General features: G+C 66.5%; 206 protein-coding genes, 7 tRNA genes and 1 pseudogene (1 of these 214 only partly in view). 72 read left to right on the top strand and 142 right to left on the bottom strand.

Annotation, left to right across the window (positions count from 1 at the left end; all coding sequences use genetic code 11):
- Both BDI24065_RS04300 and BDI24065_RS04295 read right to left on the bottom strand, forming a co-directional pair.
- Window positions 1-312, bottom strand: partial view of an NADP(H)-dependent aldo-keto reductase gene (locus BDI24065_RS04300; protein ID WP_175030139.1) — the 5' end (the start) only. It extends 741 nt beyond the left edge of the window; only the first 312 of its 1053 coding nucleotides appear in the window; it begins with the start codon at window positions 310-312; its stop codon lies beyond the left edge, outside the window.
- Between the two features lie 147 nt (window positions 313-459).
- Entirely contained in the window at window positions 460-897 is a 438-nt protein-coding gene (locus BDI24065_RS04295) for a PaaI family thioesterase (protein ID WP_175030138.1), read from the bottom strand.
- Window positions 898-1075: 178 nt separating this feature from the next.
- Between BDI24065_RS04295 and BDI24065_RS04290 the strand changes: the two genes are divergently transcribed.
- Both BDI24065_RS04290 and BDI24065_RS04285 read left to right on the top strand, forming a co-directional pair.
- Window positions 1076-1555: a winged helix-turn-helix transcriptional regulator gene (locus BDI24065_RS04290; protein ID WP_175030137.1), complete on the top strand. Its 480-nt coding sequence runs from the start codon at window positions 1076-1078 to the stop codon at window positions 1553-1555.
- A gap of 344 nt (window positions 1556-1899) precedes the next feature.
- Window positions 1900-2523 carry a phospholipase D family protein gene (locus BDI24065_RS04285; RefSeq protein WP_011351878.1) on the top strand — a complete coding sequence of 208 codons (624 nt, stop codon included), beginning with the start codon at window positions 1900-1902 and terminating at the stop codon, window positions 2521-2523.
- Between the two features lie 106 nt (window positions 2524-2629).
- On the opposite strand, the gene BDI24065_RS40990 is transcribed toward BDI24065_RS04285, so the two are convergent.
- Window positions 2630-2857, bottom strand: a complete 228-nt coding sequence (locus BDI24065_RS40990) for a hypothetical protein (RefSeq protein WP_254609674.1) — start codon at window positions 2855-2857, stop codon at window positions 2630-2632.
- 263 nt (window positions 2858-3120) lie between these two features.
- Between BDI24065_RS40990 and BDI24065_RS04275 the strand changes: the two genes are divergently transcribed.
- Complete coding sequence (locus tag BDI24065_RS04275; protein ID WP_175030135.1) at window positions 3121-4092, top strand: GGDEF domain-containing protein; 972 nt, start codon at window positions 3121-3123, stop codon at window positions 4090-4092.
- A gap of 66 nt (window positions 4093-4158) precedes the next feature.
- Here BDI24065_RS04275 and BDI24065_RS04270 read toward each other — a convergent pair whose 3' ends face one another.
- From BDI24065_RS04270 to BDI24065_RS04250, 5 genes are all read right to left on the bottom strand, one after another.
- Complete coding sequence (locus tag BDI24065_RS04270) at window positions 4159-4632, bottom strand: VOC family protein (protein ID WP_175030134.1); 474 nt, start codon at window positions 4630-4632, stop codon at window positions 4159-4161.
- 152 nt (window positions 4633-4784) lie between these two features.
- Window positions 4785-5327: an aspartyl-tRNA synthetase gene (locus BDI24065_RS04265; RefSeq protein ID WP_175030240.1), complete on the bottom strand. Its 543-nt coding sequence runs from the start codon at window positions 5325-5327 to the stop codon at window positions 4785-4787.
- A 178-nt stretch (window positions 5328-5505) separates the two neighbouring features.
- Window positions 5506-5748 (bottom strand): hypothetical protein, encoded by a 243-nt coding sequence (locus tag BDI24065_RS04260; protein ID WP_175030239.1) that lies wholly within the window; start codon window positions 5746-5748, stop codon window positions 5506-5508.
- Window positions 5749-5956: 208 nt separating this feature from the next.
- Window positions 5957-6265, bottom strand: coding sequence for a phosphatidylserine/phosphatidylglycerophosphate/cardiolipin synthase (locus BDI24065_RS04255; protein ID WP_175030238.1), 309 nt, complete (start codon window positions 6263-6265; stop codon window positions 5957-5959).
- Between the two features lie 52 nt (window positions 6266-6317).
- Window positions 6318-6701 (bottom strand): VOC family protein, encoded by a 384-nt coding sequence (locus tag BDI24065_RS04250; RefSeq protein ID WP_175030133.1) that lies wholly within the window; start codon window positions 6699-6701, stop codon window positions 6318-6320.
- Window positions 6702-6787: 86 nt separating this feature from the next.
- Between BDI24065_RS04250 and BDI24065_RS04245 the strand changes: the two genes are divergently transcribed.
- Window positions 6788-7540 carry a DUF695 domain-containing protein gene (locus tag BDI24065_RS04245; RefSeq protein ID WP_175030132.1) on the top strand — a complete coding sequence of 251 codons (753 nt, stop codon included), beginning with the start codon at window positions 6788-6790 and terminating at the stop codon, window positions 7538-7540.
- Between the two features lie 499 nt (window positions 7541-8039).
- On the opposite strand, the gene BDI24065_RS04240 is transcribed toward BDI24065_RS04245, so the two are convergent.
- Window positions 8040-8516: a hypothetical protein gene (locus BDI24065_RS04240; RefSeq protein ID WP_254609672.1), complete on the bottom strand. Its 477-nt coding sequence runs from the start codon at window positions 8514-8516 to the stop codon at window positions 8040-8042.
- 279 nt (window positions 8517-8795) lie between these two features.
- Window positions 8796-9074 carry a hypothetical protein gene (locus BDI24065_RS04235; RefSeq protein ID WP_254609671.1) on the bottom strand — a complete coding sequence of 93 codons (279 nt, stop codon included), beginning with the start codon at window positions 9072-9074 and terminating at the stop codon, window positions 8796-8798.
- A 460-nt stretch (window positions 9075-9534) separates the two neighbouring features.
- Here BDI24065_RS04235 and BDI24065_RS04230 point away from each other — a divergent pair, with 460 nt between their 5' ends.
- Window positions 9535-9999: a plasmid fertility inhibition factor family protein gene (locus tag BDI24065_RS04230; protein ID WP_175030130.1), complete on the top strand. Its 465-nt coding sequence runs from the start codon at window positions 9535-9537 to the stop codon at window positions 9997-9999.
- Window positions 10000-10073: 74 nt separating this feature from the next.
- Here BDI24065_RS04230 and BDI24065_RS04225 read toward each other — a convergent pair whose 3' ends face one another.
- Together BDI24065_RS04225 and BDI24065_RS04220 are read right to left on the bottom strand one after the other, a co-directional pair.
- Window positions 10074-10589 carry a GNAT family N-acetyltransferase gene (locus BDI24065_RS04225; protein ID WP_175030129.1) on the bottom strand — a complete coding sequence of 172 codons (516 nt, stop codon included), beginning with the start codon at window positions 10587-10589 and terminating at the stop codon, window positions 10074-10076.
- Window positions 10590-10739: 150 nt separating this feature from the next.
- Entirely contained in the window at window positions 10740-11144 is a 405-nt protein-coding gene (locus BDI24065_RS04220) for a hypothetical protein (protein WP_175030128.1), read from the bottom strand.
- A 280-nt stretch (window positions 11145-11424) separates the two neighbouring features.
- Between BDI24065_RS04220 and BDI24065_RS04215 the strand changes: the two genes are divergently transcribed.
- Window positions 11425-11943: a VUT family protein gene (locus BDI24065_RS04215; RefSeq protein ID WP_175030127.1), complete on the top strand. Its 519-nt coding sequence runs from the start codon at window positions 11425-11427 to the stop codon at window positions 11941-11943.
- A gap of 274 nt (window positions 11944-12217) precedes the next feature.
- Here the strand turns inward: BDI24065_RS04215 and BDI24065_RS04210 are convergent.
- The 8 genes from BDI24065_RS04210 to ssuD form a co-directional block, all read right to left on the bottom strand.
- Window positions 12218-12293, bottom strand: a tRNA-His gene (locus BDI24065_RS04210).
- A 57-nt stretch (window positions 12294-12350) separates the two neighbouring features.
- Window positions 12351-13337, bottom strand: a complete 987-nt coding sequence (dusA, locus tag BDI24065_RS04205) for a tRNA dihydrouridine(20/20a) synthase DusA (RefSeq protein WP_254609680.1) — start codon at window positions 13335-13337, stop codon at window positions 12351-12353.
- A 130-nt stretch (window positions 13338-13467) separates the two neighbouring features.
- A complete protein-coding gene (locus tag BDI24065_RS04200) occupies window positions 13468-13713 on the bottom strand; it encodes a hypothetical protein (protein ID WP_175030125.1) in 246 nt (81 codons plus the stop codon).
- A 55-nt stretch (window positions 13714-13768) separates the two neighbouring features.
- A complete protein-coding gene (locus BDI24065_RS04195; protein ID WP_027787628.1) occupies window positions 13769-13966 on the bottom strand; it encodes a hypothetical protein in 198 nt (65 codons plus the stop codon).
- Between the two features lie 142 nt (window positions 13967-14108).
- Entirely contained in the window at window positions 14109-14324 is a 216-nt protein-coding gene (locus BDI24065_RS04190) for a TOBE domain-containing protein (RefSeq protein WP_006476104.1), read from the bottom strand.
- A gap of 57 nt (window positions 14325-14381) precedes the next feature.
- On the bottom strand, window positions 14382-15341 hold the full coding sequence (locus BDI24065_RS04185) for an ATP-binding cassette domain-containing protein (RefSeq protein ID WP_175030124.1): 960 nt from the start codon (window positions 15339-15341) through the stop codon (window positions 14382-14384).
- Complete coding sequence (gene ssuC / locus BDI24065_RS04180; protein ID WP_175030123.1) at window positions 15338-16150, bottom strand: aliphatic sulfonate ABC transporter permease SsuC; 813 nt, start codon at window positions 16148-16150, stop codon at window positions 15338-15340. Before ssuC ends, BDI24065_RS04185 begins: the two co-directional genes overlap by 4 nt.
- A 17-nt stretch (window positions 16151-16167) precedes the next feature.
- Window positions 16168-17325, bottom strand: coding sequence for an FMNH2-dependent alkanesulfonate monooxygenase (ssuD, locus tag BDI24065_RS04175; protein ID WP_175030122.1), 1158 nt, complete (start codon window positions 17323-17325; stop codon window positions 16168-16170).
- 341 nt (window positions 17326-17666) lie between these two features.
- On the opposite strand from ssuD, the gene BDI24065_RS04170 reads away from it, so the two are divergent.
- Window positions 17667-18095: a hypothetical protein gene (locus tag BDI24065_RS04170; RefSeq protein ID WP_043182670.1), complete on the top strand. Its 429-nt coding sequence runs from the start codon at window positions 17667-17669 to the stop codon at window positions 18093-18095.
- Between the two features lie 119 nt (window positions 18096-18214).
- On the opposite strand, the gene BDI24065_RS04165 is transcribed toward BDI24065_RS04170, so the two are convergent.
- From BDI24065_RS04165 to BDI24065_RS04155, 3 genes are read right to left on the bottom strand one after another with little or no spacing between them, the layout of a single operon-like run.
- A complete protein-coding gene (locus tag BDI24065_RS04165) occupies window positions 18215-19369 on the bottom strand; it encodes an enoyl-CoA hydratase/isomerase family protein (RefSeq protein WP_175030121.1) in 1155 nt (384 codons plus the stop codon).
- Window positions 19370-19400: 31 nt separating this feature from the next.
- A complete protein-coding gene (locus BDI24065_RS04160; RefSeq protein WP_438819997.1) occupies window positions 19401-19733 on the bottom strand; it encodes a DMT family transporter in 333 nt (110 codons plus the stop codon).
- A 9-nt stretch (window positions 19734-19742) separates the two neighbouring features.
- On the bottom strand, window positions 19743-20240 hold the full coding sequence (locus BDI24065_RS04155; RefSeq protein WP_175030119.1) for a heme-degrading domain-containing protein: 498 nt from the start codon (window positions 20238-20240) through the stop codon (window positions 19743-19745).
- 197 nt (window positions 20241-20437) lie between these two features.
- Here BDI24065_RS04155 and BDI24065_RS04150 point away from each other — a divergent pair.
- The 7 genes from BDI24065_RS04150 (at window position 20438) to BDI24065_RS04120 (ending at window position 25733) form a co-directional block, all read left to right on the top strand.
- Window positions 20438-20514: transfer RNA gene (locus BDI24065_RS04150), tRNA-Met, on the top strand.
- A gap of 186 nt (window positions 20515-20700) precedes the next feature.
- Window positions 20701-21246: an NUDIX hydrolase gene (locus tag BDI24065_RS04145; protein ID WP_021161562.1), complete on the top strand. Its 546-nt coding sequence runs from the start codon at window positions 20701-20703 to the stop codon at window positions 21244-21246.
- 11 nt (window positions 21247-21257) lie between these two features.
- Window positions 21258-22022, top strand: a complete 765-nt coding sequence (gene aat, locus BDI24065_RS04140; protein ID WP_175030118.1) for a leucyl/phenylalanyl-tRNA--protein transferase — start codon at window positions 21258-21260, stop codon at window positions 22020-22022.
- A 33-nt stretch (window positions 22023-22055) separates the two neighbouring features.
- The gene (locus tag BDI24065_RS04135) at window positions 22056-22886 is read left to right on the top strand and encodes an arginyltransferase (RefSeq protein ID WP_175030117.1); all 831 of its coding nucleotides are present in this window, start codon (window positions 22056-22058) and stop codon (window positions 22884-22886) included.
- 99 nt (window positions 22887-22985) lie between these two features.
- Entirely contained in the window at window positions 22986-24023 is a 1038-nt protein-coding gene (locus BDI24065_RS04130) for a quinone-dependent dihydroorotate dehydrogenase (protein WP_085038932.1), read from the top strand.
- Between the two features lie 100 nt (window positions 24024-24123).
- Window positions 24124-24918, top strand: coding sequence for a cystine ABC transporter substrate-binding protein (locus BDI24065_RS04125; RefSeq protein ID WP_011351851.1), 795 nt, complete (start codon window positions 24124-24126; stop codon window positions 24916-24918).
- Between the two features lie 122 nt (window positions 24919-25040).
- Window positions 25041-25733 (top strand): amino acid ABC transporter permease, encoded by a 693-nt coding sequence (locus tag BDI24065_RS04120; protein ID WP_175030116.1) that lies wholly within the window; start codon window positions 25041-25043, stop codon window positions 25731-25733.
- A 52-nt stretch (window positions 25734-25785) separates the two neighbouring features.
- Here the strand turns inward: BDI24065_RS04120 and BDI24065_RS04115 are convergent, their stop codons facing one another.
- From BDI24065_RS04115 to rnr, 6 genes are all read right to left on the bottom strand, one after another.
- Window positions 25786-26772 carry a Gfo/Idh/MocA family protein gene (locus BDI24065_RS04115; RefSeq protein ID WP_175030115.1) on the bottom strand — a complete coding sequence of 329 codons (987 nt, stop codon included), beginning with the start codon at window positions 26770-26772 and terminating at the stop codon, window positions 25786-25788.
- A gap of 101 nt (window positions 26773-26873) precedes the next feature.
- Window positions 26874-27590: a FadR/GntR family transcriptional regulator gene (locus tag BDI24065_RS04110; RefSeq protein ID WP_011351849.1), complete on the bottom strand. Its 717-nt coding sequence runs from the start codon at window positions 27588-27590 to the stop codon at window positions 26874-26876.
- 279 nt (window positions 27591-27869) lie between these two features.
- On the bottom strand, window positions 27870-28565 hold the full coding sequence (gene rpiA, locus BDI24065_RS04105) for a ribose-5-phosphate isomerase RpiA (protein ID WP_011351848.1): 696 nt from the start codon (window positions 28563-28565) through the stop codon (window positions 27870-27872).
- Between the two features lie 92 nt (window positions 28566-28657).
- The gene (locus tag BDI24065_RS04100; protein ID WP_175030114.1) at window positions 28658-29530 is read right to left on the bottom strand and encodes an N-acetylmuramoyl-L-alanine amidase; all 873 of its coding nucleotides are present in this window, start codon (window positions 29528-29530) and stop codon (window positions 28658-28660) included.
- A 96-nt stretch (window positions 29531-29626) separates the two neighbouring features.
- A complete protein-coding gene (rlmB, locus tag BDI24065_RS04095; protein ID WP_039358863.1) occupies window positions 29627-30370 on the bottom strand; it encodes a 23S rRNA (guanosine(2251)-2'-O)-methyltransferase RlmB in 744 nt (247 codons plus the stop codon).
- A gap of 150 nt (window positions 30371-30520) precedes the next feature.
- Complete coding sequence (rnr, locus tag BDI24065_RS04090; protein WP_175030113.1) at window positions 30521-33001, bottom strand: ribonuclease R; 2481 nt, start codon at window positions 32999-33001, stop codon at window positions 30521-30523.
- Window positions 33002-33251: 250 nt separating this feature from the next.
- Between rnr and BDI24065_RS04085 the strand changes: the two genes are divergently transcribed.
- Window positions 33252-33338, top strand: a tRNA-Leu gene (locus tag BDI24065_RS04085).
- A 223-nt stretch (window positions 33339-33561) separates the two neighbouring features.
- Here the strand turns inward: BDI24065_RS04085 and BDI24065_RS04080 are convergent.
- Together BDI24065_RS04080 and BDI24065_RS04075 are read right to left on the bottom strand one after the other, a co-directional pair.
- Window positions 33562-33999, bottom strand: a complete 438-nt coding sequence (locus tag BDI24065_RS04080; protein WP_175030112.1) for a MarR family winged helix-turn-helix transcriptional regulator — start codon at window positions 33997-33999, stop codon at window positions 33562-33564.
- A gap of 90 nt (window positions 34000-34089) precedes the next feature.
- On the bottom strand, window positions 34090-35652 hold the full coding sequence (locus BDI24065_RS04075) for a DHA2 family efflux MFS transporter permease subunit (protein WP_175030111.1): 1563 nt from the start codon (window positions 35650-35652) through the stop codon (window positions 34090-34092).
- 366 nt (window positions 35653-36018) lie between these two features.
- On the opposite strand from BDI24065_RS04075, the gene BDI24065_RS04070 reads away from it, so the two are divergent.
- The 8 genes from BDI24065_RS04070 to BDI24065_RS04035 all read left to right on the top strand — a co-directional run bounded on the left by BDI24065_RS04070 (window position 36019) and on the right by BDI24065_RS04035 (window position 43913).
- Window positions 36019-37008 carry an aliphatic sulfonate ABC transporter substrate-binding protein gene (locus BDI24065_RS04070; protein WP_175030110.1) on the top strand — a complete coding sequence of 330 codons (990 nt, stop codon included), beginning with the start codon at window positions 36019-36021 and terminating at the stop codon, window positions 37006-37008.
- Window positions 37009-37121: 113 nt separating this feature from the next.
- A tRNA-Leu gene (locus BDI24065_RS04065) sits at window positions 37122-37208 on the top strand.
- 240 nt (window positions 37209-37448) lie between these two features.
- Window positions 37449-37535, top strand: a tRNA-Leu gene (locus BDI24065_RS04060).
- A gap of 418 nt (window positions 37536-37953) precedes the next feature.
- Entirely contained in the window at window positions 37954-39201 is a 1248-nt protein-coding gene (locus BDI24065_RS04055; RefSeq protein ID WP_175030109.1) for an ROK family protein, read from the top strand.
- Window positions 39188-40741, top strand: coding sequence for a sugar ABC transporter ATP-binding protein (locus BDI24065_RS04050; RefSeq protein ID WP_175030108.1), 1554 nt, complete (start codon window positions 39188-39190; stop codon window positions 40739-40741). The genes BDI24065_RS04055 and BDI24065_RS04050 overlap by 14 nt, the downstream gene beginning before the upstream one ends.
- Window positions 40742-40781: 40 nt before the next feature.
- Complete coding sequence (locus BDI24065_RS04045; RefSeq protein ID WP_175030107.1) at window positions 40782-41819, top strand: ABC transporter permease subunit; 1038 nt, start codon at window positions 40782-40784, stop codon at window positions 41817-41819.
- Window positions 41820-41905: 86 nt separating this feature from the next.
- Window positions 41906-42850, top strand: coding sequence for an ABC transporter substrate-binding protein (locus BDI24065_RS04040; RefSeq protein ID WP_175030106.1), 945 nt, complete (start codon window positions 41906-41908; stop codon window positions 42848-42850).
- Between the two features lie 127 nt (window positions 42851-42977).
- Window positions 42978-43913 carry a carbohydrate kinase family protein gene (locus BDI24065_RS04035; protein ID WP_175030105.1) on the top strand — a complete coding sequence of 312 codons (936 nt, stop codon included), beginning with the start codon at window positions 42978-42980 and terminating at the stop codon, window positions 43911-43913.
- A gap of 33 nt (window positions 43914-43946) precedes the next feature.
- Here BDI24065_RS04035 and BDI24065_RS04030 read toward each other — a convergent pair whose 3' ends face one another.
- The 3 genes from BDI24065_RS04030 to BDI24065_RS04020 all read right to left on the bottom strand — a co-directional run bounded on the left by BDI24065_RS04030 (window position 43947) and on the right by BDI24065_RS04020 (window position 46980).
- On the bottom strand, window positions 43947-45677 hold the full coding sequence (locus BDI24065_RS04030; protein WP_175030104.1) for a SulP family inorganic anion transporter: 1731 nt from the start codon (window positions 45675-45677) through the stop codon (window positions 43947-43949).
- 6 nt (window positions 45678-45683) lie between these two features.
- Window positions 45684-46310, bottom strand: coding sequence for a ParB-like protein (locus BDI24065_RS04025; RefSeq protein ID WP_175030103.1), 627 nt, complete (start codon window positions 46308-46310; stop codon window positions 45684-45686).
- Between the two features lie 127 nt (window positions 46311-46437).
- Window positions 46438-46980 carry a GNAT family N-acetyltransferase gene (locus BDI24065_RS04020; protein ID WP_175030102.1) on the bottom strand — a complete coding sequence of 181 codons (543 nt, stop codon included), beginning with the start codon at window positions 46978-46980 and terminating at the stop codon, window positions 46438-46440.
- Window positions 46981-47262: 282 nt separating this feature from the next.
- Between BDI24065_RS04020 and BDI24065_RS04015 the strand changes: the two genes are divergently transcribed.
- The 4 genes from BDI24065_RS04015 (at window position 47263) to BDI24065_RS04000 (ending at window position 52379) form a co-directional block, all read left to right on the top strand.
- Window positions 47263-48483, top strand: coding sequence for an MFS transporter (locus tag BDI24065_RS04015; RefSeq protein ID WP_175030101.1), 1221 nt, complete (start codon window positions 47263-47265; stop codon window positions 48481-48483).
- 215 nt (window positions 48484-48698) lie between these two features.
- Window positions 48699-49520 carry a TetR/AcrR family transcriptional regulator gene (locus tag BDI24065_RS04010; RefSeq protein WP_043182625.1) on the top strand — a complete coding sequence of 274 codons (822 nt, stop codon included), beginning with the start codon at window positions 48699-48701 and terminating at the stop codon, window positions 49518-49520.
- Between the two features lie 157 nt (window positions 49521-49677).
- Window positions 49678-51432: an AMP-binding protein gene (locus BDI24065_RS04005; protein WP_175030100.1), complete on the top strand. Its 1755-nt coding sequence runs from the start codon at window positions 49678-49680 to the stop codon at window positions 51430-51432.
- Window positions 51433-51461: 29 nt separating this feature from the next.
- Window positions 51462-52379, top strand: coding sequence for a DUF1571 domain-containing protein (locus BDI24065_RS04000; protein WP_175030099.1), 918 nt, complete (start codon window positions 51462-51464; stop codon window positions 52377-52379).
- 27 nt (window positions 52380-52406) lie between these two features.
- Here BDI24065_RS04000 and BDI24065_RS03995 read toward each other — a convergent pair whose 3' ends face one another.
- Window positions 52407-52691, bottom strand: a complete 285-nt coding sequence (locus BDI24065_RS03995) for a hypothetical protein (RefSeq protein ID WP_175030098.1) — start codon at window positions 52689-52691, stop codon at window positions 52407-52409.
- A gap of 295 nt (window positions 52692-52986) precedes the next feature.
- Between BDI24065_RS03995 and hfq the strand changes: the two genes are divergently transcribed.
- Window positions 52987-53565, top strand: coding sequence for an RNA chaperone Hfq (gene hfq / locus BDI24065_RS03990; protein WP_175030237.1), 579 nt, complete (start codon window positions 52987-52989; stop codon window positions 53563-53565).
- Window positions 53566-53642: 77 nt separating this feature from the next.
- On the opposite strand, the gene BDI24065_RS03985 is transcribed toward hfq, so the two are convergent.
- The 14 genes from BDI24065_RS03985 to BDI24065_RS03920 form a co-directional block, all read right to left on the bottom strand.
- On the bottom strand, window positions 53643-54344 hold the full coding sequence (locus BDI24065_RS03985; protein WP_175030097.1) for a DUF2968 domain-containing protein: 702 nt from the start codon (window positions 54342-54344) through the stop codon (window positions 53643-53645).
- A gap of 54 nt (window positions 54345-54398) precedes the next feature.
- Window positions 54399-55790 (bottom strand): sigma 54-interacting transcriptional regulator, encoded by a 1392-nt coding sequence (locus BDI24065_RS03980; protein ID WP_175030096.1) that lies wholly within the window; start codon window positions 55788-55790, stop codon window positions 54399-54401.
- A 108-nt stretch (window positions 55791-55898) separates the two neighbouring features.
- Entirely contained in the window at window positions 55899-57917 is a 2019-nt protein-coding gene (locus BDI24065_RS03975) for a pilus assembly protein TadG-related protein (RefSeq protein ID WP_302479447.1), read from the bottom strand.
- A 9-nt stretch (window positions 57918-57926) separates the two neighbouring features.
- Complete coding sequence (locus BDI24065_RS03970) at window positions 57927-58256, bottom strand: DUF3613 domain-containing protein (protein ID WP_175030094.1); 330 nt, start codon at window positions 58254-58256, stop codon at window positions 57927-57929.
- Window positions 58257-58276: 20 nt separating this feature from the next.
- Complete coding sequence (locus tag BDI24065_RS03965; RefSeq protein WP_175030093.1) at window positions 58277-59119, bottom strand: tetratricopeptide repeat protein; 843 nt, start codon at window positions 59117-59119, stop codon at window positions 58277-58279.
- Between the two features lie 18 nt (window positions 59120-59137).
- Entirely contained in the window at window positions 59138-60130 is a 993-nt protein-coding gene (locus BDI24065_RS03960; protein ID WP_175030092.1) for a type II secretion system F family protein, read from the bottom strand.
- Window positions 60131-60134: 4 nt separating this feature from the next.
- The gene (locus BDI24065_RS03955) at window positions 60135-61133 is read right to left on the bottom strand and encodes a type II secretion system F family protein (RefSeq protein WP_175030091.1); all 999 of its coding nucleotides are present in this window, start codon (window positions 61131-61133) and stop codon (window positions 60135-60137) included.
- On the bottom strand, window positions 61126-62496 hold the full coding sequence (locus BDI24065_RS03950; protein ID WP_175030090.1) for a CpaF family protein: 1371 nt from the start codon (window positions 62494-62496) through the stop codon (window positions 61126-61128). The genes BDI24065_RS03955 and BDI24065_RS03950 overlap by 8 nt, the downstream gene beginning before the upstream one ends.
- Window positions 62497-62499: 3 nt before the next feature.
- Window positions 62500-63774: a fimbrial protein gene (locus BDI24065_RS03945; protein ID WP_175030089.1), complete on the bottom strand. Its 1275-nt coding sequence runs from the start codon at window positions 63772-63774 to the stop codon at window positions 62500-62502.
- 60 nt (window positions 63775-63834) lie between these two features.
- A complete protein-coding gene (locus BDI24065_RS03940; RefSeq protein ID WP_175030088.1) occupies window positions 63835-65166 on the bottom strand; it encodes a type II and III secretion system protein family protein in 1332 nt (443 codons plus the stop codon).
- Between the two features lie 65 nt (window positions 65167-65231).
- Window positions 65232-66158 carry a Flp pilus assembly protein CpaB gene (cpaB, locus tag BDI24065_RS03935; RefSeq protein WP_175030087.1) on the bottom strand — a complete coding sequence of 309 codons (927 nt, stop codon included), beginning with the start codon at window positions 66156-66158 and terminating at the stop codon, window positions 65232-65234.
- A 67-nt stretch (window positions 66159-66225) separates the two neighbouring features.
- Window positions 66226-66672 carry a TadE/TadG family type IV pilus assembly protein gene (locus BDI24065_RS03930; protein ID WP_175030086.1) on the bottom strand — a complete coding sequence of 149 codons (447 nt, stop codon included), beginning with the start codon at window positions 66670-66672 and terminating at the stop codon, window positions 66226-66228.
- Entirely contained in the window at window positions 66669-67169 is a 501-nt protein-coding gene (locus BDI24065_RS03925) for an A24 family peptidase (protein ID WP_175030085.1), read from the bottom strand. Before BDI24065_RS03925 ends, BDI24065_RS03930 begins: the two co-directional genes overlap by 4 nt.
- A 97-nt stretch (window positions 67170-67266) precedes the next feature.
- Window positions 67267-67485, bottom strand: a complete 219-nt coding sequence (locus tag BDI24065_RS03920; RefSeq protein ID WP_175030084.1) for a Flp family type IVb pilin — start codon at window positions 67483-67485, stop codon at window positions 67267-67269.
- A 676-nt stretch (window positions 67486-68161) separates the two neighbouring features.
- Here BDI24065_RS03920 and BDI24065_RS03915 point away from each other — a divergent pair.
- The 4 genes from BDI24065_RS03915 (at window position 68162) to BDI24065_RS03900 (ending at window position 73918) form a co-directional block, all read left to right on the top strand.
- Complete coding sequence (locus BDI24065_RS03915) at window positions 68162-69997, top strand: collagen-like triple helix repeat-containing protein (protein WP_175030083.1); 1836 nt, start codon at window positions 68162-68164, stop codon at window positions 69995-69997.
- Window positions 69998-70038: 41 nt separating this feature from the next.
- Window positions 70039-71460, top strand: a complete 1422-nt coding sequence (locus tag BDI24065_RS03910) for a collagen-like triple helix repeat-containing protein (protein WP_175030082.1) — start codon at window positions 70039-70041, stop codon at window positions 71458-71460.
- Window positions 71461-71604: 144 nt separating this feature from the next.
- Window positions 71605-73290, top strand: coding sequence for a ShlB/FhaC/HecB family hemolysin secretion/activation protein (locus BDI24065_RS03905; protein ID WP_175030081.1), 1686 nt, complete (start codon window positions 71605-71607; stop codon window positions 73288-73290).
- Between the two features lie 166 nt (window positions 73291-73456).
- Entirely contained in the window at window positions 73457-73918 is a 462-nt protein-coding gene (locus BDI24065_RS03900; protein ID WP_175030080.1) for a DUF2147 domain-containing protein, read from the top strand.
- 103 nt (window positions 73919-74021) lie between these two features.
- On the opposite strand, the gene BDI24065_RS03895 is transcribed toward BDI24065_RS03900, so the two are convergent.
- The 6 genes from BDI24065_RS03895 to typA all read right to left on the bottom strand — a co-directional run bounded on the left by BDI24065_RS03895 (window position 74022) and on the right by typA (window position 83705).
- Window positions 74022-74432, bottom strand: coding sequence for a transposase (locus BDI24065_RS03895; protein ID WP_175014797.1), 411 nt, complete (start codon window positions 74430-74432; stop codon window positions 74022-74024).
- Window positions 74433-74575: 143 nt separating this feature from the next.
- Window positions 74576-75673 carry a cell division protein ZapE gene (gene zapE, locus BDI24065_RS03890; protein ID WP_089425220.1) on the bottom strand — a complete coding sequence of 366 codons (1098 nt, stop codon included), beginning with the start codon at window positions 75671-75673 and terminating at the stop codon, window positions 74576-74578.
- A gap of 98 nt (window positions 75674-75771) precedes the next feature.
- Entirely contained in the window at window positions 75772-77202 is a 1431-nt protein-coding gene (lpdA, locus tag BDI24065_RS03885) for a dihydrolipoyl dehydrogenase (RefSeq protein ID WP_175030079.1), read from the bottom strand.
- 83 nt (window positions 77203-77285) lie between these two features.
- Window positions 77286-78560: a 2-oxoglutarate dehydrogenase complex dihydrolipoyllysine-residue succinyltransferase gene (odhB, locus tag BDI24065_RS03880; protein WP_175014799.1), complete on the bottom strand. Its 1275-nt coding sequence runs from the start codon at window positions 78558-78560 to the stop codon at window positions 77286-77288.
- A gap of 135 nt (window positions 78561-78695) precedes the next feature.
- The gene (locus tag BDI24065_RS03875; protein ID WP_175014800.1) at window positions 78696-81560 is read right to left on the bottom strand and encodes a 2-oxoglutarate dehydrogenase E1 component; all 2865 of its coding nucleotides are present in this window, start codon (window positions 81558-81560) and stop codon (window positions 78696-78698) included.
- A gap of 318 nt (window positions 81561-81878) precedes the next feature.
- Window positions 81879-83705 (bottom strand): translational GTPase TypA, encoded by a 1827-nt coding sequence (gene typA / locus BDI24065_RS03870; RefSeq protein WP_175030078.1) that lies wholly within the window; start codon window positions 83703-83705, stop codon window positions 81879-81881.
- A gap of 330 nt (window positions 83706-84035) precedes the next feature.
- Here typA and BDI24065_RS03865 point away from each other — a divergent pair, with 330 nt between their 5' ends.
- The 4 genes from BDI24065_RS03865 to BDI24065_RS03850 all read left to right on the top strand — a co-directional run bounded on the left by BDI24065_RS03865 (window position 84036) and on the right by BDI24065_RS03850 (window position 88966).
- Window positions 84036-84527, top strand: coding sequence for a MarR family winged helix-turn-helix transcriptional regulator (locus BDI24065_RS03865; RefSeq protein WP_011351804.1), 492 nt, complete (start codon window positions 84036-84038; stop codon window positions 84525-84527).
- 87 nt (window positions 84528-84614) lie between these two features.
- Window positions 84615-86111, top strand: coding sequence for an efflux transporter outer membrane subunit (locus BDI24065_RS03860; protein WP_175030077.1), 1497 nt, complete (start codon window positions 84615-84617; stop codon window positions 86109-86111).
- A gap of 52 nt (window positions 86112-86163) precedes the next feature.
- A complete protein-coding gene (locus BDI24065_RS03855) occupies window positions 86164-87378 on the top strand; it encodes an HlyD family secretion protein (protein WP_175030076.1) in 1215 nt (404 codons plus the stop codon).
- 28 nt (window positions 87379-87406) lie between these two features.
- Window positions 87407-88966: a DHA2 family efflux MFS transporter permease subunit gene (locus BDI24065_RS03850; RefSeq protein ID WP_175030075.1), complete on the top strand. Its 1560-nt coding sequence runs from the start codon at window positions 87407-87409 to the stop codon at window positions 88964-88966.
- A gap of 86 nt (window positions 88967-89052) precedes the next feature.
- On the opposite strand, the gene truB is transcribed toward BDI24065_RS03850, so the two are convergent.
- The 9 genes from truB to BDI24065_RS03805 form a co-directional block, all read right to left on the bottom strand.
- Window positions 89053-89985 carry a tRNA pseudouridine(55) synthase TruB gene (gene truB, locus BDI24065_RS03845; RefSeq protein ID WP_175030074.1) on the bottom strand — a complete coding sequence of 311 codons (933 nt, stop codon included), beginning with the start codon at window positions 89983-89985 and terminating at the stop codon, window positions 89053-89055.
- 13 nt (window positions 89986-89998) lie between these two features.
- Entirely contained in the window at window positions 89999-90397 is a 399-nt protein-coding gene (rbfA, locus tag BDI24065_RS03840; RefSeq protein ID WP_175030073.1) for a 30S ribosome-binding factor RbfA, read from the bottom strand.
- A 114-nt stretch (window positions 90398-90511) separates the two neighbouring features.
- A complete protein-coding gene (gene infB, locus BDI24065_RS03835; protein ID WP_175030072.1) occupies window positions 90512-93430 on the bottom strand; it encodes a translation initiation factor IF-2 in 2919 nt (972 codons plus the stop codon).
- Window positions 93431-93521: 91 nt separating this feature from the next.
- The gene (nusA, locus tag BDI24065_RS03830; protein ID WP_174962509.1) at window positions 93522-94997 is read right to left on the bottom strand and encodes a transcription termination factor NusA; all 1476 of its coding nucleotides are present in this window, start codon (window positions 94995-94997) and stop codon (window positions 93522-93524) included.
- Window positions 94997-95455 carry a ribosome maturation factor RimP gene (gene rimP, locus BDI24065_RS03825; RefSeq protein WP_014897219.1) on the bottom strand — a complete coding sequence of 153 codons (459 nt, stop codon included), beginning with the start codon at window positions 95453-95455 and terminating at the stop codon, window positions 94997-94999. The genes nusA and rimP overlap by 1 nt, the downstream gene beginning before the upstream one ends.
- Window positions 95456-95907: 452 nt before the next feature.
- Window positions 95908-97674, bottom strand: coding sequence for a 23S rRNA pseudouridine(2605) synthase RluB (gene rluB, locus BDI24065_RS03820; protein WP_175030071.1), 1767 nt, complete (start codon window positions 97672-97674; stop codon window positions 95908-95910).
- A gap of 60 nt (window positions 97675-97734) precedes the next feature.
- On the bottom strand, window positions 97735-98775 hold the full coding sequence (gene scpB, locus BDI24065_RS03815) for an SMC-Scp complex subunit ScpB (protein WP_175030070.1): 1041 nt from the start codon (window positions 98773-98775) through the stop codon (window positions 97735-97737).
- A 272-nt stretch (window positions 98776-99047) separates the two neighbouring features.
- On the bottom strand, window positions 99048-100250 hold the full coding sequence (locus BDI24065_RS03810) for a pyridoxal phosphate-dependent aminotransferase (protein ID WP_175030069.1): 1203 nt from the start codon (window positions 100248-100250) through the stop codon (window positions 99048-99050).
- A gap of 75 nt (window positions 100251-100325) precedes the next feature.
- A complete protein-coding gene (locus BDI24065_RS03805; RefSeq protein ID WP_046545490.1) occupies window positions 100326-101228 on the bottom strand; it encodes a LysR family transcriptional regulator in 903 nt (300 codons plus the stop codon).
- 431 nt (window positions 101229-101659) lie between these two features.
- Here BDI24065_RS03805 and BDI24065_RS03800 point away from each other — a divergent pair.
- Both BDI24065_RS03800 and BDI24065_RS03795 read left to right on the top strand, forming a co-directional pair.
- Window positions 101660-102055, top strand: a pseudogene (locus BDI24065_RS03800) (transposase); the annotation flags it as partial.
- A 201-nt stretch (window positions 102056-102256) separates the two neighbouring features.
- Window positions 102257-102508: a hypothetical protein gene (locus BDI24065_RS03795; protein ID WP_175030068.1), complete on the top strand. Its 252-nt coding sequence runs from the start codon at window positions 102257-102259 to the stop codon at window positions 102506-102508.
- Between the two features lie 196 nt (window positions 102509-102704).
- Here BDI24065_RS03795 and BDI24065_RS03790 read toward each other — a convergent pair whose 3' ends face one another.
- On the bottom strand, window positions 102705-103022 hold the full coding sequence (locus BDI24065_RS03790) for a hypothetical protein (RefSeq protein ID WP_011351791.1): 318 nt from the start codon (window positions 103020-103022) through the stop codon (window positions 102705-102707).
- 156 nt (window positions 103023-103178) lie between these two features.
- Here BDI24065_RS03790 and BDI24065_RS03785 point away from each other — a divergent pair, with 156 nt between their 5' ends.
- The 3 genes from BDI24065_RS03785 to BDI24065_RS03775 all read left to right on the top strand — a co-directional run bounded on the left by BDI24065_RS03785 (window position 103179) and on the right by BDI24065_RS03775 (window position 104788).
- On the top strand, window positions 103179-103895 hold the full coding sequence (locus BDI24065_RS03785) for a YdcF family protein (RefSeq protein ID WP_175030067.1): 717 nt from the start codon (window positions 103179-103181) through the stop codon (window positions 103893-103895).
- A 220-nt stretch (window positions 103896-104115) separates the two neighbouring features.
- Window positions 104116-104394, top strand: coding sequence for a hypothetical protein (locus tag BDI24065_RS03780; protein ID WP_011351789.1), 279 nt, complete (start codon window positions 104116-104118; stop codon window positions 104392-104394).
- Between the two features lie 136 nt (window positions 104395-104530).
- Window positions 104531-104788, top strand: coding sequence for a hypothetical protein (locus BDI24065_RS03775; protein ID WP_011351788.1), 258 nt, complete (start codon window positions 104531-104533; stop codon window positions 104786-104788).
- Window positions 104789-104829: 41 nt separating this feature from the next.
- On the opposite strand, the gene BDI24065_RS03770 is transcribed toward BDI24065_RS03775, so the two are convergent.
- The 5 genes from BDI24065_RS03770 to BDI24065_RS03750 form a co-directional block, all read right to left on the bottom strand.
- The gene (locus tag BDI24065_RS03770; protein ID WP_175030066.1) at window positions 104830-105120 is read right to left on the bottom strand and encodes a putative quinol monooxygenase; all 291 of its coding nucleotides are present in this window, start codon (window positions 105118-105120) and stop codon (window positions 104830-104832) included.
- Between the two features lie 536 nt (window positions 105121-105656).
- Window positions 105657-106868 carry an outer membrane protein assembly factor BamC gene (bamC, locus tag BDI24065_RS03765; protein WP_175030065.1) on the bottom strand — a complete coding sequence of 404 codons (1212 nt, stop codon included), beginning with the start codon at window positions 106866-106868 and terminating at the stop codon, window positions 105657-105659.
- 142 nt (window positions 106869-107010) lie between these two features.
- Window positions 107011-107087 (bottom strand) — tRNA-Pro (locus BDI24065_RS03760).
- Window positions 107088-107245: 158 nt separating this feature from the next.
- Complete coding sequence (locus BDI24065_RS03755) at window positions 107246-107959, bottom strand: class I SAM-dependent methyltransferase (RefSeq protein ID WP_175030064.1); 714 nt, start codon at window positions 107957-107959, stop codon at window positions 107246-107248.
- Between the two features lie 125 nt (window positions 107960-108084).
- Window positions 108085-108249 carry a hypothetical protein gene (locus BDI24065_RS03750; protein WP_175030063.1) on the bottom strand — a complete coding sequence of 55 codons (165 nt, stop codon included), beginning with the start codon at window positions 108247-108249 and terminating at the stop codon, window positions 108085-108087.
- Window positions 108250-108356: 107 nt separating this feature from the next.
- Between BDI24065_RS03750 and BDI24065_RS03745 the strand changes: the two genes are divergently transcribed.
- Complete coding sequence (locus tag BDI24065_RS03745) at window positions 108357-109172, top strand: tyrosine-protein phosphatase (RefSeq protein WP_254609670.1); 816 nt, start codon at window positions 108357-108359, stop codon at window positions 109170-109172.
- Between the two features lie 345 nt (window positions 109173-109517).
- A complete protein-coding gene (locus BDI24065_RS03740; protein WP_175030061.1) occupies window positions 109518-111728 on the top strand; it encodes a hypothetical protein in 2211 nt (736 codons plus the stop codon).
- A 74-nt stretch (window positions 111729-111802) separates the two neighbouring features.
- Here the strand turns inward: BDI24065_RS03740 and BDI24065_RS03735 are convergent, their stop codons facing one another.
- The 14 genes from BDI24065_RS03735 to BDI24065_RS03670 form a co-directional block, all read right to left on the bottom strand.
- Window positions 111803-112216 (bottom strand): MerR family transcriptional regulator, encoded by a 414-nt coding sequence (locus BDI24065_RS03735; protein WP_175030060.1) that lies wholly within the window; start codon window positions 112214-112216, stop codon window positions 111803-111805.
- 60 nt (window positions 112217-112276) lie between these two features.
- Complete coding sequence (locus tag BDI24065_RS03730) at window positions 112277-112663, bottom strand: integration host factor subunit alpha (protein ID WP_006486093.1); 387 nt, start codon at window positions 112661-112663, stop codon at window positions 112277-112279.
- Between the two features lie 72 nt (window positions 112664-112735).
- Window positions 112736-115165, bottom strand: a complete 2430-nt coding sequence (pheT, locus tag BDI24065_RS03725) for a phenylalanine--tRNA ligase subunit beta (protein ID WP_175030059.1) — start codon at window positions 115163-115165, stop codon at window positions 112736-112738.
- Between the two features lie 96 nt (window positions 115166-115261).
- On the bottom strand, window positions 115262-116275 hold the full coding sequence (gene pheS, locus BDI24065_RS03720; RefSeq protein ID WP_041492813.1) for a phenylalanine--tRNA ligase subunit alpha: 1014 nt from the start codon (window positions 116273-116275) through the stop codon (window positions 115262-115264).
- A 148-nt stretch (window positions 116276-116423) separates the two neighbouring features.
- Window positions 116424-116783, bottom strand: a complete 360-nt coding sequence (gene rplT / locus BDI24065_RS03715) for a 50S ribosomal protein L20 (protein WP_004192938.1) — start codon at window positions 116781-116783, stop codon at window positions 116424-116426.
- A gap of 29 nt (window positions 116784-116812) precedes the next feature.
- Window positions 116813-117010, bottom strand: coding sequence for a 50S ribosomal protein L35 (gene rpmI / locus BDI24065_RS03710; protein WP_004191477.1), 198 nt, complete (start codon window positions 117008-117010; stop codon window positions 116813-116815).
- Window positions 117011-117199: 189 nt separating this feature from the next.
- Window positions 117200-117724, bottom strand: coding sequence for a translation initiation factor IF-3 (infC, locus tag BDI24065_RS03705; protein WP_071734130.1), 525 nt, complete (start codon window positions 117722-117724; stop codon window positions 117200-117202).
- A 49-nt stretch (window positions 117725-117773) separates the two neighbouring features.
- Window positions 117774-119681, bottom strand: coding sequence for a threonine--tRNA ligase (gene thrS, locus BDI24065_RS03700; RefSeq protein WP_175030058.1), 1908 nt, complete (start codon window positions 119679-119681; stop codon window positions 117774-117776).
- A 271-nt stretch (window positions 119682-119952) separates the two neighbouring features.
- Window positions 119953-120029 (bottom strand) — tRNA-Val (locus tag BDI24065_RS03695).
- Window positions 120030-120116: 87 nt separating this feature from the next.
- Window positions 120117-122351 carry a RelA/SpoT family protein gene (locus BDI24065_RS03690; protein WP_175030057.1) on the bottom strand — a complete coding sequence of 745 codons (2235 nt, stop codon included), beginning with the start codon at window positions 122349-122351 and terminating at the stop codon, window positions 120117-120119.
- A gap of 39 nt (window positions 122352-122390) precedes the next feature.
- Window positions 122391-122744, bottom strand: coding sequence for a RidA family protein (locus BDI24065_RS03685; protein WP_175030056.1), 354 nt, complete (start codon window positions 122742-122744; stop codon window positions 122391-122393).
- An 82-nt stretch (window positions 122745-122826) separates the two neighbouring features.
- Window positions 122827-123723: an alpha/beta fold hydrolase gene (locus BDI24065_RS03680; RefSeq protein WP_175030055.1), complete on the bottom strand. Its 897-nt coding sequence runs from the start codon at window positions 123721-123723 to the stop codon at window positions 122827-122829.
- 196 nt (window positions 123724-123919) lie between these two features.
- On the bottom strand, window positions 123920-124561 hold the full coding sequence (locus BDI24065_RS03675; protein ID WP_175014825.1) for a CoA transferase subunit B: 642 nt from the start codon (window positions 124559-124561) through the stop codon (window positions 123920-123922).
- 1 nt (window position 124562) lies between these two features.
- Complete coding sequence (locus BDI24065_RS03670; protein ID WP_175030054.1) at window positions 124563-125267, bottom strand: CoA transferase subunit A; 705 nt, start codon at window positions 125265-125267, stop codon at window positions 124563-124565.
- A gap of 224 nt (window positions 125268-125491) precedes the next feature.
- Between BDI24065_RS03670 and BDI24065_RS03665 the strand changes: the two genes are divergently transcribed.
- Entirely contained in the window at window positions 125492-126037 is a 546-nt protein-coding gene (locus tag BDI24065_RS03665) for a LuxR C-terminal-related transcriptional regulator (protein ID WP_122945140.1), read from the top strand.
- A 110-nt stretch (window positions 126038-126147) separates the two neighbouring features.
- Here the strand turns inward: BDI24065_RS03665 and BDI24065_RS03660 are convergent, their stop codons facing one another.
- Both BDI24065_RS03660 and BDI24065_RS03655 read right to left on the bottom strand, forming a co-directional pair.
- Window positions 126148-126579, bottom strand: a complete 432-nt coding sequence (locus BDI24065_RS03660) for an acyl-CoA thioesterase (RefSeq protein WP_069247799.1) — start codon at window positions 126577-126579, stop codon at window positions 126148-126150.
- Between the two features lie 32 nt (window positions 126580-126611).
- Window positions 126612-127394 (bottom strand): SDR family oxidoreductase, encoded by a 783-nt coding sequence (locus tag BDI24065_RS03655; protein WP_011351770.1) that lies wholly within the window; start codon window positions 127392-127394, stop codon window positions 126612-126614.
- Between the two features lie 178 nt (window positions 127395-127572).
- Here BDI24065_RS03655 and BDI24065_RS03650 point away from each other — a divergent pair, with 178 nt between their 5' ends.
- The gene (locus BDI24065_RS03650) at window positions 127573-129246 is read left to right on the top strand and encodes an electron transfer flavoprotein-ubiquinone oxidoreductase (RefSeq protein WP_175030053.1); all 1674 of its coding nucleotides are present in this window, start codon (window positions 127573-127575) and stop codon (window positions 129244-129246) included.
- Between the two features lie 136 nt (window positions 129247-129382).
- On the opposite strand, the gene aroC is transcribed toward BDI24065_RS03650, so the two are convergent.
- From aroC to BDI24065_RS03635, 3 genes are all read right to left on the bottom strand, one after another.
- Complete coding sequence (gene aroC / locus BDI24065_RS03645; RefSeq protein WP_043183141.1) at window positions 129383-130483, bottom strand: chorismate synthase; 1101 nt, start codon at window positions 130481-130483, stop codon at window positions 129383-129385.
- 264 nt (window positions 130484-130747) lie between these two features.
- A complete protein-coding gene (locus tag BDI24065_RS03640) occupies window positions 130748-132682 on the bottom strand; it encodes an MFS transporter (protein ID WP_175030052.1) in 1935 nt (644 codons plus the stop codon).
- Window positions 132683-132821: 139 nt separating this feature from the next.
- Window positions 132822-133277: a CBS domain-containing protein gene (locus tag BDI24065_RS03635; protein WP_006755543.1), complete on the bottom strand. Its 456-nt coding sequence runs from the start codon at window positions 133275-133277 to the stop codon at window positions 132822-132824.
- A 157-nt stretch (window positions 133278-133434) separates the two neighbouring features.
- Between BDI24065_RS03635 and BDI24065_RS03630 the strand changes: the two genes are divergently transcribed.
- A complete protein-coding gene (locus BDI24065_RS03630) occupies window positions 133435-133752 on the top strand; it encodes an Mpo1-like protein (RefSeq protein WP_175030051.1) in 318 nt (105 codons plus the stop codon).
- Window positions 133753-133768: 16 nt separating this feature from the next.
- Here BDI24065_RS03630 and BDI24065_RS03625 read toward each other — a convergent pair whose 3' ends face one another.
- Window positions 133769-135097 carry a YihY family inner membrane protein gene (locus BDI24065_RS03625; RefSeq protein ID WP_175030050.1) on the bottom strand — a complete coding sequence of 443 codons (1329 nt, stop codon included), beginning with the start codon at window positions 135095-135097 and terminating at the stop codon, window positions 133769-133771.
- A 145-nt stretch (window positions 135098-135242) separates the two neighbouring features.
- Here BDI24065_RS03625 and wrbA point away from each other — a divergent pair, with 145 nt between their 5' ends.
- From wrbA to BDI24065_RS03605, 4 genes are read left to right on the top strand one after another with little or no spacing between them, the layout of a single operon-like run.
- Complete coding sequence (gene wrbA / locus BDI24065_RS03620; RefSeq protein WP_085043079.1) at window positions 135243-135863, top strand: NAD(P)H:quinone oxidoreductase; 621 nt, start codon at window positions 135243-135245, stop codon at window positions 135861-135863.
- Window positions 135860-136252, top strand: a complete 393-nt coding sequence (locus BDI24065_RS03615; RefSeq protein ID WP_043182531.1) for a DUF2069 domain-containing protein — start codon at window positions 135860-135862, stop codon at window positions 136250-136252. The genes wrbA and BDI24065_RS03615 overlap by 4 nt, the downstream gene beginning before the upstream one ends.
- Window positions 136253-136270: 18 nt before the next feature.
- Window positions 136271-137692, top strand: coding sequence for an FAD-binding oxidoreductase (locus tag BDI24065_RS03610; RefSeq protein ID WP_175030049.1), 1422 nt, complete (start codon window positions 136271-136273; stop codon window positions 137690-137692).
- 25 nt (window positions 137693-137717) lie between these two features.
- Window positions 137718-138548: a metallophosphoesterase gene (locus tag BDI24065_RS03605; RefSeq protein ID WP_175030048.1), complete on the top strand. Its 831-nt coding sequence runs from the start codon at window positions 137718-137720 to the stop codon at window positions 138546-138548.
- Window positions 138549-138607: 59 nt separating this feature from the next.
- Here BDI24065_RS03605 and BDI24065_RS03600 read toward each other — a convergent pair whose 3' ends face one another.
- Entirely contained in the window at window positions 138608-138760 is a 153-nt protein-coding gene (locus BDI24065_RS03600) for a hypothetical protein (RefSeq protein ID WP_163008969.1), read from the bottom strand.
- A gap of 117 nt (window positions 138761-138877) precedes the next feature.
- Entirely contained in the window at window positions 138878-139819 is a 942-nt protein-coding gene (locus BDI24065_RS03595; protein ID WP_174954544.1) for a LysR family transcriptional regulator, read from the bottom strand.
- Window positions 139820-139976: 157 nt separating this feature from the next.
- Here BDI24065_RS03595 and BDI24065_RS03590 point away from each other — a divergent pair, with 157 nt between their 5' ends.
- The 4 genes from BDI24065_RS03590 to BDI24065_RS03575 are packed head-to-tail and all read left to right on the top strand — an operon-like array spanning window position 139977 to window position 144850.
- Window positions 139977-141545 carry an efflux transporter outer membrane subunit gene (locus BDI24065_RS03590; RefSeq protein WP_175030047.1) on the top strand — a complete coding sequence of 523 codons (1569 nt, stop codon included), beginning with the start codon at window positions 139977-139979 and terminating at the stop codon, window positions 141543-141545.
- 15 nt (window positions 141546-141560) lie between these two features.
- The gene (locus tag BDI24065_RS03585) at window positions 141561-143762 is read left to right on the top strand and encodes an FUSC family protein (protein ID WP_175030046.1); all 2202 of its coding nucleotides are present in this window, start codon (window positions 141561-141563) and stop codon (window positions 143760-143762) included.
- The gene (locus BDI24065_RS03580; RefSeq protein ID WP_011351756.1) at window positions 143759-143962 is read left to right on the top strand and encodes a DUF1656 domain-containing protein; all 204 of its coding nucleotides are present in this window, start codon (window positions 143759-143761) and stop codon (window positions 143960-143962) included. The genes BDI24065_RS03585 and BDI24065_RS03580 overlap by 4 nt, the downstream gene beginning before the upstream one ends.
- A gap of 12 nt (window positions 143963-143974) precedes the next feature.
- The gene (locus BDI24065_RS03575) at window positions 143975-144850 is read left to right on the top strand and encodes an efflux RND transporter periplasmic adaptor subunit (RefSeq protein WP_011351755.1); all 876 of its coding nucleotides are present in this window, start codon (window positions 143975-143977) and stop codon (window positions 144848-144850) included.
- Between the two features lie 36 nt (window positions 144851-144886).
- Here BDI24065_RS03575 and BDI24065_RS03570 read toward each other — a convergent pair whose 3' ends face one another.
- Together BDI24065_RS03570 and BDI24065_RS03565 are read right to left on the bottom strand one after the other, a co-directional pair.
- On the bottom strand, window positions 144887-145915 hold the full coding sequence (locus tag BDI24065_RS03570; RefSeq protein ID WP_175030045.1) for an EpsG family protein: 1029 nt from the start codon (window positions 145913-145915) through the stop codon (window positions 144887-144889).
- A gap of 186 nt (window positions 145916-146101) precedes the next feature.
- Window positions 146102-147775, bottom strand: coding sequence for a methyl-accepting chemotaxis protein (locus tag BDI24065_RS03565; RefSeq protein ID WP_175030044.1), 1674 nt, complete (start codon window positions 147773-147775; stop codon window positions 146102-146104).
- A gap of 407 nt (window positions 147776-148182) precedes the next feature.
- Between BDI24065_RS03565 and BDI24065_RS03560 the strand changes: the two genes are divergently transcribed.
- Window positions 148183-149421, top strand: a complete 1239-nt coding sequence (locus BDI24065_RS03560) for an MFS transporter (RefSeq protein ID WP_175030043.1) — start codon at window positions 148183-148185, stop codon at window positions 149419-149421.
- 74 nt (window positions 149422-149495) lie between these two features.
- On the opposite strand, the gene BDI24065_RS03555 is transcribed toward BDI24065_RS03560, so the two are convergent.
- Window positions 149496-150293 carry a 5'-methylthioadenosine/adenosylhomocysteine nucleosidase gene (locus BDI24065_RS03555; protein ID WP_175030042.1) on the bottom strand — a complete coding sequence of 266 codons (798 nt, stop codon included), beginning with the start codon at window positions 150291-150293 and terminating at the stop codon, window positions 149496-149498.
- Window positions 150290-152653: a UvrD-helicase domain-containing protein gene (locus tag BDI24065_RS03550; RefSeq protein ID WP_175030041.1), complete on the bottom strand. Its 2364-nt coding sequence runs from the start codon at window positions 152651-152653 to the stop codon at window positions 150290-150292. The genes BDI24065_RS03555 and BDI24065_RS03550 overlap by 4 nt, the downstream gene beginning before the upstream one ends.
- Window positions 152654-152866: 213 nt before the next feature.
- On the opposite strand from BDI24065_RS03550, the gene BDI24065_RS03545 reads away from it, so the two are divergent.
- Both BDI24065_RS03545 and galU read left to right on the top strand, forming a co-directional pair.
- Entirely contained in the window at window positions 152867-155734 is a 2868-nt protein-coding gene (locus BDI24065_RS03545; RefSeq protein WP_175030040.1) for a valine--tRNA ligase, read from the top strand.
- A gap of 87 nt (window positions 155735-155821) precedes the next feature.
- Window positions 155822-156706 carry a UTP--glucose-1-phosphate uridylyltransferase GalU gene (gene galU / locus BDI24065_RS03540; RefSeq protein WP_175030039.1) on the top strand — a complete coding sequence of 295 codons (885 nt, stop codon included), beginning with the start codon at window positions 155822-155824 and terminating at the stop codon, window positions 156704-156706.
- 60 nt (window positions 156707-156766) lie between these two features.
- Here galU and BDI24065_RS03535 read toward each other — a convergent pair whose 3' ends face one another.
- The 7 genes from BDI24065_RS03535 to BDI24065_RS03505 form a co-directional block, all read right to left on the bottom strand.
- The gene (locus BDI24065_RS03535) at window positions 156767-157381 is read right to left on the bottom strand and encodes a DUF4136 domain-containing protein (protein WP_175030038.1); all 615 of its coding nucleotides are present in this window, start codon (window positions 157379-157381) and stop codon (window positions 156767-156769) included.
- 37 nt (window positions 157382-157418) lie between these two features.
- Window positions 157419-159806 (bottom strand): CHASE2 domain-containing protein, encoded by a 2388-nt coding sequence (locus tag BDI24065_RS03530; RefSeq protein ID WP_175030037.1) that lies wholly within the window; start codon window positions 159804-159806, stop codon window positions 157419-157421.
- A gap of 10 nt (window positions 159807-159816) precedes the next feature.
- On the bottom strand, window positions 159817-161178 hold the full coding sequence (locus BDI24065_RS03525) for a FecR family protein (RefSeq protein WP_175030036.1): 1362 nt from the start codon (window positions 161176-161178) through the stop codon (window positions 159817-159819).
- Complete coding sequence (locus BDI24065_RS03520) at window positions 161175-161879, bottom strand: response regulator transcription factor (protein WP_006490421.1); 705 nt, start codon at window positions 161877-161879, stop codon at window positions 161175-161177. The genes BDI24065_RS03525 and BDI24065_RS03520 overlap by 4 nt, the downstream gene beginning before the upstream one ends.
- A 268-nt stretch (window positions 161880-162147) precedes the next feature.
- Entirely contained in the window at window positions 162148-162570 is a 423-nt protein-coding gene (locus BDI24065_RS03515) for a peptidase (protein WP_175030035.1), read from the bottom strand.
- Window positions 162571-162765: 195 nt separating this feature from the next.
- Window positions 162766-162993, bottom strand: coding sequence for a sulfurtransferase TusA family protein (locus BDI24065_RS03510; RefSeq protein WP_006402122.1), 228 nt, complete (start codon window positions 162991-162993; stop codon window positions 162766-162768).
- A 117-nt stretch (window positions 162994-163110) separates the two neighbouring features.
- Window positions 163111-164046, bottom strand: a complete 936-nt coding sequence (locus tag BDI24065_RS03505) for a LysR family transcriptional regulator (protein WP_175030034.1) — start codon at window positions 164044-164046, stop codon at window positions 163111-163113.
- Window positions 164047-164158: 112 nt separating this feature from the next.
- Here BDI24065_RS03505 and BDI24065_RS03500 point away from each other — a divergent pair, with 112 nt between their 5' ends.
- On the top strand, window positions 164159-165679 hold the full coding sequence (locus tag BDI24065_RS03500) for a CoA-acylating methylmalonate-semialdehyde dehydrogenase (protein ID WP_175030033.1): 1521 nt from the start codon (window positions 164159-164161) through the stop codon (window positions 165677-165679).
- 59 nt (window positions 165680-165738) lie between these two features.
- Here the strand turns inward: BDI24065_RS03500 and BDI24065_RS03495 are convergent, their stop codons facing one another.
- From BDI24065_RS03495 to BDI24065_RS03460, 8 genes are all read right to left on the bottom strand, one after another.
- Window positions 165739-166623, bottom strand: a complete 885-nt coding sequence (locus BDI24065_RS03495) for a MurR/RpiR family transcriptional regulator (RefSeq protein ID WP_175030032.1) — start codon at window positions 166621-166623, stop codon at window positions 165739-165741.
- A 298-nt stretch (window positions 166624-166921) separates the two neighbouring features.
- Window positions 166922-168094 carry a Gfo/Idh/MocA family protein gene (locus tag BDI24065_RS03490; RefSeq protein ID WP_175030031.1) on the bottom strand — a complete coding sequence of 391 codons (1173 nt, stop codon included), beginning with the start codon at window positions 168092-168094 and terminating at the stop codon, window positions 166922-166924.
- A 48-nt stretch (window positions 168095-168142) separates the two neighbouring features.
- Entirely contained in the window at window positions 168143-169069 is a 927-nt protein-coding gene (locus BDI24065_RS03485; protein ID WP_175030030.1) for a TIM barrel protein, read from the bottom strand.
- A gap of 30 nt (window positions 169070-169099) precedes the next feature.
- On the bottom strand, window positions 169100-170113 hold the full coding sequence (locus tag BDI24065_RS03480) for a Gfo/Idh/MocA family protein (RefSeq protein WP_174912796.1): 1014 nt from the start codon (window positions 170111-170113) through the stop codon (window positions 169100-169102).
- Window positions 170114-170172: 59 nt separating this feature from the next.
- Complete coding sequence (locus BDI24065_RS03475) at window positions 170173-171084, bottom strand: sugar phosphate isomerase/epimerase family protein (RefSeq protein WP_175030029.1); 912 nt, start codon at window positions 171082-171084, stop codon at window positions 170173-170175.
- 76 nt (window positions 171085-171160) lie between these two features.
- Window positions 171161-172186 (bottom strand): ABC transporter permease, encoded by a 1026-nt coding sequence (locus tag BDI24065_RS03470; RefSeq protein ID WP_175030028.1) that lies wholly within the window; start codon window positions 172184-172186, stop codon window positions 171161-171163.
- Window positions 172187-172212: 26 nt separating this feature from the next.
- Window positions 172213-173796 carry a sugar ABC transporter ATP-binding protein gene (locus BDI24065_RS03465; RefSeq protein ID WP_175030027.1) on the bottom strand — a complete coding sequence of 528 codons (1584 nt, stop codon included), beginning with the start codon at window positions 173794-173796 and terminating at the stop codon, window positions 172213-172215.
- A gap of 68 nt (window positions 173797-173864) precedes the next feature.
- Entirely contained in the window at window positions 173865-174791 is a 927-nt protein-coding gene (locus BDI24065_RS03460) for a sugar ABC transporter substrate-binding protein (RefSeq protein WP_175030026.1), read from the bottom strand.
- A gap of 317 nt (window positions 174792-175108) precedes the next feature.
- Between BDI24065_RS03460 and BDI24065_RS03455 the strand changes: the two genes are divergently transcribed.
- The 5 genes from BDI24065_RS03455 (at window position 175109) to BDI24065_RS03435 (ending at window position 181419) form a co-directional block, all read left to right on the top strand.
- Window positions 175109-177067, top strand: a complete 1959-nt coding sequence (locus BDI24065_RS03455) for a bifunctional 5-dehydro-2-deoxygluconokinase/5-dehydro-2-deoxyphosphogluconate aldolase (RefSeq protein ID WP_175030025.1) — start codon at window positions 175109-175111, stop codon at window positions 177065-177067.
- Window positions 177068-177107: 40 nt separating this feature from the next.
- Complete coding sequence (iolD, locus tag BDI24065_RS03450; RefSeq protein WP_175030024.1) at window positions 177108-178991, top strand: 3D-(3,5/4)-trihydroxycyclohexane-1,2-dione acylhydrolase (decyclizing); 1884 nt, start codon at window positions 177108-177110, stop codon at window positions 178989-178991.
- A gap of 61 nt (window positions 178992-179052) precedes the next feature.
- Window positions 179053-179982 carry a myo-inosose-2 dehydratase gene (gene iolE, locus BDI24065_RS03445; protein WP_175030023.1) on the top strand — a complete coding sequence of 310 codons (930 nt, stop codon included), beginning with the start codon at window positions 179053-179055 and terminating at the stop codon, window positions 179980-179982.
- A gap of 44 nt (window positions 179983-180026) precedes the next feature.
- Window positions 180027-180842, top strand: a complete 816-nt coding sequence (iolB, locus tag BDI24065_RS03440; RefSeq protein WP_175030022.1) for a 5-deoxy-glucuronate isomerase — start codon at window positions 180027-180029, stop codon at window positions 180840-180842.
- Between the two features lie 82 nt (window positions 180843-180924).
- Window positions 180925-181419: a heme-degrading domain-containing protein gene (locus tag BDI24065_RS03435; RefSeq protein ID WP_175030021.1), complete on the top strand. Its 495-nt coding sequence runs from the start codon at window positions 180925-180927 to the stop codon at window positions 181417-181419.
- Between the two features lie 53 nt (window positions 181420-181472).
- Here the strand turns inward: BDI24065_RS03435 and BDI24065_RS03430 are convergent, their stop codons facing one another.
- The 8 genes from BDI24065_RS03430 to BDI24065_RS03395 all read right to left on the bottom strand — a co-directional run bounded on the left by BDI24065_RS03430 (window position 181473) and on the right by BDI24065_RS03395 (window position 188488).
- Window positions 181473-182219, bottom strand: coding sequence for an SDR family NAD(P)-dependent oxidoreductase (locus BDI24065_RS03430; RefSeq protein WP_174945986.1), 747 nt, complete (start codon window positions 182217-182219; stop codon window positions 181473-181475).
- Window positions 182220-182393: 174 nt separating this feature from the next.
- Window positions 182394-183098 (bottom strand): ABC transporter ATP-binding protein, encoded by a 705-nt coding sequence (locus BDI24065_RS03425; RefSeq protein WP_175030020.1) that lies wholly within the window; start codon window positions 183096-183098, stop codon window positions 182394-182396.
- On the bottom strand, window positions 183095-183847 hold the full coding sequence (locus BDI24065_RS03420) for an ABC transporter ATP-binding protein (protein ID WP_175030019.1): 753 nt from the start codon (window positions 183845-183847) through the stop codon (window positions 183095-183097). Before BDI24065_RS03420 ends, BDI24065_RS03425 begins: the two co-directional genes overlap by 4 nt.
- Window positions 183844-185073 (bottom strand): branched-chain amino acid ABC transporter permease, encoded by a 1230-nt coding sequence (locus BDI24065_RS03415; RefSeq protein ID WP_175030018.1) that lies wholly within the window; start codon window positions 185071-185073, stop codon window positions 183844-183846. The genes BDI24065_RS03420 and BDI24065_RS03415 overlap by 4 nt, the downstream gene beginning before the upstream one ends.
- A complete protein-coding gene (locus BDI24065_RS03410; RefSeq protein WP_175030017.1) occupies window positions 185066-186001 on the bottom strand; it encodes a branched-chain amino acid ABC transporter permease in 936 nt (311 codons plus the stop codon). Before BDI24065_RS03410 ends, BDI24065_RS03415 begins: the two co-directional genes overlap by 8 nt.
- Before the next feature lie 7 nt (window positions 186002-186008).
- Window positions 186009-186446: an acyl-CoA thioesterase gene (locus BDI24065_RS03405; protein WP_175030236.1), complete on the bottom strand. Its 438-nt coding sequence runs from the start codon at window positions 186444-186446 to the stop codon at window positions 186009-186011.
- Between the two features lie 139 nt (window positions 186447-186585).
- Window positions 186586-187122, bottom strand: coding sequence for an NUDIX domain-containing protein (locus BDI24065_RS03400; RefSeq protein ID WP_175030016.1), 537 nt, complete (start codon window positions 187120-187122; stop codon window positions 186586-186588).
- Window positions 187123-187243: 121 nt separating this feature from the next.
- On the bottom strand, window positions 187244-188488 hold the full coding sequence (locus tag BDI24065_RS03395; RefSeq protein WP_175030015.1) for a YbfB/YjiJ family MFS transporter: 1245 nt from the start codon (window positions 188486-188488) through the stop codon (window positions 187244-187246).
- Window positions 188489-188611: 123 nt separating this feature from the next.
- On the opposite strand from BDI24065_RS03395, the gene BDI24065_RS03390 reads away from it, so the two are divergent.
- A complete protein-coding gene (locus BDI24065_RS03390; RefSeq protein ID WP_175030014.1) occupies window positions 188612-189529 on the top strand; it encodes a LysR family transcriptional regulator in 918 nt (305 codons plus the stop codon).
- A gap of 129 nt (window positions 189530-189658) precedes the next feature.
- On the opposite strand, the gene alaS is transcribed toward BDI24065_RS03390, so the two are convergent.
- A complete protein-coding gene (gene alaS, locus BDI24065_RS03385; protein WP_175030013.1) occupies window positions 189659-192283 on the bottom strand; it encodes an alanine--tRNA ligase in 2625 nt (874 codons plus the stop codon).
- Window positions 192284-192532: 249 nt separating this feature from the next.
- On the opposite strand from alaS, the gene BDI24065_RS03380 reads away from it, so the two are divergent.
- Window positions 192533-193753 (top strand): CaiB/BaiF CoA transferase family protein, encoded by a 1221-nt coding sequence (locus tag BDI24065_RS03380; protein ID WP_175030012.1) that lies wholly within the window; start codon window positions 192533-192535, stop codon window positions 193751-193753.
- A 69-nt stretch (window positions 193754-193822) separates the two neighbouring features.
- On the opposite strand, the gene BDI24065_RS03375 is transcribed toward BDI24065_RS03380, so the two are convergent.
- The gene (locus BDI24065_RS03375) at window positions 193823-194377 is read right to left on the bottom strand and encodes an RBBP9/YdeN family alpha/beta hydrolase (RefSeq protein ID WP_175030011.1); all 555 of its coding nucleotides are present in this window, start codon (window positions 194375-194377) and stop codon (window positions 193823-193825) included.
- 178 nt (window positions 194378-194555) lie between these two features.
- The gene (locus tag BDI24065_RS03370) at window positions 194556-194765 is read right to left on the bottom strand and encodes an ornithine acetyltransferase (protein ID WP_011351716.1); all 210 of its coding nucleotides are present in this window, start codon (window positions 194763-194765) and stop codon (window positions 194556-194558) included.
- 244 nt (window positions 194766-195009) lie between these two features.
- On the opposite strand from BDI24065_RS03370, the gene BDI24065_RS03365 reads away from it, so the two are divergent.
- On the top strand, window positions 195010-196719 hold the full coding sequence (locus tag BDI24065_RS03365; protein WP_175030010.1) for a glutamine--tRNA ligase/YqeY domain fusion protein: 1710 nt from the start codon (window positions 195010-195012) through the stop codon (window positions 196717-196719).
- 138 nt (window positions 196720-196857) lie between these two features.
- On the opposite strand, the gene BDI24065_RS03360 is transcribed toward BDI24065_RS03365, so the two are convergent.
- The 3 genes from BDI24065_RS03360 to BDI24065_RS03350 all read right to left on the bottom strand — a co-directional run bounded on the left by BDI24065_RS03360 (window position 196858) and on the right by BDI24065_RS03350 (window position 199238).
- On the bottom strand, window positions 196858-197328 hold the full coding sequence (locus tag BDI24065_RS03360) for an NUDIX hydrolase (protein WP_175030235.1): 471 nt from the start codon (window positions 197326-197328) through the stop codon (window positions 196858-196860).
- A gap of 11 nt (window positions 197329-197339) precedes the next feature.
- Window positions 197340-197726 (bottom strand): hypothetical protein, encoded by a 387-nt coding sequence (locus tag BDI24065_RS03355; protein WP_175030009.1) that lies wholly within the window; start codon window positions 197724-197726, stop codon window positions 197340-197342.
- A gap of 126 nt (window positions 197727-197852) precedes the next feature.
- Window positions 197853-199238 (bottom strand): cytochrome-c peroxidase, encoded by a 1386-nt coding sequence (locus BDI24065_RS03350; protein WP_175030008.1) that lies wholly within the window; start codon window positions 199236-199238, stop codon window positions 197853-197855.
- Between the two features lie 225 nt (window positions 199239-199463).
- Between BDI24065_RS03350 and BDI24065_RS03345 the strand changes: the two genes are divergently transcribed.
- The gene (locus tag BDI24065_RS03345; protein WP_175030007.1) at window positions 199464-201050 is read left to right on the top strand and encodes an acid phosphatase; all 1587 of its coding nucleotides are present in this window, start codon (window positions 199464-199466) and stop codon (window positions 201048-201050) included.
- Between the two features lie 120 nt (window positions 201051-201170).
- Here the strand turns inward: BDI24065_RS03345 and BDI24065_RS41620 are convergent, their stop codons facing one another.
- The 7 genes from BDI24065_RS41620 to BDI24065_RS03310 form a co-directional block, all read right to left on the bottom strand.
- Complete coding sequence (locus tag BDI24065_RS41620) at window positions 201171-201653, bottom strand: DUF3331 domain-containing protein (RefSeq protein WP_438819996.1); 483 nt, start codon at window positions 201651-201653, stop codon at window positions 201171-201173.
- Window positions 201654-201725: 72 nt separating this feature from the next.
- Window positions 201726-203198: an alginate export family protein gene (locus BDI24065_RS03335; RefSeq protein ID WP_175030005.1), complete on the bottom strand. Its 1473-nt coding sequence runs from the start codon at window positions 203196-203198 to the stop codon at window positions 201726-201728.
- Window positions 203195-203890, bottom strand: a complete 696-nt coding sequence (locus tag BDI24065_RS03330; protein ID WP_175030004.1) for a YoaK family protein — start codon at window positions 203888-203890, stop codon at window positions 203195-203197. The genes BDI24065_RS03335 and BDI24065_RS03330 overlap by 4 nt, the downstream gene beginning before the upstream one ends.
- Complete coding sequence (locus tag BDI24065_RS03325; RefSeq protein ID WP_175030003.1) at window positions 203887-204801, bottom strand: VOC family protein; 915 nt, start codon at window positions 204799-204801, stop codon at window positions 203887-203889. The genes BDI24065_RS03330 and BDI24065_RS03325 overlap by 4 nt, the downstream gene beginning before the upstream one ends.
- Before the next feature lie 40 nt (window positions 204802-204841).
- The gene (locus BDI24065_RS03320) at window positions 204842-205297 is read right to left on the bottom strand and encodes a DoxX family protein (RefSeq protein WP_175030002.1); all 456 of its coding nucleotides are present in this window, start codon (window positions 205295-205297) and stop codon (window positions 204842-204844) included.
- A 1-nt stretch (window position 205298) separates the two neighbouring features.
- Window positions 205299-207188 carry an amidohydrolase gene (locus BDI24065_RS03315; RefSeq protein WP_175030001.1) on the bottom strand — a complete coding sequence of 630 codons (1890 nt, stop codon included), beginning with the start codon at window positions 207186-207188 and terminating at the stop codon, window positions 205299-205301.
- Window positions 207189-207206: 18 nt separating this feature from the next.
- On the bottom strand, window positions 207207-207374 hold the full coding sequence (locus BDI24065_RS03310) for a DUF1427 family protein (RefSeq protein WP_043182444.1): 168 nt from the start codon (window positions 207372-207374) through the stop codon (window positions 207207-207209).
- A 98-nt stretch (window positions 207375-207472) separates the two neighbouring features.
- Here BDI24065_RS03310 and BDI24065_RS03305 point away from each other — a divergent pair, with 98 nt between their 5' ends.
- Window positions 207473-208396 (top strand): LysR family transcriptional regulator, encoded by a 924-nt coding sequence (locus tag BDI24065_RS03305; protein ID WP_175030000.1) that lies wholly within the window; start codon window positions 207473-207475, stop codon window positions 208394-208396.
- A gap of 66 nt (window positions 208397-208462) precedes the next feature.
- On the opposite strand, the gene BDI24065_RS03300 is transcribed toward BDI24065_RS03305, so the two are convergent.
- Entirely contained in the window at window positions 208463-209149 is a 687-nt protein-coding gene (locus BDI24065_RS03300; protein WP_175029999.1) for a hydrolase, read from the bottom strand.
- Between the two features lie 277 nt (window positions 209150-209426).
- Here BDI24065_RS03300 and BDI24065_RS03295 point away from each other — a divergent pair, with 277 nt between their 5' ends.
- The 4 genes from BDI24065_RS03295 to BDI24065_RS03280 are packed head-to-tail and all read left to right on the top strand — an operon-like array spanning window position 209427 to window position 212646.
- Window positions 209427-209687: a XapX domain-containing protein gene (locus BDI24065_RS03295; RefSeq protein WP_175029998.1), complete on the top strand. Its 261-nt coding sequence runs from the start codon at window positions 209427-209429 to the stop codon at window positions 209685-209687.
- Window positions 209688-209712: 25 nt separating this feature from the next.
- On the top strand, window positions 209713-211293 hold the full coding sequence (locus BDI24065_RS03290; RefSeq protein WP_175029997.1) for a cation:proton antiporter: 1581 nt from the start codon (window positions 209713-209715) through the stop codon (window positions 211291-211293).
- 45 nt (window positions 211294-211338) lie between these two features.
- The gene (locus tag BDI24065_RS03285; RefSeq protein WP_175029996.1) at window positions 211339-211731 is read left to right on the top strand and encodes an OsmC family protein; all 393 of its coding nucleotides are present in this window, start codon (window positions 211339-211341) and stop codon (window positions 211729-211731) included.
- A 30-nt stretch (window positions 211732-211761) separates the two neighbouring features.
- Window positions 211762-212646: a pirin family protein gene (locus BDI24065_RS03280; RefSeq protein WP_175029995.1), complete on the top strand. Its 885-nt coding sequence runs from the start codon at window positions 211762-211764 to the stop codon at window positions 212644-212646.
- A gap of 78 nt (window positions 212647-212724) precedes the next feature.
- On the opposite strand, the gene BDI24065_RS03275 is transcribed toward BDI24065_RS03280, so the two are convergent.
- The 9 genes from BDI24065_RS03275 to bcsB all read right to left on the bottom strand — a co-directional run.
- A complete protein-coding gene (locus BDI24065_RS03275; RefSeq protein ID WP_175029994.1) occupies window positions 212725-212922 on the bottom strand; it encodes a hypothetical protein in 198 nt (65 codons plus the stop codon).
- Window positions 212904-214460 carry a cellulose biosynthesis protein BcsG gene (gene bcsG, locus BDI24065_RS03270; protein ID WP_175029993.1) on the bottom strand — a complete coding sequence of 519 codons (1557 nt, stop codon included), beginning with the start codon at window positions 214458-214460 and terminating at the stop codon, window positions 212904-212906. Before bcsG ends, BDI24065_RS03275 begins: the two co-directional genes overlap by 19 nt.
- A 27-nt stretch (window positions 214461-214487) precedes the next feature.
- A complete protein-coding gene (gene bcsA / locus BDI24065_RS03265) occupies window positions 214488-217025 on the bottom strand; it encodes a UDP-forming cellulose synthase catalytic subunit (protein ID WP_175029992.1) in 2538 nt (845 codons plus the stop codon).
- Window positions 217022-217801 carry a cellulose biosynthesis protein BcsQ gene (gene bcsQ / locus BDI24065_RS03260; RefSeq protein ID WP_175029991.1) on the bottom strand — a complete coding sequence of 260 codons (780 nt, stop codon included), beginning with the start codon at window positions 217799-217801 and terminating at the stop codon, window positions 217022-217024. Before bcsQ ends, bcsA begins: the two co-directional genes overlap by 4 nt.
- Window positions 217798-218016, bottom strand: a complete 219-nt coding sequence (locus BDI24065_RS03255; RefSeq protein ID WP_175029990.1) for a hypothetical protein — start codon at window positions 218014-218016, stop codon at window positions 217798-217800. The genes bcsQ and BDI24065_RS03255 overlap by 4 nt, the downstream gene beginning before the upstream one ends.
- Window positions 218013-219977, bottom strand: a complete 1965-nt coding sequence (bcsE, locus tag BDI24065_RS03250) for a cellulose biosynthesis protein BcsE (protein WP_175029989.1) — start codon at window positions 219975-219977, stop codon at window positions 218013-218015. The genes BDI24065_RS03255 and bcsE overlap by 4 nt, the downstream gene beginning before the upstream one ends.
- A 9-nt stretch (window positions 219978-219986) precedes the next feature.
- On the bottom strand, window positions 219987-223868 hold the full coding sequence (locus BDI24065_RS03245) for a cellulose synthase subunit BcsC-related outer membrane protein (RefSeq protein WP_175029988.1): 3882 nt from the start codon (window positions 223866-223868) through the stop codon (window positions 219987-219989).
- Entirely contained in the window at window positions 223853-225082 is a 1230-nt protein-coding gene (gene bcsZ, locus BDI24065_RS03240; RefSeq protein WP_175029987.1) for a cellulose synthase complex periplasmic endoglucanase BcsZ, read from the bottom strand. Before bcsZ ends, BDI24065_RS03245 begins: the two co-directional genes overlap by 16 nt.
- A gap of 3 nt (window positions 225083-225085) precedes the next feature.
- Window positions 225086-227259, bottom strand: a 2174-nt coding sequence (gene bcsB, locus BDI24065_RS03235; RefSeq protein WP_175029986.1) for a cellulose biosynthesis cyclic di-GMP-binding regulatory protein BcsB, incomplete at its 5' end; no start/stop codon positions are given.

Genomic DNA, 227259 nt, shown 5'->3' with positions numbered 1-227259 from the left:
GCCGCGAATATGGCGCGGATTGTGCGGTTGCCGCGCCGGCCCCGCGATTTTCGTCGCGAGCACGATGCGCTCGCGTTGCGCACGATGCTGCGCAAGCCACGTGCCGATGTACTGCTCGGTGCGCCCCTGCGTGTCGGGCTTCGGCGGCACCGGATACATCTCCGCGGCATCGATCAGCGTCACGCCCTGCCCGATCGCGTAGTCGATCTGCTCGTGCGCATCGCGCTCCGAATTCTGCTCGCCCCACGTCATCGTGCCGAGGCCGATCAGACTGACCTCGATGCCCGAATCGCCAAGTGTGCGGTATTCCATGCTGGTCCTGTCGCGTCGGTGGAAAGCAGGAACGCTATCACATTGAAGCAACCGCTTCAGACAGGCGCCGCGTCCGCTTACAGGCGGCCTGCGGCGCCGGCGTGGCGGTTCACGCGCCGGCCCGGACGATGGCGCTGCCGCCCGGCGTTACTGCGGCCGCTGGATGAAGCAGGTCGCCGACGCATGCGCGACGATCTTGTCGTCCGCCGTCTTCAGCGTGCCCTCCGCGACGCCCAGCGAACGCGACAGGTGAATCACGCGCCCTTCCGCCACCAGCTCGACATCGCGCGGCACGGGCCGCAGCATCTTCACGTGCAGGTCGACCGTGCCGTAGCCGACGCCCGCATCGAGCATCGAATGCACCGCGCACCCGGTGACCGAGTCGAGCACCGTCGCGGCGAACCCGCCGTGCACGCCGCCGAGCGGATTCAGGTGCCGGCCGTCCGCCCGTGCCGAAAACTTCACATAGCCGAGCTCCACGTCGACCGGACGCATCGGGATCGTCTCGGAAATCGACGCGAGCGGCGCATCGCCCGATACCGCTGCGCGCAGCAGATCGAGACCAGACAGGGAAAGCGGGTTCATCGGGTTGTCTCCGGGTTGAAAGCGCGTCGCCGCGCGAGTAAGTTCCAAATTGGAACTCATTATTGACAACGATGACGGCCGTTGTCAACGTGGCCGGGCCCGTTGCAATCGAAGACGGGTTCTATAATCGAACCCGCTATTTCGCTGAACTGCCGCAAGAGATGCAAGAGACTCGACGATGAAATGGGATGACATCGGCACGCTGAACTGTTCGGTCGCGCGTACGCTCGCCGTGCTCGGCGACCGCTGGACCATGCTGATCCTCCGCAACGCGTTCCTCGGCTGCCGCCGCTTCGACGCGTTCCAGACCCAGCTTGGCGTCACACGCCATGTGCTGGCCGAGCGGCTCGCGCGGCTCGTTGACGAAGGCGTGCTGGTCAAGCGCGCGTATCAGGACCGCCCGCCGCGTTTCGAATACCGGCTGACGGACAAGGGCCTCGATCTCTACCCGACCCTGCTGGCGCTGACAGCGTGGGGAGATCGCTGGAAAGACGACGGCCAGGGGCCGCCGGTGCAGTTGCGCCACCGTACCTGCGGCCATCTGATGCATGCGGTTACCGTATGCTCGGTGTGCGGCGAGCCGCTCGACGCACGCGACGTGCAGCCGGAACGTGGCCCCGGGTGGATCGCAGCCGGCGCGCCTGCGGCCGAGGATTGAAGCGGCGTCGTGCAGACATGAACGCACGCGTGACGCACACGGATCGTTAGTCGCGCTCGCGCTGCTGTCGCGGGTCGCATCGACCCCGCCCCTCGGCTGCATTCGCGCATGGCTTGCACACCGCTATTCCGCCACCACCGTACGCGCAATCGCGCGCTGCTTTCGACTACATCCGCCGATCAAACCGATCACGCACGCGAATCCCGCACAACGCAACTTTGCGTCGTCACCACGACCGTCACCGGTCATCGCGATGAGTCATCCCGTCTCATCCACACGTGACCGGGCCGCCCCGTCTGCGTTACACTCACGGCCCGCTGTCTCGAAATTGTTCGCTGTCCAAGATGTTGTCGCGCAATCGCCTCGCCGCTGCCTGTCTCGCCGCTTCCCTCCTCGCCACACCGTTCGCCGCCTTCGGCAAGACGCAAAGTGAATCGCTGCTGCAGCAGGCGATCGACTTCGTGTCGCGATGGCTGCCGGCCCCCACCCACGAAGCACCCGCGACACAGGTCGTCGAATCGGCGTTTTCGCCCGACGGCGGTGCCGAAGCGCTCGTGCTCAAGGCGATCGGCGCTGCACGCAGCTCGATCCGCGTTGCCGCCTATTCGTTCACGTCGCCGCCCGTCACGCGCGCGCTGCTCGCCGCCAAGCGACGCGGCGTGAATGTCGCGGTGGTCGTCGACGACAAGGGCAATCGCGCAAAGAGCAGCAAGCAGGCGTTGAACCTGCTCGTCAACGCAGGGATCCCGACGCGCACGATCGACGCCTATGCGATCCATCACGACAAGTACCTCGTGATCGACGCCGAGCACGTCGAAACAGGCTCGTTCAACTACAGCGCGTCGGCGGCCAGCCGCAATTCCGAGAATGTCGTCGTGGTGTGGAACAACCCGCAACTCGCGTCGCGCTATCTCACGCACTGGCAAAGCCGCTTCGACCAGGGTACGCCGTACCGCTCCAGCTACTGACGCACGCCGCGCGGCGCTCGCCCCGTGCTCGATCCGCCGTGTTGCAGATGATCGGCGAGCATCGCGCGAAGATCAATTCAGCCGAATGGCCAGCGCGCCGCCGCACTCAATGGATTTCGGGCATCCGTCCGGTCGAGGCACCGGCCTGCGTCGTCGGCGCACAGCGATTCGCCTGTCCGCTCGCGCCGCTTGCCGATGAGGTTGCCGCGCCACCGGCACCGCCCGGCAACGCGCTGCTCACACACCCCACGCTGAATGTCAGCGTGTTCTGAACCATCGGATAAAGAAGATACAGCGCAAACGCGAGATAGCCTGCGTACAGAATTCGAACCATGGTGCAATGGGAAGCGATGAACGATTGGACTCGCCCTGTTTACGGCACTGCGCCGGGCACCTTGAGGCGTCGCGCATCCGATCGCACATCAGGGTGGAACGCGGCCCATGGCGCACGCTTCTCACCGCATCTGCATCGATCCGTGCCGCACCGAAACCGCCCGTCGCCGGCTTTGCAACGTGGCGATGTGCCGGACAATGCGCGATACTGTCCGGGATACGATCCCATGACCGGCCTCGCAGCCGGGACAAAAGACAAGGCCCATGCAAATCGCACCGAAACCGGCCGACGAGGCGGCCCGGCTCGATACGCTTCATTCGCTCTCGATCCTCGATACCCCGCCCGAAGAGCGCTTCGATCGCCTGACGCGTCTTGCACGCAGGCTGTTCGACGTACCGATCGCACTCGTCAGCCTCGTCGACGACGATCGCCAGTGGTTCAAGAGCCATGCCGGGCTCGACGTCACGCAAACGTCGCGCGACGTATCGTTCTGCTCACATGCATTGCTCGAAGGCAATACGATGGTGATCCAGGATGCGCTGAACGACAATCGCTTCCACGACAACCCGCTCGTCACCGGCGCGCCCGGCATCCGCTTCTACGCCGGCCGGCCGCTTACGGCGCCGAACGGTGCGCCCATCGGCACGCTGTGCCTGATCGACACGCGGCCGCGCTCGCTCGAACCCGACGAACTCGCGCTGCTCGGCGATCTCGCCCACATGACCGAGCGCGAGATCGCCGCGCTGCATTTCGCGACCACCGACGAACTCACGCAACTGACGAACCGGCGCGGCTTCGAGATCCTGGCCCGCCACGTGCTGAGCCTGTGCGATCGCCTCGACCGTCACGCCGCGCTGCTGTTCTTCGACCTCAACGATTTCAAGTCGATCAACGACCGCTTCGGCCATGCCGAAGGCGACCACGCGCTCAAGACGTTCGCCGATACGCTGACGGGCGCGTTGCGCGACAGCGACGTGATCGCCCGGCTTGGCGGCGACGAGTTCGTCGTGCTGCTGAGCGCCACCGATCCGGCCGACGTTGCCGAGCCGGTCGAACGCGTGACCCAGGCGCTCGCACTGCGCAACGCGGTCGACGCACGCGGTTACGACATCCGGTTCAGCGTCGGGCACGTCGACTACGATCCCGAGCACCATCGCGACGTGGCCGACCTGCTCGCATCGGCCGATCAACGGATGTACGAGGACAAGCAGCGCGGCAAGGCGGCCGGCGCCTGAGCGCGGGCCGGCCGGGTGCGGGCGCATGCCGCCGCCCTGCCGTTCAACTGCGGTTGCGTGGCGGCGTCAGCTTCCGCACGGCGGCGCGCTGGCCATGGCCTCGGCGATCTGCTCGGGTGTCAGGTCGCGCTGGTGCGTCGCAAGCGACCAGCGATGCCCGAACGGATCCTCGACCTGCCCGTAGCGATCGCCCCAGAACATGTCGGCAGCCGGAATCGTGACCGTCGCGCCGGCCGCAACCGCCTTCGCGATCGCTGCGTCGGTGTCCGCCACGTACAGGTGCAGGCAGACCGGCGTGCCTTTCAGCGCCTTCGGCCCGAGCGCGCCGTGCTCGGGCATTTCATCCACCAGCATCAGTGTCGAATCGCCAATCACGAGGCACGCGTGCGCGAGCCGGCCATCGGGCATCGCCAGGCGAAACTGTTCGCTCGCATTGAACGCGCGCTTGTAGAAGTCGATGGCTGCTGTTGCGCCGGCGCAGATCAAGTGCGGCGTCAGTGTGCGCATCCCTTCCGGGATCGGTTTGACGGACGTGGACATGGGTGTCGCTCCTTCGGTCGGTTGTCGTATCGGAATCGGGACGGACGCGCGATGCGCACGCCTCCGATGCTACGACGGACGAACCCGGTGGAAATCGACACGGCGACCGACATTTTTTTGAGTATCGGGGTGCGGGTTCCCCGCATCGAGCGTCATCGGCCCGTTCGGTCGGCCTTGTTGTCCGGCACGCCGAACTGCCGGCGGCAAGCCTCCAGCAACCCCGCCACCGCGTCGAGCGGCAGATCGGCAAACCGGGCGATCGGCAGCATCACGCCACCCGGCACCTTGGTGCGCGATGAATGTGCCGAGAACTGGTAGCCGATGTAACGATTTCCGGCGACGCTGATGATCCGGAATTCGGTGACATCACGCCATCGCGTGACGGGTTGTTCGCGTACGGCCCCGACCAGCCTGAAGCCCGTCTCGTCGATATGCAGCGCCATCCTGCGCCGCGACGACACGAAGAAGGCAGCACTCGCCAGCGCCAGCAACACGGCCAGCGCCGCCACCGGCCAGAGCGCCGGCGCGGCCGCATAACCGCACAGGCTCGCCGCGGCCAGCACCGCGCACGCAATCGCCCTTCTCTTCAGGCTCCGGCCGTCGACCGCCAGCGTCACCGGCAACTGCCCGACGACGGTTCCCGCGTCGGGATCGACGTGCCAGCCGGAATCGGTGCTTTCGCTTTCGTCGTTCATCGCGCGATCGCTCACATCGACGGCAACCGGATCATCGAGGGCGGACACCCTGTCGACGCGTCGAGACGGGCAGCGTGTCGACGGGAAATGGTCGCGATCGAGGACGGTACGCATTGACGCACGGCAACGCGCATTCGTCCACGCGGAACGGGCCACGTGCCGTCGGCATCGATCATGTTCAGTTGCACACCTTGACGGTGCCGTTGGTCGTGCATTGACCGGTGGCCCAGTGACTCTGCCCGGCAAGGTGAGGCGCCAGGCCGATGCCGCGGATCGGCGCGGCCGGCGACGATGCCGGAACGGCTGCAGCCGCCGACGCGGTGTCGGGCGACGGCAGCGGAGGACGCTCGGGAGCAGTCTGGCAAGCCGACAGCGCCAGACACAGTGCGGATGCCAACGGGGCAATGGGCGATCTGGACATGGTCTCGTACGCGTACGCGATATGCGCTTCCGGTAACGGTGCGCTGGAGATCGCGTAGCCCGTCAAGCCGTTCGACGCAACCGTCAACGCAGCATGACGGTCATCCGCCAATACTACTCCTCGCGGTCGACGTCGTGCGAGCAGCCGCTCGGCCAGGTGCCGCGTGCCCTGCAACGGCAACTGCCATCGCCGGCGCAAGCCGCGCCGGTCAGATTTGCGGCAGATCGCGCAACGTGCGCGACTCGCTCGTTGCATCGATGTCGAGCTCGATGCCTTCCGATGCATCGCGATACAGTACGCGTTTGAGCCTGGGCCCGATCGCGGTGTCGTCCGATGCCGAGAAGATTGCGCGGACATCGTTGCCTGACGCGAGCGCCAGCGCCACGTCCGCCACCGGCGCCTCGCTGGGCGTCGCCGCCCACGACCGGTCGGCCGGATTCACGGCCGCCCAGCGCACGTGCGTTACGCGCGCGCTGAGCGGATCGATTCGCACTCCATTCACCGCAAACATCGACATCGACATCGGCATCTCCTTCGAATTTTTTGCAGCCCGCCGTACCGACACGCGGTCACGGACGGCCCCAGATCTCGCAGACGTTTCCCGCCGGATCCGCCACGGAAATCGCGACCGTGCCGTCGCCGTAATCCCATTCGTTCAGGATACGGACGCGACACGATTCAAGCCGCGCGACGGCTTCGGAGACATGCGCCACTTCGATCGCCAGCGCAATGCCATGGCCGGTCGGTCGAAACTCCGGGTACGGAAACCGGCCACCGCTGCCCGTATGAACGGTCAGCGTCGCCCCGTCCACCACAAAGCGATGCCACGGATTCCCCGCAGCCGACACGCCTTCGGAATGCACCGGCAGCGCGAGCGCCGAACGGTAGACATCCACCACCGCCCTGAAGCGATCGTCTTCGACCGGCACCAGGATGCCCCGACTCGCGAACATGTGCGCTTCTCCGGCCAACGCGATTTTCGATGATACATTGGGACGCTTTACCACCGTCAACAGACAATCGTGCACGGGAGAAACACATGACCGACGCCTGGGGAACCTTCCCTGCCAGAATGGGCGACCATCAGGCCTTCATCAGCTTCAACCACAACTTCGCGGAAATCGCGGAAGGCGATCCGCGCACGTCGCTGCTCAGCGTGCGCGTCCCCTTTGCGCATCCGACGCCGGAAGGCCTGCCGACCGGCGACGAATTCGCCGACCTCGCGAAGATCGAGGATCTGCTCGACGCCACGATCACCGCGAAAGGTGGCGTGCAGGTTGGCCGCATCACCGTCGACGGCCACCGGGATTTCCTTTTCTACGTGCCGTTCGACGAAGAGGCAGCGGCGGAGATCGTCGACGCACTGGCCGATCAGACGACCTACGCGCTGCAGTACGCGCATCAGGGCGATCCGGACAAGGAAGCGTACTGGCAGACGCTCTACCCGACCGACGACGACTGGCTGATCATGCGCGACATGCGCGTCCTGGACGAATTGCGGAAGAAAGGCGACGTCAGCGACGTAAGCCGCCGCGTGATGCACTGGGCGTACTTCCCCGACCCGAGCGACGCGCATCAGTTTGCGGACTGGGCCGAATCGAAAGGCTATCCGGTCGAATCGGTTGCGCCCACCGAAGACGGCAAGTCGGCCGTCCGGTTTTCGCACGAAGGCACCATGGCACTGGCCGACATTACGCGCCATACGATCGCGATCAATCGCGAAGTGCGTGCGCTCGGCGGGGAATACGACGGATGGGAAACCAGCGTCGAACAGGCTGGCGGAGCGGGCTGACCGGCTCGCTGCGCCCGACGTGATGCAACGGATCCGGCGCAAAAAATATCCCGGCGGCATTGTTGCGTGCCGCCGGGACCAAGGCATCACCGGCCGAAACCGGCGATGGGCCTGAGGGTTCGCCCAGGCACGAGGAAAGCGATTCGTGCGGATCAGGCGAACGGATGCCGAGGCGCGCAACCGATACGATCACGCCGCCCGCCGAACGCCTGTCCGGTTCCGCCGACGCAGCCTTCCGGCGTCGGACGGGCAAAAAGCCCCCGCTCCTGCGCGAGCGAGCGGGGAAACGGTTGACCGGGCCGGGGAAGAACGGTCAACCGGCCAAATTGTGAGCGCCGGCCGCGCAACGATCTGTGCGGCAACTCACCATTTGGTGCCAATGCCGCTGCAACTGTTGCCCGTTTGCCGAGCGGATCGCGTCACGGTCCGAATGCGAGGCCAGCGGTCGGCGCAAGCACCACCACGATGACGCGCGGCCGTACCACTGTCCCGATCATCATCACGCGTCGACCGCGAGCGTGACGGGCGTCGCGAGCACGCGCACGGCCTTACCCGCCGTCGTGATGCGGTCGGCGACCCGGATCTTGTACGAATGCGCAAACGACGACCACGTCTTGCCTTGCGCAAAGCCGCCGGCCAGATAGCGCGAACGGGTCGACGCGCCCTCCCTCTCCCGATCGCTGCTTCCGTACTTCATGAAGCCCTCATCCAGCGCGCGCTCACAGCCCCCGTCGGTCACGTTGCCAAGACGGCGTTGAAGCCACGACTGGCCCAGAACCTTGCCACCCTGCGCGACGAACTCATATCGCGACGCGTTGATCGATTTCCGATAGGGCAATGCCAGTACCACGCCGAGATGCCTGGGCAAATCGAAGATGTCGTGACATTTCTTTCCAGGTGCGACGAATTTCCTGCCGTCCTCACTGACCGAAAATCGGTCGGCTGCCTCTTCGTATCTGCCATCTTCGAACAGCATGGCCGCGCAGCTCGCGGGGCCGGCAGCAATGCTTTCGCCCGCCGTCAGCAGCGTTCTTCCTTGCATGTCTGGAGTTCTATTTTGTTTTAATTCAAGCGAATAACGTCAGGCCCGGGCCCAGTTTCTGGAAAGTCGCCGTTATTGTCAAAGCAGGATTATTCTAATTTTTTCGAGTGATGCGATTCTAGCGATATTTTTCCGCGTCGACTTGTGCGAAAACCTGGTTTCGCGAACACATTGACCTGCGTCATAAAGAACCGAAATTCGACATCATGTCGCTCAGTTGAAAAGCCATTCCGCGACCATCTCGATCCAGTCGAGATCGCTGGCGACGTCAATAACGGTTTCGCCGATGACTTCCGCAGTCGATGCAGTCGATGCAGTCGATGCGGTCGATGCGTCGGTCGCCACCACCCCGGCAGCCACCGCGTTCGCCTTCGCCATATCGACCGACGCGCCGGATCTCGGATCGGCCAGCCGTTCCAGCCAGTCGACGATATTGGCACGCGCATCCTCTTCATCGACGAAATCATGCCGCTCGAGAAAGCGGTCGAACACGATCCACGCAAGCGTCTTGCTCCGCGAAGCGGATTCGAGCTGCCAATCGACAACGCCTGTCCGACCCGACTCCCTGATTTCGAGCGTCGCGGTGAAACAGTAATCGAGGTATTGGATCTCAAGCTTTGACGACATGGTTTTCTCCGGGCATTCTGCCCTCGCTGCTCTTATGATGATCCGCGCGCGCCGGGTTTCGCAACACTATTGAACCTTCGATGAAATTCGCGCGGCGCGTCATTCCAGCCGGCAGTATCGCGATACTCTCGCGACCTGTCGATATCGATCGCCGGCACACGACCGCCCTCGATTTACCCACCATTCCTCTCTGCGCATTCACTCACGGTTCGGGTTCCGCTGCGAGCCGTTCTGTTTTCCTATTCCGGGTATTGCCCTGCTTCGCCGCCGCAATCGCACTGCTAAACTTCAGTCAAGACGACCGCTTGCAGCACCAGAGGAAACAATGGCACTCGCCCACGCACAGCAGAATGGCGTAGAAGTCTGGATTATCCAGCTTCCCGGGCACGCCCCCTATGCCTATACGCACCTCAAGCGGGTATTCTCGTCCGACGATACGCGACACCGGGTCGTGACGATCGATCTGGCGAAATTGCTGGCCTGTGCCGACCGCGACACGACGGACTATGTATTGCCGTCTGTCCTGTACTGGGCCCCTGGAAAAGCCGCCGGTATTCGCGAATTCCTCGATCCTGAACAGGACAGGATTGCGGACATGCCGTACATCACGTTTCGCGAGGCGCGAACGAGAACGCTGCTCGGCATCCCCGGCCTGTCGAAGGTCGGCGTCGCGTCGTTCCGCAACGGCCAGCATCGTGCGCGTTATCTTGCCTATGCGGGCGCGACGACCCTTCCCGTCGAGATACACGAGACGGAAGCCGATCTGCTCATGCGGTACTGCGGCGCGTAACGGTCAAGTACGTTCGGCTTTCGCACGGCGATGGCCGCACGTCCTGCACCGCTCGCCCGGCTATCGCCAGGCCGCTACGCCTGTATCGCGTAGATCCGGTCGGTCACTTCCGTCTGGCCGATGCAGCTCGTTTCGATACCCGCCAATCGCCAGCCGTTGTGCTCATAGAAACCGATCGCACGTTCGTTGCCCTCCAGCACCTTCAGGTGGACCTTGTCCACGCCGAGCGTTCGCGCCCAAGCGCGGACGGCTTCGATCATGTGCTTGCCCGTGCCGCTTCCGTGATGCGAAGGATGGACGTGCAGGCAGTCGAGCAGGACGCCAAGCGCCGGATCGACGGGGCGCTCGGCACTGACGAAGCCCACGGGCTCGCCGCCCGCTTCGGCGATCAGTACGAAGCCTCGCTCTTTTTCATCGCGATCGAGATATTGCCGCCACCGGATCGCGTGTTCCGTCGGCACCTCGTCGGTCAAGTAGGCCGCCGGCAGGATGTGGCTGTATGCGGTTTGCCAGCTCAGCGTGTGCAGGCGAGCGATGTGGTTTGCGTCTTGCGCCGTCGCGGCACGCAGCGTGGCCCGGGTTTCCGGCATCGATGGTCACTCCTTCTGCTGGTTCTCTTGATCGGGACGTCTCGCCGCAAAATATACCGCGCGTTACGGCATGCAACCCTCGACGTCGCTGCGCTCGAACGATACCGTGTCGGCCTGCCCCGGGACGACGGAAGATGAACGTTGGGGAAATCAAATAACGCGACGTCTCTTTGGCATGACCGGATGTGCGATCGCGAGCATCATCAGCGTGATCGCGTGGACCGCGATCGACAGCCGCCGGTGTGTCGCGTTCGATCGGTTCGTGCCGCAGGCCGGTTCGTGAACTCGTTGCCAGCGCAACGAGATGCAGGCAAAAAAAATCCCGACACCGTCATTGGTCGTCGGGATCGAACGGCCCTGCAAAGCATGAGGGCACGAGGAAGCCGATACATTACACCCATGTAAGACTGTTGCGCGCTGTCGTTTCACGCCAAGTCCCTGTCCCATTCCGCCATTCATGCGGTAAAGGGCGACGATAAACGAAAAAAGCCTGCTCACGCGGAACGCGAGCAGGCAAGAAAACGGATCAGCATTCGAGGCACGAGGGCTGTCCATGGAAGATAACGGCACGGGGCGCGCGAACCTTAGTCCTCAAAGGAAACTTCACAACATCACGTCGACTGGGTACGGCCATACAATCTCGCGTCGGACATGCATTGATGAAAACCGGCGACACGGCGACGATATCCTGTGGCGCCCAACACTGGGGTTCCGCCAATCGTTCGCAGTTCGACCCGGCTTGCGCGCAGCGAAGCGCCCCTCCGTTCAATCGGCCATGTATGGCAAACTTCGGCTCCGAATCGACGCAGCGCGCACTCTTTACCGCAGGAGAATCATGTACGTCTTGATCTATATCGCAGCAGTCGCTGTCGCGAATCTGATGGTCGCTCATTTCGGACCGGCTGCGACACCGATCATCGCGTTCCTTCTGATCGGGCTCGATCTTGCGATTCGCGACCGGCTCCACCTGGACTGGCGCGGCCGCGCGCTTTGGTCACGGATGTTTGCGTTGATCGCGGCTGCCGGCGTCGTCAGTTACGCGCTCAATCCCGCCGCCAAGGAAATCGCCCTCGCGTCCCTGGTGGCGTTCGGTTCAGCCGCGGTGGCGAGCGCAGTCGTGTTTCAACTCGCACGCCGCTTTCCGATTCTGGCGCGTGCAAACGGCGCGAACGTCGCGGGTGCGGCTGTCGACTCCATCATTTTCCCGCTTATTGCGTTCGGGGCAGTGTTCCCGACGATCGCTGCGTTGCAGTTCGTTGCCAAGGTGGCTGGCGGCGCGTTGTGGTCGTGGGTGGTTTTTAGAAATACCCGAACGGTTCAGGCGGGGATCGCGAGCAACCTGGGCGACCGTTAAACACGGGTCGAGCGTATGGCAGCGTTGTTCGTTGCCAAGTTCGGCGTCGTTTCGTTTCAGTTGGCCGTGGCGTTTCCCGCTTCGGCCAAGTCCTTCGTCACGGAGCAGAGAACGGCGTGTCGCGTTGTGGGTCGGTTGCGCGGACAGCCAAGGGTCGAACGAAGGTCGGAAAGCGACGAGATATGTAATTCCCGATTTTCGAATTCCAAAACAAAAACGGCACTGTCTTTTGGGACAGTGCCGTTTTTAACTACTTGTACCGCTTGGAATTCTTTGGGGTGGCTGATGGGACTCGAACCCACGACGACAGGAATCACAATCCTGGACTCTACCAACTGAGCTACAGCCACCACTGTTACTGCTTTTTGTTCTTCGCTGCTTTTGTGTTTCAGCAGCGAAGAACAAGATTATACGAACACTTTTGAATCTTGCAAAGCTTTTTTTTCAAAAACTTCTTCGGCTTCGTTCAGATACGCGCGCGCCTCGTCGAACACGGCCAGATCGGCACGCGCGAGCTTCTTGTTGTCGGACAGCACACGACGCCAGCCGCGTGCGCCGGGCATGCCGCGATACAGCCCAAGCGCGTGCCGCACGATCGCACCGAGGTAGGTCCCGCGCTTCAGTTCGGCCGCGCAGTATTCGATCAGCTTCGCCTCGGCCTCTTCGCGCGTCGGCACCGCTGCGGTCGATCCGTAGAAGCGCGCATCAACCTCCGCGAGCACGTACGGGTTGTGATACGCCTCGCGTCCGAGCATCACGCCATCGACATGCTCGAGATGCTGCGCAACCTCGTCGAGCGTCGTGATGCCGCCGTTGATGACGATCTCGAGCGACGGAAAATCGCGCTTCAACTGATACGCATAGTCGTACTTGAGCGGCGGGATCTCGCGATTCTCCTTCGGCGACAGCCCCTTCAGGATCGCATTGCGCGCATGCACGACGAACGTCTTGCAGCCAGCCTCGGCCACCGTGCCGACGAAGTCGCGCACGAATGCGTAATCCTCGACCGCATCGACACCGATCCGGTGCTTGACCGTGACCGGCACCGACACCGCATCGCTCATCGCCTTCACGCAGTCGGCCACCAGTTGCGGCTCGTTCATCAGGCACGCGCCGAACGCGCCGCGCTGCACACGTTCGGACGGGCATCCGCAATTCAGGTTGATTTCGTCGTAGCCCCACTGCTCACCGAGCTTCGCCGCGCGCGCGAGATCGTCGCGCTCGCTGCCGCCCAGTTGCAGTGCCACCGGCGATTCGTTCGGCGTGAACGCGAGATGCCGCTGGGCATCGCCGAACAGCAGCGCGCCTGTCGTGATCATCTCCGTATACAGCCAGGTATCGCGCGTCAGCGTACGGTGGAACGACCGGCAATGCCGATCGGTCCAGTCGAGCATGGGCGCGACGGACACGCGGCGGGGAGGAAGCGAAGACGGTACGGACATGGATTTCGGGCTACAGGCCAGACGGCGCGGAAACAACCCGGTATTTTACCGCAACACGGGCCGTACCTGCCCGGCACGCAGGCTACCCCTCGCCGAGCTCCGTATCGACCGCCCGCCGCGCCTCGTCGAGCACGCGCTCGATCACGCGTCGTTCGGTCAGCAGCAACCCGTCAACCTTGACGAGCCGCCAGTCGATCCGCACGGCGTCGCCCTGCAGCACGCGGTAATGCGCATGCTCGCCGTCCCAGACCTGCTCGGTCTTCACCTCGATCTCGAAGCCGCGGTACGGCTCGCTGAAATCGCCGAGGTCGCTGCCTCTCGGTTCCATCGCACGCTCCGTGGCGACGCAGCGCCAGGCCGCCCGGGCGGCCTGCGCCGTGCGCTCAATCGTATTCGTCGGATAAAAAGGATTTGCCATCGGCCGTCAGGTCGACCCGGTCGGCCGCCGCCTGATAGATCAGCCCCTCGTTCAGCAACGCGTAGACGACGTCGTCGAACGCAGCGGGAACCGGCCGGCTTTCACCGAACTGGTCGATCCATTTCAGCGCCTCGATGGCTTCAGGAGAAAGGATGGGGGTCATGCGTTGGCCTCCGGCATCGGTGTCGCTCCATCCTAGCACTTCGTCCGGACGTCGAATACCAAGGCAAACGCGTTGCGCAAATGCCGGGCGGCGCCAACGGGCAGGTTGCCCGCGGCGCCGCACCGGTGCAGGACACGCGGGCTCAGAGGCGCGCGATCGATACCTCGGTCGATTTCACGAGCGCGACGACTTCCGCGCCGACCTTCAGTTCGAGTTCGTCGACCGAACGGGTCGTGATCACCGACGTGACGATGCCGAACGGCGTCTCGACGTCGACCTCGGAGACCACGGATCCGCGAATGATCTCCTTGACCTTGCCCTTGAACTGGTTACGTACGTTGATTGCGGTGATGCTCATCAGGTTGATCGCTCCGAAGAAAAAGATCTCAGAACGGGCGGCCGCTGCCGCCCGGATTTAAACGGCCCAGCGGATCTGCCCGACCGGTCGAACGTTGTCTGATTCATGCGTCGCGTCCTGCCCGGCCGCACCAGGCCCGCCGGCGAGCACGCGTTTCAGCACGCGGTCCTCCAGCGCCGCAAACGCGGCCGATGCACGGGCGCGCGGCCGGTCGAGCGGCACCGGCTGATCCAGCGCCACTCGCCCCTGTTCGATGAGCAGGATGCGATCGCCGAGCGCGACGGCCTCCTGCACGTCGTGCGTGACGAGCAGCGCCGTGAACCGATGCTCACGCCACAACCGCTCGATCAGCGCATGCATCTCGATGCGGGTCAGCGCGTCGAGCGCGCCGAGCGGCTCGTCGAGCAACAGCAGTTGCGGCCGGTGCACGAGCGCGCGGGCCAGTGCGACACGCTGCCGCTGGCCGCCCGACAGTTGCGCGGGCCAGTCGTTCGCACGTTCCAGCAAGCCCACTTCATCGAGCACCGCGCGTGCCTGGTCGCGCGCGCCGCGACCGAGGCCCAGCATCACGTTCTGCAGCACGGTCTTCCACGGCAGCAGGCGCGCATCCTGGTACATGATCCGCGTATCGAGCACGCCGCCGCCTTCGCCGCGCGTCACGAGCGCGCCGCTGCTCGGCTGCTCAAGCCCCGCGACGAGACGCAGCAGCGTCGATTTCCCGCAGCCGCTGCGACCGACGATCGCGACGAAGCTGCCGCGTGCGATGCCGAGCTCGACGTTGTCGAGCACGGTGCGTGCGCCGAAGCGCTTGCTGACGCCCGACAGCGTCACCGCATCGTCGGGTGCCGGGCTTGCCGCCCGCCGCCGCGCAAGCGGAACGACGGATGCGCTGCCGTCACGTTCGAGGATCGCCGCATCCCGCGCGTCGCCGTCCGCGACGCGCGCCTGCGCCAGTTCGGCCTCGAGGTCTGCGCCGGCGAGCGGGCCGTAGGCGGCCGCCGAAGTCGTCGCATTCATGCCTTTGCTCCTGATTGATAAGCCGGGTGCCAGCGCAGCGTCACACGCTCGAGCCATTTCGCCAGCACGTCGGCCAGCTTGCCGAGCACCGCGTACAGCAGGATGCCGACCACCACCACGTCGGTTTGCAGGAATTCACGTGCATTCATCGTCATGTAGCCGATGCCCGATTGCGCGGAGATCGTTTCCGCGACGATCAGCATCACCCACATCAGCCCGAGCGCAAAGCGCACGCCCACGAGAATCGACGGCAACGCACCAGGCAGGATCACGTCGCGGTACAGCGCGAAGCCGCGCACGCCGTAGCTCTTCGCCATCTCGATCAGGTTCGCGTCGACCGAGCGGATCCCGTGATACGTGTTGATGTAGACCGGAAAGAACACGCCGAGCGCAACGAGGAACAGCTTCGCCTTCTCGTCGATGCCGAACCACAGGATCACGAGCGGAATCATCGCGAGCGCCGGGATGTTGCGGATCATCTGGATCGTCGAATCGAGCGCGACCTCCGCTGCCTTCGACAAGCCGGTCGCAAGCCCCAGCGCGAGGCCGACGCCGCCGCCGATCGCGAAGCCGAACAGCGCGCGCCAGGTGCTGACCTTCACGTTCGCCCACATTTCACCCGACGTCACGAGCGACCAGGCCGCTCGCACGACTGCCACGGGCTCGGGCAGCACGCGGGTCGACAGCCAGCCGATACGCGCACCGACTTCCCATGCCGCCAGCAGCGCGAGCGGCACGAGCCACGGCGCGACGGCGCGCCATGCGCTGGCGGCCACGGCCGCGCCCGTCGTCGACGTTTTCGTTGTCATCGCACGCCTCCTGTCACTCAGCTCTGCGCAGCTTTCGGCAGATAGCTGTTGCCGACGATCTCGCCGAACGGGCCCGACAGCGGGCCGGGGGCCTTCGCCGCGCCGTTGCCCTTGATCAGCGGGAACACGAGTTCCGCGAACCGGTACGACTCTTCCAGGTGCGGATAGCCGGACAGGATGAAGGTCTCGATGCCGAGATCCGCGTATTCGCGCATGCGCTCCGCGACCTGCTCCGGGTTGCCGACGAGCGCGGTACCCGCACCGCCGCGCACGAGGCCGACGCCCGCCCACAGGTTCGGATACACCTCGAGCGCCTCGCGGCCCCCGCGCTTGCCGCCGTGCAGCGCGGCCATCCGGCGCTGGCCTTCCGAATCCATGTTCGCGAACGCCTTTTGCGCACGCGCGATGGTTTCGTCGTCGAGGCGGCTGATCAGGCGCTCTGCGTCGCGCCATGCTTCGTCCTCGGTCTCGCGCACGATCACGTGCAGACGAATGCCGAACTTGATCTTGCGGCCGCGCGCCTCGGCGCGGGCGCGAATGTCGGCGATCTTCTTCGCGACAGCTTCGGGCGGCTCGCCCCAGGTCAGGTAGGTGTCGATGTGATCGGCCGCGATCTGATGCGCGGCCGGCGACGAGCCGCCGAACCACAGCGGCGGATGCGGACGCTGCACGGGCGGATACAGCGCCTTGCCACCCTTCGACTGCAGATGCTTGCCGATGTAGTCGAACCCGCCGTTGTCGTGCGACGCGGACAGCAGCCCGCGCCAGATGTTCAGGAAATCGTCGGTGATTTCATAGCGCGTGTCGTGATCCGCGAACAGGCCGTCCCCTTCGAGCTCGGCGGCATCGCCGCCCGTCACGACGTTGATCAGCAGGCGGCCACCCGACAGGCGGTCGAACGTCGCGGCCATCCGCGCCGACAGCCCCGGCGACGCGATGCCGGGACGGATCGCAACCAGGAACTTCAGGCGCTGCGTCGCCGGGATGAGGCTCGACGCAACGACCCACGCATCCTCGCAGGAACGGCCGGTCGGCAGCAGCACGCCCTCGTAGCCGAGCGTGTCGGCCGCCACCGCGACCTGCTTGAAGTAATCGTAATCCGCGGCGCGTGCACCTTCGGCTGTGCCGAGATAGCGGCTGTCGCCGTGCGTGGGGATAAACCAGAACACATTCATCTGCTGCTCCTGCTTGACTGTCCTTGCCGGAATTTGAAAAAAACATCGCCCTGCTCGCGTCGCGGATGAGCGGCGCATGCATGGTGTGCGTTCGAATCGGGATGGCTCGCCGGTCAGGCCGTGCAGCGGGCGAGGACGCGATTGCACGGCTGTTTCTGGGAAATCAGTCTAGGGATCGGTGCAGGGCTTTGGAACGATTTTTTTGAGCTTAGGTTTTCCGCTTTCGTGATTAGCACGACGCTGGAGCGAATATCGCAGCGGGCGGGCCCTATAATGACGCACCTATCCGAATAACTCCGCGCGGACGGCCCCGGCCGTGCGCGCCTGCGGTGCACTCATCGATGCAGAAAGTCATCCTGCCATTCCTGTCCGGCTTCCTGGCCGCCCTGTTCTTCCGCGAAGCCACGCTCGCACTCCTTCATACGGCCGACCTGATCGCTGCAACCGGCTTCTCCACGCAACCGTTCGCGCCGCTCGGCATTCCTGAATTTGTCGCGAATGCGCTGATCAGCGCGTGCTGCGCGGTCCCGATGGCATGGCTGCTGCGCGTGTCGCCGGAACGCGAGGCATCGTGGATCGGCGCACTGGTATTCGGCGGCATCGTGCTGACGGCCGCCCGCGTGTTCGCGATCGATCCGCTGCGCGGCATCTGGCCGTCGGGCAACATGATGCCGGTGCTCGCGGCCGGCTTCGCGGCGAACGCGGTATGGGGCTTCGGCGCGCTCGTGTTCATGCGCGCGTTCATGTCGGACGACGCAGGCGACGAGTAACGTCGGCGCAAGCGCTCCGCCCGTCGACCGCAAACCGGCCGACATCCATGAAAAAGGCCGCCTGCATGTGCAGGCGGCCTTTTCGTTTCCGGCTCGCGCTTCGATCAGTCTGACCGACGTCAGTCCTGCAGTTTCCGCAGCGGATGCGTGTCCGGCGTCCACGGGCTGTCGAACATCGCGAGCACGTCTGCACGATCGAGGTCGGCGGCCGACTTGAAGCGCCAGAGCGGCTGATGGTCCTTGTCGACGATCAGCGCACGCACGCCTTCGATCACGTCGCCGCGCGCGAACGTCGAGCGCGTGAGATCGAGATCGCGCCGCAGGCAGTCGGCCATCGTTGCACCGCGTGCGCGTTCGACGACTTCCAGCGACACGGCCATCGACAGCGGCGACAACTGCTCGCGCATCGCGTGGGTCGCCTTCCCGATCCATCCGTCGACGGCCGCGCAATCCTGCTCGGCGTCGAGCGACGCGAGGATCACGCCGATGTCCGGCTGCGCGAAATGCCGGTCGATTCCGGCGCGCGCGTCGGCCAGCGCCGACGTATCGGGCGTCGGCACGACCTTGTGCGCGGCGGCCGCCTCGGCCACGCACGCAACGGCCTGCTCGCCGCTGTCGATACGCGCGCTGCGCAACGTGTCGAGCAGCGCCGGCAGTGCCGCATCGGGCAGATAGACGTCGGCGAGTTGCGCGTACAGCGCGCCGGCCGCGTCGAGCGTCGCGCCGGTCACGGCGAGATAGCGACCGATCGTGCCGGGCGCGCGCGCGAGGAACCAGCTCATCCCGACGTCCGGGAACAGGCCGATACGCGTTTCCGGCATCGCCATCTTCGTCGAGTCGGTCACGACCCGCAGGCCGCCCGTATGCCGCGCGGCCTGCGAAATCCCCATCCCGCCGCCCATCACGACACCGTGCATCAGCGCGATGTAAGGCTTCGGATACGTGAAGATCGTGTGGTTCAGCGTGTATTCCTCGATGAAGAACGTGTCGACCGCATCGCGATCGCCGCGCTGCCACGCAGCGTGGAAGAAGCGCACGTCGCCACCCGCGCAGAACGCGCGCGGATGCGGGCTGTGCACGACGACCGCGACGACCTCGGGATCGTTGCGCCACGCGTCGAGCGCCTGCTGCATCAGCAGGATCATGCCGACCGACAGCGCGTTCAGCGCCTTCGGCCGGTTCAGTTCGAGATAGCCGATGCGGTTCGCGACATGCGCGCGCACGTCGGGCTGGGTGGATTCGGCGGAAACGGCTGCGGAAGTGGAATCGGTCATGAGGGTCATCCGGCAAATGGCAGTCGCACGCTCAGTGCGCCTGCATCTTCGAAAACAGGTTCAGCACCACGACGCCGGCGATGATCAGGCCGAGGCCGATCACGGCCGGCAGATCGGGCACCTGGCGATAGAGCAGCATCGCGACGAGCGTGATCAGCACGATGCCGGCGCCCGACCAGACTGCATAGATGATGCCGACCGGCATCGTGCGCAACGTGAGCGACAGGCAGTAGAACGCGATGCCGTAGCCGGCGATGACGAGTGCCGACGGCCAGAGGCGCGTGAAGCCGTCCGCTGCGCGCAGTGCGGACGTGCCGATCACTTCCGCGACGATCGCGATTGCGAGCCATGCGTAACCGGGCAGTTGCATTGCTCAGCTCCTTGCGAGGGCCAGCACCGCGTAGTCGTGGCCGAGCTCGGCACACAGCGCCTCGACGACGAATTCGTGGTCCGCGCGCTGCGGCAGCCCCGACGCGGTGATCGAGCCGATCACGCCGGCACCGGCGACGGTCAGCGGGAACGAGCCGCCGTGCGGCGAATATTCGGCGATCGGCAGCCCGTGCTTGTCCGCAAGCGTGGCGCCGGCCTGCTGCATGCGCAGGCCGATGGCGTACGAGCTACGGCGAAAATGCGCGACGACGTTGCGCTTGCGGCGCACCCAGTCGGCATTGTCGGGCGTGGCGCCAGCGAGCGCCGCGTAGAACAGCGGCTGGCCGAACGTGGCGATGTCGATCGCGATCGCATGGCCGCGTGACGCCGCGAGGGCATGCATCCGGTTGCCGAGCGCCCATGCGCGCGCCGGGTCGAAATGGGGAAACACGAGCGCCTGTTCCTGCGCGCCGATCGATTGCAGATCGTGAGCGATGTCCATGAATCCGTCGATACAGTAATGAGAGTCGCAATGACGCCGATGCGATCGCGCACGGCCCCGCTGCCGAAGAAACGAAACAAACCGCTCGATTCTAGCGCACGCACCCGCGGTACCGGCCCCACAAGCGGCGACAAGAATTTGTCAGAAAACGCTTGCACGCACTCGGGTTACTCCTTATAATTCATTTCTTCGACGGACGCGGGGTGGAGCAGTCTGGCAGCTCGTCGGGCTCATAACCCGAAGGTCGTAGGTTCAAATCCTACCCCCGCAACCAACCGTCCAGAATTACGCAAAAAGCCCGGCCCTGCGCCGGGCTTTTTGTTTTTCCGCGTCCGGGCGCCACGCCCGCTTCGCGCACACGCTCCCTCCGCTTCGCACGACATGCCGCCCGCATGTGGAGGCGTTCAAGAATGCCGTGCCCCGGTGATACACTCGCATCACCTCGTCCCTTCCACTCGACATGAAATTCTGCTCCGTCTGCGGTCACGAAGTCATCGCGCGCATTCCTCCGGGCGACAACCGCGAGCGCTTCGTCTGCGATCACTGCGGCACGATCCATTACCAGAATCCGCGCAACGTCGTCGGCACGGTCCCGGTCTGGGGCGATCAGATCCTGCTGTGCCGCCGCGCGATCGAACCGCGCTACGGGTTCTGGACGCTGCCGGCAGGCTTCATGGAAATGGGCGAGACGACGGCCGAAGCCGCCGCACGCGAAACGCTCGAGGAAGCCGGCGCGCGCGTCGAGGTGCAGAACCTGTTCACGCTGCTCAACGTGCCGCACGTGCACCAGGTCCACCTGTTCTACCTTGCGCGGCTCACCGATCCGGGTTTCGAAGCCGGCGAGGAAAGCCTCGAAGTGAAGCTGTTCGACGAAGCCGACATCCCGTGGGACGAGATCGCGTTCCCGACTGTCAGCCAGACCCTGCGATTCTTCTTCGCCGATCGCGCCGCAGGCGACTACGGCGTGCACACCGGCGATATCTTCCGCTCGCTGCGCAACGGCTGAGCCCCCGCCCCATGGTCCCCTGGCTCGGCCCGGACGATCCCTTTCCGCCCATCGAACGCGCGCTCGGTCCCGCGACCGGCGCGCCGGGGCTGCTCGCCGCGAGTGCCGACCTGCTGCCGTCGCGCCTCATCGACGCGTACCTGCGCGGCATCTTCCCGTGGTATTCCGACGGCCAGCCCGTGCTGTGGTGGAGCCCCGACCCGCGCATGATCCTCGTGCCGGCCGAATTCAAGGTGTCGCCTTCGCTGCGCAAGACACTGAAGCGCGTGCTGCGCGAGCCGGAATGGGAAGTGCGCGTCGACCACGACTTTCCGGGCGTGATGCGCGCGTGCGCGCAAGCGCCGCGCCGCGGGCAGCGCGGCACCTGGATCACGGCCGAGATCATCGACGCGTACACGTCGCTCTACCGCTCCGGCAACGCGCACAGCATCGAGACGTGGCACGAAGGGCGCCGTGTCGGCGGCCTGTACGGCGTGTCGTTCGGGCGGATGTTTTTCGGCGAGTCGATGTATGCGGACGCGACCGACGCATCGAAAATCGCGCTGGCCACGCTCGTCGCGCACCTTCGCGAGCAGGGGCTGGAGATGATAGACTGCCAGCAGAATACGTCGCATCTAGCGTCGCTCGGCGGCCGCGAGATCGCACGCAAGGCCTTTGTCGCTCACGTGCGCAGCGCGGTAGCCGAACCGCCGATTCCGTGGCAGTTCGACAAGCGCGTGCTCGCCGCGCTGACGGGCCGCGCCGAAACGGCGGCCCCCTCCGGGATCGAGCGCTAGCGCGGCACTCCCTCCCTGCAACGAGAGCTGCCCATGACTCACCCGACTGAGCTGCCGCTTTCACCGCTTTCGGCGCTGCAATTCTATGCAACGGCGCCCTACCCGTGCAGCTATCTGGACGGCCGCGTTGCGCGCTCGCAAGTCGCGACGCCGAGCCACCTGATCAACTCCGACATCTACACCGAGCTCGTCAAGGCCGGCTTCCGGCGCTCGGGCGTCTTCACGTATCGCCCGTACTGCGACGGCTGCCGCGCGTGCGTGCCGGTGCGCGTGCCCGTCGACGCATTCGCGCCGTCGCGCACGCAGCGCCGGATGTGGAAGCGCCACCGCACGCTCGTCGCGACGGTTTCGCCGCTGCACTACGACGAAGAGCACTACGCGCTCTACATGCGCTACCAGTCCGCGCGCCACGCAGGCGGCGGCATGGATCGCGACAGTCGCGACCAGTACGAGCAATTCCTGCTGCAGAGCCGGATCAACTCGCGCCTCGTCGAATTCCGCGACCTCGACGCACCGGGCGGCGAGCCCGGCAAGCTGCGCATGGTCAGCATGATCGACATCCTCGGCGACGGCCTGTCGTCGGTCTATACGTTCTTCGAGCCTGACGACACGCACACCAGCTACGGCACCTACAACATCCTGTGGCAGATCGAGCAGGCAAAGAGCCTCGGCCTGCCCTACGTGTACCTTGGCTACTGGATCCGCGAGAGCCCGAAGATGGCCTACAAGGCGAACTTCCACCCGCTCGAAGGGCTGATCGACGGCCGCTGGAAGATGCTCGATCCGGAACGGATCGACCTGCCGCCCGTCGACGCGGCGCTGGCGCGCGCGCCGTTGCCGGGCGGCCATTCCGGCTCGGGCTGACGCGTGCCGCGGGAGGTGACGAAGCGAAGCGCGCCCCTGCCGCGCAACTCCCGGTAAAATAGCGGGTTGTCATTCATTCCGGCTGTCCGCCCTATTCCCGTGTTCAGTTCCCTCTATCCGCTGGCCCGCGCATCCCTGTTCAAGATGGATGCGGAAGACGCTCACCACCTCACGCTGCGCGCGCTCGGCGCCGCCGGCCGCACGGGCCTTGCCTGCGCGCTGTCGGCCCGCGTGCCCGACGCACCGCGCACCGTGATGGGGCTCACGTTCCGCAACCCGGTCGGCCTCGCCGCCGGCCTCGACAAGGACGGCGCGGCCATCGACGGCCTCGCGGCGCTCGGCTTCGGCTTCATCGAAGTCGGTACGGTCACGCCGCGCCCGCAGCCCGGCAACCCGCGCCCGCGGATGTTCCGCCTGCCGCAGGCCGAAGCACTGATCAACCGGATGGGCTTCAACAACCACGGCGTCGACCAGTTCGTGAAGAACGTCCAGGCCGCCCGCTATCGCGGCATCCTCGGCCTGAACATCGGCAAGAATGCCGATACGCCGATCGAGCGCGCCGCCGAGGACTACCTGTACTGCCTCGAACGTGTGTACCCGTTCGCAAGCTACGTGACGATCAATATCTCGTCGCCGAACACGAAGAACCTGCGCCAGCTGCAGGGCGCGGGCGAGCTCGACGCGTTGCTCGCGGCGCTGAAGGACAAGCAGCAGCGCCTCGCCGACCTGCACGGCAAGCTCGTGCCGCTCGCACTGAAAATCGCGCCCGATCTCGACGACGAGCAGGTCAAGGAAATCGGCGACACGTTGCTGCGCCACAAGATCGAGGCGGTCATCGCCACCAACACGACGCTGTCGCGCGCGGCCGTCCAGGGCCTGCCGCATGCGGACGAAGCCGGCGGCCTGTCGGGGCGTCCCGTGTTCGACGCGTCGAACGAAGTGATCCGCAAGCTGCACGCCGAAGTCGGCAGCGAAGTGCCGATCATCGGCGTCGGCGGCATTTTCTCGGGCGAGGACGCCCGGGCGAAGCTCGCGGCCGGCGCGGCGCTCGTGCAGCTCTATACGGGCTTCATCTACCGCGGCCCCGCGCTCGTCTCGGAATGCGTGAAGGCCATCGCACGCGAACGCACCGCGTAATATAGGCATAAACAAACGATATTTAGAGGTCGATTGCGTTTTTGCTATCATCGGCCTCGTTATCAGAATCAATGACCCGGACAGGGCAAGGAAACACACGATGAAGATTGCGCTGCTGAAGAAGCTGCTGGTTGCCGGCCTGATCGGCACGTCGTTCGCTGCCGCCACCGCGCATGCGGCCGACCTCCTCGACCAGGTGAAACAACGCGGCACGCTGCGGGTCGGCCTCGAAGGCACGTTCCCGCCGTTCAACTCGAAGAACCCGCAAGGCGAACTCGTCGGCTTCGACGTCGACATCGCGAAGGCCGTGGCCGCGAAGCTCGGCGTGAAGGCCGAATTCGTGACGACCGAATGGAGCGGCATCATCGCGGGCCTGCAGGCCGGCAAGTTCGACGTGATCGCCAACCAGGTCGGCATCACCGACAAGCGCAAGGAAACGCTCGACTTCTCGCCGGCGTACACGTATTCGTCCGCGCAACTGATCCAGCGCAACGACGACACGCGCCAGTTCAAGTCGCTGGAAGACCTGAAAGGCAAGAAGCTCGGCGTCGCGCTCGGCACGAACTACATGGACATGGCGAAGTCGGTACCCGGCATCGACGTGAAGACGTACCCGGGCGCGCCCGAGTACCTGCGCGATCTCGCGGCCGGCCGTCTCGACGCGGCGCTCAACGACCGCCTGATGCTCGCGTACCTGACGAAGAATTCGCAGCTGCCGCTGCGCCCGGGCGCGAACGTCGGCTCGGCGAACCCGTCGGGCATCCCGTTCAAGAAGGGCAACCCGAAGTTCCAGAAGGCGATCGACGATGCGATGGCGCAACTCGAAGCCGACGGCACCTTCACGAAGATCTCGGACAAGTGGTTCGGCATCGACGTGACGAAGCCGATCAAGTAAGCACGCCTGCATTTCCCGCCTGACGGCGGGCCGGAAAGGGCGGCATCCGTAACGATGCCGCCCTTTGTTTTATTCGTCCGGTTTATGATTGCGCTTTCGCGCACGCATTCGATTCGTATTCCATGTCGACAACGTCCCTGCTCGTCCAATCGCTGCCGGTGCTCGCCCAGGGCGCCGTGCTGACCGTCAAGTTCGCCGTGCTGTCGATGGTCTTCGGCCTGCTTGGCGCCGTCGTGCTCGCGATGATCGGCATCCGCCAAAGCGAAGCGCTCGACGGCTTCGAACGCATCTGGGTCAACGCGCTCGCGTGGCTGGCCCGCGCGTACGTGAGCCTGATGCGCGGCACGCCGCTGCTCGTGCAGATCTTCGTCATCTACTACGGGCTGCCGAGCCTCGGCATCTCGCTCGACCCGACGCCCGCCGGCGTCATCGCGCTGTCCGCGAACGTCGCCGCTTACATGTCGGAAAGCATGCGAGGCGCGATCAACGGGATCGCGCGCGGCCAATGGCTCGCCGCGTACAGCCTCGGGCTGTCGTGGGGGCAGACGCTGCGCTACGTGATCGGTCCGCAGGCGCTGCGCATCGCGGTGCCGAGCCTGTCGAACAGCCTGATCAGCCTGATCAAGGACACGTCGCTCGTGTCCGTGATCACCGTGACCGAACTGCTGCGCAGCGCGCAGGAGGTGATCGCGGCGACCTATCAGCCGCTGCCGCTCTATCTCGCCGCCGCGGCCGTGTACTGGATCCTGTGCCAGATCCTCGAATGGGTGCAGCGCTGGTACGAGAAGCGCCTGTCGCTGCCGTCGCGGCACTGAGCGCACGCCGTCCGCCGGGCCGCATCCGCGTGCCCGGCTCCCGCCTTCCCGCTTACTCGCCCGGATAGCGCACGCCGAGCGCCGCGCGTGCGGCATCGGTCATCGCGATCATCTGCCGCGAATGGTCGTGCGTCATGATCGGGCTCTCGGTCTTGCCCGCGCGCACCAGGTCGCAGAAATGCGCGGTCTCGTAGTTCAGCCCGCCGCCGTCGGCCGGTGCGTCGAGTTCGACGGTGCGCCCGTCCGCGTAGCGGATCGTCGCACGCGCGGGGTTCCACCACTTCTCGTGAATCGTCACGTAGCCGCCGGCCGCGGCGATCAGCGCATCGCCGCGCCCCATCACGTCGAGCCCGCAAAAGAGCTGCGCGATCCCGCCGTTCGCGTGCACGCTGTTCAGGCTCGCAAACAGGTCGACACCCGTCTCGCCGACGCGGCCGAGCGTCTGCACGTCGCGCGCCGCGCCGAGCCAGTCGACCGCGAGAAACGCCTCGTAAATCCCGATATCGAGCAGCGCGCCGCCCGCACGGTCGAGGTGATAAACGGCATGGTCGCCCGGTACCGACGACGACGCGCACCCTGCCCGCACGAGCCGGATCTCGCCGATCGGATCGTCATGCAGGTGCGCGCGCAACTGACGGTACAGCGGAAAGAACGGCGGCTTCATCGCCTCCATGAAAAGCTGCCCGGTGTCGCGTGCCACACGCAGCACGGTGTCGAGCTGCGCCGCGTTCAGCGTCGCGGGCTTTTCGCACAGCACGGCCTTGCCGGCTGCAAGCGCGGCCAGCGTGTACTGCGCGTGACTGTCATGGAGCGTCGCGATGTAGACCGCGTCGATATCGCTCGCGAGGAGCGCTTCGAGGCTTGCGGCAGGCGTACCGCCGTACGCTCCGCAAAAGGCTGCCGCGGCATCGGCGCGGCGGGCCCAGGCAGCCGCGAGTGTGGCACCCGGCACGTGCGCGAGGCTTTGCGCGAAGCGGCGCGCAATGCTGCCTGCGCCGACGATGCCGAAGCGCACCGTGCGATGGTCGTTGTCGTTCATCCTGATCTTCCGTGTCGGTCGTATGACGGTGGCCGGCACGCTGCCGGCCGGTCGTCATGATAAACGGCCCGGCGGCACACGGATGAGCGACACGCGCAGCGTCAGGCGCGCATGGGCACGTCGACGGAGAAATCGCGCGAGATCTCGTCGGCGCTGAAATCGATCAGCGCGAGCGAAGCGGCTTCGGCTTCGCGCGGATCGCGACGCTCGATCGCGTCGACCACACGCGCATGCGCCTTCACCACGATCTCGTGCGCGCCTTCCTTCTGCACGACACGCGGATTCACGAGGCGCACCGCACCGCGCACGATCGCCGCCATCTGCTGGAAGAACTGATTGCCGCTCGCCTGGACGATCCGCGTGTGCAGCAACTCGTCCGCCGTGTCGTAGCCGGGGTCTCCCGGCTGCAGCACCTTGAACGCATCGAACGCTTCGCGGATGCCCGCGATGTCGGCAGCCGTCGCACGCACCGCCGCCTGCGCGGTCGCGCGCGGTTCGATCAGCATCCGGAATTCGATGACGTCGCGCATGAACTGCGGATCGGGTTTTGCCCGGAATCGCCAGCTCACCACGTCTTCGTCGATCATGCGCCAGTCGCGCATCGGCCGCACGCGCGTACCGACTTTCGGACGCACGTCCAGCATGTCGCGCGCAAGCAACATCGACAACGCTTCCCGCATCACGGTGCGACTCACGTCGAACTCTTTCGACAGCACGTCCTGCGGCGGCAAGATGCCGCCATACTTGTCTTCGACAATACCCGAGACAAGCCCATCCATCACTTTGGCGACCAGTGACCGGTCTTTGCCCTGCTCCATGACACCTCCCCGTGCGTCGATTTGCGAACACCTGCTCCGCAGTTCCGCCGGCCCTGGTTACGACTGTTCTTATGATCTATAAGTTGATGAGTTCGAGGATATTTCGCTATCTGGTAAACACCTGACAGGGTTATCCCTCTTTTTGACGGGGTGATTTATACGGCTAAAAATAAGGCCCGGGAAGCGCATTGCGCCTACCGGGCCCCGATTTCCACAAGATTTAAACATTCAGTCCATTACGGTATGTGACACACCGTTACGGACTGCTTGCCATATCTTTCAATTAGCCGAATAAACGATCGTTTCAACGCCGTTTTCCGTGCCGAGCAAGCACAGATTCGCGCCGCGCTCCGCGAACAGGCCGACCGTCACGACGCCCGGCCATGCGTTCACCTGCGCTTCGAAACCACGCGGATCGGCGATCTGCAGCCCCTTCACGTCGATGATCTCGTTGCCGTTGTCGGTGATATACGGCGCACCGTCCTTCGTCACGCGCAGCACCGGCACACCGCCGAGCGCGGTCACGCGCCGGCCGATCGCCGTGCGCGCCATCGGCACGACTTCGATCGGCAGCGGGAAGGCGCCGAGCACCGGCACGCGCTTGCTGGCGTCCGCGATGCAGACGAACGTGTCGGCCACCGACGCGACGATCTTCTCGCGCGTCAGCGCGCCGCCGCCGCCCTTGATCATCGCGCCGCTCGCGTCGATCTCGTCGGCGCCGTCGACGTACACCTGCAGCGAGTCGACCTCGTTCAGGTCGAACACCTTGATGCCGTGCGATTTCAGGCGCTCGGTCGTCGCGACGGAGCTCGATACGGCGCCGCGATAGCGCGCCTTGACGACGGCGAGCGCGTCGATGAAGCAGTTGGCGGTCGAGCCGGTGCCGACGCCGATCACGGCGCCTTCCGGCACGTTCTGGATCACGTAATCAGCGGCGGCCTGGCCGACGAGGCGTTTGAGTTCGTCTTGAGTCATGGAGTGGGAATGCTGCGGGATTGCGGAAAACCGCCAGTTTACCGGACTCGGATGACGACCCGCGTTTTTCGGCGCGCAGGTGCGCCGCGGGTTCAGGGCGCGCCCGCCGCGGGCGCGTTGTCCGCCGGTTGCGTGCCGCGGAAGTACTTGTCGAGCAGCGCCTGCGCGATCGCGTCGGTTTCGGCGTCCGGATTGCCCGCATAGTCGGACGGCCTGAAATGCATCTGGAACGCCGCGAACACACGCCGCGTGCGCGCGTCGAGCACGCCATCGGTGGCCACGTCGTAGCCGTAGCGCGCGAGCTTGAGCTGCAGTTCGCGCACGTCGACCGGCGCATGCGGATCACGACCGCCGAGCCGCGCGGCCACGGTCGCATCGTCCGGCCACGCACCGACGCCGGCCTCGGCCAGCGCATGCCACGGGAACAGCGGCCCCGGATCGATCTTGCGTTGCGGCGCGATGTCGCTGTGCCCAACCACGCGCGTCGGCGGAATCCCGTAGCGCGCGACGATGTCCTGTGACAGCCGGGTGAGTGCCGCGACCTGTTCGGGCGGATACGGCTGCCAGGTGCGGTTCTGCGGATCGAGCGGGCCACGGTTCACGTTCTCGATGCCGATCGACACCGCGTTCAGCTCGGTCGTGCCCTGCCACTCGCTGACGCCCGCGTGCCATGCGCGCTCCGATTCCGGAACGAGCTGGTAGACGACGGGCATTCCGCGCTCGATGCGCGGCTGCGGCGGGATGACGTAATGCACGCTGACCGAATCGCCCGTCAGCGTGCGCAGCGATTGCGTCTCGTCGCTCTCGGTGTAATGCATCACGAGAAAGCGGATCCGCGAATCGGCCCCGCGCGCGCGCAGGCTCGTGTCGGCGAAGTAGGTACCGCGTTCGACGAGCGACGGCGACGTGCAGGCAGCCAGCAGGCACAGCACGGCGCAAGATGCACCAACGCGTAACAGGGTCATCGGTCGCGAGCTCCGGAGAGCCGCGCGCCGCATCGGAATGCGGCACGCGTCGTTCGGGTCATCGAGGCCCGCGCAGGTCGCGCGGGACGGGCTGCGTCAGCCCTTCACGCGCCGCTGGCGCACGGCTTCGTACAGGCACACGCCGCTTGCGACCGACACGTTCAGGCTTTCGACGCTGCCGGCCATCGGAATGCTCATCACTTCGTCGCAGGTGTCGCGCGTGAGCCGGCGCATGCCTTCGCCTTCCGCGCCCATCACGAGCGCGACGGGGCCGTCGAGCTTCGTTTCGTAGAGCGTGGCCGACGCTTCGTCCGACGTGCCGATGATCCATACGCCGGCGTCCTTCAGCTCGCGCAGCGCGCGGGCGAGGTTCGTCACCGTGATGTAGGGCACCGTATCGGCCGCGCCGCTCGCCACCTTGGCCGCGGTGGCATTCAGGCCGACCGCACGGTCGCGCGGTGCGATCACCGCATGCGCGCCGGCCGAATCGGCGACACGCAGGCACGCGCCGAGGTTGTGCGGATCGGTGACGCCGTCGAGCACCAGCAGCAGCGCCGGGCCCTGGATGCCGTCGAGCAGCTCGGACAGGTTCTGCGCGAGCGGGATGTCCTCGACGCGCGCGACGACGCCCTGGTGGCGCTCGGTATGGGCGAGGCCCCACAGGCGCGTTTCGTCGGCCGCGATCAGCCGCACGCCCGCTTCCTTCGCGGTGTGCAGGAAGTCCTGCATGCGGCGGTCGCGGCGCGTCTGGTCGTACAGCACCTCCGCAACCGTCGATGCATCGTGCCGCAAACGTGCGGTCACCGCATGAAAACCGTAAAGAACCTTCAGACGTGACATGACTGGAACAACCTTCGATCAAACGTGCGGCCGCGCGACACGCGCAGCCGCGATCCATGGAAAAGGAAAGCGCCGCGTTGCCGGCCGATGACCGGTAACGCGGCGTCTCTCGATACTGCAGGGCGGGCGCTGGGCGCCCGCCCCGAACGCTCAATACTTCTTGCGAGCGCGTGTCTTCTTCGCGGTCGGCTTCGCCGCCGCACCGCCACCGCTGCCGCCCTTCTTCTTCGCGGCGGCACGCGCGGCGCGCGCTTCGTTCACCGTGGCGCTCGGCGCGCTCGCGGCCTTCTTGCGGCGCGGCGCGGGCTCCTCCGCCTGCGGCAGCGCCCGTACGCGCGGGCCATTGCCGCGGTCGACACCGCCACCTGCGGCAGCCGGCGCGGGCGACGGACGCGGCGCCTTCACCGGCGTATCGCGCACGAGGCGGAAGTCGATCTTGCGCGCATCGAGATCGACGCGGCTCACCTGCACGCGCACGCGATCCGACAGGCGATAACGGATACCCGTGCGCTCGCCGCGCAGCTCGTTCTTGATCTCGTCGTACTGGAAGTAGTCCGAGCCGAGTTCCGTGACGTGCACGAGCCCTTCGATGAAGAGCGTGTCGAGCTGCACGAAGATGCCGAACGACGTGACGCCGTTCACCATCCCGCCGTACTCCTCGCCGAGCTTGTCGCGCATGAAGTAGCACTTGAGCCAGGCCTCGACGTCGCGCGACGCTTCATCCGCGCGGCGCTCGTTCGCCGAGCAGTGCAGGCCGAGCTCTTCCCAGATCGCCGTGTTCGGGCGCGAGCGGCCGCGCGTTTCGTCGTCGGCCTGCTGCATCGCGCGCGCGCGCGGCGACAGCGCGGTGTTCAGCTCGAAACCGTCCGGCGCCTTCGGCACGTATTTCTTGCCCGACAGGATCGCGTAGATCGCGCGGTGCGTGAGCAGGTCCGGATAACGGCGAATCGGGCTCGTGAAGTGCGCGTACGCCTCGTAGGCGAGGCCGAAGTGACCGATGTTGTCCGGGCTGTAGACGGCCTGCTGCATCGAGCGCAGCAGCATCGGCTGCAGCATCTGCGCATCGGGCCGATCGCGAATCTGCGCCATCAGCGCCGCGTAGTCGCTCGCATGCGGCTTGTCGCCGCCGCCGAGCGACAAGCCCATGCCGCGCAGGAACGCGCGCAGGTTCTCGAGCTTCTCCGGCGTCGGCCCCGCGTGCACGCGGTACAGGCCCGGATGCTTGTTGCGCTTCAGGAAATCGGCCGCGCAGACGTTCGCGGCCAGCATGCATTCCTCGATCAGCTTGTGCGCATCGTTACGCTGGCGCGGCACGATCTGCTCGATCTTGCCCTGCGAATTGCAGACGATGTACGTCTCGGTCGTGTCGAAGTCGATCGCGCCACGCTTTTGCCGCGCGGCGAACAGCGACTTGTAGACGCCATACAGATCCTGCAGGTGCGGCAGCAGGTCCGCGCGGCGCGCAGCCTCCGGCCCCTTCGTGTTCGACAGCACCGCCGCGACTTCGGTGTACGTCAGGCGCGCGGCCGAATGGATCACGGCCGGATAGAACTGGTACGCCTTGATCTCGCCGCGCGCGGTGATCACCATGTCGCACGCGAGCACGCAGCGGTCGACCTGCGGATTCAGCGAGCAGAGGCCGTTCGACAGCTTCTCCGGCAGCATCGGAATCACGCGGCGCGGGAAGTAGACCGACGTGCTGCGCTCGAGCGCGTCGGCATCGAGCCCGCTGCCCGGCTGTACGTAGTGCGACACATCGGCGATCGCGACGATCAGCCGGTAGCCGTCGCCGCGACCGACCTTGACCGGCTCGCAGTAGACGGCATCGTCGAAGTCGCGTGCGTCCTCGCCGTCGATCGTCACGAGCGGCACGTCGCGCAGGTCGACGCGGAAACGCAGGTCGGCCGGCCGCACCTTGTCGGGCAGCGCGGCCGCTTCGTCGAGCGCCGGCTGGCTGAATTCATGCGGCACGCCGTACTTGCGCACCGCGATTTCGATTTCCATGCCCGGATCGTCGATGTCGCCGAGCACCTCGACGACACGGCCGAGCGGCTGCGAATGACGGCTCGGGAAATCGGTCAGCTCGACGACGACGACCTGCCCGACCTTCGCTTTCTTAACATTCTGCGTAATCAGGATGTCGTGGCCGATGCGCTTGTCTTCCGGCGCGACGATCAGCGCGCCGTTCTCGTTGAGCAGGCGGCCGATCACGCGCTTGTTCGCGCGCTCGGTGACTTCGACGACATGCCCTTCCGGGCGGCCGCGGCGATCGTAACCGACGATCCGCGCGAGCACGCGATCGTTGTGCATCACCTTCTGCATTTCGCCGTTCGGCAGGAACAGGTCGTCCTGGCCGTCGTCGCGAATCACGAACCCGTAGCCGTCGCGATGCCCCTGCACGCGACCGGCGACGAAGTTCGACGGATGAGTCAACTGGTAGTGGCCGCGCTTGTCGAGGCGGATCTGGCCGTCGCGTTCCATCGCGGCGACACGCCGGAAGAACCCCTCGCGCTCCTGACGCTTGATCGACAGTGCTTCGGCGATGTCGTTGGCGGCCAGCGGCGCGTCGCTCGTACGCAGCACGCCGAGAATTTCTTCACGGCTCGGAATGGGGTACGGATATTTGCTCAAGGGTTTGTCGATGGTTGTTCTCGTTGCGTTGATTGATGGTGCACGGCATCAACATAGAGGTGTCCTTCAGACAGTTCTATATTGACGGCGGCGGGTCATTCTATCACCCGCCTTGTGTCACCAAATGACGGGAATGCCGCCGGCAGGCGCGGCGGAGCCCGGTTTGCGATGCATCGCAAAAAAGTGTTGACACGATTAATTGGGGCGCTATAATTTCGTTTCTTTGCAGCAAGCAGCTACTGCAAAACGTGCCCAGGTGGCGGAATTGGTAGACGCACTAGGTTCAGGTCCTAGCGGTGGCAACATCGTGGAGGTTCGAGTCCTCTCCTGGGCACCATCTGTTTTTTAAAAAGGTCGGCTTCTAGCCGGCCTTTTTTCATTTCAAGCCCAGGAAGCAAAGCGCCTGCGCGCTTTGCGTGAGGACTCGAAAGGCTGCGCTTGCAAGCGCAGCCGGGGTCGCGCATGTGTGACCGAGTCCTCTCCTGGGCACCATCTGTATTTAAAAAGGTCGGCTTCTAGCCGGCCTTTTTCATTTCCGGCGCCAACAACCGGCGCCCGGCCTACTCGCCGATGAACTTGCGCAGCAACCGGCTCAGTTCATCGAACTCGGCCTTCGAAAATTTCCGCAAGCGGGCATTGAGCACCTTCGGCGCGATCTCCGGAATCTGCGCGGCAACCGCGTGCCCCGCCTCGGTCAGTGCGAGGTTCACCACCCGCCGGTCGCTCACGCTGCGCGAACGCTCGACGAGCCCCTTGCCCTCCAGTTTGTCGAGCACGCGCGTCATCAGCCCGGTGTCGACGCCAAGCAGCTTCGACAACTCGAATGGCGTTGCCGCGCTGCCACTCCGCAGCGACAGCAGCACGCCCATCTGCTGCGCCGTGATATCGAGATCCTTCAACGCCGCATCCATCTCGGATGTGATCAGGTTGCGCGCCTTCACGAGCACAAAGCCCACGCTGTTCGTGACCAGGAAATTCTTCGGCGTGTAGTGTTCCATCGTGCTCGCTGAGTCGCATATTGTTGACCGACACAATAATTGCGACATCACGATTTTTCAAGGCGCGCGGAATCTCGCGCCCGCACCGGCTCAATGTCCGCCCGCGGCCGCGGCCCCGGCGGCCACACCCCTGCCCGGCTTCGTCACCCAGACCAGCGGGATGATCAGCACGAAGATCACCGCCGACAGCCAGAAAACGTCGTTCAGTCCCAGCATCGTCGCCTGCGCATTCAGCGTCGCCTCGAGGAACGTCAGCGCCTTTGGCGTACCGGCATCCAGCGCACTCTGCACGCTTGAGAGCGCGCTCGCGAAGATCGGGTTGTTCACGCTGCCCTGCTCGGCCAGTTGCGCGTGATGCAGGATCGTGCGGTCGTTCCACGCAGTGCTCGCGAGCGACGTGCCGACCGCACCCATGAACACGCGCGCGAAATTGGACAAGCCCGCGGCCGCCGGGATGCGCTCGGGCGGCAGCCCCGACAGGATGATCGACGTGAGCGGCGTCATGAAGAACGCCGTCGGGATGCCCTGCAGCAACGTGGGCACCACGAGCGTCCAAGTATCGACGCTCGTCGTATAGCGCGAGCGCATGAAGAACACGCCGGCGAATCCGAGAAACGCGAAGGTTACGAGCACACGCATGTCCAGTTTCGGCATCACCTTGCCGACCACCGGCGCGAGGAGCACCGCGAAGATGCCGAGCGGCGCGGTCACGAGGCCGGCATTGATGACCGGGTAACCGAGCGAACCCTGGATCCATTGCGGCAGGATCACGAGATTCGCGAAAAACACCGCGAACGCAATCGAAATGGCCACCGTCCCGCCAAGGAAATTTCGTTGTGCAAACAGCCGGATATCGACGATCGGGCGCGCCTCGGTCAACTCCCAGATCAGGAAGAACACGAAGCCGACCACCGCCACGATGGTCAGGATCCAGATCGTCGACGAATTGAACCAGTCAAGATCCTTGCCCTTGTCGAGCATGACCTGCAGCGCGGCCACCCACACGACCAGCGCGATCAGCCCGACCTTGTCGATCGGCAGCTTGCTGGTTGGCGTCTCGCGGTTGCGATAGAGCGCCCAGATCACGGCCGCGGCGAACAACCCGACCGGCACGTTGATATAGAAGATCCACGACCAGCTGTAGTTGTCCGTGATCCAGCCGCCGAGCGCGGGGCCCGCAATCGGCCCGACGGTCGCCGTCATTCCCCACAGCGCCAGCGCGCTCGAACTCTTCTCCTTCGGGAACGACGCCAGCAGCAACGCCTGCGACAACGGCACGAGCGGCCCGGCCACGGCGCCCTGAAGGATCCGTGCGGCGAGGAGCGTCGTGAGGTTGGGCGCAAGCCCGCACGCGGCCGACGACAGCACGAACAGCAGGATGGCCCAGACGAACAGCTTCACCTGCCCGACCCGCTGCGTCAGCCAGCCGGTCAGCGGGATCGACACCGCGTTGGCCGCCGAGAACAGCGTGATGACCCACGTGCCCTCGTCGGTGGACACCCCCAGGTTGCCGGAAATGGTGGGAATCGCGACGTTGGCGATCGACGAATCGAGAACGTTCATGAACGTGGCGAGCGCCACCGCGAGCGTACCCAGCGCGAAGCTGGCGCCGGTCAGGGGTGCCGGCACACCCGGACTTTCGGACGGTTTCATCGGATGTCCTTCTGATCGGCCACCACGCAAACAGCCGCCGCGGCGCCGAACAAAACTATCTGACAAGTCAGATAAATGACGGAAAAAAAGCGATCGCCGCGACGCACGGGAGTTGCCCGCGTCAACGCCAATCGCTGACTCTGAGTTTTCTGCATGGACTATATTTGACTATGCAATTAAATGCAAGCGGACGATCTCGATCGATAGCCTGCCCGTGCATGTGCGCGCCGCAGCCCCAGCCAGCCTTCCCTCTTATGCCCGCCAGCCGGATCGATAGCAGAATTTATCGGTTATCGTCCGCCCGCCCTGTTGGTACGTTAGCCGGCTCGCTTCACCGCAACGAACCAGACAGAAGGAGCACGATCCATGACGCTGATGAACCGCCGCGCATTCGCGCGCGTGATGCTGGCCGCAGGCCTCACTGCGGCCGGCGTCCGAACGCACGCCGAGAACGCACCTGATGTGTTGCGTATCGGCTACCAGAAGTCGTCGACACTCATCACGCTACTCAAAACGCGCGGCGCGCTCGAGCAGGCGCTGGCGCCGCTCGGACTGCGCGTGTCGTGGCATGAATTCGCGAGCGGATTGCCGCTGACCGAAGCACTCAACGTCGGCGCCGTCGATTTCAGCGCAGACGTGGCCGATACGGTCCCGGTCTTCGCGCAAGCTGCGCATGCGCGTTTCCTGTACGTCGCCCAGGAGGCGCCTTCGCCGAAGGCACAGGCGATCGTCGTCAAACAGGACAGTGCACTGCGCACGCTCGCCGACCTCAAGGGCAAGCGCATTGCGGTCACGAAGGCGGCCGGCAGCCATTACCTGCTGCTTGCCGCGCTCGCACGGGCAAAGCTCGGGCCGGCCGATGCGGCGATCCACTACCTGACGCCCGCGGACGGTCGCGCCGCGTTCGAGCGCGGCAGCGTGGACGCGTGGATCACGTGGGATCCCTATGTCGCGTCGGTCGACCGGAATCCCGACGTGCGGATTCTGGCCGACGGCAACGGACTCGCGTCGTACCAGCGCTACTACCTCGCATCGAGCAGTTTCGCCGCCGCGCGGCCCGACGTCGTCCAGATCCTGTTCGACCAGTTGTCGCAGGCGGGCACATGGCTGCGCGACCATCCGCAGGAGGCCGCGAATACACTCGCGCCGATCTGGGGGCTCGACGCGGCGACGATCACGCGTGCGAATGCGCGACGCAGTTATCTGGTCCGCGCGGTGGTCGCGCAAAACTTCGGCGAACAGCAGAAAATCGCCGACACGTTCCTGGCAGCCGGGCTGCTCCCCGCGCGCGTCGACACGAGCCAGGCGCAGCGCTGGAATTTCGCCGCGAAACGCGCGGACTTGGTCGGCGCGTGAGAAGCCATCGCGCAAGGGGCAATATTTTTATCGCCTTGAGTGAAATTGTGTTGACAGCCCCTTCGGGCACGCTATAATTGCGTTCTTTCGCGATGCAGCAACAAGCGAAACGTGCCCAGGTGGCGGAATTGGTAGACGCACTAGGTTCAGGTCCTAGCGGTGGCAACATCGTGGAGGTTCGAGTCCTCTCCTGGGCACCATCTGTTTTTAAAAAAGGTCGGCTTTTAGCCGGCCTTTTTTCATTTCCGGCCCGGGAAATACGCGCCAATTGCCAGATGGCATCGTCGCGCATGCAAGCGGCTCGCATGCCCTCCTCTCCCTCCTTCGCCCGACCCGACCGCGTGCTCAATTATTTTCGTTCGCGACCTGAAATTGTGTTGACAGCCCCTTCGGGCACGCTATAATTGCGTTCTTTCGCGATGCAGCAACAAGCGAAACGTGCCCAGGTGGCGGAATTGGTAGACGCACTAGGTTCAGGTCCTAGCGGTGGCAACATCGTGGAGGTTCGAGTCCTCTCCTGGGCACCATCTGTATTTAAAAAGGTCGGCTTCTAGCCGGCCTTTTTTCATTTCAAGCCCAGGAAACAAAGCGCCTGCGCGCTCTGCGTGAGGACTCGAAGGGCTGCGCTTGCAAGCGCAGCCGGGGTCGCGCATGTGTGACCGAGTCCTCTCCTGGGCACCATCTGTTTTTGAAAAGGTCGGCTTCCAGCCGGCCTTTTTTCATTTCCGGCGCCAGAAATACACACGCACGCCGAGCCCCCCCCCTGAACCCGGACCGACCGCTTCCGTTTCCGCGCCATCCGTCCACCGATCAGCCGCATCGACATTCATCCGACCAATAAAACCGGGATTTCCCTAGGCTGACACGCCTGCGTGCACGCGGTTAAATAAATCAACGTGATTTATTTAATGCGCTGTCAGACCGCGCACCATGGAAGGAGACGCCATGAGAAGCCCGCACATCGGCCAGGGAAGCAATTCGGCCAACGTGCGCCGTTACAACGAGCGCCTGCTGCTGAAGACGCTGCGCCGCGTGGGCAGCGCGTCGAAGGCTGACCTCGCCCGTCTCGCGAACATGACGGGCACGGCGGTCGGTAGCATCATCGAGTCGCTTGCCGACGCGAAGCTGATCGAATTCGCTGGTCGCACCGAAGGCCAGCGCGGCCAGCCGGCCTCGCTGATCCGCCTCGACCCGCGCGGCGCGTTCGGCATCGGCGTCCATCTCGACCGGATGCGCATCGAGACCGCGCTCGTCAACTTCGCTGGCGACGTGCTCGGCCGCCGCTCGCACGACACGCTGCTGCCGCCCCCCGCCGACGTGCTCGAGATCGTGCGTCACGACATCGACGCGATGCAGGCCCTGCTCCCCGACCATGACCGCGCGCGCCTGACCGGCATCGGCGTCGCGCAGCCGTACAACCTCGGCGCGTGGATGCGCGAACTCGGCCTTGCGCCCGACACGTTCCGCGCGTGGGAAGACATCGATTTCGCGGCCGACCTCGGTCGCACGCTGTCGCTGCCCGTGTTCGGCGAAAACGACGGCAACGCGGCCGCGATCGCCGAACTGTTCTACGGATACGGCCGGCAGTGCGACGACTTCGTCTACCTGTTCATCGGGCCGGCGATCGGCGGCGGCATCGCGATCGACGGCGACTGTCTGCGCGGCGTGACCGGCAATGCGGGCGACATCGCCGTGATTCCCGTACCGCCGAGCCGGCTGGCCTCCGCGCCGCCGCCGCGCGGCCCATGGGACATCCTGCTCGCGCGCGCGTCGCTGCACGCACTCGTGCGCCATCTGCGCCATCACGGCGAGACGGTCGACAACCGGGCCGATCTCGAAGCGTGCATCGCCCGCGGCCTGCCGGCCGTCGACGAATGGATCGACGACTGCGTCGACGCGCTTGCACCGGCGTTGCGCGCGGTGCTGTGCGTAGTCGACGCGCCGGTGGTCGTGCTCGATGCCGATACCGACGCGGGCCTGCTCGACGCGGTCACGACGCGCCTGCGCTCGGCGCTGGTTGCCACGGCGCCCGAAGCACGCGGCACGCCGACGCTCGTGCGCGGCACGTTCGGCGCCGACGCCGGTGCGATCGGCGCCGCCACGCTGCCGATGTTCTTCAACTTCTCCCCGCGGGCCGGCATCCTCAAGGGCGCCCGCACCGACTCGCAGGAGGTCAACCATGTCGCGATCTGAGTCGCCCCGCCCGCTGCTCGAGATGCGCGGGATCAGCAAGACGTTCCCGGCCGTACGCGCGCTCGACAACGTCAGCCTGACCGTCTATCCCGGCGAGATCCATTCGCTGATGGGCGAAAACGGCGCGGGCAAATCGACGCTGATGAAAATCCTGTCGGGCGCGTACCGCGCCGACGCGGGCGGCGAGATCCTGATCGACGGCGCACGCATCGACATCGACGGCCCGCTCGCCGCGCGCGATGCCGGCGTCGCGGTGATCTACCAGGAGCTGTGCCTGTCGCCGAACCTGACCGTCGCCGAAAACATCTACATCGGCCGCGAACTGCGGCGCGGCAACCGGCGTTGGGGCACGATCGACCGCGCCGCGATGGCGCGCGGCTGCGAAGACGTGCTCGCGCGCCTGGGCGCATCGTTCGGGCCCGCGACGCTCGTCGATACGTTGTCGATCGCAGAGCAGCAGCTCGTCGAGATCGCGCGCGCCGTGCACACCCGCGCACGCATCCTCGTGATGGACGAGCCGACCACGCCGCTGTCGTCGCGCGAGACCGAGCACCTGTTCCGCCTGATCCGCCAGTTGCGCGAGGAAGGCCTCGCGATCATCTACATCAGCCACCGGATGGCGGAGATCTACGAACTGTCCGATCGCGTGTCGGTGCTGCGCGACGGCGCATACGTCGGCACGCTCGAACGCGCATCGCTGTCGGCCGAGCGCCTCGTCGCGATGATGGTCGGCCGCGACATCTCCGGCTTCTACAAGAAGGAACACGCACCGTACGACCCCGGCCACCTGCTGCTGTCGGTCCGCGACATCGCCGATGGCGCGCGCGTGCGCGGCTGCAGCCTCGACCTGCACGCCGGCGAAGTGCTCGGCATCGCGGGGCTCGTCGGCGCCGGCCGCACCGAACTCGCGCGGCTGATCTTCGGCGCCGAACCGCGCGTGCGCGGCGACGTGAAGGTGGGCGACCGCACGTTCGGCGGGCACTCGCCGCGCGACGCGATCGACGCAGGCCTCGTCTACCTGACCGAAGACCGCAAGCGCCAGGGCCTGTTCCTCGACATGAGCGTGCGCGACAACATCAACATCTCGGTCTGCAACCGCGATGCGCGGCTCGGTGCGCTCGACCTCGCACGTGGCGCCGAACGTGCGCGCGACGCCATTGCATCGCTGTCGATCCGCGTGCCGAACGCGAACGTCAACGTCGGCGCGCTGTCGGGCGGCAACCAGCAGAAGGTGCTGCTGTCGCGCCTGCTCGAGACCAAGCCGCGCGTGCTGATCCTCGACGAACCGACGCGCGGCGTCGACATCGGCGCGAAATCCGAGATCTACCGGATCATCAACGAACTGGCCCGTGCCGGCGTGGGCGTGATCGTGATCTCGAGTGAACTGCCGGAAATCATCGGCGTCGCGGATCGCGTGCTCGTGATGCGCGAAGGCGAGATCGCGGGCGAACTCGGCGGCCACACGCACACGCCCATCACGCAGGAAGCGATCATCGCGCTCGCCACCGGCTCGCAGGCCGAACTAGCCGACGCGCACTGAGTCCGCCCTTTCATTTCACTCTTACATTCAGGTTACCGAAATGATCAACCCGACCAAGCAGCGGAACCTCGCTTCCGCGACGGCCCAGCCGGTGGCCACCCGTACGCCGCTGTTGCGCGGCGCCGATCAACGCGCCCGCATGCAGTCGCTGATCCGCACGGCCGGCATGCTGCCGGTGCTGCTGGTTCTGTGCATCGGCTTCGGCCTCCTGACCGACGGCTTCTTCACGCTGCAGAACCTGTCGATCGTCACGCAGCAGGCATCGATCAACATCGTGCTCGCGGCCGGCATGACCTTCGTGATCCTGACGGGCGGCATCGACCTGTCGGTCGGCTCGGTGCTCGCCGCCGCGGCCGTCGCCGCGCTGCTCGCGTCGACGATCCCCGGCTGGGGCTGGCTCGGCGTGCCGTTCGCGCTCGTCGTCGGCCTCGTGTTCGGCGCGATCAATGGTGGGCTGATCTCGTTCCTGCGCCTGCCGCCGTTCATCGTCACGCTCGGCGCGATGACGGCCGTGCGCGGTGTCGCGCGCCTGATCGGCAACGACACGACCGTGTTCAATCCGCAACTGCCGTTCGCGTTCATCGGCAACGGTACGATCCTCGGCGTGCCGTGGCTCGTCGTGATCGCGTGCGCGGTGATCGCGATCTCGTGGTTCATCCTGCGCCGCACGGTGCTCGGGATGCGGATCTATTCGGTCGGCGGCAATCCGGAAGCCGCGCGCCTGTCGGGCATCAACGTGCGGGCGATCCAGCTGTTCGTGTATGCGGCGTCGGGCCTGCTCGCCGGCCTCGGCGCGGTGATGTCGGCCGCGCGGCTCTATGCGGCCAACGGCCTGCAGCTCGGCCAGTCCTACGAACTCGACGCGATCGCCGCGGTGATCCTCGGCGGCACGAGCTTCGTCGGCGGCGTCGGCTCGATCGTCGGCACGCTGATCGGGGCGCTGATCATCGCGGTGCTGACCAACGGGCTCGTGCTGCTCGGCGTGTCCGACATCTGGCAGTACATCATCAAGGGGCTCGTGATCATCGGCGCCGTCGCGCTCGACCGCTACCGCCAGCGCGATTCGGCGCGTACCTGACACGCATTCCTCACTGTTCAACCATCGGGGCGCAGGCAAGTCCTCCTGTGCCCGACCGCCAACGGACCTTCCGGAGACACAACGACATGTTCAAGCACCAAGCCGCCCTGACCGCCGTCGCCTGCGCACTCGCTTTCGGCGCCGCCGCCGCACATGCAGCCGACAAGCCGCTCAAATCGATCGGCGTCACGGTCGGATCGCTCGGCAACCCGTACTTCGTCACGATCGTCAAAGGCGCCGAGGCGCGCGCCAAGCAGATCAACCCGAATGCGAAAGTCACGGCCGTGTCGGCCGACTACGACCTGAACAAGCAGTTCACGCAGATCGACAACTTCATCTCCGCGCACGTCGACATGATCCTGCTCAACGCAACCGACCCGAAGGCGATCGAGCCGGCGGTGAAGAAGGCGCAGGCGGCCGGCATCACGGTCGTCGCGGTCGACGTTGCGGCCGCCGGCGCGAACGCGACCGTGCAGACCAACAACGTGAAGGCCGGCGAGCTGGCATGCGACTACATCGCGAAGAAACTCAACGGCAAGGGCAACGTGATCATCGAGAACGGCCCGCAGGTATCGGCCGTGATCGATCGCGTCAACGGCTGCAAGACCGTGCTCGCGAAAAACGCCGGCATCAAGGTGCTGTCGAGCGACCAGGACGGCAAGGGCTCGCGCGAAGGCGGGATGAACGCGATGCAGGGCTACCTGACGCGCTTTCCGAAACTCGACGGCGTGTTCACGATCAACGACCCGCAGGCGATCGGCAGCGATCTCGCGGCGAAACAGCTGAACCGCCCGAACATCGTGATCACGTCGGTCGACGGTGCACCCGATATCGAGGTCGCACTCAAGTCGAATACGCTCGTGCAGGCGTCGTCGAGCCAGGACCCGTGGGCGATGGCGCAGCAGGCCGTCAACGTGGGCTACGGAATCATGAACGGCCAGAAGCCGGCCAATCCGATGATCCTGATCGAGCCGACGCTCATCACGCGCGACAACGTGAAGACCTACAAGGGCTGGAGCTCGCCGCGCTGATCGCGCCGTTCGCCCGCGAAACCGGGCGGTGCCTGGCCGCGTTGCCGCGCGCGACGGCCGGCACCGCCCGCCTGTTCACCTCAACTGCTGCACGGCCGCACACAACGCCGCCGCACAAGGTTTCGACATGACGACGACGTTTCCCCGCCTGATCGTATTCGGCGAAGCACTGACCGATTTCATCCGCGACGACGCCCAGCACTGGCACAGCGTCGCCGGCGGCTCATGCTGGAACGTCGCGCGCGTCGGTGCGCGACTCGGCGTGCCGACGGCCTTCGCCGGCACGGTCAGCCGCGACATCTTCGGCGACGAACTGATGCGCAAGAGCGCCGACGCGGGGCTCGACCTGCGCTTCATCCGGCAGGTCGATCGCGCGCCGCTGCTCGCGATGGTCGTGTCGAAGCAGCCGCCCCACTATTTCTTCATCGGCGAGAACAGCGCCGATCTCGCGTTCGATCCGGCGGACTTGCCCGCCGGCGCACTCGACGCGGCCGAGATCGTGCACGTCGGTTCGCTTGGCGTCGTGCGCGAGCCGCTCGCGGCCCGCCTGATCGACGTGGCGCAAGCCGCGCGGGCGGCCGGCAAGCGGATCTCGTTCGACCCGAACTTCCGCGCGCCGATGGCCGCGCCGTCGTATCGCGACACGCTGCGCCGGCTGGCCGGGCTCGCCGACTGGATCAAGGTATCCGACGAGGATCTGCGCGGGCTGTTTCCCGAACTCGATGAAGCCGCCGCGCTCGTGCAACTGCGCACGTGGGCGCCCGACGCGACGCTGCTCGTCACGCGCGGCGCATCCGGCATGCAGCTTCTGCATCGCGGCACCGAGCTGTTCCAGCCCGCGTTTCCGACCGAGGTTGCCGACACCGTCGGCTGCGGCGATGCGAGCATCGGCGGCTGGCTCGCGAGCCAGCTTGCGCGTCCCGATGCATCAGCCGCCGAGCATCTGCGCTACGCAGCCGCGTGCGCGGCGGTCGCCTGTGCGCAGGCTGGCGCCTATGCGCCGACGGCAGCCGAAGTGACCGACATGATCGAACGCTCCGCCGACGCCGTGGTTTCGCAATAGCACGCGCCGGCGCGCCGCCCTCGCGCCGCCCCGTCAAGCGGCGGTCGTTCCGTCGCTGCCGTCCGGCGGCATCCCGGCCTGCAGCAGTTGCAGGCTCTCGTCGACGCTCAGTTCGGACATCTCGTCGTCGTGCAGCGTATCGTCGGCCGCACGGCGCAACGCATGCAGCGCGTGCACCTTGAGGCGCACGATCGCGAGCCGCAACCCGCGCGCCGTGCATTCGGCCGCGAACGTGCGCAACGATTCGATCGTCGTGCTGTCGACGTCCGGCGTTTCCTCGAGGCTCAGCATCACGGTATGGGCGTCCGGCGCGGCCTTCATCAGCGCACGCACGCGGTTCAGCATCCGGTCCGCATTCGCGAAGAACAGTTGCGCCTCGGGCCGCACGATCAGTACGCCCGGCACCGGTTTCGCGTCGGCATGGCTCGCCACGTCGACGAAATCGTGACTGTCACGCAGCCTGCCGAGCACGCTGACATTCGGCTCGGACAGCTTGCGCAGCGTCAGCAGCAGGCTCACGCCGATGGCCGCGAGCAACCCGTGCAGCACGCCGAGCACGAGCACTGCGAGCAGCGCGGCGATCACGACGAGCCGGTCGCGATGCCAGGCCCAGTACGGCCGGAATACCGACGGATGCAGCGAGTGGCTGACCGCGAAGATCACGATCGCCGCGAGCACGGGTTCCGGCGTGCGCGCGAGCTGCGGCAGCAGCAGCCAGACGATCAGCGCGACCACGCCCGCCGCCCACAGGCCGGCAAAGCGCGACTGCGCGCCGGCCGCTTCGTTTGCCGAGGTCGCCGAATAGCCGGCACCGACCGGCATCCCGTGCAGCAGGCCCGACACGAGATTCGCGCAGCCGAGCGCGACGAGGTCGCGGTTCGGCGACACGCTGTCGCCATGCTTCAGCGCGAAGTTGCGAATCGATCCGTACGATTCCGCGTACAGGATCAACATTAGCGCGAATGCAAGCTCGATGGTCTGCATCCACGCGTTGCGGTCGAGGGTCGGCAGGCCGAACTCGATATGCTTGAAATCGATATGACCGACGATCGCGATCCCGTATCGCTGCCAGTCGATCGCATAGCCGGCCACGATCGACAGCACGATCACGACGAGCGTCGCGGGCACGCGCGAGCTCCGCCCGAGCGCGAACAGCAACGCCAGTGCGATTGCACCGAGCACGACGCTCGCGAGATTCGCGTGCGGCGCGCCGGTGATCAGGTCGAGCGCGACATGCGGCGCATCGCTGTGCTGCACGGCAATCGCGAGAATCTTCGGCAGTTGCTTGATGACGATGGTCAGTGCGAGGCCGAACGTGAAGCCGCGCAGCACCGGCCGCGCGACGAAATCCGACATGCCGCCGAGCCGCGCGGCGCCCGCCAGGATGAACAGCACGCCCGTCATCGCGACGAGCGCCGCCGCGAGCGCGAGCTGCGCGGCGAGCGCCATCCCCGATTCCGCGAGCACCGTCGCCGCGAGCACGGCGGCCGACGACGACGTCGACGACACGATCGCGAAGCGGCTGCTCCCGGTGAGCGCATAGACGACGAGCCCCGACAGCAACGCGATGAGGCCGGCCTGCGGCGGCAGGTTGGCCAGCCCCGCGTATGCGACCGCCTCGGGGATCAGCAGGCCCGCAATCGACAGGCCGGCCAGTGCATCGAGGCCGATGCGCCGCTTGGGTGGCGGCGAAGTCGCGTCGAGCACGGCGAAATGGTCGGCATGCTGCGGGCCGGCATCGGGGCGGATCGGGGTGGTCGTCATGAGGGGTCAGGGCTTGACGGCGATGACACCCGACCAGCCGGGCAGATAGCGCGCATCCTGGTCGTGCGCGCGGCGCAGTGCGATATCGAGCGCCTTCGCGAAGTTCTTGCGGATCTGGTCGAGCGACACGTGCTGGCGAAGGTAGTCCGCCCACAGGAATTCGCTGAACGGTGTCGCGTCCTTCGCATAGCCGCCCGCCGTGCGCAGTTCGCCAGCGAGGCTGCGATACGGATCGTCCACGAGCCCCGTCAGCGCCTTCGGCAGATTCCCGTAGTCGCGGCGCGTGCCATCCGCGCCGAACGGATGCACCCACTGGTTGTGTTCCATCATCCGCCAGAAGATCGTGTCGTCGAGCCACGACAGGTCCTTCAGCAGCATCGCGTTCACGCGCGTCTCCCCTTCCTCGATCAGCGCGAGGCCGAGATGGTGGTGATCCGTGATGTAGTGCAGCCCGTCCGGGCCGACCACGGCCGGGAACCAGTGCGACTCGATCGCGGCCTTGCGCGCGCGCTTGTCGAGCGCCTTCCAATGCTTGCGCTTCGCCTTCACTTCGCGATAGCCGACCGTCATCTGCGTGGGACGCAGTTCTTCAAGCTTGACGGGAATCAGATGAACATCGTTGCCGAGAGCCATGGTCGTACCCCATGTTGCGAAATTCCGGCAACGATACTCCTGATCGTGCGAGCCGTTAATACGTCATGACCTCGATACGCATCCGATTGACGATCTCTGACACCCTCCTGTGCCCTCACGGCGCGCGTTACGCGCGCAGATCGTTGCGTTCGAGACGATGACGAACGTAAGGAATGCCGTCGTGCACGACGCTCACGCGACGCATCCCGAGCTTGCGGGCGACATTCAGCGAGCCGCTGTTGGCCTCCGCGATATCGGCGATCACGCGCGGCAGGCGCACGGTATCGAAGGCGTGACGCACGACGGCTGCAGCAGCCTCGCTCGCGATGCCGCGCCCCCACGTCGCACGCACCAGCCGCCAGCCGATCTCGACGTCGCGTGCGCCGTCCGCATAGTCGGGAATCAGCAGGATCCAGCCGATGAACGCATCGGGCGCGGCCTTCTCGAAGATCGACCAGTAGCCGAGGCCCGGCGGATAGTCGCGCGTGATCCGGTGCGTGACGAAGCGCCGATGCTCGACGGGATCGTGCCACGGGCCCGCGATGTGCCGCGTGACCTCGGGATCGCGATCCATCTCGACGCACGCATCGAGATCGGCCAGCACACGCGGACGCAGCCACAGCCGGGCGGTTTCGAGCACGGGCAGCGTGGCGGCGGAACGTTCGGTCATCGGGACTCCTGATTCGGTGACGATGCGCATCGGGCGCATTACAAAATAGGTACAACCAGCCTTCCGGAAGGATACAGATGCCTGTCGCCTGTTTCGCGCGACGCCGTTTCCATTTCCGAAACAGTTCATTTCCTAGGGATTATTCCCGATTCGACGTTATCGCGCCCCACATCGCCCGGCGCCGCGGCCTACACTCGATCAATGCCCCCGCACCGCGCGCAAGCCGGGCCGGCATCCGCATGCACATGCGTGAGCGCGCAAGCCAACGAGGAGACCTCGGACATGAGCTGGACCCGCGAACAACGCAACGTCACGATCGCCGCCTACCTCGGCTGGACGCTCGATGCGTTCGATTTCTTCCTGATGGTTTTCGTGCTGAAGGACATCGCCGCCGAATTCGGGTCGACGATCCCCGCCGTCGCGGTCGCGCTCACGTTGACGCTCGCGATGCGCCCGCTCGGCGCGCTGATCTTCGGCCGGCTCGCCGATCGCTTCGGCCGCCGCCCGACGCTGATGGTCAACATCGCGTGCTACTCGCTGCTCGAACTCGCGTCGGGTTTCGCGCCGAGCCTGACCGCGCTGCTCGTGATGCGCGCGCTGTTCGGCGTGGCGATGGGCGGCGAATGGGGCGTCGGCTCCGCGCTGACGATGGAAACCGTGCCGACCCATGCGCGCGGCTTCGTGTCGGGGCTGCTGCAGGCCGGCTATCCAAGCGGCTACCTGCTTGCGTCCGTCGTGTTCGGCCTGTTCTACCAGTACATCGGCTGGCGCGGGATGTTCATGGTCGGCGTGCTGCCCGCGCTGCTAGTGCTGTACGTGCGCTCGCACGTGCCCGAATCGCCGGCATGGAAACAGATGGAGAAGCGCCCACGCCCGAGCCTTGGCACCACGCTGAAGCAGAACTGGAAGCTCACGATCTACGCGATCGTGCTGATGACCGCGTTCAACTTCTTCTCGCACGGCACGCAGGATCTCTATCCGACGTTCCTGCGCGAACAGCATCACTTCGATCCGCATACCGTGTCGTGGATCACGATCGTGCTGAACATCGGTGCCATCGTCGGCGGCCTGTCGTTCGGCGCGATCTCGGAGCGGATCGGCCGGCGTCGCGCCATCTTCATCGCTGCGCTGATCGCCCTGCCCGTGCTGCCGCTGTGGGCGTTCTCGAGCGGCCCGGTTGCCCTCGCCGCGGGTGCGTTCCTGATGCAGATCTCGGTGCAGGGCGCGTGGGGCGTGATCCCGGTTCACCTGAACGAGATCTCGCCCGACGAGATCCGCGCGACCTTCCCCGGCGTCGTCTACCAGCTCGGCAACCTGCTCGCGTCGGGCAACGCGCTGATCCAGGCGAAGCTCGCCGTTGCGAACGGCAACAACTACGGTTTCGCACTCGCGCTCGTGGCCGGCATCGTCGCCGTCGTGATCGCCGTGCTGATCATTTTCAGCCGCGAGCGGCGCGGCATCGACATGACGCAATCGGTCAATACGCGTAGCACGGTCACCTGAACCCGTGCATTGCCGCATTGCACCATCGCGTGTGCCCCGCCCCGTCGAGGGCACACGCGATACTTTCCGCATTCGCACATCGAACTAGAGGAATTTGTCCAGATTCCCTGCTTGCCCGCTCCGCCCGCCCTTTTTTATCTTAATAAAAACGACTGTTTGAATCAGACAAACAAATCACCAGTTCGTGGCCGGGCGACCGGCATGGGAGGCGGGACATGGCAGTAAGTCAGGAGGGGCGGCCATCCGCGGGACGGCCGTCCGGGGCGCGGTCATCCGGCACTCGGCAGACCGGCGGGACGAAGGCACGCATCCTCGATGCGGCCGAGGACCTGTTCATCGAGCATGGCTTCGAGGCGATGTCGATGCGGCAGATCACCTCGCGCGCGGCGGTCAACCTCGCGGCGGTCAACTACCACTTCGGCAGCAAGGAAGCGCTGATCCACGCGATGCTGTCGCGCCGGCTCGACCAGCTCAACCAGGAACGCCTCGGCATCCTCGACCGCTTCGATGCGCAACTCGGCACGCACATCACCTGCGAGCACGTGCTCGGCGCGATGTTCATTCCCGCGCTGAAGGCATCGCGCAATCCCGAACGTGGCGGCCCCGGGTTCCTGCGGCTGATCGGCCGTGCGTACACCGATCCGTCGCCGTTCGTGCGCAACTTCCTGACCGCGCACTACGCGAGCGTCGCGGGCCGCTTCTTCGACGCATTCCAGCGCGCATTGCCGCACCTGCCGCGCACGGAGCTCGGCTGGCGGCTGCACTTCGCGATCGGCGCGCTGTCCGGCGCGCTCGCGGGCGCCGAGACGGAAAGCCTGATCGACGAGTTCTCGCAAGGCCGCACGATGAACGACGTGCAGATGATCGCGCGGCTGTCGTCGTTGATCGTCGCCGCGCTGAAAGCGCCGATGCCCGACAGCGCGCAACTGTCGATCTTCGCGGCCGTGCTCGACGACGCGGGAGCGAGCGAAGCGTTCGGGCTGCCGCAGTCGGGTGCGACCACCGCCGATACGGCGACGCTGCATTCCACGAACTGAGCGCGCGCGGCCACGCGCGGCTTCCTGTTCACGATTTGATTGAAACGCGCGGTCATGCGGGGCGTCGAGGCGCCCGCGCCGATCGACCGTGCGGCACGGGGCACGGGCCGGCGCTGAAGCGCCCGCCCTCGCCGAGAGCAAAGACCGGAGACTCGTCATGTCATCATCCGCAGCAACCGCAGCGGCCCAGGTTCCGCCGAACAGCGACGGCATCTGGTACGCGTCATACCCGCCCGGCGTCCCGCACGACATCGACGTCACGCAATACGCATCGCTCGTGCAGTTCTTCGACGAATGCACGACCCGCTTCGCCGAGCGCGTCGCCTACGTGAGTGCGGGCGCCTCGATGACCTACCGCACGCTCGCGCAGAAAGTCGACGCATTCGCGTCGTATCTGCAAAGCATCGGGGTCAAGCCCGGCGACCGCGTCGCGATCATGCTGCCGAATACGTTCCAGTACCCGGTCGCGCTGTTCGGCACGCTGAAGGCCGGCGCGATCGTCGTCAACGTCAATCCGCTCTATACCGTGCGCGAACTCGCGCACCAGCTGAAGGACAGCGGCGCGCAGACGATCGTCGTGTTCGAGAACTTCGCACGCACGCTGCAGGACGCGCTGCCGGAAACGCAGGTGAAGAACATCGTCGTCACCGCACTCGGCGATCTGCTCGCCGACGGTTTCAATGCGAAAGGACGCCTGATCAATTTCGTGCTGAAGCACGTGAAGAAGCTCGTGCCGGCCTACCACCTGCCGCAGGCCATCCGGCTGCGCTCCGCACTCGCGCTCGGTATGCGCGGCAAACCGCAGCCCGTGCAGATCACGCGTGACGATCTCGCGTTCCTGCAATACACGGGCGGCACGACCGGCGTCGCGAAAGGCGCGATGCTCACGCACGGCAACCTGATCGCGAACCTGCTGCAGGCGAAGGCCTGGATCGCCGACCAGGTATCGGGCGATGTCGAGACGGTGCTCACGCCGCTGCCGCTGTATCACATCTATTCGCTGACGGTGAACGCATTCATCTTCATGGGGCTCGGCGGGCGCAACATCCTGATCGCGAACCCGCGCGACATGACGATGGTGATGAAGATCATCCGCAACGAGACGTTCACGGGGATCACCGGCATCAACACGCTGTACAACGCGTTCCTCGACAACGAGGAATTCCGCAAGCGCGATTTCTCGAAGCTGAAGCTCGCGATGGCGGGCGGGATGGCGATGCAGCGCGCGGTCGCGGAACGCTTCCAGCAGGTGACGGGCCGGCCGGTCGTCGAAGGCTACGGCCTGACCGAATGCTCGCCGATCGTCACGATGAACCCGGTGGACCTGAACGACATGGCCGCGTTCAGCGGTTCGATCGGCCTGCCGGCGCCGTCCACGCTCGTACGCTTTCGCCGCGAGGACGGCACCTGGGCGCCCGTCGGCGAACCGGGCGAACTGTGCGTGCACGGTCCACAGGTGATGCGCGGCTACTGGCAGCGCCCCGACGAGACGGCCAAGGTGATCGACGCCGACGGCTGGCTCGGCACCGGCGACATCGGCGTGATGGACGAACGCGGCTTCATCCGCCTGATCGACCGCAAGAAGGACATGATCCTCGTGTCGGGCTTCAACGTGTACCCGAACGAAATCGAGGAAGTGCTGGTGATGCATCCGGGCATCAGCGAAGCCGCGGCGATCGGCATTCCTGACGAGGTCCAGGGCGAACGGATCAAGGTGTTCGTCGTGCGGCGCGACCCGTCGCTGACGGTCGACGACGTGCTCGCGCACTGCCGCAAGAACCTGACCGGCTACAAGATGCCGAAATTCGTCGAGTTCCGCGACGCGCTGCCGCAGACGAACGTCGGCAAGATCCTGCGCCGCGCACTGCGCGACGAGGAGCTCGCCAAAATCAAGGCCGCGAAGCAAGGCTGAACGATCCATCGCCCCGGGAGACGCCGTTGATGAACGAAGGAAAGAAGCGCCACGCGCGGCATGCCGCCGCCGTGGCAGTCGCGTGCATGCTGTCGCTCGCGCAGGCCGGCTTGCATGCGCAGGAAACGGCCAGCGCCGTGAGCGCGGCGCAGGAAGTCGCGCTGCCGGCAGACCTCGCGAAAGTCGTGCGCGAACCGGTCGCGCAGCAGGCGCGCTGGCTGCGCGCAGCCGCGCAGCGCGGCACGCTCGCGCAACTCGACGACGCGACGCTCACGGCACTCTTCAAGGCACTCGATCCGCTCGCCGTGCCGCTCTATATCCGTAACGGTCCCAACGGCTATCCGTCGTACCAGTTCACGATGGTGCGCCAGGAGCGCATCAGCGGAAAATGGTCCGATACGCCCGACCGCATGCTCGTGAAGACCACCCGCGAGCCGCTGCGCGTCTATGCGAAATGGCTGCCGGGCGGTGCGCATGCCGGACAGGAGACCATCTACGACACGACGCAGCGCAAGGACGAAATGTACGGCCACCTCGGCGGCCTGCTCGGCAAGATCCCGCTGTGGACGGCACTCGACGGCGCACTTGCACGCGCGCAGTCGAATCACCAGGTGAAGGATCTCGGCACCGAGTTCATCACGAACCTGTACCTGACCGAAGGGAAGAAATATCTGGAAGCCGGCGTGCAGCGGCCGACCGATGTGGAAGCCAAAACGATCGGCGGCGTGCGCGTCGTTGCGCTCACCTACGAAACGCCGACCGGCCGGCCGCAGTTCTACGCGAAGAAGGAAGTCCTCGGGCTCGACCTGCACGCACCCTATTTCCGGAGCGTCGAGTCCTATGACAACGACGGCAAGATCTTCGAGCGGATCGTCATCGAGAAAATCGCGCCGGCGACGCTCGACGACACCGCATTCGACCCGAAAAACCCCGACTACGCGTTCTGATGCGCGCCAGCGGGGTTGACTTCGGGCTCAATCGTCATCGTCGTCGCCGTGGTGCCGGTGCCAATGCTTGTAATAGTGCTTGCGCCACTTGCGATAGCGATCGTCGTCGTCATCGCCGTAGTAGTCGTATCCGTATCCCGGATAGGCGACCACGGCCGGTTGCGGCGCCACATAGACCGGCGCCGGCTCGACATAGACCGGCGCGACCGGTACGCCGATGCCGACCGACAGGTCGACATGCCCCGCCATCGCACTGCCGGAAGCCAGCAACGCCACGCCCCCGACCCACCCTGCCCATCGTCTCTTGTTCATGTTCTGAATCCCTGATACACCGGCCCGCCCGGCTCGCGCAGCCAATGTAAGCGCCCCGCGCGAACCAAGGTGATACGGCTCTGCGAGATTCGTAACGCGGCGTAACGAAATGGGATTAGCCGTTCGACCGAATCGCGAAATTGCGCTGGAACGTCTATAGTGGGTTACGGTTCGACACAATCACGACTGCGCGCTCCCCGATCGAACAGGGTAGAATCCCGCCAAACGCCTTGTGGACGAACACGCCACACACACGCACAACATATTCTCTGACGCAGGCTCCTGCCGCACCTCAATGGCCAATCCCGCAGAATCCCATCCGCAAAACGACTTCATCAATTCGGCGCGCAAGGAACGTAAACGCGTTGAAATCTATCTCGTCAACGGCATTCGTCTGACGGGGTGTATCGAGTCGTTCGACCAGTACCTGGTGATGCTGCGCACCCCCGTGGGTCTGCAAGGCATCTACAAGCGCGCGATTTCCACGATCCAGCTCGACACGGGCGGCTCGCGCCCGGGCGGCAGCGGCCCCCGCGGGCCGCGCACCGGCGGGCGCCCCGGCGGCCGTGAAGGCGGCGGCCACAGCCCGTACGGCTCGCACGGCGGCCCGCGCGAATCGCGCGGCGATGGCGGCTACGGCTCGCGCGAACCGCGTGAAGGCTATGGCTCGCGCGAACCGCGCGAGGGTTACGGCTCGCGTGAGCCGCGCGAAGGCTACGGTGCCCCGCGCGAACCCCGTGAACCGCGCGAAAGCTACGGCGCGCCGCGCGACACGGGCGACGCATCCGGCAACGCATCGCCGTCGGATTCCCGCGGCGGCAACGGGCCGGTCATCGTGACGCGCCGCCGGCGAATCGTGCCGGACGGCCAGTAAAGCAAAAGGGCAAGCCGACCGGCTTGCCCTTTTTACTTGTGCGGCCGGCGCGGCATGTCGCCGCACCGCCGCCGGGTTCAGCGTGCCGTCGTCGGCAAGCCCGCATCGGCCTCGCGCTGCAACGAACGCACCTGCTGTTGCAACGCACGCAGTTGCGACTGAAGCTCGGCCTGCTGCGCCTGCAATGCAGCCGTCTCGTTGCGTACGCTCTTCTGGCGATCCGCAACCGCCGCCTGCTGCTGGCGTGCGATAGAGATATCGGCCTGCAGACGTCGCGCGCGATCCTGCGTGACTTCAATCTGCTTGTCCATTTGCGTCTTCTGCGATTCCAGCTTCGCCGCCCGAAGTTCGTTCACGGCCAGCCGCTCCGCCTGACGCGAGAAATCGCGATAGATCGCTTCCGCACGCGTTTCGTCGTAAGTCTTGATCACGCGCCAGAACGCCTTCTGCTGGAACAGCGCGACGAAGTACGCACCGTCCTTGACGTTGAACAGCTGGCTCGCACCGTAGCTGCCGTTGTAGCTCGTGCGCATTTCCGTCAGCGTGTGCGCCTGGATCTGGCGCTGCAGGTCGTCGACCGTGCTCGGCCCCGTCGACTCGCCCGCTTGCGGCTGCAACGACGTCTGTGAATCGATCACCGGAATCGCCGCCACCGGTGCCGACGCCTGCTGCACTGCCGGCGCACCGCTGTCTGCCAGACTTTGCGCGTATGCGCCCTGAATGCCTCCCGCCAGGGCGAACAATACGCACGCCCTTCCCAACCCCGTCATATGGCTCATGAAGTTCTATTCCCGCCCGAGTCGTTGTAATTCAGCGCGATTTTATCTCATTAATTACTCACTTTCGCGGGTCTCGGGCTCCTCATCGAAGATCTGATATTTGCGCATTTTTTCCCACAAAACCTTGCGGCTGATGCCGAGCTGCTGCGCCGTATCCTGGCGCCGCCAGCCGTTTGCGTCGAGCGCCGCAATGACGCGGTTGCGCTCGTTCATGTCCCACTTGCTGCGATCGACGAAAACCTCCGCCGCGCTTTCTGCCGGTACCGGCTGCGCCGAATTGCGCGCGTGCGCAATCAGCCGCTGCAGCCGCGCGGCATCCCACCCGCCCGTCTGCCGCACCGTCACACCGACACGCTCGGCGAGGTTGCGCAGTTCGCGCACGTTGCCGGGAAAGTAGCTGTCCGCGACCGAATCCGTCAGCCAGTACGGCAGATCGGACAACTGAGCGAGCCGGTCCTCGCCGACGATCTGCGCGACGAACGACTTGAACAGCGCGATCTTGTCGACGGCGCCGCGCTCTTCCAGCGACGGAATGCTCAGCTCGATCACCGCGAGCCGATAGTAGAGATCGGCGCGGAACAGGCCATCCTTCACGAGCTGCGGCAGCTTCTTGTTGCTCGCCGCGACCAGGCGGAAATCGACCTTGACCGGCGTCGTCGCGCCGACACGCAGCACCGCGCCGTCCTCGAGCACGCGCAGCAGCTTGACCTGCTGGTACAGCGGCAGATCGCCGACTTCATCGAGGAACAGCGTGCCGCCACCCGCCTGCTCGAAATAGCCTTTATGCGCAACAACCGCGCCCGTAAACGATCCCTTCGCATGACCGAAGAACAGCGATTCGAACAGGCCGTCGGGAATCGCGCCGCAGTTCACCGGCACGAATTCGCCGTGCCGGTAGCGCGAATGCTTGTCGTGCAGCAGTTGCGCGATCCGCTCCTTGCCCACGCCGGTTTCGCCGTGCAGCAGCACGTTGGTGTCGCAGTCGGCGAACGTATCGACTTCATGCAGCAACGCCTGCATCGATTCCGAGTGCGCGACGAGTTCGGTCGGATGCGACGTTTCAGCCGTATGCGCACGCAACTGGGTGACAAGCTTGCCGATCATGCCGCGCAGTTCGGCGCAGGTGAAGTCGAGCGGCAGGATATGCGAATACTCGGGCGGATACTGCGACGCGTCGTGATCGCGCGCCGCGCCGACCCAGACGACCGGCATGCCGATGTTGGCCTGCCAGTCGCGCAGGAACGCCGCGCCGGTTTCGATCATCGTCACGCTGATGATCGCCAGCGACGGTCGCAGTGCGGCGCGCTCGGGCGAGACTTCCGCGTTGTCGGCGCGGATCACTTCGACGTCGAAGCTCGCCATGCACCGGGCGACGCGGTCGACGATGTCCGCCTTGCCTTCCCAGACGTACAGGTCGAGCTCTTCGATTGCGGGCGTGGTTCTCATGATTCGGGTGCGGCTTCAGTAATTGACGAGTTGCTTTGCATTGCAGCTCAGTGAGCAGTTGCAGGCGGCAGCGACGCTGCCTGCTTTGATGACTGAACGTTCAGGCATTTATTGAACCAGCATGGGGTTGCCGCATTTGATCGAGTCCGGTGTGTTCGTAACGTAGGCGTTCCCCAGGCTCAGACCGAGCAGGCCCGTGACCGAGGTCAGGAGAGAGTCGATGGGTTGCAGGAGCAGCGGAACGAGCGTACTTCCGAGTGCGCTCAGAAGCGGCCCGGTCAGAATATTCAACACCGGATTCAAGATGCCGGCCAGCACCTTTGCAAGGCCACCTTGCGCCGACAACGTGAACGACAGACCACTATTGGCTATTCCCTGGACAGCAGGCGCCAGAAACTGACCCGTTGTCGTACTCAGCATATACGGCGATGCTGGACTCGGCGAAGCGGACGACCCTGGCCCAGGATACGTAAATGTCAGCGGAGCCCAATTCTGATTGGCGACAGGAATCGTCACCTGCCCTGGCTGTATGGTGATGTTGACCGAAATCTGATTCAGGTTGATGAGCCCCAACGTCAGGGCAGAGAGCAAATTCGTCACGGGACCCAGGCCCAGCAGGTCGAGCAGACTCTGCAGACTGACGGTCACCAGCGGAATCGGGGTTGCGCCGCTGTCGGGCGTATATCCGGACGGTGCGTTGAGGTTGAGCAGCGTGGTCGACGAACCGCCGATATAGACGGCAGCCACCCCGGTCTGCACGTTCACAGTCGCGTTCTTCGTACCGTTCGCGGAACAGGTGACGGACGCGAGGCCGGCCTTGGCCGGCGCCACGGAGGCGGTGATCGGCAATTGAACGGCAGCAAGCGGTGTCGGATTACCCGAAGGGCAAGTGCCGCCCGGATAGACCAATCCGCCGGTAGGACAGCTCGACAGCAGCGATATCGACGTATTGAGGAAAATGTTCCCCTGCGCGGTCGACGTATTGGTCGTGCAATTGTCCGTCCCGCAGTTCGACGGCCCGGGCGGACCGCTCGCGGTAGACGGCGGATTGGCCCCCAGCTTGACGGAACCCGACACGGTCACGTTCAGCAACGGCGCGAGCACCGTAGGCGTCTGGACCGTGACACTCGGAATGGCGACCGAATTCGTGCCATTCGCGATCTGCAATGCTGTCGACAGTAATCCGAGGGCATTGACGCTGGCGTCAACGGCGGAGGTTCCAGTCGCGGTTGCAGCGGAAACCAGCTGGCCGAGCGCGATCTGCGGCCCGGTGCAGACACCGGTCGAACAGAGGGCGATGTTCAGCGCATTCAGCACCGTCAAATTCGCGGCGGCCACGTTTTGCTGTGTCGCCGCCTGTAAAGCAGCAGTGGCCAGTTGACCGAGCGTCACGGTGCCATTCAGCACGCCCGTCGTGGTGCCGACCGGCAGGTTGGCGAGAATGCCGGCCAGCTTCACGTTGACTTGTGCAAGCCCCTGATAGTCGACAAGCTGGAGATTCAACGCATTGTCGTTCGACCCTGTCAGCACCTTGAGCAGCTGATTGGCCAAGCCACCGTTCAGCGATGCAACTGACGTGGTCAGCGTAAAGGTATCGGTCGGCACGCTCTTGGCGATGGCGGATCCACCGATCGTGACGCCACCGCGAAAAATCCCGTCGACCGGCTCGGCCACCGTGACACAAACAGCATTGGTCGATTGACCGTTGACTGTTCCGGCCGACAGACCGGCGCATTGGCCGTTGCTGATCGGGTCGCCCGATATCCACGTGAACTGCGCGCTGCCGTTGCCCTGAGGGGCGGTCCAGATACCGCAAGACACGGAAACGCTCGAACCCGTCGGCAACGGATTCTGCGATGGGTTGGCGATTTGACCGGCAGCGGTCTTCGCTGCCTGGCAAGTCGCGTCAGTGGTAATTTGCGACACGGCCGACAGCGCCGCCAGATCGGCCGCCGCTTGCATTCGACGTCTTTCGGCATAGAAATGGCCGACGTCAATCGCGCCCAGCACAATAATCGCGACCAGTGCCCAGATCGTCGCCATGACCGCGACGCTTCCCCGCTGGAGACTTCTCCGCGGGCCGCCAGTGCCACGCCGCCGCGCCGCGTGCGATTGATCTGCGCGCATGGTCATCTCTTATTGCGCACCCTGCCCGCCGCCCGACGTGCCGCCAGCTCCACCGAGTTGCGAACTCAGCGATTCCGGGATCTTGTTCTTGAACGAATCAAGATAGCGCTGGTAGGCAAGCGACGCGACATCGCCGAACACCGGTTGCGCCGGCGCCGCCGCGCGATTGTCACGCTGCATGGCGAGCCAATCCTTGGTCGAGCGGCCAACGTCCGACGTGCGCGGTGCCGCCGCTTGTTGACCGTACGCAGCGCCGGAGCTCGTCACGATGCAGGCGATTGCACCCAGCGTCGCGATCCAGCCGGCGCGTACGCTTCGCTTGTGATTGTTCTTGTTCATATCGCTCCCCGAATATCCGTTCATTGTGCAAACCGTTGCAACAGCGGCACCGTCTGGTCGTAGCCGAAGTTGTTCGCCATCGGCGTGATCGGTGTCGCGGCGCCGCGCCGTGACACGACCGGCGGTGTCGCGACGGCACGCTGCTGGGCACGCACGGCCGCTGCAATCTTCGCGGCGTCACTGCTGATGTCCTTGCGAATATCCGTCGACAGATGCTGCTGGTTCATCAACCTTTGTGCATCCTGCGTATGTCCTGCCGCAAACAGATACAGCACAAGGTTGCTGACGATCTTCGGATTGCGCTGATCGAGTTCGGCTGCCTTCATCAGCGGCACCCGTGCGCCGACGACGTCGCCACTGCGCAACTTCGCGTACGCAAGGTCGGACAGCAGCGACGGATCCGTCGGCGCAAGCTCCGACGCCTGCGTCAAAGCCTGCACCGCACGGTCGAAATCGCCCGCCGCGCCTGCAAGCAGCCCCAGCCCACGATAGCCGCGCGCAGCGAGCGGCGTCTTCAGCAACTGGTTATATGCGGCGGCACTCGCGGCCGGCTGATCGGTCATCCGCAGCGCATCCGCGCGCAGCAAGACCGACTCCGGCATGACACCGTATGTCTTGTCATACGCATCGATATGCGCGAGCGACGCGTAGTAGAGCCCTTGCGTTTGCATGCGCTGAATCAGGCCCAGGTACATCCCCGGCGTATCCGGCACGGACTGCTTCTGATCTGCTGTCTGGATCAGCGCCGCGCGCTCGGCCTGCGCACCGACGCCATACCCGCTTTCCTTGCTAGCGCATGCGCCAAGCAGCAGCACCGCCACCAACGTGCCTGCTCGCGTCACTGTTTCGCCGATTCGCTTCATGGTCTGTCCTTCCGTCCTTCAATGCTGCGACGACAATGCGCGCATCACAGCGAGCATGCCCGGCCCGGCCGTCACGATCAGCAAGGCAGGCAACAGCGTCAGCACCATGACGCCCGTCATCTTCACGGTCAATCTGCCGATCCGTTCGCGCAGCATCGCGCGTCGTGTCTCGCGCAAACGATCGCCGAACTGCTTGAGCGGTTCCTGCACCGCGCCGCCATGCTTGTCGACCTGAATCATCAATCGCACGATCGCGCGCAAATCCTCGTTGTCGAATCCACTGGACAGCCGTTGCAGCGACTGCTCGCGCGTACGTCCCGCGGCGAACTGACGCTGCGCGATCCCCACCTCCGACGACAGCACCGGCAGCATCCCGCGAAAATCGTTCGTCACGACCTGCAGACTCTGATCGAGCGACAACCCGACACCTTGCAGCAAACGCAACATGTCGACGAGCAGCGGCAGTTCGTCGACGACGCTCTGCCGCCGCGACGCCGCGCGGCGCTGCACATAGAGTTTCGGCAGCATGAAGCCGAGCCCGAAGGCGACGAACATGCCGACCATCCAGATACTGCCTTTCATGCGCCCGCTCGAGAAAACCGCGAACAGCAGCGGCAGCGCGATCCCGCAGGCGACCCGCGCGCTCAGAAACAGCCCACGCGTGCGTGCGTCGACATAACCACACTGCTCGAGCAGGCGGCGATCCTCTTCCGCGACGGCGTATTTGCCGAATCCGGTATCCAGCCAGCGCATGCCCGCCGCGGACAATCGGTCCAGCCAACGTTCGACGCGCTGGCCGCCGCGCACATCGGGTTTCGCCGGCGCATCGCCATTCGGCGCAGTCCGTGCTTTCGCTGCCTCGAGTGCAGCCATGCGCCGATCCAGCGCATCGACCAGCGCCCGTTCGGCACGCCCCGCGGCATGCGCACGCAACACGGCAAGCGTGCCGAGCAGCAGCACCCCGAGTGCGCCCACTGCCAGCGCAATCGCTCCGATTTGAGTTGCTGTCATAACCTCACCTGAGCCGAGCCATTCGATACAGCCATATGCTGCCGGCCACTTGCGCCAGGAATGCAATCGTGAGCAGCGACCGACCGCTCGGATCGCCCCACATCCCGTACAGATACTTCGGATTTGTCATCACGACAAAGCTGCCGATCGCAATCGGCAGCATCACGAGGACGAACGCCGACAGCCGTGTCTCCGACGACATCGCGGTCAGTTCGCGCTCGGCCTGCTCGAGATCGCGCATGAACACCGACATCCGCTCGAGCATCACGTCCGCGCGTCCGCCGTATTTGACCGACAAGCGCAGCACCGAGCCGACGAGTTCAAACTCTTCTGTCCGGTAGATCTTCGCGATGTGCATCATGGCCCGATCGATCTCGATACCGCCGCGCAGCATCCGCGACACAACGTCCAGGCAGCCGCGCAGTGGCTCCTCGGTCGTCAGGAGTGCGGACTGGAAAGCGGCCGGCACGCTGTTGCCCAGCGTCACGAGACGCACGATCCCGTCGAGGAACGACGGAATCTGCCGCACGATCTTCAAGCGCCGCCGCTGAATCCGCGACGCGAGCCAGACGCCAAGTATCGCGCTTCCGCAAATGATTGCCGCGAAACACGCGAGCACGCCGCCGTGACTGCCCGCGATGAACGCAACCGCGACAAGCGCCGCGAGCGCGATGAGCGCCTTGCCGCGCGCATCGTCTATCCCTGCTCGACTCGCGAGGTTCGACAAGTATTCGGATGCCGCCGCATACCAATGTGCCCAGAATGCGTCCGGCGCTGCCTTCTTTGCCGCGCCCGGTTGCGGCACGGCACGCGCGACACCGGCCGCCGATGCGCGTGCCGTCGGCGCGGAGGCACCGGCACGTGCGCCGGGCTCGAGCCGGCTGTCGATGAAGCGCTTTGCATCGGTCCGTACGCGCCGGCTCTCCGCGTGACGCCACAGCATCATCGCCGCAGCGACGCACAGCATCGCGATCGCCAACACCCACACCATCGCGCTATACATTGAAGCCCCCGCCGCCGCGGCCAAACCCGCCGCCGCCGAAGCCCCCGCCAAACCCGCCGTCGCCGAACCCGCCGCTCGTCAGCGTCTGACGGAAGCGTGCGAGCTTCGGCGAATGCGGATGAATACCCAGCGTTTCCCAGTTGTCGACTTCCTCGCCCTCCGGCGTCACGCGCGCTTCATAGCGGTAAAGCTCCTGCGTCGCGATGATGTTGTCGGACAACCCGGTCACTTCGGTGATCGACAGGATCCGCCGCCGCCCGTTCGACAGGCGCCCGATCTGCACGATGAAGTCGATCGCGTTCGCGATCTGCCGGCGCAGGCTCGACTCGGTGCCCTGGAAGCCAGCGAAGCCGGCGAGCATCTCGAGACGGTACAGACACTCGCGCGGCGAGCTCGCATGCACGGTGCCCATCGAGCCGTCGTGACCGGTATTCATCGCCTGCAGCATTTCCAGCACTTCGCCGCCACGCACTTCGCCGACGATGATCCGGTCCGGACGCATCCGCAGCGTATTGCGCAACAGGTCGCGAATCGACACGACACCGGTGCCGTCGAAGCCGCCCGGCCGGCTCTCGAGCCGCACGACGTGCGGGTGGTTCAGCGACAGCTCCGCCGTGTCCTCGATCGTCACGACACGCTCGATCTCCGGAATGTGGAATGCGAGCGCGTTGAGCAGCGACGTCTTGCCGGAACTCGTGCCGCCCGATACGAGAATGTTGCAGCGTGCCTCGACCGCCGCCTGGAGCAGCGTGTTGATCTCTTCGTTGAACGTCCCGTTGCCGAGCAGATCGGACGGCTTCAGCGGATCCTTGCGGAATTTCCGGATCGATACGACCGGGCCGTCGATCGACAGCGGCTCGATCACGACGTTCACGCGGCCACCGTCGGGCAACCGCGCGTCGACCATCGGGTTCGACTCGTCGAGACGACGGCCGATCGGTGCAAGGATCCGGCGCACGATCCGCAGCAGGTGCGCGTTGTCGGTAAAACGCACCGGCAGCTTCGCGAGGATCCCGTGACGCGACACGTACACGTCGTTGTACCCGTTGATCAGGATGTCCTCGACGGCCGGGTCCGCGAGCAGGTCCTCGATCGGCCCGAAGCCCGCAAGCTCCTTGGTCAGGGCCTCGGCGATCGCACGCACCTCGTTCTCGTTGAGCGGAATGCGGCGCAGGCGCACGAAGCTGTCGATCTCGAGATCGACGAACTGGTTGATCGCCTGGCGGGACCATCTGCCAAACTCGGCGCCCAGTTCTTCGATGCGCGTCAGCAAGTGCTCGTGCGCGGCATTCTTGATGTCGTGGAATTGCTGCGTCTGGGAGAACGGCGCTGCGCCGTCGGCGAATTGAATGTCGTGTGCCATCGCTTACGACCGCTTGGACGAGGGTTGAATGAAGCGCTTCAGCGCAGACAGGCCGGATGCCGGTCGCGTGGCGGTCGATCCGACCGACACGCCCGGCAGCCGCGCGGCGAGCGACTCGAGCGCGCGCACGTACGGGTCGCGCTCCGTCATGTCGACGATGAGCCGGCCCTGGTTTGCCGCATGGCCGATCGCGACGCGGCGCGACGGCAACGTACCCACCAGCGCCAGGCCGAGACGCTCGGCGATCTGCGCAGGCGTCAGGTCGAGTGCGGGATCGTACTGGTTGACGACGAGCCGGACGCGATCGGTGTCGACACCCGCGTCGCGCAGCCCGGTGAGCAGATCGGCTGCGGACACGATCGACGCGACGCCCTGATCGCAGACGAGCCACGCTTCATCGGCCGACGTCGTCATCTGGGCAACGAACTCGCGATTCGAAAAACCACCGAGATCGACGATCTGCTGGTCGAAGAAGGCTCGAAACCGGTTCAGCAATCCGGCACACGACGCATACGAGACATCGCGCAGCCCGCCGAGATCGGCCGGAAGCGTCGTCAATGCAACACCGCTCTCATGCCGGGTCAGTGCGGTATTCACGAAGGTACGGTCGATGCGGCGCAGGTTGTGAACCGCATCGATGAAATGGAATTCGCAGCGGGTATTCAGGAACAGCGCGCCATCGCCGGCCGGCAGCCCCAGGTCGACCAGCGCGGTCTGGCGACCGGCCGGCGTGCCGCCATTCGACTCGCCGCTCCCCGCCGGGCTCACCGCGCGCTTCTGCAGCCATACGGCGAGATTCGCAGCGAGCGTGCTCACGCCCATGCCGGCGCGCGCGCCAAGCAATGCGACGACCTTGCCATGGCGGCTCGCCGGCTCGCCGACGTTCGCAAGCAGGCCACGCGTCGTGCGCAATGCCTCCTCCGCCGGCGCCGACACGTCGATGAAATCGCGCACACCCGCACGCAACGCAGCCAGCGTGCTCTCCGGCTGTGCGAGCGAGCCGAGCGCGATGATCGGCAGCCCCGGATGCGATGCACGCACCGCCGCGGCGGCTACGCTCGCCGCCGCACTGCCGTCGGAAAAATCGATGAACACGAGCGCCGGATTGAGCCCCGTGATGCGCTGTGCGAGCACCCCCGGATCGAGCGTCGCGGCCTCAACCGCACCGGCCGACAGAAGCGTATCGGCCAGCCAGCGGACGTGCGTCTCATACTGCGACGCGCAAACGAAATAGTCGGTCACGGCGGGTTCACACAATGACTGGATTCGCGCATTCATGTTGAATACCCCCGACTACACAAAGCGTGGCGACGCGTCGCAACCCGCGAGACATCCCACTCATTTCGAAAACCCCGGAGCAGCGTCCGGCGACGCAGCTCCGCCCAGATACGATTTCCAGACCGGTCCATCGTGCTGTTCGGACAGCTCGCCGGGCGTGGCGGGCAACACGGCCCCCTTGGCGATCGGCGCGACCAGATGAGGCGTCACGATGATCAGCAACTCCTTGTCGTTCTGCTGATAGTTCAGATTCTTGAAGAACGTGCCGATAATCGGCAGATCGCCCAGCAACGGCACCTTGCTCACGTTCGACATCGTCTGGCGATCGATCAGGCCGCCGATCACGAAGCTTTCGCCATCACCGAGCTCGACAGTCGTGTCCGCACGACGCGTCGTGATGCCGGGCACTGCAACGCCGCTGATCGTCACGCTGTTCACGAAGTCGAGCTGACTCGACTCGGGGGCGACCTTCAGCGCGATCCGGTTCGGACCCAGGACCGTCGGCATCAGCGAGAGCCCGACGCCGTATTGCTTCCACTGGATCGCGGTCGAGCCGAGCCCTTGCGGTGACGGCACCGGAATCTCGCCACCCGCGAGAAAGCTCGCGCTCTGCCCGGACAGCGCGACGAGCGTCGGCTCCGCCAGCACGCGAGCGAGATTGTTCGCCTCGAGCAGTGACAGATCGGCAAAAATGCCTCGCCCGGCAGCGTTCACGACCAGGTTGAACGCGGACGCAACGGGTGCTCCGAGCGTCGGAATGTAACCCGCGGTACCGGGGCCGGCCCCTCCGTTATAAGACTGCACGCCCCCCGGCGAAAACGAGCCGAACGAAAAGCCGTTGCTTTGCTTGAAGAAATTGAACCCGACCTGCTTGAGCACGGAACGGCTGAATTCGACGACCCGCACGTCGACCTGCACAACGCTCTTGCCCGCGACCGTCGAGCGATCGATCACGGCACCCTTCCCGCTCATGTTCTTGCCGACCGCGGCCGCGCGCGCATGCGCCTCGAGCGACGTCGACGAGCCTTGCAATACCGCCGTCCCGCCATATGCATTCACGCGCGGCGTAGAACCGTCGAGCACCGCTTGCGCGGCCGCGTCGACCACTTCGACGTTCCATACCGTCGGTTCGTCGTGGCCGCGCTCCCACAGCATGACGTTCGTCGCGCCGGGTGCCTTCGCGGTAAGCAGTACCGATCCCGAGTGGCTCCCCTTCATGATCAGGACGTCGGCTATCGCAGGATCGCCAACCGCGACACGCTGCAGCGTGCGGCCCGCCGAAATCTGTCTTTGCGCGCCGACCGCAAGCTCGATCGTGCCGCTCGCGGTCGCGAACGATGCGAAGGTCAAGGTGAAGATGGCAATCGCGAATGCAATCAGTGTTTTTTTCATCGTTTGGTAGACCGTCGCGCGGCCTTCTACTTGTCGTCGCTAATATCGATGGCCGTCGATGTCCTTCAATAGGCGACCGTTTCCGACCGGCCGCCACGGATCACTTCGATGTTGCCGCCCCCTCCGTTCGACCGCACCATCGGCAGCATGCGCGACGGTAACGGCGGCACGTTCACATTGGCCACCGGTGTTCTCGGTGTACCGGACAGCTGTTGCAACGAAACGCCCGCTGCGGCCAGTGCCGACGGCGACAGTTTGTTGTCCGTACGGACCGCAACCGTCTGTATCGCCAGCTCGTCGTCACGCGGGTTGCGCAACGCGAACGTAAGCCGGCCGCTCGCCTCGCCGAGCGTCAGCGCATCGACCTGTGCAGTCGGTACCGCAAGCACCGCGATACGGACGCCGGACGGTTGCCCGTTGCCACCGTTGTTGTTTCCGCTGTCGCGTTCCGAGGTCGCATCACCGAACGACAACACACGGACCTTCGACAACAGAAGACGCGCCTGCGTCTGCGAGACCTCGCCGTCGAGCATCGTGCCGCCGCCCTCACGTTTCAGATTCAGGAACACATCGACGAAGTTGCCGGGCCGCAGCCGGTTGCCGACTGCATTCGTTTCGTCGACACGAACTGCAACCGCGCGCTCGCCAGGCTGTACGTCTTCAGCAAGCCCCGATACCAGCGCATCCGCAACGACCGGTGCCGACGCCGGGATCTCCCGAACCGGCACGCGACCGACGAGCGGAACGGGATCACTGAACGCGCCCACCGGTACCGGCGAAGTCGACTGGACCTTCAGTGCGTCAGCCGGGATCGGCTGACCGCCGGGCAAGGTGCGCGTCGCAATCACGACCGGTACTGCCGTTGCTGTCGTCACTTGCTGTACCGGCGCGGGACGCGAAGCGCTGCGTCCAAGCACCCATGCATAGATTCCAAGCAGAACGGCGATCGCAATCAGCAGCCCCGCAATGATCTTCGTTACGTTGTTGGCCATGTTGTCGAATGGATGCAGGAATAAAAATCCAGTTAGTTTTTTGCCGTGTGATTCATGGATGACGGGTTCACAGCATGGCCTGCGGGATCTGCACTACTGCCGTGCCCGTCAACGGTCCCGTCATGAATGTCCCCAGGAACGGCATGATCGTCATCCAGCTGTCCGGCGTATAGCTCACCGTGACCGTCAGGCAGTACAGCAACGGCGTCGGCGTATTGTTGTAGTTGCACTGCTGCGCCGAGACGTTGGGCGGACTACTGTTCAGCCAGCCGAGGACGTTCTGGGTAGTCGTCTTCGCGTTCGCGACGCGGGTCGTGAGATCAGGTGCGTAGCTCAATCCGGCGCGCGCCCCCTCGCTGGCCGCCAACGTCAGGCTCTGCTGGATGACAAAAATCATCCCGAAACTCAGAATCGCGTAGAAAATCACGAAGAACAGCGGAAACACGATCGCAAACTCGACCGCTGTCGCCCCGCGTTGCCGTCGACGTCCTCGCCACGCATTCTGTCGTTTCATCGCACGCTCCCCGTTGCGGCAAGATAGATCAGCCATACGGCGGCCGGCACCGCGAGGCATGCGGCATAGGGCGTTGCCCGATATCTCCCGAGTTTCAGCGCCGGCTCGCGCGATCGCCACAAGCCCCCGAGCGAGGTGCGCGACAGCACCATCAGCGCGAGCGCGTGCAGGCCCGCAGCCAGGCTGGCGAACACCCACAGCCAAAGCAGCGCATGCGCACCGCACCAGATGCCGAGCACGGCAAATATCTTTACATCTGCTGCGCCCATCACGCGCAGAAGGAAGAACGGCATCAGCCCAATCAAGCCGACCAGCATGCCGGCCACTGACTGAAGCATGGAAATGCCAAATGGATTCGCGGCCACGCATGCGCCGCCGAACCCGCTGACTAGCCCGGCTAGAACAAGCGCGTTCGAAATACGGCGGAAACGAATATCGCTGACCACGACAAAACCTGCCCAGGTCAGAAATACCCCGCTAAAAATAAGATGTCCCATCGCGCCACGATCCGCAGCCAATACGAGGGCGAGCGGATTACCGAGGCAATCCGCCCGCTACTGCGCCAAGACGACTTCCGAGAAAGAAGTGGTCAGCTTAGGCCGCCGGGGTTGCCCGGATCGCGGAGGCAGAACAGTTGTTAGCCGAAGGGGAAGACACGCAAGTGCCAAGATTGGTGAACATGTTGCCGAGACTGCTGCCGATGTTCGTCACCCCGGCAACGATTGCGACAGCAATCAGACCCGCAATCAGACCATACTCGATCGCGGTAACCCCGTCGTTTTCCCGAAGGAAACGCTTGATGTTTGCTTTCATTTTATTCCTCGTGCCTGTATTTACGTTCTTTGGCCTTTTATACGTATACGTCCCCGCATATCTGGCCGTTGCCCCGCGCTGTTCGTCACATCTGCTGCAACGACAACCGGGTGCACTTTCTTTATAGATTGCCCCGAAGGGCATGGCTCAACATTTGATGCAAGTTAACATTCGCGATAGCGACCTCCTCGAACGTTGTGTACCGAACCGTACATTTCCTTACATCTGCTCCGGATTCTATATCCGATCCCATTTAACTTCCAACCTCTTTTAACGACTTGGATCGAAAAAAATGACCTGGAGCACAACGTATTTGTACGGTGTTTCGGTACGACTTACACATAGGATTTACGATAGGTTAGATGTGCACACCTAATCCACCAGTAAAACCATTGCCTCGTCCACCAAGCCTGGACGGGCCCCACGTTACGCCGCACGCGTAACGCCAATGTTGTGACGTTACGTTACGAAACGCTCGAAACCGTTCTCATCCACCATCACTTAAACAGATTCAACAGTCTTTCAATTTCCATAACTTCCTTTTCCGACAAGGAATTGCCCCGTTTAAAACCTGTTGTCGAACCGTCGAGCATAGAAATGGCACGACAGTTGCAGAGTAGTCCCCGCACCACTCAACACAACGAAGTTCACAACACATTTTTAATGCGAGGACAAAATGGACATTAAGGTTATCCCCCATGGCGTGTTCCGGACGACTCTGATCGCGGCCACCGTTGCAGCCATGCTTTCCCTCTCCGCGTGCGGCGGCTCCGGCTCCATCAGCCAGGGTCTCGGCGGCGGCTCGAGCTCGGGCGGCGGCGATACGATCTCCACGTCCGGCACCAGCGGTACCTCGGGCACGAGCGGCACCTCCGGCACCTCCGGCACCAGCGGAACCTCGGGCACCAGCGGTACGTCCGGCACCAGCGGTACATCCGGCACCAGCGGCACCTCGGGCACGAGCGGCACGTCCGGTACCAGCGGTACGTCGGGCACGAGCGGCACCTCGGGTGTGTCGTCGAACGCAGTGGGAACTGTCCTCGCAAGCAGCAGCAACATCGTCACGGGCGTCGGCGGCACCGTCTCGGGTCTCGGCTCCGTCATCGCCAACCAGTCGCTGCCGGGCGTCAATCCGGCCACCACGCAGGCCGCAGGCGGCATCGTGCAGAACGTCGGCGGCGCCGTGACCGCACTCGGCAACGGCCTTGGCAACGGTCTCGGCCAGCTCGGCGCGACGAAGGATCCGCTCGGCACCACGCTCGCCAGCACGGGTGGCGTGGTCAACCAGCTCGGCGGCGCAGTCACGCAAACGGGCAACCTGGTCTCGAGCCTCGGCAGCGGCCCGCTGACGCCGCTCGCACCGGTCACGGGCGCCGTCGGCGGCCTCGTATCGACGCTCGGCGGTGCCGTCTCGAACGGCGGCAACACCCTCACCAACGCGCTGTCGACCGGCCCGATCCAGCAAGTCACGCAGACGGTCAGCTCGGCCATCACGCCGATCACGACGATGGTCGGCCAGACGACCCAGACGATCGGCACGGCGACCGGCCTCGGCGCACCCGTCAACACGCTGCTCGGTACGGTCGGCAACGGCCTGAACCAGGCCGGCGCCCTGCTCGCGTCGACGGGCGGCAACCCCGTCACGACCGGCCTTGGCAACACGGTCTCGTCGACGGGCAACACCGTGAAGGCCGTCGGCGGCCTGCTCACGGGCGGTACTGCCGGCGTGACCAACCCGCTCGCACCGCTCACGGGTCTCCTCACGACGGTTACGGGTACGCTCGGCGGCGCAACGGGTGGCGCCAGCAGCCCGCTTGCCCCGGTTACCGGCCTCGTCTCGACGGTCACCGGTGCGCTCGGCGGCGCAGCGGGTGGCGGCAGCGGCCCGCTCGCGCCGGTCACCGGCCTCCTCACCACCGTTACCGGCGCGCTCAGTGGTGCAACGGGTGGCAGCAGCAGCCCGCTCGCTCCGGTCACCGGCCTCGTCTCGACGGTTACCGGTGCGCTTGGCGGCGCAGCAGGCGGCAGCGGCGGCCCGCTCGCTCCGGTCACCGGCCTTGTCTCGACGGTGACTGGCGCACTCGGTGGTGCTGCCGGCGGCAGCGGTGGCCCGCTCGCCCCGGTCACCGGCCTCGTCTCGACGGTCACGGGCGCACTCGGTGGTGCTGCCGGCGGCAGCGGCGGCCCGCTCGCCCCGGTCACCGGCCTCGTCTCGACGGTCACGGGCGCGCTCGGCGGCGCAACGGGCGGTACGAGCGGCGGCCCGCTCGCCCCGGTCACGGGTCTCCTCGGCGCGGTGACGGGCGCACTCGGCAGCGCGACGGGCGGCGCAGGCGGTAGCAGCCCGCTCGCCCCGGTGACGAACGTCGTGTCCACGGTGACCGGCGCCGTCGGCGCGCCGGCGTTGACCGGCGGTACGGGCGCGGTCACGAACGCTGGCTCGTCGTCCAATCCGCTCGCGCCTGTCACGTCGCTGATCGGCGGCCTGCTCGGCGGCACGCACGGCAAGTAAAACCAACATCCATCAATCGACAAGACAGCGAGGAGTCAATCATGTCCCAGCAACGTTCTCTCACGACAGCCGCCGTGCGCCAATGGCGCGTGCCCCTCACGGCCTTCGCCGCAGCCTGCCTGCTGGCCGCCTGCGGCGGCGGCGGCGTCAGCTCGCCGCCGACCAGCAGCAACAGCAACAACCCGAGCACGAGCGGTACGCCGAGCACGAGCGGCACCAACGGCACGTCCACGGGCACCAAGGGTGTCGTCAGCACGGTTGGCCAGACGGCCACCGACCTCGGCAGCACGGTCGGCAACATCAGCGTGCCGGGCCTCGGCGACGGCGTGACGAAGGGCGTCGGCAGCACGATCTCCAGCACCGGCACGATCGTCGGCGCAGCCGCCGACGCCGTGAGCAACGGGCTGGGACAGATCGGCACGACTAAGGATCCGGTCGGCACGACCGTCGCGGGCCTCGGCAACGTGGTCGGCGCGACGAGCAACACGGTGTCCGGCCTGAGCTCGACGGTCAAGGCGCTCGGCACCGGCCAGCTCGCGCCGCTCGCACCTGTCACGACCCCGGTCGGCACCGTGCTCGACACGGTGGCCAACGGCTTGACGGCCGCCGGCACGACGATCGGCTCGACGCTGTCGTCGGGCGCCGTGCAGCAGGTCACGCAGCCGCTCAGCTCGGCGATCACGCCGCTCGTGATCACCGCGGGTCAGGTCACGCAACAGGTGGGCACGACGACCGGCCTCGGTCAACCCGTCTCGGGCCTGCTCGGCCAGGTCGGCGGCGCGATCAGCTCGGCCGGCAAGCAGGTCGGCGGCACGTCGAGCCAACCGCTCGTCGGCGACGTCGGCCAGCTCGTGACCGCGGTCGGCAACACCGTGACCAACGCGGGTGGCCTCGTCAACCCGAACGGCCCGAACGGCGCCGCACCGATCCCCGGCTTGATCACGAGTCTCGTCGGCGGCTCGACGGCGACGGTGCCGAGCGGCACGTCGTCGGGTTCCGGCTCGACGAATCCGCTCGGCGGCCTGCTGTCGGGTCTCGGCTCGACGCCGCTCGGCTCGCTCACGGGCGCACTCGGCGGCGCGACGGGTGGCTCGGGCAGCAGCCCGCTCGCACCCGTCACGGGCCTCGTCTCCACCGTCACCGGCGCACTGAGCGGTGCGGCGGGCGGTAGCGGCGGCCCGCTCGCCCCCGTCACGAATCTCGTGTCGACGGTTACGGGCACGCTCGGCGGCGCAACGGGTGGCGCAGGCAGTGCAAACCCTCTCGCGCCTGTCACCGGTTTGCTGAATACTGTCACCGGAGCAGTTGGCGGCGCAGCAGGATCCGGTGGAGCGAGCCCGCTCGCGCCGGTCACGTCGCTGGTCGGCAGCGTCACGGGTACGGCGACGTCGGGCGGCGGCTCGACGGGTCTGCTGGCACCGGTAACGGGGTTGCTGGGTACGCTGGGTAGCGTTGGCAAGTAAGGAGGACGGTCGCCCCTTCGCAGCCGGAGCGGATGGCGCGACCGTACAAACACAACCGGCATGGCGGCACGCGGCGCGCGGCACCTTGGTGTCGCGCGCCGGCATTACAAAGAAGACGAAAAGCAAGGCCTACGAGGAAGAACAATGAAATCCAGACTCGACAGATGGATGATGCTGCTCGCCATCGCGGCAGCAGGCACGGCACATGCACAAACGCGCGTCGGGGGTAACCCGCTCGACTCCCTACCCCAGATCAACGCACCGAAAACCGGCCCGAACGTGACCGTTCAGGTCGCGCCGCAAGCGCCGCAATTGCAGGAGTTGCTGTCGCGCCACCTGACGCCGACCACCTTCCAGGTCGAAGGCGTGAAGTCCGTGCCGTTCGAGGAAATCTCGCGTCGCTTCACCCCTCTCGTCGGCAAGGACATCACGATCGGCGAACTGATCGAAACCGCCAACGGCGTGACGAAGCTGTACCAGGATCGCGGCTACGCGCTGTCGTTCGCGTTCGTTCCGGCGCAGACGTTCGAGAACGGCGTCGTGCGCATCACGGTTGTCGAAGGCTATGTGTCGGACGTCAAGGTCACCGGCAAGCCCGGCGCGATGGAATCGAAGATTCGTGCGATCGCCGCGCACATCACGGCCGATCGCCCACTGCGCCGCGCGACGTTCGAGCGCTACGTGAACACGTTCGGCCTGCTGCCCGGCCTCACGGTAAAAGCGAACGTACCGCCGCCGCAAACCACCGACGGTGCCACGACGCTCGAACTCGCGGTCGACCGCAAGCCGTTCAACGTCAGCACCGGGATCGACTTCAACCATCCGGGCGTCCAGGGCCTCATCACCGCGACCGAAAACGGCCTCACGTCGTTCGGCGAGCAACTGAGCATTTCCGCGCTGGCGCCACCGGGACGCGACAAGCAGACTTATTTCGCCTTCAGCGGCGCGGTACCCGTCGGCAGCAGCGGCCTGATCACGCGCCTCGACGCGAGTACCTATCGCGGCAAGCCGACCGACAATCCGGGGTTGCCGTCATACGTGCAGCGTACGGTCAAGAACGAGAAGCTTGGTCTTTCGGCATCCTATCCGATACTGCTGAACAACCAGCGCAGCCTGCTCGGCACCGTGTCGGGCTACGCGGCGCACAACGAGGACAATTACCAGAACCAGATCAACGGCGCGACGCTCAACAACCGGTCGCAGGTTCGCGTGCTGCAACTGCAGCTCGACTACACGAACGTCCAGCCGAAACAGGTGCGAAAGTTGAGCGTCAACGTCGCCAAGGCGTTCGACATTCTCGGCGCGTCGAAATCGCAGGTCGCCCAGGCGAACGGCTCGACGATTACGTACGCCGACCCGACATCACTGACCTTCGTCCGTACCGGCGCGACCTTCACACAAACCAACGAATGGCCGTTCCGAATCGGTACGTCGGTCTCGCTGACCGGGCAATACAGCCCCGACTCGCTGCCGACGTCCGAGCAGATCTCGTTCGGCTCGACGCGCTACGCGCTCGGCTATCAACCGGGCGAAGCATCGGGTGACTCGGGATGGGGGATGTCGCTGGAGGTCAACCGCGGCTTCACGCCGGGCTGGACGTATATGAAATCCGTTACGCCGTACATCGCCTACGACATGGCGCGCGTGTACCTGCACTCAGGCACGCCGTCGCCGAACCGCATGTCGTCGGTCGGCATCGGCGTGCGTTTCACGGACAGCCGCTTCTACAGCCTCGACCTGAACGTCGCGAAGCCGGTGGGTGACGCGCCCGTCGAAAGCGCCTCACGCAGCCCGCGCATCAACGCCGCATTCTCGTATCAGCTCAACTGATCGGTCACCAAACAGCCCGCGCCACGCGGGCTGTTTCGATTAGAGGCCCCTCTATCAAACGTGGCGCGCTGTTTCACGTATTCTGGCGAAGCTCGCAACATGCCCGCCCCATGCAGACGGTCGTGCGGGCAAATCGAACACGACATGCAAAACAAGGAGGACGACAATGATTCAACTGACCCGCCCGTTTCGTGCAATCGCCGTCGCCGGCGTGCTGCTCGCTTGCGCTGCTCCCACGTTCGCACAAGCAGACAACCCCATCGGCATGTGGCAGACGATCGACGACAACACGCATCAGCCGAAGGCACTCGTGCAAATCGCCGAGGATGGTGACGGTGCGCTGACCGGCAAGGTCGTCAAGGGCCTCGGCGCGAACGATACGCCTGATCGCCGCTGCACCGCGTGCACGGACGAGCGCAAGGATCAGCTCATCAAGGGCATGACGATCATCAAGGCAATGAAGAAGGAAGGCGACCACTGGGACGGCGGCAACATTCTCGACCCGGAGAACGGCAAGGTCTACAAGTGCAAGATGACGCTTGAAGACGGCGGCCAGAAACTCGTCGTGCGCGGTTACATTGGTGTGTCGCTGCTCGGTCGTTCGCAGACCTGGGTTCGCCAGCAATAAAACGACTCGCGCTTAAACGCGCGGCTCAATGAAAAAATCGGCCTGTGACGAAGTCGTCAGGCCGATTTTGTTTTGGTGCGTGCGTAGCTGGAACTGACGGACATCACGCTGCATGCTTCAGCGTGTCCGACGCATAGCTGCCAGGTGCGCGATACGCGGGCGCCACATTGCTGCGCGCCTCTGCCGCTTTCGATTGCGTGTGCTTGCGCATCCGCGTGGACAATTCGTTGCACAGATTCACGCCGGCGTCGCCATAGAGCTCACGCATGACACTCATCAACGTGCCCGTCTCGTGCCAGACCTTGAAGCGACGATGGCAAGTTTGGTACGAAGGGTAACGACGTGGCATGGCCGACCACGTTGCGCCACTGTAGATCACCCAGAGCACGCCGTTCAGAACGGCACGCGTATTGGCCAATGGCCGGCCGCGCAACTCGGTGCGCGGCTGCATTTCGGGCAGAAGCGAAGCAACGCAGCGCCACTCGTGGTCGGTCAGATCGCGATACGGTGTCATGGACATCTCCAGCCTTAGTAACCATGACACAACGATATCGGCTCACCTCAACAATGAATATAAGACAAATCCGAAAATACCCCGAGATCAGCCCAATTTGACCGGAATTGACGTTTGAACCCGCCCATTGCCGGAAATCACACTCAGGTCAGCGACGTATCGACGATACGGCGCGGCGTTTCGATATATTCCTTCGACTGCATCTCGACGATACGCGAGACCGTACGCGCAAACTCGTTGGCCATCGGGCCTTCGATGTACAACTGCTCCGCCGGCACCGCCGCGGACATCAGCAGCTTGACCTTGTGGTCGTACAGCACGTCGATGAGCCAGGTGAAGCGGCGCGCCTCGGACGCCATCCGCGGCGACATCTGCGGCACCTCGGACAGCACGATCGCGTGGAAGCGGCTCGCGAGCTCGAGATAGTCGTTCTGCGAGCGCGGGCCGCCGCATAGCGTCGCGAAGTCGAACCACACGACGCCGTCCGCCTTGCGCAGCGCCTTCAGCTCGCGCTTCTCGATATGCAGGAGCGGGCTTTCGTCGGGAACGGCAGCGAGCTTCTGGAACGCATGGCGCAGTTCGCGATCGGCATCCGCGCCGAGCGGCGTGTGATACATCTTCACCTGTGCGAGCGTGCGCTGGCGATAATCGACGCCCGCATCGACGTTGAGCACATCGAGCCTGGACTTGATCAGCGCGATCGCCGGCAGCATGCGGTCGCGGTGCAGGCCATCCGGATACAGGTCGTCGGGATCGTAGTTGGACGTCATCACGAACTGCACGCCGTTGTTGAACAGACGGTCGAGCAGACGATACAGGATCATCGCGTCGGCAATGTCCGACACATGGAACTCGTCGAAGCAGATCAACCGGTAGCGCTTCGCGATGCGCCGTGCGAGTTCGTCGAGCGGATCGGCCTGCCCTTTCAGTTCCTCGAGTTCGCGGTGCACTTCGCGCATGAATTCGTGGAAATGCAGGCGCGTCTTGCGCTGCACGGGCACGACCGCGTAGAAGCTGTCCATCAGGAAGCTCTTGCCGCGACCGACGCCGCCCCACATGTAGACGCCACGCGGGAGGTCAGGATGATTGATGAGCTTCTTGAACGCGTTCGAGCGGCGCGCCTTGTACTCGACCCACTCGTCGAAGCATTGCTGCAGGCGATCGACAGCTGCGCGCTGCGCGGGATCGGACTGATAGCCGCGCGTGGTCAGTTCGCGCGTGTAGTATTCGGTGACGTTCATCGGGCAAACCGGAAAAAACGAAGGCGGACGGGAAACCCCGCCCGCCTTCGTCAAGAGACGGCTGCGCCGGCCGGTGGCCGGCAGGCGCTATACCGTGCTCAGCTGTTCAGCGAGCGCTTGTCGACGGCGAGCGCCGCTTCGCGCATCACTTCCGACATCGACGGGTGCGGATGGCAGATGCGGGCGATGTCTTCCGACGCCGCCTTGAATTCCATCGCCACCACGGCTTCCGCGATCAGGTCCGACGCGTTCGCCGCGATCACGTGCACGCCGAGCAGTTCGTCGGTCTTCGCATCCGCGATCATCTTCACGAAGCCGTCCGGCGCGTTCATGCCGAGCGCGCGGCCATTGATCGAGAACGGGAACTTGCCCGACTTGATCTCGCGGCCTTCCGCCTTCAGCTGCTGCTCCGTCTTGCCGACCCATGCGATTTCCGGGTACGTGTAGATCACCCACGGAATGCAGTTGTAGTCGATGTGCGGCTTCTGGCCGTCGATCACTTCCGCGACCAGCACGCCTTCGTCTTCCGCCTTGTGCGCGAGCATCGGGCCACGCACCACGTCGCCGATCGCGTACACGTTCGGCACTGCCGTACGGCAGTGGTCGTCCACGTCGATGAAGCCGCGCTCGTTCGCCTTCAGGCCGATTGCCTCGAGGCCGAGGTTGTCGGTGTTCGGCACGCGGCCGACCGACACGATCAGGCGATCGGCGTCGAGCGTCTGCGCGTTGCCGTCCTTGTCCGTGTAAGCGATCGACACGCCATTCGCGGTCGTCTTCACTTCGCCGATCTTCACGCCGAGATGGATGTCGAGGCCCTGCTTCTTGAACAGCTTGGCCGCTTCCTTCGCGAGCGCTTCGTCAGCTGCGCCGAGGAATGCCGGCAGCGCTTCGAGCACCGTCACTTCGGCACCCAGGCGGCGCCACACCGAGCCGAGCTCCAGGCCGATCACGCCTGCGCCGATCACGGCGAGCTTCTTCGGCACCGCGTCGAACGTCAGCGCACCTTCGTTGTCCGACACGATCTTGTTGTCGACCGGAACGCCCGGCAGGTGACGTGCCTTCGAGCCCGTCGCGATGATCACGTTCTTCGCGGTGACGACTTCGGTTTCACCCTCGCCGCTCACTTCGATCTGCACGCCGGCGTCGGTCTTGCCGGTGAACTTGCCATGGCCCTTCAGCCAGGTGATCTTGTTCTTCTTGAACAGGAACTCGATCCCGCTCGTCATCTTCTCGACGATCGCGTCCTTGCGGCCGAGCATCTTCGCGACGTCGATCTTCACGCCGTCGACCGTGATGCCGTGGTCGGCCAGGTGGTGCGACGTGTTCTCGAACTCTTCCGACGACGCGAGCAGCGCCTTCGACGGGATGCAGCCGACGTTCAGGCAGGTACCGCCGAGCTTCAGCGCGCCGGCCGGGTTCTTCCACTTTTCGATACAGGCAACGGTCTTGCCCAGCTGCGCGGCGCGGATCGCGGCGATGTAGCCGCCGGGGCCGGCGCCGATCACGACGACGTCAAATTCCTTGGACATGGCAATCCTTTCTTCTTGTGCGTCCGCACGGGCAGCGCGTATCGCGCGCCCGTGCGAAGCGGGTCAATGCGGTGAGACTCGGCTTACAGGTCGAGCAGCAGACGTGCCGGATCTTCCAGCGCATCCTTCATCGCGACGAGCGACAGCACGGCTTCGCGGCCGTCGATGATGCGGTGGTCGTACGACAGCGCGAGGTAGTTGATCGGACGGATCACGATCTGACCGTTTTCGACGACCGGACGCTCCTTCGTCGCGTGCACGCCGAGGATTGCCGATTGCGGCGGGTTGATGATCGGGGTCGACAGCATCGAGCCGAACACGCCGCCGTTCGAGATCGAGAACGTACCGCCCGTCATTTCCTCGATCGACAGCTTGCCGTCCTTCGCCTTCTGGCCGAACTCGGCGATCTTCTTTTCGATCTCGGCGAGGCTCAGTTGATCCGCGTTGCGCAGGATCGGCACGACGAGGCCGCGCGGCGAGCCGACAGCGATACCGATGTCGAAGTAGCCGTGGTAGACGATGTCGTTACCGTCGATCGACGCGTTCACGAGCGGGAACTTCTTCAGCGCGTGCACGGCCGCCTTCACGAAGAACGACATGAAGCCGAGCTTCACGCCATGTTCCTTCTCGAACTTGTCCTTGTACTTGTTGCGCAGTTCCATGACCGGGGCCATGTTCACTTCGTTGAACGTCGTCAGGATCGCATTGGTCTGCTGCGACTCGAGCAGACGCTCGGCGATACGCGCACGCAGGCGCGACATCGGCACGCGTTGTTCCGGACGGTCGTTCAGCCAGGTCGCGGCCGACGCCGGCACCTTCACGTCCGGCAGCGACGGCTTCGCAGCGGCGGTCTTCGCCGGTGCGGCAGCCGGGGCGGCCTTCGGTGCGCTGCCTGCTGCCAGCGCATCGCCCTTCGTGACGCGGCCGTCGCGGCCCGAACCTGCGACGTCGCCCGCCGACAGGCCCTTCTCTGCCAGCAGCTTCGATGCGGCCGGCGAGGCGGTGGTCGACGATGCGGCTGCGGCGACCGGCTGGGCTGCCGGTGCGGCTGCAGCAGGCGCTGCTGCCGGCTTGACTTCGGCGGCGCCCGCAGCGGCTTCGGCTGCACCTGCCTTCGCTTCGGTGTCGATCGTTGCGATCAGCTGATCGGCAACGACGGTGTCACCGTCGTTCTGCAGCACTTGCGCGAGCACGCCCGCGGCCGGTGCCGGCACTTCGAGCACGACCTTGTCGGTCTCGAGTTCGATCAGGATTTCGTCTTGAGCAACTGCTTCGCCCGGCTTCTTCTTCCACTGCAGCATGGTGGCTTCCGAAACCGACTCCGAAAGCTGGGGGACTTTGACTTCTACGATAGCCATGTGATTTTCCTGGATGCTTAATCTGGGTAATGACGAGGTTCGTGCGATTCCTTCGGCCGGTGCGGCGCGCAACGCGCCCGGCGGGCCAAAAGAGACGGGAAAGCGCATGGCGCCTTCCCGTTTCGCTTCCGTCGGTTATTTCGCGATCGATGCGCTCTTCAGGCGGCCGAATGCACCTTCGATGAGGGCCTTCTGCTGCTCGTAGTGCTTCGCGTAGTAGCCAACCGCCGGCGAGGCCGAAGCCGGACGGCCGCTGTATGCCAGCTTCTGCCCTTCCTTCATGCCTTCCTTCAGATGGTGCTCGACGTAGAACCAGGGGCCCTGGTTCTGCGGCTCGTCCTGCACCCAGACCACTTCAGTCGCGTTCTCGTACTTCTTCATTTCGGCTTCGAACTGCTTGTGCGCGAACGGATACAGCTGCTCGATACGGATGATCGCGACGTCGTTCGCCTTCGCTTCGCGGCGATGGGCGACGAGGTCGTAATACACGCGGCCCGAGCATGCCAGCACGCGCTTGACCTTCTTCGCGTCGATGCCGCCATCGGTTTCGCCCAGCACCGGCTGGAACGAACCCTTCGCGAGTTCCGACAGGTCCGACACCGCTTCCTTGTGACGCAGCAGCGACTTCGGCGTCGCAACGATCAGCGGCTTGCGGAACAGGCGGATCATCTGGCGACGCAGCAGGTGGAAAATCTGCGCCGGCGTCGTCGGTTGAACGACCTGCATGTTGTGATCTGCGCACAGTTGCAGGAAACGCTCGATACGCGTCGACGAGTGCTCCGGACCCTGGCCTTCGTAGCCGTGCGGCAGCAGCATCGTGAGACCCGACACGCGGCCCCACTTCACTTCGCCCGACGAGATGAACTGGTCGATCACGACCTGTGCGCCGTTGACGAAGTCGCCGAACTGCGCTTCCCACAGCACGAGCGTGTTCGGCTCGGCGGTCGAGTAACCGTATTCGAAGCCCAGCACGGCCTCTTCCGACAGCACCGAGTCGATCACCGTGAACTTCGCCTGGCCTTCAGCGATGTTCTGCAGCGGCACGTACGTGCCGTCGTTCCAGCGCTCGCGGTTCTGGTCGTGCAGCACCGCGTGACGGTGCGTGAACGTGCCGCGGCCCGAGTCCTGGCCCGTCAGGCGCACCGAGTAACCCGATGCGACGAGCGACGCGAATGCGAGGTGTTCGCCCATGCCCCAGTCGAGCGGCTGGTCGCCACGCGCCATGTTGCGGCGGTCGTTGATCACGCGCTCGACGAGCGGGTGGACCTTGAAGTTTTCCGGGACCGTCGTGATGCGTTCGCCGAGGCGCTTCAGTTCTGCGAGCGGCACGGCCGTGTCGGCTGCATCCGTCCACTTGCGGTTCAGGAACGGAACCCAGTCGACCGCGTACTTGCTCTTGTAGTTCGACAGGACCGGGTCGACCGTGTGGTGACCGTCGTCCATCGCCTTGCGGTACGCCTTCACGAAGTTGTCGGTGTCTTCCGCGGTGATCACGCCCTGCTGCACGAGCTTCTCCGCGTACAGCGCACGGGTGCCCGGGTGCTGCGCGATCTTCTTGTACATCAGCGGCTGCGTGACCGCCGGCGTGTCCTGTTCGTTGTGACCCAGCTTGCGGAAGCAGACGATGTCGATCACGACATCCTTGTGGAACTGCATCCGGTAGTCGATCGCGATCTGGATCGCGAGCACGACAGCTTCCGGATCGTCGCCGTTCACGTGCAGCACCGGCGCCTCGATCATCTTGACGACGTCGGTACAGTACAGCGTCGAGCGCGCATCGCGCGGGTCGGACGTCGTGAAGCCGATCTGGTTGTTGATGACGATGTGCAGCGTGCCGTGCGTGCCGTAGCCGCGCGTCTGCGCGAGGTTCAGCGTTTCCATCACGACGCCCTGGCCTGCGAAGGCCGCGTCGCCGTGGATCTGCACCGGCAGCACCTGCAGGCCGTCTTCGTCGCCGCGACGATCCATCCGCGCCTTCGCCGAACCTTCGACCACCGGGTTCACGATTTCGAGGTGCGACGGGTTGAACGCGAGCGACAGGTGGACCGGGCCGCCTTCCGTCGACACATCCGACGAGAAGCCCTTGTGGTACTTCACGTCACCGGCCGGCAGGTCGTCGACGTGCTTGCCTTCGAATTCGGCGAACAGGTCGGCCGGCATCTTGCCCAGCGTGTTGACCAGCACGTTCAGACGGCCACGGTGGGCCATGCCGATGATGATTTCCTGCACGCCGCGCTTGCCCGAGTGCTGGACGACTTCGTCCATCGCCGCGATGAAGCTTTCGCCGCCTTCGAGCGAGAAGCGCTTCTGGCCGACGTACTTGGTATGCAGGTAGCGCTCGAGGCCCTCAGCGGCCGTCAGGCGATTCAGGATGTGCTTCTTCTCGTCTGCCGAGAAGTTCGGCGTCGCGCGAGTCGACTCCAGGCGCTCCTGCCACCAGCGCTTCTGTTCCGGATCGCTGATGTACATGTACTCGGCGCCGATCGTGCCGCAGTACGTGTCGCGCAGACCCTTGACGATGTCACGCAGCGAAGCCTGGTCGAAACCGAAGTACAGGTTGCTTGCGCTGTACGTCTGGTCGAGATCGCCTTCGGAGAAATCGTAGAACGCGGGTTCGAGCTCGGGAATGGCGGGACGTTCGCGACGCTTCAGGGGATCCAGATTGGCCCATTGCGAGCCAAGGAAGCGATAGGCGCTGATAAGGGACTGGACGTGCACTTGCTTGCGTGCCGCAGCCAGATTGGTGGTGCTTTCGCGCGGGATGAAGGCATTGGCCTTCGCGCGCTCGGCGAACGATTCGACGATCGGAAAATGGGCGACGTCATTGGCATTCGAACCGTCCGTTGCAGGCACATTCTGCAGCGCGTCGAAATACTCTCGCCAGTTCTCCGGCACCGATGCCGGATTGTTGAGGTATGCATCGTACAGTTCTTCAACGTACGAAGCATTGCCGCCGAACAGATAGGAGTTCAGCTGAAACTGCTTCATTACATCTGACATTTTACGCTCACCTTTCTTCGAGCTTCTCGAGAAATAGCGGGTTACTCAACCTTCCGCGACACGGCCTGACCGTTTAGCGGATTGCGAATCAAGTCTTGCTTGGAAGGACCTAAAACTTGCGTGCGCGCAGCATATCACAGAACCGATACCGAAGTTCACGGTGAAATGTGCCTGAAAGCACCGCGCGACGGGGTTTTGCCGGATTGCCACGACCCGCAGAAACAGTGTTTTGCAGGCAACCCGATTGCACGTCGCGCAGATGCGAAAAAGGCTGCCCGCAGGCAGCCTTTTCCGTGATGCAGCGAACGGCCGAAACGCTTAGTCGACCGCGCCTTCGCGGCTCGCGCGGCGACGCTCGTGTTCCTTCAGGTGACGCTTGCGCAGACGGATCGACTGCGGCGTCACTTCGACGAGCTCGTCGTCGTCGATGAATTCGACCGCGTATTCCAGCGACATCTGGACCGGCGGCACGAGACGCACGGCTTCGTCGGTGCCCGACGCACGCACGTTGGTCAGCTGCTTGCCCTTGATCGGGTTCACGACGAGGTCGTTGTCGCGGCTGTGAATGCCGATGATCATGCCCTCATACAGCGCGTCGCCCGGCTTCACGAACATGCGGCCGCGATCCTGCAGCTTCCACAGTGCGTATGCCACGGCGGCACCGTCGTCCTGCGAGATCAGCACGCCGTTGCGACGCTCGAAGACCGAGCCGTCCTTGACCGGCGCGTACGAGTCGAAGATGTGGCTCATCAGGCCCGTACCGCGCGTGAGCGTCAGGAATTCGCTCTGGAAGCCGATCAGGCCACGCGCCGAGATCTTGTATTCCAGACGCGTGCGGCCGCGGCCGTCCGACGCCATGTCGAGCATTTCGCCCTTGCGGCGGCCGAGTTCTTCCATCACGCCGCCCTGGTGCTCGTCCTCGACGTCGACCGTCAGCAGCTCGTACGGCTCGTTCTTCACGCCGTCGATTTCCTGCATCACGACGCGCGGGCGCGACACGGCCAGCTCGTAGCCTTCGCGACGCATGTTCTCGACGAGAATCGTCAGGTGCAGTTCGCCGCGGCCCGACACTTCGAACACCGTCTCATCGCCGGTGTCCTTCACACGCAGCGCGACGTTGTGGTTCAGTTCCTTCATCAGGCGGTCGCGGATCTGGCGGCTCGTGACGAACTTGCCTTCGCGGCCGGCGAGCGGCGACGAGTTGACGAGGAAGTTCATCGTCAGCGTCGGCTCGTCGACGGTGATCATCGGCAGCGCTTCCGGCGTATCCACCGCGCAGATCGTTGCGCCGATGCCGACGTCTTCAATACCGTTGATCAGCACGATGTCGCCCGCTTCGGCCGATTCGACCTGCACGCGCTCGAGGCCCGTGAACGACAGCACCTGGTTGATCTTGCGGTTCAGCACGTCGCCGTCCGGGCCGAAGCGCATCACGACCGGCTGGCCCGGCTTGATGCGACCGCGCGTGATGCGACCGACGCCGATCCGGCCGACGTACGTCGAATAGTCGAGCGACGTGATCTGCAGCTGCAGCGGCGCTTCCGGATCGGCCGGACGGACCGGCACGTGCTCGAGGACCGCCTCGAACAGCGGGCGCATGTCGCCTTCGCGCGCCGACGGATCGAGCGACGCATAGCCGTTCAGGCCCGATGCGTAGACGATCGGGAAGTCGAGCTGCTCTTCGGTGGCGCCGAGCTTGTCGAACAGATCGAAGGTCTGGTTGATGACCCAGTCGATCCGCGCGCCCGGACGGTCGATCTTGTTGACGATGACGATCGGCTTCAGGCCGAGCGCGAGCGCCTTCTTCGTGACGAAGCGCGTCTGCGGCATCGGGCCCTCGACCGCGTCGACGAGCAGCAGCACCGAGTCGACCATCGACAGCACGCGCTCCACCTCACCACCGAAGTCCGCGTGCCCCGGCGTGTCGACGATGTTGATGTGCGTGCCTTCGTACTCGACCGCGCAGTTCTTCGCGAGAATCGTGATCCCGCGCTCTTTTTCGATGTCGTTCGAGTCCATCACCCGTTCCGCAATCTGCTGGTTCTCGCGGAAGGTGCCGGACTGGCGGAGCAGTTGGTCGACGAGCGTAGTCTTGCCGTGGTCGACGTGGGCGATGATGGCGATATTGCGAAGGGCGCGGGTCATAGAAACCTGGAAATCGTTTGAACGCGCAAACGCGCCCGCTCGTTTTTCACGGGCGCGCGCACATTGCAGCTTGGAAAGCCACAAATTATAGCACGTGAGAATGTCGAGAGCTGACGGGCACGTTGTGACGCAACACAGGCGGGCCGACTCACCCTCCCGTCGGGCACACCAGTCAATCGAAGTCCACGTTGCCGGCGAGATCAAAAACCTTACTACGACAAGGGATTCTTGTGACGCGAAGCGCGCCCTTTGCCGTTCGATTAACATTTGCCGCGGCAAGCAACTGTGCCTATACTGCTGCCTAGTCAACTATTGCAGCTTCAGGGTTTTATGTCGGATTCTTCTACCCAACCACCCGTCTCGCCGCTGTCTTCGTATCAGATGAACGACAGCGTCGGTTATCTGATGTCGCGCGTGAAATCGGTGATGACCAACCTCGTCACGCAACGCACGCAGGAAGAGCTCGGCATCACGGGCACGCAGGCGAGCATGCTGTTCATGATCGCGGTCGGCAAGTGCTCGACGGCCGCCGAACTCGCGCGCGAGTACGGAATCGACGCGAGCGCGGTCACGCGCCTGCTCGACCGGGTCGAGAAACGCGGCCTGCTGTCCCGCGTCCGCAGCATCGAGGATCGGCGTGTCGTGCGCCTCGAGCTGACCGACGAAGGCCGCGCGCTCGCCGAGCGGCTGCCGCCCATTTTCCGCAGCGTGCTCGACCAGGTACTGGACGGGTTTACGCCGGAAGAAGTCGGGTTCCTGAAGAGCATGCTGCGCCGCATTCTCAGCAACTACTGCGAGACCGCCGGCGGCAGCATCACGTAATAGTTGCCATAACAATTACTTTTGACAGATTAATGTAAGGAAATCCTTGCAGTGTCCATCATTCATTCCGAGTCAGGGATCAGCGCGATGAAATCCTCCCCGTTGTCCGTGCGCGCCGGGTCGTGCCGCGCCGCCGTCGCCGCCGCGGTTGCCGCACTGGCGCTGGCGGGCTGCGCGAATTACATCGGCATCAAGAGCGACAAGCAGATCGCCCCCGCGTCGCAATTCGAATCCGCCCAGAGCCTGCCGGCCCAGGGCGGCCAGTGGCCGGCGCTCGACTGGGCCAGCCAGTTCGGCGATCCGCAGCTGCCGAAGCTGATCGACGAAGCCCTGCAGGGCAATCCGTCGATCGCGCAGGCACAGGCGCGCATCGCGAAGGCGTCGTCGTACATCGAATCGTCGCGCTCGAACCTGATGCCGAAGGCGGAAGCCAGCTATTCGTGGACGCGCGAGCTGTATTCGTCGAACGCGCTGTTCCCGCCCCCGTACGGCGGCCAGTGGTATAGCGAGAACAACGCCCTCGCGAGCGCGTCGTGGGAGCTCGACCTGTGGGGCAAGAACCGAGAGCGCCTGCACACCGCCGTGTCGCAGGCAAAGGCGGCCGAAGCGGACATGCAGCAGGCACGCATCACGCTCGCGTCGTCGGTCGCACGCACCTACAACTCGCTCGCGCAGCTCTATGCGTTGCGCGACATCGCCCAACGCGAGATCGCCAACCGCGAGACGGTTGGCAAGATCACCGACGGCCGCGTGTCGGCCGGCCTCGACACCAACGTCGAACGCCAGACGGCCCGCGGCAATATCGCGACGACCCAGGCTTCGCTGTCGGATCTCGACGGCCAGATCACGACGGTGCGCTACCAGCTGGCGGCGCTGCTCGGCAAGGGCCCGGATCGCGGGCTGCAGATCGCGGCGCCCGTGCTGAACCCGAGCGGCGAAGTCGCGCTGCCCGGCAACCTGCCGGCCGATCTCGTCTCGCGCCGCCCCGACATCGTCGCCGCGCGCTGGCAGGTCGAAGCCGCGATGCACGACGTGAAGGAAGCGAAGGCCGAGTTCTATCCCGACGTGAACCTCGCGGCCGGCTTCGGTTTCGATGCGTTCGGCTGGGGCAAATTCCTGAACTTCGCGAGCCGTCAGGCGCAGTTCGGCCCGGCGATCCACCTGCCGATTTTCGATGCCGGCGCGCTGCGCGCGCAGCTCAAGGGCCGCTACGCGGACTTCGACCTGTCGGTGGCGAATTACAACCAGACGCTGATCAGCGCGCTGAACGACGTTGCGACCCAGGTCGCGTCGATCCGTGCGGTCGATCGCCAGATGGGCGATGCGCAACGCGCACTCGATGCATCGACGCGCGCATACGACCTCGCGGTCATCCGCTACAAGGCCGGCCTGTCGCCGCAGCTGCAGGTGCTGACCGCGGACAGCAACCGCCTCGCATCGGAGCAGACGGTGACCAACCTGAAGATGCGCCGGCGCGACATGCAGCTCGCGCTGATCAAGGCGCTGGGCGGCGGGTTCGACGCGACCGGCACGCCGCTCGCCGCACCCGACGCCGACAAGCCGACAAAACAGGCCGCCAACTGATCCGGCGCCATCACTACGCAGACACTCGAAATAACGGACGGAGAATATCGCCATGAGCGACCAACAAAACGCCGCCAGCGCGCAGCCGCAGAATAACGGCAAGCGCAAACGGATGATGACGCTGCTCGTCGCGGTCATCTTGATCGCGGCCATCGCGTATGGCCTGTACTACTTCCTCGTCGCCCGCTTCCATGAAGGGACCGACGACGCGTACGTGAACGGCAACGTCGTGCAGATCACGCCGCAAGTCACCGGTACCGTGATCGCGGTGAAGGCCGACGACACGCAGACGGTCAAGGCTGGCGATCCGCTCGTCGTGCTCGACCCGGCCGACTCGCAAGTCGCGCTGCAACAGGCCGAAGCCAATCTCGCGCAGACGGTGCGCCAGGTGCGTGGCCTGTTCGTCAACGACGACCAGTACCGCGCGCAAGTCGCGCTGCGCCAGTCGGACCTGTCGAAAGCCGAGGACGACCTCCGCCGCCGCATGGCCGTCGCGCAGACGGGCGCCGTGTCGCAGGAAGAAATCTCGCACGCACGCGACGCCGTTCGCGCCGCCCAGGCATCGCTCGACGCCTCGCAGCAGCAACTCGCATCGAACCGCGCGCTGACCGCGAACACGACGATCGCATCGCACCCGAACGTGATGGCCGCGGCCGCGAAGGTTCGCGACGCATACCTGGCAAACGCACGTAACGTGCTGCCGGCGCCGGTCACCGGCTATGTCGCGAAGCGCTCGGTGCAGGTCGGCCAACGCGTGTCGCCGGGCACCCCGCTGATGTCGGTGGTGCCGCTGAATGCGGTGTGGGTCGATGCGAACTTCAAGGAAGTCCAGCTCAAGCACATGCGCATCGGCCAGCCGGTCGAACTGACGGCCGACATCTATGGCTCGTCGGCGGTCTACCACGGCAAGGTGGTCGGCTTCTCGGCCGGTACCGGCTCGGCGTTCTCGCTGCTGCCGGCGCAGAACGCGACGGGTAACTGGATCAAGGTCGTGCAGCGCCTGCCGGTACGGATCGAACTGGATCCGAAGGATCTCGACAAGCACCCGCTGCGCATCGGCCTGTCGATGCAGGTCGACGTGGACATCAAGGACGAACGCGGCGACCAGCTCGTGAACGCGCCGAACACCGTCTACGAGACCAGCGTGTTCGCGAAATACGGCGACGAAGCCGACGCCGAAATCGCCCGCATCATCGCCGAGAACGCAGGCGGCAATGCCGCGGCGCCGGCCGCGGCGAAGTCGAACGCCGTCGCGAAGATGATGTAACCCTTCCGACTCCGGAAAAACAACCGACATGGCACAGGCTCCTGTCTCTCACCCGCCCTTGCAGGGCGGGCAACTCTTGCTCGGGACGATCGCGGTGTCGCTCGCGGTGTTCATGAACGTGCTGGACACGTCCATCGCGAACGTCGCGATCCCGACCATCTCGGGCGACCTCGGCGTGTCGTCCGACCAGGGAACGTGGGTCATTACGTCGTTCGCGGTCGCGAATGCGATCTCGGTGCCGCTGACGGGCTGGCTGACCGACCGCTTCGGTCAGGTTCGCCTGTTCCTCGCGTCGATCATCCTGTTCGTCATCTCGTCGTGGATGTGCGGACTCGCGCCGACGCTGCCGTTCCTGCTCGCGTCGCGCGTGCTGCAAGGCGCGGTTGCGGGCCCGATGATTCCGCTGTCGCAAGCGCTCCTGCTGTCGAGCTATCCGCGCGCCAAGGCGCCAATGGCGCTCGCGCTATGGGCGATGACGACGCTGATCGCGCCCGTCGCCGGCCCGATCCTCGGCGGCTGGATCTCGGACAACTACTCGTGGCCGTGGATCTTCTACGTCAACATCCCGGTCGGCATCGCCGCCGCCGCCGCGACGTGGGCGATCTACCGCAATCGGGAATCGGCCGTGCGTCGCGCGCCGATCGACGGCGTGGGCCTCGCGCTGCTGGTCGTCTGGGTCGGCTCGCTGCAGATCATGCTCGACAAGGGCAAGGATCTCGACTGGTTCGCCTCGACGACCATCATCGTGCTCGCGCTGACCGCCGTCATTGCGTTCGCGTTCTTCGTCATCTGGGAACTGACGGCGGAGCACCCGGTCGTCGACCTGTCGCTGTTCCGCATGCGGAACTTCACCGGCGGCACGGTTGCGCTGTCGATCGGATACGGCCTGTACTTCGGCAACCTCGTACTGTTGCCGCTGTGGTTGCAGACGCAGATCGGCTACACCGCGACCGACGCCGGTCTCGTGATGGCGCCGGTCGGGCTGTTCGCCATCCTGCTGTCGCCGCTCACCGGGAAGTATCTGCCGCGCACCGATCCGCGCTTCATCTCGACGGCGTCGTTCCTGACGTTTGCGCTGTGCTTCTGGATGCGGTCGCGCTACACGACGGGTGTCGACGAATGGTCGCTGACGCTGCCGACGCTCGTGCAGGGCATCGCGATGGCCGGCTTCTTCATCCCGCTGGTGTCGATCACGCTGTCCGGCCTGCCCGGCCACCGCATCCCCGCGGCATCGGGTTTGTCGAACTTCGTGCGGATCATGTGCGGCGGCATCGGCACGTCGATCTTCCAGACGGCCTGGGACCATCGCAACAACTTCCACCATGCGCAGCTGGTCGAGCAGACGAACGTCTACAACCCGACGTTCAACCAGGCCGTCACGCAGATGGGCAACCTCGGGCTGACGCAGGACCAGGCGCACGGGCTGATCAACAACATGGCCACGCAGCAAGCCGCGCAGCTCGGCGTGAACGATCTGTTCTACATCTCGGCGGCGATCTTCGTGCTGCTGATCGGGCTGATCTGGATCACGAAGCCCGAGCGCTCAGGTGGCGGCGATGCAGGTGCCGCAGCATCGGCTGCACACTGAACGCGCAGCCTGCACGCAAACAAAAAGCCCGGTCGACATCGACCGGGCTTTTTTTATTCCGACGGGAGCACGCCCGCGCGGCTGTGTCAGGCGGCCGTGACGACGAGCCGCTCCGGCGCCAGCACGCCATTCGCCTTGCGAGCCACGCCGAGCAGCCGAGTCGCGTCGTAGACGCGCACACGCTCGCCTTCGGGCGCATCGATCGGATCGAGCGCCGACAGCGGCAGACGCTGGCCGTGCAGGAACCGCTTCGCGCTGGTTTCATCGAGACGAACCAGCGCAAACGTCGACAGCAACGCGTCGACCGGCTGGAGCCACGCATCGCGCGACGCTTCGTCTGCGTCGGACAGCGCATCGAGCGTCACCGCATGCTCGAGCGTCAGCGCACCGACGCCCGTGCGACGCAGCATCGTCAGATGCGCACCGCAACCGAGCACCTCGCCGATATCCTCCGCCAGCGTGCGCACGTACGTGCCCTTGCTGCAGGTCACGCGAAACGTCACGTCGGGCAGGTCACACGCGAGCAGGTCGAGTGCAAGGATCGTCACGTTACGGCCCTCGCGCTCGACGGTTTGCCCCGCGCGCGCATATTCGTACAGCGGCTTGCCATCGCGCTTGAGCGCCGAATACATCGGCGGCACCTGCACGATCTCGCCAGTAAAACGCGCGAGCGCGGCTTCCACCGCCGCGCGGTCGCATTCGACGGGCCGCGTGTCGATCACCTCGCCTTCCGCGTCGCCCGTGGCCGTACGCTGGCCGAGACGCATCGTCGCTTCGTAAGTCTTGTCCGCTTCGAGCAGATCCTGCGAGAACTTCGTCGCCTCGCCGAAGCACAGCGGCAGCAGGCCCGAAGCCAATGGATCGAGCGTGCCGGTGTGACCGGCTTTCTTCGCGAGCAGCAGGCGCTTCGCGCGAATCAGCGCATCGTTGCTCGACAGGCCGACCGGCTTGTCGAGCAGGAGGACGCCGTCCAGCACGCGCCGGGGCACGCGCGGACGTTGGGGTGCTGCAGTCGTCATAGGCCGGTCGAGCTCAGTCGTCCTTGGTGGCCGAGTCGGCCTCGTCGTCGTCCTTCGCGCGCGTCGCGTTCGCTTCCTTGATCAGGCGCGACATTTCCACGGCCTTCTCGATCGTCTGGTCGTAGTGGAAATGCAGCGTCGGCACCGTATGGATGTGCAGGCGCTTGAACAACAGGTTATGCAAGTGACCCGACGCATGGTTCAGCGCTTCCTGCGTCTTGGCCGGATCGCCGGTCAACGCGGTGAAGTAGACCTTCGCGTGTGCGTAATCCGGCGTGAGTTCCACGCTCTGGATGGTCACGATGCCGATGCGCGGGTCCTTGACCTCGCGCATGATGAGTTCGGACAGATCGCGCTGAATCTGGTCAGCGATCTGCACGTTGCGATTGGGGGAAGTACGTTTCCTGGACATGATCGATCCGTGATCCGTTTATCAGGATAAAGCGGCGGCCAGTGTTGGCACGCCACCATGAAAATGGGCGGGACAGGCCCAAGCCTGCCCCGCCCATGAGCCGATGCGCGAGGGTTACAGCGTACGCGCGACTTCGGTCACTTCGAAGACTTCGAACTGGTCGCCTTCGACGATGTCGTTGAAGTTCTTCACCGACATACCGCACTCGAAGCCTTGCTTCACTTCCTTCACGTCGTCCTTGAAGCGCTTCAGCGATTCGAGTTCGCCCGTGAAGATCACGACGTTGTTGCGCAGCACGCGCACCGACGACGAGCGCTTGACGATACCGTCCGTCACCATACAGCCGGCGACCGCACCGATCTTCGGTACCTTGAAGACCTGGCGCACTTCGACCATGCCGGTGATGACTTCGCGCTTCTCCGGCGCCAGCATGCCCGACATTGCCGCCTTCACCTCATCCACTGCGTCATAGATGATGTTGTAGTAACGGATGTCGATGCCGTTCGACTCGGCCAGCTTGCGCGCCTGTGCATCTGCACGCGTGTTGAAGCCGATGATGACCGCCTTCGATGCCGTTGCGAGGTTGACGTCGTTTTCGCTGATGCCACCCACCGCGCTGTGCACGATCTGCACGCGCACTTCGTCGGTCGACAGCTTGAGCAGCGACTGCACGAGTGCTTCCTGCGAGCCCTGCACGTCGGCCTTGATGATGAGCGGCAGGTTCTGCACTTCGCCTTCGCCCATCTGCTCGAGCATGCTCTCCAGCTTCGCGGCCTGCTGCTTCGCAAGCTTCACGTCACGGAACTTGCCTTGACGGAACAGTGCGATTTCACGCGCCTTGCGCTCGTCCGGCAGCACGATCACTTCTTCGCCCGCACCCGGCACTTCCGACAGACCCTGGATTTCGACCGGGATCGACGGGCCAGCTTCCTTCGTCGGCTTGCCGTTCTCGTCGAGCATCGCACGCACGCGGCCGTAGGCCGTACCCGCCAGCACGACGTCGCCTCGATTCAGCGTACCGGACTGCACCAGGATCGTCGCGACCGGGCCCTTGCCCTTGTCGAGCTTCGCTTCGATCACGATGCCCTTGGCCGGCGCCTCGACCGGTGCCTTCAGTTCCAGCACTTCGGCTTGCAGCAGCACGTTCTCGAGCAGATCGTCGATACCCGCGCCCGTCTTCGCCGAAACCGGCACGAACGGCGAATCGCCGCCGTACTCTTCGGGCACGACGCCTTCCGAGACCAGCTCCTGCTTGACGCGATCGAGATTCGCGTCCGGCTTGTCGATCTTGTTGATCGCGACGACGATCGGCACGCCGCCTGCCTTCGCGTGGGCGATGGCTTCCTTCGTCTGCGGCATCACACCGTCGTCGGCTGCCACCACCAGCACCACGATGTCGGTCGCCTTCGCGCCGCGTGCACGCATTGCCGTGAACGCTTCGTGACCCGGCGTATCGAGGAACGTGATGACGCCACGCGGCGTGTCGACGTGATAAGCGCCGATATGCTGCGTAATGCCGCCCGCTTCGCCAGCGGCAACCTTCGCGCGGCGGATGTGGTCGAGCAGCGAGGTCTTGCCGTGGTCGACGTGACCCATGACCGTGACGACCGGCGGACGCGGCAGTTGCTCCGCATCGGTGCCCGTTTCGCCTTCGACGAGCAGCGCTTCCGGATCGTCCAGCTTCGCGGCAACCGCGCGGTGGCCCAGTTCCTCGACGATGATCATCGCCGTTTCCTGGTCCAGCACCTGGTTGATCGTGACCATCTGGCCCATCTTCATCATCACCTTGATGACTTCGGAGGCCTTGACCGACATCTTGTGCGCGAGGTCGGCAACCGACACGGTTTCCGGCACGTGCACTTCGCGGACGATCGGTTCGGTCGGCGCCTGGAACGTCGAGCTGTCCTGGTGACGGCCGCGACCCTTCGGGCCGCCGCGCCAGCCGCGGTCGACGCCGCCGCTCGAGTCGCCGCGCGTCTTGATGCCGCGACGCTTCGATGCGTCGTCCTGCCAGCCGCCCTTGCCTGCGCCCGGCTTCTTGTTGCGGTCGCCCGCGCCTGCCGGCGCAGTCGTAGCCGGCGTTGCAGCGCCGGCCGGCTTCTTCACGGCCGGACGGGCCTGCGCACCTTCCGGCTTTGCCGGCTTGTGCAGCGTGCCCTTCGCTTCGGCCGGCTTCGGCGGCTCGACCGGCTTCGGCGGCTCGACTGCCTTGACCACGGCCTTGCGCGGCGTGTTCATCATTTCGCGAATCGCACGCGCTTCGGCTTCTGCCGCCGCGCGACGCTTGCTGATCTCTTCCTGCTCGGCGCGCGCCTTGTCCGCTGCCTCACGGGCGGCGTCTTCAGCCTTCTTCGCCGCTTCGCGCTGCGCCGCACGTTCGGCGGCTGCGCGTGCTTCGTCCTGCGCGGACTGCGTGCTCGTCGCTTCCTGCTGCTCGGCTGCAGCGGCCTGCTGTGCGGCTGCCTGCTGCTGTGCCGCCGCAGCCTCGGCCGCGGCACGCTTCGCCGCAGCTTCTTCCTCGGCGCGACGACGCTCGGCTTCGGCCGCTTCCTCGCGGGCACGGCGTTCCGATTCCTCGCGCTCGAGGCGTTCCTGACGCTCGCGCAGTTCCTGCGCCTGCTTCTCGAGCAGCTCGGCCTCGCGGCGCGCTTCTTCTTCGCGACGCTTCAGTTCTGCATCGTCGTCCGCTTCGGCGACCTGCGCCTGACCCTGTTCCGCACCCTCGCTCGCGTCGTCGCGCTTGACGAACGTACGCTTCTTGCGGACCTCGACCTGAATGGTGCGAGCCTTGCCCGTCGCGTCAGATTGCTTGATCTCCGACGTATGCTTGCGGGTCAGCGTGATCTTGCGCTTGTCGCCGTCGGTTGCGCCGTGCGACTTGCGCAAATGATCGAGCAGACGCGCCTTGTCCGTTTCGGACAGCGCATCGTCTTCACTCGCTTTCTGGACGCCCGCTGCCTGCAGCTGTTCGAGCAGCACACCAGCAGGCATTTTCAGTTCCGCGGCAAATTGGGCTACGTTGTTACTCGCCATTCATTCCTCTTAGTGCAAGGACCGATTCCTTGCTGTTAGCATCGGGTCAGGCCATACGGCCGCCATCAAATCAGTGCGCCATGGTCATTTCTCACTGGAACCAGTGTTCACGTGCTTTCATGATCAACGCCTTAGCGGCATCCTCTTCCATCCCGGTCATGTCGACCAGTTCATCCACAGCCAGCTCGGCGAGATCGTCGCGCGTCTGCATGCCGTGTTCGGCCAGCTTCGCGAGCAGCTCCGGCGTGATGCCGTCGAGGCTCTTGAGATCCAGCGCTGCGTTCTCCACCTTTTCTTCGTTCGCGATGGCCATCGTCAACAGCGCGTCGCGTGCGCGGTTGCGCAGTTCGTGCACGGTGTCCTCGTCGAACGCCTCGATTTCGAGCATTTCGTTGAGCGGCACGTACGCGATCTCTTCCAGGCTCGTGAAGCCTTCGTCGATCAGGATATCGGCAACTTCTTCGTCGACGTCGAGACGCGCCATGAACAGTGCACGCAGCCGGTCGCGCTCTTCGCCCTGCTTCAGGGCGGATTCGTCCGGCGTCATGATGTTGATCTGCCAGCCGGTCAGTTCGCCTGCAAGGCGAACGTTCTGACCGCTGCGGCCGATCGCGACAGCCAGCTCGTTCTCGTCGACGACGACGTCCATCGAGTGCTTTTCTTCATCGACGACAATCGACTGAACAGCTGCCGGCGCGAGCGCGCCGATCACGAACTGGGCGGGATCCTCCGACCATAGCACGATGTCGATGTTTTCGCCACCGAGCTCGTTGCGCACTGCCTGCACGCGGGAACCGCGGATGCCGACGCAGGTGCCGATCGGATCGATCCGCTTGTCGTATGCGATGACGCCGATCTTCGCGCGCACGCCCGGGTCACGGGCAGCCGCCTTGATCTCGAGCAGGCCCTGCTCGATTTCCGGCACTTCCATCTCGAACAGCTTCATCAGGAATTCGGGCGCCGTACGCGACAGCTCGATCTGCGGGCCGCGCGCGGTGCGGTCGACCTTCGCGATGTACGCGCGCACGCGGTCGCCCACGCGCAGGTTTTCCTTCGGGATCAGCTGATCGCGGCGCAGCAGCGCCTCGACACGGCCCGATTCGACGATGAAGTTGCCCTTGTCGAGGCGCTTCACCGTACCCGTCATGATCTTTTCACCACGCTCGAGGTAGTCGTTCAGGATCTGCTCGCGCTCGGCGTCGCGCACCTTCTGCAGGATCACCTGCTTCGCGGCCTGCGCGCCGATGCGACCGAACTCGATCGACGGAACGGGTTCCTCGACATACTCGCCGACTTCGACGTCGGCATTCTGTTCACGTGCCTCGAACAGCAGGATCTCGCGATCCGGCTCCTGCAAGCCTGCCTCGTCGGGCACGACGAGCCAGCGACGGAAGGTTTCGTGCTCGCCGCTTTCGCGATCGATATGGACGCGGATTTCGGCGCCTTCGTCGAACAGCTTCTTGGAAGCGGACGCGAGCGCAGCCTCGAGGGCGCCCAGCACCACATCCTTGTCGACGTTTTTCTCGCGCGCCAGCGCATCCACCAGCATCAACACTTCGCGACTCATTATTTGCGGCTCCTAAAGTCAACTTGCGGAATCAGGCGGGCTTTGTCGATATCGGCCAGCGTGAAATCCAGCATGGCCGCCTCGCCCTTCTTCCTCTCAAATTCCAAACCGATCGTTTCGCCATTCGGCGCGTGCAGAATGCCCCGGTACGTCTTGCGCCCGTCCAGCGGCTTTTTCAAGGTCACGGAAACTTCGCTGCCGGCGAAGCGCTCGAAGTCGGCCAGCTTCTTCAACGGGCGGTCGAGCCCCGGGGACGAGACTTCGAGCCGTTCGTAATCGATGTTTTCGACCGTCAAGACGTGCTGGAGCTGACGCGTGACCTTTTCGCAATCTTCGAGCGAGATGCCAGCAGGCTGATCGATATAGATGCAAAGCATGCCGCGCCCGGTGCGCTCGAGATCCACCAGCTCGTAGCCGAGCCCGGTGACCGTGGTTTCTATCAGTTCCGTCAGTTGCACTGTGTCCTCTCAGGTGTTCGCGCCCGCCGCTCGCGATTCACCCGCGGGCGCGCGCCTTAGCCGGCGCAGGAAGCGCTACCCGAGATGCCTAACCGTTTCAGCAAAAAAAAATGGGCGGAACGCCCATCTTCTTACTGGTGGTCGCACCTGAGCCGCACATTGAATCCGTACGCCCAGCGACTCCGCGATTATAGCGATTTTTGGCGCAAACGCCAAGCCAGCCGGTAAAAGCAGCGTGTCGTCTGCCTTTACGGGCCCAAAAATGCGAAATCGGGCTGTTCGATCAACCGGCGCCATCGTGGCTGCCGGTGATCGGTGATGCCGGCGGCCATGCAGCGCCGCGTGACATATATACAGTCGAAAGCAATAAACGCAATGCCTCGCGCCGACCAGACCGGCCTGATGCCGATCCAGCCGGCCCGCCGCCGGCCTTGCGCCGCGCGCCTGGATGCTTAGCGGCTGCGCGTGCGGCTGCGCTGCGGACGCTGGCCGCCGCGTGCACCACCACCGTTGCCGGCGGCGCCCTCGGCACGATTGCCGTTCGGGTTGCGGTTGCCGCCCTTGCTGCCGCCGCGCTTGGGGCCCGCGCCGTCGCGCTTCGGACCTGCGCCATACGACGCACGGTTGCCGTCGACGTCGCCACGGCCACCGCCAGCGCGATTACCATCGCGGCCGCCGCCCGCACGGTTGCCATCTCGGCCGCCGCCAGCGCGATTGCCGTAGCCCGACGGTGCGACCGGCAGGCTGCCGTAGCCACTCAGACCCGGCAGGCCCGGCCCGCCGCGGCGACCACCGCCGCGACGCGGCTGGTCCAGCTGCCCGTGCGTCGTCAGCACCGGCTCACGGCTGATGAAACCCATCGACGTCTCCATCGGATCGGGCTGGCGACGCTCGGCCTGGCCGGCACCGCCGCGCTTGCCCTTTTCCTCGGACGGCGCCTTCAGGCCGACGGTCGCCATCAGCTTGCGCACCTGCGTGTCGTCGAGCTCTTCCCAGCGACCGCGCTTCAGACCGCGCGGCAGCGGAATCGGGCCGTGACGCGTACGGATCAGGCGGCTCACCATCAGGCCGACCGCCTCGAACATCCGGCGCACTTCGCGGTTGCGGCCTTCGGCCAGCGCGACGTGATACCAGTGGTTCGTGCCCTCGCCGCCGCCATCGCGGATGCGCAGGAAGTTCGCCGGGCCGTCATCGAGCTCGACGCCGTGCAGCAGCTTCTGCCGCATGCCTTCGGCCAGCTCGCCGACGACGCGCACCGCGTACTCGCGCTCGACGCTGTAGCGCGGATGCATGAAGCGGTTTGCGAGGTCGCCCGAAGTCGTCAGCATCAGCAGACCTTCGGTATTGAAGTCGAGACGGCCCACCGCGAGCCATTTCGCCGTCTTCATCGGCGGCAGGCGGTCGAACACCGACGGACGGCCTTCCGGATCCGCGTGGCTGACGATCTCGCCCGTCGGCTTGTGGTACAGCAGCACGCGCGGCGGCTTGTTCGGCAGCTTGCGCTTGACCGGCTTGCCGTTGATCCGCACCTGGTCGGTCGGCATGATGCGCTGACCGATGTGCGCGGGCTCACCGTTCACCGACACGCGGCCAGCGACGATCAGCTCTTCCATTTCGCGGCGCGAGCCCATGCCCGCTTCCGCCAGCACCTTGTGAAGCTTCGGCGCGTCGTCGTCCGGCGACAGCACGCGCTTGTTCGCCGGCTGACTGCGGCCGCGACGCAGCATCGGCGCACGCACGCCGCTACCGCCCGCGGAGTTGTCCGCGTCGAATGCCGGCGACGTCACGTAGGCGAACAGTTCGTCCTGGGACGCCTCACCCTCCGCTTTCGCCGCGCCACCTTCGGCCTTCGGCGCGCTGCCGCGACGACCCTGGCCACCTTGGCCACCCGGGGCCTTGGCCGCACCTTCGCGCTTGGCGGCCGGCTTGCGGCCGCCCTTGGCTGCACCTTCCTTGCGCGGCGCACGCGCCGGCTGCTGCGCTTCAGCGGCTTCAGCCGGCTGCGCGTCAGCACCTTCGTCGCCCTGCGACTCGCCTTCGGCGCCCTTCGACTTGGCCGCCGCGCGACGTCGCGCGATCAGGCTGCGCGGGCCTCGCCGCAAACCGCGGCGGGGACGCTCGTCGCCGCCCTCGGCCGAAGCACCCTGCTCCGGTGCATCGTCGGCACGCGCTGCCTGCACGGCAGGCGCGGACGATTCAATATCGTGGATATCTGTCAAAACAACCTCAAAATGTCAGGTCTCGCGCCCGGCGCGGGCGCGGCAAGAAGTTGGCCGCGATCAGGCGCGACGCTGTTCGGGTTCTGCTTCGTCGTCCGGCAGCGCGTCGGCACCGATGGGTGCGCTGGCGCTTCGTACGGCATCGGCGAGACTGTCGGACGTGTCGTCCAGCATCTCGTCGTCCGCAGGACGGGAACGGGGGGCGTCGGCCAAGCCAGCCTCGCCGGGCATGCCGCCGGCCGCTTCCGCTCCGTCTCCGGCAACCGCTTCGGCAGCCGGCTTGCGATCTTCCTCGCTCCAATCCGCGCGCAGCGGCTCGGGCTGCACACCGGCCGGCACTACTTCGGCGCCAGCCTGTTCCGTTTGTTCCATTTGTTCCGTTTGCCCGCGATCAGCATCGAGCGTATCGCGCCTCGGGATTTCCTGCGTCGACGCGGCGTCCGCAGCGGGATCATCCGGCGATCCTGCCGATTGACCGGCGGATGCCTCATCCGCGTGCTGCGCGTTGCCCGCTGCGTCGTCGGCAACCGGCATGCCCTCGTCGAAATCCATCGCCTGCTGTGCCAGCAACGCAGCCTCGATGTTCGCGGCCGGCTCTTCGAGCGCAGGCAGATCATCGAGAGCCTTCAGGCCGAGGTCGTCGAGGAACTGCTTGGTCGTCGCATACAGCGCCGGGCGCCCCGGCACGTCGCGATGACCGATCACTTCGATCCAGCCGCGATCCTCGAGTTGCTTGACCACCTGCGTATTGACCGTCACACCGCGAATCTCTTCGATGTCGCCGCGCGTGACGGGCTGCCGGTACGCGATGATCGCGAGCGTTTCGAGCACCGCTCGCGAATATTTCGGCGGCTTCTCGGGATGCAGTCGATCCAGATAGTGACGCATCGCCGGCTTGCTCTGGAAGCGCCATCCGGTTGCCAGCGCCACCAGTTCGACACCGCGGCCGGACCAATCCTGTTTCAGATCTTCGAGCAACGTGCGGACCGTGTCAGCCGACACGCCGTCGGCAAAGAGCTTGCGCAAATCGCCGAGTTTCAGCGGTTCCTGCGCGCAGATCAAAGCAGTCTCGAGGACGATCTTCGCCTCTTGGGTATTCATGCAGCTAGGCCAGACCCTGTGGTCAAACGAACCGGATCAACAAACAGACGAAAGGAACGGAAGACGCGCTCGCCCGATTCTGATCGGTCATATTGATGGGAGCACGAACCGGGGGCGGCGAACCAACTTCAGGCCAGGCCCAAACCGGACGGAACAGCACGGCTCAACGACGGAACCGCGTGACTGAGCGCCATATTACGCAAAATTGCCCGGTGCGTAAAGATGAGCCGAACGGGTTGCCGCCAGCACGCCGTTTCCGCTCCGGCCCCGCTTCAGCGGCCGGCCGCGCCGCGTGCGAGGAATCGCCGCAACCGCTCGACACCCGCGTCGAGTCGTGCCGGATCGCACGCGTAGCACCAGCGCACGAACCCTTCCCCCTCCGGGCCGAACGCACGCCCAGGGGCAAGGCCGAGCCCCGCCTCGCGCACCAGCGTTTTGCAGAACGCGAGGCTGTCCGACGCGCCCGGCAGGCGCAGAAACAGGTACATCGCGCCCGGCGGAGGCGGCACCTCGACACCCGGCAGGGTACGCAGCGCGGCGACCAGGTGATCGCGCGCGTCGCGCAGCGCCGCGACGAACGACTGCACGAACGGCTCGCCATCGCGCAGCGCAACCTCACCCGCGGCCTGCACGAAGCCCGGCGCACATGACGTGTTGTATTCGACGAGCTTGGACAGGTCGCCCATCACCGCTGCCGGCGCGATGAGCCACCCCAGACGCCAGCCCGTCATCGCCCAAGCCTTGGAAAACGAATTCACGACGACGACCCGCTCGTCGCGCGACGCAATGTCGAGGAACGACGGCGCGCCGCCCGCGCCGAACGCGAGCCGCTCGTACACCTCATCGGCAACCAGCCAGATGCCGTGGCGGCGGCAATGAGCGAGCACGGCTTGCTGGTCGTCGCGCGACATCGTCCAGCCGGTCGGATTGTTCGGCGAGTTGATCAGCAGCATCCGCGTATCGGGCGTCAGCGCCGCAAGCAGCCGCCCGACATCGAGCTGCCAGCCCGCCTCGCCATAGCCGAGCGGCACGCATTCGACTTGCGCCCCGAGGATCTTCGGAATCTCGACGAGATTCGGCCACAGCGGCGTGACCGCGACAACGCGCTCGCCTGGACCGACGAGCATCTGCGCGGCCAGCATCAGTGCGCTTACGCCCGAACTCGTCACGGCCACGGCGTCGGCCGCCGTCGCACCGTGACGGACGCTGACGTAGGCCGCGATCGCGTCGCGCAGCGGCGCAGTACCGAGGTTGTGCGTGTAGAAGGTTGCGCCATCGCGCAGTGCCGCCGCTGCGGCGTCACGGATGAAGTCCGGCGTCACGCGATCGGATTCGCCGAACCAGAACGGCAGCATGTCCGGCACGCCAAAGCCGGCGTTTGCCACCTCCCGGATCAGCGACGGACGCAACGCGTGCACCGCGTCGCGCGCCGCCGGCGCGCCGGCCATCGGAAGAGACTCTGCGGAATCCGCCATCGAGAACCACCATCGAGGAACACGATCCGCGTAGTGTACCGGCCCGCAAGCCGTGCCGGCGCGCGCCGGTGCGCGTCAGTCGAGGTCCTCCGCCCTCGCCGGCATCTGCCGCACGAGTTCCCAGATCGCCTGTGCAGCGGGCGACAACGACCGATCGCGGCGGCGCACCAGCTCGACCGTACGCTCGGTGCGCGGCGTGAGCGGCCGCGCGACGAGCGTCGAGCCGGCCGGCAGCGGCAGCGACAGCCACGGCTGCACGCTCACACCGACGCCGGCCTCCACGAGTCCGAACACGGTCGCCGAATGCCCGAGCTCCTGCATGACCGTCGCGTTGACGCGATGGGCGGCCAGCGCGGCATCGATCAGCGGCCGGCTTCCCGACGCATGATCGAGGAGCACGAGGCGCTCGCCGTCCAGCGCTGTCCACGGCACTTCGGCGCGCGCCGCGAGCGGATGGTCGGCGCGCGCAACAAGGCAGAACGAATCGGTCATCAGCGATTCGCAGACGAGATCCGCAACCGTAAGCGGCCCGATCACGACGCCGAAATCGACCTCGCTTGACTTCACCTTGCGCAGCACGTCGCTCTGCACGTCGTCACGCAAGCCCAGCGTCACGAACGGGAACTGACGTTCGCACGATGCAACCACGCGCGGCATCAGCCGGCATGCGATCGTCGGGCTTGCCGCGACGATCACGCGCCCGCGGCGCTGCTCGCCGATCTCTCGAATCTCACGCAGCGTGTCGTCGAGATCGTCGAGCAGACGCGACACGCTCGCGATCAGGTTCGCGCCGACATCGGTCAGCTGCACGTCGCGCGTCGTGCGATCGATCAGCTTCAACCCGAGCTCGGCCTCGAGCTCGCGCACGCAGCGACTGACCGCGGACTGCGTGAGCCCGATCTCGTCGCCCGCGCGGCTGAAGCTCTTGAGCCGCGCGACCTCGATGAAGACGCGAAGCTGGCGCAGCGTGACGTTCATTTCCTGACCTCATCAATCGTCGATATCGATGCGCGATTTTAATGCGTGAATCCGGCGTCGATGTACGAATCAGGCACCTGCCCCACATGTTTCGCTGCGGTGCAATACATCCGCGAACGCACGTGGCGCGGGCGAACTGCACAAGATTGGTGATTGTCCCGATTTGCTGCCGGGTTATTTTGGCGTCTTATACGCCCCTAGCTGACTTAGCCGTTAGCTCGCTGCCAAGCGGCTCTCGAGGGAATTACCTCCGACATGGCACGCTTCGTGCATTACCTGGCGCACAGGGCGCAGGTTTCGTCGGACGGAAGAGCAGAAACGCCGCTGCCGGCCAACCGGACGCCCCCACCCGGCACTCGACGATCGAGTGCTTGAAGAGTGCGCGGCGCAGGGCAGCGCACCGGAGTTAGCTTCGCTGAGGTGAGGACATGATGCTGTTCGACGATTTGAGAGATAACGAGTGGGCGCTGGTCGAGGGTCTGTTTTGCTCTGAACCCGCACGGAGTGAGCGGCGCGGCCGCCCCCGCGTCGAAGCCCGCTCGGTGGTGAACGCCGTGCTGTGGGTGCTGTCGACGGGTGAAGGCTGGTCGAAGCTGCCGGGCCGCTATCCGTCGCCGCCGACTTGCCGCCGTCGCTTCGACGAATGGCAGGCGGACGGCACGCTCGCCGAAATCGTGAAACGACTCGGCACGAGCGGCCGGCAGATCTCCCTGCGCGGGCGCATCGGCGCAAGCGCTGCGAAGCCGCCCGCACCGCCGAGCCGCGACCGGCTGCGCGGCGCCTTCTGGACCAATCCGGAATCCTGGCGCGCGCCGGTCAAGATGGCGTAACGAATGCTCGATCGGGCGGCTTCGGCCGCCCGGTTTCTTTCTGCGGCGCGACCCGTTCGCGACGCGTGCGTTGCCGTCGATTACCGTTGTCGTGCCGCGATACATCTATTTACCAATATTTACAGCAAGCCTGCACTCCCACGCTTACCTTAGCGATATATCAACAGGCCGCGTCGACGGCTTGAAGGGAGCCCCGCCATGAAACCAATGTCACTGCTCGTTGCATGCGGCATTGTCATTTCCCTGGCGCTATCCGCTCCAGCCCATGCCGACGATCGCGCGAAACCACCCCATCGCCAGCAGGATCACCGGAACACCCTCCGCCAGCCACCGCCCGCCAACCCGTCCAACCGGCAAACCGTGCCGCGCGGCGACCTGCGCGGCGACATCGCCAGCAACGCGCGGGCGCGCATCGGCTCGCAGCCGTCCGACACACCGCGTCATCCGTAGTCCTGCCGATTTCAGGATTTCGCCAAAGAAAATGCCCACTGTCGGGAACTGCGCCGCATGCGACGAGTCACAACGTTGCCATGAGCACAGCGTGGCAACAGCAAAAGTATCCGGTACGCCCGTATCCTCGTGATACGGGCTTTTTTTTGGGGCATCGCCAGTCGCACGGCGATGCGCATGGCGGGATGATCGGCCGCTACAGGCGGCTTTCGAGAATCGCCACGGCGCTCGCTTCGCTCAATGCGTAGTCGGCCATGCGGCGATCGGTCCAGGAAAGTAATTTCTCGTCGCGCTCGAGGCGCGAGAATTCGGCTCGACCGCTTTCGGTCAGTACGGCAATGTCGACCGGTGCGTGGAAGCCCGGCGCAGGGGCAACGGTTTTCTGCCTGACCGTGTCCATCAGCCCGAGTGAACGGAGATACTCGAACACACCCGGGCGGCGTGCCCACGGTACCTGGCGGTACTGCACTCGTCTCAATGCGTCGAGCACCGCTTCGTTGGAATACGTGGCCATCTCGATTCTTTCTTAAAGTGCAGCGACAATGCGAAGCGGCGCGCCGGGCGGGGTCTCCGCCAGCCGATACCGCCACCTATTCTGGGGCCGACGTTCGGCGTCGCGTCAGGGCCGGATCGTCAGCCGTCCATAAAAAGACACCATACCCCAATCAAATTGATTCTGTTCGATTCATTTGTACTTCTCTTCATCTGTTTCATGCTCTGCCGCAAGCGGCGTCGAATCATCTCGATCACCGCGGTTGCGCTGTTCTGGCTGCTCGCGACAGGCTGGCTCACCGCGCCGCTGATCGCCTGGACCGAGGCGGGTGTCGTCCCGGTCGAGCACCCGGACATGCATGGGCAGACCACCCTGATTCTCATCGGCGCCGGAACGCGACGTACCGACACCGGGCTACAGCCTCCACCCGACGGTACCGCCCGCATCCACAAGGTCGCGGCGCTCTATCGCACCTGCCGGCAGCAGGCCGAGCGCTGCACCGTGGTGATGTCGGGCGGCGACCCGCAACATCACGGCGAAACGGAAGCCGCCGTGTACGGGCGCCAACTCGTCGCCGAAGGTGTCGCACCCGCGGACCTCGTTCTGGAACCGGATAGCCGCACAACCTACGAAAATGCGAAATTCACTGCGTCTATACTACGCTCACAGTATGACGACGCACGCATTCTCGTCACTTCGTCATACCAGATGCGCCGCGCATTGCTCGATTTCCGCCGTTTCGGAATCGATCCGCAGCCCGTTTATGCGAATCGCCGGCAGGCGCAAACGGGTTGGCTGCCGCGCTGGCGCAATGTGGCCAACGCCGAGCAGGCGCTGCACGAGCTGGTCGGCATCGCGCAGTTCCATGTCTATCGATGGCTTGGATGGTTCTGACAGCTGCCGGGAAACCAGAGCGGATTGGTTGCGGCAGCGACAATGGCACGCGCGTGACGAAGTGCGCGAAGTGTTGCGCCACTTCAACGGGGCCTTGCGTCGCGCCGCGATCCGATGCACATTGATCCGTCACTTTTGTTACACTCGACACGCACTCGATTGCAGTCGCCAGACAAAACGGCAACACTCGGGTTCATCACCACTTAGCGGAGGTAAAGCAATGAAGAAGACGTCCCTGGCTATCCTGGTAGCGATGTCGGCGCTGACTGGCGCAGCGTATGCGCAAGAGAGCACGGAAATCAAGACCATTACCGATCCGGCCAAGATCTCCGAGATCGAGCAGCGCGCACAGGCGCTGCAACAGCAGCAAGCGGCCGAAGCCGCTCAGCCGGCGATGCAGGAAGAGCATCACCACGGCAAGAAGGCTGCTCACCACAAGGCAGCAGCAAAGAAGGCCGGCAAGAAGGCAGCCAAGGCCGCAGACGCTGCCAGCCAGTAAGTTCGGCGGCACCGCACAAGCAAAAAGCCGAATCCGGGCAACCGGGTTCGGCTTTTTTGGTTGCGGCGCCCGCGCGCTGTGCTAAAGTCGCGCACCGAAATTTTCCACCCGTGCGCACCCCGGTGCGGAGGACAGCATGAGCAACATTCAACTCGACATCGAGTGGACCGAAGCCGCCACTCGCCAGATCAAGCAACTGATGCCTCGCGGCTCGGCCGACGCGTTCCTCGCGCTGCCGCCGATCGAGTGCCTGCCGATGGAGGGCGACGTGCTTTTCCTCGGTCCGCAAGGCAAGCAGCAACCGTTCATCGTTGCCGAGCGCCAGTATCACCACGACGGCGACGCCGACTGGACGATCATCCTGATCCTCGACGTCCCCAGCACGTCGCACTGACGCACTGCTGCGACCGGACGCGTCCGGTCGCCCCACCCGGCTCAGACGAGCTTCGACAGCACGCGGATTTCGGAACTTTCGATCCAGTCCGCGGCTGCTTCGCGATAAGCGAGGATGTGCGCGGAACGCGCGTGCGCAGCCAATGCCTCCTCGCTTGCCCAGCGCTCGACAAATACGAATCGCGCCGGCTCCCTCAGGTCCCGATGCAGGTCGTACTGCAATGCACCGGCTTCATTGCGGGTCGGCTCGACGATCCCCTCAAGCTGGGCACGCAACTTCTCCTCGGCGCCGGGTTTCGCCACGATCAGCGCCACGACTGCAATTTCCGCCATTTCCGCTCCCCGCCTATCTGGAAAAGTCCGAGAATACGCGAATCACGCGTTGCGCACCGGCTGCGCCGGCACGGCATTGCACGACGGCCCCAAAAAAATAGCCCGCGCTTCAGAGAAGCGCGGGCGAAACCGTCGCCCTACGAGGATAGGCGACGGGGCCATCGAGATCCGCGCGCTGGCGCGGATCGTCATCGGTTGCGCCGACGCTTGTCGCGCCGACATTCGAAGACGTCGATACCGTTGATCGGTCGCTCGCGGCGCACCTCCGGTATCTGACGCCATCCTCCCTGTTTCAACAATTCCAACATATAAAGCAGGTTGCGTGCCAGCCATAACGGGTCGATCACCCCGTTGATTTATAAGGACAAATTTTCAATCCTTGATAATGCGGCATGCGTTCTGCCGCCGTAACGCGCGGATGTTACGTAACGTCACCAGGAGGGACCGAGCCTTTCACGTGCTCACGCGCCGGCGAACGGCCATGAAAAAAGCCCGCCATGTGGCGGGCTTTTCATTGATGCGAAGAAACGTCGAAATCAGCGAAGCTGATTCACGAGCAGGCCCATGATCTGGCGAGCCGGCGACGACGTGTCGATTGCGCCCGAATCGTCGATGACCGCGACGCGCGTCTGGTCGGCCGTGACCGCCTTTACGTTGACACGGTATTGCTTCGCCTGCTTTTCCTTCTTGCCGTGGAACAGCTGGCTCCAGAAGCCCTGCTCGGCCGAAGTCAGGTCCTTCGGATCGACATAGCGCACGAAATACAGGCCCTTCGTGCGATCGCGATCGTCGACCGTGAAGTTCGCACGATCGAGCGCGAGACCGACGTGCAGCCACGACCGGTCGTACGGCTCGCCGAGCGTGACTTCCGACGGGACGGCAGCATCGGCCGCATCGTTGCCTTGCGCCGACGTGCGGGAGACGTTTTGCGCGGCAATCGCTGCAGCGGCCTTCGACGATGCGTCGTCGGCCTTCTTGTCCTTGGCCGCCGGTACCGTGTTGTCCTTGATGTTCGCGATAGGCGGCTCGCCGTTCTTCGCGCGCTGCTCGTTCTGTGCGAGCACGGCCATCAATCGCTTCAGGTATTCGGTCTCGAGTGCCGGATCGTTCGGCTTCGGTTCCCACTTGCTCGAATCGTTGTTCGAACCCGTGATCGCTTCGCGCATCCCCTTCTGGCTGATGAACACGTAGGTGCCGCCATTCGGCGCCGAATCGAGACGCGTCCGGTACTTGTTGCGCTCGGCCGTCACGTACGAGTTGCCCATCGCCTTCGAGATCACGCTACGGATCAGACCGTCGTTGATCTGCGGATGGGTTTCGTTCCAGTCGGTTTCCATCACGCCCTTGTCGCGCTGGTCGACGACGAGCAGGAAGCCCTGCTCCTGCCAGAAGCGGCGCACCTGCGGCCAGACGTCGGCGGGCTGCTTGCCGTCGATCACGAGCCAGCTCTCGGTGCCGTCGCGCTGGATATGCATGCCGGCCACGGCCGGAGCAACGGTGTCCAGTGCAGGCGCCGCCTGCTGGACCTGCTGAAGCGCGGACAGGGAAGTCGCGCCGCCCTGAGGCGGCAGCGAACGCTGATCGGCCGTCTCGTCGAGCATGTTGGGCGGCACCGCGAGCGACGCTTCCTTCGATTTCGAATCGCTCTTGTAGTCCACTTTCGTGGGCGACGACGTACCGCAACCGGCGACGAGCGCGCTGGCGGCGAGTACTGCAGCGAACCGCATGGTAAGACGCAAATCAGTCATGTTCGGGGAATCCTCTTCCGCTAAATCACGGCGCTTTCCGTGGATCAACCTTGCATTTTACCGGGGCCGCGCCGCGATGTGCAAAAAAGCGACCGGCAAGAAAAAACCCGCGTCAGCTTGAGCTGACGCGGGTTTTTTTGTCTGGTCGGGGCGAGAGGATTTGAACCTCCGACCACCTGCACCCCATGCAGGTACGCTACCAGGCTGCGCTACGCCCCGAAAGAAAAAAATTATAACAGACAGTTTTCCGATTTAGAACGGGTCGCATGCATTTTGTGAATATTCTTGTGAAATTTTTTGGCGTGACGGTACCGATGCAAGCAACGACGCGCATGGCATGGCGCGCTGCGCACCGGCCACACGGCCTCGCATCGCATTCACCTCTTGCGCGCAACGCAGATGACCGTCAGGCCGGCGACGCGGTTGAAGCGGAACATCGGCAACTCGATCCGGCAGATCGTCTTGAGCAGGCCGTTGACGAACGGATGGTGACGACGCAATTGCGACGCTGGCGCGCTCGGCTGCCGACGCACCCGCTCGCCCAGCCGCAGTGCTGCCGCGAGCGGAAACGTGAGACCGAAATAGTAAGCGCCGTGCTCGACGTCAAGCCCCGCGCGCCGCACCACGTCCTCGAGACTGCCGAGCGTATACCGGCGCTTGTGCTCGAGAAAATCGTCATGACCGCTCCAGAGGAACTGGAACGCGGGAACCGTGATCAGGAAGCGGCTGCCCGAAGGCGCGCCCTTTACATACTGCATCAGCAGACCGACGTCGTCGTCGACATGCTCGAGCACGTCCATCAGCAACACGAGATCGACATCGAATCGATCGACGGATCGCCGAAAGTGGATGGGCTTGCCGGCCGCCTCACCGTCGCTATCGTCGGCGTAACTCGTATCGACACACCACGCCTCCGACGCCTGCGTACGCTCCAGCAAGTGCTTCGAGAAGAAACCTGAGCCCGCACCGACATCGAGTATCCGTTGCGCACCCGGCGCACCCAGGAATCGGCGAATCGCACTCGCCTTCGACGCGTAGTACCAGTGATCGCCCACGCCCGCACCCAATACGTCGACTTCCTTGAGATCCATGACGCTTCCCCGTGATGGCTACTGTGCTTTGGTCGATACAGCCACTGATGCCGATCTTACCGCGCCGCTGCCACCGATCCTACCCGTCGACGATGCGCGGCCGACGCCGGCAACCCGCATGCCCCCTAATCGAAAAGGACGATGGCTGGTTCGCCACAAATCGCTACCGTGCGGTTACCCGGCGCGAGATCGATGCGCATGGGCGAACCGTCCGACTGCATGCCGATCGATCCGGCCCGCCCCGGCTTTGCCGCGTCGCGCGTGATACAGGAGGCGGCTTCGGTCACCACCGCGGTCGCGACTTCTTGTAACCGTCTCCGACACAGGGCATTGAATGCATCAGAAAAACGAAATTTCCCGTCGACATTTTCTCCGGCTGGGCGCCGGCACGATAGGCATGGCACTGGGGAGCGCGTCGCTTCTGTCTGCATGCGGAGGCGACTCGATTTCGGTCGCGCCGATCACGACACCACGGCTGAGTTCCGCATCGAACTTTCGCGACACGGCCGGGCCGGACGGAACCGGCTACGTGACGACGAGCGGCGCGAAGATGAAAAAAGGCGTGATCTATCGCTCATCCGCGCTCGCGTTGTCGGCCGCGGACATCGCTACCGTCGGCACGCTCGGCATCAGGCAGGTCTGCGACCTGCGCACGCCCGCCGAGATCAAGACGCAACCAGACGTGCCGCTGGCCGGCGCCACCTGGCAAAACCTCAACGTGCTCGGTGCGGCCAGCATCGGTCCGATCCCGACTACCGGCGCAACCGCGACGGCCTTCATGTTGAGCATGTATCGCGCATTCGTCACGTCGGACACCGCGCATGCCAGCTATCACGCACTCTTCACCGGCTTCGCCGCCTCCGGCGAAAACCTGGTTTTCCACTGCACGGCCGGCAAGGACCGCACCGGCTGGGCGACCGCCATCCTGCACACGATCCTCGGCGCCTCCGAGCAGACGATACTCGCCGACTATCTGCTGACCAACACCTATAGCGCATCGGAAATCGCCGCCTCGGTCGCCCAGGCGCAACAAGCGGGCGGGCAAAATGCGGCAGACATGATGACCGCGCTGCAAGGCGCACACGCCGACTATCTGCAGGCGGCATTCGATCAGGTCACCGCGTCGTACGGCTCGATGACGTCATATATCGCGAACGGCCTGCAACTCGATCAGGCGACGCTGAACGCGATCCGGCAGCACATGCTGGTTTGATCGGCCTGCGGGCCGCGGCGACGGAGCCGGATCGCATTCACGCCTCGACCACCGCGACCGCGACAGCTCGTATCCGTCGAAACCCGCACCAGCCAAGGCTGGAGCGGGTTTGCCCGATCGCGACGACAGCCGCCGACGACGGCCCGTGCAAACCAAACGACCGTTTGATCCTGCCGCCCGACCACCCCGAATCCGTTGTCCCGCAGCCCGCCGGGCCGCCCTACCCGGGCGCCCGTTGTTTGGTAACGCCGCTCTAGCACGCTATGCCACACTGCACGGCATCGACGCTCGCGCCGTGCAGTGGTGCGCGCCGCCGTCGATCACGACAAGACATGGAGACAGACGATGCGGAATGCGGTCCGGCGCGGCCATCGCTCGCCTTTGGCAATTCTCGACTGGATTTCCGGCCCGCCACGCGCGGCCCGGCTCATCTCGCCCACGACATCCCGCGTGCTCGGCTGCGGCGTGCTGGCGCTCGCGCTGCTGTGTGCCGGTTGCGCGGAATCGTCCGCGCAGCGTGACGGCAACACGTCAGTCGCGTCGACCCAAATCGAACGTACCAAGGCCGAACGCCTCGCCCGCGAACAGCAGGTCGCACGCACCGTGCCGTCGCTCGCATCGATCAGCCTCACGCAACCGCGCCCGTTCACGCTGCGCGACTCGGGCCAGAACGGCGCGATGACGTTCCTGCGCGACGTCGATTTCCGCATCGTCAACAATCTCGGCTTCTTCATCCATCAGTTGTCGGCCACGCTCGTACCGACGCAGGCCGGCGCGCCGATCGTGTTCGACGATCCGACCAGTTTCCAGATCGACGTGCATGAAGGCACCGTCACGCTCGACAACGCGAAGCTGACCGCCCTCTTCAATACCTACATCTTCGGCTACCGCAACGCGCCGCTGCGCAAGCTCGCCGTGTCGGCCGGCGACGGCGTGATCCACCTGCAAGGCGAGATGCAGCGCGACGGCTGGGTGCCGTTCTCGCTGACCGGCACGCTCGCGATCCGCGACGGCAGCCAGCTCGTGTTCCATCCGACGGGTGTGCGCGTATCGGGTATCAACGCGCAACCGGTGATGCGCGCGGCCAACGTGAAGATGGCCGACCTGCTGAAAGTCCAGACGCCGATTGCGCAACTCGCAGGCGACGATCTCGTGATGTCGGTCGACAAGCTGATGCCGCCGCCGCGCCTGAAGCTCACGATCACCGCGCTGCGCGTGACGCCGGCCGGGCTCGACCTGAAGCTCGACGACGGCACGCATGCCGGCTTCGCGATGCCCGCGAACGCGCCGCAGCAGGCGATGTACATTCGCGGCGGCGACGTGAAGTTCATGCGCTCGATGCCGATGAACGCAGACATCCTGATCGGTCCGGTCGATCCCGCGAAGCGCGACCAGACTTTCGTGTTCGACCTGTATCACTATCGCGACCAGGTGTCGGCCGGCTACTTCAATTTCGACGAAAGCGGTGCGATGGCGATCCGGATGCCTTCGTACGCAGGCCCGGCAAGCGGCGCGCTGCTCGGCAACGCGGCCGCACGACTGAACGACAGCTTCCTTGCCGCGCAGCAAAACGCGCTGCGCGACTTACGCCAGCACTGGGAAGCCTATGCACTCGCAGCGAACATCGCCCACCCCGGCATGCAGAAGGTCGCGATGCGGCGCACGTCGACCACACCGTTCAACGAACGGCACGTGTCGAACCGCAACCCGACGATCCATCTGCGCAACGTCGACTTCAACCTGTCCGGAGATATCGGCTTTCACGTCGAGGATCTCGACGTGGAACTCGTATCGAAGCGGGCCGGCGAACCCGTCGATCTCGACGACCCGAACCAGTACGACATCCGCATTCTCGGCGGCACCGTCGTCGAGTCGTGGAAGGCGATGTCGGCGCTCTTCAACAACTATCTGCTCGACTACTCGCCGCGCTCGCTCAACGACCTGCAACTGAGCGCCGACGGCACGAACCTGCGCGTCCAGGGCGGCATCAAGCTGTGGAACCATGTGCCGGGTGTCTGGCTGCCGACCGACATGAAGGGCTCGCTGTCCGTGCTCGACGACCGGCACCTCGCATTCAAGCCGTCCCAGGTGTCGGTGCTCGGCATCCCGCAGGCAAAGCTGCTGCGTTCGCTCGGCATCGAACTCGCTTCGCTGACGCCGCTGCAGCGGCGCGGCGCGGAACTGCGCGGCGACACGCTCGTGCTCGACCAGTACACCGTGTTCCCGCCGCCCGTGCTGAACGGCAAGCTCGGACAGGCAACGGTCGAACGCGACGGACTGCGCCTCACGTTCAGGCGCATGGCAGGCGCACCGGCGCCGCAACAGCCGCAGATCGATGCGCCGAGCTACATGTGGATGGAAGGCGGCGACATGAAGATGTTCAATGTGCTCGAACTGAACGTACGCGCACTGATCCGGAATTCGGCCGACGCCGGGCCGATGCGTTTCGACCTGTACGGTTACCGCAGCCAGGTCGCGCAAGGCTCGGTGCGGATGCTGCCGGACGGTACGCTGGACGTCGACATGGGGCAAAGGAATCCGCTCGCGTCGCGTTGACATGCGTGCACGACACGCATGAAAAAAGCCCGGGGGCATGTCGCCAACCGGGCTTTTCATTTCATCCTTCGCACTCAGTCGTGCTTCAGTCCGTCGATCACGTCGAGCAGCGCCTGCCGCAATGCAGTGACGTCGACGGTCGAGCCCGGCTTGACCGGTGCGCGCGGATCGGCGGCCTGCGCCTCCGGCTCGACGGGTGCCGCAGCAGCCCGCTCACCGCCCGGCGAATCGAGCCGGTTGCGCGCGCCGTTGATCGTAAATCCCTGCTCGTACAGCAACTCGCGAATCCGCCGGATCAGCAGCACTTCGTGGTGCTGGTAATACCGACGATTGCCACGCCGCTTCACCGGCCGCAGTTGAGTAAATTCCTGTTCCCAATAACGCAGCACATGCGGCTTGACCCCGCACAGTTCGCTGACTTCACCGATCGTGAAGTAGCGCTTCGCGGGAATCGGAGGCAAGACGACTTTCTCAACCGTAGTGGTCATCGTCGGTTAACCGTCGGTAAAGGGTGCGCGGCGGCCGCGCGGAGACGTCAGCGCGCGGACTTACTCCGCGCCGTTTTCGACCAGCGCCTTCAGCTTCTGGCTCGCGTGGAAGGTTACCACCCGGCGGGCCGCGATCGGAATCGCCTCGCCCGTCTTCGGATTGCGGCCCGGACGCTGCGGCTTGTCGCGCAACTGGAAATTGCCGAACCCCGACAGCTTGACGCTCTCGCCGTTTTCGAGCGCGTCGCGGATCACCTCGAAAAACGCCTCGACCATGTCCTTCGCTTCACGCTTGTTCAGCCCGACGCTGTCGAACAGCAGCTCCGCCAGTTCCGCCTTCGTCAGCGTGGGCGTCTCGGTGGACGCCGGCGCCGAAGCGTCGCGGTTCATGGCGCTGCGTTGCGCCGTCAGGAGGGCTTCGAATTCACTCGAGGTCATGTCGTTCATATCTGCCATACAGCGCGTTAAATCAAAACTTACGATCGGAAAAAGCCGCCCGCGAGCGGGCGGGCCTCCTCCTTAGCCGCGCAGACGCGCACCGGCACGAGCCATCCGCTCGACCAGCGTCTGGATCGCCTGATCGACGACCTCGTCCTGTAGCGTGCCAGCCGCGTCCTGCAGCGTCACACGGAAGGCAAGGCTCTTCTCGTGCGCGGCAAGACCACCGGAAGTATTTGATTTTGCACGAAATTCGTCGAAGAGTACAACCTTCTGAACGAATCGGCAGGCCTCTTCGGCAAGCGCCTTCTTCATTTCGTCGAAAAGTGCCTGAACCTCGACCGCCTGATCGACGACCACGGCGATATCGCGACGAACCGGCGGGAATTTCGACACATCGGTCGGCGTAGGCAACGCACGCGCAATCAGCGCGTCCGCATCGACCTCGAACATCACCGGTGCGTGCGGCAGCTCGTACTTCTGCATCAGGCGCGGGTGCAGTTCGCCGATCCAGCCGACCGCACGGCCGTCGACTTCGATGCGCGCACTGCGGCCCGGATGGAGGGCCGGATGCTCTGCCTTCACGAACCGTGCAACGGCAGGTGCGAACAGCGCCTCGAGGTCGCCCTTTACGTCGAAGAAATCGACCGCACGGGTCGCCACGCCCCACTGCTCGTCGAGCGCCGGACCGTAGGCAAGCGCACCGACACGCTTCGGCTGCACATAGCCCTCGACCGTCAGCTCACCGGCCTTCGCCGACGCATCGGTAAGGAACACGCGGCCAGCCTCGAACACGCGCACGCGATCTGCACGGCGGTTCAGGTTGTGGCGCAGCACCGAAATCAGGCTACCGAACAGCGTCGTGCGCATCACCGACAGCTGGCTCGCGATCGGGTTCAGCAAGCGGATCGGGTGGTCGTTGCCCGCGAAATCCTGCTCCCACTCCGCATCGACGAAGCTGAAGTTGACGGTTTCCGCGTAGTCGCGCGCGGCGAGCGCGTGACGGATGTCGTGGATCGAGCGCCGCGTTTCGTTGGTCGCGCGCATTTCGCTCGTCGCGACCGGCGGACGCGCCGGGATCTTCTCGAAGCCGTAGATGCGCGCCACTTCCTCGATCAGGTCTTCCTCGATCTCGATGTCGAAGCGATGCGACGGCGGCGTAACGAGGAACGCGTCGTCTTCACGCTCGAACGGCAGGCCGAGGCGCGTGAAGATGCTGGCGATCTCGTCGGCGCCGATCTGCACGCCGATGATGCGGTTCGCGCGCGACACGCGCATCTTCACCGGCGCGCGTTGCGGCAGGTTCACGGACTGATCGTCGACCGGGCCGGCCTTGCCGCCGCAGATCTCGAGAATCAGTTGCGTGATGCGCTCGACGTGCTCGACGGTCGTCGCGTAATCGACGCCGCGCTCGAAGCGATGGGCCGCATCGGTCGAGAAGTTGTACTTGCGCGCACGGCCGCGGATGCTGTCCGGCCACCAGAATGCGGCTTCCAGATAGATGTTGGTCGTATCGAGCGTGACGGCCGTGCTGTCGCCACCCATGATGCCGGCCAGGCTTTCGACGTGGCGGTCGTCCGAAATCACGCCGACCGTTTCGTCGAGTTCGACCGTGTTGCCGTTGAGCAGCTTCAGCGATTCGCCGCGCTTGCCCCAGCGCACCTCGATGCCACCGTGGATCTTGTCGAGATCGAACACATGCGACGGGCGGCCGAGTTCGAACATCACGTAGTTCGAGATGTCGACGAGCGCCGACACGCTGCGCTGGCCGGAACGCTCGAGGCGCTCGACCATCCACTGCGGGGTCTTCGCATGTGCGTTCACGCCGCGGATCACGCGACCCGAGAAGCGGCCGCACAGATCGGGCGCGGCAATGCGCACCGGCAGCGTTTCGTCGAGCTCGACGCGCACCGGGCGGATGTCGACCGGCGTCAGCGGCGCGCCGGTGATCGCGGCCGTCTCGCGCGCGATACCGAACACGGACAGGCAGTCGGCCTTGTTCGGCGTCAGCTTGATTTCGAAGATCGTGTCGTCGAGATTGAGCGTCTCGCGGATGTCCTGGCCGACCGGCGTGTCTTCCGGCAGCACCAGCAGGCCGCTGTGATCCTCGGACAGCTTCAGTTCGCGCGCCGAGCACAGCATCCCCTGGCTCTCCACGCCGCGCAGCTTCGACAGCTTGATCGCGAACGGCTTGCCGCCCTCTTCCGCCGGCGGCAGTTCCGCGCCGACCAGCGCGACCGGTACCTTGATGCCGGGCGCGACATTCGGCGCGCCGCAAACGATATTCAGCGTCGCGCCGGTGCCGGCGTCGACCTGGCAGACATTGAGCTTGTCCGCATCCGGATGCTTGACGACTTCGAGCACGCGACCGACGACGATCTTCGATGTCGGCGGCGCAGCCTTGGTCAGCGATTCGACTTCGAGCCCCGCCATCGTCAGCGCGTGCGACAGTTCGTCGGTCGTCAGCTGCGGGTCGACAAAGGTTCTCAACCAGGATTCAGGGAATTGCATGGATGTCTACGTTCGAAACAGGTTAGATCGACGCCCGGGCCCCGTCGGATCGTCCGTCGGGGCGTGCACGGGCACAGGTCGGCGCGGCGCGCGGCGTTACGCGAACTGGCGCAGGAAACGCAGGTCGTTCTCGAAGAACAACCGGAGATCCTGGACGCCGTAGCGCAGCATCGTCAGGCGCTCGAGGCCGCTGCCGAATGCGAAGCCGATGTAGCGCTCGGGATCGAGGCCCATGTTGCGAATCACGGTCGGATGCACCTGCCCAGAGCCGGAGATCTCGAGCCACTTGCCGGCGTTCTTGCCTTGCTCGAACATCATGTCGATCTCGGCCGACGGTTCCGTGAACGGGAAATACGACGGACGGAAGCGCACGAGGATGTCGTCGCGCTCGAAGAATTTTTTCAGGAAGTCGGTATAGACGCCCTTGAGATCGGCGAAGCTGATGTTTTCGTCGATCCACAGCCCCTCGACCTGATTGAACATCGGCGAGTGGGTCGCATCGCTGTCGACGCGATACGTGCGGCCCGGCGCGATCACCTTGATCGGCGGACGGTTCATGCGCGCATAACGCACCTGCATCGGGCTCGTGTGCGTGCGCAGCAGCAGCTGGCGGCCGTCGGCATCCTTGCCTTCGACGTAGAAGGTGTCCTGCATCGAACGCGCCGGATGGTTCTCCGGGCTGTTCAGCGACGTGAAGTTGTACCAGTCGGTCTCGATTTCGGGGCCATCGGCCACATCGAAACCGATCGAACCGAAAATCTGTTCGACACGCTCCCACGTGCGCATCACGGGATGGAGGCTGCCTGCACCGGCGCCGCGGCCCGGCAACGTCACGTCGATCGCTTCGGCAGTGAGGCGCTGATTCAGCAGCGCGTCGGCCAGTGCCTGGCGACGGGCGGTCAGCGCGGCTTCAACCTGCTGCTTCACGACGTTGATGCGTGCGCCTTCGGTCTTGCGTGCTTCGGGATCGAGCTTGCCGAGGCCCTTCAGCAACTCGGTCAGCGCACCCGACTTGCCGAGAAATCGTGCTTTCTCGTTTTCGAGCGTGGTGATGTCGGCAGCCTGTTCGAAGGACTGCTGCGCGTCGGCGACAATCTGGTCCAGATCCATAGATCCCATCATTTCCAACGTCATTCGGTCTTGGCGAGCGAAATCGCCCACCAAACAAAAAAGGGGCTCGGAAGAGCCCCGTTTTCGCTGCAGCGGCCGAGACTACCGGAACCTCGCTGCAACTAACCACGCAGTGCTAATTTCGCAATTAGGCTGCAACGGCGGCTTTCACCTGCTTGACGATCGCAGCAAAAGCAGCCTTGTCGAACACCGCCATGTCGGCCAGAACCTTACGGTCGAGTTCGATCGACGCCTTCTTCAGGCCGTTGATGAACACGCTGTAGGTCATGTCGTGCTGGCGAACTGCCGCGTTGATACGCGTGATCCACAGTGCGCGGAACACACGCTTCTTGTTGCGGCGATCGCGGTACGCGTACTGACCAGCGCGCATCACCGCCTGCTTGGCGATGCGGTAGACGTTATTGCGGCGGCCGCGATAACCCTTGGCCAGGTTGATGATCTTCTTGTGGCGGGCCCGCGCGGTTACCCCACGTTTGACTCGAGGCATGTTTCTCTCCTTAGAGTATCAGTTAGGGGTTACGCGAACGGCAGCATCGCGCGGACGGAGTTCAGATCGGAATCATGAACTGCCGTTGCGCCGCGCAGGTGACGCTTGTTCTTCGTGGTTTTCTTGGTCAGGATGTGACGCTTGAAGGCTTGACCGCGCTTGACGGTACCGCCCGGACGCACCACGAAGCGCTTTGCAGCACTCTTCTTGGTCTTCATCTTAGGCATGACGAACAACTCCAGTTTATTAGATGGCGATGGGTGTGCGGTTGGCTTGCGCCCTTGACCCGCCCTTCGAAACCCAGTCCACTTGTGTACGGCGAACCGCTTGCGCAGCCGCCGTCATTGCTGGCACGCCGCCCTGACCGGGCAACGCGCCGAACCACTTCGAACCTGCGCGCGAAGCGCGCGGGCCCGTTACTTCTTTTTCTTCGGCGAGAGCACCATGATCATCTGGCGCCCTTCCATCTTCGGCATCTGCTCGACCTGGCCGACTTCCTCGAGATCCGTGCGCAGACGCTCAAGCATCCGCATACCGATTTCCTGGTGAGCCATTTCGCGGCCGCGGAAACGCAACGTGATCTTCGTCTTGTCGCCTTCTTCGAGGAAGCGCACGAGATTGCGGAGCTTGACGTTGTAGTCACCGTCATCGGTACCCGGGCGGAACTTGACTTCCTTGACCTGGATGACCTTCTGCTTCAGCTTCGCTTCGTGCTGCTTCTTCGACTCCTGGTACTTGAACTTGCCGTAATCCATCAGACGGCAAACCGGGGGAACCGCTTGCGGCGCGATTTCCACCAGGTCAACATCCAGTTCTTCCGATTTACGGAAAGCATCAGCGAGTTTTACGATACCAAGCGGTTCGTTCTCGATCCCGACCAGACGCACTTCCGGCGCAGTGATTTCACCGTTGATGCGGTGCGACGACTTATCAGTAGCGATGTTACGTTTCCTCTAAAAATTAAAAAAACGAGCCGCGCTGCCAGGGCGGTTACTTGAACGAGCGCAGGTCTTCCTGCAGACGCTCAACGAAGGCTTCGACCGGCATCACGCCAAGATCGACGCCGCCACGGGCACGCACGGCTACCGTTTGCGCATCACGCTCCTTATCCCCCACGACGAGGAGATAAGGCACCTTTTCCAGCGTGTGCTCGCGTATTTTATAGCTAATCTTCTCATTGCGCAAATCGGCCGCCACTCTAACCCCTTGTTTTTGCAACGATTGGGCCAGAGATTGCGCATATTCGGCCTGACTTTCGGCGATATTGAGCACAACTGCCTGGAACGGCGCGAGCCAGGCCGGCATCGCACCAGCGTGGTGCTCGATCAAAATGCCGAGGAAACGCTCCATCGAACCGACGATTGCACGGTGCAGCATCACCGGCCGGCGGCGGCTGCTGTCGTCCGCGACGTACTCGGCGCCGAGGCGCTCCGGCAGCACCATGTCGAGCTGCAGCGTGCCGCACTGCCACGAACGGCCGAGCGCATCCTTGATGTGGTACTCGATCTTCGGACCGTAGAACGCACCCTCACCCGGCAGCTCTTCCCACGTGAGGCCACAGGCCGTCAGCGCGTCGCGCAGGCCCTGCTCGGCGCGATCCCACGTCTCGTCCGTACCCGCACGCTGGTCCGGGCGCAGCGACAGCTTGATGTCGATGTGATCGAAACCGAAGTCCTTGTACACACTCATCGCCAGCGTGTTGAACGCGATCGATTCCGAGATGAACTGGTCTTCCGTACAGAAGATGTGCGCATCGTCCTGCACGAAGCCGCGCACGCGCATCAGGCCGTGCAGCGCGCCCGACGCCTCGTTGCGGTGGCACGAGCCGAATTCCGCATAACGCAGCGGCAGGTCGCGGTACGAGCGCAGGCCGTGCTTGAACACCTGGACGTGGCCCGGGCAGTTCATCGGCTTGATCGCGTAGTCGCGTTTCTCCGATTCCGTCGTGAACATGTTCTCGCGGTAGTTCTGCCAGTGGCCCGACGCTTCCCACAGCGAGCGGTCCATGATCATCGGCGTCTTGATCTCGAGGTAGCCGGCTTCGTTCACGCGGCGGCGCATGTACTGTTCGACCTGCTGCCACAGCGCCCAGCCCTTCGGATGCCAGAACACCATGCCCGGCGACTCTTCCTGCATGTGGAACAGGTCGAGCTGCTTGCCGAGCTTGCGGTGGTCGCGCTTTTCCGCTTCCTCGAGCATGTGCAGGTACTGATCCTGATCTTCCTTCTTCGTCCAGGCCGTACCGTAGATGCGCTGCAGCTGCTCGTTCTTCGAATCGCCGCGCCAGTAAGCGCCCGCGACCTTCATCAGCTTGAAGACCTTCATCTTGCCGGTGGACGGCACGTGCGGGCCGCGGCACAGGTCGGTGAAGCCGCCATGCGAGTACAGCTTGATTTCGTCGCTTTGCGGAATCGATTCGATGATCTCGGCCTTGTACTTCTCGCCGATGCTGCGGAAGTAGCCCGCCGCTTCGTCACGCGACACGACGCGGCGCGTCACGGGCTCGTCCTTCTTCGCGAGCTCCTGCATGCGCTTTTCGATCTTTTCCAGATCTTCAGGCGTAAACGGACGGTTGTATGAGAAGTCGTAATAGAAGCCGTTGTCGATCACCGGGCCGATCGTCACCTGCGCGTCCGGATACAGTTCCTTCACCGCGTACGCGAGCAAGTGCGCCGTCGAGTGACGGATGATGTCGAGGCCGTCGGCATCCTTGTCCGTGATGATCGCGAGCGACGCGTCGCGGTCGATCACGGCCGACGTATCGACGAGCTCGCCATCGATCTTGCCGCCAAGCGCAGCCTTCGCAAGGCCGGGACCGATCGAGGCTGCAACCTCGGCAACTGTCACCGGATGCTCGTATTGTCGAACTGAGCCGTCAGGCAAGCGTATCGAAACCATAGCAATCTCCGTGATGCCGACAGTGGGCGGCAGACCAGGTACGCGATATAAAAATCACGCGGGAAAATTTCGCGACAAAAAAAATGCGGCCCCGCTTTCGAGGGGCCGCATTCGATACTTCACTCAAACTGAAAGGGCGAAAGGGTTCCTCGACTAGCGTCGCTCCGAAAAGGTTTCGGTCAACGTTCGCGGTGTCATAACCGTATTCGCCTTGTTCGCGTTGAGTTATTTGCTGCATCGAACACCCGGAAACCGGGCATTCTCAATTCGTTGGTAGGCTCGATTGGACTCGAACCAACGACCCCCACCATGTCAAGGTGGTGCTCTAACCAGCTGAGCTACGAGCCTAGTGAAGCTAAGATTATATGGAGCCGTTACCCGCTTGGCAAGTATTTTTATGCGGTCGCAGCAAAATAACGGTGTTCGAACCCCACATCACGCCTTCCGCCCCGCCCGCACGACGCCCTGCACCTCGCCGAGCAGCGTGCAGGCGCGCTGCACCTGCGCCGAGTTCGACACCTCGACCGTGAACTGCATGAATGCCGCATTGCGGCGGCTCTGCGTCTTCACGCCCACGACGTTCATCTTCTCGCGCGCGAACACTTCGGAGATGTCGCGCAGCAACCCCTGCCGGTCGCTCGCCTCGATCATCAGGTCGACCGGATAGACGGACGCACCGCGCCCGCCGAGCACGTCGGCCGACCAGGTCGTCTGCAGCACGCGTTCCGGCGCACGCTCGACCATCCGGCGGAACGTCGGGCAATCGGTGCGGTGGATCGACATCCCCTTGCCGCGCGTGACGAAACCGCTGATCGGATCGGGCGGTGCCGGACGGCAGCAGCGCGCGAGCTGGGTCAACAGTGCGTCGACGCCCACGACCAGCACGCCGGTCGATGCGCCGTGCGCCACGCTCGCGCCGCTGCTGCGCTTCTCGAAATCGGCCGGCGCCTCGGGCGCCGGTTCGGGCGGCGGCGCATCGGACAGCGCGTGCTCGACATTGCGCAGGCTGAACTCTTCCTTGCCGACGACCGAGAACAACTCCTCGGGCGACTTGAAGCCGAGCTTCGCCGCAAGGTTGTCCAGGTTGACCGACGTCTTGCCCTCGCGTTGCAGCGTCTTTTCGACGAGCGCGCGGCCATGCGAGACGTTTTCTTCCTGCTCGATCGAGTTGAACCACGCACGCACCTTCTGACGCGCGCGCGGGCTCTTCATATAGCCGAGCTGCACGTTCAGCCAGTCGCGCGACGGCCCGCCCTCCTTCACCGCGACGATCTCGACCGTCTGGCCGTTTGCGAGCGGCGTGTTGAGCGGCACCATCGCGCCGTCGACGCGCGCGCCTCGGCAGCGATGGCCAAGCTCGCTGTGCAGGTGGTACGCGAAATCGACCGGCGTCGCGCCCTGCGGCAACGCGATCACGCGCGCCTGCGGCGTCAGCACGTAGATGTGATCGTCGTCGAGCGACGTCTCGCGCAACTGCGCCCACGCCTTGTCGCCCGACTTTTCCGCGCCGTCCTCGACGTCGTCCTTCCACGCGAGCAACTGGCGCAGCCATGCGATCTTCTCGTCGTACTTGTCGCTCGCCGAGAACTGGCCGCCGTACCCGCGCGCACCGGCTTCCTTGTAGCGCCAGTGCGCGGCGACGCCATACTCGGCGAAACGATGCATCTCCTGGGTGCGGATCTGCACTTCGAACGCACGGCCGTCGTCGCCGATCACCACCGTGTGCAGCGACTTGTAGCCGTTCGGCTTCGGCCGCGAGATGTAGTCGTCGAATTCCTTCGGCACCGGCTGCCACAGGTGATGCACGATGCCGAGCACCGCGTAGCAATCCTTGATGTCCGGCACGATCACGCGAAACGCGCGCACGTCGTACAGCTCGGAGAAGTCGAGCTCCTTGCCGCGCATCTTGCGCCAGATGCTGTAGATATGCTTCGGCCGGCCGCTCACGTCGGCCTGGATGTGCGCGTCCGCCAGTTCCTGCTGCAATCGGTCGATCGCCTGCGTGACGTACGCTTCGCGCTCGATGCGCTTCTCGTCGAGCAGTTTCGCGATGCGTTTGTAGGTGACGGGATCCTCGAAGCGGAACGCGAGATCCTCGAGCTCCCACTTCAGTTGCCAGATCCCGAGACGGTTCGCGAGCGGCGCATAGATCTCGAGCGTCTCGCGCGCGACGTCGGGCGGCGGATCGATCTTCGCGGCCGCGTAGTAGCGCAGCGACTGCAAGCGCGACGCGAGCCGGATCAGCACCACGCGGATGTCTTGCGCAAACGCAAGCAGCATCTTGCGCAGCGCCTCGATCTGCGTACGCCGCTCTTCAGCCGCATCGCGCCCCGCATCGGGCACCGCGTTCTGCGCGGCACGCAGGCTGACGGTACCGAGCCGCAACAGCTTGCGCACGTCGGACACGAGCCGCGCCACTTCGTCGCCGAAACGCTCGGTGAGCTCGCGCTCGGGGTCGCTCAGGTGCGGCGTCAGCACGAACAGCGCGGCCGCCTGCATCGCGTGCGGATCGACGTTCAGCGTGCGCATGATCGACGCCGTTCCCGCCGAGTGATCGGCGAGCAGTTCGCCCGACGACAGGCGCACGTCGCCGGCCCGCTCGCGCACGAACGCGAGCACGTCGTCGAACGACGGTGCCGCGACGGGGGAAGCGGAAACGGACTCGGTCATTGCTCGGCCTGGCGGAATGCAGTCATCGACGGATTGTGTTCAGCTCCGCTGCGCAGCGACGACCACGATCTCGACGAGCAGCGCCGGATCCGCGAGCTTCGCCTCGACGGTGGCGCGCGGCGGCGTGTTGCCCTGCGCGACCCATGCGTCCCACTCCGCATTCATGCCTGCGAAGTTCGCCAGATCCGAGATGTAGATCTGCACCGACAGCAGATGCGCCTTGTCGCTGTTCGCTTCGGCGAGCAGGCGGTCGATGTGGCCGAGCACTTCGCGCGTCTGGCCCTGGATGTCCTGCGAGGTGTCTTCGGCGATCTGGCCGGCCAGATACACGGTACCGTTGTGGATCGCGATTTCGGAGAGACGGGGCCCGACGTGGTGACGAATGACTGCCATGGAATGTTCCGGTCGTGAATGGGTGAAGAGAGTCGGATGACGACACGGCCCGCGTGTCGCCGAACCGCATATTATGACGCGTTTATGCGCCGCCTTCGACGAAAAACCGCCGCGCGAGTGCAATCTGGCTGGCGTCGATGAACGCCGGCGCATGGCCCGCCCCTGGAACCTCGGCGTGCGTCACATGCCGGCCGCGGCGCATCATGTCGGCCACCGTCTCGCGCGACAGCAGGTCGGACGTCTCGCCGCGCACGACGAGCAGCGACGCGTTCGTCGTCTCGATCGCGTGCCACAGCGCGGCCTCGCCGAGCGCGGCCAACTCGGGCGTCGTCGCCTTGAACGGTTCGGCGATGCGCGGATCGTAGCGGATCGTCCAGCCACCCTCGGGCAGCTCGCGCAGCAGCGGCCCGTTGATCTCGCGCCACTCGTCGGCGGTCAGCGTACCGAACGACAGCGACAGCGACGTCAGATAGTCGATGCCCTCCTGCCGGGTCGCAAAGCGCGGCTGCACGCCGAGATATTCGCCGATGCGCGTGAGCGAATCGGGTTCGATGCGCGGGCCGACGTCGTTGACGATCATCCGGCGCAGCGGCGAACCGGGCAGCCCCGCCAACGCCATGCCGATCAGGCCACCCATCGACGTGCCGAACCAGTCGACCGATTCGACGTCGAGCCGTGCGATCAGCGTCACCATGTCGGCCACGTATTGTGGAATCGCATAGAGCCGCGGATCGGCCAGCCAGTCCGATTGACCGCGCCCGACGACATCGGGGCACACGACGCGATACGTATCGGACAGCGCGGCGGCGAGCCGATCGAAATCGCGCCCGGAACGGGTCAGGCCATGCACACAGACCAGCACGCGCGGGTTGGCGGGATCGCCCCATTCGGTATAGGCGACGTGGTGAAGGCCGGCAGCGCTCGCACACTGCACGCGCCGCTGGCGAGGAACCTGGGAATTCGCTGGGGTCGTTGGCATCGTTGGCATCCTGTCGAACGGGGGCGACGCGCAGGGCAACGCTTGCGACGCCCGATGCAAACGATTGTAAACCGCTTCCGCCGCGCGGGTCGGCTCATCGGGCCCCACACCGGCAGCCCCGCGTGCGCAATGACAAACGCCCCGCATGCCGTCATCCGGCATGCGGGGCGTCGAAGCCGCGCCGACGCGCGGAACCTTATGCGATCGCGCTGACGTCGAGCGGTGCGCCCGTCTTCGCCTGGATCTCGTCGGCGCTCACGCCGTCTGCGAGTTCAAGGACCTTCAGGCCGGACGGCGTCACTTCGATCACGCCGAGATCGGTGATGATCAGGTCGACCACACCGACACCCGTCAACGGCAGGTTGCATTCCTCGAGGATCTTGTGCTGGTCGCCTTTCGCGACATGCTCCATCAGCACGACGACGCGCTTCACGCCGGCGACGAGGTCCATTGCACCGCCCATCCCCTTGATCATCTTGCCGGGGATCATCCAGTTCGCGAGGTCGCCCTGCTTGCTGACCTGCATCGCGCCCAGGATCGCGAGGTTGATGTGGCCGCCGCGGATCATCGCGAACGAATCGGCCGACGAGAAGATCGACGAGCCCGGCAGCGTCGTGACGGTCTGCTTGCCGGCGTTGATGAGATCGGCGTCGACTTCGTCTTCGGTCGGCGACGGGCCGATGCCGAGCAGGCCGTTCTCCGACTGCAGCCACACCTCGACGCCTTCCGGCACGTGGTTCGCCACGAGTGTCGGCAGGCCGATGCCGAGGTTCACGTAGAAGCCGTCCTGCAGTTCCTTCGCCGCGCGCGCGGCCATCTGGTCACGATTCCAGGCCATGTCAGTCTCCTTTTGCGCGTACGACGCGTTGTTCGATGCGTTTTTCGGGCGTCGCGTTCAGCACGATACGCTGCACGAAGATCCCCGGCGTGTGGACGTGGTCCGGATCGAGCTCGCCGTTCTCGACGATCTCCTCGACTTCCGCGACGGTGATCTTGCCGGCCATCGCGCACATCGGGTTGAAGTTGCGCGCGGTGCGGCGAAACACCAGGTTCCCCGACTTGTCGGCCTTCCAGGCCTTCACGAGCGCGACATCGGCCGTCAGCGACGGCTCGAGCACGTAGTGGCGATCGCCGAACTGGCGCGTTTCCTTGCCTTCCGCGATCACGGTGCCGTAGCCCGTGTTCGTGAAGAACGCCGGGATGCCCGCACCGCCCGCGCGCAGCTTTTCGGCGAGCGTGCCTTGCGGCGTGAATTCGAGCTCGAGTTCGCCGGCCAGGTACTGGCGCTCGAACTCCTTGTTCTCGCCGACGTACGACGAGATCATCTTCTTGATCTGGCGCGTTTCCAGCAACAGGCCGAGGCCGAAGCCGTCGACGCCCGCGTTGTTGCTGATGCAGGTGATGCCCTTGACGGCCGTATCGCGCAACGCTGCGATCAGCGCCTCCGGAATCCCGCACAGGCCGAAGCCGCCCACCGCGAAGGTCTGTCCGTCGCGGACGATCCCTTCCAGCGCGGCAGCCGCGCTTGGATAGACTTTGTTCATCAGTTGTCCCTTCCTCTATGGAAACCAGCGAAACCGGTTCACGCGCCCACGTGGCCCGCAAGCCCGCCGCATCATTCTATGCATGCACGGCGATACCTGCGTCGAGGCGCGCTGTTTTTATGTCGCGGCAAACCGCCACGAGATGCCTGAAAGGGTACGATGCGGCGCGGATGCGGCACAATACGCAAAAATACATAAGCATTTGCCATCGTCTGCCCGCGTCCATGACCGCCCTCGATTACCAGACCGCCTTCCACCTCGCGCCGCTCGGCCTCGTCCTGTCACGCGACCGCGTGATCGAGGACTGCAACGATGCGCTCGCGTCGATCTTCCGCTGCGCGCGGGCCGACCTGATCGGGAAATCGTACGAGGTGCTGTACCCGTCGACGGACGAATTCCAGCGAATCGGCGAACGGATCGCACGCGTGATGGCCGCGAACGGCATCTACTCGGATGACAGAATCATGAAACGGGCGGACGGCGAGCTGTTCTGGTGCCACGTCACCGGCCGCGCACTCGACCGCACCGCGCCCCTTGCAGCGGGCGTGTGGACCTTCGAGGATTTGAGCGCGACGCGCCGGGTCGCCGTCGAACTGACCCCGCGCGAGCGCGAGATCGCCGCGCAGCTCGCGACCGGCAAGACCAGCAAGCAGATCGGTCGCGTGCTCGACATCAGCTCGCGCACGGTCGACATCTACCGCGCACGGCTGATGCGCAAGTACGGGACCAACAATACGCCGGAGCTGCTGCAGCGCCTGCTCGGGCAGTGAACGGCGGCTCCCCGATGACAATCGGCCGCGCATGGCGGCCGATTCGGGAAACAACGGGTATGGCATGCCGCCGGCGACCTTGTGCCGGCCCGGCCTCGCCGTATCGACGCTCAGCCGACCTTCGCCGCAAGCGCGCGCTCGATCGTGTCGCGCAGCAACTGGGGCAGCGGTACCGACTTGCCGAGCGCGTAGTCGACCCACACGCAGCGCGCATTGCCACGCGCATAGACATGCTGCGGATCGTCGGCGCGCGTCAGCTCGAAACCCGTGTCGAAGCTGCTGCGGCCGGGTTTTGCCGCCGACATCTTCGCGATCACGTCGCCCGGATAGTGCAGCTGCTTGAGAAACTCCATCGACGCCGTGACGATGACGGGCCCCTGCCCCTCGCCATTGCCGCCGGCGATGCCGAGTTCCTCGAACCACGAGATCCGCGCCTGCTCCATGTAGCGGAAATAGACCGTGTTGTTCACATGGCCGAACGCGTCCATGTCGCCCCAGCGGATCGGCATCGACATCTCAAAAACGGGTGAATAATCGCTCATTGCAGTCTTCTGTGTTGCTGAATGTCATCCGCTCAGGCGAGGCCGAAGCCGTCGTCGGCGGAGATAATCGAGCCATTGATGAACTGCGACTCGTCGGCCGCGAGCAGCAACAACAGCCCGTCGAGATCCTGCGGCTTGCCGACGCGCCGGCGCGGCAGCATCGACTGCAGCTTCTGGCCCTGCTCGGTTTCCCACAGGTAATGATTGATTTCGGTATCGATATAGCCCGGACAGATCGCGTTGACGTTGATCCCGTGGCGCCCCCACTCGAGTGCCATCGCACGCGTCATCTGCACGACCGCCGCCTTGCTCATCGCGTACAGGCCGATCTGCGGAAACACGCGCAGCCCGGCCACCGACGCGATGTTGATGATCCGGCACGGCGGCTTGCCGTTGCCGCTTCCGTTCGCGCGCATGATCATCCGCTTTGCGACTTCCTGCGCGACGAAAAACGCGCCGCGCGTATTGGTGTCGAACACGAACTCGAAATCGGCAGGCGTCACGTCGACGAGCTTCTGCATCGTCGAGACGCCCGAATTGTTCACGAGGATGTCGATCGTACCGGCTTCCGTCTCCGCGTGCGCGACCGCCGCCTTGATGCTCTGGACGTCGGTGACGTCGAGCGACACGACGTGCGCGGCGCCGCCCGCCGCCTCGATCTCGGCACGCAGCTCCTTCAGGCGCTCGACGCGACGGCTCGCGAGCACGACTTTCGCACCGGCCTGCGACAGCACCTGTGCAAAGCGCTGCCCGAGGCCGCTCGACGCGCCCGTGACCAGCGCAACCTTGCCTTCCAGATTGATCGACCGACCCATTTGCACTTCCCCTTTCAATGTCGTTTCGCCGCCACGGACAGCACGCCCCGAACGGCATTACCCTAGCACGAAAATAGAACGATCGTGCTAATCTAGCCGCATGCTGTTGCGGCAAGCGTTTCGTTTCGCAGACAATACGCTCCCGAATAAAAGCATTCTAACGGTTAGAGGAACGCCAATGACCCCCGCAAGCCTCATCGAGCAATACGGCCCGCGCGAATCGATGGAATACGACGTCGTGATCGTCGGCGGCGGCCCCGCCGGGCTGTCGGCGGCGATCCGGCTCAAGCAGCTGGCCGCTGAAAAAGGCACCGAGATCGGCGTGTGCGTGCTCGAGAAGGGCTCCGAGATCGGCGCGCACATCCTGTCGGGCGCGGTGATGGATCCGCGCGCGATCAACGAACTGTTCCCCGACTGGAAGGAACGCGGTGCGCCGCTCGACGTCGAGGTGACGGAAGACCGCTTCCTGTTCCTGTCCGAGAAGAGCGCGGTCACCACGCCGAACTGGGCGCTGCCCGCCAACTTCCAGAACCACGGCAACTACGTGATTTCGCTGGGCAACGTCACGCGCTGGCTGGGGGCACAGGCCGAAGCCTTGGGCGTCGAGATCTTCCCTGGCTTCCCGGCTGCCGAGATCCTGTACAACGACGACGGCTCGGTGAAGGGCGTCGCGACCGGCAACATGGGCGTGGGCAAGGACGGCGAGCCGACCGAGAACTTCCAGCTCGGCATGGAACTGCATGCGAAGTACACGCTGTTCGCCGAAGGCTGCCGCGGCCACCTCGGCCGCCAGTTGATCTCGAAGTTCAAGCTCGACGCGAACGCGGAACCGCAGGCCTACGGGATCGGCATCAAGGAGCTGTGGGAGATCGACCCGGCCAAGCACAAGCCGGGCCTCGTGATTCACACGGCCGGCTGGCCGCTGAAGTCGGACACCTACGGCGGCTCGTTCCTGTACCACATGGACAACAACCAGGTCGTGGTCGGTTTCGTGGTCGGCCTCGGCTACACGAACCCGTACCTGTCGCCGTTCGAGGAATTCCAGCGCTACAAGACGCATCCGTCGATCCGCGCGTTCCTGGAAGGCGGCAAGCGCGTGTCGTACGGCGCGCGCGCGATCACGGCCGGCGGGCTGCTGTCGCTGCCGAAGACGGTGTTCCCGGGCGGCGCGCTGATCGGCGACGACGCGGGCTTCCTGAACGCGTCGCGGATCAAGGGCAGCCACGCGGCGATCAAGACCGGCATGCTGGCAGCGGACGCCGCGTTCGACGCGGTGCAGGCCGGCCGCCAGAGCGACGAGCTCAACGCGTACCCGGACGCGTTCAAGCAATCGTGGCTGTACACGGAGCTGTACCGCGCGCGCAACTTCAAGCAGTGGATGGCGAAGGGGCTGTATCTCGGCACGCTGATGGTCGGGCTCGAGCAGAAGGTGATGGGCGGCAACGTGCCGTGGACGCTGCATCACAAGCACGCGGATCACGAGATGCTGAAGCCGGCGTCGCAATGCGAGCCGATCGAGTATCCGAAGCCGGACGGCAAGCTGACGTTCGACCGGCTGTCGTCGGTGTTCATCTCGAACACGAACCACGAGGAGAACCAGCCGGCGCACCTGACGCTGAAGGATGCGAGCGTGCCGGTGAACGTGAACCTGCGCACGTACGCGGGACCGGAAGGTCGCTTCTGCCCGGCAGCCGTGTATGAATTCGTGAAGAACGACGACGGCAGCGACCGCCTGGTGATCAACGCGCAGAACTGCGTGCACTGCAAGACCTGCGACATCAAGGACCCGACGCAGAACATCGTGTGGGTCACGCCGGAAGGCGGCGGCGGGCCGAACTACCCGAACATGTAATTACCCGAACGCGCCGCCACGAGGGGCGCGTTTTTTTGGCTGCCGCGAACGAAACGGGGCGCTGCCTGAAGCAGCGCCCCGTTTTGCATTCTCCGCGCAACTGCCGGCGGGACGCGCTGCGCCCCGCCCGCTTGCGTCAGGTCGCGCTGCCCGCAATCTTCGGCGTCGGCGTCTCCACGTCCCCGCACTGCGCGCGATGGCGCAGCGCATGATCGATCAGCACCAGCGCGAGCATCGACTCGGCGATCGGCGTCGCACGAATGCCGACGCACGGATCGTGGCGGCCGAACGTTTCCACCGTCGCCTCGTCGCCGGCCTTCGTGATCGAGCGGCGCGGCGTGCGGATGCTCGACGTCGGCTTGATCGCGATCGACACGGTGATGTCCTGCCCCGTCGAAATCCCGCCGAGCACGCCACCGGCATGGTTGCCGACGAACCCGCCCGGCGTCAGCTCGTCACCATGCACCGAACCGCGCTGCGCGACGCTGTCGAAACCCGCGCCGATCTCGACGCCCTTCACCGCGTTGATGCTCATCATCGCCTTTGCGATGTCCGCATCGAGACGGTCGAACACCGGCTCGCCCCAGCCGACCGGCACGCCCGACGCGACGACATCGATGCGCGCACCGATCGAATCGCCGTCCTTGCGCAGTGCATCCATGTACGCCTCGAGTTCCGGCACGACCGCCGCATTCGGCGAGAAGAACGGATTCTCGTGCACGTGCGACCAGTCGACGAACGGCACGTCGATCTCGCCGAGGCCGCTCATGTAGCCGCGCACCTCGACGCCGAAGCGCTCGCGCAGCCACTTCTTCGCGACCGCGCCGGCGCCGACGATCGGTGCGGTCAGGCGCGCGGACGAGCGGCCGCCGCCACGGTAGTCGCGGATGCCGTATTTCTGCCAGTACGTGTAGTCGGCGTGGCCGGGACGGAACGTCTCGACGATGTTGCCGTAGTCCTTGCTGCGCTGGTCGGTGTTGCGGATCAGCAGCGCGATCGGCGTACCGGTCGTCACGCCTTCGAACACGCCCGACAGGATCTCGACCTCGTCGGCCTCCTGCCGTTGCGTCACGTGACGCGACGTGCCGGGCTTGCGGCGATCGAGCTCGACCTGGATGTCGGCTTCGGTCAGCCCCATTCCCGGCGGGCAACCGTCGATCACGCAGCCGATCGCGGGACCGTGCGATTCGCCGAAGGTCGTGACAGTGAAAAGCGTGCCGAGGGTATTGCCGGACATGATGGAACCGCCCAAAGAGAAATGGGCAAACCGATGCGCTGCCCGGGCCGCAGGCAGGTCGATCGTTTGCCGGTCGAGAAAAAGAGGTAAGCCGCTATTATGCCAGCCGTCCCGGGCCTGCGGGCCGTGTGAACCGTTCAGACCACACCGGCCGGCCACGGGGCCCGCCCGGCGCGACGATCGCCGCCCCGCGCCGTTCCGGTCGAACGGGCCAGTTCGCGGCGGTCATTGCGGCCCGGGGCGACGCCGCCGGGCCCGCCCCGCCTACTTCCGCGCGCCGCGCAGTTCGGTGACGGCCGCCTGCAGCGCCTCGGGCGTCGCGACCGACGCCGGGATCGGCTCGCCGACCGCCAGCGTCAGCCGGCTCATCACGCCGCGCTTGATGGGTCGCGGCATCCGCGCATCGGAATGCCGTGAAAAATAGCTGCCCCACAGCCCGCGCAGCGCCATCGGAATCACCGGCGCCGGCGTGCGGCCCAGGACCTCCGTGATGCCGTGGTGGAACGTGTTGATGTCGCCCGTCTTCGTCAGCTTGCCTTCGGGGAAGATGCACACGAGTTCACCCTCCTTCAGCGCGGCCTCGCATGCGTCGTAAGCACGCGCGAGCATCGCGGGATCTTCGTGACGCGGCGCGATCGGGATCGCCTTCGCGTGCCGGAACACCCAGCTCGCGAAGCGCGTCTTGAAGATCCGGTGATCCATCACGAAACGGATCGGGCGCGGGCTCGCGGCGGCCAGCACGAGCGCATCGACGTAGCTGACGTGGTTGCACACGAGCACGGCCGCCCCTTCCGCCGGAATTCGCTCCGCGTGCACGAGGCGAATCCGGTAGAAGGTATGCACGAGCACCCATGCAACGAAGCGCAGCAGGAACTCGGGCACGAGCAGATAGATATACGCGGCGACGATCACGTTCAGCAGCGCGGTGACGAGGAACAGGCCGGGGATGTCGACACCGGCCTTGGTCAGCCCCATCGCCATCACGGCCGACAGGATCATGAACAGCGCGTTCAGGATGTTGTTCGCGGCGATGATCCGCGCGCGGTGCGTCGGCGCGCTGCGGCTCTGGATCAGCGCGTACAGCGGCACGCTGTAGAAGCCGCCGAACATCGCGAGCAGGAACAGGTCCGCCAGGATGCGCCAGTGGCGCGCGCCGGCCAGGAACTCGCCGACCGACAGCAGGTGGCCGGGTGACGGCAGTGCATGGCTCGCGAAATACAGCTCGATCGCGAACACGCTGATGCCGATCGAGCCGAGCGGCACGAGGCCGATTTCGACGCGCCGTTGCGACAGCCGTTCGCACAGCAACGAGCCGAGGCCGATGCCGACCGAGAACGTCGCGAGCAGGATCGTGACGACGTCGGGGCTCGCGGACAGCACGTCCTTCGCGAAATTGAAGAACGACGTGAGGAACGTCGCGCCGACGAACCACAACCACGAGATGCCGAGCAGGCTCAGGAACACGGTGCGGTTCTGGCGTGCGAGCCCGAGATTGCGCCACGTCTCGCTGACCGGATTCCAGTTGATCACGAGATCGGGCTGCGGCGCCGGCGTGGACGGCACGCGCTGCGCGACGAGCCGCCCCGCGAGCGCGATGACGACGACGCTCACCGCGAGCACGCGCTCGCCGCTGCCTTCGATGCCGGCAGCCGCGCCGCCGATGATCGTACCGATCAGGATCGCGATGAACGTGCCCATCTCGACGAGGCCGTTGCCGCCGACCAGCTCGTGCTCGCCGAGATGCTGTGGCAGGTACGAATACTTGACGGGCCCGAACAGCGTCGAGTGCATCCCCATCATGAACGTGCACAGATACAGCAGCGTCGCGCTGTGCGTGACGAAGCCGGCCGCGCCGACCAGCATCAGCACGATCTCGAAGGTCTTCACGAAACGCGTGAGCGTCGCCTTGTCGTACTTGTCGGCGATCTGGCCGGACGTCGCCGAGAACAGCACGAACGGCAAAATGAAGATCGCGGAAATCAGGAAGGCCGCCGTCTTCGCATCGACGCCGGAGAACCGCGCGGTGTGATAGGTCACGAGCGACGTGAAGCCGATCTTGAAGACGTTGTCGTTCAGCGCGCCGAGGAACTGAGTCGTGAAGAACGGCGCGAAACGGCGCTCGCGCAGCAGGTCGAACTGCGACGCGTGCGCGTGCCGTTCGTCACGCCGCCCGGAAGTGGCTTGCGTTTGATCGCTCATGCGGAATACGCGCGCGCCGTCTGGGCGACGCTGCGCTGGCCTCGTGTGGTCATTGAAAAAACGGCGGCGCAGGACAAGCCTGCGCCGCCGCGTGCCGGGTGGCGGCGCCCGCGCATGACGGCGACGGGCGCGGCGTGATTCACGACTTGTGCGCTTCGGCTTCCGATTCCGGCCAGTCGCGGATGTACGCCTTCAGCATCCGATTCTCGAAGCTCTGTGCCTCGACGACCGTCTTCGCGACGTCGTAGAACGAAATGACGCCCATCAGCACCTTCTTGTCGAGCACCGGCATGTAGCGCGCATGGCGCTCGAGCATCATCCGGCGCACCTCGTTCACGTCCGTTTCCGGCGTGCACGTGAGCGGCTCGTCCATCACCTTGCGCACCTGCACGTCGCCGATCGCGCCGCCGTTGACGTGCAGGCGCAGGATGATCTCGCGGAACGTCAGCATCCCGACGAGATCGCCGTACTCCATCACGACGAGCGAGCCGATGTCGTGTTCGGCCATCGTATCGACCGCTTCGCGCAGCGGCTTATCGGGCGTCACCGTAAACAACGTGTTGCCCTTCACTTTCAGAATATCGCTGACGCGCATCGTAGTCCCCTCATGCTTGAATGCAAAACCTCTTTCGATCCTATCGGAAAGCCTGTCAAAAGGAAAGCTCGGGCCCGCGCGGCGGGCCGCCCCCGCTTGCGGAAGCCGACCGCCGGCAGCACAATGGCCCCATGAACAGCGGCCAGAGGAGACGTCCATGGCGCATACGCATTCGGAGCAATTCGCCAGCTTCGCCGATTTCTACCCGTATTACCTGAATGAACACCAGAACCCGACGTCGCGGCGGCTGCACTTCATCGGCTCGCTCGGCGTAATCGGCTGCGTCGCGATGGCAATCGCGACCGGCGACTGGCTGTGGCTGCCCGCCGCGATCGTCTGCGGCTACGGGTTCGCGTGGGTCGGACACTTCTTCTTCGAGAAGAACCGCCCGGCCACGTTCCGGCACCCGATCTACAGCCTGATGGGCGACTGGGTGATGTTCAAGGACATCTGTACGGGCAAGATCCCGCTGTAACGGCCTCGCGCGCCGCTCACGCGGGCCGCGGCGGCCGCGCATGCGGGTCGGACACGGCGCCCGGCGCCTGCCCCGGAGCCGCCGCTTGCGCACCCGCAAGCCGGTGCGCGGCGATCAGCGACGCGAGCGACACATCGAACCGGTCGCTCGACAGCACCGCGAGCAGCGCCGCGCCGTCGACATGGCTGCGCCGCCGCTGCAGCTGGTAGGTGAGTTCCGTGCGGTCGATCACCAGCACGTCGAACAGCTGCGCGAGCGTCAACTGCTCCGGGTTCGCGAGCAGGATGTAGCGTGGCGTGGTCTCGCCGCCGCCGTCCAGCCGCGCAATCCATTCCCGCTCCTCCATCGTCGTCAGCAGGCGCTGCGCGGTTTCCATGTCGCAGCGCAGCATGGTTGCGAGCCGCATCGCCGTGTAGCCGCGCTTGCCGGCTGTACGCGCTTCGGCCAGCCGCGCGAGCATTTCCAGTGCGTCGAGCAGGTCGCTGCCCGGATAGTGGATGCGGTGGAACTGGCCGACGCGAATCGCCGGCAGCGCGGACGCCACCATCGCGCCGAGCAGCGCGATGAACCAGCTCAGGTACACCCATAACAGGAACACCGGCAGCGCCGCGAACGCGCCATAGACGGCCGTATAGGTCGGAATGCGCCGCACGTAGTAGCCGAAGCCGCGCTTCGCGAGCTCGAACGCGACGGCCGCGAACAGCCCGCCGATCACCGCGTCGCGCCAGGCGACCGTGCAGTTCGGCAGGTACACGTACAGCAGCGTGAACGCGAGCACCGTCAGCGGCAGCGACACCAGCGCGAGCAGCCACTCGACGATCGATGTCGATGGTGCGGCGCCGGTAAATGCCAGCGACTGCGTGAACAGGTACGACGAGATCGACAGGCTCACGCCGAACAGCAGCGGGCCGAGCGTGATCAGCGCCCAGTACGCGAGCACGCGCTGCGCGAACGGTCGCGGCTTGCGCACCCGCCAGATCAGGTTGAAGGCCGACTCGATCGTCATCATCGTCATCACCGACGTGACGACGAGCACGATCAGGCCGGCCGTCGTCAGACCTTTCGCCTTCGACGCGAACTGGTTCAGGTACTTGAAGATCTGGACATTGAACTGCGCGGGCATCAGGTGATCCGCGAGGAACCCCTGCAGCGAGATCTGGAACGACGCGAACATCGGGAACGCAGTGAACAGCGCGAACGCGACCGTCACGAGCGGCACGAGCGCCAGCATCGTCGTGAACGTCAGGCTGCCCGCCACTTGCGGGATGCGATCCTCGGCGCTGCGCCGGGCCGCGAACTGCGCGAGGCGCTTGATGGTGTCGAGATCGACGCTCAACTTCGGCAAACGGCTTCTCCTTCTCGATGCCGCGCGCCCGACGGCGCGCCGCCGTCGCGCTGCGCGACGGCTTCAGCCCCTATAATAGCCGCTCGATTCCAGCAGGGGCCGACTGCACCGGGCACGCGCGCGGCCGCACGCGGCTCCGTCGCCCATGAAAGACATCCTCGTCCTCTATTACAGCCGTCACGGCGCCACGCGCGATCTCGCGCTCGCGATCGCGAACGGCATCGACAGCGTGCCGGGCATGCAGGCCCGCATCCGCACCGTGCCGCCCGTGTCGGCCGTCTGCGAAGCCACCGCCCCCGACATCCCCGCCGACGGCCCGCCGTACGCGGAATTGCGCGATCTCGAGGAATGCGCGGGCCTCGCGCTCGGCTCGCCGACCCGCTTCGGCAACATGGCCGCCTCGCTCAAGTATTTCCTCGACGGCACCACACCGCAATGGCTGTCGGGCGCGCTGACCGGCAAGCCGGCCAGCGTGTTCACGTCGACGGGCAGCCTGCACGGCGGCCAGGAATCGACGCTGCTGTCGATGATGCTGCCGCTGCTCCATCACGGGATGATGATCGTCGGGATCCCGTACACGGAATCCGCGCTCACCACGACGCGCACCGGCGGCACGCCGTACGGCGCATCGCACGTCGCGCAGCACGATCGCTCGGCAGCCGCCGGGCTGTCGGCGGACGAAAAGGCGCTCGCGGCCGCGCTCGGCGTGCGGCTCGCGCGCGCGGCGGCGGCCCTCGCCAGCGCCCAGGCCGCCGAGGCCGCATGAACGCCCCCGCCCGCCCCGCCGTCGCGGCCCGGCCGCGCTACGCGCTGATCGCCACCGCGTGCCTCGTCGCACTGATCGCGCTGTCGCTCGCGTGGGAGCTGTGGCTCGCGCCGCTGCGCCCGGGCGGCTCCGCGCTGATGCTCAAGGCCATCCCGCTCGCGCTCGCGCTGCCCGGCGTCTGGCGGCGTAACATCTATACGATGCAGTGGGCGAGCATGCTGATACTCGTCTATTTCGCCGAAGGCGTCGTGCGCGGCATGTCCGATCGCGGGCTGTCCGCAACGCTCGGCTGGTGCGAGACCGCGCTCGCCGTCGGCTTCTTCGTGGCGGCGCTGGCGTACGTCGCGCCGTTCAAGCGCGCGGCGAAAAAGTCGCGCGCCGCGTCCTGACCCTTACGCGACAAGGTGATGATGTCCTCCGAAGCTTTCGTTTCCGCGTGCCGCGATGCGATCGGCGCCGATCATGTACTGACCGACCCGCACGATACCGAACCGTTCCTGACCGACTGGCGCCGCCGCTACAAGGGGGCCGCGTGCGCGGTGCTGAAGCCCGCGAACACGGTCGAAGTCGCCGCGCTCGTCAAGCTGGCCAACGCGCACGGCATCGCGCTCGTGCCGCAAGGCGGCAACACCGGCCTGGCCGGCGGCGCCACGCCCGATGCAAGCGGCAGCCAGGCCGTGCTGAGCGTCGCGCGCCTGAACCGCGTGCGCGCGCTCGACCCGCACAACAACACGATCACCGTCGAAGCCGGCGTGATCCTCGCCGACGTGCAGGCCCGTGCCCGCGACGGCGGCCGGCTGTTCGCGCTGAGCCTCGCGGCGGAAGGCAGTTGCACGATCGGCGGCAACCTGTCGACCAATGCGGGCGGCACTGCGGTGCTGCGCTACGGCAACGCGCGCGAGCTGTGTCTCGGGCTCGAGGTCGTGACGCCGCAGGGTGAAATCTGGGACGGCCTGCGCGGACTGCGCAAGGACAACACGGGCTACGACCTGCGCGACCTGTTCATCGGCGCGGAAGGCACGCTCGGGATCATCACGGCGGCCGTGATGAAGCTGCATCCGCTGCCGGCCGCGCAGGTCACCGCACTCGCCGCGCTCGAATCGCCGCATGCGGCGCTCGATTTCCTGTCGCTCGCGCAGCGCGCTGCCGGGCCGCTGCTGACCGGCTTCGAGCTGATGTCGGACTTCTGCATGCAGCTCGTCGGCAAGCACTATCCGCAACTGCGCTACCCGTTCGCGCAGACGCATGCGCAGACGGTGCTGCTCGAGCTGTCCGACAACGAAAGCGAAGCGCATGCGCGCGCGCTGTTCGAGACACTGATGGAAGAAGCGTTCGAGGCTGGGCTCGTGGTCGACGCGGTGGTCGCGGAGAATCTCGCGCAGTCGCGCGCGTTCTGGGACCTGCGCGAGCACATCCCGCTCGCGCAGGCCGACGAGGGGCTCAACATCAAGCACGATATCGCGGTGCCGATTTCGTCGATCGCGCGCTTCATCGACGAGACCGACGCGGCGATCCAGCAGGCCGCGCCGGGCGCGCGGATGGTCACGTTCGGCCACCTCGGCGACGGCAATCTCCACTACAACGTGCAGATGCCCGAAGGCGGCGACCCGAAAGCGTTCCTGGCCGCGTTCCAGGCGCCGATCAACCGGATCGTCTACGACAACGTGCACCGCCACCACGGCACGATCAGCGCGGAGCACGGCATCGGCCAGTTGAAGATCGACGATGCGCAACGCTACAAGTCGCCGGTCGAAACGACGCTGATGCGCACGCTGAAGACCGCGCTCGACCCGCGCGGCCTGATGAATCCCGGCAAGGTCCTGCGCTGAAGCCGCCCACTCCGGAGCCACGCCCGTGAAAGTCCGCGTCCTGTCCGACCTGCATCTCGAAAGCAACCTGCCCGACGCGATTCCGCATGCCGACGCGGATCTCGTCGTGCTGGCCGGCGACATCCACAATCACGCGGAAGGCCTGCGCTGGGCTGCCGAAACGTTCGACCCCGCGGTGCCGGTGATCTACGTGCCGGGTAACCACGAGTACTACGACGGGGAATTCGGCGCGCTGGAGACGGCGATGCGCGATGCGGCACAGGCGCTCGACAACGTGCATTACCTGAACAACGACGTCTACGTCGATCCCGCACAGCGCGTCCGCGTGCTCGGCACGACGCTCTGGACCGATTTTTCGCTGTTCGGCAACGACGAAGCCAGCATGGCCGGCTCAATCGAGGCCGGGCTGCGCGTGATGCTCGATTTCAAGGGATTGATCCAGGTGACCTGGCCGCATGACGCGGCACTGCATGCGTCGCCGGGCACGCCGGAACGGGATTTCTCGCCGGCCGACGCCATCGCGCTGCATCGGCGAAGCCGCGCATGGCTGGAAGCGCAACTCGCCGCGCCGTTTGCGGGCCGAACGATCGTCGTCACCCACCATGCACCGCACCGACGCTCACTGGCGGAGCGCTATGCAGAAGATCTTGCGTCGGCGGGGTTCGTTACGGACATGGCGGAACTCGTACAACCGCCGGTGGATCTGTGGCTCCACGGCCACACGCATACATCATTCGATTATGTGGCGGACGGCGGCACACGCGTGGTGTGCAACCCGCGCGGCTACATCCACCGGCGCACCGGCGAACTGGAAAATACCGCGTTCGCGTGGGACAAGGTCGTCGAGCTCGGCTGAACGCCGGCCCGCCCGGCCGCGTTGCGCGGCCTGTTTCGACCCGGAGCGTGACGGCTGGATCAGCGGCCGGGGCGGCGTTGCTCGCGCACCCGCACCGGCACCGGCTTCATCTGAGCCTTCGCCTTCATCGCGCGCAGCAGGTCGCGGGTCGCCGCGGCGGCCGCGGCCGCGCCCAGCAGGACGCCAAGGCCGATCATCAAGTGCGTATCCATTGCTACTCCGGGGTTGCGTATCTCGTTAATTCCCACAGTATCAAACTGTCTGACACGCGTTCGTAAAAAAATGTTGCGTGAAGGACAAATCTCGTCAGATTGCGGTCAACCGCGCTGTCATGTCGCACGCGTGTACTGCTCGAGCGCGGCCTCGTCGGCTGCGAGCGTGGCCGGCAGTTCGTCGCGCAGGAAATCGACCCAGGTGCGAATTTTCGCGTCGAGGTACTGGCGCGACGGATACAGCGCGTAGATGTTCATCACGTGCGACCGGTATTCGGGCATCACGCGCACGATGTGCCCGCTGCGCAACCAGCCGATCGCCGAATAGAGCGGCAACCCGCCGATCCCCATCCCTTCCCGCACGGCCACAGCGAGCGCCTCGGCGACGTTCACGCGAAACGGCGGCGCGGTGATCGGGACGACTTCGTCGCCGTTCGGCCCCGCCAGCGCCCATTCGTCGAACTGAAAGCCCGGCGCGACCATCCCGAGGCATACGTGCTGCGCGAGATCGGCCGGCCGCTGCGGCACGCCATGTGCCTCGACATAGCCGCGCGACGCGCACACCACGCTGTAGCTCTCGCCGAGCCGCTGCGACACGAGCCCCGAATCCGGCAGGTCGCGGCCCACGACGATCGCGACGTCATACCCCTCGTCGAGCAGGTCGGGCATTCGCTGCGCGAGTGTCAGCTCGACATGCACGTCCGGGTAGCGCTCGCGATAGCGTGCGATGGCCGGCACCAGGTAGTGCTGGCCGAGGCTCGTGAAGCAATGAACCTTCAGCTTGCCCGACGGGCGCGCATGCGCGTCGCCCGCCTCGGCTTCAGCCTGGTCGACGTACGCGAGGATCTGCTCGCAGCGCTGCAGGTAGCGCTCGCCGGCTTCGGTCAGCGCGATTCGGCGCGTCGTGCGGTTCAGGAGGCGCGTGCGCAGGTGCGCCTCGAGGTCCGAGACCGCGCGCGACGCGTAGGCGGTAGTCGAATTCATCTGCTGGGCGGCCGCGGTAAAGCTTCCCGCGTCGACCACGCGGACGAATACCCGCATGTTTTGTAGCGTATCCATCCCATTACCCGTTTGAATCCGGACGGATTGTTGCACAGAGGCGAACAAGTATTGTCTCAGGATTCGTAAAAATGACTTGCACCCTTGTCCATTTATTCAGGAATCGCTGAAAAATATAATCGCATCCGACTCATCTATATCCGAAAGGGAGAAAATCGTGCAGTCTCCGGCGACAAAAGGGACGCTCGCACTGGCGGTTCTTGCAGTCTCATTAATAATGGCCGGATGCGCGAGCATGGGCGACAACAAGCCGCAGTCGGCCCGCATCGAGGCGAACGCGCTCGACGCCGGCGCCGCGATCCGTGCGGCCGACCGTGACGCGGGCTGGCCCGCGGCCGACTGGTGGCGCGCCTACCGCGATCCGCAACTCGACGCCTGGATCGCCAACGCCCAGGCCGGCAACCCGACGCTCGCGGCCGCCGAGGCCCGGGTGCGCGAAGCGCAGGCAATGGCGCGCGTGGCCCGCTCGGCCGAGCTGCCGCAGATCAACGGCAACCTGTCGCTGATGCGCGAGCACTGGCCGGACAACGTGTACTACGGCCCGGGCCCGCTCGCGAACGCCGACACCTGGAACAACACCGGCACGCTCGGCCTGTCTTACCACCTCGACCTGTGGGGCAAGGACAAGAACGCGACCGAGCGCGCGCTCGACACCGCGCATGCGACCGCCGCCGACGCGCGTGCGGCCAAGCTCGAGCTCGAAGTCAACGTCGTGCGCGCATACGTGCAGATGTCGATGAACTACGCGTTGCTCGACCTCGCGCACGAAACGTTCGAACGCCAGCGCTCGCTCGCCGATCTCGCGCACAAGCGGCTGCAGGCCGGCCTCGGCACACAGCTCGAAGTGAGTCAGGCGGAATCGACGCTGCCCGACTATGAGCGCCAGATCGACAGCTATGAGGAAGCGATCCAGCTCGCGCGGCATCAGCTCGCGGCGCTGGCCGGCAAGGGCCCGGGCGCGGGCGACGCGATCAAGCGGCCGCAGCTGTCGCTCGACGCGCCGGCCGGCCTGCCGTCGGCGATGCCGGCCGACCTGCTCGGCCGCCGCCCCGACGTCGTCGCGGCCCGCTGGACGGTCGACGCGCAGGCGCGCGGCATCGATGTCGCGAAGGCGTCGTTCTACCCGAACATCGACCTGCTCGCGACGGTCGGCGGCTTCGGCGTGACCGCGCCGTTCACCGACTTCCTGCGCGCAATGAACGGCGGCTGGACGGCCGGCCCCGCGCTGTCGCTGCCGATCTTCGAAGGCGGCCGGCTGCGCGCGCAGCTCGGCGCGGCGAATGCCGGCTACGACCAGGCGGTCGAGCGCTACAACCAGACGATCGTCGGCGCGCTCAAGGACATCGCCGACCAGGTCGTGCGGATCCGCTCGCTCGATACGCAGAAGAAGGACGCCGCGCGTTCGGTGGCCGCCAACGACCGCAGCTACCAGCTGTCGCGCGAAGGCTTCCGCCGCGGGCTGACCGACTACGTGAACGTGCTGGTCGCGCAGCAGCAGCTGCTGCGCGCGCAGGAGACGGCGGCGCGCATCGATGCGGAACGCCTCGCCGCGCACGCGCAGCTGATGGCCGCGCTCGGCGGCGGTGTCGAGACCGGCAAGGACGTGCCGGACGACGAACCCGCCGCGGCGCCGGCCGCCGCATCGGGCGCGAAGTCCGCGGCGGCACTCGCCCGGCCTGCGCAGGTCGCCACCGCCGGCGCGTCCGGCGTGCCGGCCGCACGGTAACGCGGAGCGCCCGCCATGTCAGCCTCCTCCCCCGCTACCACGCACGCCGGCGGTCCGTTCGCGGCCTGGACCGCCGCGTTCGGCGACTGGGCCCGTACCGACGGCGCCGCGTGGCTCTACCTGTTCAAGGCGCTGCTCGCCGCGTTCATCGCGACCGGCGTGTCGATGCGGCTCGACCTGCCCGCGCCGAAGACGGCACTGACGACGGTCTTCATCGTGATGCAGCCGCAAAGCGGCGCGGTGCTCGCGAAGAGCTTCTACCGGGTTGCCGGCACGATCTTCGGGCTCATCGCGACGCTCACGTTCGTCGGGTTGTTTCCGCAGCAGCCGCAGCTGTTCCTGCTGGCGGTCGCGCTGTGGATCGCGCTGTGCACCGCCGGCGCCGCGCGCAACCGCAACTTCCGCAGCTACGGCTTCCTGCTCGCCGGCTATACGACCGCGCTGATCGGCCTGCCCGCGTCGCAACACCCGGACGGTGCGTTCATGAGCGCGATGACGCGCGTCTCCGAGGTCATCATCGGGATCGTGTCGGCCGGTGTCGTCAGCGCGCTCGTGTTTCCGCAATACACGGGCGAGCAAATGCGCACGACGGTGCGCAAGCGCTTCGGCAGCTTCGTCGACTATGTCGCGTCGGCGCTGTCGGGCCAGCTCGACCGCGCGCACATCGAGACCATCCATACGCGCTTCGTCGCCGACGTGGTCGGTTTCGAGGCCGCGCGCAGCATGGCCGTGTTCGAGGATCCCGACACGCGCATGCGCAGCGGCCGCCTCGCGCGGCTGAACAGCGAGTTCATGAGCGCATCGAGCCGCTTCCATGCGCTGCACCAGCTGATGAACCGGCTGCATGCTGCCGGCGCGCAGGCGGCAATCGACGCGATCGAGCCGTACTTCCGCGAGATCGCGCCGCTGCTCACGCGCAACGGCGAACCCGTGCGATCGTCGACCGACGCCGCGCACGCGGCGGAGCAACTGCTCGCGTGGCGCGACGCGCTGCCGCGCCGCATCCGCACGACGCGCGCCGAACTCGAAACCCGGCCGGACTTTCCGCTGCTCGACTTCGACACCGCCGCCGAGCTGCTGTACCGCTTCATCACCGACCTGCAGGAATACGCGGCGACCTATGCGTCGCTGTCGACTGCGACGCACGAACGCGAACGCTGGATCGAGCGCTACGAGCCGCGCACCAACGTGACGGCCATGGTGATCGCGGCGATCCGCACCGCGACCGTGATCCTGCTGCTCGGCTGGTTCTGGATCGAGACCGCATGGCCGAGCGGCGTGACGCTCACGCTGACGGCCGCGGCCACCTGCGCGCTCGCCTCGTCGACGCCACGCCCGACTGCGATGTCCGCGCAGATGGGCATCGGCACGGCGCTCGCCGTGTGCACGGGCTTCCTGCTGATGTTCGGCATCTATCCGCACATCGACGGCTTCCCGTTGCTGTGCGTCGCGCTCGCGCCGCTGCTCGCGATCGGCATCTACATGACGCTGAAGCCGAAGCTCGCGGGCTACGGGATGGGCTACCTGATCTTCTTCTGCTTCCTCGCCGGCCCGGACAGCATCACGCACTATGATCCGATGAGCTTCATGAACGATGCGCTCGCGCTGCTGCTGTCGATGCTGGTTTCGGCGATCGCGTTCGCGGTGCTGTTCCCGCCGACCGCGCCGTGGCTGAAGAAGCGGCTGTTCGCCGACCTGCGCCACCAGGCCGTCGCGGCCGGTCACGCGCGGCTTGCCGGCCTGCGTACGCGCTTCGAGAGCGGTGCGCGCGACCTGATGTACCAGGCGCATACGCTGTCGGCCGACCAGCCCGACGTACAGCGCGACGCGCTGCGCTGGATGTTCGCGGTGCTCGAAACCGGCAACGCGACGATCGACCTGCGCCACGAACTGGCAACGCTGCCGCCCGACCCGCGCTATGCACCGGCGATGCCGTGGCGACGCGCGATCGAGACGATGCGCACCGCGCTGTCGGCACTGTTCACGAAACCGGACGCCGCGCGCTTCGATGCCGCGCTCGCCGCGGCGAATGCCGCGATCGACGCGACCCGGCAGACGCTCGACGCGTTCGACCCGACGCGCGAGGAGCGCCACCGGCTGCAGCGGATCCTGAGCCACCTGCATTTCGTGCGGACCGCGCTGCTCGATCCGGAATCGCCGCTCGAGCCGCTCAACCGCAATCGCCCCGTGCGTCCCCAACCAGGAGCCTCGTCATGATGCCGCGTGAAATCGCCATTCTCGATGCCTACATGCCCACGGTGGTGCTGATGTTCGTCTTGGGCGCGCTCGCGACCTGGGCCGTCGACCGCCTGCTCGCCTATACGGGCCTCTACCGTCTCGTCTGGCACCCGTCGCTGTTCCGGGCCTGCCTTCTCGTCTGCATTTGCGGCGGACTGAGTCTTGCCGTTTACCGTTGATTCCGAACCATCATGATTCTCAGAAAACTCTTCGGCTTCGTCGCGACCGCCGTCATCCTTCTCGTCGCGATCCTGATCGGGCGCTCGCTGTGGGTGCACTACATGGACGACCCGTGGACGCGCGACGGGCGCGTGCGCGCCGAGATCGTCAACGTCGCGCCCGACGTGTCGGGCGCGATCGTCGAGCTGCCCGTGCATGACAACCAGCTCGTCAAGAAAGGCGACCTGATCATGCAGATCGACCCGTCGCACTATCAGATCGCGGTCGAGCAGGCGCAAGCGGCCGTCGCCGCCCGCCGTGCGGAACTGCAGATGCGCCGCGACGACGCGGCCCGCCGCGCCGATCTCGATGCGCTCGTCGTGTCGAAGGAAAACCGCGAGAACGCGGCACACAGCGCGTCGAGCGCCGATGCGCAGTACCAGCAGGCGATCGCCGCGCTCGATGCCGCGAAGCTCAACCTCGAGCGCACGCGCGTCGTCGCTCCGGTCGACGGCTACATCACGAACCTGCAGACGTTCAAGGGCAACTACGCGGTGGCCGGCCAGGCGAAGCTCGCGATCGTCGACAGCCACTCGTTCTGGGTCTACGGCTACTTCGAGGAAACCAAGTTGCCGCGCGTGAAGATCGGCGCGCCGGCCGAGATGCGGCTGATGAGCGGCGGCGTGATGAAGGGCCACGTCGAAAGCATTTCGCGCGGCATCTACGATCGCGACAACCCGCAAAGCCGCGACCTCGTCGCGGACGTGAACCCGACCTTCAACTGGGTGCGCCTCGCGCAGCGCGTGCCGGTGCGCATCAAGATCGACGACGTGCCGGCCGACGTGGTGCTGTCGGCAGGCACGACCTGCACGGTCATCATCGATCCCGACAAGCAGAAAAAGTCGTAAGCGTGGTACGGCCGGGCGGCACCCCGCCCGGCTGCGTCATTCCCAGAAGAACCGGTAAGGCAGGAACGGCGACGGGCCAAGCCCCGATTCGCCAAGCATGTTGCGCAAGCGCATCGCGAAGCCAATGGCGCCGATCACGACGAGCGCGGCGATCACATACTGGCGCCGCACGGTCGGCACGCGTTGCAGCGGCACGAACTGGCAGCTCATGGCGAACAGCACGAGCCACTGGAAGCGCAGCCCCGCATAGCTGACCCGTGCGAGCGCGAAACTCGCGATCTCGCACAAGAACAGGAACACGAGCGTGCGCGGCATGCGAGCAAGCAGCACCCAGCCGGCCGCGAGGGTCAGCAGCGCGAGCACGAGCGGCGCGCTGCCCGACATTTGCGCCGGCGGCGTGAACGTCGCATAGAGGCCGAATTTCGCCAGCAGCGCGTCGTGATGCATCGCGAACAGCGCGCCGCCGATCGCGAACGCCAGCCCCGCATAGCGCAACAGCTTCAGCCGCCGCACCTGCAGCAGCACGACGAGCAGCACTGCCGACACGTGCATGCCGGCAGCCGCGGCAGTCAGTGCGATCGACGTGCCATGCCGCCTGCGCGCCCACGCGTCCGACGCGATCTTGGCCGCGCAGAACGCCAGACCGTAGCGCAACCCGCTCATCGCCATGTCGTAGAAGAACAGCGGAAAGATCAGCGTGGCAAACACGCACGCGTCTTCGGCCGTCCGCCCGAACGCGACGACACATGCGATGACGATCAGCAGTGACAGGATCGCCGTCACGATGCGCGGATCGTGCCCGACCCATTCGAGCGCGCGCACGAGCCACACGAAGCCAGGCTCGAGCGTGCGCGGCACGACCTTCAGGTTGCCGCTCCAGATGCCGGCGATGATGTTCTGGTAAATCGCCGTGTCGGTGCCCGTTCGGCCGCGCAGCACGGCGAACGTGGCGGCCGGTGCGATACCGGCCGCGAGCCATCGCCACGCAGGCATGCGCGTACGCAGGCCGATCGCGGCGGAGACGAGCATGCACAGGTATCCGCTCAGGTAAATCGTCGTTGTCATTGTTATGAATGGCCCGCTCGCGAGCGGCCGCACCGGTGTCGATGCGCGCCGCAGGTTCTGCCCCCAATTGCGTGAAAACGCATTGTAGGGGATTGCGCGCCACGTGACTGCCGGTTTTGTCAACGAACAACGGACGAGCGGCGGAATGCGCGCGGCGCGGGTGGCCAGCCCGCGACCGCGCGGCGCTCAGGCCGCGATGCGAAAACGCCCGACCAGCGATTTCAACGCCTGCGCCTGCTCGTCGAGCGCATTCGCAGCGGCAGCCGCCTGCTCGACGAGTGCCGCGTTCTGCTGGGTGCCGGCGTCCATCTGCGTGACCGCGCGGCCGATTTCGTCGATCCCGGCGCTCTGCTCGTCCGATGCTGCGGAAATTTCGCCGATGATGTCAGTCACGCGCTTGACCGCGCGCACGACGTCGCCCATCGTGCGACCCGCATCGTGCGCGAGCGCCGCACCGTTCGCGACGCGCTCGACCGACGCGCCGATCAGCGCGCGGATCTCCTTCGCCGCGGTCGCCGCGCGCTGCGCGAGCAGGCGGACCTCGCCCGCGACCACCGAGAAGCCGCGCCCCTGCTCGCCGGCACGCGCGGCTTCGACCGCTGCGTTCAACGCGAGAATGTTGGTCTGGAATGCGATCCCCTCGATCGTGCCGATGATGTCGCGGATATTCTTCGCGCTGTCGTCGATCTCGCTCATCGTCGCCACCACACGCCCGACGACTTCCCCGCCCGTCTCCGCGACGGCCGACGCATTGGCCGCGAGCGAGCTCGCCTGCCGCGCGTTCTCGGCGTTCTGCCGTACGGTCGACGTGAGCTGCTCCATGCTGGCCGCGGTGCGCTCGAGCGCGACGGCCTGCTGCTCGGTGCGCTTCGACAGGTCGAGATTACCGGTGGAGATCTCGCCCGACGCGGCCGCGATCGCCTCGGCGCTGACGGCGATCTCGCCGACGGTCGCCGCGAGTCCCGTCTGCATCTCGGCGAGCGCACGCACCATGCTGTCGCGGTCGTGCCGGCCCAGCTTGATCGGACGCGTCAGGTCGCCGCGCGCGATGTCCGCGGCGATCGCCTTCGCATGCGCGGGCTCGCCGCCGAGCTGCGATGCGAGACGGCGTACGACGCGCTCGGCGATCACGATCGCGAGCACGATCAGCGCAACCGTCATCCCCGCGATCATCGCGAACGACGACGAGAAAATGGTGGCGGACGCATCGAGCGTCGCCTTCGACTTCGCGCCGCGCGTCTTCACGAGTTCGGCGACGATTTTCTCGAGCTTGCCGGTTTCGACCAGCAGCGACACGTCCTGCGTACCGACCTGCCAGTTCATCTGCGACAGGTCGAGCGGCTGCGCGCGCACGAGTTCGACGAAATCGCGCAGATGCGCGCTCCACGTGCCGACCGCCGTCGAGAATGCGCGCAGCCGCGCCGAATCGTCGGCATCGGCCGGATCCGCGTAGCGCTGCAGCGTGCCGAGCGCCTGGCCGATCGACGTGAGCCCCGCGCCAACCTCCGCGCCCAGTTCGTCGCGCTCCTTCGCCGTGGTCGCAGTCAACAGCATCTTCTGCGCACGGCTCGCGCGCAGCACTTCGGCCCGCACCTCCTCGGCCGCACGACTCGCGACGTGGCCCTGTTCGTAGACCGACGCGATCGACGCATTCAGCCGGCTGATCTGCCACAGCGAAAACATGCCGATCGCCAGCGTGCCGGCCAGCAGGATCGCGAATGCGGCGCGCAACGTCGCCTTGACGGTCCACGGCCGGCGCTCGCGACGCGTCGCCCGCAGGCGCCGTGCGGTGCGACCGGCGGCAACGTCGGGTGCGGCGGCGGCCGCACCTGGCTGTGGATGCAAAGATGCTGCTTTCATCGAACTATCCCCGTATTGATCACGCGGCCGGAAAGGTCGGTCCCGGCGTTCCCGCGATGGCTGGCCATGCCGCGCGTCCTGCGCCCGCACGGCGGATAGCCGGTGCCGGGCGCGGCGCGCCTGTTGTCATTGGGTCGTTCTACGGCCGCCACCGCCGTTTCTTGAGTCCGGTAAACCACGCATCGGCCCCAGGCGCCCCCTCCGCTGACGGGCAGGCGCGCCGCCAGCGTTATACCCGGTCAAAAAAATGCGCACCGTGCGATCCGTCAGATGAATGTCCGATTCACGACAAAACTTGTCCTGACATTCTCAATACGCCACATTACACTTCTTTGACGCAGCAACGATTCAAGACGCGCCGATCCCCAGCAGAGCGCGCCCGCCACCTCAACTCGTTCAGCTCTCACATGGAAACCAGCCTCGACACCGGCTCCGCCGGCGCAGCCACCGCCCAGCCGTCCGCGCCACCCGTCGCCCGCACCGTCTACCCGGTGCTCGGCGCGATCAGCTTCTCGCACATGCTCAACGACATGATCCAGTCGTTGATCCTCGCGATCTATCCGATGCTCAAGAGCCAGTTCGCGCTGTCGTTCGCGCAGATCGGCCTGATCACGCTCACCTACCAGATCACCGCTTCGCTGCTGCAGCCGCTCATCGGCCTCTATACCGACAAGCGTCCGAAACCGTATTCGCTGCCGGTCGGCATGGGCTTCACGCTCGCCGGGCTGCTGCTAATGTCGGTCGCGACGAGTTTCCCGATGCTGCTGGTGGCCGCGGCGCTCGTCGGCTGCGGCTCGTCGGTGTTCCACCCCGAATCGTCGCGTGTTGCGCGGATGGCGTCGGGCGGCCAGCACGGGCTCGCGCAGTCGGTGTTCCAGGTCGGCGGCAACGCGGGTTCCGCGCTCGGGCCGCTGCTTGCCGCGCTCGTGATCATTCCGCACGGCCAGCACAGCATCGCGTGGTTCTCGGCGGCCGCGCTCGTCGCGATGATCGTGCTCACGCAGATCGGCCACTGGTACAAGAAGCATCCGTCGATGAAGAAGAAGGCCGCGGCGACCGGCCACCCGACGCTGTCGCGCGGCCGCGTGATGGGTGCGATCGGCGTGCTGGTGCTGCTCGTGTTCTCGAAGTACTTCTACCTCGCGAGCATCAACAGCTATTTCACGTTCTACCTGATCGACAAGTTCCACCTGTCGGTGCAGGCCGCGCAGATCCACCTGTTCGTGTTCCTCGCGGCCGTGGCGGCCGGCACGCTGATCGGCGGGCCGGTGGGCGACCGGATCGGCCGCAAGTACGTGATCTGGGTGTCGATCCTCGGCGTCGCGCCGTTCACACTGCTGCTGCCGTACGCGAACCTGTTCTGGACCAGCGTGCTGACCGTGATCATCGGCATCGTGCTGGCATCGGCGTTCGCCGCGATCCTCGTCTACGCGACGGAGCTGATGCCGGGCAAGGTCGGGATGGTCGCGGGGCTGTTCTTCGGCTTCGCGTTCGGCCTCGGCGGGGTCGGCGCGGCCGTGCTCGGCCAGCTCGCCGACGCGACGAGCATCACGTTCGTCTACAAGGTGTGCTCGTTCCTGCCACTGATCGGCGTGCTGACGGTGTTCCTGCCGAACCTCGAAAGCAGCCGGCGCAAGAAGGCGTGACGAGGCGGCCGCGGCGTGCGCGCCGCGGCCGGTCGAACGGCTCGAATGAAGGAATGAAGAAAACGACGGCGGCTTCAGGCCGCCGTCGTCGCATGCAGCGTCAGGAAGCGCTTGAGGATGCCGGACGAATAGCTGCTCGCGATCGCCGACAGGAAGTGCGAGAACGACTGCGTCGCGTGATCGTCGGCCGTATCGGAGATCGTACGCACGAGCGCGAACGGCACGTCGTGCTCCGCGCATACCTGCGCGATCGCGGCGCCTTCCATTTCGACCGCGAGCGCATCCGGCAGCGCGTCGCGCAGCGCGACGACCTCGCGCTCGCTCGACACGAAGCGATCGCCGCTGATGATGAGACCGGCATGCAGCGTCGCACCGGCCAGGCCGAAGCGCGCGGCGAACTGCGCGCCCTCTTCCGCGACGAATGCCGTGCACGCGGCCCGCAAGCGCGCCGTCAGCACCGAGTCCGTTGCGAAACGCGTGATGCCGAGCAGCGGCACTTCGTAGCGCGGAAAGAGCGGCGACGCGTCGAGATCGTGTTGCAGCAACGTATCGGCCACGACGACATCGCCGACGCGCACCGTGCGCGACACGCCACCCGCGACGCCGGTGAACACGACGCCCGACACGCCGAACACGTGGATCAGCGCGCTGACCGTCGCTGCGGCCGCGACCTTGCCGACCCGTGCGAGCGTCACGACGCAGGCCGCGCCGTGCACGGTGCCGACGTGATAATCGCGGCGGCCGAGGGTGACCGTCTTCATCGCGCCGTCGGCGCGCATCGCGGCGATCAGGTCGCCGAGCTCCTCGGGCAGCGCGGCCAGAATGCCGAGCGGGCGGGCCGCAGGCGTCACGTTCATGTCGATGCCCATCATTCCACCGCCTGCAGTTTCGCGACCGCGAGCGCGAGCCACTTCTCGCCGTGCCGCTTGAATTTCACCTGCGCCTTCGCATCGGTGCCGTTGCCTTCGAGCGCGGTAACCGTACCTTCGCCGAACTTGGTGTGGAACACCTGCTGGCCGACCCGGAAGCCGGTGTCGGCCGCGCGCTGCTTGTTCGCGAACGCGGGCAGCGGCGCGGAGACGGCCGGGTCGACGATCTGCTCGCGGCTGCCGCCGCCCGGCCGCGCGAACCAGTCGCGCCCGTACCCGGCGTTGTCCGACCGGCCGCCCCAGCGCGAACCGGCCTCGACCTTCGGCGTCAGCCACTTGAGCACGTGTTCGGGCAGTTCGTCGAAGAAGCGCGAGCGCACGTTGTAGCGCGTCTGGCCGTGCAGCATCCGGCTCTGCGCGAACGACAGGTAGAGCCGCTCCTTCGCGCGCGTGATCGCGACGTACATCAGCCGGCGCTCTTCCTCGAGGCCGTCCGATTCGAGCACGCTGTTCTCGTGCGGGAACAGCCCTTCCTCGAGGCCCGTGATGAACACCGCCGAGAATTCGAGCCCCTTCGCCGCGTGCACCGTCATCAGCTGCACGGCGTCCTGCCCGGCCTGCGCCTGGTTGTCGCCTGCCTCCAGCGACGCATGCGACAGGAAGCCGGCAAGCGGCGTCATCGTGTCGGGGTTCTGTGCCGGGTCGGCGGGCGATACCGGATCGAGCACGTCGACCGCCGGATCGTCCGTCGCGGTGCCGAGCTCGGGCGCCGCGATCGCACCCGCGCGCAGCGGAATCGAACGGGCCGGCGTGTCGAGCCCGTAGCCTTCCTCGGCGATGAACGCGGTGGCCGCGTTCACGAGTTCCTGCAAGTTCTCGAGACGGTCCTGGCCTTCGCGCTCGCCCTGGTAGAAATCGGCGAGGCCGCTGGCGCGCACGATGTGCTCGACGGTGTCGGGCAGGTTCATCTGCTGCGTGTCGGCGCGCATCTTCGCGACCAGGTTCGCGAACCCGCCGAGGCTCGTGCCGGCCTTGCCCGTCACGTACGGAATCGCGGCGGCCATCGAGCAGCCGTACAGGCGCGCGGCGTCGGCCAACTGCTCGATCGAGCGCGCGCCGATGCCGCGAGTCGGGAAGTTCACGACGCGCACGAACGCGGTATCGTCGTTCGGGTTGTCGATCAGGCGCAGGTACGCGAGCGCGTGCTTCACTTCCTGGCGCTCGAAGAAGCGCAGGCCGCCGTACACGCGGTACGGGATGCCCGACGACATCAGCGTGTGCTCGATCGAGCGCGACTGCGCGTTGCTGCGATACAGGACGGCCACTTCGCTGCGCGCCATCCCGGTGTTGATCAGCGAGCGGATCTCCTCGACGATCCAGCCGGCTTCCTGCGAATCGGTGCTCGCCTCGTACACGCGCACGGGCTCGCCGTGACCCGCGTCGGTGCGCAGGTTCTTGCCGAGGCGGTGTGCGTTGTTCGAGATCAGCTGGTTCGCCGCGTCGAGGATGTTGCCGTGCGACCGGTAGTTCTGCTCGAGCTTGATCAGGTTGCGCACGCGGAATTCGTCTTCGAAGTCGCGCATGTTGCCGACGTTCGCACCGCGGAACGCGTAGATCGACTGGTCGTCGTCGCCGACCGCGAAGATCGCGTTCTCGCCGCCCGCGAGCATCTTGAGCCACGCGTACTGCAGCTTGTTGGTGTCCTGGAACTCGTCGACGAGGATGTGCCGGAAGCGCGCCTGGTAGTGCGCGCGCAGCGGTGCGTTGTACGCGAGCAGTTCATAGCAGCGCAGCAGCAGCTCGGGGAAATCGACGACGCCCTCGCGCTGGCACTGCTGGTCGTACGCCTGGTACAGCTCGACGAACTTGCGGTTGAAGTTGTCGGTCGCGTCGACCTTGTCGGGACGCAGCCCCTGCTCCTTCGCGTTGTTGATGAAGTACTGCACGTTCTTCGGCGGGTACTTCTCGTCGTCGACGTTCGCCGCCTTCATCAGCCGCTTGATCGCGGACAGCTGGTCGGCGGTGTCGAGGATCTGGAAGGTTTGCGGCAGGCCGGCGTCGCGCCAGTGCGTGCGCAGCATCCGGTTGCACAGGCCGTGGAACGTACCGATCCACATCCCGCGCGTGTCGATCGGCATCATCGCCGACAGGCGCGCCATCATCTCGCGCGCGGCCTTGTTCGTGAAGGTCACGGCGAGCACGGTGGGCGGCGATGCGTAACCCTGCTGGATCAGCCACGCGATGCGGGTGATCAGCACGCGGGTCTTGCCGCTGCCCGCCCCTGCGAGGATCAGCGCCGGTTCGTTCGGCAACGTGACGGCGGCGAGTTGTTCGGGGTTCAGATTGGCGAGCAGATCGGGCATGGAGCGGCGGCGGACGAGCGAGAAAAATGCGGACCCGACATTATAAGTCGGCCGCGCGATGCCGTTCCCGATCCGTTCAACCGCACGTCGCAGGCACGCGGCGACCGCGCCGCGACGGGCCCGCGCCGGCAACGCGATGGCTGCTCGATGTGCATCCATTTATAATTGTCAGATTCGGCATCCAATTCACGCATTTTTCGGCAGATTTCCAACATGAGCGACAACACGCTTGCGAAGAGTTTCGAGCCCCACACCATCGAGTCCCAATGGGGGCCGGAGTGGGAAAAGCGCGGTTATGCGGCCCCGGCATTCGACCCGGCCCGCCCCGATTTCTCGATCCAGTTGCCGCCGCCGAACGTGACGGGCACGCTGCACATGGGCCACGCGTTCAACCAGACGATCATGGACGGCCTCACCCGCTACCACCGGATGCTCGGCGAGAACACGCTGTGGGTGCCGGGCACCGACCACGCGGGGATCGCGACCCAGATCGTCGTCGAGCGCCAGCTCGACGCGCAGGGCGTGTCGCGCCACGACCTCGGCCGCGAGAAGTTCGTCGAGCGCGTGTGGGAATGGAAGGAAAAATCGGGTTCGACGATTACCGGCCAGGTACGCCGCCTCGGCGCGTCGCCCGACTGGTCGCGCGAATACTTCACGATGGACGACAAGATGTCGGCCGCCGTGCGCGACGTGTTCGTTACGCTCCATGAACAGGGCCTGATCTACCGCGGCAAGCGCCTCGTCAACTGGGATCCGGTGCTGCTGACCGCCGTGTCGGACCTCGAAGTCGTGAGCGAAGAGGAAAACGGCCACCTGTGGCACATCCGCTACCCGCTCGTCGACGGCTCGGGCTCGCTGACCGTCGCCACGACGCGTCCGGAAACGATGCTCGGCGACGTCGCGCTGATGGTCCACCCGGAAGACGAGCGCTACGCGCACCTGATCGGCAAGCTCGTCACGCTGCCGCTGACGGGCCGCGAAATTCCGGTGATCGCCGACGACTACGTCGACCGCGAGTTCGGCACGGGCGTCGTGAAGGTCACGCCCGCGCACGACTTCAACGACTACCAGGTCGGCCAGCGCCACAAGATCGCGCCGATCGAGATCCTGACGCTCGACGCGAAGATCAACGACAACGGCCCCGAGCAGTACCGCGGCCTCGACCGCTTCGACGCGCGCAAGGCGATCGTCGCCGACCTCGATGCCGAGGGCTTCCTCGACTCGGTGAAGCCGCACAAGCTGATGGTGCCGCGCGGCGACCGCACGGGCGTCGTGATCGAGCCGATGCTGACCGACCAGTGGTTCGTCGCGATGACGAAGCCGGCGCCGGAAGGCACGTTCAATCCGGGCAAGTCGATCACGGAAACGTCGCTCGACGTCGTGCGCAACGGCCAGATCAAGTTCGTCCCGGAAAACTGGACGACCACCTATTACCAGTGGCTCGAGAACATCCAGGACTGGTGCATCTCGCGCCAGCTGTGGTGGGGTCACCAGATTCCCGCGTGGTACGGCGAAAACGGCGAGGTGTTCGTCGCGCGCAACGAAGAAGACGCCCGTGCGAAGGCCGACGCGCAAGGCTATACGGGCGCGCTCAAGCGTGACGAAGACGTGCTCGACACGTGGTTCTCGTCGGCGCTCGTGCCGTTCTCGTCGCTCGGCTGGCCGAACGAAACGCCGGAACTGAAGCACTTCCTGCCGTCGTCGGTGCTCGTCACGGGCTTCGACATCATCTTCTTCTGGGTCGCCCGGATGGTGATGATGACCACGCACTTCACGGGCAAGGTGCCGTTCCACACCGTGTACGTGCACGGCCTCGTGCGCGACGCGGAAGGCCAGAAGATGTCGAAGAGCAAGGGCAACACGCTCGACCCGATCGACATCGTCGACGGCATCGACCTCGACACGCTGGTCGCGAAACGCACGACGGGCCTGATGAACCCGAAGCAGGCCGCGACGATCGAGAAGAAGACCCGCAAGGAATTCCCGGACGGCATCGCCGCGTTCGGCACCGATGCGCTGCGCTTCACGATGGCGTCGATGGCGACGCTCGGCCGCAACGTGAACTTCGACCTCGCGCGCTGCGAAGGCTATCGCAACTTCTGCAACAAGCTGTGGAACGCCACGCGCTTCGTGCTGATGAACTGCGAAGGCCACGACTGCGGCAGCGACAAGCCGGAAGTCTGCGGCGCGGGCGATTGCGGCCCGGGCGGCTACCTCGACTTCTCGGCGGCCGACCGCTGGATCGTGTCGCTGCTGCAGCGCACCGAGGCCGACATCGCGAAGGGCTTCGCCGATTACCGCTTCGACAACATCGCAAGCGGCATCTACAAGTTCGTGTGGGACGAGTACTGCGACTGGTATCTCGAACTCGCCAAGGTGCAGATCCAGAACGGCACGCCGGAACAGCAGCGCGCGACGCGTCGCACGCTGTTGCGCGTGCTCGAAACGGTGCTGCGCCTCGCGCACCCGATCATCCCGTTCATCACCGAAGCGCTCTGGCAGAAGGTCGCGCCGCTGGCCGGTCGTTATCCGCAGGGCAAGGCCGAGGGCGAAGCGTCGCTGATGACGCAGGCGTACCCGATCGCGAACCTGCAGAAGATCGACGAGGCGTCCGAGCAGTGGGCGGCCGACCTGAAGGCGATCGTCGACGCGTGCCGCAACCTGCGCGGCGAGATGAACCTGTCGCCGGCCACCAAGGTGCCGCTGCTCGCAGCCGGCGATGCCGAGCGCCTGCGCTCGTTCGCGCCGTACGTTCAGGCCCTCGCGCGCCTGTCGGAAGTGCAGATCCTCGCGGACGAAGCGACGCTCGACAAGGAAGCGCACGGCGCGCCGATCGCGATCGTCGGGCCGAACAAGCTGGTGCTGAAGGTCGAGATCGACGTCGCGGCCGAACGCGAGCGCCTGTCGAAGGAAATCACGCGCCTGACGGGCGAGATCACGAAGTGCAATGCAAAGCTCGGCAACGAGGCATTCGTCGCGAAAGCGCCGCCGGCCGTGGTCGAACAGGAGCAGAAGCGCGTCGCGGAATTCCAGAGCACGCTCGAGAAACTGCGCGCGCAGCTCGATCGGTTGCCTGCGTAACAAAGGGTAAGGTCGTTTGCGTTCACTATAATGGGGACGTGAACATAGACCATCTGACAAGTCGATTACAGGAATAAAGGTTCGATCATGTTGAAAGTTACCAAGGCGGTGTTCCCCGTGGCCGGTCTCGGCACGCGGTTCCTCCCGGCAACGAAGGCGAGCCCGAAGGAAATGCTGCCGGTCGTCGACAAGCCGCTGATCCAGTACGCGGTCGAGGAAGCGATCGCCGCCGGCATTACCGAGATGATCTTCGTCACCGGGCGCAGCAAGCGCGCGATCGAGGATCACTTCGACAAGTCGTACGAGATCGAGGCCGAACTCGAGGCGCGCGGCAAGGAAAAGCTGCTCGAGCTCGTGCGCAGCATCAAGCCGAGCCATGTCGACTGCTTCTACGTGCGCCAGCCGGAAGCGCTCGGCCTCGGTCATGCGGTGCTGTGCGCGGAAAAGCTCGTGGCCGACAACCCTTTCGCGGTGATCCTCGCCGACGACCTGCTCGACGGCAACCCGCCCGTGATGAAGCAGATGGTCGACGTGTTCGACCACTATCACAGCTCGGTGATCGGCGTCGAAGAGATCCCGCCGTCGGAGACGAAGTCGTACGGGATCGTCGACGGCAAGGAGTGGGAAGAGTCGATCGTCAAGATGTCGGCGATCGTCGAAAAGCCGGCGCCGGAAGTCGCGCCGTCGAACCTCGGCGTGGTCGGCCGCTACATCCTGAAGCCGCGGATCTTCGAGCACCTGCGTGCGCTGAAGCCCGGCGCGGGCGGCGAATTGCAGCTCACCGACGCGATCCAGGCACTGCTCGCCGATGAGCAAGTGCTGGCCTACAAGTACCAGGGCACGCGCTACGATTGCGGCAGCAAGCTCGGCTACCTGAAGGCGACGGTCGAATTCGCGCTGCGCCACGCGGAAGTCGGCGCGGAATTCGACGCGTACCTGCGCGCGCGCGACGGCGCACACCCCACCGACTGAACGCGGCAAGGGCACCAGGGCTCACTCCGGCGAGCCCGCCCTCACCTCACCGGCCGACGCTCAGCGCGCTTCGGCCGGCTTCACCGAGACGACGCCCGGCATCCCGCCCGCGTCGTCTTTTTTCGTCTTGACGAGCCAGCCCCCGCCGTCGCCGAACGGCACCTTCGCCAGCGCGCTCTTCACGAGTGCCGGCGCGGCCTGCTGCGTGCCGGGATCGCGATCGCGCAGCGCGGCCGATACGCGGTAGACGTCGGCACCCGATTTCGCGTCGACGAAACGCAGCGTCAGCACATGGCGATACACGCGGCCCATGAACGGCAGCGCGAACGGCGCCGGCCCGTCGACCGTCACGCATGCACTGCTCGCGGCACCGCATCCGTCGGCGATCGCCGCGACCGAAGCCGGCTGCGTCGCATACGCGATCGACAGCCGGTAGCGCGCGGCCGCGAGCGGCTTCGCATCGAAGCCGCGGTGCGCGAGTTCGTCGCGCACGAGCGTCTCGATCTGCCGGTATTCGGCATCATTGGCCTGCGTGGCCGTCCGCACGAAATCGTAGCCGTGCGCATCGGATGCGAACGCGTTCGGCTGCCCGACCGCACTCACGCCGCTCGTCACGCCGGCGCAACCCGTCAACAGCGACGCCGCCAGCGCGGTCGCTGCCCATTCCTTTCTCATGGCTTTCCCCAAATGCCTGCCGTCACGCCCGGCCCTGTCAGGCGGACGGCTCGTCGATCGCGGGCAACGACACCGTCACCGCGGTGCCGACACCCACCTCGCTGTCGACCGACACGCTGCCCCCATGGCGCGTGACGACCGTCTTCACGAATGCCATGCCGAGCCCGGAGCCCGAGATCTCGGGCCGCTCGCCGGCATGGAACCGCTTGAAACGCTCGAACAGATGCCGCTGATCTTCCGGCGCAATGCCGTATCCCTGATCGCGAATCGTACAGAACATCCGCTTCGACGCGTGCTCGACCGCCAGCGTACACGTGATCACCGTATCGGACGGACTGTATTTGACTGCATTGTTCAGCAGGTTCACGAACGCGCGCGTGATCAGCGAGCGGTCCGCGCGCACCCAGCACATGTCGGTGCCGACGTCGGTGTCGACGCGGATGTGCTTCGCCTGCGCCTGCGGCCATACCTCGTCGCTCGCATCGATCAGCACGTCGACGAGGCTCGTCGCTTCCAGCTGGTACACCTGCGACTCCGCGCGCGCCAGCTGCACGAACTCGTCGGCCAGCGACAGCGCGCGGTGCGCATAGCGCTCGATCCGCGCGAGCAGCCCGCGCATCGCGTCGGTGTCGGCGCGATCGCGCTCGATTTCGACGAGCGCGAGAATCGACGACTGCGGCGAACGCATGTCGTGCGACAGCAGGTGCAGCGCTTCCTCGCGCTGCCGCTCGGCCGCGTGCAGTTCGGTCACGTCGACGAGGCCGGCGATCCAGCCCGTCACGCGGCCCTGCGCGTTCGTACAAGCCGCGTAGCGTAGCAGATGGTCGAGCCCGTCGCGATCGCGCACCTCGATGCCGCGCGCCATCGCGTCGTGTTCGGCCTCGAGCGTCGGGTCGAGCACGGCCGGCCAGTGCTCGCGGATTGCCACCTCGTGTTCGGCGTTGCCGTCGACGGTCTTCATGAACGTCAGCTCGCCGAGCGCGGTGCGCAGCGGCCGCCCTTCCGGCAGCGGCAGCGCGAGGCGTGACCCGTAGCGCTTGGCCGCATGGTTCGCGATCAGCACGGTGCCGGCCAGGTCGGTCACGAAGATCGGCTCGGGCATGCTGTCGAGGCTGTCCCACACGAAGCGCTTCATGTCCTGCACGCGCTGCGCGGCCTGCGCCATCAGCGCCATCTGCCGTTCGAGCACGTCGCCGCCGACGCTGCGCGTGCGCGGCGCCTCGGGCAGCAGGTGCGGCTCGTCGGCGAGCCGCTGCAGCTCGCGGCGCAGGTACGACATCGTCATTTCCAGGCGTCGCCAGTTCCAGATCGGGTAGACCGCGACCAGCCCGAAGATCGCGGGCGCCGGCGACAGCCAGATGCGCGCCTCGAACAGCAGCGCCATGCTCGCGATGACCGACAGCGCGGCAAGGCTCAGCGTCAGCAGCAGCGCGCGCCACGGCGACAGCATCAGGAAACCGCCCAGCAACGCGGCGAGCGGCAGCAGCGACGCGGCGAACAGCCCGGCGCGCGACGCGGGCGAGATCGCGCTGCCGGTCGCCAGCATGTCGAGCACGTTCGCATGGATATAGACGCCGGCGAGCGGCCCGAACTCGCCGGATACGGGTGTGGCGAAGCGGTCGTACAGCCCCGACGCCGTCACGCCGACGACGACGATCTTGCCGCGCAGCGCGTCGGGCTTCACGCGCCCTTCGAGCACGTCGTCGAATGACAGCGTCGGATACGCGGGCGTGTTGCGGCTGAACGGGATCAGGTAGCGGCCCTCGCCAGTCGCGTCGCGCGACAGGTCGTGCGCGTTCGCGCCCGGTGCGCCGCCGACCGGATGCAGCTGGCCGCCCTGGATCGCGCGATACACGGGCACCATCAGTTGCGGCCAGCGCACGCGGCCGTCGCTTTCGTACAGCGCCACGCTGCGGACGATGCCGTCGCGGTCGACTTCGAGGTTGATGTGGCCGAGCCCGACCGCGCGCGCCGCGAGCGCGGCCACCGGCGGATCGACCACGCGCGTGCCGTCCGCCTGCTCGGGGCTCAGCAGCACGGGCAGGAAGGTCGGCACGTGGCTCATCGCGTCGGCGAATGCGCGATCTTCCGAAGACGGTTCGGTAAACAGCACGTCGTAGACGACGGCGGCCGGCTGCGCACGCGCCAGCGTGTCGAGCAGCCGCGCATGCACGTCGCGCGGCCACGGCCAGCGGCCGAGCGCGGACACGCTCTGGTTGTCGATGTCGACGACGACGACGTCGGGCGACAGCGGCAGGCTGCGCAGCATCAGCAGCCGGTCGTAGACCAGGCCGTCGACGCTCGCCGACAGGCGGCCGACCGCGCACGCGAGGATCACGGCGACCCCGAGGCAGCCGATCGCGATCCATTCGATCAGGAAGCGGCGGCCGAGGTGCCGCCGTGGAGAAACGGAGTCGGGTTTCATGCGCCGCGAATCAGCGCGACAGCGTGAACGCGCTGACCGGACTGGTCTTCTCGTAGAACTTGCCGCCTTCGAACTCCTCGACGGTCACGGCCCAGAAATAATCGCCCGGCGGCAGGTGCGCGACGGAGATCTGGCGCGCATGCAGGCCGACCTGGTCGACGACCGGCGCGCTCAGGTCCTTCGAGCGCGACAGCACGAACCGGTAACGCGCATCCTTGCCCGAACCGTTCGGCGACCAGCGGAACTCGTAGCCGCCCGCACCGGGCGACGCGCTCGCGTCGAGCCCCATCACGCGGCGTTCGAACGCATACGTGCGCGGCCGGCCCTCGAGACCGTTCGCATCGATCGCGGCGACCCGCACGAAGTAGTTCCCGTTCGGTACGTCGTGGAACACCGCGCGCGGCGAATCGGTGCGCGTTTCGCGGAACAGGTCGAGCAGCCCCGCGTCGTGCGCGAGCTGCACACGGTACGCATGCGCGTCGGCGAGCGCTGCGACGTCGAACACGACGTCCGGTTCGTCCTGCACCTTGTCGGGATGCGCGAGCGCCGGTGCGGGCAGCAGTTCGACAGGCGCGCCGACCGCGCCCGACGATGTCGCGACGCTACCGAAATTCGCATGCACGAGCGTCGGGCCGGCCGGCTGGCGATCGCCCGCGACGCCGACGGTGCCGTCGAGCACTTCGACGCGCGTCGACGCATTGCCGGCCGCGTCGTAATTCACGCGAAAGTGCGTGCCGCGCACGCCGGCCACGACCGACGGCGAACGGATCTGGAAGCGATCGTCGCGTTTCTTCAGATGGGTGACTTCGCTGTCGACCGAGCCGCGCGTGAGTTCGAACTCACGATCGAGCGTGCCGGTCAGCACCGTGCGGCGCAGCGCCTTCAGGTCGAGCTGGCTGTCGGGCGGCAGGCTCATGTGCGTGCCGTCGGCGAGCTCGAGCGTCACGAAGCCGTTCGGGCCCGTGCGCACGCGGTCGCCCTCGGCGAGCGTCGCATCGTTCGCGAGCGGCACAAAGGCGTCGCCGGACGCGCGTTCGGCCGTGCCCTGCACCGCAATGACGCGCGCGGTCAGCTTTTCCTTGCGCAGACGCGCCACCGGCAGCTTCAACGCAATGCCGGGCTGCAGGTGTTTCGGTGCGGGCACGCCGTTGATCTGCTGAAGCAGTTGCCAGTCGTCCGCGCCCTGCAGGTAGCGCGCGGCGACGTCGTACAGCGTGTCGCCCGCCTGCGTGCGGTAGACGACCATCTTGCCCGCCGCCGCGGGCGGCTGGGCAGCCGCATGCTGCGCGGCGAACGCAAACGCGACCGCGCAGGCTGCGCGCAGCGCGACCGTGCGCAGGTTCGCCGTGCGCTGCGTGATTCCCGTGGTCACTCCGGTTCTCCCTGGCCGACCCGCTCGAGCCGGTAGCCGTAGCCGTAGATCGGCGCGAGGCGATAGCCGTTTTCGGGCCGCAGGCCGAGCTTGGTGCGCAGCATCGAGATGTGCGTATCCATCGTGCGCGACGGGATGTCGGTCGCCTGCTTCCACACGAGATCGAGAATGTGCGCGCGCGACAGCGGCCGGTCGAGGTGCTGGAACAGCAGCAGCGCGAGTTCGAATTCCTTCTGCGTGAGGCTCACGGCCTTGTCGCCGACGTAAGCCTGCTTCAGGTTCACGTCGAAACGGAATTGATCGAATTCGCGAACGGTGGCCTCGGCATTGACCGGATACGCGCGGCGCAGCAGCGAGCCGATGCGCGCGCGCAGGATCGGGCCCGACACGGGCTTGACCACGTAATCGTCGGCGCCGGCGTTGAGGATCTGCGTGATCCCCGCCTCGTCGTCGCGGCTCGTCATGAAGATGATCGGCAGGCTGTGCTCGGTCTGATTGGCACGCACCCACTTCAACACTTCCTCGCCGGACATGTCGGGCACGTTCCAGTCAAGCACCAGCAGATCGAACGTCTCGCGCTGCAGACGCTTCTTCAGGGCCTTGCCTTCCTTGAACGCATAGCACGTATGGCCAACGGCCGTCAGCGTTTGACTGACGAAATCCGTCTGGGCCGGATCGTCATCCAGTACAGCAATTCTCATAGCACCCCGCAAATCGAAATCGATTCGTCCTGTTCAGCTCCCCGCCCCCACCCGGCCGCGCAGCACGCGCGCGGCTTCCGGATACCGGCCGGCGAGCCGTCGTTCGCCGCTCGCGCCACCTGCGCAAACCGGCGACCCCGGCTAAATATCTCAAAAACGGGGCACGGACGAACCGGCGATTTCATCATAGTAGTATGAAATTCGCCAATAAATTGCGCGGACTACCGTCTTTTCTTCGAATAATCCTTCCTGCCGCGCAATCGAGCGCCTAATCGGCGCCCGTGATGCCCGCCACCGGCTCGGCAACATCGTCGGCCGGCACACGCCGCGACAGCGGCTCCGGACGCGCCGGTTGTACCAGCATCCGCTGCAGCTGGCCGCGCACGCGCTCCCACGCGGTGGCCGCGTAGTCCGGCTGGCTCGCCGCCCACGCCTGCGCCAGATCGAACACGCGCTCGATCGTCGCACCGCAGTAGGTCAGGCCCGAGCCGTCGTCCTGCGCGGCATCGCGCAGCCGTTCGTCGAGCCACTCGGCCAGCCACGGCATCTCGGCCGCGGCCGAATCCGCGTAGGCCTCCAGCGCGGCACGCGCGTGGCGATCCTGTTGCGGGTCGAGCTCGATACGGCTCAGTCCCGATACGCTGCGTTCCGCTCCGGACGGACTTCGAATGGTCCCTGGTCTGAAGGACATGTCCTCTCCCCGTTGTACGACGGTAGCGTCAGGCATGGCCCCCGTGCCCGCCGTACGACGTACCGTGGCCGGCGCATCCGCTGGGAGCGGACGACCGGCCGGGTCAGTATACGCAGCCGATCACGAAGCGAGGTTTAAGAATTGTCAGAAAAGTGTGGCCGGCGCCAGGCGCTGCCGGCGCCGTGATGCGAGCCGTCAGCGGCGGCGCATCAGGAACACGAAGGTCTTGTCCTGCGTCGTCGATTCGACGATCTCGTTGCCCGTCTGCTTCGCGAACGCGGCGAAATCGCGCTGCGAGCCCGGATCGGTCGCGAGCACCTTGAGGATTTGCCCGCTTTCCATATCGGCGAGCGCTTTCTTGGCTCGCAGGATCGGCAACGGGCAATTGAGCCCGCGCGCGTCCACTTCCTTGTGAATCTGCATCGGCTGTCGACCTTCGAATGACGCGCCATTCAAGGCGCGGAAAGAAGCGGTGATTTTACCGCAGCGCCGCCGTGCCTGCCCGGTCCGCCAGCGGCCCGACGCCCGCGGACACCGGGCTCAGGTGCCCGAGAAGCCGCCCGCGAGCCGCTCGCGCAGGTGCCGCACGAGCGCACGCACCGCGCTCGGCACGACCGGGCTGTACGGGCGGATCGCGAAGATGTGGTCGCCGAACGCGCCCGACGGCCGCCAGCCGTCGAGCAGCGCGACGAGCCGGCCGGCGTCGAGATCGCGCTGCGCGCTGAAATCCGGCAGCAGCGCGATGCCGAGCCCGCCGAGCGCGGCCTCGCGCATCGCCTCGCTGTTGTTTGCCGCGAAGCTGCCGCGCACCGGCACGCTCACCCGCTCGCGCCGCCGGCCGTCCGGCTCGAAGCTCCACGCGGCCGGTTCGTTGTCGCGCAGGTAGCACAGGCAGCTGTGCTCGACGAGTTCGCTCGGGTGCCGCGGCGCGCCGCGCGCGTCGAGATAGTCGCGGCTCGCGACGAGCAGCGAGCGCGTGTCGCACAGCTTCCACGCGACGTGAGTCTGCGGCGCGGTAGTCGTATGGCGGATCGCGAGATCGAAGCCCTCCTGTGTCAGCGAATGCAGCCGGTCCGACAGGTCGAGCTCGATCTGCACGCCCGGATGCTGGCGCAGGAAATCGGGCAGGTGCGGCACGACCTGCTGGCGCCCGAGCGCGACCGGCACCGTCACGCGCAGCAGGCCGCGCGGCTCCCCGGCCAGGTCCTTCACGCGCGCGAAGTGCTGCCCGATCGACTCGAACGCGTCGCGCGTGCTGTCGACGAGCGTCTGGCCCGCGTCGGTGAGCCGCACGCTGCGCGTCGTCCGTCGCACGAGCGGCACGCCGGCGGCCTTTTCGAGATCGGCGATGCGCTGGCTCATCGCGGCCTTGCTGATGCCGAGCCGCTGCGCGGCAGCCGTGAAACTGCCGGCTGCGGCCAGCACCGTCAGCGAATGGATATGCGGCCAGAGCGCCTGGACATTTTGCTGATTCATCCAGTGATTATTCAGAATTCTGAACAGTGAATCAAGCTGCGCGGCCTTCTCCCGCCCTGCCCGTTTGCCTAGACTTGGTGCTGTCCACCCCACCCGATCCCCAGGAGACACGATGAATCCGGTTCCCGCGTACACCTCCGACGCCGACGTCGGCCACTATGTCGACGGCGCGCCCGTCGCCGGCCGCAGCGGCCGCTTCCAGGACGTCCTCAACCCGGCGCTCGGCCGCGCGGTGCGCCGCGTGGCGCTCGCCGACGACAGCGAAGTGCAGCAGGCCGTCGCGTCGGCCCACGCCGCGTTCCCGGCCTGGGCCGCGACGCCGCCGATCCGCCGCGCGCGCGTGATGCACCGCTTCCTGCAACTGATGAACGAGCACCGCGACGCACTCGCGGCGATCATCACGGCCGAGCACGGCAAGGTGTTCTCCGACGCGCAGGGCGAAGTCGCCCGCGGCATCGACATCGTCGAATTCGCCTGCGGCGTGCCGCAGCTCCTGAAGGGCGACTTCACCGACCAGGTCAGCACCGGCATCGACAACTGGACGATGCGTCAGCCGCTCGGCGTCGTCGCGGGCATCACGCCGTTCAACTTCCCGTGCATGGTGCCGTGCTGGATGTTCCCGGTCGCGATCGCGACGGGCAACACGTTCGTGCTCAAGCCGAGCGAGCGCGATCCGTCAGCGGCGCTGTTCATCGCCGACCTGCTCACGCAGGCCGGCCTCCCCGCCGGCGTGTTCAACGTCGTGCAGGGCGACAAGGGCGCGGTCGACGCGCTGCTCGACCACCCCGACGTGCAGGCCGTCAGCTTCGTCGGCTCGACGCCGATCGCGGCCTACGTGCAGCAGCGCGCCGTGCAGTCGGGCAAGCGCGTACAGGCGCTCGGCGGTGCGAAGAACCACCTCGTCGTGATGCCCGACGCGAACCTCGAGCAGGCCGTCGATGCGCTGATCGGCGCCGCGTACGGCTCGGCCGGCGAGCGCTGCATGGCGATCAGCGTCGCGGTGCTGGTTGGCGACGTCGCGGACAAGATCGTGCCGCTGGTGGCCGAGCGCGCGCGCAAGCTGGTGATCGGCGACGGCATGTCGCCGGAAGTCGAGATGGGCCCGATCGTCACCGGCGATGCACTGAAGCGCATCGAAGGCTATATCGAGCAAGGCGTGAACGAAGGCGCGCAACTGGTGGTCGACGGCCGCGGGCTGCGCGTACCGGGCCGCGAGGCCGGCTTCTTCACCGGCGGCACGCTGTTCGACCACGTGACGCCCGACATGCGCATCTACAAGGAAGAAATCTTCGGGCCCGTGCTCGGCTGCGTGCGCGTGAAGGATTTCGGCGAAGCGGTCGACCTGATCAACGCGCACGAATTCGGCAACGGCGTGTCGTGCTTCACGAGCGACGGCGGAATCGCGCGCGAGTTCGCACGGCGCATCCAGGTCGGGATGGTCGGCATCAACGTGCCGATTCCGGTGCCGATGGCGTGGCATGGCTTCGGCGGCTGGAAGAAGAGCCTGTTCGGCGACATGCACGCGTACGGCGAGGAAGGCGTGCGCTTCTACACGCGCCAGAAGTCGGTGATGCAGCGCTGGTCGTCGAGCATCGGCAAGGGTGCCGAATTCGCGATGCCGACCGCGAAGTAACGACCCTACGGCACGCCGCCCGCCGATTTGTCACGCGGGCGGTGCGCCGGCTGGATGCGTCAGCCGGCCTGTGTGCCGTGCGCGCCGTCGGCGGTCGGCAGGTACGACAGTTCGAGCCGGTACGCGAGCGCGACGAACAAGCTCTGCGCGAGGCCCATCGTGGCCGTCAGCGCGCGGAAGCCGAATGTCGCGCTGTCCTGCACCATCAGCGTCACCTCGGCCTCCCGCGCCAGCGGGCTCATCCGGCTGTCGGTGATCGCGATCAGCCGCGCACCGCGCTGCACGGCCTGCTGCGCGACCTGCACGGTTTCCTCCGCATACGGCATGAACGAGATGACGATCATCACGTCGCCCTCGCGCACCGAGCGGATCTGCCCGAGATGCATGCTGCCGAGCGCGCTGAACAGGCCGATGCGCTTGTCGGTGTGCTGTAGCGCGTAGTCGAGGTACACGGCAATCGGAAACGCGCGCCGCGAGCCCGCGATCCAGATCGCCTGCGTGTCGGCGAGCAGGTCGACGGCCTGCGCGAGCGCCTGCGAATCGAGCGTCTGCCGCAGCTGCTGCATCCCGGCGATGCTGCCCTTGATGAATTCGTCGGCGATCTGCTCGGGCTGCAGGCTCGACGAGCCCGATTCGATCACGTCGCGCAGCCGCAGGTTGTACGCGCGCCCCGGCGTGATCTGCTGGGCGAGCCCCTCGCGGAACAGCTTCTGCATCTCGGAGAAGCCGGAGAAGCCGAAATGCTTCGCGAAGCGCACGACGGCCGACGGCTGGACGCCGCACGCCTCCGCGAGCGACTGGATGCCTTCCAGGCCAAGCTGGTCCCGATGCGTTTCCACGTGGCGCGCAATCACCTTCAGGCGATTGCTGAGGCCGTCGTACTCCTGCGTCAGATGCTGCAGGAACTGCTCGACGGTAGCGGGAGGTTTCTCGGATGAACTCATCGGATAGCGCGAAGTTGACGGCCCCGATGTGCGCGCGATACTGGCGGGCGCGGCCCGGGACTCGACTGGATACATGCATGAAGGGCGAATTTAATCACGTTTGCGGCGCGGCCCGCGCCGCGTGCTCGCTCCCACGCGCTCGATCATCACTTGCCTACGCTCCTCGGCGATACTGGAAGCGATTGTCCAACGCTCTCGCGGCGTCGTAAAGATTAGGGTGTCTACCAAGGCCGGCCGTCGGTGCGAAGCCTTGCACGACGGGCGCGCAGCGCGCCGCAGCCGGCCCGTCGCGCGCGGTTCAGCGATAGTCGACCCACACGCCGCCCGCATCGGCGGAGCGCACGCAGTTCTCGACCCAGCGCACGCCTTCCACGCCCGCGTGGACGTCCGGAAAGTGAATGCGCTTCAATGCCTCGGCATCGCCGCGATCGGCCGCATCCATCGCGAACGCGAAGCGCGCATAGAGATTCGACCAGGCCTCGAACAGCCCTTCCGGATGCCCGGCGCCGATGCGATCCTCGCGCAATGCATGCGGATGCAGATAACCCATCCCGCGATCGAGCACCTGCGCGGGTTGCCCCTGCACTTCGTAGCGCAACTGGTTCGGATGCTCGTCCCACCACTCGACGCTCGCCTTCGAGCCGATCACGCGCACCTTCTGGCTGTGCATCGAGCCCGCGTTCACCGCGCTCGACCACACGTAGCCGACCGCACCCGTGTCGTATTCCATGATCGTGAACGCGTTGTCTTCCAGCGGCGCGCGGCTCTTCACGAAGCTCTGCCGCGAACACATCAGCCGCCGGATCTTCAGTTCCGGCGCCATCACTTCGGAGATGTACAGCGGATGCGTGCCGATGTCGCCGAGCACGTAACTCGGGCCCGCGAACTTCGGGTCGACGCGCCAGCGCGCGGCCGCGCTCGCGGCCTCGACACCCTCGCTGTGGAACCCGTGCGCGAACTGCATCTGCACGATGCGGATCTCGCCGAGATCGCCGCGCGCGATCATTTCGCGCGCCTGCTCGATCATCTGGTGTCCGGAATAACCGTACGCGACACCGACAATCAGGTTCTTCTCGACCGACAGCCGCTGCAGTGCCTCGGCCTCTTCCGTCGTGAAGCACAGCGGCTTCTCGCAGACCACGTGCAGCCCCGCGTTCAGCGCGGCGCGGCAGATCTCGAAGTGCGTGTTGTTCGGCGTCGCGATCGACACCGCGCGAATGCCGTCCGGGCGGCGCGCCTCGGCATCGAACATCGTCGCGTAGTCGGGATAGCAACGCTCCGCGGCGACGCCGAGCTTCACGCCGAACTGGCGGCCGCGTTCGGGGTCGATGTCGAATGCGCCCGCAACCAGCTGGAAACTGCCGTCGCGCAGCGCGGCCGACCGGTGGCTATAGCCGATCTGACTGCCGAGCCCGCCGCCGACCATGCCCCAGCGAATCGAATGTCCAAGCAGAATCTGTCCGTCAATCATGATGATGGTGTTCCTGGTCCGTGTTCAGGGTGTGCGTGGCGCGGTGGATCATGCGAAACCGGCCGACGCGAGAAACGCGCGGCTCGCGGCGACGTCGCGCAGGCTCGTGCCGGCATTGCGCGGGTCGCGCTCCTGCTCGATCGTGATGTAGCCGGCGTAGCCGATCTCGTCGAGCGCCTGCTTGATCGACCGGTAGTCGAGCACGCCCTTGCCGATCGGGCACATCACGCCGCGCGCGCAAGCCGCGAAGAACGCGATGTGCTCGCCCATCACCGCGTCGTACACGGCCGCGTCGATGTCCTTGAAATGCACGTAGTCGAGGCGCGCCGCGTGGCGGCGCAGCCACGCCTCCGGGTCCATGCCCGAGTAGTACAGGTGGCCCGTGTCGAGACAGAGGCCGGCCGTGTCGGCCGGAATGTCGGCGACGATCCGGTCGATCTCGTCCGCGAACTCGAGGTAGCCGCCCGCATGCGGATGGATCACCGTGCGCACGCCGAATTCGTCGCGCGCGATCGTCGCGATCTGCCGGATGTGCCCGACCATCGCCGCCCAGCTTTCGTCCGACAGCCGCGGCGCGCGATCGCCGTGACCGGCCGCGTAGTCGCGTTCCTCGTGGCCCCAGTCCATCACGACGAGGTACGGCGCCGCGTAGCGCTGGCCGTCCTGCGTCGGCAGCTTCGGCAGCCGCGTGATCAGCGCGCAGATCTCGCGCGTCTGGCGCAACAGGTTCGGCAGGTTCTCCGGCGACACGAGATCGTCGAAGATCGTGCCGGCGGTGATGCTCAGGCGCTGCCGCTCGAGCTCCGCGCTCACCACGTCGAGTTCGAGCGGGATGTAGCCGTACGGCCCGAGCTCGATGCCCGAGTAGCCGGCCTGCGCGGCCTCGGCGAGCACGTGCCGCCACGGCGGCAGATGTGGATTCCTTACATCGTCGACGCCCCAGCAGCAGGGCGCACAGCCAATCTTCATCGTCATGTCGGTCGATCCGGCAGGAATGCGCAGGGTTCAGCCGCGATAGAACGCGGGACGTTCGGCCATCGCGATCGGCTCGACCGCGCCGCTCTTCTGCGCACGCACGCAGGCGTCGGCCGCGACCGCCGCCGCATAGCCGTCCCAGGCCGACGGCCCGGTGAGCGCGTGCGCCCGCACGCCGTCGATGAACGCCTGCAGCTCGACGTCGTACGACGCGATGAAGCGTTCCTTCCAGTCGGTCATGATCTCGACCGACTGCCGCGCCGCATGCTTGAGCCCCACGGCCGGCGGATCGGGCAGCTTCGCGATGCCCTGCTCGCCGACCACCTCGCACTGGATGTCATAGCCGTACTGGCAGTTCACGAAGATCTCGACGTCGATGCGCACGCCGCTCGCGGTTTCGAGCAGCACGATCTGCGGATCGGCGAGATGCGAGGACGCATGGCGCGTCTTCTTCGGATAGACGACCTGCGTGCTCACGTAGTCCTCGCCGAGCAGCCAGCGCAGCACGTCAAGCTCGTGGATCAGCGTGTCGGTGATCGCCATGTCGGTCGTGTAGCGCTCGCCGACCGACTGGTTGCGGTGCGCGCAATGCAGCATCAGCGGCGCGCCGATCTCGCCGCTGTCGATCACGCGCTTCAGCGCGCGATAGCCTTCGTCGTACGGGCGCATGAAGCCGACCTGCACGAGCCGCTTGCCGTGCGCGACTTCGGCTTCGACGATCCGCATGCAGCCTTCGGCCGTGACGGCGAGCGGCTTCTCGCAGAACACGGGCTTGCCGTGCGCGATCGCGTCGAGCACGAACGCTTCGTGCGTCGGCCCCCACGACGTGACGAGCACGGCCTGCACGTCGGCCGCCGCGACCACCTCGTGGCCGTCGCCATAGATCTCGGCGTCGAGCCCGTACTTCGTCACCGCGTCGCGCGCCTGCTGCGGATCGATGTCGTTGACGGCCACGACCCGCGCGCCGGACAACGTGCGGGTCAGTCTGCGAATATGGTCCTGGCCGATCGCACCGCAGCCGATCACGCCGATTTGCAAGGTCATCTCAAAGTCTCCAGTCGTTCATTGGCGATGCGGCACGCGCCGCACCGGTCAGCCATTCTTCAGCGCGTCGTGCGATCGAAATGACGATCGACGTAGCGCTGGATCGCGTCGCGCATGTAGCGCGACGACGCTTCCGCGCGGTCCTCCCACGCGAACACGCACGACGACATCACGCCGTCGAAGCCTGCCGCGCCGAGCGCACGGAAGAACGCGTCCCAGTCGATCTCGCCCTGCCCGATGTCGAGATGCTGGTGCACGCGGATCTGGTTCGAACCCGGCGGGTTCACGATGTAGCGCAGCTGGCTGCTCTTGCGGTGGTCGAAGGTGTCGGCCACGCGCACGTGCGCGAGGATCGGCGCGGCCTGCGCGATCATCGCGGCCATGTCGTCGCCGTAGTAGAACGTGTGCGGCGCGATATACGACAGCTTCAGCGACGGCGAGCCGAGATTCGTGACGATGTCGATCGCGGGTTGCAGCTGCTCGATCCAGTCCTCCGGATGCGGCTCGACCGACAGCACGATGCGTTCGCGCTCGAGGATCGGCAGCAGCTCGTCCATCGACCGGAACCACGCGGCTTCGCACAGTTCCTTCGGGTTCGCGCCCGGCCGTTCGCCGACCGAGCGCTCGGGCGACGCGCCGCGCCCGAACTCCGACACCATCAGCGCGCACTCCATCTCGACCGCCACCTCGATCGCCTTCTTCCAGCAGCGCACCGCCCATTGCCGCTCGTCCTCGAACGGGCTCGCCCAGCGGTACATCGGCTGCAGCGACGCGAGGCCGACGCCGCTCGCGCGCATCGCCTGCCGGAACGCGGCCATCCGCTCGCGCGTCGCGCGCGGCATCACCCACCAGTCGAGAAAGTCGCTGCGCGGCGACAGCTCGATCTGGTCGTAGCCGAGCTCGGCCACCGCGTGCGGCAGGCGGTCGAGCGGCAGGTGGCGAATCATGTAGGGGTCCAGCGCGATCTTCATCGAATGTCCTCGACGGTGGCGGATTCCGGACGAAGGCGGCGGCACGTGCCGCCCTCGCCCGGCGATGCACGAAGGGTCAGCGGCGCTTCTTCTTGTTGCGGTACTGGTCGGCGATCACGGCCGCGACGATGATCGCGCCCTTGACCATCTCCTGGTAATACGCGTCGATGCGGATGAACGTGAAGCCGGACGTCATCACGCCGAGGATCAGCACGCCGATCACGGTGCCCGTCACGCGGCCGAGGCCGCCCGACAGCGACGTGCCGCCGATCACGACGGCCGCGATCGCATCGAGCTCGTACATCACGCCCATGCCCGACTGGCCCGAGATCGCTCGCGCGGCCGTCACGGTGCCGGCGATCCCGCTCAGGAGGCCCGCGATCGCGTAGACGAAGATCAGGTGGCGCGTGACGTTGATGCCCGACACGACGGCCGCGTGACGGTTCGCGCCGATCGCATACGTGTACTTGCCGAAGCGCGTGTAGCGCAGCACGACGTGGAAGATCGCAGCGATCACGAGGAAGATGATCACCGGATTGGCGCCTGCACCGATGGCCGCGAACGGGTCGGTCAGCATCGATACCGGCATCCCGTTGGTGAACCACTTCGCGAAGCCGCGCGCGGCCACCATCGTGCCGAGCGTCGCGATGAACGGCGGGATGCCCGTCAGCGCGATCAGCGAGCCGTTCAGCAGGCCGACCAGCAGCCCGACGCACACGCCGGCCAGCACGGGCCAGATGATCGGCAGGTCGGTCAGGTGCGGAAACACCGCACGCGGGAAGTCGGACACCTGCGCGAGACTCGCCGAGACGACCGCCGCGGCGGCCACGACCGAGCCCGACGACAGGTCGATCCCGCTGGTGATGATCACGAGGTTCACGCCGACCGCGATGATGCCGATCACGGCCATCTGCAGCACGATGATCTCGAGCCGTTCGGCGTTGAACAGGAAGCTCTGGCCGACGACGATCCAGCCGACGATCTCGAAGAACAGGCTGATGCCGACGAGCACGAGGAAGATGCTCAGTTCGGGCGGCCACTTCGTGTGCCGCGCCTTGAGTGTCATGGTCTGCGCATCCGCGACCGGGTTCAGGTTGCCCATTGCTTTGTCTCCAATCTTGGTTCGGCTCAGCGCGACGCGAGATCCATGATGCGGACCTGGTCGGCGTCCTTGCGATCGACGATGCCGGTCATGCGCCCTTCGTGCATCACCATCACGCGATCGCTCATTCCCAGCACTTCCGGCATTTCCGACGAGATCATCAGCACCGCGACGCCCTTGCCGGCAAGCGCGCTGACGAGCCGGTGAATCTCGGCCTTCGCGCCGACGTCGATGCCGCGCGTCGGTTCGTCGAGGATCAGGATGCGCGGCTGCGTGAGCAGCCACCGGCCGATCAGCACCTTCTGCTGGTTGCCGCCCGACAGGTTCTGGATCTCCTCGTGCAGCCCGGGCGACTTCACGCGCAGCATCCGGCTCATTTCCTCGCAGTCGCGCTTCAGTTGCGCCTGCTGCACGAAATTGAACTTCACGTAGCGGTTGCTGAGCACCGCCGCTTCCATGTTCGCGAGCAGGTCGAGATTCAGGAAACAGCCGGTGTCCTTGCGGTCTTCGGTGAGGAAGGCCATCCCGTGCTTCATCGCCTGCGCGGGCGTCGCGATGCGCACCGGCTTGCCGTCGATCCGGATCTCGCCCGCCGTGGCCGGCACGACGCCGAACAGCGCCTCCGCGACGTTCGAGCGCCCCGAGCCGACGAGGCCGGCCACACCGAGGATCTCGCCCGCGCGCAACTCGAAGCTCACGTCGCGGAACACGCCGTCAACGCCGAGGTTCTTCACCGACAGCACGACGTCGCCGATCGGCACTTCCTCCTTCGGGAACATCTGCGTGATCTCGCGCCCGACCATCATGCGGATGATGTCGTCGCGCGTGACGTCGCTCGACGCATGCGTGCCGATGTACTTGCCGTCGCGAAACACCGAGAACTCGTCGGCGATCTCGAACAGCTCGTTCATCTTGTGCGTGATGTAGACGATGCCCTTGCCCTGCTCGCGCAGCTGGCGAATGATCCGGAACAGGTGCGTGACTTCCTTGTCGGTCAGCGCGGAAGTCGGCTCGTCCATGATCAGCACGTCGGAATCGAACGACACGGCCTTCGCGATCTCGACCATCTGCCGGCTCGCGACCGTCAGCGTGCGCACGTCGGTTTCCGGATCGATGTCGATCGACAGCCGTTCGAACAGCGCGGCCGTCTGGCGGCGCAGCGCGGCGTGATCGATCAGGCCGAAGCGGTTCGTCGGTTCGCGGCGGATCCAGATGTTCTCCGCGACCGTCATGTACGGCATCAGGTTGAGTTCCTGGTGGATCATCGCGATGCCGCGGTCGAGCGCATCGAGCGGGCCGTTCAGCACGACGGGCTCGCCGTTGATCAGGATCTCGCCCTGGTCGGGCGTGTAGACGCCCGCGATGATCTTCATCAGCGTCGACTTGCCTGCGCCGTTCTCGCCCATCAGCGCATGGACGGTGCCGCGACGCACGCGGAACTGCACGCCGTCGAGCGCGACGACACCGGGAAAGGACTTGCCGACGCCGCGCACCTCGAGCACGCAGTCGGCCGCGGAAGAAGCCGGCGGGGCCGACGAGCCGGCCGCGCCGGACGAAGCGGCCGGCGCATCGTCGCCGGCCATCGGGCGCGCGACTCTGGCTGTAAACATGGACGTACCTCGACAAGTCGTGCGCGAACCCGGTCGTGCCGGGCCCGCGCCATTCAACGGATCACCGGTCAGTGCTTCGCGTACTGGTTCATGTTCTCGGGCGTCACGAGCTCGAACGGCACGTTCACGTAGCGGTCGACGGGCTGCTTCTTCGCGAGCTTGAGCGCGGCCGCGACGGCCTGCTGCCCCTGCCCGGATGCGTTCTGGTACACCGACACCTTCAGCTCGCCGCTCTTCATCGACGCGAGGCCGTCCGGCGTCGCGTCGATGCCGGCGACGATCGTCTTCGGCGTCCACTTGCGCGCGGCCTTCAGCGCGTTGATCGCGCCGATCGCCATCTCGTCGTTGTTCGAGATGATCGCGTCGTACTTCGTGCCGGAGCTCAGCCAGTTCATCGTGATGTCCTGGCCCTGCGTGCGGCTCCACTTGCCTTCGCGCTTGTCGACGATCTTCATGCCCGCGCAATCCTTCGTCGCGATCACGTCCTCGATGTCCTTGGTGCGGGCGCGCGCCGATTCGTTGGACAGCTCGCCCATCAGCACGAGGAGGTCGCCCTTGCCGCCGAGCAGCTTGCACACCTGGCGCGCCTGCAGCGTGCCCGACTGCTTCTCGTCGGACGCGACGACCGCGACGCCGGCCGGCAGCTTGTCGAAATCGACCGGCTTGCGGTTCACGTACACGAGCGGGATCTTCGCGGCCGTCACCATCTTGGTGATCTTCGGCGTCGCGTCGGTATCGACCGCGTTCACGATGATCGCGTCGACCTTCTGCGCGATCATGTTCTGGACCTGGCTCAACTGCTTGCCGACGTCGTTGCCGCCGTCCTCGATCTGCACCGTCGCGCCGTCCTTCTTCGCTGCGTCGGTAATGCTGTTGCGCAGGATGGTCAGGAACGTGTCGTCGAACGACGCCATCGTCACGCCGATCTTCTCGGCATGCGCGAGCGGCGCAGCCAGGATCGCGGCGGCCGCGACGGCCATCAGCTTGGTCTTCATGATCAATCTGTCTCCTCATCTCCGGGGGGCGGAAGACGGCGCGTTGCGCGCCGCCGGGCCGAGTCCGATCGGGTCCGATACGGACTGAAGCATCCGGATGAAACTGTAGATCACTTCCTCGAAAATTTGGAAATTTATTTCTACGTAATTTCACCTAGGGAAATGGATTTCCAAAAAGTCTAGACTCCGTTCCGTAGCCCGATTCCTTGCGGCAGGCAGTCCCGCGTCGTGGAGTTCACGTTGCGGATCGTTACCCGAGGATCGGTCCCCTAATCCGCCGGCATCGCCGAACGCCGGCCGCGAGCGTGACACGTGATATGAGCCTGCTGAACTTTCCGAGTGACCGCCCCATCGATCTCGCCTGCCTCGGCCGCGTGGCCGTGGATCTCTATGCGCAGCAGTACGGCAGCCGCCTGGAAGACGCGCGCAGTTTCCAGATGTATCTGGGCGGCTCGTCCGGCAACGTCGCGTTCGGCGTGGCCCGGCTCGGGCTGAAGACCGCGATGATCTCGCGCGTCGGCGACGAGCAGATGGGCCGCTTCCTGCGCGAGACGCTCGAGCGCGAAGGCTGCGACACGAGCCAGCTGCAGACCGACCGCGAACGCCTCACCGCGCTGGTGCTGCTCGGGCTGAAGGATCGCGACACGTTCCCGCTGCTGTTCGTGCGCGAGAACTGCGCGGACATGGCCGTGCGCGCCGACGAGATCCGCGAGGACTTCATCGCCGGCTGCCGCGCGCTCGCGATCACCGGCACGCACCTGTCGACGCCGGGCACGCGCGAGGCGTCGCTGACCGCGCTCGGTTATGCGCGCCGCCACGGTGTCGTGCGGATCCTCGACATCGACTACCGGCCGGTGCTGTGGGGGCTGACCGCGCGCGGCGCGGGCGAGAACCGCTACGTGCCGGACGCGCAGGTGACGCGGCAGCTGCAGCAGGTGCTCGGCGAATTCGACCTGCTGGTCGGCACCGAGGAGGAATTCCTGATCGCGGGCGGCGTGCCGCACGACGTGATCGGCTCGTTGCAGGCGGTGCGCAACATCACGAACGCGACGCTGGTCGTCAAGCGCGGCGCGCTCGGCTGCTGCGTGATCGAGGGCGACATTCCCGCCCGCCTCGACGATGCACCGACCTATCTCGGCGAACGCGTCGAGGTGCTCAACGTGCTCGGCGCGGGCGACGCGTTCCTGTCGGGCCTGCTGTCGGGGCTGCTGCGCGGCCGCGACTGGGCCGAGTCGACGCGCATCGCGAACGCGTGCGGCGCGATCGTCGTGTCGCGCCATGCGTGCTCGGCCGCGATGCCGACGCCGGCCGAGCTTGCACACTGGTTCGACGGCAGCCGCAATCCGGCGGTCGACGCCGACCACACGCTCGCGCACCTGCATCGCGTGACGGTGCCGCGCCGCGAATGGGACGACCTGTGCGTGATGGCGTTCGACCATCGCAGCCAGTTCTACGAACTCGCGGTGCAGGCCGGCGCGGACGAGGCGCGGATCAAGACATTGAAGCGCCTGCTCGTGCGCGCGGTCGAACAGGTCGAGCGCGATCGCCAGATCGAAGGCCATGTCGGCGTGCTGATCGACGGCGGCGGCTACGGCAGCGACGCGCTTGCGTCGGCCACCGGGCGCGGCTGGTGGGTCGGCCGCCCGGTCGAACTGCCGGGCTCGCGGCCGCTGCGTTTCGACGAAACGCGCTCGGTCGGCTCGTCGCTCACGCACTGGCCGACCGAACAGGTCGTGAAGTGCCTCGTGCACTATCACCCGGACGACCAGGTCGACCTGCGCGTCGAACAGGAGCAGCGCGTGCTGGAACTGTGGGAAGCCACGCGCGCGAGCGGCAACGAGCTGCTGCTGGAAATGATTCCGCCGCGCGCAGTCACGCCGGCCGGCACCGAGGACGATGCGGTGCTGCGCACGATCGCGCGCTTCTACAACCTCGGCGTGAAGCCCGAATGGTGGAAGCTCACGCCGCTGAGCGCCGACGGCTGGACGCGGCTCGCCGCGCTGATCGCCGAGCGCGACCCGCACTGCCGGGGCGCCGTGATCCTCGGGCTGAACCAGCCGCTGCAATACCTCGTCGACAGCTTCCGCTCGGCGACCAACCCGATCGTCAAGGGCTTCATGGTCGGGCGCACGCTGTGGGCCGATGCATCGCTGAACTGGTTCGCCGGCCGGATCGACGACCAGGCGCTGATCGACGAAGTCGCCGGCAATTTCGCGCAGCTGGTCGACGCGTGGCTCGGCCGCCGTGCCGCGGCCGCCCGCGCTGCCGCAGCCTGACGCGACGCCCGCGATGACCCATTCCTCTTCACCGACCGACATGACCTCTACCGTGAGACTGACCGTCAGCCAGGCGCTCGTGCGCTACCTGGCCGCCCTGCGCGCCGAAGTCGTCCAGCCCGACGGCCGCACCGAAATCCTGCCGTACTGCGGCGGCGTGTTCGCGATCTTCGGCCACGGCAACGTGGCCGGGCTCGGCGAGGCGCTGCACGCGGAAAAAGACCGGCTGCCGACCTTCCGCGCCCACAACGAGCAAGGGATGGCCAACGCGGCCGTCGCATTCGCGAAAGCGAATTTCCGCCAGCGGATGATGGCCGCGACGTCGAGCATCGGCCCCGGCGCGACCAACATGCTGACGTCGGCCGCGCTCGCGCACGTCGGCCGGCTGCCGTTGTTGCTGCTGCCCGGCGACGTGTTCGTGTCGCGGCTGCCCGACCCCGTGCTGCAGCAGGTCGAGGATTTCGAACAGGGCGACGTCAGCGCGAACGACTGCTTCCGGCCGGTCACGCGCTACTTCGACCGGATCACGTCGCCCGAGCAGTTGCTCGTCGCGCTGCCGCGCGCGATCCAGGTGATGACCGATCCCGCGCAGTGCGGCCCGGTGTGCCTCGCGCTGCCGCAGGACGTGCAGACCTTCGCATACGACTGGCCCGAGGATTTCTTCGCGCCGCCGGTGATCCGGATGCGCCGGCCGCCGGCCGACGCGCTCGAACTCGCCGATGCGCTCGACGTGCTGAAGGCCGCGAAGAAGCCGCTGATCGTCGCGGGCGGCGGCGTGCTGTACAGCCAGGCGTGGGACGCGCTGCGCGCGTTCGCCGATACGCATGGCGTGCCGGTCGCCGAATCGCAGGCCGGCAAGGGCAGTCTCGCGTGGGACCATCCGCTGAATCTCGGGTCGATCGGCGTGACGGGCTCGCCTGCCGCGAACCGGGCGGCCGCGCAGGCCGACGTGGTGTTCACGGTCGGCACGCGGCTGCAGGATTTCACGACCGGCTCGCACGCGCTCTATGGCAACGCGACGCTATTGAGCCTGAACGTGCAGCCGTTCGACGCGGGCAAGAAACGCGGCCGTCAACTGGTGGCCGATGCGCGCACGGGCCTCGGCCAGCTGTCGGCCGCGCTGGCCGGCTGGCAAGCCGATCCCGCCTGGACCGCCAGCAACCGCGACCAGTCCGCCGCGTGGAACGCGCGCGTGACCGAACTCACGACGCGGGTGCCGAAGGACACGCTCCCGTACGACGCGGAAGTGATCGGCGCGGTGCGCGATTCCGCAACCGACGCGGGCCGCGACAGCGCGCGCGACGATCTCGTCGTATGCGCGGCCGGCACGCTGCCGGCCGAGCTGCACAAGCTGTGGCGCAGCGGTGTGCCGGGCAACTACCACATGGACTATGCGTACTCGTGCATGGGCTACGAGGTCGCGGGCGGCCTCGGCGCGAAGCTCGCGCGGCCCGAGCGCGAAGTGATCGTGATCGTCGGCGACGGCTCGTACATGATGCTCAACGCGGAACTCGCGACGTCCGTGATGCTGGGCCGCAAGATCATCGTCGTGATCCTCGACAACCGCGGCTACGGCTGCATCGAGCGGCTGCAGCTGAATTGCGGCGGCGCGAGCTTCAACAACATGCTCGACGACTGCGTGCCGGAGGGCGGCGAGCGCTCGACGATCGACTTCGCGATGCATGCGCGCGCGATGGGCGCCGAAGCCGTGCACGTGCGCGACATCGGCGAGCTGCGCAGCGAAATGAAGCGCGCCCGCGCGGCGACCAAGAGCCAGGTGCTCGTGATCGACACCACGCACCGCCGCACGACCGACGACGGCGGCGCATGGTGGGAAGTCGCGGTGCCGCAGGTGTCCGAACGCGCCGGCGTCGACGCAGCACACCATGCGTATCTCGATGCGAAGACCCGGCAGCGGCGCTGATCGCGCGCCCTGCCCACGCACCCTCCCCGCGAAAAACACATTCGAACCAAGGAACCACGCCATGAGCTGGAACGTCCGCATCGGTATCAATCCCCTGTCGTGGATGAACGACGACCTGCCGTCGCTCGGCGGCGAGACGCCGCTCGAAACGGCGCTGAAGGAAGGCGCCGAAATCGGCTACGCGGGCTTCGAGCTCGGCAACAAGTTTCCGAAGACGGGCCCCGAGCTGAAGGCGAAGCTCGCCGAATTCGGGCTCGTGTGCGTGTCGGGCTGGTATTCGGGCTTCCTCGCCGAAGTCGAATCGGGCATGAGCGACGCCGATGCGGTCGCCGCCGAGATCGAGCGCTGCCGCGCGCACATGACGAAGCTGCAGTACAACGACGTGAAAGTGGTGGTCTACGGCGAATGCGCGGGCACGATCCAGGGCAACATCGACACGCCGGTCGCGAAGCGGCCGCGCTTCGTCGACGACGAAGCCTGGCGACGCTACGCGGCACGCCTCGACGCGTTCGGCGCGCACCTGCTCGACACCTACGGGATCAAGCTTGCCTACCATCACCACATGGGCGCGTACGTCGAGTCGCCCGATGACGTCGACCGGCTGATGGCGCTGACCGACCCGGCGAAAGTATTCCTGCTGTTCGATACCGGCCACGCATATTTCGGCGGCGCGGCCGACCCGGTCACGCTGCTGAAGAAGCATGTGTCGCGCGTCGTCCACGTGCATTGCAAGGACGTGCGGCCGCAGGTCGTCACGCAGGCGCGCAACGACGGCTGGAGCTTCCTGAACGGCGTGATCAACGGCACCTTCACCGTGCCGGGCGACGGCGCGCTCGATTACGAGGCGACGCTGCACACGCTGAAGGACGCCGGCTACGAAGGCTGGCTCGTCGTCGAGGCCGAGCAGGATCCGGCCGTCGCGCCGAGCTATGCGTATGCGAAGAAGGGTTACGAATCGCTGCGCGCGATCGTCGACCGGTTGAGCGCGTAAGCGCGTGAACGGATGCGCCCTACCCTGTTGCGGAGACCCACCCCATGACGATTTCTCCCCTGCTGGTCAAGGCCTCGGCCGACCGCGAAATCTGCAACGTGACGCCCGAGACGGCCGGCTGGAAGCACGTCGGTTTCCGTGCGCTGCGCCTGAAGGCCCGCGACACCGAAACGCTCGACACCGGCGCGCGCGAGCTGTGCGTCGTCGTGCTCACGGGCACGGTGCGCGCGGACGTCGACGGTAAAACCTACGATGCGCTCGGCAAGCGCGACAGCGTCTTCGAGGATGTCTCGCCGGACGCGCTGTACGTGCCGGGCGGCAAGACGGTCACGCTGGTCGCGACGCGCGATGCGGAAATCGCGTTGTGCACCGCGCCGTACGCGAGCGGCGACAAGCCCGTGCAACGCCTCGACGGCGAACGGATGCGCCGCTCGGTACGCGGGCAAGGCACCAACACGCGCTACGTGTGCGACATCCTGATGGGCGACAACCCGGCGGCCGACCGGCTGCTCGTGGTCGAGGTCGTCACGCCGGCCAGCCATTCGAGCAGCTATCCGCCGCACAAGCACGACCGCGACGCGGCGCCTGAAGAAACGTCGCTCGAGGAAACCTATTACCACCGGATCGATCCGCCGCAGGGTTTCGCGTTCCAGCGCGTGTACACGGACGACCGCAGCCTCGACGAAGCATGCGCGGTCGAGGACCACGACGTCGTGATGGTGCCGCGCGGCTACCACCCGGTGGTCGCGCCGCACGGCTACAACCTGTACTACCTGAACGTAATGGCCGGGCCGGGCCGCGCGTGGGCGTTCAAGAACGATCCCGCGCACGAGTGGATGCTCGATGCACCGAAGCGCTGATGAAATGACGGGCCTGCGCGCGGCCCGTGACGATGCGACGCCCGGCACGCGCACCCAGCGCCGGCGACGCCACGGAGCCGCCATGGTGACGACCCTCTTTCGCCTCGACCCCCATCCGTTCGACGACGACGCGTCGAACCCGGCGCTGCCGCGCTTCGATGCGGCAATGGCCCGCCGGATGGGTGAGATCGCGGTCAACCTCGCGTCGCGCCGCGGGCTGCCGATCGCCGTGAGCATCGTCGGCGAGCAGGCGCCGCTGTTCTATTGCGCGCTCGACGGCAGCCATGCCGGCGACAGCGATGCGATCCGCCGACGACAGAACACCGTGCTGCACTTCGGCCTCAGTTCGCTCGCGGTCGGTGAACGCTTTCGCCGCGCCGGCTGGTCGCTGGCGTCACAGGGGCTGTCGGATGACGACTATGCGCTCGACGGTGGCGGCGTGCCGTTGCGGATCGCCGGCACCGGTATCGTCGGCGCGATGACGATCGCGGGGCTCGACTCCGAACACAATCACGCGCTCGTCGTCGAGAGCCTGCAGTGGCACGTCGGCCGGTACGCGCTCGCGATGCACGCGTAACCGGACGGGCGGCACGATCGGCGCACATGCGCCGATGCACCGCCCTTGCGGGATCAGTTCAACCCGCCGCTCACGACGAGATGCTCGCCGGTCATCCAGCGTGCATCGTCCGACGCGAGGAACACGGCCACCGATGCGATGTCGTCCGGCTCGCCGAGGCGGCCGAGCGGCGTCTCGCTGCGCACCTGCTTGTCGAGATCGGAACCGATGATGCCCGCGCTGTGCGTGCCCTCGGTCACGATCATCCCCGGGTTGATCGCGTTCACGCGAATCTTGCGCGGGCCGAGTTCGAGCGCGAGCACGCCGGTGATCGCATCGACCGCGCCCTTGGTGCCGCTGTAGACGGCGCTCGCGGGTGGCGTGATGCTGGTCACCACCGAGCTGATGTTGACGATGCTCGCGCCTTCGCCGAGATGCTTGACGGCTGCCTGCGTCATCAGCAGCACGCCGAACACGTTCGTGTCGAACTGGCGGCGGTAATGTTCTTCCGTGATCGCCTCGATCGCGCCGAATTCGTACACGCCGGAATTGTTGACGAGCACGTCGAGACGGCCGTACGACTCGATCGCCGTATCGACGATGCGCTGCGCGTCGGCTGCCTTCGACACGTCGCCGCCGACCGCGACCGCGCGGCCCCCGGCTTCGACGATCGCGCTGACGACTGCATCGGCGCCCGCCTTGCTGCTCGCGTAGTTGACCACGACCGACGCGCCTTCCGCGGCCAGGGCCTTCGCGATCGCGGCGCCGATGCCCTTCGAACCGCCCGTGACGATCGCTACCTTGTTTGCCAGCTTGCTCATGATCTCATTCCTCAGTCAGAAGACTCTCGATGGATGGTGCCGGTTGCCGCGTGGTTGCTTGCTGCGTCGATGTGCAACCGGTATGGCTGGCAATTTACTGTGCGGTACCGCGGCGATAAAGCGGCTCGACACGAATTGACTGGCAGCCTTTTCCGAACAATCGCTCGCACGCCATCAGCCGGCGCTCAGCCATGCGTTCGCGACCTCGCCGCCCAGGCCGTCGAGCGCGCCGTCGTAGACGATCCGTCCGCGCCCCATGACGGCCACGCGTCGCGCGAGCCGCGGCGCGAACTGCAGCCGCTGCTCGATCAGCACGATCGCGACGCCGTCGGCCTGCAGCGCGGCGAGGCACGCGCCGACTTCGTCGACGGCCAGCGGCGCGAGCCCTTCGGCCGGTTCGTCGACGATCAGCACGCGCGGGTGGCCGGCCAGCGCCCGCACCAGCGCGAGCACCTGCTGCTCGCCGCCCGACAGCCGCCCCGCTTTCACGTCCGCGCGCGCGGCCAGCAACGGAAAGCGGTCGAACAGCCGTTCGAGCGCCGCGCGTTCGGCCGCGCCGCTGGCGCCGCGCAGCCCGAGCCGCAGGTTGTCGCGCACCGTCAGCAGCGGGAATACGTCGCGGCTTTCGGCGACGTAAGCCACGCCGCGCCGCGCGATCTCGAACGTGCGCGCCCCCACGCATTCGGCACCGCCGATGCGCACCGAGCCGGCCGTGCGCACGAGCCCCATCACGGCCTTCGCGAGCGTCGAGCGCCCCGAGCCGTTGCGGCCGAGCAGCGCGAGCGTCTCGCCCGGCGCCAGCGCGAGATCGACGCCGTCGAGCACGGGTTGCAGCCCGTACCACGCGCGCAGGTCGCGAATCTCGAGCAACGCGCTCATCGGCCACCCTCGCCCAGATAGGCGGCACGCACGGCCGGATCGGCGCGGATCGCATCGGGCGCGCCGGTCGCGACCACCGTGCCGCGCACGAGCACCGTGATGCGCTCGGCGAAGCCGAACACCGCGTCCATGTCGTGTTCGATCAGCAGGACCGTGCGCCCCTGCGTCGTCGCGCGAATCAGCGCGATCATCCGCGCCGCCTGCGCACGGCTCATGCCGGCCGTCGGCTCGTCGAGCAGCAGCGTGCGTGCGCCGCTCGCGAGTGCGATCCCGAGATCGAGCGCGCGCTGTTCCGCATAGCTCAGTTCGCCGGCCGGCGTGTCGCGGTGCGCATCGAGGCCGATGTCGTGCAGCACGCGCCCGGCCGCGAGATCGACCGACGCCGATTCGCGCAGCCGGTTCCACCAGCGCCGCCGTTCGGCCGGCGCATGCAGCGCCGCGCAGCGCAGGTTGTCGAACACGGTCAGCCGCGCGAACGCGCTCGTCTGCTGGAAACTGCGGCCGATGCCGAGCCGGCTCGCGACGACCGGCCCGCGCCCGCGCAGCTCGACGCCGTGCAGCACGACGCGCCCGCGCGTAGGCCGCGTCGCACCGGCGATCACGCCGAACAACGTCGACTTGCCCGCGCCGTTCGGTCCGATCAACGCATGGCGCTCGCCGGCCGCGATGCTCAGCTCGACGCCGTCGAGCACCGTCTGCGCGCCGAAACGCTGTACGACACCGTGCAGCGCAATCGCATTGCCGTTCATCGCCCGTCCTCCCGCTTGCCGGCGGGCCCGCCCGGCACGAGCCGCGCGCGCCAGCCCCACAGCAGCGTGCCGATGCCGAACGCGGAGCATGCGACGGCCCAGCCGGCCGGCGTATCGGCGTCGATGCTCCACGCGCCGAACGCGAAGCCCGCACCGTCGTCCTGCGCAAAGCGCCACGCATAGCCGAGCTCGGCCGCGCAGACGATCGCGACGCCCCAGAACACGCACGCGCCGACCGCGCACAGCATGCGCCACCGTTCGGCCGCCGGCGCGCCGCGCCGCAACGCATGCGCGAGCGCTTGCACGATCCCGGCGATGCCGCGCGGCGCGGCCACGACGATCACGACGAACAGCACGCCGAGATACAGCGCCCACGCGCGCGACACGCCCGCGACGATGATGCTCAGCACGGTCAGCACGGCCGCACCGGCCGCCGGCCCGAAGAACGCGCCGGTGCCGCCGATCACCGCGGCGATCAGCACGGTCGCCGAACGCGCCATCGATACGCTGTCGGGCGTCGCGATCTCGACGTCGATCAGCGTCAGCGTGCCGGCGACGCCCGCGAAGAACGACGCGCAGGTGACCATCGCGAGCCGCACGCGGCGCGGCTCGGTACCGAGCGCCGCGACGCGCACGGCGTTGTCGCGCACCGCATTCGCGAGCCGCGCAAGCGGCGTGCGCGTCAGTGCGTGCATCGCCCACGCCGACGCGAGGCACCACACCGCGATCACCGCATACGCCTGGGCCGGCGCGCCGAAATGCCAGCTGCCCCACGGCGTGCCGCTCGCGCGGTCGATCGGCACGCCGCCGATTCCGCCGAACCAGGCAGGCACGCTCCACGCGGCGGCCGCGACGCATTCGCCGAGCCCGAGCGTGATCATCGCGAACGCGGTGCCCGAGCGGCGCGTCGCGAGCAGCCCGGCCACGAAACCGAAACCGGCACCGGCCACGCCGCCGACGAGCGGCAACAGCGGCAGCGGGCCGCCAAAGTGGTTGAACCAGTGCGCGGCCGCGAACGCACCGAGGCCCGCGAACGCCGCGTGCCCGAACGACAGCAGCCCGGTCGTGCCGAGCTGCAGGTTGTACGACAGCGCAAGCACGACGAGCGCGGCCGTCTGCGCGAGATAGCCGAGCACCGCACCATGCGGCCACAGCCACGCGGGCAGCACGACGCATGCGGAAAACAGGGACCAGCGCGCGACGCCGGCGAGCGTGCGGCTACGCATCGGCACGCTCGCCGAACAGCCCGCGCGGCCGCGCGACCAGCACCGCAACGAGCAACAGGTACGGCACCAGCGGCGCCAGTTGCGCGATCGACACCGCGGCCACGCTGTCGGGCAGCACGATGCCGGCCCATTCCGTCAGGTCGCGCAGCGACGTATCGCTCGCGGCCGCGAAGGTCTGCGCGAAGCCGACCGCGAGCGACGCCGCGAACGCGCCGCCGAGCGAGCCGAGCCCGCCGATCACGACGACCGCGAACACGACCGATCCAACGGTCTCGGCCAGCGCGGGTTCGATCACCGCGAGCGGCGCGCCGATCACGCCGGCGAGCGCCGCGAGCGCGGTGCCCGCGCCGAACAGCGCCGTCATCACGCGCGGCACGTCGTAGCCGAGCGCCTCGACGGCCGCGCGATGCGTGAGCGCCGCGCGCACGACGAGCCCGATGCGCGACGCGCGCAGCAGCGCGCCGAGCGCGACCAGCATCGCCGCGGACATCCCCATCATGAACAACCGGTAGCGCGGCAGCGCGAGGCCGAATACGGTCACGGGCGCACCGTCGAACAGCGCCGGCACGGGCGCCGGCAGCGGCGCGAGGCCCCACACGAGTTTCGCGCCCTCGCCGATCAGGTACGCGAGGCCGAAGGTCAGCAGCAGTTCGCTGGTATGGCCGCGCGCCTGCACGCGGCGCAGCAACGTGCGTTCGCAGCCGGCGCCGAGCAACCCGACCGCGAGCGGCGCGAGCACCAGCGCGGGCCAGAAGCCCGCGCCGGCCGCGATGCTGTAGCCGACGTACGCGCCGAGCATGTAGAAGCTCGCATGCGCGAAGTTGAGCACGCCCTGCACGCTGAAGATCAGCGTGAGGCCCGCCGACAGCATGAACAGCAGCAAGCCGTAGCTGAGGCCGTTGAAGGCCTGGAGCGCGAACGCGTGCAAGGCGAAGTCAGGCCGCGAGCGGCTCGAGCGCGGCGCGCAGCGCGTCGGGCAGCGGCACCGGCCGGCGCGTGCCGCGATCGACGTACACGTGCACGAAGTGCCCCTGTGCGGCGGGCGTGGCGTCGCCCTGCGCGAACAGCCCGAGCTCGTAGCGCACGCTCGACGTGCCGAGCTTCACGACCCGCAGCCCCGCGTCGACCGACTGCGGAAACACGAGCGGCGCGAAGTAGTTGCACTGTGTCTCGACGACGAGGCCGATCGTCTGCCCGTGCTCGACGTCGAGTGCGCCGGCGCGGATCAGGTATTCGTTCACGACCGTGTCGAAGTAGCTGTAGTACACGACGTTGTTCACGTGCCCGTAGACGTCGTTGTCCATCCAGCGGGTCGTGATCGGCAGGAAGTGGCGATAGGCGTCGCGCGAACGCGGTTGCGGCTTGTCGGACATGGCGATGGCGGTCAGGACGATGGAAGCGAGGTGGACGAAGCGCGGCAGCCGCATGACACGGCGCGCCGGCAGGAAGCGGAACGCCGCGCCGCGATCGCTCGCGGCACGGCGGATGCAACGCTGCTGGCGGGCCGGCCCGTCACTGCCCCGGCCGGTCGACGAACTCGAAATCGAGGCCGCGCGCGCGCATCCAGTCGGCGAGCGCGACGCCCGTGCCGGCGCGCCACGGGCGCAGCAGCGGCGGATCGACGAGCTTGTATTCGAGCAGTTCCGGTGACAACGCGACCGTGCCCGACGCACGCACGTGGTACGCGATGATCAGCTCGTTCTTGCGGATGAATTCGTAGACGCCGACGAGCGACACGTGCTCGGCCTTCAGCGCCGTTTCCTCGAACACCTCGCGCGCGATGCCGTCCTCGGGCGTCTCGCTGTTCTCGAGGAAGCCGGTGATCAGCGCGAACATGCCTTCGGGCCAGGCCGCGTTGCGCGCGAGCAGGATCTTGCCGTCCAGCTCGACGATCGCGGCGACGACGGGCAACGGGTTGTTCCAGTGGACATAGCCGCAGCTGTCGTCGGGGCACGCCTGGCGAATGCGGCCGCCTTCATGGTCGGGATCGGCGCGCTCGGTGAGCGGGCTCGCGCAGCGCGGGCAAAAGCGGTAGTCGGCGGTGGTCATCGATGGGAATCTGGCAGGCGCCGGACGGCCGCCAGCCGGCTGCCCGCGCACCCGCTCGGCGCGGGAAAGGCTTCATTCTAGCGAGTTTGCCCGTGCCGCAGACGATCCGTCCCCGCCGATATCAGGGTTGCACGCGCCCTCGCGCGGCAGTCGCCGCGAAGCCGGCGGCGCCCAGCAGCAGCGCGGCCACCGCGACCCACAGCGCGGGGGAAAACGACCCGAAGCGCGCGGCCAGCGGCGCCGCGACGAGCGGGCCGAGAATCTGCCCGACCCCGTACGACGCGGTCGCATAGCCCATCAGCCCGGCGGCCCGCTCGCCGTGCAATCGCCGCGCCTCGCGCATCGCGAACAGCGTGATCGCGGTGAACGGCAGGCCGAGCAACGCGCTGCCGACCGAGAAGCCGGCCGCGTTCGGCCACACGATCCCGGCGGCAATGCCGAGCGCCTGCGTCGCGCAACCGGCCGCCAGCAACAGCCGGTTGTCCCAGTGCCCGGGCAGCCGCGCGGCGGTGATCGCGCCGACGATCAGCGCCGCGCCGAACATCGGCCAGAACAGGTCGGGCCATGGCGAGCCGGCCGGCAGCGCGGCGCGCGCGATCACCGGCAGGAACGTCGCGGTGATGATGTAGCCGAAGCCCGGCATGCCGTACAGCACGACGAGCCATGCGGCGTCCGCGCGATGGCGGCGCACGTCGGCCGGCGCCACGGAGGCTGCCGTGGCCGCATGCGTCGCGGCACCGCCCGGCGGCACGGCTTGCGCCGGGCCGGCCGCAAACGTGCGCCAGATCGCGACCGACAGCACCGCCGACAGCGCGGCGAAACCGAGCCAGCCCGACGCAGCGCGCTGGCCGGCCAGCGCGCTGCCGATCAACCCCGTCACCACGATGCCGACACCGGGCCCCGCGTAGATCACCCCGCTCCACTCCGGCGCATGCAGTTCGGCCAGCCACCGCAGTCCCCATTGCGACACGAACACGAACGTCCATGCGCTGACGACGCCCGCGACGAAGCGCACCGCGAGCCACACGGGCAGCAGGTGGCCGACGCCCATCGCGGCGGTCAGCAACACGGTGGCCACGAGCCCGATGCGCACCATGCGCGCGGGTGCGACGCGCAGCGCCGCGCAACTGACCGCGCCGACGAAGTAGCCCGCGTAGTTCGCCGACGCGAGCCAGCCGCCGGCCTTGAGGCCGATCGAGCCGTCCGCAAGCATCAGCGGCAATAAGGGCGTGAACGCAAAGCGACCGACGCCGAGCACGACCGCGAGGCCGACCATGCAGGCCAGCGCGGCCGCGCGGGCGCGGCGGTCGGCATCATCGACGGGAAGCGCGCCGGCGGCGGCGGTCGGGGCATCGGAGCGGGACATGGCGGCATGGGACGGCGTTCAACGCGCCGGCCGGATCGGAAATCGGAATACTTCCATCCTAGCTTGACCAAACGTTCTCGAAAAATGAATAATTGAGAATCCATTCATCGCCCGGAGAGAATCATGGACCTGGCGGCGCTGGCGATTTTCCGGGCCGTGGTGCGCGAGAACGGCGTGACGCGCGCGGCGGCCAAGCTCAATCGCGTGCAGTCGAACGTCACGACGCGCATCAAGCAGCTCGAGGAAGAACTCGGTGCGGCGCTGTTCGTGCGCGACGGCCGCCGGCTCGTGCTGACGCCGGCCGGGCACACGCTGCTGCCGTACGCGGAGCGCCTGCTCGCGCTCGCCGACGAAGCGCGCGACGCGGTGCGCGAGGACACGCCGCGCGGGCGGCTGCGGCTCGGCACGATGGAGAGCACGGCCGCGAGCCGCCTGCCGACCGTGCTCGCGCGCTATCACCACGCATGGCCCGACGTGTCGCTCGAACTGATCACCGGCACGACGGGCTGGCTGATCGACCGCGTGCGCGACTTCGAGATCGACGCCGCGCTGTTCGCGCGCCCGCCCGCGCCGGATACGCTGCCCGACACGTTCGAGACGGTGCCGGTGTTCCGCGAGGACCTGGTGCTGCTCACGCCACGCGGCCACCCGCCGGTGCGCACGCCGCGCGACGTGATCCTGCCGACGCTGATCGCGTTCGAGCGCGGCTGCACGTATCGCAAGTACGTCGAACAGTGGTACGCGGGGCACGGCGTCAAGCCGGCGCGCGTGCTCGAACTCGGGTCGTATCACGCGATCGTCGCATGTGTCGCAGCGGGTGCCGGCATCGCGGTCGCGCCGCGTTCGGTGCTCGACCTGCAACCCGAAACCGGCAACATCACCGCGCACGTGATCCCCGAACTGGAAGGCATCGATACGCTGCTCGCGTGGCGGCAGGGCTATGCGTCGGCGGCGTTGGCGGCGTTGCGCGATGCGTTGAGCGACGCGGCGGCACGGCAGCCGGATGGTGCGGCGAAGCCGCCGGTCACCGTGCCGGCCTGAATCGTCGGGCGGCGGCCGGCACGCGTGGTTCCGGCGTACCAACAAAAAGACCCGACCGGCACACGCCGATCGGGTCTTTTTCATTGCACGCGATGCCGCAGCAAGGCGGCATCACATCGGTCGTGACGATCAGAGCCGCTCTTCGACCCAGCCCTTCACGCCAGCCAGCGCGCCCGGCAGGTTCGCCGGCTCGGTGCCGCCTGCCTGCGCCATGTCCGGACGGCCACCGCCCTTGCCGCCGACCTGCTGCGCGACGAAGTTCACGAGCTCGCCGGCCTTGACCTTCTTGCTCGCGTCGGGCGTGACGCCCGCGATCAGGCTGACCTTGCCGCCTTCGACGGCTGCCAGCACGATCGCCGCGCTCTTCAGCTTGTCCTTCAGCTTGTCGACCGTTTCGCGCAACGTCTTCGCGTCGGCGCCGTCGAGCGTCGCGGCCAGCACGAACACGCCGCCGATTTCGACAGCCTGCTGCGCGAGCTCGTCGCCCTGGCTCGATGCGAGCTTCGACTTCAGCGCGCCCAGTTCCTTCTCGAGCGACTTCACTTGATCCTGCACCTGCGCGATCCGCTGCGTGAGTTCCGACGGCTGCGCCTTCAGCGCGGCCGCGGCTTCGTTCACGCGCGCGTCGAGTTCCTGAACGTAGCGCACCGCGTTGTCGCCGGTGATCGCTTCGACGCGGCGGATGCCGGCCGCGACGCCGCCTTCGACGACGATCTTGAAGAAGCCGATGTCGCCGCTGCGGCTCACGTGCGTGCCGCCGCACAGTTCGCGCGAGAAGCCGAGGTCGAGCACGCGCACTTCATCGCCGTACTTCTCGCCGAACAGCGCCATCGCGCCGCCCTTCACCGCTTCGTCGTACGGCATCACGCGCACGATGCCCGGCGCGTTCGCGAGGATTTCGTTGTTGACGATCTGCTCGACGCGACGGATTTCGTCATCGGTCATCGGTGCGTTGTGCGCGAAGTCGAAACGGGTCTTGTCCGCGTCGACCAGCGAACCCTTCTGCTGCACGTGCGCGCCGAGCACTTCGCGCAGCGCCTTGTGCATCAGGTGGGTCGCCGAGTGGTTGCGCTGCGTGCGCGCGCGACGATGCGCGTCGATCTCCGCGCGCAGCACGTCGCCGACCTTCAGCGTGCCCTGCTCCAGCGTGCCGTGGTGGCCGATCACGTCGGCCTGCACCTTCAGCGTATCGGCCACTGCGAAGCGCGTCGCCGCGTTCGCGAGCACGCCCTGGTCGCCGACCTGGCCGCCCGATTCCGCGTAGAACGGCGTGTGGTCGAGCACGACGACCGCGTCCTGGCCGGTCTTCACTTCGTTGACCGACGAACCGTCGACGTACAGCGCGACGATCTTCGCGTCGTCGAACGCGATTTCTTCATAGCCGTGGAACGTGGTTTTCGCGCCCGTATATTCGAGGCCCTGCGCGGCCTTGAACTTGCCGGCCGCGCGCGCCTGCTCGCGCTGGCGCGCCATCGCGTCGTCGAATGCCGGCTCGTCGACCGTCATCCCGCGCTCGCGGCACACGTCGGCCGTGAGGTCGAGCGGGAAGCCGTAGGTGTCGTGCAGCTTGAACGCGAGCTCGCCGTCGAGCACCTTGCCGCCCTTCGCTTCGACGTCGGCCAGCGCGGCTTCGAGGATCGACATGCCGTGCTCGATCGTCTCGAAGAAGCGCTCTTCTTCCTGGCGCAGCACGTCGGTCACGCGCTGTTCGGCTTCCTTCAGCTCCGGATACGCGACGCCCATCTCGGCGACGAGGTCGGCCACCAGCTTGTGGAAGAACGAGCCCTTGCGGCCGAGCTTGTAGCCGTGGCGGATCGCGCGGCGCACGATCCGGCGCAGCACGTAGCCGCGGCCTTCGTTGCCGGGAATCACGCCGTCGACGATCAGGAACGAGCACGCGCGGATGTGATCGGCGATCACCTTCAGCGAGTTGTTCGTGAGGTCGCTGATGTCGGTCACGCGCGCGGCGGCCTTGATCAGGTTCTGGAACAGGTCGATCTCGTAGTTGCTGTGCACGTGCTGCAGCACCGCGGCGAGACGCTCGAGGCCCATGCCGGTGTCGACCGACTGCTTCGGCAGGCGCGTCATGTTGCCCTGCGCGTCGCGGTTGAACTGCATGAACACGAGGTTCCAGATCTCGATGTAGCGGTCGCCGTCTTCTTCAGGAGACCCCGGCGGGCCGCCCCACACGTCCGGGCCGTGGTCGTAGAAGATTTCGGTACACGGGCCGCACGGGCCGGTGTCGCCCATCGTCCAGAAGTTGTCCGACGCGTAGCGCGCGCCCTTGTTGTCGCCGATGCGGATGATGCGCTCGGTCGGCACGCCGACTTCCTTCGCCCAGATGTCGTACGCTTCGTCGTCTTCCTGGTAGACCGTGACCCACAGCTTTTCCTTCGGCAGCTGGTAGACCGTGGTCAGCAGTTCCCACGCGAACTTGATCGCGTCGTGCTTGAAGTAGTCGCCGAACGAGAAGTTGCCGAGCATCTCGAAGAACGTGTGGTGGCGCGCCGTGTAGCCGACATTCTCGAGGTCGTTGTGCTTGCCGCCCGCGCGCACGCTGCGCTGCGCCGTCGTGGCGCGCGAGTACGGACGCGGATCCGTGCCGAGGAACACGTCCTTGAACTGGACCATGCCCGAGTTCGTGAACATCAGCGTGGGGTCGTTACCGGGCACGAGGCTCGACGAGCGGACGATCGTGTGGCCCTTCGATTCGAAGAATTTGAGGAATTTCTCGCGGATTTCGGCAGCTTTCATGGCGTGCGGGGACAGTCTGGCAAAGACGGCTTCAAACGCCGGCGCCCTTGTCGGGGCGCGCGGCGGCATGGATTCGGAAACGATCGATTATACGGGATCGGGGCCGGCATCCGGGCAAAGCGCCGGAAAGCGGCTCGGCCCTCCCGCCGGCCCGGTTGGGCCACTCGCACCGCCGATTCGCCTTAAGATGCTCGGCATGCCAACCGGCCTTGCCCGACAAGGCCAGCCATGAAAGGAGACGATTCGACGATGGGTGCCCTGAGCCATATCCGCGTGCTGGACCTCACCCGCGTGCTCGCGGGCCCGTGGTGCGCGCAGACGCTTGCCGATTTCGGCGCGGACGTGATCAAGGTCGAGCGCCCGGGCGCCGGCGACGATACGCGCCACTGGGGGCCGCCGTACCTGAAGGACGCGGACGGCGCGGATACCGCCGAGGCCGCGTACTACCTCGCGGCGAACCGCAACAAGCGCTCGGTGACGATCGACATTGCCACGCCCGAGGGCCAGCAGATCGTGCGCGAACTCGCCGCGCAGAGCGACGTCGTGCTCGAGAACTACAAGGTCGGCCAGTTGAAGAAATACGGGCTCGATTACGACTCGCTGCGCGCGGTGAAGCCCGACCTCGTCTACTGCTCGGTCACCGGCTTCGGCCAGACGGGCCCGTATGCGCACCGCGCGGGCTACGACTTCATCATCCAGGGGATCGGCGGCTTCATGAGCATCACCGGCGAGCGCGACGGCGAGCCGGGCGGCGGCCCGCAGAAGGCCGGCGTCGCGATCGCCGACCTCGCGACCGGCCTCTACTCGACGATCGCGGTGCTCGCCGCGCTCGCGCACCGCGACCGGACCGGCGAAGGCCAGTACATCGACATGGCGCTGCTCGACGTGCAGGTCGCGCTGCTCGCGAACATGAACACCAACTTCCTCGCGAGCGGCAAGCCGCCGGTGCGCTGGGGCAATGCGCATCCGAACATCGTGCCGTACCAGACGTTCCAGACGCGTGACGGGTGGATCATCGTCGCGGTCGGCAACGACGGGCAGTTCCGCAAGTTCGTCGAAGCCGGCGGTCAGCCCGAGCTGGCCGACGACGAGCGCTTCGCGACGAATCCGGCACGCGTGCGCCACCGCGACACGCTGGTGCCGATCCTCGCGGAGATGGTCAAGGCGCGCGACAAGGCCGACTGGATCGGTGCACTCGAAGCGGCAGGCGTGCCGTGCGGGCCGATCAACGATCTCGACGAGGTGTTCGACAACGAGCAGGTGATCGCGCGCGGGATGCAGGTGTCGCTGCCGCACCCGTGCGGCGCGGACGCGAAGCTCGTGCGTAACCCGATCCGGATGAGCGCGACGCCGCCCGACGCACGCACGGCCCCGCCGCTGCTCGGCGCACAGACCGACGACGTGCTGCGCGACATGCTCGGCTACGACGACGCGAAGATCGCCAGCCTGCGGGCGAAACAGACGATCTGAGCACGGTGGGCGGTGCGGGTGCGGGCGGGCGCGTGGCAGCGGCCTCAGCCACCACCCTGCCCCGCACGATCAATCGCGACGAGCGAGCGCGTCGAGCCAGCCGCGCGCTTCGGGCCAGTCGCCCAGCCCGCTGTCTGCATTGATGTGGCCGCGCGGGCCGATATCGTGGAATGCGCTGCCCCATGCGTTCGCGCAGGTGCGCGCGAACGCGAGCGAGCCATACGGATCGTCGCTGCTGGCGACGACGCAGGTCGGAAACGGCAGCCGTTCGTATGGCACCGGCCCGAAGCCGTGTGCATCGATCGGAAACGCGGGACCGTCGGGATCGGGCAGCGCGACCAGTAGCGCACCGCGCACTTTCGCGAGCGCGGCCGGGCGCGCATAACGCGTCGCCCACCACGCGGCGGTCAGCGTACCGAGGCTGTGGCCGGCAATCAGCACCGGCCCGTGCGCGGCTTCGACCGCGCGATCGAGCGCGAGGCACCAGCCGTTGCGGACCGCCCGGTCCCAGTCGGGCATCGCGACACGCGAGAAGCGCGCATCGGCACGCTCCCAGCGGCTCTGCCAGTGAAGCGGGCCCGAATTGGCATAGCCCGGCAGGACGAGAACGGGGAATCGGCTCATGGAAAGTGCGTCGACGAGTGGAATCGTTATGGTGCGTCGGCGCAGTGTCGCACACCCGTTCCTCCCTGATGCTGCCTGTCTGCTACCGGAAGGATGTGCGTGGGGTCGGGACGCGTCGAGCGCAGCGTCGCGACCGGACGGCAAGCCGCCGTGCAGGCGGCTCGCGTCATGTCATCGGTCAGCGCACGTTCGCGCCGACGATACCGCCCGCCGCGGCGCCGGCGACCGTGCCGAGCGGGCCGCCCGTCACCAGGTAGCCGAGCGCGCCGCCCGCGGCCGCACCGATGCCGGCATTGCGCTGCGTATGCGTCATCGCGCATGCGCCGAGTTGCGACAGGGCCGCGACGATCACCGCGGTACGAACGATAAACGTGGTCTTCTTCATCATGATTTTTAGTTTCCTCCCGCCGCGCGGCATCCCGAACGGCGGCATTGAATCGGTGAAGCCATCATAGGCAACGCCAAACGGCCCGGGCAATCCGATTTACGTCGTGTTACAGCCGACACAATATCGAGATAATCGGTCGAAACCCGCCTCTGCCAACCCGCAAGCCGCGCGGGACGGACCCCGGTCAGGTAGAATCACGGGATTAAACCGGCGCGACGCGCCGACACAACCTGACGCCATCCGCATGAGCACCGAACGCAACGACGCCCCCGCGGCTTCCAATTTCATCCGCAACATCATCGACGACGACAACCGCACCGGCAAATGGGGCGGCCGCGTCGAGACGCGCTTCCCGCCCGAGCCGAACGGCTATCTGCACATCGGCCATGCGAAGAGCATCTGCCTGAACTTCAGCGTCGCGCGCGACTACGGCGGCGTGTGCCACCTGCGCTTCGACGATACGAACCCGGAAAAGGAAAGCGTCGAGTACGTCGATTCGATCGTCGACGCGGTGCGCTGGCTCGGATTCGACTGGCGCAAGGACGCGGTCGATCATCAGTACTTCGCGAGCGACTACTACGACAAGCTGTACGAGTTCGCCGAGCTGCTGATCCAGCGCGGCCGTGCGTATGTCGACAGCCAGAGCGCCGATGAAATGCGCGCGAACCGCGGTTCGCTGACGGAAGGCGGCAAGCCGTCGCCGTTCCGCGAGCGCACGCCGGAAGAAAACCTCGACCTGTTCCGCCGCATGAAGGCCGGCGAGTTCAAGGAAGGCGAGCACGTGCTGCGCGCGAAGATCGACATGGCTTCGCCGAACATGAACATGCGCGACCCGGTGATCTACCGGATCCGCTATGCGCACCACTACCGCACCGGCGACGCGTGGTGCGTGTATCCGATGTACGACTACACGCACTGCATCTCGGATGCGCTCGAAGGCATCACGCATTCGCTGTGCACGCTCGAGTTCGAGGATCACCGCCCGCTGTACGACTGGGTGCTGAACGAACTCGCGGAAGCCGGCATGTTCACGCGCCCGCTGCCGCAACAGATCGAATTCTCGCGACTGAACCTCACGTACGCGATCACCAGCAAGCGCAAGCTGCTGCAGCTCGTGACCGAAGGCCACGTCGACGGCTGGGACGACCCGCGGATGCCGACGATCGTCGGCGTGCGCCGCCGCGGCTTCACGCCGGAAAGCATCCACCTGTTCTGCGAGCGGATCGGCGTGACGAAGATCGACTCGTGGATCGACATGAGCATCTTCGAAGGCGCGCTGCGCGACGACCTCGACGACAAGGCAGCCCGTACCGTCGCCGTGCTCGATCCGCTGAAGCTCGTGATCGACAACTACCCGGAAGACCTCGAGGAAGCGTGCACGGCGCCCGTGCATCCGCACCACCCGGATCGCGGCGTGCGCACGTTCCCGATCTCGCGCGAGCTGTGGATCGAGCGCGAGGACTTCGTCGAGAACCCGCCGAAGGGCTATTTCCGCCTGTTCCCGGGCAACAAGGTGCGCCTGCGCTACGGCTACGTGATCGAATGCACGGGCTTCGACAAGGACGCCGACGGCAACGTGACGGCCGTGCACTGCAACTACTTCCCGGACAGCAAGTCGGGCACCGAAGGCGCGAACACGTACAAGGTCAAGGGCAACATCCACTGGGTCAGCGCGAAGCATGCGCAACCGGCCGAAGTGCGGATCTACGACCGCCTGTTCAAGGAGCCGCATCCGGACGCGGGCGGCGCGAACTTCCTCGAGGCGCTGAACCCCGATTCGAAGAAGATCGTGCACGCGTACGTCGAGCCGGGCAACAGCGACATCGCACCGGAAACGCGCCTGCAGTTCGAGCGCCACGGCTACTTCGTGGCCGACCGGGTCGATTCGAAGCCGGGCAAGCCGGTGTTCAACCGGATCGTCGGGCTGCGCGACAGCTGGGGCAAGCCGGCATAACGGCGCGCTTCGCGCGCGATGCGCGGCTTCGCAAGCCGCCGTCGCGCGACCATAAAAAAACCGGCCCCAGGGCCGGTTTTTTGTTGCGTGCGTCGAAGCGAAGCCGGGGCACATGGCAGCGGAAACCGCCGCGCTGGTTCACCCACCCATCAACCGCCGATGCAGATCCGCGAGCGACAGCTTCGTGCGAAACAGCCGCGCGAGGCTGCGGCTCGCATACGCGTCGATGTCGCCGGGCAGGGTCCAGCGATACGCGTCCATCTCGGGAATCATCGAACCGTCGCGACGGCTCGGAAACAGCGATGTACACGTACAGTGCGCGAGATCCACTTCATCGTCGGCCACGCGCACCGCGAACAGGTGCAGATCCTTGTCGTGCCGGTACGCGAAGCGGCCGAGATCGAGCAGCCGATCGGCGCCGAACACGATGCCCGTTTCTTCGAGCAGTTCGCGCAGCGCCGCGTCCGCCGGCGACTCGCCCGGCTCGCCCTGCCCCTTCGGGATGTCCCAGTGCGTGGTATCCGTCGCGTGCGCGAGGAACACGCGGCCGGCCCCATCGAGGATCACGACGCCGCACGACACCGTGCGCGGCGCGCCGCCCCGCTTCATCACGCGCGTGCTCAGCGCTTCTGCAGCTGCCACTTGCCCGCGTCGGTCTTGCAATAGACGGGCTTGAGCGTCATCGTCTGGCCCTTCGCGGTGATTTCGGTGGCGACTTCGCGGCAAGTCTTGCCGTCCGTCTCGGTCGTGGTCGACGTGAGCTTCGCATCGATCTGCGTGCCGCGGCCGCTGCTCTGCCACGTCGTGGTCTCGCCGTCCTTGCCTTCGTCGCGCACCTGTACAACGGCCTTCGAAAGCGACGCGCGGTCGGTCTTGCTGAAGTAGCTGAGCGGCGTGTCGTTCAGGAAGTTCAGGTTGTTCTGCGCATGGGCGGGCAGCATCGCGGCTGCGCACGCGGCGCCGGCCAGCACGCGCGTGACGACGGAAAGGGATGCACGCATCGACATGTTGTTCTCCTTGGATGTTCGATCGAACGGCGCGGTGCATGCCGGCGAACCGGGGGCCGGCCATCCGGCACGCACACTGCGCCTGTCAGCGAGCGAGGATAGCATGCGTGCCGTCGGCGCCGCCTTCTAGTGGCCGGCCGGCGCGGCCGTTTGCTGATATCCGTCAGTCAGCGTCCCCAGGAACGCGATCACGTCCTTGATCTCGGCCTCGTTCAGCGCCGGCTGCTCGCCGCGCTTGCGGTCGAACGGCGCCTCGCGGTTGAGGTTCGGCCAGTAGCGCTTGGGCAGGTCGTCGTAGATCTGTACCTTGCCGTGCACGACCGGATAGAACTTCTCCGGATGGATGTCGCGCTCGACGTAGAAGCGCATCACGTCTTCGAGCGTGTGATACACGCCGTTGTGGAAGAACGTCTTGCGCAGTGCGACGTTGCGCAGCGACGGCGTGCGGAACAGCCCGCAGAATTCGTCGCGGCCCTTCAGGTCGGTACGCTCGGGGCCGCACGCGCCGAGGTCGTAAAAGCGCGGATCGCGATTGACGGGCAGCGCGCGGTTGCGCGGCACCGCGATCGCGATCAGCCCGAAATCGCTGAACTGCGGCGGCGTGCCGTCGAGCGCACGCTGGCTGATGTGGCAGCTCGCGCAATTGCCCTTCTTCTCGTCGTTGAACAACTGCAGGCCGCGCAGTTCCGCCGGCGTGAGCTGTGCACGGCCGGCGAGATACGCGTCGTACTTGCTCGTGTACGGCGAGAACAGTTCGGGCGTCTGCTCGAACGTCTCGAGCGCGCGCAGCACGGCCTTGAACGTGGCCGCGTCGTCGTCGAGCACCTTCACGCCGAACACCGCGCGGAACTCGTCCGCATAGGGCGCGGCCTTCACGGCCTGCGCCACCTTCGCGGGCGAACTGTTCATCTCGAACGGCGACGTGAGCGGAATGCGCGCCTGCTCGGCGCCCGTGTCGACGCGGCCGTCCCACGTGAGGCCGCCCGTCGGGCCCGCGTCGACACTCTCGTCGCCCTCGTCGTCGGAATCGTGGAAGTGCTCGGTGAACTGCGGCACGCCCTGCAGGTACTTGAGCGACGGCACCGCACGAAAGCCCGGGCGTTTCATGTCGTCGCCGCCGAACTGCACGGCCAGCGCATTGGGCGGGCCGAATGCGTGATCGGGGCTGTGGCACGACGCGCATGCCAGCTTGCCGGAACCTGACAGCGTAGGGTCAAAGAAAAGTTGCTTGCCGAGCGCCGTCATCCGGCGCACGCCTTCGTAAACTTGTGCCCGCGTCTGCGGCTGGTTCGTCTCGACCACCGCACCGCTGGCGGCAACCGTTGCGGACGCAACCACATTGGCGGCGCCCGGCGCGCTCGCCGCGCTCGCGGCCTGCGCGGGCGGTGCGCCCGCTCCCGGCTGTCCGTCACAGCCGGCAAGGGTTGCAAGCGTGGTGGCCAGCGCGAACGCGCCGGTCAGGTGCAGCCACGAACGCGCGAATGCGCCGGCTGTCGGTTGGCGAGGCTTCATCGATTCGTCGGAAAGTGGGTTCAGGAGCGGCCGGAGTTTATGTCAGCCGCATGACCGTTACATGACGGCCGATCGACAGCTAATCGAAAGGACGCCTACACCCGGCTGTCAAATGGCACCCTCAAAATGCTTACAGCCGGACATGCCACGGTTACCCTCGCGAACCGGCGGTACACGAATGCTCCGGTTCCCCACGCGACAAGAGAGAGATAGAGAGTACAACGGATGAAAAACCACGCCTGGATTCGCTTTACACCGATCGCCGTTGCCGCGGCCGCCGCCCTCACCGCCTGCGGCGGCGACGACGTGCAGCAGCAAGGCCTGTCGACGGTGAAGAACGTCGTCGTGATCTACGCGGAAAACCGCAGCTTCGACAACCTGTACGGCAACTTCCCGGGCGCGAACGGCCTGCAGAATGTGACTGCAGCAAGCGCACAGCAGAAGGACCGCAACGGCCAGCCGCTCGCCACGCTGCCGAAGGTCTGGGGCGGCCTGACCGCGAAGGGCGTCACGCCGGCCGTTACCGAAGCGATGACGGCCAACCTGCCGAACGCACCGTTCGCGATCGACGACCCGAACGGCTTCAACACGTCGATGAGCGTGACGACGCGTGACCTGTATCACCGCTTCTACGAGAACCAGATGCAGATCAACGGCGGCAAGAACGACATGTTCGCCGCCTGGGCCGACTCGGGCGGCCTCGTGATGGGCCACTACACGCCCGACGCGACGAAGCTGCCGCTGTGGAAGATCGCGCAGCAGTTCACGCTGGCCGACAACTTCTTCATGGGCGCGTTCGGCGGCTCGTTCCTGAACCACCAGTACCTGATCTGCGCGTGCGCGCCGTTCTACGCGAACGCGGACAAGAGCCCGGCCGCCGGTTCGATCTCGGCCGTCGCGGCCGACGGCAAGTCGCTGCAGCTCGCGAGCAACTCGCCGGCTTCCGCGCTCGACGGCATTCCGAAGTTCGTGAACTCGGGCAACCTGACGCCTGACTTCTACGCGATCAACACGATGCAGCCGCCGTATCAGCCGAGCGGCAACAAGGCCGCATCGGGCGGCGATCCGAACCTCGCCGATCCGTCGGCCGCATCGACGCTGCCGCCGCAATCGCAACAGAACATCGGCGACCTGCTGACCAACGCGGGCGTGTCGTGGGCATGGTACGGCGGCGCGTGGAACCAGGCGCTGCAAGCTGCGCAGAGCGGCACGGCGAACGTGATCTACGGCCCGAACATGACGGCGCCGAACTTCCAGCCGCACCACCAGCCGTTCAACTACTACGCGAACCAGGCGCCGGGCAGCGCAAGCCGCGCGCAGCACTTGCTCGACGGCGGCACCGACGGCAGCGAGTTCATCAAGGCGATCGACGCGGGCACGCTGCCGCAAGTCTCGTTCTACAAGCCGCAGGGCAACCTGAACGAACACGCGGGCTACACGGACGTCGCCAGCGGCGACCAGCACATCGCGAACCTGATCGCTCACCTGCAGGCGAGCCCGCAATGGAAGAACATGGTCGTGGTCGTCACGTACGACGAAAACGGCGGCTTCTGGGATCACGTGTCGCCGCCGAAGGGCGACCGCTGGGGCCCGGGCACGCGGATTCCGGCACTCGTCGTGTCGCCGTTCTCGAAGAAGGGTTTCGTCGACCACACGCAGTACGACACCGCGTCGATCCTGCGCTTCATCACGCGCCGCTTCTCGCTGCCGCGCCTCGCGGGCCTGCAACAGCGCGACGACGCGCTGAAGGCCAACGGCGGGCAGCCGATGGGCGACCTGACGAACGCACTGCAATTGTCGCCGAACCTGTAACGGCCGATAGCGGCGCTGCAATGCACCGGTCGGCGCGATGCCGGCCACGACACGACAAAGGGCGGCTTCGGCCGCCCTTCGTCATTGCACAAACGCCAGCGCACGCACGTGCGCGCCACGTCATCCGCCGCGCGTCAGCCCGACGCCGTCGAGTGCGATGGCCAGAATCATCGCGCGTGCATTCGGCGGCGTCGGCCGTCCGCTCGGGCGGAACACGTCGTCCCCGCACGCGATCCGCGCGCCCGACAGCACGCAGACACCGGCCTGCCGTGCGCGCCCCGGTTTCCAGTGCTGCTCGCCGAAGTGTGCACGCCCCGGTTCGACCCAGCGCACGACCAGCAGTTGTGCCGAGCGCTCGAGCACCTGGACGTGCGGGCGGACCGTCGCCGCGCGCGGACGGTCGAGCGTCGCCGCCAGGATCATCGCATCCGGTTCGCATGACGCCCGCCCGCGCGGGCTGAACACGGCATCGCCGCAGACGATCTTCTCGCCGGACAGCGCGCAGTGGCCCGAGCGAAGCGCGCACCCGGGCGTCCAGCGCTGTTCCGCACTGCCCGGCGCAAGCGGGCGCACGATCAGCATCTCGTCCGAATAAGCAAGCACCCGCACACGCGCCTTCATACGACACCACGGATCGAGCGGCCATTCGCCGGCGGACGCGCCGCGGCACGTGGGCTACCACCCATACTTCAGCTCGACCCCGACATAGTCGGCGTTGTGCCCGCCCGCCTGGCGGATCGCATCGCCGACCTGGAAATGCACGGCCTCGATCGCACCGATCAGGTTCGCGGCGATCGTCCAGTCCGCACGCAGCTGCACGTACATCCCGGTCCACAACCCGCCCTTGCCTGCCGTGCCCGGCACGACCGCGTTGCCCTGCTGGTAGACCGCATCGCCGGTCGTTTCGCGCCACTGGAAACCCAGCGCGCCGAGCAGCGACAGGTTCGGCGACGGCTTCAGCGTCACCGACGGCTTCACGTGGATCAGGTTCGAATACCCGGTGAAGCCCGCCAGCGTGAAGTAATAGCCGTTCGGAAACAGCGGGTTGAACGTTTCGACACGGCCGTCATGCGGATGCCGGTCGCCCGATGCCGCGTCGACCTGCAGCGCGATGCGCGGCGACCACGGCGCGTCGAGCCGGTAGCCGGCGATCGAGCCGACCGCCCACGCGCGGATCGTGCTGCTGCCGACCGTGCCCGTCTGCAGCATCGTTTCGAGATCCCAGTCGAAGCGACCTTGCGTTCCCGAGTAGCGCAGGTCCCACACGTCGCGACGCTCCGCACCGCTCGCATCGAGAAAGCGCGCGTTGCTGCGGTTGTAGCGCGACCAGTAGCCCGACAGGTCGCCGGGCCCCACCGACTGCCGCTCGAAGCGCACGCCGCTGAACGTGAGGTCGCGGTTCGACACGTCGTCGAACGTGGACACGGAACGGTTCTGCACCGGCTGCGTCGCATACGCGATGAAACGCCACTTCTGGTATTCGTAGTCGGCCCACACCGCATCGAATGCCTGCCGCACGTTCGGGCCGTCGCGCGCGGCGATGAAACGCTGCAGGTCGAACGCCATCTCCTGCCGGCCGACGCGGAACTTGAACGTGCCGCCGCCGAGCGCCCCCGTGTAGGTCGCGAACGCCTGCTCGAGATCGAGCGGGTTCTTGTCGACCGGCGAGATCGTGTTCTTGCCGTACGCGCGGTCGTCCTGCAGCTGCACGAAGAACTGCCAGTGCTGGCCGAGATGCGCATCGGCGTGCACTTCGACACGCTGGATCAGGTACGTATCCGATTGTGCGGAACCGATGCCGAACAGCGGCGCGTCGTTGGTCTCGAGACGCTCGCGCAGGTTCACGCCGAGCGACAGATAGGAGGCCGGATCGTTGCCGAGCGGAATGTATTTCAACCCGTCGAGCGGTGCGCGCGGCACGCACGGATTCGCGAGCACCGACCAGTCTTCCTGCCAGCGGTTGAACAGCACGGTCGGCCGCTTGGCCGTGCATGTCGATGCGGAACTATCCGTGGCCGGCGCCGATGCCGGCGACGTGTCCGCGAATGCAGCACCGCGCCCGGCGAACAGCAGCCCGGCGACGACGGACACACGCGCGGCACGATCGATGCGGCCGCCGCGCGGCACTCGTTCCCGCTGCAAGCTCATGCGCGCTCCTTCGCAACCGCACCCGCGGACTGCGCCGCGCACAGCGCGAGCACCGCGAGCGCGCAGACCGGCGCGAGCAGCGCCAGAAAGCCGACATGGCGGAACCCGAGCGCCCCGCACGCCGCACCGAGCGCGAACGCGACGATCGCCGGCAGCATCTTCGCGAAACGCGCGCGCGCCGCCGCGCGCACGCTGTCGGCCGTGCCGGCGGACAACATGTCGACGACGTCGAGGATCGCCTGCGTGACGTTGCCCGTCATCACCGTGTTCGGCACGCCCGCACGCGGGATCACGCGCGGATGCGCGTTCTGCACGCCCATCGCGAACGTGCCGACGATCCCGGCCACGAGCGCCGGCAGGCTGTCGGGCTGCGTGACGGGCGTCGCCCACACGCCGGCCGCGCAAAAGCCGAGCAGCAGCACGGCCTGCACCGCATGCAATGCCCGCGTGCCCTGCCACGCGGGCCGCGCGGACAGTGACCGCGCGATCAGGCTGCTCGCGATCACGCCGCACACGAACGCGGGAAACACGCTCAGCTTCAGCACCACCCCCTGGCCGAAGCCCGCGATGCCCGCGCCGATCAGCACGAAGTTGCCGGTCACGTGCGCGGTGAACAGCCCGAACAGCGCGACGAAGCTCAGCGTGTCGACGAAGCCGGCCACGGCGGCAAGGATCGTGTCCTCGTGCTTCATCGTGCCGCGCTCGCGTGGATCTCGGCGACGTAGCCGCCCGGGAACTGCACGAGCGCCGCGTCACGGCCGTCCGACGTGAACGGCGGCACGAGCACGGTCACCCCCGCGGCCTGCGCCTTCTTCAGCGTCGCGGCGAGATCCGGCACTTCGTAACCGGTCATCTCGCGGCCGAACGGGTAAGGCAGGTGGCCGTCGGTCACAAGCACGGTCATCTTGCCGAAGCCCGATTCGATGCGAATGCGGCGGTACGTGTCGTTCGGCCGGCCGATCTCGATGCCCGGTGCCTTCAGGTTATCGGACACCACCTTGCCGTTCGAGAACTTGACGAAATCGTGCACCAGCTTGCGCACGCTTTCCGGCGACACGTACACGCGGTTCTCGGGCACCGTCTCCAGCGCGTCGTAGTGCGGCGCTTCGGTATGCCAATAGAGTTGCATGTTCAGGCCGCCGGTCCAGCGGATGATCGCGTCGCGGCCGATCGGATCGGGGAACGTGTCGACGATCACGTCCGCGCCGTGCGCGCGCGCCGTCTTCATCGCGACGTCGAGATCGGTGACGAGATAGCCGGTGCGCTCCGAGCAGAACGGATACGGGATCGGCGTCTTGAAGCCGAACACCGACACCGTGCCGACCGGCGTGAGCACGAGCTGCGACATCGTCTGGCTCGGCGTGGGCGTGACCTGGAACACGCCCTGCTTCGACTTCTTGCCGCCGAACGTCGCGACGAAGCTGTCGGTGAAGCGGTCGAAGTCTTCCGGCGCCACGCACACGTGCGTCGTGTCGTACTGCGGCCCGACGGCCAGCACCGGCACCGGCGCGGGCGGGACCGGCGGTTTCGCGAACGACGCCGGCGCCGCGACGCAGCCGGCCGCGATCGTCAGCGCGCACAGTGCGGAACGAATGGTTTTCATGATCAGGTTTCCTTGTTATGTCATCGAAAGGTGCAACCGGTCACGCGCGGCCGTCGCCGTCCGCGCGCTTCGCATCGGCGAGCCGGGTCGCGAGCACGAGTGCCGCGATCAGCCCGAGATGCTCGAAAAAGCTGTTGAGCGCCCTGAAATGCTCGGCGCCCGTACGGTTCCAGAAATCGTTGGCCACCGCCATCGCGACCAGCGTCAGCATGCCGAGGCTGCCGGCGCCGAGCCAAGTGAAGCGGCCCAGCACGATGCACAGCGAGCCGGCGATCTCGACCGCGATCGCCAGCGCCGCCCACAGCGCGGCCGGCTGCAGCCCGAAATGCGCCTGCTCCGCGACTGCGCCGTCGAAGTCCAGCGCCTTCGCGACACCGCCGATCAGGTACGCGGACACCAGCGCCAGGCGCGCGAGCGGCAGCACCCACGGCTGCGCCAGCAGCGCGCGGACCCAAGCCGGGTTGCCGGCGCCGCCACGCGTGATCGAGCTCGCCATGTCAGACCGCCCAGCACGAACAGCCGAACGCGCCCCAGAAGCCCTTCGCGTCCGACGTCGGCAACGCGCGGCCCCATGCGCCGGCATGCGCATGCCCGTGCACGTTGCAGGCGCTCGAGCAGCCGCACATCGCGGCGGCGGCCGCACGCTGCAACGGCGCGCCGTTGCGCTGCGTCGCGCCCCACCCGCCGTAGCCGCCGTACTCACGCACGGGCGACCAGTCGGGCATCGCGGGCGGAATCGGCGCATCGTGCGACGCGAACGGCCCCGCGCCCCACACGATCCGGCCGCCGACCACCGTCAGCAATGCAGTCGTATCGACGATATCGTCCTCCGCGCACGTGAAGAAATCGCGATCCGGGACCATCAAATCGGCGAGCTGGCCGACCGCGATGCGGCCTTTCTTCCCCTCTTCATTCGAAAACCACGTCACGTACTCGGTCCACATGCGCAGCGCGGTCTCGCGATCGAGCAGGTTGCGCTGCGGATACATCCGCAGGCCGCCGACCGTCTTGCCCGTCACGAGCCATGCGAGCGACACCCACGGGTTGTACGACGCCACGCGCGTCGCGTCGGTGCCGGCCGACACCTTGATCCCCTTGTCGAGCATCTTCGCGACCGGCGGCGTCGCCTCGGCCGCCTGCGCGCCGTAGCGCTCGACGAAGTATTCGCCCTGGTACGCCATCCGGTGCTGCACTGCAATGCCGCCGCCGAGCGCGGCGATCCGGTCCATCGATTTCTCCGAGACCGTTTCCGCATGATCGAAGAACCAGTTCAGCCCGTCGAGCGGAATGTCGCGGTTCACCTTCTCGAACACGTCGAGCGCGCGGCTGATCGTTTCGTCGTAGGTCGCATGCATGCGCCACGGCCAGCGGTTCTGCGCGAGCACGCGCACGACGCCTTCGAGATCGTCCTCCATCTGCGCCGGCAGGTCCGGGCGCGCGACGCGGAAATCCTCGAAATCGGCCGCCGAAAACACCAGCATCTCGCCCGCGCCGTTGTGGCGGAAGTAGTCGGTGCCGTCGTGGTACTTGACGCTCTTCGTCCAGTTCACGAAGTCTTCCTTCTCCGCATTCGGCTTCTGCGTGAACAGGTTGTACGCGATCCGCACCGTCATCTCGCCCGCGTCGTGCAGCTTGCGGATCACCTCGTAATCGTCGGGATAATTCTGCGAACCGCCGCCTGCGTCGATCACGCCCGTCACGCCGAGCCGGTTCAGTTCGCGCATGAAGTGGCGCGTCGAGTTGTACTGGTAGTCGAACGGCAGCTTCGGGCCTTTCGCGAGCATCGCGTAGAGGATCGTCGCGTTCGGGTTCGCGAGCAGCAGGCCGGTCGGATTGCCCGTTGCATCGCGCAGGATCGTGCCGCCCGGCGGCTCGGGCGTGTCCTTCGTGTAGCCGACCACCCGCAGCGCGGCCGCGTTCAGCAGCGCGCGGTCGTACAGGTGCAGGATGAACACCGGCGTATCGGGTGCGGCCGCATTGAGTTCGTCGATGGTCGGCAGGCGCTTCTCGGCGAACTGGTGTTCGGTGAAGCCGCCGACCACGCGCACCCATTGCGGCGCAGGCGTGATCGCGACCTGGTGCTTCAGCATCTCCATCGCGACCGCGAGCGAACGCACGCCATCCCAGCGCAGCTCGAGGTTGTAGTTCAGGCCGCCGCGAATCACGTGCGTGTGGTTGTCGATCAGGCCCGGCAGCACGGCGCGGCAGTCGAGATCGACGACCTTCGTCGCGCGGCCCGCGAGCGGCATCACGTCCGCGTCGCTGCCGACCGCGACGAAGCGGCCGTCCTTGATCGCCACGGCGGTGGCGACGGGGTTCGCACGATCGAGCGTCGTGATGCGCCCGTTGTGCAGGATGAGATCGGGTTGAGTAGCGGTTGCGCTCATGAAGTGTCCTCGATGCGGTCAGAAGCCGAGCCAGTGACGGACCGGCGCGATGGCCTGGGCGCCGATCAGCATGCCGGCCAGGCCGACCAGCGCGATCAGCGGCGGTGCCGGCGAGCGCACCTTGATCACGCTGTACACGACGCCGATCAGCACGCCGGCGCCCAATGAAAGTAGATAAGATTCCATAACGATTTTTCTCCCGGCCGGATTAGAATCAACTGCATCGCACGCCCGCTTTCGCGGTGCGCTGCATCCGTTCCGCTTCCCTGCCATTCATCCCGACCATGCAACACCTTCCTGATCTCGAAGCCTGGGCCATCTTTGCGCGCGTCGCGGAGACGGGTTCGTTCGCGAAAGCCGCCGACCTGCTCGGCGTATCGCAGCCGACCGTGTCGAAGGCCATCGCGCGCCTCGAAAAGCGCCTCGGCGCGATGCTGCTGTACCGCACGTCGCGCAAGCTGTCGCTCACGCCGACCGGCGAACTGCTGCGCGACCGCGCGATCCGCCTGCTCGCCGATGCCGAGCTGATCGAGAGCGAAGCGTCCGCGCAGGCGCTCGAACCGCACGGCCTCGTGCGCGTGAATGCGCCGATGTCGTTCGGGCTGCGCCACCTGTCGCCGGTGCTGCCCGCGTTTCTCGAACGCTATCCGCGCGTCGACATCGACCTCGTACTCACCGATCACATCGTCGACATCGTGTCCGGCGGCTTCGACGTCGCGATCCGCATCGCCGAGCTGAGCGATTCGTCGCTGCGCTCGCGCCGGCTCTGCGCGGTGCGCCGGCCGCTCGTCGCATCGCCCGCGTACCTCGACCGGCGCGGCCGGCCCGCGCATCCGCGCGACATCGAACAGCACGTGTGCCTCACCTACACGAACCTGCCGACGCCCGAACACTGGCGCTTTCGCCACCCGGCATCGGGCGACGAGGTCGGCGTATCCGTGCATGGCCGCATCCGCACCAACAACGCGGACGTGATCGTTCCCGCGCTCATCGCTGGTCACGGCCTCGCGCTGCAGCCCGAGTTCCTGATTTGGGAAGCGATGCAGCGTGGCGAGCTCGAGGAAGTGATGTCCGACTGGAAGATCGCCGACATCAACGTCAACCTCGTCACGCCGCCCGGCATGCTGCGCGCCGCGCGCGTGACGGTGCTGCTCGACTTCCTCGCGGAACACTTCTCGCACGCGCCGTGGGCGCTGCCCGCCGCCTGAACACGCAACGGCCGGCGACAGCGGATCGCCGCGGCCGGCCGTTGCCACGAACCCGGCCGGTATCCGTTACTTCGCCGGTACCGCCGCGAGCGACTCGTGCGGCGTCGCGGTGCGTTGCGCGGCCTTGTGGACCATCGTGTACGCGTAGTCGACGCCCATCCCGTATGCACCCGAGTGCTCGCGCACGATCCCCATCACCGCCTCGTACGTATCGCGGCGCGCCCAGTCGCGCTGCCACTCGAGCACGACCTGCTGCCACGTGACCGGCACCGCGCCGGCCTGCACCATCCGCTGCATCGCGAAGTCGTGCGCGTCCTTCGACGTGCCGCCCGATGCGTCGGCCACCATGTAGATTTCGTATTCGCCTTCGAGCATCGCGCACAGCGCGAACGTCGTATTGCAGACCTCGGTCCACAGGCCCGACACGATCACCTTCTTGCGGCCGTTCGCGGCCAGTGCATCGCGCACCTTCTGGTCGTCCCACGAGTTCATCGACGTGCGTTCGAGCGTCTTCTGGTTCGGGAACACGTCGAGCAGCTCCGGGAAGGTATGGCCGGAGAAGGCCTCGGTCTCGACCGTCGTGATGGTGGTCGGCACGTTGAACGCCTTCGCGGCCTTCGCGAGCCCGACGACGTTGTTCTTCAGCGTCTGGCGATCGATCGACTGCACGCCGAACGCCATTTGCGGCTGCTGGTCGATGAAGATCAGCTGGCTGTTCTGCGGCGTCAGTACTTCAAGTTTCGGATTGCTCATGGCGCAAGGTGTCCTGTGAACGAAAAAAAGGGGGGCCTGCCTCGACCGTGAAAACGGGAGGAGCCGGAGGTACGTCGGCGCCGGATCGTCATCCGGGCCGAAATATTTAAGCCGCAAACGCGCGGCGCGAACACCCAAGAAACGGAATCGATCCGATTCCGGAATCGATGCCTGTTCGGGGCTGTCCGCACTTTTTTTCTTCACGCAAACCCGATACGCTTTCAAGACCTTGACGGCGTGCACCGCACCGCTCGTCTGCTATCACGGGACACCCGCCATGAAACCGTATTTCCTGTCGCTGCTTGCCGGCATCCTCGCCGGCGTCATCTACGGCGCGCTCGGCGTGAATTCGCCGGCGCCGCCGATCATCGCGCTCACCGGCCTGCTCGGCATGCTGGCCGGCGAACAGATCCTGCCCGTCGCGCGCCGGATGTTCGCGGGTCATCGCCTGAACACCGCGTGGCGCGACGCACAATGCAGCCAGCACATGTTCGGCGCGCTGCCGGGCGGCAGCCCGAACGACCGCAAGCCGTCGTGATGCGCGCCGTCGCCGGCCGCCGCGCATGACCAACGTCGAGCTGTTTCATTACCTGCTGCTGTTGATCTGCGGTGCGGGCGCGCTCACGTGGCTCGCCGAGCGGATTTCGATTCCGCCGGCCGTCGTGCTGCTGCTCGGCGGCTGCGTGGTCGCGGTCGCCGGCAAGCGCGTGCCCGACATGGACCCGGCGCTGCTGCTCGCGGCCGTGCTGCCGCCGCTGCTGATGTCGAGCGGGTTCTACACCGCGTGGAAGGAATTCCGGCAGGAGCTCGCATCGATCGCGTCGCTCGCGCTCGGCGCGGTGGTGTTCACGACCGTCGCGGTCGCGCTCGCCGTGCATGCCGTGAACCCGGCGCTGCCGTGGGCCGCCTGCTTCACGCTCGGCGCGATCGTGTCGCCGCCCGACGCGGTCGCCGCGAAGGCGATCCTGCAACGCCACCCGCTGCCCGCGCGGCTCGTCGCGGTGCTCGAAGGCGAAAGCCTCGTCAACGATGCGTCGGGCCTGCTGCTGTACCAGATGGCCGTGTCGGCCGCGCTCGCCGTGTCGATCACGGCCACGAGCGCCACCGGCCTGTTCTTCTCGCTCACGCTGATCGGCATCGCGGTCGGCCTCGCGTGCGGCCATGCGATGAGCTGGGTGCTGCCGCGCCTGCGCGATCCGATGCTCGGCATCGTCGTGACCTTCGCGATGGCATGGGGCAGCTACGGTGTCGCCGAAGCCGTCGACGGCTCGGGCGTGCTGTCGGTCGTCACCTGCGGCCTCGTGCTCGGCGTGCGCCAGCATCGCGTGTTCGACGCCGACATGCGGATCAAGGCGAAGGCGACGTGGGAAGCGATCGTGTTCGTGCTCGACGCGCTCGTGTTCATCCTGATCGGCCTCGCGCTGCACGCGATCCTCGCGCGTGTGAACCACGAAGGCGCGGTGCTGATGGCCGGCCTGCGCGTCGCGCTGCCCGCCACCGCCGCCGCGATCGCCGCGCGCATCGTCTGGGTGTTCGTCGCGATGTGGCTGCCGGGCCGCCTGCGCGCGCCGCGCGCCGGCCACGCACCGTGGTCGTGGCGCGAGGCCGTCGTGCTCGGCTGGTCCGGCATGCGCGGCGTCGTGAGCCTCGCGGCCGCGATCGCGCTGCCCGCCAGCTTCCCCGGCCGCGACCTGATCCTGTTCAGCACGTTCCTGCTGATCATCGCCACGCTCGTCGTGCAGGGCGGTATGCTCGCGCCGCTGATCCGCGTGCTGAAGCTGCGCCCGGCCGCGCGCCATACGATGTCCGAGCATGCGGTGCGCGCCCATGCGTTCGGCGCGGCGCTCGCCGAACTCGACGCGCTCGAGCAGCGCGGCTCGACCCTCGAGCGGCCGTCGCTCGACCGTCTGCTCGCCGAATACCGGAACCGCGTCACCTTCAACGAACGCGCGCATCGCCAGGGCGCCGAACCGGCCAGGGTGCGCTCGCGCATGCTGCGCGTCGAACTCGAGCTCGTCGGCGTGTCGCGCCGCGCGCTGCTCGACCTGCATCGCGACGGCAAGGTCGACGACGCCGTGCTGCACCGGATCGAATCGGAACTCGATTTCGAGGAACTGCGGCTGCAGCGGCTGCTCGAACCGTAACGCCCGGCCCAGCCGCCGGCCCCCTCCTTTTTTAATGGAACTGCAATGAGCGAACTGTCCGTCGAAGCGAGCATCGGCTCCGTCGATTACCTCGTCCACTTCAGCGATGGCGTCCACCAGTGGCGCGCCGACGAACCGGCGTCGCTCGGCGGCGGCGATGTCGCGCCCGCGCCTGTCACGCTGCTGCTGTCGAGCCTCGGCGCGTGCACCGCGATCACGCTGAAGATGTACGCGCAGCGCAAGGACTGGCCGCTCACCGAGGTGCACGTGAAGCTCGCGCACGAATCGGGCAGCGCGGGCAGCACGATCGTGCGCCGCATCACGCTGGAAGGCGACCTGTCCGACGAACAGCGCGAGCGCCTGCTGCAGATCGCGAACGCGTGCCCGGTGCACAAGATCCTCACGCATCCGATCACCATCGACACGGCGATCGCCTGACGCGCCCCGCCTCGACCACGAGACCCCACCATGTCCGCTTCGATCAAGACCCTGCTCACGCCGCGCGAAAGCGACATCGGCAACCTCGTCGTGCGCCGTGTGCTGCCCGCGCGCGCCGCGCGCCTCGTCGGCCCGTTCATCTTCTTCGACGAGATGGGGCCGGCCGTGCTGCCGGCCGGCCGCGGCATCGACGTGCTGCCGCACCCGCACATCGGCCTCGCGACCGTCACCTACCTGTTCGACGGCTCGCTGATGCATCACGACAGCCTCGGCTTCCGGCAGAAGATCGTGCCGGGCGACGTGAACTGGATGACGGCCGGCCGCGGCATCGTGCATTCGGAGCGCTCGCCCGACGAAGACCGGCCGCACGACCAGCCGGTGCATGGGATCCAGACCTGGGTCGCGCTGCCGGTCGAGCATGAAGACGCCGCGCCCGCGTTCGTCCATCATGCAGCCGACACGCTGCCTTCATTCACGCGAGACGGTGCAAGCGTGCGCGTGATCGCGGGCACCGCGTTCGGGCTTGCGTCACCGGTCGCCGTGTTCTCCCCGACGCTCTATGCGTATGCGGAATTCGCGGCAGGCGGCACGCTGGCGCTCGACGCCGAACATGAGGAACGCGGCGTGTATCTGGTCGACGGCGACCTCGCGATCGACGGCTCGCCGCTCGCCCCCGCGACGATGGCCGTGCTCGAACCCGGCGCGACCGTGGCGCTCGCCAGCGCGAACGGCGCACGCGTGATGCTGCTCGGCGGTGCGCACCTGCCGGGCGAGCGTTTCATCGAATGGAATTTCGTGTCGAGCGAGCGCGCGAAGATCGACGCGGCCCGCGCGGCGTGGGCCGATCAGACCTTCGGCAAGGTGCCGGGCGAAGAAAACGAGTGGACGCGCCAGCCGGAACGCAAGGCGCAATGAGATGCGATAAGGCGCGGTAAGCGGGATCGCCGGCAAGCAGGCACGCAACGGCCGGCACACATGCCGGCCGTTGTGCGTTTACCGCTTCAATCCCATCAGCTTCGCGAGCGTCGGCCAGCGGTCGAGCGACTCGACGAACGCGCGGCGCGCCTGCTCGTCGACGTAACGCTCGGGATCGAGCGCGGGCAGATGCCGCGCGAGGCCGAGCACGTCGTTCGGTTGCGACAGGCGATCGTCGTCGGCGTCGCCGGGAAGAATTACTGTTCGTCGATCCATACGCCATCCGGAGTTTTCACCGAGTAGCCCTCGGCCGTCTGCATCGTCACCGTGCCCTCGTTCTCGCCCACCATCCGCGTGCGCGGCAGGTCGGCCGCGTACTGCGCGAGCGTCGTGCCCGGCTTGAACGGGCTGTTCGACACGAGGTTCGACAGCAGTTGCGAGAGCGCGAGGAAGCTGGTCGGCTGGTCGATCACGGTCGTCGCGCCGTGGTTGCCGTTAAAGCCCACGAGCCGCACGCCGACCGGCCCGTGCACGATGCGCGGCGTCGGGATCTCGCGCAGGCCCGCGACCTGGTACTTGTCGCCGCGCAACGCGGCGCCATGTTCGGGCACGAACACGATCACCGCGCGGCGGCGCGACTGCGCGATCAGGTCGGCGAGGCGGTCGAAGTCGTCCATCATCTTCGTCGCGCGCTGCGGGTACGAGTCGATGCTCGTCAGCGAACTGCCGACGATCCGGTTGCCGTCGTGCAGGCTGATCGTGTTGTAGTACAACGCGACCGGGCCCGGCACCGACGCGCGCTGCGTGTACCAGTTCGCGAGCGTCGTGTAGTCGTCCTTGATCGCCGAACCGTCGAACGCGTGCATCGCGACGGGTGCGGCCGCGTTCGACACCGGCGGTGCGTCGGGCACCCCGATGTTGTCGTGGATCACCTGCAGGAAGTTGTCGAAGTGGCCATCGTGGTTCAGCAGCGACTGCACCTTGTAGCCCGCGCTCGCCAGTTGCGAGAACAGGTAGCACTGCTGCGGCGCCGGCTTGTACAGGTCGGCGTGCGCTTCCTGCCCGCAGCTCGCGCGCAGCACGCGGATCGCCGCCGGGCCGCTGTAGCTCGCGGCCGTGCTGAAGTTCGTGAACAGGTAGTCGAAGTGACTCAGCATCGGATGGTTGCGTACCTTCGCGGCATCGAGGTCGTCCCACGACAGCGAGCAGATGTGCAGCACGATCACGTCGAACTGCGTGGCCGGATCGTTGCCGAGATGGCCGAACGCGACCTGCCGCTGCGATTCCTGCGTGCGGAACGTCGCGAGCGCGGCGTTGTGGTCCTCGGGCTGGCCGGCGAGCGTCGTGCCCGTCGCGTTGGCCTGCTGCGGGGCCGGCGCGACGACGCGCGCCATCAGCCCGCTGCCGGCCTGCCAAAGCGGCATCACGATCAGCACGGCCAGCACGAACGTCGCGACGCGCAGCCAGCGATTGACGATGAAGTAGACGATCAGCGCGCCGGCCACGGTCAGCAGCAGCACCGGCGGCAGCAGGCGCGGCAGCAGCTCCATCCAGTAGTCGAAGCGGAACGTGCTCACTTCACGCGCGGCCTCGACGAGACGGGCGAGCGGCGGCGCATGCATCTCGCGTGCGAGCAGCGGCACCGCGATCGCGATCGCCGCGATCTGCCGGACGATGCGCCACGCACGCCGGCGGATCGGTGCGCTCGCAGCGAGCGCCACCGCGAACGCGAGGTTCGCGAGCCAGAACGGCTGCAGGTGCCCGGTCGCGAACAGCGCGAACTTCAGGATGAAATACAGATTCCAGAACGTCATCTAACCCACTCCATGATGAGCGCCGCGTCAGTCGCGCGCCCGATCGAGTTTCGGCGCCAGCATGGCCAGCAGGCCCCGCGCCGCACCCTTCCACATCCGCACGTTGCCGTCCAGGCCGATGCGCAACACTTCCTTCAGCCCGCCGAGCGGTGTGTCGACACGCTGGCCTTCGTGCCAGTCGAGCCACGCGTCCGCACGGCCGAACGTGCATTGCACGAGCTGGCGCTCCTGTTCGAGCGTGAGTTCATCGAAGCTCACGCCGACATGGGTCGGCGTCACGCGGCTCACGCGCACCGGGAACGGGAACGGCCGGTCGCCGCGCGTCACGCACACCGTCAGCGTGTCGCCGACGGCAAGCGGGAGCCCCGGCACCGCTTCGAGGCCGAGACCGCCGGTCGAGTAGTCGCTCGTGAAACACGCGGCCGTCGAACCGTCGGCGAGCAGCAGCATGGCCGGCACACGCATCGCGATCCGGTGCGTGACACGCACCTGCTTGGTTTCGCGCGCAACGGCCAGCGCCGCGCCGAGCATCGCGAGGTTGTACACGGTCCAGCCGAGCGTGATCAGGATCGTCGATGCTTCGTCGCCCTGGTCGGCCGCGAGCCGCCACAGGCCGGCGAGGATCGCGAGCACGTTCAGCCCGAACAGCACGAGATACGGTTTCGACGTCGACCAGTCGACGTAGCCTTCGTCGATCTTGCCGCCCTTGTCGGTCACGTTGAACTTGCCGTGCTTCGGGCTGAAGAACGCGACGGTGGTCGGCAGCGCGATGTACCACGCGAGCACCGATTCGTAGACCTCGGCCCAGAACGAATGGCGGTAGCGCCCCTGCATCCGCGAGTTCGCGACGTTCGCGAGCACCAGATACGGGATCACGTAGCTGGCGAGCGCGAGCGCCGACGCGTTGATGAAGTACAGGTGGAAGAACAGGTACGCGAGCGGGATCGTCAGGAACACCAGCCGCGGAATCCCGTAGAAGAAGTGCAGCATCGCGTTGCCGTAGCAGATCCGCTGGATGAGGCCGAGCCCGCGCCCGAGGAACGGGTTGTCGATGCGGAAGATCTGCGCCATCCCGCGCGCCCAGCGCGTGCGCTGCTTCACGTGGCCCGCGAGGCTTTCGGTCGCGAGGCCGGCCGCCTGCACGGTCGGCAGGTACGCCGACGTGTAGCCGCGCCGGTGCAGCTTGAGCGCGGTGTGCGCATCCTCGGTCACGGTCTCGACCGCGACGCCGCCCACCTCTTCCAGCGCGCTGCGCTTGAGCACCGCGCACGAGCCGCAGAAGAACGTCGCGTTCCACAGGTCGTTGCCCGACTGCACGAGCCCGTAGAACAGGTTGCCCTCGTTCGGGATCTCGCGGAACGTGCCGAGGTTGCGCTCGAACGGGTCGGGCGAGAAGAAATGGTGCGGCGTCTGCACCAGCGCGCACTTCGGGTCGCGCAGGAACACGCCCATCGTCGTCTGCAGGAACGAGCGCGTCGGCACGTGATCGCAGTCGAAGATCGCGATGTATTCGCCGTGCGTCTTCGGCAGCGCACGGTTGATGTTGCCGGCCTTCGCGTGGCGGTTGTCGTCGCGCGTCACGTAATCGATGCCGGCCTCGCGCGCGAACGCCTCGAATTCGGGGCGCTTGCCGTCGTCGAGCAGGTACACGCGCAGCTTGGCCGTCGGCCAGTCGATGCTCTGCGCGGCGAATACCGTCGGCTTCACGACCGACAGCGGCTCGTTGTAGGTCGGGATGTAGATGTCGACGGTCGGCCAGGTGTCGGGATCGTCGGGCAGCGGCACGATCGGCCGGTCGAGCGGCCACGCGGTCTGCACGAAGCCGAGCAGCAGGATCATCCACGTATAGGCTTCCGCGCCGTACAGCAGGTAGCCGGCGATGGCCTCGACCGGGCCGCGGAAATCGAGCGTCTGCGTGGTGCGCCACCACACGTAGCGCACCGTCGCGAGCAGCGCGAGCGATGCGAGTGCCAGCGTCGGCAGGTGGCCCGGCAGGCGACGCAGCGCGAGCGCCAGCACCGCGACGATCGCGAAGAATGCGAACTGCGCGCCGGGCATCAGCGGCGACATCCCGGCCGCGGCCCACAGCAGCGCGCCGGCCACGAGCAGCAGCGGCGCGAGCCAGGGGCGCCGGCCGACGCCGTTCGCGCGCGCATCGAGCCAGCCGCCCCAGCGCACCCACGGCAGGCGCGCGAGCATCGCGTCGATACGCCGGCCGACCGCGCGCCCGGCGACGTAGACGGGCACGACATAGGTGTCGAACCACGCGAGCGGATCGCGCGCGGGCCGGCCGTCGGCCGTGCGCGGCGCCCGCACGATCGAGCGCCACAGCCATTCGCGCGGGCTGAGCGGCTGCAGCACGCCCCACTGTTGCGCCAGCCGCAGGGTCGCGACGCGCACCCAGCGGCGCACGTGATCGGGCCGGCCCGGCGGCGGTGCGTGGAAGAACAGCCGCACGAGCCAGTCGACCAGCGTGCGTTGCGCCGGCAACCCGATGCCGCGCGCGAGCCAGTCGGCCGTGCGATGGCCGATTGCGCGCAGGCGCAGCACGAAGCCCGCGTTCATCGCGCCGCTCCTCGGCGACCGGCGGCGCCTGCCGCCAGCCACGTATCGACCCAGTTCGCGACCCCGTTCAGGTCATGCGACGCCTGCGAATACGGCGCGTCGTCGAAGATCCAGCTGCCGCGCGCGAGTGCTTCGGGCATGGCCGCATCGACGTGGATGCGCTGCTCGAGCATCGATGCGGGCCCCGCGACCGCGCGCAGCATCGCGAGCGCGTCGCGCTGCATGTCGCGCGCCGGATTCAGCCGGTTCACGACGATCTGCAGTTCGCCGCCGCCGGCGCGCAGCGCACCGAGGCGCGCGGCCGTGGTCGCGCAGGCGGTCGGCTCGGGCGGCACGACGACGAGCGTCAGGTCCGCGCGGCGAATCGCCTGCTCGGCCTGCGTCGACGGATAGCGTGCGGTGTCGATCAGCACGACGCCGTCGGCCGGCAGCGCAATCTCGTCGATCCCGCGCGACAGCCACGCGGGATCGGCCGCGAGCCGCGCATCGCACGCGGCGGCGCCGGCCGCGTCGAGCTGCCCGTACGGGACGAACAGCACACCGTCGGCGTTACGCCACGTATGCGCGTGCCACGGCTCGGCGCCGCCGAGCACGCTCTGCGCGAGGCCGTGCTCGGCCAACGAGTCGAGGCCGAGCGTCGCGCCCATCAGGTTCTGCGCATCGAATTCGACGGCGACGACCGGCCGGCCGCGGCGCGCGAGCAGCACCGCGAGTGCGGCCGTGAGCGTCGTGCGGCCTGCGCCGCCCGTCGTCGACGTAATGGCGATCGTTTTCATCGGGCCGCCTCATCAGCACGCTGGCCGCGCTCCGCATCGGGCAGCAGCCGCCCGCGCAGCGCGACCGGCACGAGTTCGCAGGGCACCGCGTCGCGCCGGTCGATGCCGCGCGGTGCATGAAAGCCGCGGCCGATGCCGAGGTGCTGCGCGACGATCCACACGGGCACCGCGATCACGATGCCGACGATGAAACCGATGACGATGACGGCGATCATGCGACCCCCTCCTTGCGCAGCGGCATCGCGCTGCGGACGGCGCTGCGCTTGCGCGCGGCGGGAATGCCGGGTTCCGGCACCGATGCGTCGGCGGCCGCGGCCGTCGGCATTGCACCGATCGCCTCGAGCGCGACGATCGTATCGATCGCGTCGATCGCCCCGCTCACTTCGCTCGCGTCGGGCAATGCGTCGCCAGGATTGGCGTGCGCGGGCGATGAGCGCCTCGCGCCCGCCGGTTGCGTGACCGCGAACAGATCGCTGTAGTCGGCGATCGGCGCGCGCCGGTTCTCGGCCTTCAGCGCATTGAGCTCGGTGTCGATGCTGCCGTGCCCGAGGCACACGACGCGATCGGACAGCGTGTCGACCGGCACGTCGAAGATGCGTGCGAGCGCGTCCTCCGCATCGGCCGGTTCGCACGCGAACAGGAATACGTACAGGTGCGCGGCATCGGCCGTCACGACGTCGCCCGCCCGGCGCGGCCGGCAAAACCGCAGCGCGTCGACGTGCGATACGCCCGGCAGCAGCGCGATCTTCGCGAGCGTGTGCGGCAGCGCGAGCACGGCGCCGCGATCGAGCACCGCGCGAACCCGCAGGCAGAACGCGCCGACCGGCAGGTAGCCGAGCACCGAATCGCCGAGCGCGGCCGCGAGCGCCGCCCGATAGTCGGGCGCGACGGGCCGCGCATAGAGCTGGCCGCGCAGCGCGTGCACGGCAGCCTGCATCCGCGATACCGGCAAGTCACGCGCGACGACGCGGCTCGCGCCGACGCTCAGCACGAGCATCTCGAACTGCTGGCGCAGCACTTCGCCGCGCTCGACGACCGCGATCTTCAGCGCACCGCCGCACTGCCGGCGCAGCGCGTGCACGTCCGCGCACAGCGCCTCGAGCTGCGCATGCGAACGGAAGACCAGCACCGCGGTCGCGGCCTGCGCATGCGCGCACGCGGCGACGACGGCCGCGTTGTCTTCGACGATTTCCCAGCCGTCCGGCGCGCGGTTCGTGCCTTCGAGCACGGCGCGGCTGACGACGACGCGATCCTCGTCGCTCGCGAGCTTCATCCGGTGCGCGGGCTCGGTCGCGCCGCCGTCGACGTTCGCCGACAGCCGGCCGCCCGGCGCAAAGCGCAGCGGCCGGACTTCGCCGGCCGCGAGCGTGTCGCCCGCCCGCCAGAAATCGACGACCCACAGCAGCTCGCCGTGCGTGCGCTGCAACTGCGCGACGCCCGAGCAGATACCGTGGAAGCCGCTGCGCGGCGTGCGATCCGCGTCGCGCACGAGCGGGGCATCGTCGGTGCGCGCTTCGTCGCCCGCACGGGTCGCTTCGGGATCGAGCAGCAGCACGAGCGCGATCCGGCGCGTGCGGCACCAGTCGGCAAGTGCATGCGCCTCGTCGGCGAGCGCGATCGGGTCGTCCCAGCTGAACCAGCGCTGCGCGCCCTCGATGAAATACAGCGAGCGCGCGCGAAAACCGTAGCGCTTCATCGCGCGCAGGCCGCCGGTCAGCCGCGCGAACGGGCCCGGTGCCGTGCGGCGCGGTGCGTCCGCCGTCGCGCCGGCGCCGGGGTTGTCGCCGTTGGCCGGCTCGAGCGCCGGCGGCATCGCCAGCACGTTCAGATTGCGCGGCCAGCCGGCCGGCAGTGCGCCGCCTGCGAAGCCCCGCGCCTGCATCTGGTCGGCGACGTGCGCCGCGTCGCGCGCGAGCACGACGGTCACGTCGCGCGTGCGTGCCTGTCGCGCGCTCTCCCAGACGAGCGCATCGCAGGCCGGCGTGCCGCCGGCCGCGTAGATCGCGTACAGGCCGCCGGCTTCCAGTTGCGTCCACGCATCGGGCAAGCCGTCGATCGCGAGCCGGCTCACCGTGCCGATACGGCCGCCGGCCGGCGCGCCCAGCAGCGCACGCAGGCGGCCCAGCAGGCCGGCGGCGCCGAGCGCGGGACGGGTGGCATCGAGTTCCGTATTCACGGCGTTCCCCTAGTAATCCGAATAAAGCCGCACCGGCGTCGGCGTGACGAGCCAGCTGCGTTGCGCGCGCGCGTCGAACGCATAGCGCAGGTACACGAGCGCCGAACTCGGCGCGTAGTCGTGCGACCGGTCGACTTTCAGTTGCGCGCCGACACTCAGGTGCGGGTTCACGCGGTACTCGACGATCCCGTTGATGCCGTACGAGAACGACACGCCGCGCGTCGAGCTGCCCGCGTACACGAACCCGGCCGCCACCTGCGCGGCCCGCTGGTCCGCGGACATCGGGTAGAACAGCGAATCCTTCTCGTAGCTGTTCGAGATCCCGCCCGTGAAGGTCAGGTCCCACGACAGCGCATCGTGCCGCCCCGCCCATTCGATCGGCACGCCGAGCGACAGGTAGCGTTGCGGGCTGTAGTAACCGCCCTGCCCGTACGTGTAGTAGCGCAGGTTCTGTGCGTAGTGCCACGCGTTGCCGACGAGCCCGGTGCTGACCTTCATCGTCGCGCGCTCGTACACGGGCATCGTGAAACCCGTGCGCAGCGTGACTTCCGCGTTGCGCTCGACGTTGCGGCCGGACAGCACGCCCGCGCCGAGTTCCGCGAACAGGTTCGCACGGCCGACGTCGACCGACGCGCGCAGGTTCACGCCGTCGCGACGCACGCCGCCCCAGACCGCGCCCGTCCACGGGTCGCGCATCCCCGAGTACGACAGCACGCTGCTCGTCTCCGGGCGCCGCGACGCGTTCACCGAGAAACTGGCCGGGCCCGCGTCGAAGCGATAGCGCACGCCACCGACGAGGTAATGCACGGGGAAACCGAGCGGCGACGTGCCGAGATCGAAGCGCCAGGCGTCCGTCAGATAGCCGGCACCGAGCGCGACGCCCGTGGCCGTCTGGTGCAGCGAGCCCGGCGGATTCGCGATGGCGGCAGGCGTCAGCGCGTTCTGCGCCTTGAGCGCCGCGTAGGTGCCGAACGTACTGAGCGAATACGCGTTCGGGTTGCTCGTGTCGAGCGTGCCCGGGTCGAGATGCACGGTGTCGATCTGCGCGAACACGTGCCCGTCGTAGCGGATCGGCATCTGCAGGTAGATCGGCACCTGCTGCGCGCGATACGACGAGATGCCTTCGTCGCCCGACTTGTACGCGGGCGTCCAGCCGGTTTCGATCTCGGGATTGCGCCGCTGCTGGAGATCCGCGAACGCGGCCTGCGCGGGCGTCAGTCCATCACGGCCCGGGCTCACGCCGGTCGCACGTTCCTGCGACTGCGACATCCGGTACAGCGACGCCGCGTCGTCATAGCGACCCTGTGCCTCGGCCACGCGGCCGGCCGCGACCGTCACATCCGGGCGCGACGGATACGCGGCATGCAGCCGGTCGGTCACCTGCACCGCTTCGTCCGGGCGGCGCAGCGCGTTCAGGCGGCGCACGGCCGACAGTTGCGTGTCGACGTCGCCGTCCGGCGTGCGTGCGAGCACCGCCTGCACGCGCGCCAGCGCGGCCGCGCGATTGCCGCTGTCCTCGTCGATGCGCGCCAGCGCGAGCTGCGTATCGGCATCGTCCGGCGTGCGCGCGACGACCGGTGCGAGCGCCGCGCGCGCCGCGTCGTAATGGCCTTGCGCACGTTCGAGATCGGCCAGTTCGAGCGCATAGCGCTTGTCCGTGCGGCCGGCCGGGCTTGCACGATCGAGCAGCTTGCGCGCCTGCGCGTAATCCTGCTGCGCGATCGCGTCGTCCGTCTGCCGCAACACCAGCCGCAGCGACTGGTCCTCGATCCTCGCCGTCTGCGCGGGCGTCAGCGACGGTTCGCGGCGCAGCGTGTCGAGCCACGCGGCAAGCGCATCGTCGCGTCCCGCGCTGCCGAGCAGATCGCCGTAGCGCAGCCGCACGTCCGCATCGGTTTCGCGCGGGTGCGCGGCGATCCAGTCGTGCAACGGCGCGAGGCCGCGCTCGGGTTCGCCCGCATCGATCCACTGCGCGCCGATCGCGGCGAGCATGTCGGGATCGTCCGGCGCACGCGCCTGCGCCTGCGCGAGCGACGCGGCAAACGCCGTGCGGTCGCCGCGCGCGAGCGCACCGCGTGCGTCGGCCAGCGCGCTTTCGGCGTCGAGCTTGCGCGCGAGCGCACGCATCCCGTCCGACCGGTGCGCGTCGTCGACCGGCGCAAGCGCGGCCTGCGCACCCGCGACGTCGTCGAGCGAATGGCGATACAGCGCGGTCGCGTAGCGCATCTCGGGCGTCGCGCTTTGCGCAAGGCCGTCGTCCATCACCGTGCGGCCGAGCTGCGGCAACCCCATGTCGCGATAGAGGCGCGCGAGCGCGAAGCGCGTCCACGGCGCGTCGGGCGCCGCGCGCACGGCCGCCTCGTAGCGTTGCGCGGCGGGCCCGCGTTCGCCCTTGTCCGCAAGCGCGCGCGCCTGGTTCGCGAGCAGGTCGGCACGCAGGCCGTCGAGCGCGCGCCGATCGTCGCGGCCCGTCACGCGGCCTTGCAGTGCGTCGAGCAGCGGGCCGACCTTGTCCGCGCGGCCGGTGTTCTCATACAGCGTGGCCGTGCCGCGCACGGCCGCGAGGTTCGGCGAACGTGCGGCCAGCAGCTCGCGCAGCAACGGCTCCGCGCGCGTCCAGTCGCGCTGCGCGAGCAACGCATCGGCAAGCTGCAGCTTCGCGTCCGGGCTGTCCGGCTGCATCGCGAGTGCCGCGCGTGCGGCACGCTCCTCGTCCTGCGGACGGCCTGCTGCGGCCGCCGCGCGGCCTTGCGCGAGCAGCCCCCAGAACTGCGCGGTGCGCGCGAGGCTCTGCCATTTGCCGCGCTGGTCGGTCGAAAGCATCGCGGCGCGCGTGAACAGCGTGCGCGCTTCGTCGTGCCGCCCTTCGCGCAGGCGCAGCAGGCCGAGCCCGCCCACCGCGTCGGCGTCGTCCGTGCGTGCCCGCGCGGCGCGCGTGAGCAGCGGATCGGCGCCGGCCAGGTCGCCGCGCGCAAGTGCCTGCAGGCCGCGCTGCTGCGCGATGTAGTCGGGATTGCGTTCGAGCTGGCGCTGCGCGTCGCGCTGGCGATCCAGGGTCGCCACGCGGTCGATGAATTCGGTATCGTCCGGCACGAGCGCGAGATACGCGTGCAGCGCATCGAGATACGCGGGATCGCTGCCGGCCGACTGCAGCACGCGCCGCCACAGCGCCATCGCCTCCGTACGGTCGGCGTCGGTGCGCTTCGCGAGCGCCCAGGCGATCCGGTTCGCTTCCGGCCGCGTATCGGCGCGCTGGTTCAGGAGCCGAGCAAGCGCCATCGTCGCGCTCGTGTCCTGCGGATCGGCCGCGACGGCGCGACGCAGCGCGGCGATCGCCGGCTCACGACCGCCCGGTGCATTCGACACGATCTGGTAATACTCGGCGCCGAGCGCGCCCGACGGTGCGCCGTTCGGAAACAGCGCGACGATCCGCCTGGCCGCCTCGTCGGTGCGACCGCTGCGCGCGAGCAGGCGGATCTGCGCCATCTCGCCGCGCCCGCTCGTCGCGACGCGGTATTCGTCAGCCACCCGCCGCGTGGCGGGCGCATTCGGCGACTGCGCCTGCAGGCGCGCGAGCGACGCCTGCGCGCCTTTCGCGTCGCCGAGCCGCAGCAGCACGCGCACCTGTTCGGCCAGCAGCTCGGGATCGCCCGGCGCGATCAGCAGCCCCTTGCGCAGCGCATCGCGTGCGAGGTCGTCGCGATGCTTGACGCCCCACATCCGCGCGGTGTCGAGCTGACGCTGCGCATCGGCGGACGCGGAAGTCGCCGGTGCCGCGGGGTTCGCCATCGTCGCGTCCGCTGCAGTGCCCGGCGCCGCCGCGCACACCGACGACGCGAGCCACGCGAACCCCGCGACGTGCGGCGCGGCGCGCTTCAGCGGGCGGCGCACGAACGGCCTCCCCAGCGGGCGTCGAGCGTGCCGTCCGCGCCGAACCGGTAGCGTCCGTCGCGCCAGCCGAGCCCGAACAGCGTCAGCACACTCGTGTAGTAACCGGGCGCCGACTGGCGCGCGAGCGTATCGACACGCGCCGCCTGTGCATCCGCGAGCGCGCGCTGGCCGCGTGCGTCGAGGAACGGCACGGCTGCCGCCGAGAACCCGCCGTTGCCGTCGTTCGGCCCCGCGACGCCCGTCGTCGTGTCGACCTTCTCCGGCGGCGCGCCATGCGCGGCAATGTAGTCGGCGAACGGCGCAAAACGCGCGAGCATCGGGGCGGCGAGCGGATCGGCGCGGTCGAGCATGCCGGCCCACAGATACACGCGGATCGCGTTGTACGCGCTCTCCGCATGCGTGTCGCGATCGGGCCCGAAACCCGTGCCCGCGCGATACAGCGCCCAGTCGGGCGAAAAGCCTTTCGGTGCGGTGTCGAGCAGCACGCGGCCGGTGCTGGAGACGAGCGCGGCCCAGCGCGTGTCGTCGGCCAGGCGCGCGCCGAGCGCGCGAATCACCTGCGGCGGCGAATAGCTCGGATTCACGCGCCACTGGCCGTCGGCGAGCTTGAACCCCGTCGGCCCCGGCAGCAGCGTGAGGCCGAGGCCCGGCACGGTCGCCGTCTCGTCGTCGAGCACGCGCTTCGCGAGCAGCGCGCCGCGCGCCGTGTAGCTGCGCTCGTGCCACAGCCGCCCGGCCTCGACGAGCGCATACGCGATCCACAGGTCGGCGTCCGACGCCGCGTTCGCATCGAGCACGCGCCACGCGCCGTCGGGCGCGCGGCCCCACAGCCACGCGGGCAGGTGCGCGCTCAGGTCGCCCTGTGCGAGGTTGTTCTCGGTCCATGCGAGGATCGTGTCGAACATGCGCCGGTCGTTCGCGACCAGCGCGAAGAAAAGTCCATACGCCTGCCCCTCCGACACCGTGCGTGAATCGGCCGAACCGACGTCGATCACGCGGCCGTCGGCCGAGATGAAATCGCGCTTGAACGCGTCCCAGCGCGGCCATGCCGCGCTGCACCCCGCGTCGGCCGCGCCGTTCGCGCCGGCCCCCGCGGCCTGCGCGCGCGTGGCCATGCTGGCCGCCGCGCACGTCACCGCAACCGCCAGCGCGAGTGCCGCACCGACGCGCCGCGCCGGTCGCATTGCCCGTCGCTTCGCCATTGCCCGCGCCATCCGTTACATCCCCCGTCGGCGCGCGGCGATTCTCTGCAGCACGCTGAACACGCCGAGCGCGAGCAGCAGCCCCGCGACGACGCCGACCGCGCCGAGCACGACCGGATGCCGCGCCGCTTGCGTCCACACGCGCGCATACCACGGCACGAAGCCGACCACGTAAGGGTCGCCGACACGCACGCTGTCGACCTGCCCCGGCCGCACCAGCGCGAGGTCGCCCTGCAGCTGCGACACGAGCCCGGCGTTCTCGAACACGTCGAGCAGATCGCCGAGGCGCGGCTGGTCGGTCGCCGTCAGCGCGATGACGCTGCGCCCGCGGCTGCCCGGCAGCTCGAACCCGGCGAGCGCCGCGAGCGAGCCCGTCTGCTCGATATGCGCGCCGCCTTCGGTCAGGCCGACGCCGTTGCGCCAGCGCTCCTTCACCGAGAACGCGACGCGCGCGGCGCCTTCGCCACCCGCGCTGCCCTGCTCGCCGATCACGAGCGGCAGCGCCGAACGCCAGTGCGCGAGCAGCGGCGACGCGGGCGAGCCGTCGATCACGAGGAGATCCTTGCTGCCCGACAGCGCGGCGACGTCGCCGGGCCGCGCAACCTGCACGCGCAGCGCCGGGAAGCCGGTCCATTCGCCCATGTGGCCGAGCATCGTCAGGTAGGCCTCGAGCTCCTGCGCCGACGGCCGGTCAGGCATCACGACGGCCGTCTGCGACAGGTCGGCGAAGCGCGTGAACGGGAAGCCGCTGTTCGCGAAGAACGCGAGGTTCGGCAATTGCGCGTAATGGACGAAGTGCGAAAAGTCGATTGTCGAATCGGGATCGATCGCCGCGCGCTGCGGCTCGGTCGCCGTGCTCGAGCACAGGCCCGTCTTCTGCGAGTCGAGCGTGAAGCGGAATTGCAGCTGGTTGCCGCTGCCGACCCGGAACGCCGGGATGTCGACGTCGCTCGTCACGCGCCCTTCCGGCACCGACAGCAACGGCAGCTGCATGCGGCCGTGCGCGTCCTCGGCATGGGCCGGCCCGAGCCGGTAGGACTTCACGAGCTGGTCGTTGATCTCGACCGCGAGCGTCGAGTTGTCCTGCACCGTCGGCGCCGTGTAGCGGTAGCGCAGCGTGATCGGCACGCCCGCGCCGTTCCACGAATGCAGGTCGGACGGTACGCGCAGGTTCAGGCGAATGGCGTCGGGCGACGTGCCGCGCACTTCCAGCTCGCGCGTATCGGATACGAGTTCGCGGAACGTGATCGGCCGGTTCACGGGCAGCCAGCGCGGCGCATCGTACGGCTTGCGCGGCGCGCCGAGATCGACGTGCGCGACCGTCGCCGACGGCCCCGACAGCGCCACGCGGCCCAGCACGAGTGTCGCGACCGCATCGTCGACCTCGGCCGCCGTGCGGCCCGTGACGACGAGCAGCTTGCGCCCCGGCGCGGCCGGGTTGTCGGCCACCGCGAGCAGCGGGCCGTTGATCGACGGCAGCGCGAGGCCGGCCGGCAGCGTCGCGGCCGTGCCGATCACCACCGCCTGATCGTCGGTCGGCAGCCCGGTCGATACCGGGAACCGCGCATGCCGGTAGTCGGCCAGCGCGCCGAACCACGACGCGAGCACGCCCGCGCTGCGCAGCGTCGCCGAATCGGGCGACGCCGGCAGCACGAACGGCAGCCGCACGCGGCCGTTGTCGCGCCGGTCGAAGAACGGCGCGGGCAGCAGCCCGAGATCGTTCGGCAGGCGAACCGGCGATTCGTCGAGGATCAGCTCGCTCTTCGGGCTCACGTCGGCCCACAGCGCCGAGTTCGACGGATCCTCGCAATGGTCGAGCGTGTAGTGCGCGATCAGGCGCAGGCCGATCTGGTTGAAATCCGAGAAGTAGCGCGGGTCGATCGGGATCTCTTGCGTGACCGTGCGGCCCGCCTGCGCGGCGTCGAACGGGACGGTCGCGATGACCTCGCCGTTCACCGACACCTTCAGGTGCGACATCGGGAACACCAGCGACGGCGAATACGCGTAGGTCAGGCGCAGCCGTGCGCCGGTGACCACGCGATCGAGCCGTACGCCCGCGTTGATCGTGCGCGCGTCGTCGGCGCCGCGCAGGCGCAGCGGATCGAACGCGCCGAGCGATGCGAACGGCAGGCGCACCGTCGTCGCCGGCAGGCCGGCCGCGGCCGCGCTGGCCGCCGCAGGCACGGCCG

It is taken from the genome of Burkholderia lata, from assembly GCF_902499025.1.
In the GTDB taxonomy this organism is placed as follows: domain Bacteria; phylum Pseudomonadota; class Gammaproteobacteria; order Burkholderiales; family Burkholderiaceae; genus Burkholderia; species Burkholderia lata_C.
This window is presented reverse-complemented; position numbering and strand designations above follow the sequence as displayed.

Bases quoted from the DNA above. Each gene is read 5' to 3' on its own strand.
- BDI24065_RS04285 (WP_011351878.1), top strand. From the start codon at position 1,900: ATGTTGTCGCGCAATCGCCTCGCCGCTGCCTGTCTCGCCGCTTCCCTC.
- pheS (WP_041492813.1), bottom strand. From the start codon at position 116,275: ATGGATCTGGACCAGATTGTCGCCGACGCGCAGCAGTCCTTCGAACAG.
- BDI24065_RS03285 (WP_175029996.1), top strand. From the start codon at position 211,339: ATGAGCGAACTGTCCGTCGAAGCGAGCATCGGCTCCGTCGATTACCTC.
- BDI24065_RS03730 (WP_006486093.1), bottom strand. From the start codon at position 112,663: ATGAACGACATGACCTCGAGTGAATTCGAAGCCCTCCTGACGGCGCAA.
- BDI24065_RS03530 (WP_175030037.1), bottom strand. From the start codon at position 159,806: ATGAAACCCGACTCCGTTTCTCCACGGCGGCACCTCGGCCGCCGCTTC.
- BDI24065_RS04025 (WP_175030103.1), bottom strand. From the start codon at position 46,310: ATGGCTCTCGGCAACGATGTTCATCTGATTCCCGTCAAGCTTGAAGAA.
- BDI24065_RS04185 (WP_175030124.1), bottom strand. From the start codon at position 15,341: ATGAATGCGACGACTTCGGCGGCCGCCTACGGCCCGCTCGCCGGCGCA.
- BDI24065_RS04245 (WP_175030132.1), top strand. From the start codon at position 6,788: ATGACCGACGCCTGGGGAACCTTCCCTGCCAGAATGGGCGACCATCAG.
- bcsG (WP_175029993.1), bottom strand. From the start codon at position 214,460: ATGACGTTCTGGAATCTGTATTTCATCCTGAAGTTCGCGCTGTTCGCG.
- BDI24065_RS03865 (WP_011351804.1), top strand. From the start codon at position 84,036: ATGTCGGATTCTTCTACCCAACCACCCGTCTCGCCGCTGTCTTCGTAT.
- BDI24065_RS03810 (WP_175030069.1), bottom strand. From the start codon at position 100,250: ATGGCGGATTCCGCAGAGTCTCTTCCGATGGCCGGCGCGCCGGCGGCG.
- BDI24065_RS03905 (WP_175030081.1), top strand. From the start codon at position 71,605: ATGAAATCCAGACTCGACAGATGGATGATGCTGCTCGCCATCGCGGCA.
- BDI24065_RS04240 (WP_254609672.1), bottom strand. From the start codon at position 8,516: ATGCTGTTCGAAGATGGCAGATACGAAGAGGCAGCCGACCGATTTTCG.
- BDI24065_RS03640 (WP_175030052.1), bottom strand. From the start codon at position 132,682: ATGAGCGATCAAACGCAAGCCACTTCCGGGCGGCGTGACGAACGGCAC.
- BDI24065_RS04020 (WP_175030102.1), bottom strand. From the start codon at position 46,980: ATGACCGAACGTTCCGCCGCCACGCTGCCCGTGCTCGAAACCGCCCGG.
- BDI24065_RS03580 (WP_011351756.1), top strand. From the start codon at position 143,759: ATGATGCCGCGTGAAATCGCCATTCTCGATGCCTACATGCCCACGGTG.
- BDI24065_RS03740 (WP_175030061.1), top strand. From the start codon at position 109,518: ATGCGGAATGCGGTCCGGCGCGGCCATCGCTCGCCTTTGGCAATTCTC.
- ssuC (WP_175030123.1), bottom strand. From the start codon at position 16,150: ATGACAACGAAAACGTCGACGACGGGCGCGGCCGTGGCCGCCAGCGCA.
- BDI24065_RS03425 (WP_175030020.1), bottom strand. From the start codon at position 183,098: ATGAGCGCGTTGCTCGAGATTCGCGACCTGCGCGCGTGGTACGGGCTG.
- BDI24065_RS03610 (WP_175030049.1), top strand. From the start codon at position 136,271: ATGATGTCCTCCGAAGCTTTCGTTTCCGCGTGCCGCGATGCGATCGGC.
- BDI24065_RS03895 (WP_175014797.1), bottom strand. From the start codon at position 74,432: ATGACACCGTATCGCGATCTGACCGACCACGAGTGGCGCTGCGTTGCT.
- zapE (WP_089425220.1), bottom strand. From the start codon at position 75,673: ATGAACGTCACCGAATACTACACGCGCGAACTGACCACGCGCGGCTAT.
- BDI24065_RS03940 (WP_175030088.1), bottom strand. From the start codon at position 65,166: ATGAAAAAAACACTGATTGCATTCGCGATTGCCATCTTCACCTTGACC.
- BDI24065_RS03375 (WP_175030011.1), bottom strand. From the start codon at position 194,377: ATGAGCCGATTCCCCGTTCTCGTCCTGCCGGGCTATGCCAATTCGGGC.
- BDI24065_RS04070 (WP_175030110.1), top strand. From the start codon at position 36,019: ATGACGCTGATGAACCGCCGCGCATTCGCGCGCGTGATGCTGGCCGCA.
- BDI24065_RS03470 (WP_175030028.1), bottom strand. From the start codon at position 172,186: ATGGGCAACCTGAACCCGGTCGCGGATGCGCAGACCATGACACTCAAG.
- BDI24065_RS03600 (WP_163008969.1), bottom strand. From the start codon at position 138,760: ATGGATACGCACTTGATGATCGGCCTTGGCGTCCTGCTGGGCGCGGCC.
- BDI24065_RS03400 (WP_175030016.1), bottom strand. From the start codon at position 187,122: ATGACCACCGCCGACTACCGCTTTTGCCCGCGCTGCGCGAGCCCGCTC.
- BDI24065_RS03490 (WP_175030031.1), bottom strand. From the start codon at position 168,094: ATGATTGACGGACAGATTCTGCTTGGACATTCGATTCGCTGGGGCATG.
- bcsA (WP_175029992.1), bottom strand. From the start codon at position 217,025: ATGAACGCGGGCTTCGTGCTGCGCCTGCGCGCAATCGGCCATCGCACG.
- BDI24065_RS04215 (WP_175030127.1), top strand. From the start codon at position 11,425: ATGTACGTCTTGATCTATATCGCAGCAGTCGCTGTCGCGAATCTGATG.
- BDI24065_RS03915 (WP_175030083.1), top strand. From the start codon at position 68,162: ATGGACATTAAGGTTATCCCCCATGGCGTGTTCCGGACGACTCTGATC.
- BDI24065_RS04055 (WP_175030109.1), top strand. From the start codon at position 37,954: ATGAGAAGCCCGCACATCGGCCAGGGAAGCAATTCGGCCAACGTGCGC.
- pheT (WP_175030059.1), bottom strand. From the start codon at position 115,165: ATGCAATTCCCTGAATCCTGGTTGAGAACCTTTGTCGACCCGCAGCTG.
- aat (WP_175030118.1), top strand. From the start codon at position 21,258: ATGGTCCCCTGGCTCGGCCCGGACGATCCCTTTCCGCCCATCGAACGC.
- BDI24065_RS04270 (WP_175030134.1), bottom strand. From the start codon at position 4,632: ATGTCCACGTCCGTCAAACCGATCCCGGAAGGGATGCGCACACTGACG.
- BDI24065_RS03300 (WP_175029999.1), bottom strand. From the start codon at position 209,149: ATGAGCAATCCGAAACTTGAAGTACTGACGCCGCAGAACAGCCAGCTG.
- BDI24065_RS04170 (WP_043182670.1), top strand. From the start codon at position 17,667: ATGCAGAAAGTCATCCTGCCATTCCTGTCCGGCTTCCTGGCCGCCCTG.
- BDI24065_RS03635 (WP_006755543.1), bottom strand. From the start codon at position 133,277: ATGCGCGTCAGCGATATTCTGAAAGTGAAGGGCAACACGTTGTTTACG.
- BDI24065_RS03475 (WP_175030029.1), bottom strand. From the start codon at position 171,084: ATGAAGATCGCGCTGGACCCCTACATGATTCGCCACCTGCCGCTCGAC.
- BDI24065_RS03685 (WP_175030056.1), bottom strand. From the start codon at position 122,744: ATGGCAGTCATTCGTCACCACGTCGGGCCCCGTCTCTCCGAAATCGCG.
- alaS (WP_175030013.1), bottom strand. From the start codon at position 192,283: ATGAAAGCTGCCGAAATCCGCGAGAAATTCCTCAAATTCTTCGAATCG.
- BDI24065_RS40990 (WP_254609674.1), bottom strand. From the start codon at position 2,857: ATGGTTCGAATTCTGTACGCAGGCTATCTCGCGTTTGCGCTGTATCTT.
- BDI24065_RS03515 (WP_175030035.1), bottom strand. From the start codon at position 162,570: ATGTCCTTCAGACCAGGGACCATTCGAAGTCCGTCCGGAGCGGAACGC.
- BDI24065_RS04005 (WP_175030100.1), top strand. From the start codon at position 49,678: ATGTCATCATCCGCAGCAACCGCAGCGGCCCAGGTTCCGCCGAACAGC.
- BDI24065_RS04010 (WP_043182625.1), top strand. From the start codon at position 48,699: ATGGCAGTAAGTCAGGAGGGGCGGCCATCCGCGGGACGGCCGTCCGGG.
- BDI24065_RS03970 (WP_175030094.1), bottom strand. From the start codon at position 58,256: ATGAACAAGAACAATCACAAGCGAAGCGTACGCGCCGGCTGGATCGCG.
- typA (WP_175030078.1), bottom strand. From the start codon at position 83,705: ATGACCCGCGCCCTTCGCAATATCGCCATCATCGCCCACGTCGACCAC.
- aroC (WP_043183141.1), bottom strand. From the start codon at position 130,483: ATGTCCGGCAATACCCTCGGCACGCTTTTCACTGTCACGACCTTCGGC.
- bamC (WP_175030065.1), bottom strand. From the start codon at position 106,868: ATGACTGATTTGCGTCTTACCATGCGGTTCGCTGCAGTACTCGCCGCC.
- BDI24065_RS04050 (WP_175030108.1), top strand. From the start codon at position 39,188: ATGTCGCGATCTGAGTCGCCCCGCCCGCTGCTCGAGATGCGCGGGATC.
- thrS (WP_175030058.1), bottom strand. From the start codon at position 119,681: ATGGTTTCGATACGCTTGCCTGACGGCTCAGTTCGACAATACGAGCAT.
- BDI24065_RS04250 (WP_175030133.1), bottom strand. From the start codon at position 6,701: ATGTTCGCGAGTCGGGGCATCCTGGTGCCGGTCGAAGACGATCGCTTC.
- BDI24065_RS03875 (WP_175014800.1), bottom strand. From the start codon at position 81,560: ATGTCAGATGTAATGAAGCAGTTTCAGCTGAACTCCTATCTGTTCGGC.
- BDI24065_RS03770 (WP_175030066.1), bottom strand. From the start codon at position 105,120: ATGGCGGAAATTGCAGTCGTGGCGCTGATCGTGGCGAAACCCGGCGCC.
- BDI24065_RS04080 (WP_175030112.1), bottom strand. From the start codon at position 33,999: ATGGAACACTACACGCCGAAGAATTTCCTGGTCACGAACAGCGTGGGC.
- BDI24065_RS03360 (WP_175030235.1), bottom strand. From the start codon at position 197,328: ATGAAGCGGGGCGGCGCGCCGCGCACGGTGTCGTGCGGCGTCGTGATC.
- BDI24065_RS03305 (WP_175030000.1), top strand. From the start codon at position 207,473: ATGCAACACCTTCCTGATCTCGAAGCCTGGGCCATCTTTGCGCGCGTC.
- odhB (WP_175014799.1), bottom strand. From the start codon at position 78,560: ATGGCTATCGTAGAAGTCAAAGTCCCCCAGCTTTCGGAGTCGGTTTCG.
- BDI24065_RS04195 (WP_027787628.1), bottom strand. From the start codon at position 13,966: ATGACCCCCATCCTTTCTCCTGAAGCCATCGAGGCGCTGAAATGGATC.
- BDI24065_RS03275 (WP_175029994.1), bottom strand. From the start codon at position 212,922: ATGGATCGACGAACAGTAATTCTTCCCGGCGACGCCGACGACGATCGC.
- iolE (WP_175030023.1), top strand. From the start codon at position 179,053: ATGAGCTGGAACGTCCGCATCGGTATCAATCCCCTGTCGTGGATGAAC.
- BDI24065_RS03855 (WP_175030076.1), top strand. From the start codon at position 86,164: ATGAGCGACCAACAAAACGCCGCCAGCGCGCAGCCGCAGAATAACGGC.
- BDI24065_RS03350 (WP_175030008.1), bottom strand. From the start codon at position 199,238: ATGAAGCCTCGCCAACCGACAGCCGGCGCATTCGCGCGTTCGTGGCTG.
- BDI24065_RS03985 (WP_175030097.1), bottom strand. From the start codon at position 54,344: ATGAGCCATATGACGGGGTTGGGAAGGGCGTGCGTATTGTTCGCCCTG.
- BDI24065_RS04255 (WP_175030238.1), bottom strand. From the start codon at position 6,265: ATGTCGATGTTTGCGGTGAATGGAGTGCGAATCGATCCGCTCAGCGCG.
- BDI24065_RS03550 (WP_175030041.1), bottom strand. From the start codon at position 152,653: ATGCCCGATCTGCTCGCCAATCTGAACCCCGAACAACTCGCCGCCGTC.
- BDI24065_RS03860 (WP_175030077.1), top strand. From the start codon at position 84,615: ATGAAATCCTCCCCGTTGTCCGTGCGCGCCGGGTCGTGCCGCGCCGCC.
- BDI24065_RS04260 (WP_175030239.1), bottom strand. From the start codon at position 5,748: ATGTCCAGATCGCCCATTGCCCCGTTGGCATCCGCACTGTGTCTGGCG.
- BDI24065_RS03415 (WP_175030018.1), bottom strand. From the start codon at position 185,073: ATGCGTAGCCGCACGCTCGCCGGCGTCGCGCGCTGGTCCCTGTTTTCC.
- BDI24065_RS03930 (WP_175030086.1), bottom strand. From the start codon at position 66,672: ATGAAACGACAGAATGCGTGGCGAGGACGTCGACGGCAACGCGGGGCG.
- BDI24065_RS04165 (WP_175030121.1), bottom strand. From the start codon at position 19,369: ATGACCGATTCCACTTCCGCAGCCGTTTCCGCCGAATCCACCCAGCCC.
- BDI24065_RS03565 (WP_175030044.1), bottom strand. From the start codon at position 147,775: ATGAAAGCAGCATCTTTGCATCCACAGCCAGGTGCGGCCGCCGCCGCA.
- BDI24065_RS04220 (WP_175030128.1), bottom strand. From the start codon at position 11,144: ATGGACAGCCCTCGTGCCTCGAATGCTGATCCGTTTTCTTGCCTGCTC.
- BDI24065_RS03430 (WP_174945986.1), bottom strand. From the start codon at position 182,219: ATGAGCAAGCTGGCAAACAAGGTAGCGATCGTCACGGGCGGTTCGAAG.
- BDI24065_RS03950 (WP_175030090.1), bottom strand. From the start codon at position 62,496: ATGGCACACGACATTCAATTCGCCGACGGCGCAGCGCCGTTCTCCCAG.
- rbfA (WP_175030073.1), bottom strand. From the start codon at position 90,397: ATGTCCAGGAAACGTACTTCCCCCAATCGCAACGTGCAGATCGCTGAC.
- infB (WP_175030072.1), bottom strand. From the start codon at position 93,430: ATGGCGAGTAACAACGTAGCCCAATTTGCCGCGGAACTGAAAATGCCT.
- BDI24065_RS04295 (WP_175030138.1), bottom strand. From the start codon at position 897: ATGAACCCGCTTTCCCTGTCTGGTCTCGATCTGCTGCGCGCAGCGGTA.
- BDI24065_RS04045 (WP_175030107.1), top strand. From the start codon at position 40,782: ATGATCAACCCGACCAAGCAGCGGAACCTCGCTTCCGCGACGGCCCAG.
- BDI24065_RS03670 (WP_175030054.1), bottom strand. From the start codon at position 125,267: ATGAACAAAGTCTATCCAAGCGCGGCTGCCGCGCTGGAAGGGATCGTC.
- BDI24065_RS04225 (WP_175030129.1), bottom strand. From the start codon at position 10,589: ATGCCGGAAACCCGGGCCACGCTGCGTGCCGCGACGGCGCAAGACGCA.
- BDI24065_RS03290 (WP_175029997.1), top strand. From the start codon at position 209,713: ATGACCAACGTCGAGCTGTTTCATTACCTGCTGCTGTTGATCTGCGGT.
- BDI24065_RS03435 (WP_175030021.1), top strand. From the start codon at position 180,925: ATGGTGACGACCCTCTTTCGCCTCGACCCCCATCCGTTCGACGACGAC.
- BDI24065_RS03790 (WP_011351791.1), bottom strand. From the start codon at position 103,022: ATGGCCACGTATTCCAACGAAGCGGTGCTCGACGCATTGAGACGAGTG.
- BDI24065_RS03510 (WP_006402122.1), bottom strand. From the start codon at position 162,993: ATGCAGATTCACAAGGAAGTGGACGCGCGCGGGCTCAATTGCCCGTTG.
- BDI24065_RS03675 (WP_175014825.1), bottom strand. From the start codon at position 124,561: ATGGCCTGGAATCGTGACCAGATGGCCGCGCGCGCGGCGAAGGAACTG.
- BDI24065_RS03595 (WP_174954544.1), bottom strand. From the start codon at position 139,819: ATGGATACGCTACAAAACATGCGGGTATTCGTCCGCGTGGTCGACGCG.
- BDI24065_RS03575 (WP_011351755.1), top strand. From the start codon at position 143,975: ATGATTCTCAGAAAACTCTTCGGCTTCGTCGCGACCGCCGTCATCCTT.
- BDI24065_RS03975 (WP_302479447.1), bottom strand. From the start codon at position 57,917: ATGCGCGCAGATCAATCGCACGCGGCGCGGCGGCGTGGCACTGGCGGC.
- BDI24065_RS03955 (WP_175030091.1), bottom strand. From the start codon at position 61,133: ATGTATAGCGCGATGGTGTGGGTGTTGGCGATCGCGATGCTGTGCGTC.
- BDI24065_RS04125 (WP_011351851.1), top strand. From the start codon at position 24,124: ATGAAGATTGCGCTGCTGAAGAAGCTGCTGGTTGCCGGCCTGATCGGC.
- BDI24065_RS03455 (WP_175030025.1), top strand. From the start codon at position 175,109: ATGAGCCTGCTGAACTTTCCGAGTGACCGCCCCATCGATCTCGCCTGC.
- BDI24065_RS03555 (WP_175030042.1), bottom strand. From the start codon at position 150,293: ATGATGGGCATCGACATGAACGTGACGCCTGCGGCCCGCCCGCTCGGC.
- BDI24065_RS03295 (WP_175029998.1), top strand. From the start codon at position 209,427: ATGAAACCGTATTTCCTGTCGCTGCTTGCCGGCATCCTCGCCGGCGTC.
- BDI24065_RS03630 (WP_175030051.1), top strand. From the start codon at position 133,435: ATGGCGCATACGCATTCGGAGCAATTCGCCAGCTTCGCCGATTTCTAC.
- BDI24065_RS04155 (WP_175030119.1), bottom strand. From the start codon at position 20,240: ATGGACATCGCTCACGATCTGCAATCGATCGGCGCGCAGGAACAGGCG.
- BDI24065_RS03735 (WP_175030060.1), bottom strand. From the start codon at position 112,216: ATGACCACTACGGTTGAGAAAGTCGTCTTGCCTCCGATTCCCGCGAAG.
- BDI24065_RS03660 (WP_069247799.1), bottom strand. From the start codon at position 126,579: ATGAGCGATTATTCACCCGTTTTTGAGATGTCGATGCCGATCCGCTGG.
- BDI24065_RS03910 (WP_175030082.1), top strand. From the start codon at position 70,039: ATGTCCCAGCAACGTTCTCTCACGACAGCCGCCGTGCGCCAATGGCGC.
- nusA (WP_174962509.1), bottom strand. From the start codon at position 94,997: ATGAGTCGCGAAGTGTTGATGCTGGTGGATGCGCTGGCGCGCGAGAAA.
- BDI24065_RS03355 (WP_175030009.1), bottom strand. From the start codon at position 197,726: ATGTCGATGCGTGCATCCCTTTCCGTCGTCACGCGCGTGCTGGCCGGC.
- BDI24065_RS04290 (WP_175030137.1), top strand. From the start codon at position 1,076: ATGAAATGGGATGACATCGGCACGCTGAACTGTTCGGTCGCGCGTACG.
- BDI24065_RS03805 (WP_046545490.1), bottom strand. From the start codon at position 101,228: ATGAACGTCACGCTGCGCCAGCTTCGCGTCTTCATCGAGGTCGCGCGG.
- BDI24065_RS03520 (WP_006490421.1), bottom strand. From the start codon at position 161,879: ATGAGAATTGCTGTACTGGATGACGATCCGGCCCAGACGGATTTCGTC.
- BDI24065_RS03655 (WP_011351770.1), bottom strand. From the start codon at position 127,394: ATGGGTCGGTCGATCAATCTGGAAGGCAAGGTTGCGCTGGTCACGGGC.
- BDI24065_RS03465 (WP_175030027.1), bottom strand. From the start codon at position 173,796: ATGTTTACAGCCAGAGTCGCGCGCCCGATGGCCGGCGACGATGCGCCG.
- BDI24065_RS03330 (WP_175030004.1), bottom strand. From the start codon at position 203,890: ATGAAGCACGAGGACACGATCCTTGCCGCCGTGGCCGGCTTCGTCGAC.
- lpdA (WP_175030079.1), bottom strand. From the start codon at position 77,202: ATGTCCAAGGAATTTGACGTCGTCGTGATCGGCGCCGGCCCCGGCGGC.
- BDI24065_RS03325 (WP_175030003.1), bottom strand. From the start codon at position 204,801: ATGAAAACCATTCGTTCCGCACTGTGCGCGCTGACGATCGCGGCCGGC.
- BDI24065_RS04030 (WP_175030104.1), bottom strand. From the start codon at position 45,677: ATGACGACCACCCCGATCCGCCCCGATGCCGGCCCGCAGCATGCCGAC.
- BDI24065_RS03365 (WP_175030010.1), top strand. From the start codon at position 195,010: ATGAGCACCGAACGCAACGACGCCCCCGCGGCTTCCAATTTCATCCGC.
- BDI24065_RS04230 (WP_175030130.1), top strand. From the start codon at position 9,535: ATGGCACTCGCCCACGCACAGCAGAATGGCGTAGAAGTCTGGATTATC.
- dusA (WP_254609680.1), bottom strand. From the start codon at position 13,337: ATGCTCGACTGGACCGATCGGCATTGCCGGTCGTTCCACCGTACGCTG.
- BDI24065_RS03690 (WP_175030057.1), bottom strand. From the start codon at position 122,351: ATGACCGAGTCCGTTTCCGCTTCCCCCGTCGCGGCACCGTCGTTCGAC.
- BDI24065_RS03380 (WP_175030012.1), top strand. From the start codon at position 192,533: ATGGGTGCCCTGAGCCATATCCGCGTGCTGGACCTCACCCGCGTGCTC.
- BDI24065_RS03615 (WP_043182531.1), top strand. From the start codon at position 135,860: ATGAACGCCCCCGCCCGCCCCGCCGTCGCGGCCCGGCCGCGCTACGCG.
- BDI24065_RS03485 (WP_175030030.1), bottom strand. From the start codon at position 169,069: ATGACGATGAAGATTGGCTGTGCGCCCTGCTGCTGGGGCGTCGACGAT.
- BDI24065_RS03390 (WP_175030014.1), top strand. From the start codon at position 188,612: ATGGACCTGGCGGCGCTGGCGATTTTCCGGGCCGTGGTGCGCGAGAAC.
- BDI24065_RS04135 (WP_175030117.1), top strand. From the start codon at position 22,056: ATGACTCACCCGACTGAGCTGCCGCTTTCACCGCTTTCGGCGCTGCAA.
- BDI24065_RS03995 (WP_175030098.1), bottom strand. From the start codon at position 52,691: ATGAACAAGAGACGATGGGCAGGGTGGGTCGGGGGCGTGGCGTTGCTG.
- BDI24065_RS03925 (WP_175030085.1), bottom strand. From the start codon at position 67,169: ATGGGACATCTTATTTTTAGCGGGGTATTTCTGACCTGGGCAGGTTTT.
- BDI24065_RS03310 (WP_043182444.1), bottom strand. From the start codon at position 207,374: ATGGAATCTTATCTACTTTCATTGGGCGCCGGCGTGCTGATCGGCGTC.
- rlmB (WP_039358863.1), bottom strand. From the start codon at position 30,370: ATGTCACGTCTGAAGGTTCTTTACGGTTTTCATGCGGTGACCGCACGT.
- BDI24065_RS04000 (WP_175030099.1), top strand. From the start codon at position 51,462: ATGAACGAAGGAAAGAAGCGCCACGCGCGGCATGCCGCCGCCGTGGCA.
- bcsQ (WP_175029991.1), bottom strand. From the start codon at position 217,801: ATGAAAACGATCGCCATTACGTCGACGACGGGCGGCGCAGGCCGCACG.
- BDI24065_RS03370 (WP_011351716.1), bottom strand. From the start codon at position 194,765: ATGATGAAGAAGACCACGTTTATCGTTCGTACCGCGGTGATCGTCGCG.
- BDI24065_RS03965 (WP_175030093.1), bottom strand. From the start codon at position 59,119: ATGAAGCGAATCGGCGAAACAGTGACGCGAGCAGGCACGTTGGTGGCG.
- BDI24065_RS03900 (WP_175030080.1), top strand. From the start codon at position 73,457: ATGATTCAACTGACCCGCCCGTTTCGTGCAATCGCCGTCGCCGGCGTG.
- BDI24065_RS04265 (WP_175030240.1), bottom strand. From the start codon at position 5,327: ATGAACGACGAAAGCGAAAGCACCGATTCCGGCTGGCACGTCGATCCC.
- BDI24065_RS03395 (WP_175030015.1), bottom strand. From the start codon at position 188,488: ATGTCCCGCTCCGATGCCCCGACCGCCGCCGCCGGCGCGCTTCCCGTC.
- BDI24065_RS04015 (WP_175030101.1), top strand. From the start codon at position 47,263: ATGAGCTGGACCCGCGAACAACGCAACGTCACGATCGCCGCCTACCTC.
- BDI24065_RS03755 (WP_175030064.1), bottom strand. From the start codon at position 107,959: ATGGATCTCAAGGAAGTCGACGTATTGGGTGCGGGCGTGGGCGATCAC.
- rplT (WP_004192938.1), bottom strand. From the start codon at position 116,783: ATGCCTCGAGTCAAACGTGGGGTAACCGCGCGGGCCCGCCACAAGAAG.
- iolB (WP_175030022.1), top strand. From the start codon at position 180,027: ATGACGATTTCTCCCCTGCTGGTCAAGGCCTCGGCCGACCGCGAAATC.
- BDI24065_RS03545 (WP_175030040.1), top strand. From the start codon at position 152,867: ATGAGCGACAACACGCTTGCGAAGAGTTTCGAGCCCCACACCATCGAG.
- BDI24065_RS03680 (WP_175030055.1), bottom strand. From the start codon at position 123,723: ATGCCAACGACCCCAGCGAATTCCCAGGTTCCTCGCCAGCGGCGCGTG.
- iolD (WP_175030024.1), top strand. From the start codon at position 177,108: ATGACCTCTACCGTGAGACTGACCGTCAGCCAGGCGCTCGTGCGCTAC.
- BDI24065_RS04075 (WP_175030111.1), bottom strand. From the start codon at position 35,652: ATGAAACCGTCCGAAAGTCCGGGTGTGCCGGCACCCCTGACCGGCGCC.
- BDI24065_RS03345 (WP_175030007.1), top strand. From the start codon at position 199,464: ATGAAAAACCACGCCTGGATTCGCTTTACACCGATCGCCGTTGCCGCG.
- BDI24065_RS03570 (WP_175030045.1), bottom strand. From the start codon at position 145,915: ATGACAACGACGATTTACCTGAGCGGATACCTGTGCATGCTCGTCTCC.
- BDI24065_RS03665 (WP_122945140.1), top strand. From the start codon at position 125,492: ATGACCGCCCTCGATTACCAGACCGCCTTCCACCTCGCGCCGCTCGGC.
- ssuD (WP_175030122.1), bottom strand. From the start codon at position 17,325: ATGAATGTGTTCTGGTTTATCCCCACGCACGGCGACAGCCGCTATCTC.
- BDI24065_RS03780 (WP_011351789.1), top strand. From the start codon at position 104,116: ATGAAGAAGACGTCCCTGGCTATCCTGGTAGCGATGTCGGCGCTGACT.
- BDI24065_RS03500 (WP_175030033.1), top strand. From the start codon at position 164,159: ATGAATCCGGTTCCCGCGTACACCTCCGACGCCGACGTCGGCCACTAT.
- BDI24065_RS03505 (WP_175030034.1), bottom strand. From the start codon at position 164,046: ATGAATCAGCAAAATGTCCAGGCGCTCTGGCCGCATATCCATTCGCTG.
- truB (WP_175030074.1), bottom strand. From the start codon at position 89,985: ATGACGACTGCAGCACCCCAACGTCCGCGCGTGCCCCGGCGCGTGCTG.
- BDI24065_RS03650 (WP_175030053.1), top strand. From the start codon at position 127,573: ATGACCCCCGCAAGCCTCATCGAGCAATACGGCCCGCGCGAATCGATG.
- BDI24065_RS03920 (WP_175030084.1), bottom strand. From the start codon at position 67,485: ATGAAAGCAAACATCAAGCGTTTCCTTCGGGAAAACGACGGGGTTACC.
- BDI24065_RS04190 (WP_006476104.1), bottom strand. From the start codon at position 14,324: ATGAGCATCACCGCAATCAACGTACGTAACCAGTTCAAGGGCAAGGTC.
- BDI24065_RS03255 (WP_175029990.1), bottom strand. From the start codon at position 218,016: ATGATCGCCGTCATCGTCATCGGTTTCATCGTCGGCATCGTGATCGCG.
- BDI24065_RS04035 (WP_175030105.1), top strand. From the start codon at position 42,978: ATGACGACGACGTTTCCCCGCCTGATCGTATTCGGCGAAGCACTGACC.
- BDI24065_RS04115 (WP_175030115.1), bottom strand. From the start codon at position 26,772: ATGAACGACAACGACCATCGCACGGTGCGCTTCGGCATCGTCGGCGCA.
- BDI24065_RS04110 (WP_011351849.1), bottom strand. From the start codon at position 27,590: ATGGAGCAGGGCAAAGACCGGTCACTGGTCGCCAAAGTGATGGATGGG.
- BDI24065_RS03320 (WP_175030002.1), bottom strand. From the start codon at position 205,297: ATGGCGAGCTCGATCACGCGTGGCGGCGCCGGCAACCCGGCTTGGGTC.
- BDI24065_RS03405 (WP_175030236.1), bottom strand. From the start codon at position 186,446: ATGTCCGACAAGCCGCAACCGCGTTCGCGCGACGCCTATCGCCACTTC.
- BDI24065_RS03980 (WP_175030096.1), bottom strand. From the start codon at position 55,790: ATGAGAACCACGCCCGCAATCGAAGAGCTCGACCTGTACGTCTGGGAA.
- rpiA (WP_011351848.1), bottom strand. From the start codon at position 28,565: ATGACTCAAGACGAACTCAAACGCCTCGTCGGCCAGGCCGCCGCTGAT.
- BDI24065_RS03495 (WP_175030032.1), bottom strand. From the start codon at position 166,623: ATGAGTTCATCCGAGAAACCTCCCGCTACCGTCGAGCAGTTCCTGCAG.
- galU (WP_175030039.1), top strand. From the start codon at position 155,822: ATGTTGAAAGTTACCAAGGCGGTGTTCCCCGTGGCCGGTCTCGGCACG.
- BDI24065_RS03315 (WP_175030001.1), bottom strand. From the start codon at position 207,188: ATGAGCGCAACCGCTACTCAACCCGATCTCATCCTGCACAACGGGCGC.
- BDI24065_RS03560 (WP_175030043.1), top strand. From the start codon at position 148,183: ATGGAAACCAGCCTCGACACCGGCTCCGCCGGCGCAGCCACCGCCCAG.
- scpB (WP_175030070.1), bottom strand. From the start codon at position 98,775: ATGAATACCCAAGAGGCGAAGATCGTCCTCGAGACTGCTTTGATCTGC.
- BDI24065_RS04120 (WP_175030116.1), top strand. From the start codon at position 25,041: ATGTCGACAACGTCCCTGCTCGTCCAATCGCTGCCGGTGCTCGCCCAG.
- wrbA (WP_085043079.1), top strand. From the start codon at position 135,243: ATGAAAGACATCCTCGTCCTCTATTACAGCCGTCACGGCGCCACGCGC.
- bcsZ (WP_175029987.1), bottom strand. From the start codon at position 225,082: ATGGCGCGGGCAATGGCGAAGCGACGGGCAATGCGACCGGCGCGGCGC.
- BDI24065_RS03420 (WP_175030019.1), bottom strand. From the start codon at position 183,847: ATGAACGGCAATGCGATTGCGCTGCACGGTGTCGTACAGCGTTTCGGC.
- BDI24065_RS03960 (WP_175030092.1), bottom strand. From the start codon at position 60,130: ATGACAGCAACTCAAATCGGAGCGATTGCGCTGGCAGTGGGCGCACTC.
- BDI24065_RS03795 (WP_175030068.1), top strand. From the start codon at position 102,257: ATGAAACCAATGTCACTGCTCGTTGCATGCGGCATTGTCATTTCCCTG.
- BDI24065_RS04200 (WP_175030125.1), bottom strand. From the start codon at position 13,713: ATGGAACCGAGAGGCAGCGACCTCGGCGATTTCAGCGAGCCGTACCGC.
- BDI24065_RS03745 (WP_254609670.1), top strand. From the start codon at position 108,357: ATGGCACTGGGGAGCGCGTCGCTTCTGTCTGCATGCGGAGGCGACTCG.
- hfq (WP_175030237.1), top strand. From the start codon at position 52,987: ATGGCCAATCCCGCAGAATCCCATCCGCAAAACGACTTCATCAATTCG.
- BDI24065_RS03775 (WP_011351788.1), top strand. From the start codon at position 104,531: ATGAGCAACATTCAACTCGACATCGAGTGGACCGAAGCCGCCACTCGC.
- BDI24065_RS03585 (WP_175030046.1), top strand. From the start codon at position 141,561: ATGTCAGCCTCCTCCCCCGCTACCACGCACGCCGGCGGTCCGTTCGCG.
- BDI24065_RS04040 (WP_175030106.1), top strand. From the start codon at position 41,906: ATGTTCAAGCACCAAGCCGCCCTGACCGCCGTCGCCTGCGCACTCGCT.
- BDI24065_RS03945 (WP_175030089.1), bottom strand. From the start codon at position 63,774: ATGAATGCGCGAATCCAGTCATTGTGTGAACCCGCCGTGACCGACTAT.
- BDI24065_RS03480 (WP_174912796.1), bottom strand. From the start codon at position 170,113: ATGACCTTGCAAATCGGCGTGATCGGCTGCGGTGCGATCGGCCAGGAC.
- BDI24065_RS04275 (WP_175030135.1), top strand. From the start codon at position 3,121: ATGCAAATCGCACCGAAACCGGCCGACGAGGCGGCCCGGCTCGATACG.
- BDI24065_RS03850 (WP_175030075.1), top strand. From the start codon at position 87,407: ATGGCACAGGCTCCTGTCTCTCACCCGCCCTTGCAGGGCGGGCAACTC.
- BDI24065_RS04100 (WP_175030114.1), bottom strand. From the start codon at position 29,530: ATGACCCTGTTACGCGTTGGTGCATCTTGCGCCGTGCTGTGCCTGCTG.
- BDI24065_RS04145 (WP_021161562.1), top strand. From the start codon at position 20,701: ATGAAATTCTGCTCCGTCTGCGGTCACGAAGTCATCGCGCGCATTCCT.
- BDI24065_RS03460 (WP_175030026.1), bottom strand. From the start codon at position 174,791: ATGAAGACCAAGCTGATGGCCGTCGCGGCCGCCGCGATCCTGGCTGCG.
- BDI24065_RS03335 (WP_175030005.1), bottom strand. From the start codon at position 203,198: ATGAGCTTGCAGCGGGAACGAGTGCCGCGCGGCGGCCGCATCGATCGT.
- BDI24065_RS03280 (WP_175029995.1), top strand. From the start codon at position 211,762: ATGTCCGCTTCGATCAAGACCCTGCTCACGCCGCGCGAAAGCGACATC.
- rpmI (WP_004191477.1), bottom strand. From the start codon at position 117,010: ATGCCTAAGATGAAGACCAAGAAGAGTGCTGCAAAGCGCTTCGTGGTG.
- BDI24065_RS03535 (WP_175030038.1), bottom strand. From the start codon at position 157,381: ATGAGAAAGGAATGGGCAGCGACCGCGCTGGCGGCGTCGCTGTTGACG.
- cpaB (WP_175030087.1), bottom strand. From the start codon at position 66,158: ATGGCCAACAACGTAACGAAGATCATTGCGGGGCTGCTGATTGCGATC.